General features: G+C 33.6%; 184 protein-coding genes, 5 tRNA genes and 1 pseudogene (2 of these 190 only partly in view). 114 read left to right on the plus strand and 76 right to left on the minus strand.

The features are described 5' to 3' along the window. Together nusA and infB are read left to right on the plus strand one after the other, a co-directional pair. Positions 1 to 397, plus strand: the 3' end of a protein-coding gene (gene nusA / locus NLG42_RS07885) for a transcription termination factor NusA (protein ID WP_089052704.1). Its footprint begins 857 nt before the window's first position; the window shows 397 of its 1,254 coding nt (coding positions 858-1,254); the start codon falls outside the window, past its left edge; it ends in the stop codon at positions 395 to 397. A 59-nt stretch (positions 398 to 456) separates the two neighbouring features. Next, positions 457 to 3,336, plus strand: a complete 2,880-nt coding sequence (gene infB / locus NLG42_RS07890; RefSeq protein ID WP_089057583.1) for a translation initiation factor IF-2 — start codon at positions 457 to 459, stop codon at positions 3,334 to 3,336. A gap of 1,237 nt (positions 3,337 to 4,573) precedes the next feature. On the opposite strand, the gene NLG42_RS07895 is transcribed toward infB, so the two are convergent. Beyond that, positions 4,574 to 4,963 carry an SPOR domain-containing protein gene (locus NLG42_RS07895; protein ID WP_089057585.1) on the minus strand — a complete coding sequence of 130 codons (390 nt, stop codon included), beginning with the start codon at positions 4,961 to 4,963 and terminating at the stop codon, positions 4,574 to 4,576. A gap of 219 nt (positions 4,964 to 5,182) precedes the next feature. Between NLG42_RS07895 and NLG42_RS07900 the strand changes: the two genes are divergently transcribed. The 14 genes from NLG42_RS07900 to NLG42_RS07965 all read left to right on the plus strand — a co-directional run bounded on the left by NLG42_RS07900 (position 5,183) and on the right by NLG42_RS07965 (position 44,151). Then, complete coding sequence (locus NLG42_RS07900; RefSeq protein WP_089057586.1) at positions 5,183 to 6,511, plus strand: c-type cytochrome; 1,329 nt, start codon at positions 5,183 to 5,185, stop codon at positions 6,509 to 6,511. A gap of 32 nt (positions 6,512 to 6,543) precedes the next feature. Beyond that, on the plus strand, positions 6,544 to 9,597 hold the full coding sequence (locus tag NLG42_RS07905) for a TAT-variant-translocated molybdopterin oxidoreductase (RefSeq protein WP_257683432.1): 3,054 nt from the start codon (positions 6,544 to 6,546) through the stop codon (positions 9,595 to 9,597). Between the two features lie 34 nt (positions 9,598 to 9,631). Then, positions 9,632 to 11,035 (plus strand): NrfD/PsrC family molybdoenzyme membrane anchor subunit, encoded by a 1,404-nt coding sequence (gene nrfD / locus NLG42_RS07910; RefSeq protein WP_089052709.1) that lies wholly within the window; start codon positions 9,632 to 9,634, stop codon positions 11,033 to 11,035. After that, positions 11,028 to 11,552, plus strand: a complete 525-nt coding sequence (locus NLG42_RS07915; RefSeq protein WP_089052710.1) for a DUF3341 domain-containing protein — start codon at positions 11,028 to 11,030, stop codon at positions 11,550 to 11,552. The genes nrfD and NLG42_RS07915 overlap by 8 nt, the downstream gene beginning before the upstream one ends. An 8-nt stretch (positions 11,553 to 11,560) precedes the next feature. Beyond that, positions 11,561 to 12,106: a c-type cytochrome gene (locus tag NLG42_RS07920; protein WP_089052711.1), complete on the plus strand. Its 546-nt coding sequence runs from the start codon at positions 11,561 to 11,563 to the stop codon at positions 12,104 to 12,106. A gap of 27 nt (positions 12,107 to 12,133) precedes the next feature. Further along, entirely contained in the window at positions 12,134 to 13,528 is a 1,395-nt protein-coding gene (locus NLG42_RS07925) for a cation-translocating P-type ATPase (RefSeq protein WP_089057589.1), read from the plus strand. A 19-nt stretch (positions 13,529 to 13,547) separates the two neighbouring features. Beyond that, entirely contained in the window at positions 13,548 to 14,738 is a 1,191-nt protein-coding gene (locus NLG42_RS07930; RefSeq protein WP_089057590.1) for a cytochrome c oxidase subunit II, read from the plus strand. Positions 14,739 to 14,768: 30 nt separating this feature from the next. Beyond that, positions 14,769 to 16,571: a cytochrome c oxidase subunit I gene (locus tag NLG42_RS07935; RefSeq protein WP_089052714.1), complete on the plus strand. Its 1,803-nt coding sequence runs from the start codon at positions 14,769 to 14,771 to the stop codon at positions 16,569 to 16,571. A gap of 104 nt (positions 16,572 to 16,675) precedes the next feature. Then, on the plus strand, positions 16,676 to 17,698 hold the full coding sequence (ruvB, locus tag NLG42_RS07940) for a Holliday junction branch migration DNA helicase RuvB (protein ID WP_089057591.1): 1,023 nt from the start codon (positions 16,676 to 16,678) through the stop codon (positions 17,696 to 17,698). A 5-nt stretch (positions 17,699 to 17,703) separates the two neighbouring features. Beyond that, entirely contained in the window at positions 17,704 to 19,053 is a 1,350-nt protein-coding gene (locus tag NLG42_RS07945; RefSeq protein WP_257683433.1) for a cytochrome P450, read from the plus strand. After that, complete coding sequence (gene queG / locus NLG42_RS07950) at positions 19,047 to 19,973, plus strand: tRNA epoxyqueuosine(34) reductase QueG (protein WP_257683434.1); 927 nt, start codon at positions 19,047 to 19,049, stop codon at positions 19,971 to 19,973. The genes NLG42_RS07945 and queG overlap by 7 nt, the downstream gene beginning before the upstream one ends. A gap of 551 nt (positions 19,974 to 20,524) precedes the next feature. Continuing rightward, a complete protein-coding gene (locus NLG42_RS07955; RefSeq protein ID WP_257683435.1) occupies positions 20,525 to 41,242 on the plus strand; it encodes an Ig-like domain-containing protein in 20,718 nt (6,905 codons plus the stop codon). 52 nt (positions 41,243 to 41,294) lie between these two features. Then, positions 41,295 to 42,200: a PorP/SprF family type IX secretion system membrane protein gene (locus NLG42_RS07960; protein WP_089059082.1), complete on the plus strand. Its 906-nt coding sequence runs from the start codon at positions 41,295 to 41,297 to the stop codon at positions 42,198 to 42,200. Between the two features lie 13 nt (positions 42,201 to 42,213). Further along, entirely contained in the window at positions 42,214 to 44,151 is a 1,938-nt protein-coding gene (locus tag NLG42_RS07965; protein WP_257683436.1) for an OmpA family protein, read from the plus strand. A gap of 39 nt (positions 44,152 to 44,190) precedes the next feature. Here the strand turns inward: NLG42_RS07965 and NLG42_RS07970 are convergent, their stop codons facing one another. Continuing rightward, complete coding sequence (locus NLG42_RS07970; RefSeq protein WP_257683437.1) at positions 44,191 to 44,529, minus strand: hypothetical protein; 339 nt, start codon at positions 44,527 to 44,529, stop codon at positions 44,191 to 44,193. Between the two features lie 460 nt (positions 44,530 to 44,989). Between NLG42_RS07970 and NLG42_RS07975 the strand changes: the two genes are divergently transcribed. From NLG42_RS07975 to NLG42_RS08050, 16 genes are all read left to right on the plus strand, one after another. Next, positions 44,990 to 45,415, plus strand: coding sequence for a CBS domain-containing protein (locus NLG42_RS07975; protein WP_089059086.1), 426 nt, complete (start codon positions 44,990 to 44,992; stop codon positions 45,413 to 45,415). A 159-nt stretch (positions 45,416 to 45,574) separates the two neighbouring features. Further along, a complete protein-coding gene (locus NLG42_RS07980; protein ID WP_257683438.1) occupies positions 45,575 to 47,866 on the plus strand; it encodes an NADP-dependent malic enzyme in 2,292 nt (763 codons plus the stop codon). 78 nt (positions 47,867 to 47,944) lie between these two features. Next, entirely contained in the window at positions 47,945 to 48,526 is a 582-nt protein-coding gene (gene ruvA / locus NLG42_RS07985; RefSeq protein WP_257683439.1) for a Holliday junction branch migration protein RuvA, read from the plus strand. 24 nt (positions 48,527 to 48,550) lie between these two features. Beyond that, positions 48,551 to 55,753, plus strand: coding sequence for a T9SS outer membrane translocon Sov/SprA (gene sov, locus NLG42_RS07990; protein ID WP_257683440.1), 7,203 nt, complete (start codon positions 48,551 to 48,553; stop codon positions 55,751 to 55,753). An 85-nt stretch (positions 55,754 to 55,838) separates the two neighbouring features. Next, positions 55,839 to 56,219 (plus strand): glycine cleavage system protein GcvH, encoded by a 381-nt coding sequence (gene gcvH / locus NLG42_RS07995; protein ID WP_089054433.1) that lies wholly within the window; start codon positions 55,839 to 55,841, stop codon positions 56,217 to 56,219. Continuing rightward, positions 56,212 to 56,595, plus strand: coding sequence for a VanZ family protein (locus NLG42_RS08000; protein ID WP_089059090.1), 384 nt, complete (start codon positions 56,212 to 56,214; stop codon positions 56,593 to 56,595). Before gcvH ends, NLG42_RS08000 begins: the two co-directional genes overlap by 8 nt. Before the next feature lie 115 nt (positions 56,596 to 56,710). After that, a complete protein-coding gene (gene deoC / locus NLG42_RS08005; RefSeq protein ID WP_257683441.1) occupies positions 56,711 to 57,454 on the plus strand; it encodes a deoxyribose-phosphate aldolase in 744 nt (247 codons plus the stop codon). 18 nt (positions 57,455 to 57,472) lie between these two features. Next, positions 57,473 to 59,587: a gliding motility protein RemB gene (locus tag NLG42_RS08010; RefSeq protein ID WP_257683442.1), complete on the plus strand. Its 2,115-nt coding sequence runs from the start codon at positions 57,473 to 57,475 to the stop codon at positions 59,585 to 59,587. A 156-nt stretch (positions 59,588 to 59,743) separates the two neighbouring features. Continuing rightward, positions 59,744 to 60,646, plus strand: coding sequence for a heme o synthase (cyoE, locus tag NLG42_RS08015; protein ID WP_257683443.1), 903 nt, complete (start codon positions 59,744 to 59,746; stop codon positions 60,644 to 60,646). A gap of 6 nt (positions 60,647 to 60,652) precedes the next feature. Next, a complete protein-coding gene (locus NLG42_RS08020; protein WP_257683444.1) occupies positions 60,653 to 61,240 on the plus strand; it encodes a cytochrome c oxidase subunit 3 in 588 nt (195 codons plus the stop codon). A 42-nt stretch (positions 61,241 to 61,282) separates the two neighbouring features. Next, positions 61,283 to 62,269, plus strand: a complete 987-nt coding sequence (locus NLG42_RS08025) for a cytochrome c oxidase subunit 3 (RefSeq protein WP_089059095.1) — start codon at positions 61,283 to 61,285, stop codon at positions 62,267 to 62,269. A gap of 18 nt (positions 62,270 to 62,287) precedes the next feature. Further along, positions 62,288 to 62,638: a cytochrome C oxidase subunit IV family protein gene (locus tag NLG42_RS08030; RefSeq protein ID WP_089054440.1), complete on the plus strand. Its 351-nt coding sequence runs from the start codon at positions 62,288 to 62,290 to the stop codon at positions 62,636 to 62,638. A gap of 78 nt (positions 62,639 to 62,716) precedes the next feature. Then, complete coding sequence (locus tag NLG42_RS08035) at positions 62,717 to 63,373, plus strand: hypothetical protein (RefSeq protein ID WP_089054441.1); 657 nt, start codon at positions 62,717 to 62,719, stop codon at positions 63,371 to 63,373. Positions 63,374 to 63,385: 12 nt separating this feature from the next. Continuing rightward, positions 63,386 to 64,075 carry an SCO family protein gene (locus NLG42_RS08040; protein WP_099720287.1) on the plus strand — a complete coding sequence of 230 codons (690 nt, stop codon included), beginning with the start codon at positions 63,386 to 63,388 and terminating at the stop codon, positions 64,073 to 64,075. Positions 64,076 to 64,077: 2 nt separating this feature from the next. Further along, positions 64,078 to 64,620 (plus strand): DUF420 domain-containing protein, encoded by a 543-nt coding sequence (locus tag NLG42_RS08045; RefSeq protein WP_089054443.1) that lies wholly within the window; start codon positions 64,078 to 64,080, stop codon positions 64,618 to 64,620. Positions 64,621 to 64,654: 34 nt separating this feature from the next. After that, entirely contained in the window at positions 64,655 to 64,879 is a 225-nt protein-coding gene (locus NLG42_RS08050; RefSeq protein ID WP_233207133.1) for a hypothetical protein, read from the plus strand. A 16-nt stretch (positions 64,880 to 64,895) separates the two neighbouring features. Here NLG42_RS08050 and NLG42_RS08055 read toward each other — a convergent pair whose 3' ends face one another. Next, the gene (locus tag NLG42_RS08055) at positions 64,896 to 66,302 is read right to left on the minus strand and encodes a DUF4403 family protein (RefSeq protein ID WP_257683445.1); all 1,407 of its coding nucleotides are present in this window, start codon (positions 66,300 to 66,302) and stop codon (positions 64,896 to 64,898) included. Between the two features lie 177 nt (positions 66,303 to 66,479). Here NLG42_RS08055 and NLG42_RS08060 point away from each other — a divergent pair, with 177 nt between their 5' ends. From NLG42_RS08060 to tsaB, 7 genes are all read left to right on the plus strand, one after another. Beyond that, a complete protein-coding gene (locus tag NLG42_RS08060) occupies positions 66,480 to 67,181 on the plus strand; it encodes an ABC transporter ATP-binding protein (RefSeq protein ID WP_089059099.1) in 702 nt (233 codons plus the stop codon). After that, positions 67,174 to 68,418, plus strand: a complete 1,245-nt coding sequence (locus NLG42_RS08065; protein WP_089059100.1) for an ABC transporter permease — start codon at positions 67,174 to 67,176, stop codon at positions 68,416 to 68,418. The genes NLG42_RS08060 and NLG42_RS08065 overlap by 8 nt, the downstream gene beginning before the upstream one ends. Before the next feature lie 2 nt (positions 68,419 to 68,420). Beyond that, positions 68,421 to 69,686: an ABC transporter permease gene (locus NLG42_RS08070; RefSeq protein ID WP_089059101.1), complete on the plus strand. Its 1,266-nt coding sequence runs from the start codon at positions 68,421 to 68,423 to the stop codon at positions 69,684 to 69,686. A gap of 38 nt (positions 69,687 to 69,724) precedes the next feature. Beyond that, on the plus strand, positions 69,725 to 70,840 hold the full coding sequence (locus tag NLG42_RS08075) for an efflux RND transporter periplasmic adaptor subunit (protein ID WP_089059102.1): 1,116 nt from the start codon (positions 69,725 to 69,727) through the stop codon (positions 70,838 to 70,840). A gap of 80 nt (positions 70,841 to 70,920) precedes the next feature. Further along, positions 70,921 to 72,303, plus strand: coding sequence for a TolC family protein (locus NLG42_RS08080; RefSeq protein ID WP_099720285.1), 1,383 nt, complete (start codon positions 70,921 to 70,923; stop codon positions 72,301 to 72,303). Positions 72,304 to 72,309: 6 nt separating this feature from the next. Continuing rightward, positions 72,310 to 73,602: an efflux RND transporter periplasmic adaptor subunit gene (locus NLG42_RS08085; protein WP_089059104.1), complete on the plus strand. Its 1,293-nt coding sequence runs from the start codon at positions 72,310 to 72,312 to the stop codon at positions 73,600 to 73,602. A 34-nt stretch (positions 73,603 to 73,636) separates the two neighbouring features. After that, the gene (gene tsaB / locus NLG42_RS08090) at positions 73,637 to 74,308 is read left to right on the plus strand and encodes a tRNA (adenosine(37)-N6)-threonylcarbamoyltransferase complex dimerization subunit type 1 TsaB (protein ID WP_257683446.1); all 672 of its coding nucleotides are present in this window, start codon (positions 73,637 to 73,639) and stop codon (positions 74,306 to 74,308) included. An 8-nt stretch (positions 74,309 to 74,316) separates the two neighbouring features. Here the strand turns inward: tsaB and NLG42_RS08095 are convergent, their stop codons facing one another. The 3 genes from NLG42_RS08095 to NLG42_RS08105 form a co-directional block, all read right to left on the minus strand. Beyond that, the gene (locus NLG42_RS08095; protein ID WP_089059106.1) at positions 74,317 to 75,129 is read right to left on the minus strand and encodes a mechanosensitive ion channel family protein; all 813 of its coding nucleotides are present in this window, start codon (positions 75,127 to 75,129) and stop codon (positions 74,317 to 74,319) included. 92 nt (positions 75,130 to 75,221) lie between these two features. Further along, positions 75,222 to 75,626: a hypothetical protein gene (locus NLG42_RS08100; RefSeq protein WP_089059107.1), complete on the minus strand. Its 405-nt coding sequence runs from the start codon at positions 75,624 to 75,626 to the stop codon at positions 75,222 to 75,224. Positions 75,627 to 75,778: 152 nt separating this feature from the next. Beyond that, positions 75,779 to 76,678: a NifU family protein gene (locus NLG42_RS08105; protein ID WP_089059108.1), complete on the minus strand. Its 900-nt coding sequence runs from the start codon at positions 76,676 to 76,678 to the stop codon at positions 75,779 to 75,781. A 143-nt stretch (positions 76,679 to 76,821) separates the two neighbouring features. Between NLG42_RS08105 and NLG42_RS08110 the strand changes: the two genes are divergently transcribed. Both NLG42_RS08110 and NLG42_RS08115 read left to right on the plus strand, forming a co-directional pair. Beyond that, the gene (locus NLG42_RS08110) at positions 76,822 to 77,811 is read left to right on the plus strand and encodes a PorP/SprF family type IX secretion system membrane protein (protein ID WP_257683447.1); all 990 of its coding nucleotides are present in this window, start codon (positions 76,822 to 76,824) and stop codon (positions 77,809 to 77,811) included. A gap of 9 nt (positions 77,812 to 77,820) precedes the next feature. Then, on the plus strand, positions 77,821 to 78,339 hold the full coding sequence (locus NLG42_RS08115; protein WP_089059110.1) for a gamma carbonic anhydrase family protein: 519 nt from the start codon (positions 77,821 to 77,823) through the stop codon (positions 78,337 to 78,339). A 91-nt stretch (positions 78,340 to 78,430) separates the two neighbouring features. Here NLG42_RS08115 and NLG42_RS08120 read toward each other — a convergent pair whose 3' ends face one another. The 5 genes from NLG42_RS08120 to NLG42_RS08140 all read right to left on the minus strand — a co-directional run bounded on the left by NLG42_RS08120 (position 78,431) and on the right by NLG42_RS08140 (position 82,404). Further along, positions 78,431 to 79,147, minus strand: coding sequence for a LytR/AlgR family response regulator transcription factor (locus NLG42_RS08120; protein WP_099720281.1), 717 nt, complete (start codon positions 79,145 to 79,147; stop codon positions 78,431 to 78,433). A 98-nt stretch (positions 79,148 to 79,245) separates the two neighbouring features. Beyond that, positions 79,246 to 79,956 (minus strand): dioxygenase family protein, encoded by a 711-nt coding sequence (locus NLG42_RS08125; RefSeq protein WP_257683448.1) that lies wholly within the window; start codon positions 79,954 to 79,956, stop codon positions 79,246 to 79,248. Positions 79,957 to 79,967: 11 nt separating this feature from the next. Next, complete coding sequence (locus NLG42_RS08130; protein WP_089059113.1) at positions 79,968 to 81,077, minus strand: sensor histidine kinase; 1,110 nt, start codon at positions 81,075 to 81,077, stop codon at positions 79,968 to 79,970. After that, a complete protein-coding gene (locus NLG42_RS08135; RefSeq protein ID WP_257683449.1) occupies positions 81,078 to 81,407 on the minus strand; it encodes a DUF4907 domain-containing protein in 330 nt (109 codons plus the stop codon). Beyond that, positions 81,397 to 82,404, minus strand: coding sequence for a Kelch repeat-containing protein (locus NLG42_RS08140; protein WP_089059115.1), 1,008 nt, complete (start codon positions 82,402 to 82,404; stop codon positions 81,397 to 81,399). Before NLG42_RS08140 ends, NLG42_RS08135 begins: the two co-directional genes overlap by 11 nt. 240 nt (positions 82,405 to 82,644) lie before the next feature. On the opposite strand from NLG42_RS08140, the gene NLG42_RS08145 reads away from it, so the two are divergent. Both NLG42_RS08145 and NLG42_RS08150 read left to right on the plus strand, forming a co-directional pair. Continuing rightward, on the plus strand, positions 82,645 to 83,973 hold the full coding sequence (locus NLG42_RS08145; protein ID WP_257683450.1) for a DUF4270 family protein: 1,329 nt from the start codon (positions 82,645 to 82,647) through the stop codon (positions 83,971 to 83,973). Continuing rightward, on the plus strand, positions 83,974 to 85,212 hold the full coding sequence (locus NLG42_RS08150) for a BamG family beta-barrel-assembly machinery protein (protein ID WP_257683451.1): 1,239 nt from the start codon (positions 83,974 to 83,976) through the stop codon (positions 85,210 to 85,212). It abuts the gene before it with no gap. Between the two features lie 2 nt (positions 85,213 to 85,214). Here the strand turns inward: NLG42_RS08150 and murI are convergent, their stop codons facing one another. The 8 genes from murI to NLG42_RS08190 form a co-directional block, all read right to left on the minus strand. After that, positions 85,215 to 85,991 carry a glutamate racemase gene (gene murI, locus NLG42_RS08155; RefSeq protein ID WP_089059118.1) on the minus strand — a complete coding sequence of 259 codons (777 nt, stop codon included), beginning with the start codon at positions 85,989 to 85,991 and terminating at the stop codon, positions 85,215 to 85,217. Between the two features lie 152 nt (positions 85,992 to 86,143). Continuing rightward, positions 86,144 to 86,647: an OmpH/Skp family outer membrane protein gene (locus NLG42_RS08160; RefSeq protein WP_257683452.1), complete on the minus strand. Its 504-nt coding sequence runs from the start codon at positions 86,645 to 86,647 to the stop codon at positions 86,144 to 86,146. A gap of 14 nt (positions 86,648 to 86,661) precedes the next feature. Next, on the minus strand, positions 86,662 to 87,687 hold the full coding sequence (locus NLG42_RS08165) for an OmpH/Skp family outer membrane protein (protein ID WP_257683453.1): 1,026 nt from the start codon (positions 87,685 to 87,687) through the stop codon (positions 86,662 to 86,664). Positions 87,688 to 87,729: 42 nt separating this feature from the next. Then, positions 87,730 to 90,504, minus strand: coding sequence for a BamA/OMP85 family outer membrane protein (locus tag NLG42_RS08170; protein ID WP_165768083.1), 2,775 nt, complete (start codon positions 90,502 to 90,504; stop codon positions 87,730 to 87,732). Then, positions 90,437 to 91,177: an isoprenyl transferase gene (locus NLG42_RS08175; protein ID WP_089054504.1), complete on the minus strand. Its 741-nt coding sequence runs from the start codon at positions 91,175 to 91,177 to the stop codon at positions 90,437 to 90,439. The genes NLG42_RS08170 and NLG42_RS08175 overlap by 68 nt, the downstream gene beginning before the upstream one ends. Before the next feature lie 4 nt (positions 91,178 to 91,181). Further along, a complete protein-coding gene (porG, locus tag NLG42_RS08180) occupies positions 91,182 to 91,871 on the minus strand; it encodes a type IX secretion system protein PorG (protein WP_257683454.1) in 690 nt (229 codons plus the stop codon). Positions 91,872 to 92,044: 173 nt separating this feature from the next. After that, entirely contained in the window at positions 92,045 to 92,929 is an 885-nt protein-coding gene (locus NLG42_RS08185; RefSeq protein WP_089059121.1) for an NAD kinase, read from the minus strand. A gap of 58 nt (positions 92,930 to 92,987) precedes the next feature. Further along, on the minus strand, positions 92,988 to 93,647 hold the full coding sequence (locus NLG42_RS08190) for a CBS domain-containing protein (protein ID WP_089059122.1): 660 nt from the start codon (positions 93,645 to 93,647) through the stop codon (positions 92,988 to 92,990). Between the two features lie 116 nt (positions 93,648 to 93,763). Between NLG42_RS08190 and NLG42_RS08195 the strand changes: the two genes are divergently transcribed. From NLG42_RS08195 to NLG42_RS08205, 3 genes are all read left to right on the plus strand, one after another. Continuing rightward, complete coding sequence (locus NLG42_RS08195; RefSeq protein WP_089059123.1) at positions 93,764 to 94,477, plus strand: pyridoxine 5'-phosphate synthase; 714 nt, start codon at positions 93,764 to 93,766, stop codon at positions 94,475 to 94,477. A gap of 79 nt (positions 94,478 to 94,556) precedes the next feature. Next, a complete protein-coding gene (locus tag NLG42_RS08200; RefSeq protein WP_257683455.1) occupies positions 94,557 to 96,833 on the plus strand; it encodes a TonB-dependent receptor plug domain-containing protein in 2,277 nt (758 codons plus the stop codon). 3 nt (positions 96,834 to 96,836) lie between these two features. Next, entirely contained in the window at positions 96,837 to 97,691 is an 855-nt protein-coding gene (locus NLG42_RS08205; protein WP_257683456.1) for a DUF4249 domain-containing protein, read from the plus strand. 51 nt (positions 97,692 to 97,742) lie between these two features. On the opposite strand, the gene NLG42_RS08210 is transcribed toward NLG42_RS08205, so the two are convergent. After that, positions 97,743 to 99,077: a hypothetical protein gene (locus NLG42_RS08210; protein WP_257683457.1), complete on the minus strand. Its 1,335-nt coding sequence runs from the start codon at positions 99,075 to 99,077 to the stop codon at positions 97,743 to 97,745. Between the two features lie 202 nt (positions 99,078 to 99,279). Here NLG42_RS08210 and NLG42_RS08215 point away from each other — a divergent pair, with 202 nt between their 5' ends. The 6 genes from NLG42_RS08215 to NLG42_RS08240 all read left to right on the plus strand — a co-directional run bounded on the left by NLG42_RS08215 (position 99,280) and on the right by NLG42_RS08240 (position 105,086). Beyond that, positions 99,280 to 100,044, plus strand: coding sequence for an alpha/beta fold hydrolase (locus NLG42_RS08215; protein ID WP_257683458.1), 765 nt, complete (start codon positions 99,280 to 99,282; stop codon positions 100,042 to 100,044). 53 nt (positions 100,045 to 100,097) lie between these two features. Next, positions 100,098 to 100,442 (plus strand): phage holin family protein, encoded by a 345-nt coding sequence (locus NLG42_RS08220; RefSeq protein ID WP_089059128.1) that lies wholly within the window; start codon positions 100,098 to 100,100, stop codon positions 100,440 to 100,442. A gap of 107 nt (positions 100,443 to 100,549) precedes the next feature. Further along, positions 100,550 to 101,872 (plus strand): trigger factor, encoded by a 1,323-nt coding sequence (locus NLG42_RS08225; RefSeq protein WP_257683459.1) that lies wholly within the window; start codon positions 100,550 to 100,552, stop codon positions 101,870 to 101,872. A 389-nt stretch (positions 101,873 to 102,261) separates the two neighbouring features. Then, positions 102,262 to 102,936, plus strand: coding sequence for an ATP-dependent Clp endopeptidase proteolytic subunit ClpP (clpP, locus tag NLG42_RS08230; RefSeq protein WP_089054473.1), 675 nt, complete (start codon positions 102,262 to 102,264; stop codon positions 102,934 to 102,936). Positions 102,937 to 103,127: 191 nt separating this feature from the next. Beyond that, positions 103,128 to 104,360 (plus strand): ATP-dependent Clp protease ATP-binding subunit ClpX, encoded by a 1,233-nt coding sequence (gene clpX, locus NLG42_RS08235; RefSeq protein ID WP_089054474.1) that lies wholly within the window; start codon positions 103,128 to 103,130, stop codon positions 104,358 to 104,360. 129 nt (positions 104,361 to 104,489) lie between these two features. Then, positions 104,490 to 105,086 (plus strand): hypothetical protein, encoded by a 597-nt coding sequence (locus NLG42_RS08240; protein WP_257683460.1) that lies wholly within the window; start codon positions 104,490 to 104,492, stop codon positions 105,084 to 105,086. 163 nt (positions 105,087 to 105,249) lie between these two features. Here the strand turns inward: NLG42_RS08240 and NLG42_RS08245 are convergent, their stop codons facing one another. Beyond that, entirely contained in the window at positions 105,250 to 106,215 is a 966-nt protein-coding gene (locus tag NLG42_RS08245) for a GlxA family transcriptional regulator (protein WP_257683461.1), read from the minus strand. Positions 106,216 to 106,357: 142 nt separating this feature from the next. Here NLG42_RS08245 and NLG42_RS08250 point away from each other — a divergent pair, with 142 nt between their 5' ends. From NLG42_RS08250 to serB, 10 genes are all read left to right on the plus strand, one after another. Next, complete coding sequence (locus NLG42_RS08250; RefSeq protein ID WP_257683462.1) at positions 106,358 to 106,768, plus strand: VOC family protein; 411 nt, start codon at positions 106,358 to 106,360, stop codon at positions 106,766 to 106,768. 41 nt (positions 106,769 to 106,809) lie between these two features. Beyond that, positions 106,810 to 107,214, plus strand: a complete 405-nt coding sequence (locus NLG42_RS08255; RefSeq protein ID WP_099720265.1) for an SRPBCC family protein — start codon at positions 106,810 to 106,812, stop codon at positions 107,212 to 107,214. Positions 107,215 to 107,331: 117 nt separating this feature from the next. Further along, positions 107,332 to 107,739 (plus strand): VOC family protein, encoded by a 408-nt coding sequence (locus tag NLG42_RS08260; protein ID WP_099720340.1) that lies wholly within the window; start codon positions 107,332 to 107,334, stop codon positions 107,737 to 107,739. 2 nt (positions 107,740 to 107,741) lie between these two features. Continuing rightward, positions 107,742 to 108,122 (plus strand): SRPBCC family protein, encoded by a 381-nt coding sequence (locus NLG42_RS08265; RefSeq protein ID WP_257683463.1) that lies wholly within the window; start codon positions 107,742 to 107,744, stop codon positions 108,120 to 108,122. Positions 108,123 to 108,216: 94 nt separating this feature from the next. Continuing rightward, entirely contained in the window at positions 108,217 to 108,651 is a 435-nt protein-coding gene (locus NLG42_RS08270) for a VOC family protein (protein ID WP_089059135.1), read from the plus strand. Between the two features lie 322 nt (positions 108,652 to 108,973). Beyond that, positions 108,974 to 109,645, plus strand: a complete 672-nt coding sequence (locus tag NLG42_RS08275; protein ID WP_089059136.1) for a response regulator transcription factor — start codon at positions 108,974 to 108,976, stop codon at positions 109,643 to 109,645. Then, positions 109,645 to 110,916: a sensor histidine kinase gene (locus tag NLG42_RS08280; protein WP_257683464.1), complete on the plus strand. Its 1,272-nt coding sequence runs from the start codon at positions 109,645 to 109,647 to the stop codon at positions 110,914 to 110,916. Before NLG42_RS08275 ends, NLG42_RS08280 begins: the two co-directional genes overlap by 1 nt. A gap of 140 nt (positions 110,917 to 111,056) precedes the next feature. Beyond that, positions 111,057 to 112,481: a porin gene (locus tag NLG42_RS08285; protein ID WP_257683465.1), complete on the plus strand. Its 1,425-nt coding sequence runs from the start codon at positions 111,057 to 111,059 to the stop codon at positions 112,479 to 112,481. A gap of 12 nt (positions 112,482 to 112,493) precedes the next feature. Next, positions 112,494 to 113,822, plus strand: coding sequence for an MFS transporter (locus NLG42_RS08290; protein ID WP_089059139.1), 1,329 nt, complete (start codon positions 112,494 to 112,496; stop codon positions 113,820 to 113,822). 234 nt (positions 113,823 to 114,056) lie between these two features. Next, positions 114,057 to 115,286: a phosphoserine phosphatase SerB gene (gene serB, locus NLG42_RS08295; protein WP_099720339.1), complete on the plus strand. Its 1,230-nt coding sequence runs from the start codon at positions 114,057 to 114,059 to the stop codon at positions 115,284 to 115,286. Between the two features lie 198 nt (positions 115,287 to 115,484). Here serB and NLG42_RS08300 read toward each other — a convergent pair whose 3' ends face one another. Next, complete coding sequence (locus NLG42_RS08300; protein WP_257683466.1) at positions 115,485 to 116,408, minus strand: restriction endonuclease; 924 nt, start codon at positions 116,406 to 116,408, stop codon at positions 115,485 to 115,487. Between the two features lie 43 nt (positions 116,409 to 116,451). Beyond that, positions 116,452 to 117,960, minus strand: coding sequence for a GH3 auxin-responsive promoter family protein (locus NLG42_RS08305; RefSeq protein ID WP_089054484.1), 1,509 nt, complete (start codon positions 117,958 to 117,960; stop codon positions 116,452 to 116,454). Positions 117,961 to 118,206: 246 nt separating this feature from the next. Between NLG42_RS08305 and NLG42_RS08310 the strand changes: the two genes are divergently transcribed. Then, positions 118,207 to 119,001 (plus strand): DUF2797 domain-containing protein, encoded by a 795-nt coding sequence (locus NLG42_RS08310; RefSeq protein WP_089059142.1) that lies wholly within the window; start codon positions 118,207 to 118,209, stop codon positions 118,999 to 119,001. A 259-nt stretch (positions 119,002 to 119,260) separates the two neighbouring features. Beyond that, positions 119,261 to 120,340 (plus strand): glycosyltransferase family 9 protein, encoded by a 1,080-nt coding sequence (locus NLG42_RS08315; RefSeq protein ID WP_089059143.1) that lies wholly within the window; start codon positions 119,261 to 119,263, stop codon positions 120,338 to 120,340. A 49-nt stretch (positions 120,341 to 120,389) separates the two neighbouring features. On the opposite strand, the gene NLG42_RS08320 is transcribed toward NLG42_RS08315, so the two are convergent. The 3 genes from NLG42_RS08320 to sppA form a co-directional block, all read right to left on the minus strand. After that, on the minus strand, positions 120,390 to 122,990 hold the full coding sequence (locus tag NLG42_RS08320; protein ID WP_257683467.1) for an AsmA-like C-terminal region-containing protein: 2,601 nt from the start codon (positions 122,988 to 122,990) through the stop codon (positions 120,390 to 120,392). 169 nt (positions 122,991 to 123,159) lie between these two features. Next, positions 123,160 to 124,107 carry an alpha/beta hydrolase gene (locus NLG42_RS08325; protein ID WP_099720338.1) on the minus strand — a complete coding sequence of 316 codons (948 nt, stop codon included), beginning with the start codon at positions 124,105 to 124,107 and terminating at the stop codon, positions 123,160 to 123,162. Between the two features lie 14 nt (positions 124,108 to 124,121). Beyond that, positions 124,122 to 125,879, minus strand: a complete 1,758-nt coding sequence (sppA, locus tag NLG42_RS08330; RefSeq protein ID WP_257683468.1) for a signal peptide peptidase SppA — start codon at positions 125,877 to 125,879, stop codon at positions 124,122 to 124,124. A 202-nt stretch (positions 125,880 to 126,081) separates the two neighbouring features. Here sppA and NLG42_RS08335 point away from each other — a divergent pair, with 202 nt between their 5' ends. Beyond that, positions 126,082 to 127,272, plus strand: coding sequence for a carboxypeptidase-like regulatory domain-containing protein (locus NLG42_RS08335; protein ID WP_257683469.1), 1,191 nt, complete (start codon positions 126,082 to 126,084; stop codon positions 127,270 to 127,272). A 58-nt stretch (positions 127,273 to 127,330) separates the two neighbouring features. After that, entirely contained in the window at positions 127,331 to 128,464 is a 1,134-nt protein-coding gene (gene folK, locus NLG42_RS08340; RefSeq protein ID WP_257683470.1) for a 2-amino-4-hydroxy-6-hydroxymethyldihydropteridine diphosphokinase, read from the plus strand. A gap of 13 nt (positions 128,465 to 128,477) precedes the next feature. On the opposite strand, the gene NLG42_RS08345 is transcribed toward folK, so the two are convergent. The 3 genes from NLG42_RS08345 to NLG42_RS08355 all read right to left on the minus strand — a co-directional run bounded on the left by NLG42_RS08345 (position 128,478) and on the right by NLG42_RS08355 (position 131,839). Continuing rightward, positions 128,478 to 130,676 carry an Ig-like domain-containing protein gene (locus NLG42_RS08345; RefSeq protein WP_257683471.1) on the minus strand — a complete coding sequence of 733 codons (2,199 nt, stop codon included), beginning with the start codon at positions 130,674 to 130,676 and terminating at the stop codon, positions 128,478 to 128,480. 108 nt (positions 130,677 to 130,784) lie between these two features. Then, entirely contained in the window at positions 130,785 to 131,327 is a 543-nt protein-coding gene (locus tag NLG42_RS08350) for an RNA methyltransferase (RefSeq protein WP_089054492.1), read from the minus strand. 74 nt (positions 131,328 to 131,401) lie between these two features. Beyond that, positions 131,402 to 131,839, minus strand: a complete 438-nt coding sequence (locus NLG42_RS08355; RefSeq protein ID WP_089054493.1) for a DUF1573 domain-containing protein — start codon at positions 131,837 to 131,839, stop codon at positions 131,402 to 131,404. 159 nt (positions 131,840 to 131,998) lie between these two features. Here NLG42_RS08355 and mutS point away from each other — a divergent pair, with 159 nt between their 5' ends. From mutS to NLG42_RS08375, 4 genes are all read left to right on the plus strand, one after another. Further along, positions 131,999 to 134,605 carry a DNA mismatch repair protein MutS gene (mutS, locus tag NLG42_RS08360; RefSeq protein WP_199170254.1) on the plus strand — a complete coding sequence of 869 codons (2,607 nt, stop codon included), beginning with the start codon at positions 131,999 to 132,001 and terminating at the stop codon, positions 134,603 to 134,605. A 150-nt stretch (positions 134,606 to 134,755) separates the two neighbouring features. Next, a tRNA-Gly gene (locus NLG42_RS08365) sits at positions 134,756 to 134,828 on the plus strand. Between the two features lie 14 nt (positions 134,829 to 134,842). Then, positions 134,843 to 134,928: transfer RNA gene (locus NLG42_RS08370), tRNA-Leu, on the plus strand. 119 nt (positions 134,929 to 135,047) lie between these two features. Next, a complete protein-coding gene (locus NLG42_RS08375) occupies positions 135,048 to 135,428 on the plus strand; it encodes a DUF1508 domain-containing protein (protein WP_257683472.1) in 381 nt (126 codons plus the stop codon). A 118-nt stretch (positions 135,429 to 135,546) separates the two neighbouring features. Here the strand turns inward: NLG42_RS08375 and NLG42_RS08380 are convergent, their stop codons facing one another. Together NLG42_RS08380 and NLG42_RS08385 are read right to left on the minus strand one after the other, a co-directional pair. Then, complete coding sequence (locus NLG42_RS08380; RefSeq protein WP_089054494.1) at positions 135,547 to 135,771, minus strand: PG1828 family lipoprotein; 225 nt, start codon at positions 135,769 to 135,771, stop codon at positions 135,547 to 135,549. A 345-nt stretch (positions 135,772 to 136,116) separates the two neighbouring features. Beyond that, a complete protein-coding gene (locus NLG42_RS08385) occupies positions 136,117 to 137,346 on the minus strand; it encodes a 3-deoxy-D-manno-octulosonic acid transferase (RefSeq protein WP_257683473.1) in 1,230 nt (409 codons plus the stop codon). 135 nt (positions 137,347 to 137,481) lie between these two features. Here NLG42_RS08385 and NLG42_RS08390 point away from each other — a divergent pair, with 135 nt between their 5' ends. Beyond that, a complete protein-coding gene (locus NLG42_RS08390; protein WP_089058182.1) occupies positions 137,482 to 138,615 on the plus strand; it encodes a DegT/DnrJ/EryC1/StrS family aminotransferase in 1,134 nt (377 codons plus the stop codon). A gap of 42 nt (positions 138,616 to 138,657) precedes the next feature. Beyond that, the gene (gene galE / locus NLG42_RS08395) at positions 138,658 to 139,671 is read left to right on the plus strand and encodes a UDP-glucose 4-epimerase GalE (RefSeq protein ID WP_257683474.1); all 1,014 of its coding nucleotides are present in this window, start codon (positions 138,658 to 138,660) and stop codon (positions 139,669 to 139,671) included. A gap of 124 nt (positions 139,672 to 139,795) precedes the next feature. Here the strand turns inward: galE and fabD are convergent, their stop codons facing one another. Beyond that, positions 139,796 to 140,671 carry an ACP S-malonyltransferase gene (gene fabD / locus NLG42_RS08400; RefSeq protein WP_257683475.1) on the minus strand — a complete coding sequence of 292 codons (876 nt, stop codon included), beginning with the start codon at positions 140,669 to 140,671 and terminating at the stop codon, positions 139,796 to 139,798. 69 nt (positions 140,672 to 140,740) lie between these two features. Further along, on the minus strand, positions 140,741 to 141,103 hold the full coding sequence (locus tag NLG42_RS08405; RefSeq protein ID WP_071636409.1) for a DUF983 domain-containing protein: 363 nt from the start codon (positions 141,101 to 141,103) through the stop codon (positions 140,741 to 140,743). A 185-nt stretch (positions 141,104 to 141,288) separates the two neighbouring features. Here NLG42_RS08405 and NLG42_RS08410 point away from each other — a divergent pair, with 185 nt between their 5' ends. After that, on the plus strand, positions 141,289 to 142,152 hold the full coding sequence (locus NLG42_RS08410; protein WP_089058184.1) for a helix-turn-helix domain-containing protein: 864 nt from the start codon (positions 141,289 to 141,291) through the stop codon (positions 142,150 to 142,152). Between the two features lie 230 nt (positions 142,153 to 142,382). On the opposite strand, the gene NLG42_RS08415 is transcribed toward NLG42_RS08410, so the two are convergent. From NLG42_RS08415 to NLG42_RS08430, 4 genes are all read right to left on the minus strand, one after another. Further along, positions 142,383 to 142,916, minus strand: a complete 534-nt coding sequence (locus NLG42_RS08415; RefSeq protein ID WP_099720250.1) for a YceI family protein — start codon at positions 142,914 to 142,916, stop codon at positions 142,383 to 142,385. A gap of 294 nt (positions 142,917 to 143,210) precedes the next feature. Beyond that, entirely contained in the window at positions 143,211 to 143,441 is a 231-nt protein-coding gene (locus tag NLG42_RS08420; RefSeq protein ID WP_099720249.1) for a (4Fe-4S)-binding protein, read from the minus strand. A 171-nt stretch (positions 143,442 to 143,612) separates the two neighbouring features. Beyond that, entirely contained in the window at positions 143,613 to 144,329 is a 717-nt protein-coding gene (locus NLG42_RS08425) for a pirin family protein (protein ID WP_257683476.1), read from the minus strand. 247 nt (positions 144,330 to 144,576) lie between these two features. After that, complete coding sequence (locus NLG42_RS08430) at positions 144,577 to 146,058, minus strand: helix-turn-helix domain-containing protein (RefSeq protein WP_257683477.1); 1,482 nt, start codon at positions 146,056 to 146,058, stop codon at positions 144,577 to 144,579. Between the two features lie 207 nt (positions 146,059 to 146,265). Here NLG42_RS08430 and aceB point away from each other — a divergent pair, with 207 nt between their 5' ends. Continuing rightward, positions 146,266 to 147,867 (plus strand): malate synthase A, encoded by a 1,602-nt coding sequence (gene aceB / locus NLG42_RS08435; RefSeq protein ID WP_257683478.1) that lies wholly within the window; start codon positions 146,266 to 146,268, stop codon positions 147,865 to 147,867. Between the two features lie 299 nt (positions 147,868 to 148,166). Beyond that, positions 148,167 to 149,447, plus strand: a complete 1,281-nt coding sequence (gene aceA / locus NLG42_RS08440; RefSeq protein ID WP_089058191.1) for an isocitrate lyase — start codon at positions 148,167 to 148,169, stop codon at positions 149,445 to 149,447. 188 nt (positions 149,448 to 149,635) lie between these two features. On the opposite strand, the gene NLG42_RS08445 is transcribed toward aceA, so the two are convergent. The 8 genes from NLG42_RS08445 to NLG42_RS08480 form a co-directional block, all read right to left on the minus strand. Then, positions 149,636 to 150,211, minus strand: a complete 576-nt coding sequence (locus tag NLG42_RS08445) for a Crp/Fnr family transcriptional regulator (protein WP_068844176.1) — start codon at positions 150,209 to 150,211, stop codon at positions 149,636 to 149,638. Next, positions 150,211 to 150,528: a DUF6370 family protein gene (locus NLG42_RS08450; protein ID WP_099720246.1), complete on the minus strand. Its 318-nt coding sequence runs from the start codon at positions 150,526 to 150,528 to the stop codon at positions 150,211 to 150,213. Before NLG42_RS08450 ends, NLG42_RS08445 begins: the two co-directional genes overlap by 1 nt. A 2-nt stretch (positions 150,529 to 150,530) precedes the next feature. Next, positions 150,531 to 151,691: a formate-dependent phosphoribosylglycinamide formyltransferase gene (gene purT / locus NLG42_RS08455; protein WP_257683479.1), complete on the minus strand. Its 1,161-nt coding sequence runs from the start codon at positions 151,689 to 151,691 to the stop codon at positions 150,531 to 150,533. Beyond that, on the minus strand, positions 151,688 to 152,140 hold the full coding sequence (locus NLG42_RS08460; protein ID WP_257683480.1) for a hypothetical protein: 453 nt from the start codon (positions 152,138 to 152,140) through the stop codon (positions 151,688 to 151,690). The genes purT and NLG42_RS08460 overlap by 4 nt, the downstream gene beginning before the upstream one ends. Before the next feature lie 666 nt (positions 152,141 to 152,806). Further along, positions 152,807 to 154,681, minus strand: a complete 1,875-nt coding sequence (locus NLG42_RS08465; RefSeq protein ID WP_089058195.1) for a peptidase U32 family protein — start codon at positions 154,679 to 154,681, stop codon at positions 152,807 to 152,809. 139 nt (positions 154,682 to 154,820) lie between these two features. Beyond that, a complete protein-coding gene (locus NLG42_RS08470) occupies positions 154,821 to 155,366 on the minus strand; it encodes a dihydrofolate reductase family protein (protein WP_257683481.1) in 546 nt (181 codons plus the stop codon). 372 nt (positions 155,367 to 155,738) lie between these two features. Further along, positions 155,739 to 156,929: a pyridoxal phosphate-dependent aminotransferase gene (locus NLG42_RS08475; protein ID WP_257683482.1), complete on the minus strand. Its 1,191-nt coding sequence runs from the start codon at positions 156,927 to 156,929 to the stop codon at positions 155,739 to 155,741. Positions 156,930 to 157,001: 72 nt separating this feature from the next. After that, complete coding sequence (locus NLG42_RS08480) at positions 157,002 to 158,099, minus strand: fatty acid desaturase family protein (RefSeq protein ID WP_089058198.1); 1,098 nt, start codon at positions 158,097 to 158,099, stop codon at positions 157,002 to 157,004. 107 nt (positions 158,100 to 158,206) lie between these two features. Here NLG42_RS08480 and rsmG point away from each other — a divergent pair, with 107 nt between their 5' ends. Next, positions 158,207 to 158,836 carry a 16S rRNA (guanine(527)-N(7))-methyltransferase RsmG gene (gene rsmG, locus NLG42_RS08485; protein WP_089058199.1) on the plus strand — a complete coding sequence of 210 codons (630 nt, stop codon included), beginning with the start codon at positions 158,207 to 158,209 and terminating at the stop codon, positions 158,834 to 158,836. 59 nt (positions 158,837 to 158,895) lie between these two features. Here rsmG and NLG42_RS08490 read toward each other — a convergent pair whose 3' ends face one another. Next, the gene (locus NLG42_RS08490; RefSeq protein WP_257683483.1) at positions 158,896 to 159,636 is read right to left on the minus strand and encodes a hypothetical protein; all 741 of its coding nucleotides are present in this window, start codon (positions 159,634 to 159,636) and stop codon (positions 158,896 to 158,898) included. A gap of 294 nt (positions 159,637 to 159,930) precedes the next feature. Here NLG42_RS08490 and NLG42_RS08495 point away from each other — a divergent pair, with 294 nt between their 5' ends. After that, positions 159,931 to 160,695: a carbonic anhydrase family protein gene (locus NLG42_RS08495; protein WP_257683484.1), complete on the plus strand. Its 765-nt coding sequence runs from the start codon at positions 159,931 to 159,933 to the stop codon at positions 160,693 to 160,695. Between the two features lie 51 nt (positions 160,696 to 160,746). Here the strand turns inward: NLG42_RS08495 and NLG42_RS08500 are convergent, their stop codons facing one another. Together NLG42_RS08500 and NLG42_RS08505 are read right to left on the minus strand one after the other, a co-directional pair. After that, positions 160,747 to 161,445, minus strand: coding sequence for a LytR/AlgR family response regulator transcription factor (locus tag NLG42_RS08500; protein WP_257683485.1), 699 nt, complete (start codon positions 161,443 to 161,445; stop codon positions 160,747 to 160,749). 68 nt (positions 161,446 to 161,513) lie between these two features. Further along, entirely contained in the window at positions 161,514 to 162,566 is a 1,053-nt protein-coding gene (locus NLG42_RS08505; protein ID WP_257683486.1) for a sensor histidine kinase, read from the minus strand. A gap of 304 nt (positions 162,567 to 162,870) precedes the next feature. Between NLG42_RS08505 and NLG42_RS08510 the strand changes: the two genes are divergently transcribed. After that, positions 162,871 to 163,959: an NHL repeat-containing protein gene (locus tag NLG42_RS08510; RefSeq protein WP_257683487.1), complete on the plus strand. Its 1,089-nt coding sequence runs from the start codon at positions 162,871 to 162,873 to the stop codon at positions 163,957 to 163,959. A 136-nt stretch (positions 163,960 to 164,095) separates the two neighbouring features. On the opposite strand, the gene pruA is transcribed toward NLG42_RS08510, so the two are convergent. From pruA to map, 7 genes are all read right to left on the minus strand, one after another. Next, complete coding sequence (pruA, locus tag NLG42_RS08515) at positions 164,096 to 165,721, minus strand: L-glutamate gamma-semialdehyde dehydrogenase (RefSeq protein ID WP_099720239.1); 1,626 nt, start codon at positions 165,719 to 165,721, stop codon at positions 164,096 to 164,098. Between the two features lie 156 nt (positions 165,722 to 165,877). Then, entirely contained in the window at positions 165,878 to 166,264 is a 387-nt protein-coding gene (apaG, locus tag NLG42_RS08520; RefSeq protein WP_008467225.1) for a Co2+/Mg2+ efflux protein ApaG, read from the minus strand. Positions 166,265 to 166,343: 79 nt separating this feature from the next. After that, positions 166,344 to 167,603 carry a type IX secretion system plug protein gene (locus tag NLG42_RS08525; protein WP_089058207.1) on the minus strand — a complete coding sequence of 420 codons (1,260 nt, stop codon included), beginning with the start codon at positions 167,601 to 167,603 and terminating at the stop codon, positions 166,344 to 166,346. Between the two features lie 74 nt (positions 167,604 to 167,677). Further along, complete coding sequence (locus NLG42_RS08530) at positions 167,678 to 170,578, minus strand: DEAD/DEAH box helicase (protein ID WP_257683488.1); 2,901 nt, start codon at positions 170,576 to 170,578, stop codon at positions 167,678 to 167,680. Positions 170,579 to 170,707: 129 nt separating this feature from the next. Continuing rightward, complete coding sequence (locus NLG42_RS08535) at positions 170,708 to 171,481, minus strand: class I SAM-dependent methyltransferase (protein WP_089058314.1); 774 nt, start codon at positions 171,479 to 171,481, stop codon at positions 170,708 to 170,710. A gap of 81 nt (positions 171,482 to 171,562) precedes the next feature. Then, positions 171,563 to 171,937, minus strand: coding sequence for a GxxExxY protein (locus NLG42_RS08540; RefSeq protein ID WP_099720236.1), 375 nt, complete (start codon positions 171,935 to 171,937; stop codon positions 171,563 to 171,565). 69 nt (positions 171,938 to 172,006) lie between these two features. Further along, positions 172,007 to 172,825, minus strand: a complete 819-nt coding sequence (map, locus tag NLG42_RS08545; protein WP_089058210.1) for a type I methionyl aminopeptidase — start codon at positions 172,823 to 172,825, stop codon at positions 172,007 to 172,009. Positions 172,826 to 173,036: 211 nt separating this feature from the next. Between map and NLG42_RS08550 the strand changes: the two genes are divergently transcribed. Next, entirely contained in the window at positions 173,037 to 174,290 is a 1,254-nt protein-coding gene (locus NLG42_RS08550; protein WP_089058211.1) for a DUF445 domain-containing protein, read from the plus strand. A 93-nt stretch (positions 174,291 to 174,383) separates the two neighbouring features. On the opposite strand, the gene NLG42_RS08555 is transcribed toward NLG42_RS08550, so the two are convergent. The 5 genes from NLG42_RS08555 to gpmI all read right to left on the minus strand — a co-directional run bounded on the left by NLG42_RS08555 (position 174,384) and on the right by gpmI (position 181,112). Then, positions 174,384 to 175,772 carry a TolC family protein gene (locus tag NLG42_RS08555; RefSeq protein WP_257683489.1) on the minus strand — a complete coding sequence of 463 codons (1,389 nt, stop codon included), beginning with the start codon at positions 175,770 to 175,772 and terminating at the stop codon, positions 174,384 to 174,386. Further along, complete coding sequence (locus tag NLG42_RS08560) at positions 175,772 to 177,118, minus strand: HlyD family secretion protein (protein WP_089058212.1); 1,347 nt, start codon at positions 177,116 to 177,118, stop codon at positions 175,772 to 175,774. The genes NLG42_RS08555 and NLG42_RS08560 overlap by 1 nt, the downstream gene beginning before the upstream one ends. Next, positions 177,112 to 178,782 (minus strand): peptidase domain-containing ABC transporter, encoded by a 1,671-nt coding sequence (locus NLG42_RS08565; protein WP_089058213.1) that lies wholly within the window; start codon positions 178,780 to 178,782, stop codon positions 177,112 to 177,114. The genes NLG42_RS08560 and NLG42_RS08565 overlap by 7 nt, the downstream gene beginning before the upstream one ends. Before the next feature lie 16 nt (positions 178,783 to 178,798). Next, positions 178,799 to 179,470, minus strand: coding sequence for a TetR/AcrR family transcriptional regulator (locus tag NLG42_RS08570; RefSeq protein ID WP_089058316.1), 672 nt, complete (start codon positions 179,468 to 179,470; stop codon positions 178,799 to 178,801). Positions 179,471 to 179,594: 124 nt separating this feature from the next. Next, positions 179,595 to 181,112: a 2,3-bisphosphoglycerate-independent phosphoglycerate mutase gene (gene gpmI, locus NLG42_RS08575; protein WP_089058214.1), complete on the minus strand. Its 1,518-nt coding sequence runs from the start codon at positions 181,110 to 181,112 to the stop codon at positions 179,595 to 179,597. Between the two features lie 522 nt (positions 181,113 to 181,634). On the opposite strand from gpmI, the gene NLG42_RS08580 reads away from it, so the two are divergent. Then, positions 181,635 to 182,360 carry a murein L,D-transpeptidase catalytic domain family protein gene (locus NLG42_RS08580; protein WP_257683490.1) on the plus strand — a complete coding sequence of 242 codons (726 nt, stop codon included), beginning with the start codon at positions 181,635 to 181,637 and terminating at the stop codon, positions 182,358 to 182,360. On the opposite strand, the gene NLG42_RS08585 is transcribed toward NLG42_RS08580, so the two are convergent. Together NLG42_RS08585 and NLG42_RS08590 are read right to left on the minus strand one after the other, a co-directional pair. Then, positions 182,349 to 183,932 (minus strand): L,D-transpeptidase family protein, encoded by a 1,584-nt coding sequence (locus tag NLG42_RS08585; RefSeq protein ID WP_257683491.1) that lies wholly within the window; start codon positions 183,930 to 183,932, stop codon positions 182,349 to 182,351. The two genes, NLG42_RS08580 and NLG42_RS08585, sit on opposite strands and share 12 nt — an antisense overlap. A gap of 1 nt (position 183,933) precedes the next feature. Further along, positions 183,934 to 184,371 (minus strand): GNAT family N-acetyltransferase, encoded by a 438-nt coding sequence (locus NLG42_RS08590; protein WP_099720233.1) that lies wholly within the window; start codon positions 184,369 to 184,371, stop codon positions 183,934 to 183,936. A gap of 136 nt (positions 184,372 to 184,507) precedes the next feature. On the opposite strand from NLG42_RS08590, the gene NLG42_RS08595 reads away from it, so the two are divergent. Beyond that, positions 184,508 to 184,580, plus strand: a tRNA-Gly gene (locus NLG42_RS08595). Between the two features lie 107 nt (positions 184,581 to 184,687). Next, positions 184,688 to 184,760: transfer RNA gene (locus tag NLG42_RS08600), tRNA-Gly, on the plus strand. A 135-nt stretch (positions 184,761 to 184,895) separates the two neighbouring features. Here NLG42_RS08600 and pepE read toward each other — a convergent pair. After that, the gene (gene pepE / locus NLG42_RS08605) at positions 184,896 to 185,603 is read right to left on the minus strand and encodes a dipeptidase PepE (RefSeq protein WP_257683492.1); all 708 of its coding nucleotides are present in this window, start codon (positions 185,601 to 185,603) and stop codon (positions 184,896 to 184,898) included. 163 nt (positions 185,604 to 185,766) lie between these two features. On the opposite strand from pepE, the gene NLG42_RS08610 reads away from it, so the two are divergent. The 8 genes from NLG42_RS08610 (at position 185,767) to NLG42_RS08645 (ending at position 192,565) form a co-directional block, all read left to right on the plus strand. Further along, positions 185,767 to 186,534 carry a carboxypeptidase-like regulatory domain-containing protein gene (locus NLG42_RS08610; protein WP_257683493.1) on the plus strand — a complete coding sequence of 256 codons (768 nt, stop codon included), beginning with the start codon at positions 185,767 to 185,769 and terminating at the stop codon, positions 186,532 to 186,534. Beyond that, positions 186,521 to 187,282 carry a carboxypeptidase-like regulatory domain-containing protein gene (locus NLG42_RS08615; RefSeq protein ID WP_257683494.1) on the plus strand — a complete coding sequence of 254 codons (762 nt, stop codon included), beginning with the start codon at positions 186,521 to 186,523 and terminating at the stop codon, positions 187,280 to 187,282. Before NLG42_RS08610 ends, NLG42_RS08615 begins: the two co-directional genes overlap by 14 nt. A 22-nt stretch (positions 187,283 to 187,304) precedes the next feature. Then, positions 187,305 to 187,997, plus strand: a complete 693-nt coding sequence (locus NLG42_RS08620; RefSeq protein ID WP_257683495.1) for a carboxypeptidase-like regulatory domain-containing protein — start codon at positions 187,305 to 187,307, stop codon at positions 187,995 to 187,997. Next, entirely contained in the window at positions 187,987 to 188,742 is a 756-nt protein-coding gene (locus tag NLG42_RS08625; protein WP_089058318.1) for a hypothetical protein, read from the plus strand. Before NLG42_RS08620 ends, NLG42_RS08625 begins: the two co-directional genes overlap by 11 nt. Then, entirely contained in the window at positions 188,742 to 189,245 is a 504-nt protein-coding gene (locus NLG42_RS08630; protein WP_089058221.1) for a DUF6702 family protein, read from the plus strand. Before NLG42_RS08625 ends, NLG42_RS08630 begins: the two co-directional genes overlap by 1 nt. 66 nt (positions 189,246 to 189,311) lie before the next feature. Next, positions 189,312 to 191,549 carry a M1 family metallopeptidase gene (locus NLG42_RS08635; RefSeq protein WP_089058222.1) on the plus strand — a complete coding sequence of 746 codons (2,238 nt, stop codon included), beginning with the start codon at positions 189,312 to 189,314 and terminating at the stop codon, positions 191,547 to 191,549. A gap of 103 nt (positions 191,550 to 191,652) precedes the next feature. Then, complete coding sequence (locus NLG42_RS08640) at positions 191,653 to 192,000, plus strand: Sec-independent protein translocase subunit TatA/TatB (RefSeq protein ID WP_089058223.1); 348 nt, start codon at positions 191,653 to 191,655, stop codon at positions 191,998 to 192,000. A gap of 1 nt (position 192,001) precedes the next feature. Further along, the gene (locus tag NLG42_RS08645; RefSeq protein WP_089058224.1) at positions 192,002 to 192,565 is read left to right on the plus strand and encodes a phosphatase PAP2 family protein; all 564 of its coding nucleotides are present in this window, start codon (positions 192,002 to 192,004) and stop codon (positions 192,563 to 192,565) included. A gap of 67 nt (positions 192,566 to 192,632) precedes the next feature. On the opposite strand, the gene NLG42_RS08650 is transcribed toward NLG42_RS08645, so the two are convergent. The 4 genes and pseudogenes from NLG42_RS08650 to NLG42_RS08665 all read right to left on the minus strand — a co-directional run bounded on the left by NLG42_RS08650 (position 192,633) and on the right by NLG42_RS08665 (position 195,946). After that, a complete protein-coding gene (locus NLG42_RS08650) occupies positions 192,633 to 193,358 on the minus strand; it encodes a phytanoyl-CoA dioxygenase family protein (protein WP_257683496.1) in 726 nt (241 codons plus the stop codon). A 56-nt stretch (positions 193,359 to 193,414) separates the two neighbouring features. Beyond that, positions 193,415 to 194,056 (minus strand): O-methyltransferase, encoded by a 642-nt coding sequence (locus tag NLG42_RS08655; RefSeq protein WP_089058226.1) that lies wholly within the window; start codon positions 194,054 to 194,056, stop codon positions 193,415 to 193,417. 113 nt (positions 194,057 to 194,169) lie between these two features. Then, positions 194,170 to 194,535 carry a hypothetical protein gene (locus tag NLG42_RS08660; protein ID WP_257683497.1) on the minus strand — a complete coding sequence of 122 codons (366 nt, stop codon included), beginning with the start codon at positions 194,533 to 194,535 and terminating at the stop codon, positions 194,170 to 194,172. A gap of 236 nt (positions 194,536 to 194,771) precedes the next feature. Further along, positions 194,772 to 195,946, minus strand: a pseudogene (locus NLG42_RS08665) (IS3 family transposase). Positions 195,947 to 196,448: 502 nt separating this feature from the next. On the opposite strand from NLG42_RS08665, the gene rlmN reads away from it, so the two are divergent. Continuing rightward, on the plus strand, positions 196,449 to 197,492 hold the full coding sequence (rlmN, locus tag NLG42_RS08670) for a dual-specificity RNA methyltransferase RlmN (RefSeq protein ID WP_257683498.1): 1,044 nt from the start codon (positions 196,449 to 196,451) through the stop codon (positions 197,490 to 197,492). Between the two features lie 83 nt (positions 197,493 to 197,575). Here rlmN and NLG42_RS08675 read toward each other — a convergent pair whose 3' ends face one another. After that, positions 197,576 to 198,436, minus strand: coding sequence for a hypothetical protein (locus tag NLG42_RS08675; RefSeq protein ID WP_099720226.1), 861 nt, complete (start codon positions 198,434 to 198,436; stop codon positions 197,576 to 197,578). Positions 198,437 to 198,593: 157 nt separating this feature from the next. On the opposite strand from NLG42_RS08675, the gene NLG42_RS08680 reads away from it, so the two are divergent. From NLG42_RS08680 to dnaG, 5 genes are all read left to right on the plus strand, one after another. Continuing rightward, entirely contained in the window at positions 198,594 to 199,571 is a 978-nt protein-coding gene (locus NLG42_RS08680) for a polyprenyl synthetase family protein (protein ID WP_257683499.1), read from the plus strand. 188 nt (positions 199,572 to 199,759) lie between these two features. After that, positions 199,760 to 200,320: an RNA polymerase sigma factor gene (locus NLG42_RS08685; RefSeq protein ID WP_257683500.1), complete on the plus strand. Its 561-nt coding sequence runs from the start codon at positions 199,760 to 199,762 to the stop codon at positions 200,318 to 200,320. Further along, positions 200,307 to 201,056 carry a hypothetical protein gene (locus NLG42_RS08690; RefSeq protein ID WP_257683501.1) on the plus strand — a complete coding sequence of 250 codons (750 nt, stop codon included), beginning with the start codon at positions 200,307 to 200,309 and terminating at the stop codon, positions 201,054 to 201,056. The genes NLG42_RS08685 and NLG42_RS08690 overlap by 14 nt, the downstream gene beginning before the upstream one ends. Before the next feature lie 232 nt (positions 201,057 to 201,288). Continuing rightward, positions 201,289 to 202,338, plus strand: coding sequence for a hypothetical protein (locus tag NLG42_RS08695; protein WP_099720223.1), 1,050 nt, complete (start codon positions 201,289 to 201,291; stop codon positions 202,336 to 202,338). A 129-nt stretch (positions 202,339 to 202,467) separates the two neighbouring features. Beyond that, complete coding sequence (dnaG, locus tag NLG42_RS08700) at positions 202,468 to 204,537, plus strand: DNA primase (RefSeq protein ID WP_089058238.1); 2,070 nt, start codon at positions 202,468 to 202,470, stop codon at positions 204,535 to 204,537. Positions 204,538 to 204,624: 87 nt separating this feature from the next. On the opposite strand, the gene NLG42_RS08705 is transcribed toward dnaG, so the two are convergent. Further along, positions 204,625 to 205,254: a response regulator transcription factor gene (locus NLG42_RS08705; protein ID WP_026730588.1), complete on the minus strand. Its 630-nt coding sequence runs from the start codon at positions 205,252 to 205,254 to the stop codon at positions 204,625 to 204,627. A 92-nt stretch (positions 205,255 to 205,346) separates the two neighbouring features. Continuing rightward, entirely contained in the window at positions 205,347 to 206,153 is an 807-nt protein-coding gene (gene nadE / locus NLG42_RS08710; protein WP_257683502.1) for an NAD(+) synthase, read from the minus strand. A 99-nt stretch (positions 206,154 to 206,252) separates the two neighbouring features. On the opposite strand from nadE, the gene gldB reads away from it, so the two are divergent. The 3 genes from gldB to NLG42_RS08725 all read left to right on the plus strand — a co-directional run bounded on the left by gldB (position 206,253) and on the right by NLG42_RS08725 (position 208,462). Next, positions 206,253 to 207,209, plus strand: coding sequence for a gliding motility lipoprotein GldB (gene gldB / locus NLG42_RS08715; protein WP_257683503.1), 957 nt, complete (start codon positions 206,253 to 206,255; stop codon positions 207,207 to 207,209). After that, a complete protein-coding gene (gldC, locus tag NLG42_RS08720) occupies positions 207,209 to 207,544 on the plus strand; it encodes a gliding motility protein GldC (RefSeq protein WP_164973718.1) in 336 nt (111 codons plus the stop codon). Before gldB ends, gldC begins: the two co-directional genes overlap by 1 nt. A 513-nt stretch (positions 207,545 to 208,057) precedes the next feature. Further along, the gene (locus NLG42_RS08725; RefSeq protein ID WP_089058241.1) at positions 208,058 to 208,462 is read left to right on the plus strand and encodes a hypothetical protein; all 405 of its coding nucleotides are present in this window, start codon (positions 208,058 to 208,060) and stop codon (positions 208,460 to 208,462) included. A gap of 94 nt (positions 208,463 to 208,556) precedes the next feature. Here the strand turns inward: NLG42_RS08725 and yihA are convergent, their stop codons facing one another. Both yihA and NLG42_RS08735 read right to left on the minus strand, forming a co-directional pair. Beyond that, positions 208,557 to 209,189, minus strand: coding sequence for a ribosome biogenesis GTP-binding protein YihA/YsxC (gene yihA, locus NLG42_RS08730; protein ID WP_089058242.1), 633 nt, complete (start codon positions 209,187 to 209,189; stop codon positions 208,557 to 208,559). Positions 209,190 to 209,230: 41 nt separating this feature from the next. Further along, positions 209,231 to 209,995, minus strand: a complete 765-nt coding sequence (locus NLG42_RS08735; RefSeq protein WP_089054921.1) for an alpha/beta fold hydrolase — start codon at positions 209,993 to 209,995, stop codon at positions 209,231 to 209,233. Between the two features lie 377 nt (positions 209,996 to 210,372). Here NLG42_RS08735 and NLG42_RS08740 point away from each other — a divergent pair, with 377 nt between their 5' ends. The 15 genes from NLG42_RS08740 to NLG42_RS08810 all read left to right on the plus strand — a co-directional run bounded on the left by NLG42_RS08740 (position 210,373) and on the right by NLG42_RS08810 (position 227,236). After that, positions 210,373 to 210,846 carry a division/cell wall cluster transcriptional repressor MraZ gene (locus NLG42_RS08740; protein WP_089054920.1) on the plus strand — a complete coding sequence of 158 codons (474 nt, stop codon included), beginning with the start codon at positions 210,373 to 210,375 and terminating at the stop codon, positions 210,844 to 210,846. After that, a complete protein-coding gene (gene rsmH / locus NLG42_RS08745; RefSeq protein ID WP_199170251.1) occupies positions 210,821 to 211,729 on the plus strand; it encodes a 16S rRNA (cytosine(1402)-N(4))-methyltransferase RsmH in 909 nt (302 codons plus the stop codon). The genes NLG42_RS08740 and rsmH overlap by 26 nt, the downstream gene beginning before the upstream one ends. Positions 211,730 to 211,745: 16 nt before the next feature. Further along, positions 211,746 to 212,093, plus strand: a complete 348-nt coding sequence (locus NLG42_RS08750; RefSeq protein WP_089054919.1) for an FtsL-like putative cell division protein — start codon at positions 211,746 to 211,748, stop codon at positions 212,091 to 212,093. Continuing rightward, on the plus strand, positions 212,084 to 214,090 hold the full coding sequence (locus NLG42_RS08755; RefSeq protein ID WP_089058244.1) for a penicillin-binding protein: 2,007 nt from the start codon (positions 212,084 to 212,086) through the stop codon (positions 214,088 to 214,090). The genes NLG42_RS08750 and NLG42_RS08755 overlap by 10 nt, the downstream gene beginning before the upstream one ends. Beyond that, the gene (locus NLG42_RS08760; protein WP_089058245.1) at positions 214,087 to 215,550 is read left to right on the plus strand and encodes a UDP-N-acetylmuramoyl-L-alanyl-D-glutamate--2,6-diaminopimelate ligase; all 1,464 of its coding nucleotides are present in this window, start codon (positions 214,087 to 214,089) and stop codon (positions 215,548 to 215,550) included. The genes NLG42_RS08755 and NLG42_RS08760 overlap by 4 nt, the downstream gene beginning before the upstream one ends. Before the next feature lie 99 nt (positions 215,551 to 215,649). Next, on the plus strand, positions 215,650 to 216,882 hold the full coding sequence (gene mraY / locus NLG42_RS08765) for a phospho-N-acetylmuramoyl-pentapeptide-transferase (protein ID WP_089058246.1): 1,233 nt from the start codon (positions 215,650 to 215,652) through the stop codon (positions 216,880 to 216,882). Continuing rightward, positions 216,883 to 218,214, plus strand: coding sequence for a UDP-N-acetylmuramoyl-L-alanine--D-glutamate ligase (gene murD, locus NLG42_RS08770; RefSeq protein WP_089054915.1), 1,332 nt, complete (start codon positions 216,883 to 216,885; stop codon positions 218,212 to 218,214). Between the two features lie 77 nt (positions 218,215 to 218,291). Next, positions 218,292 to 219,608 carry an FtsW/RodA/SpoVE family cell cycle protein gene (locus NLG42_RS08775; RefSeq protein WP_257683504.1) on the plus strand — a complete coding sequence of 439 codons (1,317 nt, stop codon included), beginning with the start codon at positions 218,292 to 218,294 and terminating at the stop codon, positions 219,606 to 219,608. A 35-nt stretch (positions 219,609 to 219,643) separates the two neighbouring features. Next, positions 219,644 to 220,732: an undecaprenyldiphospho-muramoylpentapeptide beta-N-acetylglucosaminyltransferase gene (murG, locus tag NLG42_RS08780; RefSeq protein ID WP_257683505.1), complete on the plus strand. Its 1,089-nt coding sequence runs from the start codon at positions 219,644 to 219,646 to the stop codon at positions 220,730 to 220,732. A gap of 75 nt (positions 220,733 to 220,807) precedes the next feature. Beyond that, positions 220,808 to 222,157, plus strand: a complete 1,350-nt coding sequence (gene murC, locus NLG42_RS08785; protein WP_257683506.1) for a UDP-N-acetylmuramate--L-alanine ligase — start codon at positions 220,808 to 220,810, stop codon at positions 222,155 to 222,157. Then, positions 222,144 to 222,866, plus strand: coding sequence for a cell division protein FtsQ/DivIB (locus NLG42_RS08790; RefSeq protein ID WP_099720215.1), 723 nt, complete (start codon positions 222,144 to 222,146; stop codon positions 222,864 to 222,866). Before murC ends, NLG42_RS08790 begins: the two co-directional genes overlap by 14 nt. A 6-nt stretch (positions 222,867 to 222,872) precedes the next feature. Continuing rightward, positions 222,873 to 224,279 (plus strand): cell division protein FtsA, encoded by a 1,407-nt coding sequence (gene ftsA, locus NLG42_RS08795; RefSeq protein ID WP_089054910.1) that lies wholly within the window; start codon positions 222,873 to 222,875, stop codon positions 224,277 to 224,279. A gap of 77 nt (positions 224,280 to 224,356) precedes the next feature. Beyond that, a complete protein-coding gene (gene ftsZ / locus NLG42_RS08800; protein WP_257683507.1) occupies positions 224,357 to 226,345 on the plus strand; it encodes a cell division protein FtsZ in 1,989 nt (662 codons plus the stop codon). A gap of 288 nt (positions 226,346 to 226,633) precedes the next feature. Continuing rightward, positions 226,634 to 227,083 carry a GatB/YqeY domain-containing protein gene (locus NLG42_RS08805; RefSeq protein ID WP_089058254.1) on the plus strand — a complete coding sequence of 150 codons (450 nt, stop codon included), beginning with the start codon at positions 226,634 to 226,636 and terminating at the stop codon, positions 227,081 to 227,083. Positions 227,084 to 227,162: 79 nt separating this feature from the next. After that, positions 227,163 to 227,236 (plus strand) — tRNA-Arg (locus NLG42_RS08810). A 456-nt stretch (positions 227,237 to 227,692) separates the two neighbouring features. On the opposite strand, the gene NLG42_RS08815 is transcribed toward NLG42_RS08810, so the two are convergent. From NLG42_RS08815 to NLG42_RS08830, 4 genes are all read right to left on the minus strand, one after another. Beyond that, on the minus strand, positions 227,693 to 227,983 hold the full coding sequence (locus NLG42_RS08815) for a DUF1272 domain-containing protein (protein ID WP_089058256.1): 291 nt from the start codon (positions 227,981 to 227,983) through the stop codon (positions 227,693 to 227,695). An 8-nt stretch (positions 227,984 to 227,991) separates the two neighbouring features. Beyond that, positions 227,992 to 228,438 (minus strand): GNAT family N-acetyltransferase, encoded by a 447-nt coding sequence (locus NLG42_RS08820; RefSeq protein ID WP_099720333.1) that lies wholly within the window; start codon positions 228,436 to 228,438, stop codon positions 227,992 to 227,994. A 396-nt stretch (positions 228,439 to 228,834) separates the two neighbouring features. After that, a complete protein-coding gene (locus tag NLG42_RS08825) occupies positions 228,835 to 230,409 on the minus strand; it encodes a RagB/SusD family nutrient uptake outer membrane protein (protein ID WP_257683508.1) in 1,575 nt (524 codons plus the stop codon). 8 nt (positions 230,410 to 230,417) lie between these two features. After that, positions 230,418 to 230,686, minus strand: the 3' end of a protein-coding gene (locus tag NLG42_RS08830) for a SusC/RagA family TonB-linked outer membrane protein (RefSeq protein ID WP_199170250.1). Its footprint extends 3,175 nt past the window's final position; 269 of the gene's 3,444 nt are visible here — the last part of the coding sequence; its start codon lies off the right edge, out of view; its stop codon occupies positions 230,418 to 230,420.

The raw sequence follows: 230,686 nt of genomic DNA on the forward strand, positions 1-230,686 counted from the left end.
TATTACAAGAGCATTAAGTCCGGCGAAAGTTTCTTCAATCAAAATTGATGAGGAAAACAAAAGAGCTGAAGTGTTCTTGAAATTAGAAGAAGTTTCTAAAGCGATTGGTAGAGGTGGTCACAATATTAAATTAGCGGGTCAGTTGACGGGTTATGAATTAGATGTTATTCGTGAAGGTGATGTTGCTGGTACAGTTGCAGATGAAGACGATGTTGAATTAACAGAGTTTTCAGATGAAATTGAAGAATGGGTAATCGAAGAATTTGCTAAGATAGGTTTAGATACTGCAAAAAGTATTTTAAAACAAGAAGTAGAAGATTTAGTAAGAAGAACAGATTTGGAAGAGGAAACGATTCTAGATGTTATGAAGATACTAAAAGAAGAGTTTGACAGCTAGTTAACAGCTGAAGTCTGGCTCTAACAACACAACGAAAAAGGTAATAATAAAAAGGTTATATGTCTGAAGAGAGAGTAATAAGAATAAATAAGGTTTTAAGGGAATTAAATATCTCGTTAGAAAGAGCTGTTGATTATCTAAAAGATAAGGGTATTGCTATTGATGCAAATCCAAACGCGAAAATTTCTGATAGTGAGTTTAATATCCTGCAAAGCCAATTTGCGGGCGATAAGGGGAATAAGGAAGCTTCTAAAGAGGTTGGAGAAGAGAAAAGAAAAGAAAAAGAAGCATTACGTGTAGAGCGTGAGAAAGAAATTGAAGACAAACGCAGACAAGACGAGGAGCGCCAAAAGCAACAGGAGATTATAAAAGCGAGAGCAGTTGTAACTGGACCTGTGCAAGTAGGTAAAATAGATTTAAATCCGAAGAAACCTGCAGTTGTTTCTACTCCTATTGAGGAGCCAGTTAAAGCTGAAGAGCCAAAAGCAGTTATTACTCCAACTCAACCAGAAAAACCAGTTCAGAAAGAAGTTGTACAGCCTGAGCCAGCGGCTCCTGTAGTTTCTGAAGAGAAAAAGGTAGAGAAACCTATTATTACAGAGAAAAAAGAAGTTAAAGCTGAAGTTTCTAAAACAGCGCAAGAGCCTATTGTTTCAACAGATCCTGCAACTGCCGAAGAAACGATCACAACTCAATATCAGAAATTATCTGGAACAACTCTTACGGGGCAAACAATTGATTTATCTCAATTTAATAAGCCTAAGAAAAAGAAAGAAGATCCTAAAATTACGCCTAATAAACCGGGTGCGCCAGGAGTTGGGAATAATGCTAATAAAAATAAGCGTAAAAGGATTGCTCCTAAACCGGGAACTCCAGGAGCGCCAAAACCTCAAGGAGCTGGTAATGCACCAGGAACTCCAAATCCTAATAAAATCACGCCAAACAATGGTGGTGGCGGATTTAATGCAAATAGAAGTGCGAGACCTGGTTTTGTAAAAGGAAACCGTCCTGCTATTGTAGCAAAAGTTGAGCCTACTGAAGAAGAAGTAAAAAACCAAATTAGAGAGACTCTTGAAAAACTTCAAGGTAAAGGAGGGAAATCTAAAGCGGCTAAATATAGAAGAGATAAAAGAGAAACGCACCGTCAGAAATCTGATGATGAGCAAAGAGCTCTTGACGAAGGAAGTAAAACAATTAAAGTTACTGAATTTGTTACTGTAGGTGAAATTGCGATCATGATGGATGTGCCGATTACAAAAGTAATTGGAACTTGTATGTCTTTAGGTATAATGGTTACGATGAATCAGCGTTTAGATGCTGAGACATTAACAATTGTAGCTGATGAATTTGGCTACGAAGTTGAGTTTATTACTGTTGATATCGAGGAAGCTATTGAGGTAGTTGAGGATAAAGAAGAAGATTTAGTAACTAGAGCGCCTATTGTTACTGTAATGGGTCACGTTGACCACGGTAAAACATCTTTACTGGATTATATCCGTAAAGAAAATGTTATCGCTGGAGAGTCGGGTGGTATTACGCAGCACATTGGAGCATATGGAGTTACTCTTGATAATGGTCAGAAAATCGCATTCTTAGATACTCCAGGTCACGAGGCGTTTACCGCGATGCGTGCACGTGGAGCTCAAGTTACGGATATCGCTATTATCGTAGTAGCTGCGGATGATGATATCATGCCGCAAACAAAAGAAGCAATTTCTCACGCACAAGCTGCGGGAGTGCCAATTATATTCGCAATCAATAAAATTGATAAACCAAATGCTAATGTTGAGAAAATCAAAGAGCGCTTGGCTAGTATGAATTTACTTGTTGAAGATTGGGGTGGAAAAATTCAGTCACATGATATTTCTGCAAAAGTTGGAACAGGAGTAAAAGAACTATTAGAGAAAGTTTTATTAGAAGCTGAGATTTTAGATTTAAAAGCTAATCCAAATAAGGCTGCGCAAGGAAGTGTTGTAGAGGCTTTCTTAGATAAAGGAAAGGGTTATGTTTCAACAGTTTTAGTACAACAAGGTACTTTGAAAATTGGAGATTATATGCTTGCTGGAAAACATCATGGAAAAGTTAAAGCAATGCATGATGAGCGTGGACATACTGTTTTAGAAGCAGGTCCTTCGACTCCGGTATCTGTTTTAGGTTTAGATGGTGCTGCGACTGCGGGTGATAAATTCAATGTATTTGAAGATGAGAAAGAAGCAAAACAAATTGCATCTAAGCGTTCTCAATTAATGCGTGAACAATCTGTACGTACACAACGTCATATTACACTTGATGAAATTGGACGTCGTATCGCTCTTGGTCAGTTTAAAGAATTGAATGTAATTCTTAAAGGAGACGTTGATGGATCTGTTGAGGCATTATCAGATTCGTTCTCTAAACTTTCTACTGAAGAAATTCAAATTAATATTATCCATAAAGGTGTTGGGGCAATTACAGAAACTGATGTTATGTTGGCTTCTGCTTCTGATGCAATCATTATCGGATTTAACGTTCGTCCTGCTGGAAATGCTAGACAGCTTGCTGATAAGGAAGAAATTGATATCCGTTACTATTCTATTATTTATGCGGCTATCGATGACTTGAAAGATGCAATGGAAGGAATGTTAGCTCCTGAAATGAAAGAGGAGATTTTAGGAACAGCTGAGATTCGTGAGATTTTCAAAATTTCTAAAGTTGGTTCGATTGCAGGATGTATGGTAACTGACGGTAAGATTTTAAGAAGCTCTAAAATTAGAGTTATTAGAGATGGAGTTGTAGTACACACAGGAGAATTAGTTGCTTTAAAACGTTTCAAAGATGATGTTAAAGAAGTTTCTAAAGGTTATGATTGTGGTATTCAAATTAAAGGTTTCAATGATATTGAAATGAATGATGTTATTGAAGCTTATCACGAAGTTGCTATCAAAAAGAAATTGAAGTAAAATCAAAATATGTTTAAAAAAAAGTCTCGAATGTTCGAGACTTTTTTTTGTTTTAATTTTTAGCTGAATGCGTCTTTTTTGAAATAAATAGTTAAGATGATTTTTGGTTTGGTAATAAATTGAAAAGTCTGTGTAAAGTTGTTTAGGGACAATTTTTTTTTTTTTTTTAAAACTGGTTTGTTTTATTTTATGATGTAAAATAGATAGTTGAGGATGATGTTTATTTTGATTAAAGGGGTGTTTGTTTCTTTGAGAGTTTTGTTTCGTTAATGGTTCGGTGTGGAAATTGGTTATTCTTGTGGGAATTAATAAAAGGTGGTTTTGTGCTTACTGTGGTTAATGTGTATTGTTCTGTTGTGAATGTAGTGCTTTTAGATAAGTAGGGAAGAAAAGAGTGGATTGAATGTTATGAAAGCGGATTATTAATGATTTTATAAAATGAGATGAAAAATAATTCAGATTATCAATAGGCTGAGTGGATAGGATTTAATTTGACTAATAATGTTGCGGGTAAATTGTGTCTTAAGATAATTATGCATGGTCTGCTCTGTGATTTTTCGTCTCAGGAAGAATTGTTGGATGGTTTTGTGTTGTTTGAGTCTTTGTCAGTTTTGGTTTCTGATGCTTTTAAGTTGAATTTGGAGTATCTAAATAAGTCTTTTGAGTTTGGGGATGATGAAAGTGGTTTGCGATGCTGATTTACTCTTTGAATTTGTCTTGAGCGTTCAGATTAGTGAGGTGAATACGGCAAGCTTTATATGATTATGTGTCGAGGAATAAAGGATGCAGGATTGTTTATATTATGCTGTGGATATTATTACGATAGGGGGTATTTATTTGTTTTTAATAATGAAACAAGCTGCGCGTAGATTGAGTAGTGATCTTGTTGAAAGTTGGTTCTTTTCTTTCTGGAAATGTAGTTTTTTTGTCAGGCTTGTTTGTTAGTTTTTGCTGTATATTTTTGATAAAGAAGGAATGATGTTAGGGAAAGTCACATTGTTTGTGTTGTGTGTAGATATATTGATGTAGAAGAGGGGAGTATTTTGACAAGTGCAACTGTAGGGTTTCTTGATTCTAATGTGAACTTTTAGGTAGATTTGGCAGGAGTGAAAGGAGAGATGTTTGATTGTTTAGACGTAATTGATGTTGATTAGTGGATTGGAGAAAAGTGATAAAACAAGAAAAGCAACTCTATTTAGAGTTGCTTTTCTTGTTTTAATTTGGGTTAAATAGTGTGCTATTTGTTGGGTTTTAATAAAAATACATTTTTGTATTTTTTCTTGATGTCGGCCAAATTTCTTTCTGCTTCTATTCTAGATTTAAAACTGCCTACGATTACTTTGTAATTTGGCGTATTGAAAATTATTGTGCCGTCAATGTTTGAATATTCTCTTTTAAAGTCGGATAGTGTTTTTTTTGCTTCTTCGCTTTTTCCGCTGAAGATTTGAATTCTATAAGAATCATTTGTACTTATTGATGTGTTAAATTTGCGTTTCTCATTCAGTAACTGCTCGAATTTAGGATCTTGATTTACTGTTAAATTTTGATCTTGAGCATTAATGTTTAGAGCTAACGTTAACATTGCTAGTGTTAAGAAAACTTTTTTTGAAGGGGTTAAAATTCTCATAATGTGATGGTTTTTGTGCAAAAATACTATTTAAAGTTTGTATGTAAAATTTTAATATTATTTAGAATTGATATAAATTGATATTTAAGAGTATTTTAAGGTTTTGAGAATAGTTCATAAGTCGTATTTTTGTGCAAGTTTTAAAAGAAGGTATTAATTTTAGTCTGATTTACTACAGAAAAAATCATACCAAAAATTAGTAGATAATTATTATACTATATGAAAAAGGTGGGTAACCATAATTCGATCTCCAGAAAATTATTACTTAGTTTATCGCTAACGTTAATTTTCTCCCTAACTTCATTTGCTCAAGATCCTGCTGCTCCTGCGGCTCCTGAAGCTGCGGCTCCTGCTGCTGCTACGGGCGGTGATCCAGTAAAAGGGAAAGAACTTTTTAATGCAAATTGCGCTGCATGTCACAAATTAGATGCTAAATCAACAGGTCCTGCTTTAAGAGGAATTGCGGATAAGCATGATAAAGCTTGGCTTTATAAATGGGTGCATAACAGTTCTGACATGATTAAGTCAGGTGATCCTGTTGCGGTTAAACTTTTTGAGGAAAATAATAAGGCAGTAATGACTTCATTTCCTCAATTATCTGAAGGCGATATTGATAATATTATTGCTTTTACTTCTGAGAAAAAAGCTGAGCCAGCTGCTGGTGCGCCTGGAACTGTTCCTCCTGGTCAAAAAGTTGAAGGTGGAGGTATTTCTAATAATATTATTTTAGGAGCTCTTGCTCTTGTGATGGGTATTTTAGTTGTTATGTTGTTCATGGTGAACAAGGTTTTAACTAAAGTAGCTAGTAATAACGGAATTGAAGTTGCGCCAAAAGAAGGTAGAACTCCAATTTGGAAAGCTTTTGCTAAAAATCAATTTTTAGTTTTAGTTACTTCAATATTTTTACTTTTAGCTAGTGGTTATTTTGTATACGGATACTTGATGCAGGTAGGTGTTGATCAAAATTATGAGCCAATTCAGCCAATTCACTATTCTCACAAAATTCACGCTGGAGATAATGAGATCAATTGTAAATATTGTCACTCTGCTGCACGTGTAAGTAAAACTGCTGGTATTCCTTCATTAAATGTTTGTATGAACTGTCATAAAAATATTTCTGAAGTTGCTGAGACTACTGCTACTGCAGAGTACAGTAAAGCATTCTACGATGGAGAAATTCAAAAATTATATGATGCTGTTGGATGGGATAAGACTAAGCAAGCTTATACTGGAAAAACTAAGCCTGTAAAATGGGTTCGTATTCATAATCTTCCTGATTTTGTTTATTTCAATCACTCTCAACACGTTTCTGTTGCGGGAGTTGAATGTCAAACTTGTCACGGTCCGGTACAAGAATTTGAAATCATGAAGCAATACTCTAAATTAACAATGGGATGGTGTGTTGATTGCCATAGAAAAACTGATGTTAAGATGGAAGGAAATGCATACTATGATAAAATTCATGCTGAACTTTCTAAAAAATACGGTGTAGAGAAATTAACTGCAGCGCAAATGGGAGGTTTAGAATGCGGTAAATGCCACTATTAATCGAATTATTAAGATTTTAATATTTATATACAATGTCATCAAACAAAAAATACTGGAAAAGTGTTGAAGAACTAGAAAATAGTTCTATTGTTGAGGCGCTTAGAAATAACGAATTTGTTGAAGAGATTCCTACAGATGAATTCTTAGGAAATGCAGATGCTTTAGCTACATCTGGAACTTCACGTCGTGACTTTTTAAAGTACGTAGGATTTAGTACTGCGGCAGTTACACTTGCTGCTTGTGAAGGTCCTGTGCACAAGTCTATCCCTTATGTATTACAACCAGAGCAAATCATTCCTGGTGTTGCAGATTTTTATGCAACTACTGTTTTTGATGGTTTTGATTTTGCAAACCTTTTGGTAAAAACTCGTGAGGGTCGTCCAATTAAAATTGAGAACAATACTATTTCTGGAGCTAAATTTTCTGCTAATGCTAGAATTCATGCATCTATCTTAGGATTATATGATAGTATGCGTTTGAAAGAGCCTAAATTAGATGGAAAAAATAGTAGCTGGTCAGCAGTTGATTTAAAAATTAAATCAAGTTTAGCTGATGCAAAAGCAAAAGGAGGTCAAGTAGTATTATTAACAAATACATTAGCAAGTCCATCTACTGAGAAATTAATAGGTGAGTTTATTGCTAAAAATCCAAATGCTAAACATGTAGTTTACGATGCGGTTTCTTCATCTGATGCGTTAGATGCTTTTGAAACTGTTTATGGTGAAAGAGCTTTAGTAGATTGTGATTTTTCAAAAGCTTCATTAATTGTATCTGTTGGTGCTGATTTCTTAGGAGATTGGCAAGGTGGTGGGTATGATGCTGGATATGCAAAAGGGCGTATTCCTCAAAACGGAAAAATGTCTCGTCATTTTCAGTTTGAATCAAATATGACATTATCTGGAGCTGCAGCTGATAAGCGTGTTCCAATGACGACAGCTGATCAAAAACAAGCTTTAGTTCAGATTTATAATGTTGTTGTTGGGGGTTCGGTTCCAGTTTCTTTAGATGCTAAGTTTAAAGCGGAAGTTGAAAAAGCAGCGCAACAATTAAAAGCAGCTGGTTCTAAAGGAATTTTAGTGTCTGGCTTAGAAGATAAGAATGCGCAATTATTAGTTTTAGCTATTAATCAAGCATTGTCTAGTGAGGCTTTTAATACAGCTGAAACAAGACAAATTAGAAAAGGTTCTAACGCTGTAGTTGCTCAATTATTAAAAGATATGAATGCAGGAAGTGTTCATACTTTAATTATGAGTGGTGTTAATCCTGTTTATACTTTAGCTGATTCTGCTTCTTTTGTTTCTGGATTGAAAAAAGTTAAAACGTCAGTTGCTTTATCTTTAAAAGAAGATGAAACTGCTGCTATATCAACAATTGCTGCACCAGTTCCTCATTATTTAGAGTCTTGGGGAGATTTGGTGATTACAAAAGGAACATATAGTTTAACACAACCTACAATTCGTCCAATCTTTGATACAAAACAACTTCAAGACGTTTTATTGTCATTGAATGGTGTTGCAGGGAATTTCTACGATTACCTTAAAGCTAATTCAGGGTCAATTATTGCAGGATCTTCTTGGAACAAAGTTTTACATGATGGTGTTTTTGTATACGGTTCAAGTGCTTTAAATGGTGGTTCTTATGATTACGCAGGTGCTGCAAGTGCACTTTCAAAATCAAAAGCTGCTGGAGAGCTTGAATTAGTTTTGTATACTAAAACTGGAATGGGAGACGGACAACATGCAAACAATCCTTGGTTGCAAGAGTTTCCAGATCCAATCACAAGAGTTTCATGGGATAACTATATTACAGTTTCTAATGCTGATGCAAAGAAATTTAATTTATCAAACGAAATTGTTGCAAATGGAGGTTTGAATGGTAGTTATGCTACTATTACTACTGCAGATGGAACTAAATTAGAAAATGTGCCGGTAATTGTTCAGCCAGGACAAGCAGTTGGTACAGTTGGTTTAGCTGTAGGTTACGGTCGTAAAGCGGCTTTAAAAGAAGAAATGCAAGTAGGTATTAATGCTTACGCTTTATATAAAAACTTCAATAATGTTCAAGCTGTTTCTATTGTAAAAGCTAATGGAGAGCATGAGTTTGCTTGTGTTCAAGGGCAAAAAACATTAATGGGAAGAGGAGATATTATTAAAGAAACAACTTTAAAAATCTTTAATACTGAAGATGCTAAACATTGGAACGAACAACCAATGGTATCTTTAGATCACCAAGAAGTTGAAGCTACTACTGTTGATTTATGGGAATCATTTGATCGTTCTACTGGACATCACTTTAACTTATCAATCGACTTGAACGCTTGTACTGGATGTGGAGCATGTGTTATTGCTTGTCATGCAGAAAATAACGTTCCTGTAGTAGGTAAATCTGAGGTTAGAAGAAGTCGTGATATGCACTGGTTGCGTATTGATAGATATTATTCTTCTGAAAGTACTTTTGCTGGGGATAACGAAAGAAAAGAAGGTATTGCTGGTTTGTCTAGTTCATTGTCTACATTCAATGAAATGGAAAAACCTGGGGATAATCCTCAAGTAGCATTCCAACCTGTAATGTGTCAGCACTGTAATCACGCACCTTGTGAAACAGTTTGTCCGGTTGCCGCGACTTCACACGGTCGTCAAGGTCAAAACCACATGGCATACAACAGATGTGTTGGTACTCGTTACTGTGCTAATAACTGTCCTTATAAAGTTCGTCGTTTTAACTGGTTCTTATACAACAAAAACAGTGAATTCGATTATCACATGAATGATGATTTAGGTCGTATGGTATTAAATCCAGACGTAAATGTACGTTCACGTGGTGTTATGGAAAAATGTTCTATGTGTATTCAAATGACACAAGCTACTATATTAAATGCTAAAAAAGAAGGCCGTTCAATTGTTGATGGAGAATTCCAAACAGCTTGTTCAAGTGCTTGTTCTTCTGGAGCAATGATATTTGGTGATGTTAATGATGCCGAAAGTAAAGTTGCTAAATTAGCAGCTGATGATAGATCATATCATTTATTAGAGCATGTAGGAACAAAACCTAATGTGGTTTACCATGTTAAAGTTAGAAATACTTAGAATAAATTATTAATAAGAAACAATATAAAGGATTATGTCGTCTCACTACGAAGCACCCATTAGAAAACCTTTAGTTATAGGTGATAAATCATATCACGATGTAACTGTAGATGTGGCAGCACCTGTTGAAGGTCCTGCAAATAAACAATGGTGGATTGTATTTTCAATCGCATTAATAGCCTTCCTTTGGGGGTTAGGTTGTATAATTTACACCGTATCTACCGGTATTGGAACATGGGGATTAAATAAAACAGTTGGCTGGGCTTGGGATATTACTAACTTCGTTTGGTGGGTTGGTATTGGTCACGCTGGAACTTTGATTTCTGCAGTACTATTACTTTTCCGTCAACGTTGGAGAATGGCTATTAACCGTTCTGCGGAAGCAATGACTATTTTCTCAGTAGTTCAAGCAGGTTTATTTCCAATTATTCACATGGGACGTCCATGGTTAGCATACTGGGTTTTACCTATTCCAAATCAGTTTGGATCTTTATGGGTAAACTTTAACTCACCATTACTTTGGGACGTATTCGCGATTTCTACTTATCTTTCGGTATCATTAGTTTTCTGGTGGACTGGTTTATTGCCTGATTTCGCAATGCTTCGTGATAGAGCTATAACTCCTTTTAACAAAAGAGTTTATTCTATCTTAAGTTTTGGATGGAGTGGTAGAGCTAAAGATTGGCAGCGTTTTGAAGAAGTATCATTGGTATTAGCTGGTTTAGCAACTCCTCTTGTACTTTCTGTACACACAATTGTATCGATGGACTTTGCTACTTCTGTAATTCCAGGATGGCATACAACAATTTTCCCTCCATACTTCGTTGCTGGAGCGGTATTCTCAGGATTTGCAATGGTAAACACATTGTTGATTGTTATGAGAAAAGTTTCTAATCTTGAAGCATATATCACATTGCAGCATATTGAATTAATGAATATCATTATTATGATTACAGGTTCGATCGTTGGTGTAGCTTATATCACTGAGTTATTCGTGGCTTGGTATTCTGGAGTAGAGTATGAGCAATATGCATTCTTAAACAGAGCTACTGGACCTTACTGGTGGGCATATTGGTCAATGATGACTTGTAACGTTTTCTCTCCACAATTTATGTGGTTCAAAAAACTAAGAACAAGTATCATGTTTTCATTTATTATTTCGATTGTGGTAAACATCGGAATGTGGTTTGAAAGATTCGTAATTATTGTTACTTCTTTACATAGAGATTATCTTCCATCTTCTTGGACAATGTTCTCACCAACATTTGTTGATATTGGAATTTTCATCGGAACAATTGGTTTCTTCTTTGTATTGTTTTTATTATACTCTAGAACATTCCCTGTAATTGCGCAGGCAGAGGTTAAAACAATTCTAAAAGGAACAGGAGATAATTACATTAGAGAAAGAGCAAAAAATAAAGATTCACATCATGAGTAATAAAGTAATATACGCCATTTATAATGACGATGATATTTTGATGGATGCAGTAAAGAAAACTAGAGCTGCGCATCATCATATTGAAGAGGTTTTTACTCCATTTCCTGTTCACGGATTGGATAAAGCAATGGGTTTAGCACCAACAAGATTAGCAATTTGTTCTTTTCTTTACGGATGTGTTGGTATTTCATTTGCTACATTTATGATGAGTTATATCATGATTCACGATTGGCCGCAAGATATTGGAGGTAAGCCTAGTTTTAGCTTCATTCAAAACATGCCTTCTTTTGTGCCTATTATGTTTGAGATGACTGTGTTTTTTGCTGCCCACTTAATGGTTATTACTTTTTATATGAGAAGTAGATTATGGCCTTTTAAAGAAGCTGAAAATCCAGATGTGAGAACAACAGATGACCATTTTTTAATGGAAGTTGCTGTGAATAATAATGAAGCAGAACTAGTTACTTTTTTCGAAGGAACTGGAGCTGTTGAAGTTAAAGTAATTGAAAAGAATTAATTGTAGCTATGAAAAGGATATATAAAATAACACTTTTAGTTGGTATAACTATTTTAGTTTCATCTTGCCACAATAATTCGGCACCAAACTATCAGTATTTCCCTAATATGTATGAGTCTTTGGCATATGAGCCATATGCAGAAGCAAAAGTATTTAAGGGTGGTAAAGAAGGACAGCTTCCTGTAGAAGGAACTATCAATAGAGGTTTTGAGCCTTATGAGTATGAAAATTCAACTGCAGGTTATGAATTGGCGAAAGCTAATTTAAAATCGCCTTTGACTGAAGCAGAAAAAAGTTCTGAAAAAGGAAAAGAACTTTTCGATATTTACTGTATAAGCTGCCATGGTGCAACTGGAAATGGTAAAGGTAAATTAGTTGAAAGAGAGAAATTTCTTGGAGTACCTAGCTATAAAGACAGAGAGATTACAGAAGGAAGTATCTTTCATGTTGAGACTTATGGTTTAAATGCAATGGGTTCGCATGCAAATCAATTAAGTGCCCACGAACGTTGGTTAGTTGCTGACTATGTTCTAAAACTAAAAAGCCAATTATAATTGTTGAACAAACTGATCGTAATAGATATGTATACATTTTCAAGTAAATTAAAAACTTTTTCTTTCATCCTAATGATCGTTGGTATATTAGGAATAGGATATGGTTTTTTAACTGCTCCTAAAGATATTCAAGAAGTTGAAAAAATTCTTGCTGCAGATGCACATGGTTCTCATGGTACTGCGCATGAAGCAACAGCAGAAGCTTCTCATGCAGAAGCTGGACATCACGAAACTGCTGAGGCATCTCATGATTCACATAAAGGTGGTGAACATGCAAAAGTTAATGCCGCTGATGAACATACAGAACATTTAAACCATGTACTGCACCAATTACAAAATAAACCATGGTCTGCATTATATGTAGCTTGTATTTTCTTTTTGTTGCTTTCAATGGGGGTTTTAGCATTTTATGCTATTCAACAAGTTGCACAAGCAGGTTGGTCTCCAGTTTTGTTTAGAGTAATGCAGGGTATTACTGCTTATTTACCAGTTGGTTCTGTAATTTTCTTTATTATTTTGGTTCTTTGCGGACTACATTTTAATCATATTTTTGTATGGTTAGGGGAAGGTGTTACAGATCCAAAAAGTCCTAATTATGATGCAATTATTGCTGGAAAATCAGGTTATTTAAACTTTCCATTTTGGATTGTTAGAGCTGGTATCTTTTTATTAGGATGGAATTTATATAACTATTTCTCAAGAAAGAATTGTTTAGCTCAAGATGAAGCAAATGATGATTTATACTATAAAAAGAACTTTAAGGCATCAGCTGGATTCTTAGTATTCTTTATCGTATCTGAATCTATTATGTCTTGGGATTGGATTATGTCATTTGACCCACACTGGTTTAGTACATTATTCGGATGGTATGTTTTTGCTTCTTTCTTTGTAAGCGGAATTACTACTATTGCTTTAGTGACTATTTATTTAAAATCTAAAGGATATTTAGAGTTTGTTAATACAAGCCATATTCATGATTTAGCTAAATTTATGTTTGGTATTAGTATTTTCTGGACGTACTTATGGTTCTCTCAGTTTATGTTAATCTGGTACGCTAATATTCCTGAGGAGGTTACTTATTTCATCACAAGAATTCAATTATATAACTTGCCATTCTTTGGTGCTGTCGTTATGAATTTTGTTTTTCCATTATTAATCTTAATCAATACTGATTTCAAACGTCTTAGCTGGATTATTGTAATGGCTGGTATTGTTATTTTATTAGGACATTATATTGATTTCTTTAATATGATTATGCCTGGTACAGTAGGAGATAAATGGTTTATTGGAGTTTCTGAAATTGCGTCTATTCTTTTCTTTTTAGGATTGTTTATTTTTACAGTATTTACTGCATTAACTAAATCTCCTTTACTTGCAAAAAGAAATCCTTTCATAGAAGAAAGTAAACATTTTCATTATTAATATTTAAAGAAATAAACAGATGACAAGTTTGTTGGTAATTGTAGTTTTAGTTTTATTAGCAGTTGCATTATGGCAATTGACCAAGATATTTGATCTTACTCAAGTAGGATCTTCTTCGGACGATTCCCAGGTTGCATCAGATAATGATAATAATATTCAGGGATATATTATGTTTGGCTTTTTAGCTTTCATTTATATATTTACTATTTATGGTTTACTAAAATGGGGTAAATTAGTACTTCATACGCCAGCTTCTGAGCATGGGCTTTTGGTAGATAATTTGATGAATATTACTTGGGTATTAATTTTTACAGTTCAAGTAATTACTCAAGGATTATTACATTGGTTTTCTTTTAAAAATAGAGGACATAAAGATAAAAAAGCTTTATTCTTTGCAGATAGTAATAAATTAGAAGCGATTTGGAGTATTATTCCATCAGTAGTTTTAGCTTGTTTAATTCTTTATGGATTATATGCTTGGAATAATATCATGTTTGTTGATAAAGATGAAGATGTTGTAGAGATTGAATTATATGCTCAACAGTTTAAATGGACGGCAAGATATGCAGGTCAAGATAATGTTTTAGGAAAAGCAAACGTGCGTTTGATTGAAGGTATTAATACATTAGGAGTTGATATGTCAGATCCTAATTCTCAAGATGACATTGTTGTTTCTGAGCTTCATATTCCTAAAGGTAAAAAAGTGCATTTCAAAATGCGTTCTCAGGACGTTCTGCATTCAGCTTATTTTCCTCACTTTAGAGCACAGATGAACTGTGTGCCTGGTATGGTAACTGAGTTTGCTTTTGTTCCAACTTATACTACTGCTGAATACAGAGAGTTGCCATTTATGGTTGAGAAAGTTGCAAACATCAACAAATTAAGAGCTGAAAAAAGTATTGAGTTAGTTGCAAAAGGTGGTACAGCTTTAGATCCTTACACATTTGATTATTTATTATTATGTAATAAAATTTGTGGAGCTTCACACTATAACATGCAAATGAAAGTTATTGTAGATACTCCAGAAGAATATAAAAAATGGTTAAGCGAGAAAACTACTTTAGCTCAGGATATTAAAGCGGCAGCAGCTGCTAAAAAGCCTGAAGCAGAAGGTGCTGCACCAAGTGATACTACTGCAAAAGTTATCGATACTGTAAAAGCGGTTGTAGATACTGTAAAAGCAGCTGTAGCTAAAGTTGCGATGAAATAATATTATTAAGAAAATTTAAAGTACACATATATGTCAGCAGAAGCGCACGGTCACGATCACGGACACGATCACGAGCACGAACATCATCATAAAGACACGTTCATTACTAAATATATTTTTAGTATTGATCACAAAATGATCGCTAAGCAATACTTGATTACAGGTATTATCATGGGGATTATTGGTATCGCTATGTCTTTGCTTTTCAGAATGCAATTGGCTTGGCCAGAAGAGTCTTTTAAAATCTTTAATGTTTTATTAGGAGACAAATTTGCACCTGATGGTGTAATGGCAAATGATATTTATCTAGCTTTAGTTACAATTCATGGTACCATTATGGTATTCTTTGTACTGACAGCTGGTTTAAGCGGAACTTTTAGTAACTTACTTATTCCGCTTCAAATTGGAGCGCGAGATATGGCTTCTGGATTTATGAATATGATTTCATACTGGTTGTTCTTTTTATCTGCTGTAGTTATGTTATGTTCTTTATTTGTTGAAGCTGGACCAGCTTCTGCAGGTTGGACAATTTATCCACCATTAAGCGCTTTACCACAAGCAATTCCAGGTTCTGGAACAGGTATGACTTTATGGTTAGTTTCGATGGCTATCTTTATTGCATCTTCATTAATGGGATCATTAAATTACATTGTTACTGTTATCAATTTGAGAACTAAAGGTATGTCTATGACTAGACTTCCTCTTACAATCTGGACATTTTTTGTAACAGCAATTATTGGTGTTATTTCATTCCCAGTATTATTATCAGCTGCTTTATTATTGATTTTTGATAGAAGTTTCGGTACTTCATTCTTCTTATCTGATATTTATATTGCAGGAGAGGTTTTACATTACCAAGGAGGTTCTCCGGTATTGTTCGAACACTTATTTTGGTTCTTAGGACACCCTGAAGTTTACATCGTAATTTTACCAGCAATGGGACTTGTTTCTGAAATTATGGCTACGAATTCTCGTAAACCAATTTTCGGATATAGAGCGATGATTATGTCAGTTCTTGCAATTGCATTCTTATCTACTATTGTATGGGGTCACCACATGTTTATCTCAGGTATGAATCCTTTCTTAGGATCTGTATTTACTTTTACAACTTTATTGATTGCAATTCCTTCAGCTGTAAAAGCTTTTAACTGGATTACAACTTTATGGAAAGGTAACTTACAGTTTAACCCTGCAATGTTATTCTCTATCGGAATGGTTTCTACTTTCATTACTGGAGGTTTAACAGGAATCATTTTAGGAGATAGTACTTTAGATATTAACGTTCACGATACTTACTTTGTAATTGCTCACTTTCACTTAGTAATGGGTATCTCTGCACTTTACGGAATGTTTGCTGGTATTTACCACTGGTTCCCTAAAATGTACGGAAGAATGTTAAATAAAAACTTAGGTTATATTCACTTCTGGATTACTGCAGTTTGTGCTTATGGAGTTTTCTTTCCAATGCACTTTATTGGATTAGCTGGTTTACCAAGACGTTATTATACAAATACTAACTTCCCATTGTTTGATGATTTACAAAATGTGAATGTTTTAATTACAACATTCGCTCTTGTAGGAGGAGCTTTCCAATTAGTATTTTTATACAACTTCTTTAGCAGCATTTTCTACGGTAAGAAAGCAGTTCAAAATCCTTGGAGATCTACAACATTAGAGTGGACAACTCCTGTTGAGCATATTCACGGAAACTGGCCAGGTGAAATTCCTCATGTATACCGTTGGCCGTATGACTATAGTAACCCAAATCATGATGTAGATTTTGTTCCTCAAAATGTACCAATGAAAGAAGGTGAAGAAGTTTTACACCACTAAAATATTAGAAAGACTGTCAGATGACAGTCTTTTTTTTATGCGTTTATTTTTAGCGGTTAGATATTACTGTTTAGATACTGATTTACTTTGTATATCTTTGTAAAATGAATGAGAATTTAGATCCAACGACCAAAGGATATAACCCAGAAGAATTAGATCTTGAAAAAAGATTGCGCCCATTGTCATTTGATGACTTTGCTGGACAAGATCAGGTTTTAGAAAACTTAAAAGTTTTTGTTGCTGCTGCAAATCAACGTGGCGAAGCGCTTGATCATGCTTTGTTTCATGGACCTCCTGGACTTGGAAAAACTACTTTGGCAAATATTCTGGCAAATGAATTGGAGGTAGGAATCAAGATTACATCTGGACCTGTTTTAGATAAACCAGGTGATTTAGCTGGATTGTTAACAAATCTAGATGAAAGAGATGTTTTATTCATTGATGAAATTCATCGTTTGAGCCCTATAGTTGAAGAATATTTATATTCGGCAATGGAAGATTTCAAGATTGATATTATGATCGAATCTGGTCCAAATGCTAGAACCGTACAAATCAATTTGAACCCTTTTACTTTGATTGGAGCGACAACTCGTTCGGGATTGTTAACGGCTCCAATGAGAGCTCGTTTCGGGATTTCATCTCGATTACAATATTATTCTACTGAACTTTTGACAACAATTGTCGAAAGGAGTGCTGGGATATTAAAAATGCCTATAGATCTTGAAGCGGCAATTGAAATTGCAGGCCGAAGCCGAGGTACTCCTCGTATTGCAAATGCATTATTGCGACGAGTTCGTGATTTTGCGCAGATAAAAGGTAACGGAACTATTGATATTGAGATTTCTCGTTACGCGTTAAAAGCTTTAAACGTTGATGCTCATGGTTTAGATGAAATGGATAATAAAATATTATTGACTATTATCAATAAGTTTAAAGGTGGGCCGGTAGGTCTTTCTACTTTGGCAACAGCTGTATCTGAAAGCAGCGAGACTATAGAAGAAGTCTATGAACCTTTTTTAATTCAAGAAGGATTTATTATGCGTACGCCTCGCGGACGTGAAGTTACTGATAAGGCATATAAACATTTAGGTAAAATAAATACAAATATTCAAGGAGGTTTGTTTTAGCTGTTATGTCTAATAATGTAAAATATAATTACCCAAATAAATTATCAATTGTTCGGTTTTTTAAAGATGCTGAGGGAGTTCGAAGAAATCCAATTCCTTTTCATAAAAAGTATTTTGAGAAATTTGGTGACTCTTTTTCTATTAGAATTGGTTTCTCAAAACATATCATTTTGTCGAGAGATAATGAAATTGCACAATATATTTTAGTTAAGAATCAAAAGAATTACAACAAATCGAAGTTTCAATCTGTATATCTTTCCAAGTATTTAGGGAAAGGTCTTTTAACCAGCGATGGTGATTTTTGGTTAAAACAAAGACGTCTTATCCAACCTGCATTTCATAAACAAAAAATGAATCAATTGGTTGACAATATGAATACAGCTATTATTGTAGAATTGGATAATTTAATTGAAGATAAGTCAATAGATCTTTTCCCAATTATGAGTAATCTGGCTTTTAATGTTGTTGCGAAATCTTTGTTTCAATTGTCAACTGCAGAAAATAAATTCGAGCGAATTAAATTTATCATTGAGGAAGTTCAGAATTTTTTAATCAAGGAAATTAGACTTCCGCATAAAGCTTGGTGGTTCTCAATGAGTGGCCAAGTAAAAAATCATCTCAAGTTAGCCGAAGAGAATAATAGTATTATTCGTGAAATTATCGAGGAAAGAAAAGCTTCAAAGGAAGAGATAAATGATTTATTGAATATGCTTTTAGAAACTAGATATGAAGATACTGGTGAAAGCATGTCTGTGGAACAATTAATTGATGAAATTAAAGTTTTGTTTATTGCGGGACATGAAACGACTGCAAATGCTTTAACATTTACACTTCATTTGTTAGGCAGCAATCCAAAAGTGCAGCAAAAGGTTTTTGAAGAAATTAGTCAAATTGAATCGCAAACTGACAATGTGATAGAACAACTTCAAAAAATGACCTATTTGAATGCCGTTTTAAACGAATCTATGCGTTTATATCCGCCAGCTTGGATTACAGATAGACAGAATCTTGAAGATGATTCTCTTGGCCTGTTTAAAATAAAGAAAGACACGCTGATAGGAGTTTCTTTTTATGAATTGCACCGTAATCCTAAATATTGGAATGATCCAGATGAATTTATTCCTGAACGATTTTTGGGAGAGCAAAGAAAGGAATCAATGAAATATTTTTATCCTTTTGGAGCTGGACCAAGAATGTGTATTGGGACTGGATTTGCTATTTACGAAATGTGTCTTACGATATCGCAAATTGTAAAAATGTATTTCATTAAATCTAATGACGACGTAATTCAATTTAATCCGTTGATTACTTTAAAACCTGTTAATGTTAAAGTTTCATTCTCTAAAAGATGCTGATTAATTCTAAAGAGACATATTCAAAATTTATTAAATCAGAAGCTAAACGACTTGGTTTTATTTCATGTGGAATATCGAAAGCTGGTTTTTTAGAAGAAGAAGCTCCACGACTTGAGAAATATCTGAAAAACAACTATAATGGTCAAATGACCTATATGGAAAATCATTTTGATAAGAGACTTGATCCAACTTTATTGGTTGATGATGCAAAAAGTGTCGTCTCTCTTTTACTTAATTACTATCCTTCAGAAATTCAAAATGAGGAAAGTTTTAAAATTTCTAAATACGCCTACGGTCAGGATTATCATTTTGTGATAAAAGAAAAATTAAAGGAATTTCTTCATTCCATTCAAGAAAATATTGGTGAAGTTTCTGGCCGCGCTTTTGTTGATTCAGCACCAGTTTTGGATAAGGCCTGGGCTGCGAAAAGTGGTTTAGGATGGATTGGAAAAAGCAGTAATTTAATAACTCAAAAAGTAGGTTCTTTTTATTTTATAGCAGAACTTATCTTAGATTTAGAGTTAGAATATGACTATGCAGTAACAGATCATTGTGGTTCTTGTACAGCTTGTATCGATGCTTGTCCTACACAAGCTATAGTTGCTCCATATGTGGTTGATGGCAGTAAATGTATATCTTATTACACTATTGAATTAAAAGAAAATATTCCCTATGAAATGAAAGGGAAATTTGATGAATGGATGTTTGGATGTGACACTTGTCAAGATGTTTGTCCTTGGAATCGATTTTCAAAACCACATTCAGAGCCATTGTTTAATTCAAATCCTGAATTACTTTCTTTCTCTAAAAAGGATTGGCTTGAAATTACCGAAGAAACTTTTCGGTTAGTCTTCAAAAATTCGCCTATAAAAAGAACCAAATTTGATGGACTTAAGCGAAATATAAATTTTCTAAAATAAATTTACTTTTTATCCTTTTTAAACTTCCTTATTGAAATTTTATTTCATATAATTTTTATATGCACAATATTGAATATCAATTTGTTATGTGTGTTTTGTTTCTTTTTGTGTTTCGTGTTTTGTAAGATAATTTTACGGATTAATCACTTAGACTTTGTTATGCTGTTTTTTCTGTAAAATTTTAAGAATTTTCTGCTGTTTTGTTATTGAATTGTTATGTTTTTAAAATTTTAAGGTTAATTTGTTTTGAAGAATTGTGCATTTCAACGTTTTTCCGAGTAGTTTATCGACTAATGTAGTTAGTATTGAGGGCTTTGTATACTTTCGCGGCACCAAATTTACTTAACTAACCCCCAAAGACATTGTGTCTTGAACCTAATATATTATGGCTCAAACGCTTTACCATTTTTTATGTGATTTTGAAAAGTCCTTTTTCAATTGTCAAAAATCCGTTTACATCATTTTTTCGTATTTATATTATAATCTGAAAGCCAAATTTGGTTTTTCAGCTTCCAAGTTTTCTATTCTCCCAACTAATACCCTGTTTGTCTATGCGTAACTTTACTTTTAATGTATCTAGTTTTGTTAGGTCAAGTTTTTTTCTTTTATTATTTCTGTTAGTATCATTAAGTTCTGTTGCTCAGGTTTGTGGTACACCTGGAGGTGATGGCCCTATAGCGATAACAGGCTCTGTAAATACTTATTTCCCAATTAGTGGTGATATTAATTTAAATGCTGGGGCTCAGGCAATTTTATTGGCGGCATCTCCAGGATCAGATGGTAAAGGAAACAACTTTGGTACGATTCCGATTTCTGCTGGAGATCTGATTTTGATTATTCAGATGCAAGATGCAACAATTGATTATAGTGACAATCCACTGTATGGATCTGGAACAACAAATAGTGGTAAAGACCTTTTAGGTGGTACTGGCTTTCTAAATATTAATAATACGGGGATTTTTGAGTATGTTATTGCGACAAATAATGTTCCACTTGCAGGAGGAAATCTAACTTTTAAAGGAACAGGTTCCAATGGCGGTGTCCGAAATAGTTTTTTTAATGCAAAAGCAACAACAACTAGAGGACAGAGAACATTTCAAATCGTTAGAGTACCCCAATATTCTAATTTAACTTTAAATTCGATTATTACAACTCCGCCTTTTAATGGTGTTGCAGGAGGTGTAATTGCTTTTAATGTTTCTGGGACTTTTAATTTTAACGGCAATATAATTGATGGGTCAGCAAGAGGATTTAGGGGAGGTTACAGCCCAGTAGCAACGACTGGTGTAAATAATGATTTAACTTATGTCGGTGCCTCAGATAATACTGCAATTTCAGGTAAAGGAGAAGGAATTGCTGGTACACCAAGATACATGTGGGATGGTTTTAGTCAAGTTGATAATGGAGCTGCTAATGAAGGATTACCGGGAGGATCTTCAGGTAGAGGAGCTCCTGCAAATGCAGGTGGTGGAGGAAATGATCATAATTCCGGCGGTGGCGGCGGCGGAAATGGTGGATTCGGAGGTTTAGGAGGTAAAGGTTGGCAAGGCGGCGGCGGCGCTACAAGTCCTAGAACTGGAGGAGGAAGACCAGGTTTTACTTCTTTTAAGACACCAGAACCAGAACTGACTCGACTAATTATGGGAGGCGGTGGTGGAGCCGGTGATGCTAATAACGCTATAAATGGAGTTAAAGGAGGAGTTGGTGGAGCTATAATTCTTATTAATGCGGGTAATATTCAAGGAACTGGAACTATTAAAGCAAACGGAGGAGAAGGAGCACCAGGTTCGTACGCAGGAGCGCCAGATGGAGCAGGTGGTGGTGGAGCTGGAGGAAGCGTTTTTTTAAATATTTCGAATACTAATACTATTGCCACAAATGTTACTATTGAGGCGAATGGAGGAAAGGGAGGTAATACACTTAATGACTTAGGAAATTCGCACGGACCTGGTGGTGGTGGTGGTGGTGGAATTATTAGATATAATGTTCCAGGAACAGGAGTAACGATAAATCCTTCCGTTACTGCTGGTGCCTCTGGTAAAACAGATAACGGCAGTGCTAACGGGGTAGATCATGGCGCGCAACCAGGTGAAGCTGGATCTGTAAAATCATTTATTTCTTCTGATGTGCCTCCTAATTTGCAAGTAAATGCAAGTTGTTTTCCTATTTTGGAGACAACAGTAAAGGCATTAACAACAAGTGAAGTATGTGGTTCGATTGGTGAGAAAGTTACATATGAGATTCAAATAAAGAATACTGGAGCAGGAAATGCAGCTGGAGTTTTATTAGATTTCTCTTTTCCAGCAAATATTGAATTTGATGCTGCGACAGCATCTTATTCAACGGAGGCTTCAGGTCCTTCTGGGGCTTTGTCTAGTACAGGTTCGGCTAATAATCCTTTAATTGGAAATTTTAATATTGCACAAAACGGAGTTGTCACTATAACTTTAGTTGGAAGAATATCAGGTACAATTGCTGCAGGGAAACATAGTTCTAGTGCGCAAGCTCAGTACTTAGATCCAACTCGCAGGCTAGATGCTACTAGAAAAATAACTGCTGCTGTAAATGGATATGGTACAGTAAATAAAAAATATGAAGGAGCGAACCAAGCAGATGTTCCGGGAACAAATTTTAATGGCGTTGGTTCAACAATAATAGTTGATGATATTACAATTTTGGCACTGCCAGCAGCTCCAACAGTTAATACAACTCAGGGAAATTGTACAACTCCAACTGGAACTATAACGGTTACAGCACCTGCTAATGGTCCGAGCGTAAGTTATACTTTAACAGGAACAAATCCAGTAACTGCACCAACAAGTAATGCAACTGGTGTTTTTCCTGGCTTGGTATCAGGAACTTATCAAGTAACCACAACCAATTCACAGGGATGTACTTCGCTTCCAACTACAGGAATACAGATTATTGCGGTTCCAGGAGCTCCAACAACCACTGGTGTTTCAATGTGTGTTGGGGACTCGGGATCATTAAAGGCTACTTCTTGTTCTAGTAATTTTGTAAATTCTGGAACTACAATATCAGGAGCGTGGAATAGAGATACAGATCCTACAGCTTTAAGACCTACTACTAGTATGATTAATTCTGGTACTTGTGGGTTTGATATTAGTATTATTAGAAATTACGTTGCCATTCCTTTCCAAGTAAGTGTTTCTGGGAATTATATATTAGAGATGAATGCTAGTAATAATGCTGATCCTATGGGGTATATTGTTTCTGGAGCTTTTGTACCAGGTAGTTGTTCAACAGGTAATTGGATTAAAGGAGATGATGACAGCGCAGGAAATAGGCTCCCTCGTTTAGGCGTTGGCTCGGGTCAAGGAATTATGACTTTATACGCTGGAACTACTTATACTTTAATATCTACTACTTATGCAAGTAGTACAGGTAATATTTCAGGTACTTTTTCTTGGTTAGTAACATCTAGACCAAACGGAGGTGAGATCATGTTGCAGACTCCCGGAACAATAAATTGGTACAAAGAAGCATCTGGAGGTACATCAATAGCTTCTGGAAATTCTTTTGATCCTGTAGGAGTTGCAAATTCAGGTGTAGCAAATAGAACAACACCTATATCAACTATTTTTTATGCGGAGTGTTCTAATAATCCGGGTTGCAGAACAGCAACGAATTTTGTCATTAATGCAAAACCTACTGTAACAGCAGTCTCTACTGGATCACGATGTGATTCAGGAGAAGTAACTTTGGGAGCAACAGCTTCATCAGGAACAATCAATTGGTATACTGCAGCGACAGGAGGAGCTATAGTAGCGACAGGTACAAGTTATAAAACACCAAGTTTATCTACAACTACAGATTATTATGTAGAGGCTGTAGCTAATGGTTGTACTTCTACAGCTAGAACTAAAGTTACAGCAACAGTAAATACGACACCAACAATTATTAGTACAACTCCTAGATCAGGATGTGCAGGAGAAACAGTTACTTTGTCTGCATCAGCCTCGGCTGGGACAATCAACTGGTATAGCAATGTGACAGGTGGAATCTCGTTAGGAACAGGTACAAGTTTTACTACACCGAATTTATCTGTAACTACTACTTATTATGTAGATGCTACTAATAATAATTGTACTACCGGATCTAGAGTTGCCGTAGCAGCTACAGTAAATCCGCTTCCAACAGCATATGCGGTTACAGGTGGTGGAACATATTGTACAGGAGGAACAGGATTTGCAGTTGGATTAAGTAATTCAGATAGTGGAGTAAGTTATCAATTACAATTAGGAGGGTCTAATAGTGGAACTGCTGTTACGGGAACTGGTAATGCGATCAGTTTTGGAACAAAAACAACGGCAGGAACTTATACTGTGATTGCTACTAATACTGGAACATCTTGTACTGCAACAATGACAGGAAGTGCTGTTATTACTATAAGTACTATCCCATTAGCCCCAGGAGTGGGTACTATAACACATCCAACTTGTACAGTTGCTACAGGAAGTGTTGTATTGAGTGGTCTTCCATCAGGAAATTGGACAATCAACCCAGGAAATATTACAGGAAGTACAACTTCTACAACTATTTCAGGATTAACAGCTGGGACTACCTATAACTTTACAGTAACAAACGCTACAGGCTGTACTTCACCTGCATCAGGTAATGTTGTGATCAATCCACAACCAGCCACACCATTAGCCCCAGGAGTCGGCACTATAACACATCCAACTTGTACAGTTGCTACAGGAAGTGCTGTATTGAGTGGTCTTCCATCAGGAAATTGGACGATCAACCCAGGAAATATTACAGGAAGTACAACTTCTACAACTATTTCAGGATTAACAGCTGGAACTACCTATAACTTTACAGTAAGAAACGCTGCAGGCTGTACTTCACCTGCATCAGGTAATGTTGTCATTAACGCCCAACCTGTTTTACCTACGGCGCCACTTGCAACAGTTGCTACTGCAGTGATTTGCGGTGGTTTTACAGCTAATTGGAACGCTGTTCCTGGTGTAACTGGTTATTTGTTAGATGTGGCAACAACTAATACTTTTAATGGTGGAACCTTTGTTTTAAACAGTAAGGATGTTGGAAATGTTACTTCTTTTGTTGTTAATGGTTTAGCATCTGGACCTTATTATTATAGAGTTTGGTCAGTTAATAGTTGTGGTATTGGAGCAACAGCTTCAAATATGATTAGAGTAGATGTAAATTCAAATCCAATCGCATTAGTATTAACAGGAAGCACCATTTGTTTTTCCCCAGGAGGAAACGGTACAATTACCTCTTCAAGTTCAGTAAGTGGAGTAAATTATCAATTATATAACTCAAGTAATGCAGTAGTTCAAGGATCAAAACCTGGAACAGGATCAGCTTTGACATGGTCAAATCTTACTGCAGGAACAGGATATTATGTTGTTTCGTCAGCAACAACAGGAATACCAGCACTAACATGTACAACAAATAGTAATACAGTAGATGTAACAACGACTGCAAACCCTGCTGGATTATCATTAACAGGAAGTACTATTTGTGTTTCACCAGGAGGAAATGGTACAATTACCTCTTCAAGTTCAGTAAGTGGCGTAAATTATCAATTATATAACTCAAGTAATGCAGTAGTTCAAGGATCAAAACCTGGAACAGGATCAGCCTTGACATGGTCAAATCTTACTGCAGGAACAGGATATTATGTTGTTTCGTCAGCAACGACAGGAACACCAGGATTAACATGTACAACAAATAGTAATACAGTTAATGTAGAAACAAATCCTCTTCCAACTGCTTCAATAACGGGGACATTGGGAGCTTGTTTAACTACTACTTTAAATGCAGTAACGAATGCAACTTCACCATCTTATGTTTGGTATAAAAATAATATTGAAATTTCTGGTCAAACATCATCTTCATTGGTTGTAAATTCTGATGGAGATTATAAGGTAAAAGTTAAAAATACTTTAACTGGATGTGAGGAAACTTCTGCTGTATCAACTGTAAAAGTTAGCGATACGGAAAAACCTGCAAAACCAGTTTTAGCCGATGTAACAGGTGAGTGTTCAGCTACGGCTACCGCACCTACAACTACAGATACATGTTCAGGTACTATCACCGGAACAACTACAGATGCCGTGAGTTATAATACTCAGGGAACCCATATCATTACATGGAGTTTTAATGACGGTAACGGAAATGTAGAAACAGCGACACAAAAAGTCATTGTAAAAGACACCCAAAAACCTGCAAAACCAGTTTTAGCCGATGTAACAGGTGAGTGTTCAGCTACGGCTACCGCACCTACAACTACAGATACATGTTCAGGTACTATCACCGGAACAACTACAGATGCCGTGAGTTATAATACTCAGGGAACCCATATCATTACATGGAGTTTTAATGACGGTAACGGAAATGTAGAAACAGCGACACAAAAAGTCATTGTAAAAGACACCCAAAAACCTGCAAAACCAGTTTTAGCCGATGTAACAGGTGAGTGTTCAGCTACGGCTACCGCACCTACAACTACAGATACATGTTCAGGTACTATCACCGGAACAACTACAGATGCCGTGAGTTATAATACTCAGGGAACCCATATCATTACATGGAGTTTTAATGACGGTAACGGAAATGTAGAAACAGCGACACAAAAAGTCATTGTAAAAGACACCCAAAAACCTGCAAAACCAGTTTTAGCCGATGTAACAGGTGAGTGTTCAGCTACGGCTACCGCACCTACAACTACAGATACATGTTCAGGTACTATCACCGGAACAACTACAGATGCCGTGAGTTATAATACTCAGGGAACCCATATCATTACATGGAGTTTTAATGACGGTAACGGAAATGTAGAAACAGCGACACAAAAAGTCATTGTAAAAGACACCCAAAAACCTGCAAAACCAGTTTTAGCCGATGTAACAGGTGAGTGTTCAGCTACGGCTACCGCACCTACAACTACAGATACATGTTCAGGTACTATCACCGGAACAACTACAGATGCCGTGAGTTATAATACTCAGGGAACCCATATCATTACATGGAGTTTTAATGACGGTAACGGAAATGTAGAAACAGCGACACAAAAAGTCATTGTAAAAGACACCCAAAAACCTGCAAAACCAGTTTTAGCCGATGTAACAGGTGAGTGTTCAGCTACGGCTACCGCACCTACAACTACAGATACATGTTCAGGTACTATCACCGGAACAACTACAGATGCCGTGAGTTATAATACTCAGGGAACCCATATCATTACATGGAGTTTTAATGACGGTAACGGAAATGTAGAAACAGCGACACAAAAAGTCATTGTAAAAGACACCCAAAAACCTGCAAAACCAGTTTTAGCCGATGTAACAGGTGAGTGTTCAGCTACGGCTACCGCACCTACAACTACAGATACATGTTCAGGTACTATCACCGGAACAACTACAGATGCCGTGAGTTATAATACTCAGGGAACCCATATCATTACATGGAGTTTTAATGACGGTAACGGAAATGTAGAAACAGCGACACAAAAAGTCATTGTAAAAGACACCCAAAAACCTGCAAAACCAGTTTTAGCCGATGTAACAGGTGAGTGTTCAGCTACGGCTACCGCACCTACAACTACAGATACATGTTCAGGTACTATCACCGGAACAACTACAGATGCCGTGAGTTATAATACTCAGGGAACCCATATCATTACATGGAGTTTTAATGACGGTAACGGAAATGTAGAAACAGCGACACAAAAAGTCATTGTAAAAGACACCCAAAAACCTGCAAAACCAGTTTTAGCCGATGTAACAGGTGAGTGTTCAGCTACGGCTACCGCACCTACAACTACAGATACATGTTCAGGTACTATCACCGGAACAACTACAGATGCCGTGAGTTATAATACTCAGGGAACCCATATCATTACATGGAGTTTTAATGACGGTAACGGAAATGTAGAAACAGCGACACAAAAAGTCATTGTAAAAGACACCCAAAAACCTGCAAAACCAGTTTTAGCCGATGTAACAGGTGAGTGTTCAGCTACGGCTACCGCACCTACAACTACAGATACATGTTCAGGTACTATCACCGGAACAACTACAGATGCCGTGAGTTATAATACTCAGGGAACCCATATCATTACATGGAGTTTTAATGACGGTAACGGAAATGTAGAAACAGCGACACAAAAAGTCATTGTAAAAGACACCCAAAAACCTGCAAAACCAGTTTTAGCCGATGTAACAGGTGAGTGTTCAGCTACGGCTACCGCACCTACAACTACAGATACATGTTCAGGTACTATCACCGGAACAACTACAGATGCCGTGAGTTATAATACTCAGGGAACCCATATCATTACATGGAGTTTTAATGACGGTAACGGAAATGTAGAAACAGCGACACAAAAAGTCATTGTAAAAGACACCCAAAAACCTGCAAAACCAGTTTTAGCCGATGTAACAGGTGAGTGTTCAGCTACGGCTACCGCACCTACAACTACAGATACATGTTCAGGTACTATCACCGGAACAACTACAGATGCCGTGAGTTATAATACTCAGGGAACCCATATCATTACATGGAGTTTTAATGACGGTAACGGAAATGTAGAAACAGCGACACAAAAAGTCATTGTAAAAGACACCCAAAAACCTGCAAAACCAGTTTTAGCCGATGTAACAGGTGAGTGTTCAGCTACGGCTACCGCACCTACAACTACAGATACATGTTCAGGTACTATCACCGGAACAACTACAGATGCCGTGAGTTATAATACTCAGGGAACCCATATCATTACATGGAGTTTTAATGACGGTAACGGAAATGTAGAAACAGCGACACAAAAAGTCATTGTAAAAGACACCCAAAAACCTGCAAAACCAGTTTTAGCCGATGTAACAGGTGAGTGTTCAGCTACGGCTACCGCACCTACAACTACAGATACATGTTCAGGTACTATCACCGGAACAACTACAGATGCCGTGAGTTATAATACTCAGGGAACCCATATCATTACATGGAGTTTTAATGACGGTAACGGAAATGTAGAAACAGCGACACAAAAAGTCATTGTAAAAGACACCCAAAAACCTGCAAAACCAGTTTTAGCCGATGTAACAGGTGAGTGTTCAGCTACGGCTACCGCACCTACAACTACAGATACATGTTCAGGTACTATCACCGGAACAACTACAGATGCCGTGAGTTATAATACTCAGGGAACCCATATCATTACATGGAGTTTTAATGACGGTAACGGAAATGTAGAAACAGCGACACAAAAAGTCATTGTAAAAGACACCCAAAAACCTGCAAAACCAGTTTTAGCCGATGTAACAGGTGAGTGTTCAGCTACGGCTACCGCACCTACAACTACAGATACATGTTCAGGTACTATCACCGGAACAACTACAGATGCCGTGAGTTATAATACTCAGGGAACCCATATCATTACATGGAGTTTTAATGACGGTAACGGAAATGTAGAAACAGCGACACAAAAAGTCATTGTAAAAGACACCCAAAAACCTGCAAAACCAGTTTTAGCCGATGTAACAGGTGAGTGTTCAGCTACGGCTACCGCACCTACAACTACAGATACATGTTCAGGTACTATCACCGGAACAACTACAGATGCCGTGAGTTATAATACTCAGGGAACCCATATCATTACATGGAGTTTTAATGACGGTAACGGAAATGTAGAAACAGCGACACAAAAAGTCATTGTAAAAGACACCCAAAAACCTGCAAAACCAGTTTTAGCCGATGTAACAGGTGAGTGTTCAGCTACGGCTACCGCACCTACAACTACAGATACATGTTCAGGTACTATCACCGGAACAACTACAGATGCCGTGAGTTATAATACTCAGGGAACCCATATCATTACATGGAGTTTTAATGACGGTAACGGAAATGTAGAAACAGCGACACAAAAAGTCATTGTAAAAGACACCCAAAAACCTGCAAAACCAGTTTTAGCCGATGTAACAGGTGAGTGTTCAGCTACGGCTACCGCACCTACAACTACAGATACATGTTCAGGTACTATCACCGGAACAACTACAGATGCCGTGAGTTATAATACTCAGGGAACCCATATCATTACATGGAGTTTTAATGACGGTAACGGAAATGTAGAAACAGCGACACAAAAAGTCATTGTAAAAGACACCCAAAAACCTGCAAAACCAGTTTTAGCCGATGTAACAGGTGAGTGTTCAGCTACGGCTACCGCACCTACAACTACAGATACATGTTCAGGTACTATCACCGGAACAACTACAGATGCCGTGAGTTATAATACTCAGGGAACCCATATCATTACATGGAGTTTTAATGACGGTAACGGAAATGTAGAAACAGCGACACAAAAAGTCATTGTAAAAGACACCCAAAAACCTGCAAAACCAGTTTTAGCCGATGTAACAGGTGAGTGTTCAGCTACGGCTACCGCACCTACAACTACAGATACATGTTCAGGTACTATCACCGGAACAACTACAGATGCCGTGAGTTATAATACTCAGGGAACCCATATCATTACATGGAGTTTTAATGACGGTAACGGAAATGTAGAAACAGCGACACAAAAAGTCATTGTAAAAGACACCCAAAAACCTGCAAAACCAGTTTTAGCCGATGTAACAGGTGAGTGTTCAGCTACGGCTACCGCACCTACAACTACAGATACATGTTCAGGTACTATCACCGGAACAACTACAGATGCCGTGAGTTATAATACTCAGGGAACCCATATCATTACATGGAGTTTTAATGACGGTAACGGAAATGTAGAAACAGCGACACAAAAAGTCATTGTAAAAGACACCCAAAAACCTGCAAAACCAGTTTTAGCCGATGTAACAGGTGAGTGTTCAGCTACGGCTACCGCACCTACAACTACAGATACATGTTCAGGTACTATCACCGGAACAACTACAGATGCCGTGAGTTATAATACTCAGGGAACCCATATCATTACATGGAGTTTTAATGACGGTAACGGAAATGTAGAAACAGCGACACAAAAAGTCATTGTAAAAGACACCCAAAAACCTGCAAAACCAGTTTTAGCCGATGTAACAGGTGAGTGTTCAGCTACGGCTACCGCACCTACAACTACAGATACATGTTCAGGTACTATCACCGGAACAACTACAGATGCCGTGAGTTATAATACTCAGGGAACCCATATCATTACATGGAGTTTTAATGACGGTAACGGAAATGTAGAAACAGCGACACAAAAAGTCATTGTAAAAGACACCCAAAAACCTGCAAAACCAGTTTTAGCCGATGTAACAGGTGAGTGTTCAGCTACGGCTACCGCACCTACAACTACAGATACATGTTCAGGTACTATCACCGGAACAACTACAGATGCCGTGAGTTATAATACTCAGGGAACCCATATCATTACATGGAGTTTTAATGACGGTAACGGAAATGTAGAAACAGCGACACAAAAAGTCATTGTAAAAGACACCCAAAAACCTGCAAAACCAGTTTTAGCCGATGTAACAGGTGAGTGTTCAGCTACGGCTACCGCACCTACAACTACAGATACATGTTCAGGTACTATCACCGGAACAACTACAGATGCCGTGAGTTATAATACTCAGGGAACCCATATCATTACATGGAGTTTTAATGACGGTAACGGAAATGTAGAAACAGCGACACAAAAAGTCATTGTAAAAGACACCCAAAAACCTGCAAAACCAGTTTTAGCCGATGTAACAGGTGAGTGTTCAGCTACGGCTACCGCACCTACAACTACAGATACATGTTCAGGTACTATCACCGGAACAACTACAGATGCCGTGAGTTATAATACTCAGGGAACCCATATCATTACATGGAGTTTTAATGACGGTAACGGAAATGTAGAAACAGCGACACAAAAAGTCATTGTAAAAGACACCCAAAAACCTGCAAAACCAGTTTTAGCCGATGTAACAGGTGAGTGTTCAGCTACGGCTACCGCACCTACAACTACAGATACATGTTCAGGTACTATCACCGGAACAACTACAGATGCCGTGAGTTATAATACTCAGGGAACCCATATCATTACATGGAGTTTTAATGACGGTAACGGAAATGTAGAAACAGCGACACAAAAAGTCATTGTAAAAGACACCCAAAAACCTGCAAAACCAGTTTTAGCCGATGTAACAGGTGAGTGTTCAGCTACGGCTACCGCACCTACAACTACAGATACATGTTCAGGTACTATCACCGGAACAACTACAGATGCCGTGAGTTATAATACTCAGGGAACCCATATCATTACATGGAGTTTTAATGACGGTAACGGAAATGTAGAAACAGCGACACAAAAAGTCATTGTAAAAGACACCCAAAAACCTGCAAAACCAGTTTTAGCCGATGTAACAGGTGAGTGTTCAGCTACGGCTACCGCACCTACAACTACAGATACATGTTCAGGTACTATCACCGGAACAACTACAGATGCCGTGAGTTATAATACTCAGGGAACCCATATCATTACATGGAGTTTTAATGACGGTAACGGAAATGTAGAAACAGCGACACAAAAAGTCATTGTAAAAGACACCCAAAAACCTGCAAAACCAGTTTTAGCCGATGTAACAGGTGAGTGTTCAGCTACGGCTACCGCACCTACAACTACAGATACATGTTCAGGTACTATCACCGGAACAACTACAGATGCCGTGAGTTATAATACTCAGGGAACCCATATCATTACATGGAGTTTTAATGACGGTAACGGAAATGTAGAAACAGCGACACAAAAAGTCATTGTAAAAGACACCCAAAAACCTGCAAAACCAGTTTTAGCCGATGTAACAGGTGAGTGTTCAGCTACGGCTACCGCACCTACAACTACAGATACATGTTCAGGTACTATCACCGGAACAACTACAGATGCCGTGAGTTATAATACTCAGGGAACCCATATCATTACATGGAGTTTTAATGACGGTAACGGAAATGTAGAAACAGCGACACAAAAAGTCATTGTAAAAGACACCCAAAAACCTGCAAAACCAGTTTTAGCCGATGTAACAGGTGAGTGTTCAGCTACGGCTACCGCACCTACAACTACAGATACATGTTCAGGTACTATCACCGGAACAACTACAGATGCCGTGAGTTATAATACTCAGGGAACCCATATCATTACATGGAGTTTTAATGACGGTAACGGAAATGTAGAAACAGCGACACAAAAAGTCATTGTAAAAGACACCCAAAAACCTGCAAAACCAGTTTTAGCCGATGTAACAGGTGAGTGTTCAGCTACGGCTACCGCACCTACAACTACAGATACATGTTCAGGTACTATCACCGGAACAACTACAGATGCCGTGAGTTATAATACTCAGGGAACCCATATCATTACATGGAGTTTTAATGACGGTAACGGAAATGTAGAAACAGCGACACAAAAAGTCATTGTAAAAGACACCCAAAAACCTGCAAAACCAGTTTTAGCCGATGTAACAGGTGAGTGTTCAGCTACGGCTACCGCACCTACAACTACAGATACATGTTCAGGTACTATCACCGGAACAACTACAGATGCCGTGAGTTATAATACTCAGGGAACCCATATCATTACATGGAGTTTTAATGACGGTAACGGAAATGTAGAAACAGCGACACAAAAAGTCATTGTAAAAGACACCCAAAAACCTGCAAAACCAGTTTTAGCCGATGTAACAGGTGAGTGTTCAGCTACGGCTACCGCACCTACAACTACAGATACATGTTCAGGTACTATCACCGGAACAACTACAGATGCCGTGAGTTATAATACTCAGGGAACCCATATCATTACATGGAGTTTTAATGACGGTAACGGAAATGTAGAAACAGCGACACAAAAAGTCATTGTAAAAGACACCCAAAAACCTGCAAAACCAGTTTTAGCCGATGTAACAGGTGAGTGTTCAGCTACGGCTACCGCACCTACAACTACAGATACATGTTCAGGTACTATCACCGGAACAACTACAGATGCCGTGAGTTATAATACTCAGGGAACCCATATCATTACATGGAGTTTTAATGACGGTAACGGAAATGTAGAAACAGCGACACAAAAAGTCATTGTAAAAGACACCCAAAAACCTGCAAAACCAGTTTTAGCCGATGTAACAGGTGAGTGTTCAGCTACGGCTACCGCACCTACAACTACAGATACATGTTCAGGTACTATCACCGGAACAACTACAGATGCCGTGAGTTATAATACTCAGGGAACCCATATCATTACATGGAGTTTTAATGACGGTAACGGAAATGTAGAAACAGCGACACAAAAAGTCATTGTAAAAGACACCCAAAAACCTGCAAAACCAGTTTTAGCCGATGTAACAGGTGAGTGTTCAGCTACGGCTACCGCACCTACAACTACAGATACATGTTCAGGTACTATCACCGGAACAACTACAGATGCCGTGAGTTATAATACTCAGGGAACCCATATCATTACATGGAGTTTTAATGACGGTAACGGAAATGTAGAAACAGCGACACAAAAAGTCATTGTAAAAGACACCCAAAAACCTGCAAAACCAGTTTTAGCCGATGTAACAGGTGAGTGTTCAGCTACGGCTACCGCACCTACAACTACAGATACATGTTCAGGTACTATCACCGGAACAACTACAGATGCCGTGAGTTATAATACTCAGGGAACCCATATCATTACATGGAGTTTTAATGACGGTAACGGAAATGTAGAAACAGCGACACAAAAAGTCATTGTAAAAGACACCCAAAAACCTGCAAAACCAGTTTTAGCCGATGTAACAGGTGAGTGTTCAGCTACGGCTACCGCACCTACAACTACAGATACATGTTCAGGTACTATCACCGGAACAACTACAGATGCCGTGAGTTATAATACTCAGGGAACCCATATCATTACATGGAGTTTTAATGACGGTAACGGAAATGTAGAAACAGCGACACAAAAAGTCATTGTAAAAGACACCCAAAAACCTGCAAAACCAGTTTTAGCCGATGTAACAGGTGAGTGTTCAGCTACGGCTACCGCACCTACAACTACAGATACATGTTCAGGTACTATCACCGGAACAACTACAGATGCCGTGAGTTATAATACTCAGGGAACCCATATCATTACATGGAGTTTTAATGACGGTAACGGAAATGTAGAAACAGCGACACAAAAAGTCATTGTAAAAGACACCCAAAAACCTGCAAAACCAGTTTTAGCCGATGTAACAGGTGAGTGTTCAGCTACGGCTACCGCACCTACAACTACAGATACATGTTCAGGTACTATCACCGGAACAACTACAGATGCCGTGAGTTATAATACTCAGGGAACCCATATCATTACATGGAGTTTTAATGACGGTAACGGAAATGTAGAAACAGCGACACAAAAAGTCATTGTAAAAGACACCCAAAAACCTGCAAAACCAGTTTTAGCCGATGTAACAGGTGAGTGTTCAGCTACGGCTACCGCACCTACAACTACAGATACATGTTCAGGTACTATCACCGGAACAACTACAGATGCCGTGAGTTATAATACTCAGGGAACCCATATCATTACATGGAGTTTTAATGACGGTAACGGAAATGTAGAAACAGCGACACAAAAAGTCATTGTAAAAGACACCCAAAAACCTGCAAAACCAGTTTTAGCCGATGTAACAGGTGAGTGTTCAGCTACGGCTACCGCACCTACAACTACAGATACATGTTCAGGTACTATCACCGGAACAACTACAGATGCCGTGAGTTATAATACTCAGGGAACCCATATCATTACATGGAGTTTTAATGACGGTAACGGAAATGTAGAAACAGCGACACAAAAAGTCATTATAAAAGACACCCAAAAACCTGTTATTAGTTGTCCTATGGCAATCAGTCAAAATGCTGATGCAGGAAAATGTACAGCACTAGTTACTATAACAGAACCAACTGCTACAGATAACTGTTCAACAGTATTCATTTTTACAGGAGTTCGTTCAGATGGCTTGGCATTAAGTGTAGCTTATCCATTAGGAGCAACTACTATAACATGGATAGTTGAAGATGCATCAGGAAATGTTTCAGCATCATGCACACAGACAGTAAAAGTTATTGGCCCAATTGTACCAAACGATGATAGAGTAAGTTCTATCAATGGATACGAGGGAGGGGTTGCAGTTTTAGATATTTTAGCAAATGATATGCTTAATTGTAGTAGTGTGATAAGAAATGAGGTTATTTTAACTTTAGATTCTACACTGCCTTCTGTACTAACTTTTGATACTAATACAGGAACAGTTGTTGTTAAGCCAAATACGCCAGAGGGAATTTATTCATTTAATTATAAAATTTGTCAAGTTTTAAATTCGACAAATTGCAATACAGCTACTGTTGAAGTAAAAGTTATTGCACCAGCAATTGATGCCGTTACAGAAACAACAGCTTCAATCAATGGATTTACAGGCGGAACAACTTTAACATCAAACGATAAATTAAACGGAGCTGCTGTTGTAATAGGTACAAACCCTGGAGAAGTAAAACTGACTCCAGTAGATGTTCCAACCGGATTAACGCTGAATGCAGACGGAACAGTAACAGTTGCGGCGAACACTCCTGCAAAAAATTATAATGTAATCTACAAAATCTGTGAAGTAAACAATCCGACAAACTGTGATGAAGTAACTTCAATTGTAGTGGTAGGACAGCCGATAATTGATGCAGTTACAGAAACAACAGCTTCAATCAATGGATTTACAGGCGGAAACACCCCGGCTTTAACTTTAAATGATAAATTAAACGGAGCTGCTGTTGTAATAGGTACAAACCCTGGAGAAGTAAAACTGACTCCAGTAGATGTTCCAACCGGATTAACGCTGAATGCAGGCGGAACAGTAACAGTTGCGGCGAACACTCCTGCAAAAAATTATGATGTAATCTACAAAATCTGTGAAGTAAACAATCCGACAAACTGTGATGAAGTAACTTCAATTGTAGTGGTAGGACAGCCGATAATTGATGCAGTTACAGAAACAACAGCTTCAATCAATGGATTTACAGGCGGAAACACCCCGGCTTTAACTTTAAATGATAAATTAAACGGAGCTGCTGTTGTAATAGGTACAAACCCTGGAGAAGTAAAACTGACTCCAGTAGATGTTCCAACCGGATTAACGCTGAATGCAGACGGAACAGTAACAGTTGCGGCGAACACTCCTGCAAAAAATTATAATGTAATCTACAAAATCTGTGAAGTAAACAATCCGACAAACTGTGATGAAGTAACTTCAATTGTAGTGGTAGGACAGCCGATAATTGATGCAGTTACAGAAACAACAGCTTCAATCAATGGATTTACAGGCGGAAACACCCCGGCTTTAACTTTAAATGATAAATTAAACGGAGCTGCTGTTGTAATAGGTACAAACCCTGGAGAAGTAAAACTGACTCCAGTAGATGTTCCAACAGGATTAACACTGAATGCAGACGGAACGGTAACAGTTGCGGCGAACACTCCTGCAAAAAATTATGATGTAATCTACAAAATCTGTGAAGTAAACAATCCGACAAACTGTGATGAAGTAACTTCAATTGTAGTGGTAGGACAGCCGATAATTGATGCAGTTACAGAAACAACAGCTTCAATCAATGGATTTACAGGCGGAACAACTCCAGCCTTAACATCAAACGATAAATTAAACGGAGCTGCTGTTGTAATAGGTACAAACCCTGGAGAAGTAAAACTGACTCCAGTAGATGTTCCAACCGGATTAACGCTGAATGCAGACGGAACAGTAACAGTTGCGGCGAACACTCCTGCAAAAAATTATAATGTAATCTACAAAATCTGTGAAGTAAACAATCCGACAAACTGTGATGAAGTAACTTCAATTGTAGTGGTAGGACAGCCGATAATTGATGCAGTTACAGAAACAACAGCTTCAATCAATGGATTTACAGGCGGAAACACCCCGGCTTTAACTTTAAATGATGAGTTAAACGGAGCTGCTGTTGTAATAGGTACGAACCCTGGAGAAGTAAAACTGACTCCAGTAGATGTTCCAACCGGATTAACGCTGAATGCAGACGGAACGGTAACAGTTGCGGCGAACACTCCTGCAAAAAATTATAATGTAATCTACAAAATCTGTGAAGTAAACAATCCGACAAACTGTGATGAAGTAACTTCAATTGTAGTGGTAGGACAGCCGATAATTGATGCAGTTACAGAAACAACAGCTTCAATCAATGGATTTACAGGCGGAAACACCCCGGCTTTAACTTTAAATGATAAATTAAACGGAGCTGCTGTTGTAATAGGTACAAACCCTGGAGAAGTAAAACTGACTCCAGTAGATGTTCCAACCGGATTAACGCTGAATGCAGACGGAACAGTAACAGTTGCGGCGAACACTCCTGCAAAAAATTATAATGTAATCTACAAAATCTGTGAAGTAAACAATCCGACAAACTGTGATGAAGTAACTTCAATTGTAGTGGTAGGACAGCCGATAATTGATGCAGTTACAGAAACAACAGCTTCAATCAATGGATTTACAGGCGGAAACACCCCGGCTTTAACTTTAAATGATGAGTTAAACGGAGCTGCTGTTGTAATAGGTACGAACCCTGGAGAAGTAAAACTGACTCCAGTAGATGTTCCAACCGGATTAACGCTGAATGCAGACGGAACGGTAACAGTTGCGGCGAACACTCCTGCAAAAAATTATAATGTAATCTACAAAATCTGTGAAGTAAACAATCCGACAAACTGTGATGAAGTAACTTCAATTGTAGTGGTAGGACAGCCGATAATTGATGCAGTTACAGAAACAACAGCTTCAATCAATGGATTTACAGGCGGAAACACCCCGGCTTTAACTTTAAATGATAAATTAAACGGAGCTGCTGTTGTAATAGGTACAAACCCTGGAGAAGTAAAACTGACTCCAGTAGATGTTCCAACCGGATTAACGCTGAATGCAGACGGAACAGTAACAGTTGCGGCGAACACTCCTGCAAAAAATTATGATGTAATCTACAAAATCTGTGAAGTAAACAATCCGACAAACTGTGATGAAGTAACTTCAATTGTAGTGGTAGGACAGCCGATAATTGATGCAGTTACAGAAACAACAGCTTCAATCAATGGATTTACAGGCGGAAACACCCCGGCTTTAACTTTAAATGATAAATTAAACGGAGCTGCTGTTGTAATAGGTACAAACCCTGGAGAAGTAAAACTGACTCCAGTAGATGTTCCAACCGGATTAACGCTGAATGCAGACGGAACAGTAACAGTTGCGGCGAACACTCCTGCAAAAAATTATAATGTAATCTACAAAATCTGTGAAGTAAACAATCCGACAAACTGTGATGAAGTAACTTCAATTGTAGTGGTAGGACAGCCGATAATTGATGCAGTTACAGAAACAACAGCTTCAATCAATGGATTTACAGGCGGAAACACCCCGGCTTTAACTTTAAATGATGAGTTAAACGGAGCTGCTGTTGTAATAGGTACAAACCCTGGAGAAGTAAAACTGACTCCAGTAGATGTTCCAACCGGATTAACGCTGAATGCAGACGGAACGGTAACAGTTGCGGCGAACACTCCTGCAAAAAATTATAATGTAATCTACAAAATCTGTGAAGTAAACAATCCGACAAACTGTGATGAAGTAACTTCAATTGTAGTAGTAGGCAAACCAGCAATTGATGCCATAACTGAGAGAACTATTGAGATTAATGGCAGCACGGGTGGAACAACTCCATCGTTAATATTAAATGATATACTAAACGGAGTTCCAGTTGTTATCAAAAATAGTAATGGCGGAGTAATCTTGACAAGTGTAAATGTTACTGCAGGATTGACATTAAATGCAGACGGAACTGTAAAAGTGAATGCAGGAACGCCAATAGGAATCTATGAGATTGAATATACAATTTGCGAATATTTAAATCCAACAAACTGCGCTACTATCAAAAGTTATATTCCAGTAGTTGGAGGAGTTTTAAAAGCAAATGATGATAATGGAGGAACCATCGATACTAATAAAGGAGAAAAACCAAACGTAAACATTTTTAAGAATGATATGCTTAATGGTTTAGCAGTAAATCCTTCAGCTGTTATTTTGACTACAGTAGTTTCAAATCCTAATTTAATTTTAAAAGCGGATGGATCGATAGAAGTAAAAGATGGAACTCCAGTTGGAGATTATGAATTAACTTACCAAATTTGTGAAGTATTAAATCCAACTAATTGCAGTCAGGCAAAAGTGAAAGTTTCAGTTGAAAACAGCGTTGATCCAGATCCTCCAGTTTCAAAAATTGTACTTGGAAACGATCAAGGTATTGCAGATGGAATAAATGGCTCACTTGAATTTGTTAACGTTTTAGACAATGATTTCTTGAATGATAAGCTAATAAGTTCTTTAGATATTGTAATTACTAATATATCAAAAAGTCCATATTTTGAATTTAATTCGGACGGAACTGTAAATATGAAACCAAATACACCTGGTGGAAATTATACAATTGCGTACCAAGTTTGCGAAAAAGCAGATTCATCTAATTGCAGTACAGGAATTTTAAATGTTTTTGTTGAAGTTCCAGAAATTGCACTTGTTAAAACAGCTGTATTCAACGATGAAAATGGTAATGGAGTTGCTAATGCAGGAGAAACAATTACATATAGATTTGTAGTAACAAATACAGGAAATGTTCCATTGAAAGGAGTTATGATTAATGATCCTTTAGTTGGTGTTAAAGTTTTTGGTCAAGCAATTGATTTAAATGTAAACGAATCTAATGATACCAATTTTACAGCGGAATACAAGATAACACAAGCCGACATAAATCGCGGAAGTGTAAGTAACCAAGCAACTGTAAAAGGTAGCAGTGCAAAAGGAGTTGTAGTTGAAGATGCTTCTGACGACGCAAGTCTTACAGGAGATAAACCAACTGTTTTAGGACTAACAGGATGTGTGATAAAAGTCTTTAATGCTTTCTCTCCAAATGGAGACGCTAAAAATTCAAGATTCTACATTCAAGGATTAGAGTGTTACCCTAATAATACAGTAGAGATCTACAACAGATGGGGAGTATTAGTTTTTGATATTGATCGTTACAATAATGAAGATCGAGTATTTACAGGATTTTCACAAGGGCGTACAACGATTAAAGAATCTAACGGATTGCCAGTAGGAACTTATTTTTATATTATTAAATATAATGATAGCGATTCTACTCCTCATGAACTTTCAGGTTATTTATATCTTAATAAATAAAAAATACAAACGGCTTAGTCTTGAGCTAAGCCGTTTTTAAAATTCTTTTTAAATGAAAAAATTAAGCTTAATTTTTATATTTTTTTCCGCTGTAGGGTTTGCACAGCAAGATGCACAGTATACACAATACATGTATAACACCATTAATATAAATCCAGCATATGCCGGTTCACGCGGAGCAATGAGTGTCTTCGGTTTGTATCGTACACAATGGGTTGGACTTGATGGTGCACCAGAAACCAGCAGTTTTTCATTAAATACACCATTAAATAATAGTAATTTAGGAATAGGTGTTTCGCTTGTAAATGATAAAATTGGACCTACAAACGAGAATACTTTATCGGCAGATATGTCTTATACAGTACCAACATCAAATACCTTCAAACTTTCATTTGGAATTAAAGCTACAGCCAATTTATTCAACCTAGATATAAACAAACTTAATCCCGAAGATCAAGGAGATCCTCAGTTTCAAGATTTAAATAGTAAATTTTCGCCTAATATTGGAGCAGGAGTTTATTGGCACTCAGACAAAGCTTACGTTGGATTGTCGATTCCTAATTTCATAGAGACAAACAGATATAATGATAACGACGTAGCAATTTTCAAAGAAAAGATCAACTACTATTTCATGGCAGGTTATGTTTTCGATCTTAATTATTATGTCAAGTTTAAGCCGGCTGTCCTTACCAAGATGGTTGAGGGTGCTCCATTACAAATTGATTTATCAGGAAATTTTATGTTCAACGATAAATTTGTTGCCGGAATAGCTTATAGATGGAGTGCTTCCATTAGTGCAATGGCAGGTTTTCAGGTTACCGATGGAATGTATATAGGTTATGCTTATGACCGTGAAACCACTAAATTAAATAATTATAACTCAGGTTCTCACGAGATATTCCTGCGTTTCGAATTCTTTAATAATTACAGTCGTATAACCTCACCAAGATTCTTTTAAATCCCCTCCAAAGATGAGCATTAAACAAATAATTTGTATCCTTTTTTTAGGACTTACAGTTCTAAAAATAAGTGCGCAAAACTCAAACCAAAATAAAGCAGACAAAGATTATATCCAATATGCTTATGTAGACGCGATCGCGACTTATGAAAAAGTGGCCGAAAAAGGATATAAAGATGAAAAAATGTTTCAGAGACTTGGTAATTCCTATTATTTTAATGGAGAATTGACCAAAGCTGTTAAATGGTACGATGAACTTTTTGCTATGAATACAGAGCAAGAACCAGAATATTATTACCGTTATGCTCAAGCCTTAAAAGCAAAAGGAGATTACACAGCAGCGGATAAAATTCTTGAAGCATTTACTGAAAAAGTAAAAACAGATAAAAGAGGAATATTATTTGAAAACAACAAAAATTACCTCGAAAAAATAAAAAGTAATTCAGGACGATTTGAAATTGCCGATGCAGGAATCAATTCGAACCAAACCGATTACGGAACTTCTTTTTTAGGCAATAAAATTGTTTTTGCATCAGCAAGAGATACAGGCGGAGTTGTAAAAAAAACATTTAAATGGACCAATAAAACCTTTACCAATTTATATGAAGCTGAATTGAAAGCCGATGGAACAATTGGAAAGCCTGAACGATTTGAAAAAAAGATAAACTCTAAGTTTAACGAATCGACACCTGTCTTTACAAAAGATGGTAAAACAATGTATTTTACAAGAAATAATTTTCTTGATGGTAAAAGAGGGAGAAACGGACAAAAAGTTACATTGTTAAAACTGTATAAAGCGGATTTTGTAAATGGGAAATGGCAGAATATTTCCGAACTACCATTTAATAGTGATCAATACAGCACGGCGCATCCAACCTTAAGCAATGATGAAACCATATTGTATTTTGCATCAGATATGCCAGGTACATTAGGTCAGTCAGATTTGTATAAAGTAGCGATCAATAGTGACGGCAGTTTTGCAAAACCAGAAAATCTTGGTAAAACAATCAATACAGAAGGACGAGAAACTTTTCCATTTATCTCAGGAGATAATGAGTTGTATTTTGCCAGTGATGGTCAGCCAGGTTTAGGCGGACTTGATGTTTATGTTTCTAAAATTAATAACGATGGAACTTTTTCGGAAGCACAAAATATTGGCGCTCCAATAAACGGAAAGCAAGATGATTTTGCTTTTGTTATCGATAGTAAAAACAGAAACGGTTTTTTCTCTTCTAATCGAGAAGGCGGAATTGGAAATGATGATATTTACAGATTTACAGAAATAAAAAAAATACTTTGCCAGCAAATTTTAAAAGGCACAACAGCCGACTTAGAAACTGGTAAAACGATCGAAAATGCAAAAGTGACTTTACTTGATGCAAACTTTAATATAAAAGATCAAGTAGTTTCAGACGCAAATGGAATTTACAAATTTGCTGTAGATTGTGCTAAAAACTATTATGTAAAAGCAGAAAAACAAGATTACGAAACTAAAGAAGCCGCAGTTACTATAAAAGAGCAAACAGGTGAAACAAATCTTGATATAATGTTAGAAAAGCGAAACAAGCCTATTAATGTAGGAACTGATTTAGCTAAAACACTCGACATTCCAATTATCTATTTTGATTTAGACAAATCAGTTATTCGTAAAGATGCAGCATTCGAATTAGAAAAAATTCTTGTCGTAATGCAGCAATATCCTAAAATGAAAATAGACGTTCGATCTCATACAGATAGCCGTCAAACGGTAAAATATAATATGGCTTTATCAGATAAAAGAGCTAAATCGACTGTACAATGGCTTATAAAAAATGGTATTGCATCAGATCGATTAACCGGAAAAGGTTTTGGTGAAAGCCAATTAGTGAACAAATGTTCAGATGGTGTGCCATGTACCGAAAAAGAGCATCAGCAAAACAGACGAAGTGAGTTTATAATCACAAGTATGTAATTTTATAAAAGACCTTTCTAAATTTTAGTAAGGTCTTTTTTATTGGCAGACATTATTAGGATGTTCAATGAACAGCTCACTAATTTCGCTTAAAAATTCAAACTCATGCAAAGGAAACATTTCCAATACCTGTTCTAAAATTAAAGACACATTTATTTGATCTCGGTTGGTCGTCGAAATTTTATGAGCATCATGATCCAGTGCCAAAACACACATTTTAAGCATATTGGTTATAACACAGCCTAGTTCATAATAATTAGCAAATTTAATTTGAGTTACATTAGTTTCTGTTTTGTCCTCAGATGGTTTTAGAGTGTGAAAGTATAACGTGATTAATTTTTTAAGGCGTTCTAAATTCTTAATTTCTGTAGTTTCCATAATAAGATGTTTTTCGTTTGTAAATTGTTATACATTTAAATCCTTTAATCTTTCCGATCACTTGTTTTTAATTTCACGCAAGTTGAACTTTTTAATCTGTATTTTTGACATACTATAATATGTTAGAAGATTTTTTTATATTTTTTTTACAAAAATCAAAATTATTAAAATGTGAGAAAAGAAGCCCCGACATATATTGTCGGGTTAGTAACTTTTTTAATTTATAAGTGTTTTCTAAATTTTAGAAAAAGGCTTTTTTATATAAAGAAGTAAACGTTAAAAAAGCGGATTATTCCTAAAAAAGCATCAAAAAAAGAATCCTTTCTTAATGGATCATTTTAGAAATTTAAAATTTGATGTATAATGTTTAAAATGAATGTGTTGTGTTTTTAAAATGTAACGTTAGAAGTAAATAGTGTGCGATTTTTTTTTAACTTTATAAATCTAAAATTTTTCAGATATGACTGTAGATCAAATACTAAACGCAAAAGGTAAAAATGTTTATTCGGTACATTCAACAACAACAGTTTATGAAGCTTTGAAAGTAATGGGCGAAAAAAACATAGGAGCAATCCTTGTTATTGACGAAAATGACTTAAAAGGAATTTTATCTGAAAGGGATTATGCTCGAAAAATTGTTTTAAAAGATAAATCTTCCAAAGAAACCCTTGTACATGAAATCATGGAAAGCAATGTTTTTTCGGTAAAATTATCTAATAATATCGAGGATTGTATGGAGTTAATGAGTTCAAAAAGAATTAGACATCTCCCAGTTTTAGAAAACGAAATTGTAGTAGGAATAATTTCGATCAGCGATGTGGTAAAAGCTGTTATCGAAATTCAAAAAGATACCATCAATCACTTAAATTCCTATATCTCACAGTAAATTAATTTTATTTAATATACCTTCTTAGATAGTCCATTTTTCTATGGGCTATTTTTTTGTCTTTCTTATATTTAACAATTTAACAAAAGAAAGTGGTAAAAACATACCTTTTTAAGCTAAGACTTATATCTTTGTAAGCTAGAATAAAAGCTAAAAAAAATGAACAAAGAGAGTAAAAAGAGAGAGGCATTACTGTACCACGCAGAGCCAACTCCAGGAAAAATTCAGGTAGTTCCAACAAAAAAATATGCAACCCAAAGAGACTTATCACTGGCTTATTCGCCGGGAGTTGCTGAGCCATGTTTAGAAATTGAAAAAAACATTGAAGACGTTTATAAGTATACAGCAAAAGGAAATTTAGTTGCTGTAATTTCAAACGGAACAGCTGTTTTAGGACTTGGTGATATTGGTCCAGAGGCATCAAAGCCAGTAATGGAAGGAAAAGGGTTGTTGTTTAAAATATTCTCTGATATAGACGTTTTTGATATCGAAGTAGATACTAAAAATGTTGAAGAATTTATTCAAACAGTAAAAAATATTGCTCCAACCTTTGGAGGAATCAATCTTGAAGATATTAAAGCGCCGGAGTCTTTCGAAATTGAAAGAAGATTAATAGAAGAATTAGACATTCCGGTAATGCATGATGATCAGCACGGAACTGCAATTATTTCTTCTGCAGCTTTAATCAATGCTCTTGAAATAGCAGGAAAAAAAGCCGAAGATGTAAAAATGGTTGTTTCTGGTGCAGGATCTGCTGCAATTGCTTGTACTGACCTATATGTTTTATTAGGAGTAAAAGTCGAAAACATTTTAATGTACAATAGTAAAGGACTTTTAACAAAAGATAATCCTGCGCTTTCAGAGTTACAATTAAAATATGCCGTTAACGGTCCTAAAATTGAATTAGCTGAAGCTGTAAAAGGAGCAGACGTTTTCATTGGATTATCTTCAGGAGATATTCTATCGTCAGAAATGTTATTGACAATGAAAGAAAATCCGATTGTTTTTGCAATGGCAAATCCAAATCCGGAAATCGATTATAATTTAGCTGTTCAAACGCGAAAAGACGTTATTATGGCTACAGGACGTTCAGACTTTCCTAACCAAGTAAATAATGTTTTAGGTTTCCCATATATTTTTAGAGGAGCATTAGATGTTCGTGCTACTAAAATTAACGAAGAAATGAAAATGGCGGCTGTAAAAGCCTTAGCTATTTTAGCAAAAGAACCAGTTCCAGAACAAGTTAACGTAGCTTATGGAGCAACAAAACTTGGTTTTGGTCAAGAATACATCATCCCTAAACCTTTTGATCCTAGATTAATTACTATTGTAGCGCCTGCTGTTGCTAAGGCTGCAATGGAATCTGGAGTAGCAAAAAATCCTATTACAGATTGGGCAGCTTATGAAGATGTACTTCGTGAGCGTATGGGGAACGATAATAAAATGGTACGTTTGATTACCAATCGTGCTAAATTAAATCCTAAACGAATTGTTTTTGCAGAAGCAGATCATTTAAATGTTCTAAAAGCAGCTCAAATTGTTTACGAAGATGGTATTGGTTCACCAGTATTATTAGGAAATAGAGAAGTAATTTTAGAATTAAAAGCTGAATTAGGCTTTGATGCTGATCTTGAAATTATTGATCCTAAAACCAGTGAAGAAGAAGCAAGAAGAAATAGATTTGCAAATTCTTATTGGGAAACTAGAGAACGAAGAGGTGTTTCATTGCTTGACGCTCAGAAATTTATGCGCGAAAGAAATTATTTTGCAGCAATGATGGTTAATGAAGGAGAAGCTGACGCAGTTGTTACAGGTTATTCAAGAAGTTATCCAAGTGTTGTAAAACCAATGCTTCAGTTAATAGAAAAAGCGCAAGGAGCATCACTAGTTGCCACTGCAAATATGATGCTTACATCTCGCGGACCAATGTTCTTGTCAGATACAGCAATAAATATCAATCCAAGTTCAGAAGATTTAGTGAACATTGCTATTATGACAGCTAAAACAGCAAAAATGTTTGGTGTTGAGCCTGTTATCGCAATGGTTTCTTATTCAAACTTTGGGTCATCTACAAGTCAAAGCGCTTCAAAAGTAAGAGAAGCAGTTGCTTATTTGCATAAAAATCATCCAGAAATGATTATTGATGGAGAAATTCAAGCAGATTTTGCTTTAAACCCAGATATGCTTAAAGAAAAATTTCCTTTCTCTAAGTTAGCAGGTAAAAAAGTTAATACACTTATTTTTCCTAATTTAGAGTCAGCAAATATTACATACAAATTGTTGAAAGAATTATATAAAGTTAATTCTATTGGGCCAATTATGATGGGAATGGGTAAACCAGTTCACATTTTTCAATTAGGAGCAAGTGTTGAAGAAATGGTCAACATGGCAGCAATTGCGGTAATTGACGCACAACAAAAAGAAAGTAAAAAAAACAAATTAGCAGAGTAGTACAATAAAGTAAGGATCAAATAATATTGTCTTAATTTTATTGCATTTTTGTTATATTTGATACTTATAAATAATACTATGATAGCACATTTGCAAGGGAAATTAGTTGAAAAAAATCCCACAGAAGTTGTAATTGATTGTGGTGGAGTGGGATACCATGTAAACATATCGTTGCATACCTTTTCATTAATTCCTAATGCTGATTTTATAAAATTGTATACGCATCTTCAAATCAAAGAAGATGCGCATACTTTATTTGGTTTTGTCGAAAAATCAGAGCGAGAAATATTTAGAATGCTTTTGTCTGTTTCAGGAATTGGAGCCAATATTGCAAGAACAATGTTGTCTTCTATTGAACCAAGACAAATTATTAATGCCATAGCATCGGGAGACGTTGGTGTTATTCAGTCTATAAAAGGAATTGGAAACAAAACTGCACAGCGCGTAATACTTGATTTAAAAGAAAAAGTGTTAAAGTTGTACAATTTAGATGAAGTTTCCGTTGTTCAAAACAATACAAATAGAGATGAAGCGTTATCTGCTTTGGAAGTTTTAGGATTTGTTAGAAAAACTTCAGAAAAAGTAGTCGAAAAGATTGTAAAAGAAGATCCGGAAGCTACCGTAGAAACGATTATTAAAAAAGCATTAAAAAGCTTATAAACCCAATCTTGATAAACGAATTGTATGCGTAAAATTTGTATTTTTTTGCTGGTTTTATTATGTGGTAACGTTTTGCGATCACAAGTAAATCCGGTGGCTCAAGATACAACCAAAACTCAGTTTTCTGTTGGAAAATTAGAGTTAGAAAATCCGCCTAGTATACTTTCAGCTTATCGATATGATCCAATTACAGATCGTTACATTTATACAAAATCAGTGGATGGTTTTTCCATTGATTATCCTCTTATTTTAACACCCAAAGAATACGAAGATTTAGTTTTAAAAGAATCTAGAAGAGATTATTTTAGAAAGAAATCCGATGCAATCGATGGGAAAAAGACAAATAGCGAAGCTGCCAAAAAAGATTTACTGCCTCGTTATTACATTAATTCAAGCCTTTTTGAAAGTGTATTCGGAAGTAACACTATCGATGTAAAACCTACCGGATCTGTCGAGATGGATTTGGGTATGCGTTACACAAAACAAGACAATCCTTCTTTCTCACCTCGTAATAGATCAAGTCTTACATTCGATTTTGATCAGCGAATCAGTATGAGTTTAATGGGTAAAGTAGGAACAAGATTAGAAGTAAATGCAAATTACGATACACAGTCAACATTTGCTTTTCAGAACTTGTTTAAACTGGCATACACACCATCAGAAGATGATATCATCCAAAAAGTAGAAGTTGGTAATGTCAGTATGCCGCTTAATAGTACTTTAATTCGTGGAGCCCAAAGTTTGTTCGGGGTTAAAACACAGCTGCAGTTTGGAAAAACAACTATTACAGGTGTTTTTTCAGAGCAAAAATCACAAACAAAAAGCGTTGTTGCCGAAAACGGAGGAACAGTTCAAAACTTTGATTTGTATGCTTTAGATTACGATAACGATCGACATTTTTTCTTATCTCAATACTTTAGAAATAAATACGATGGATCTTTAAGGAATTATCCAATTATTGATAGTCGTGTACAGATAACGAGATTAGAAGTTTGGGTAACCAACAAGCAAAACCGTGTAAGCACAAACAATAATAACTTAAGAAATATCATAGCGCTTCAAGATTTAGGTGAAGGTCAAATAAGTGGTATTCCAGATAATGAAGTTGTTGTAATAAGTTCTAGTACAGGATTCTTTAATAATCCTATAGATACACCAACAAATAACACCAATAATAAATATGATCCAGCAACCATTGGTCAAGCGGGAGCATATTTAAACTCTAACATTAGAGAAATCGTAACAGCAAAATCAGGATTTAATAATACCAATGTAAGTGAAGCCACTGATTATTCAGTATTAGAAAATGCTCGAAAATTAACAGCAGCAGAGTATACGTTTAATCCTCAATTAGGATATTTATCGTTACAGCAGCGTTTAGCCAACGATGAAATTTTAGCAGTAGCTTTCGAATATACAGTTGGTGGAAAAGTGTACCAAGTTGGAGAATTTGGAAGTGATGGTATTGACGGAACAGTGGTTACAGGAAACAATAATGGTAATCAAGCAATCATTACACAAAGTTTAGTTTTAAAAATGCTGAAAAGTAATTTGACAAACGTTAAGAATCCAGTTTGGAACTTAATGATGAAAAACGTTTATCAAATTCCACAGGCATATCAAATTAAACAAGATGATTTTAGGTTGAATATTCTTTATACAGACCCATCGCCTATAAACTACATTACACCAGTTCAAGGAACTACTTTTCCTCCAAATCCAGCACCAGATAATAAAGTGGAGCAAACGCCATTATTAAATGTTTTCAACTTAGATCGCTTAAACTACAATAATGATCCGCAAACAGGTGGAGATGGATTTTTTGATTACATTCCTGGGATAACAGTCGATGTTCAGAATGGGCGTGTAATTTTTACAACAAAAGAGCCTTTTGGAGAACTTATCTTTAAGAAATTACAAAACAGCACAGGAGAAACATATAACGATCCAACAACTTATAATGCCAATCAGCAAAAGTATGTTTTTAGAAATATGTATAAAAACACTCAGGCAGGAGCATTGCAAGACAGTGATAAAAATAAATTCTTATTAAGAGGAAAATATAAATCATCAGGAAGCAACGGAATACCTATTGGAGCATTTAATGTGCCTCAAGGATCTGTCGTTGTTACTGCAGCGGGACGAAGACTGGTTGAAGGGATCGATTATAGTGTCGATTACCAATTAGGAAGAGTGCAAATTTTAGATCCTTCACTTCAGGCATCAAACACACCAATAGAAGTTTCATTAGAAAATAATTCAATCTTCGGACAACAGACGAGAAGATTTATGGGATTCAATGTCGAGCATAAAATTTCAGATAAATTTGTAGTTGGAGGAACTTATTTAAAAATGACAGAAAGACCTTTTACTCAAAAATCAAGTTATGGTCAAGAGTCAGTAAATAATACCATTTTTGGTTTTAATGGAAATTACTCAACAGAAGTTCCGTTTTTGACAAGGTTAGCAAACAAACTGCCTAATATTGATACCGATGTGCCGTCGAATTTGTCTATACGAGGTGAAGTTGCATTTTTAAGACCAGATGCTCCAAAAGCAAGTGATTTTGAAGGAGAAGCAACTATCTACATTGATGATTTTGAAGGTTCACAGACTACAATCGATATGCGATCTGCTTATGCATGGAGTTTAGCATCAACACCATTTGTTAATTCTATAAACGATAATACATTTAATGCCAATTCTAATACTTTAGAATACGGTTATAAAAGAGCAAAATTATCTTGGTATACTATTGATCCAATTTTTTATTCCTCAAAACCATCTGGAATTTCAAATGATGATTTGTCTTTAAATACAACAAGAAGAATTTACAGCCGAGAATTATATCCAAATACCGATATTGCTCAAGGACAAATTCAAGTTGTTAATACGCTTGATTTAACATATTATCCATCAGATAGAGGACCTTATAATAATAATCCAAATTTTAGTTCAAGTAATCCATCATCAAATTTTGGAGGGATTATGCGAGCTTTAAACTCAACAAATTTTGAGCAAGGAAACGTTGAGTATATTCAGTTTTGGGTTCTAGATCCTTATGTTGGAAATGGAGAAACACCAGGAACTAATACAGGTAAAATATATTTCAATTTAGGAGAAATCTCTGAAGACGTTTTAAAAGACGGAAGAAAACAATATGAAAACGGATTAGGACCAGATCAGATAATGGTTAACCCTCAGCCGCTTTGGGGAGATGTTCCTGCGTCGCAATCTTTGATTTATGCTTTTGACACCAATCCAGATAACCGAAAAAATCAAGATGTTGGTTTAGATGGTCTGCCAAGTTCAAAAGAAGGTGCAATTTATACAAATTACGCAGGAGAAGCTGATCCAGCTGCAGATGATTATACCTATTACTTAAATACTGATGGCGGTGTTCTTGAACGTTACAAAAATTACAATGGAGTTGAAGGAAATTCAGCAGTAAGTATTAATGATCCAAATCGTGGTTCAACAACTCTTCCAGATGTTGAAGATATTAATCGTGATAATACCATGAGTACGATTAATGCTTATTATGAATATAGTATTGATGTTAAGCCAGGAATGCAGGTAGGACAAAATTATGTTACAGATATTAGAGAAGTAAGTAACGTCGAACTGCCAAACGGAGGGACAACTACAGCAAGATGGATTCAATTTAAAATTCCAGTTTCACAGCCGCAAAACACAATTGGTAATATTACAGATTTTAGATCTATTCGTTTCATGCGTATGTTCATGACCGGATTTAATAATCAGACAACTGTTCGTTTTGGAGCCTTAGATTTAGTAAGAGGTGAATGGAGAAGATATACAGGAACCCTTGATGCAAATGATCCAAATCCAGACGACGATGGAGTAGAGTTTGATGTAGCGGCAGTAAATATTCAAGAAAACGGAACCAAGTGTCCAGTAAATTATGTAATTCCACCAGGAGTTCGAAGAGAGCAGTTGTATAATAACAATACTGTTATCAATCAAAACGAGCAATCTTTGGCGGTACGAATTGGCGGTGTAGGTTTACAGTATCAAGATTCAAGAGCGGTTTTTAAAAACGTAAGTGTTGATATGCGTCAATACAAAAAACTTAAAATGTTTTTACATGCCGAATCTCTGCCAAATGAAAATACACTTGAAGATGATGAAATGGTTGGTTTCATTCGTTTTGGAAATGACTTTACACAAAACTTCTATCAAGTAGAAATTCCATTAAAAGTTACCAGAACTGGAGGTTCTTGTACGATAAGTCCAGACTTGGTTTGGATGGAAGAGAATAACATAGATTTAGCTCTTGATTTATTGACCAGTATGAAGATTAAAGCCATGTCTATTGATATCAATTCGGATAAGCGTGATATTAACGGAATCTATTATCCTGATGATGATTTATCAAGTGGAGGAGATGGTGACGGCAGATTGAAATTAGGTATAAAAGGAAATCCTAATTTTGGTTTGGTTCGAAATTTAATGGTTGGAGTAAAAAGCAGGGCCGATCATAAAGATATTAAAGGAGAAGTTTGGTTTAATGAACTTCGACTAGCAGATTTAGAGAACAAAGGCGGAATGGCAGCTATATTAAATGTTGATACTAATATGGCCGATTTTGCAACTGTATCTGCAACCGGTAGAAAAAGTACAATAGGTTTTGGATCTTTAGAACAAGGAGCAAACGAACGCAGCCGTGAAGACATACAGCAATATAATATTGTAACAAATTTAAATTTAGGAAAATTATTACCTCCAAAATGGGGAATCAATCTGCCGTTTAATTATGCAATCGGTGAGGAAGTGATTACGCCTGAATATGATCCTTTTAATCAGGATATTAAGTTGGATCAGTTAATAAGAGAAACGACTAATGAGGCTGAAAAAGACAATATTAGAACTCGTGCTGTAGATTATACAAAACGTAAAAGTATCAACTTTATTGGCGTTAGAAAAGATAGAGCTCCAGAACAGAAACCTCATGTTTATGATGTAGAGAATTTTACATTTTCTCAATCATACAATCAGGTTGAACGACACGATTATGAAGTTGAAAGTTATGAAGATGAACAGTCTAATACTGCCGTAAATTATGCGTATACATTTCAACCCAAAGAAGTAGTTCCGTTTAAGACTACAAAGTTCATGAAGAAAAGCGATTATTGGAAAATGTTAAGCGACATCAATTTTAATTATCTGCCGTCAAACATATCTTTTAATACTAATATTCTAAGACAAAGCAACCGCCAGCAGTATAGATTAGTCGAAGTTGAGGGTATTGGACTTGATCCTTTATACAGAAGAAATTTTGCCTTTAATTATCAATATGGTTTTGGTTTTAACCTAACAAAATCATTAAAACTAAACTATTCAGCAGCATCAAACAATATCGTTCGAAACTTCTTAAACGATGATAATTCTCCAAAAGAAGATTTTAATATTTGGGATGATTATTGGGATATTGGTACGCCAAATCAGCACGTTCAGCAGTTAATATTGAACTATGATATTCCAATCAATAAAATACCAATTTTTAGTTTTGTAAAAGCGAGTTATTCTTATACAGCAGATTACAGCTGGAATCGTGCTTCAACAGCATTTACGCAATACGAAGATTCTAGTGGTAATATATACGACTTAGGAAACACGATTCAAAACGCAAATTCTAATACACTTACTACAACCTTAAACATGAATATGTTGTATAAGTATTTAGGATTAACGCCAGGGGCAAAATCTCCAGCAAAACCTAAAACTGCAGTGCCGCCAAAACCAGGTGAGAAAATTGTAAATACAGCCAAACCAGTTGTAAGCAGTAATCCTTTTTATGATGGTTTAATCGGTGTGTTGACTAGTGTGAAAAATGTTCAAATTAATTACACCAAAAACAGCGGTACCGTTTTACCTGGATATACACCAAGTATTGGTTTCTTAGGAACATCTAAACCAAGTTTAGGATTTGTATTTGGAAGCCAAGATGATGTTCGTTATGAAGCTGCAAAAAATGGATGGCTTACAACTTATCAAGATTTCAATCAAAGCTTTACTCAAGTTACAAATAAGCTTTTAAAAGTTACAGCCAATATTGATTTGCTTCCTGACTTAAAAATTGATTTGTCTATGGATCGTGCCTATTCTGAAAATTCATCAGAGCAATTTAGTGTTGATCCAGCGACAAGAGAATATATGCCGTTGTCGCCTTACACTTACGGAATGTTTTCTATTTCGACAGTTTTGATAAAAACAGCTTTTTCGACTAGTAATGAAACACAGTCAGCAGCATTTGATGATTTTAGAAACAATCGTTTGATAATTGCAAACCGTTTGGCAGAAGAACATTATGGTGCGGGAGTTGAAATTCCGAGATATGGAGACGCAAATAATCCAATTCCAGCAGAAACAGATCCTAACTATAAAATATATCTTTCTAATCAAGGGTATCCTATTGGGTATACAAAAAGTAATCAAGCCGTTCTGTTGCCATCATTCTTAGCAGCATATACAGGCGGAGATGCTTCTGGTGCATCTACAGATATTTTTAGAAGTTTTCCAATTCCAAACTGGAGTATTAAATATAATGGATTAATGCGCTATAAATATTTTAAAGATAAATTCAAGCGTTTCTCATTACAGCATAATTACAGAGCATCTTATACTGTGAATCAGTTTAGATCTAATTTTGATTATAATGATCCTGCTAAGATACAAGACGTTAATACTAATTTCTATAATCAAATTATTATGTCTAATGTTAACTTAGTAGAGCAATTTAGTCCATTGATTCGAATGGATTTTGAATTGAAGAGTTCTTTGCGTGTGCTTTCTGAGATTAAAAAAGACAGAGCATTATCAATGAGTTTTGATAATAACTTATTGACAGAAGTTAGAGGAGTAGAATATATAGTTGGATTGGGGTATCGTTTTAAAGATGTTATTTTCTCGTCAAGATTAGCAGATTCTCCAACAGGAATTATTAAGAGTGATATAAATATTAAGGCCGATTTCTCATTTAGAAATAATGAAACATTAGTACGATATTTAGATTACGATAATAATCAACTTGCAGCAGGACAAAATATCTGGTCGTTAAAATTAACAGCAGATTATTCTTTTAGTAAAAACTTGACCGCAATATTTTATTACGATCATTCATTTTCAAAAGCTGTTATTTCAACATCATTTCCTTTAACAAATATTAGATCAGGGTTCACGCTTCGATATAATTTCGGAAATTAAATTTGAGTTTCTAAACAGGAATTTATTAGAAGATTATTACATTTGTTGCAGAATTATTAAATTATCAATTTTCAAACACACAATTATGAGCATACCAGCAAATTTAAAGTACACAAAAGATCACGAATGGGTTAGCATCGAAGGAGATGTTGCAACAGTAGGAATTACTCATTTCGCACAAAAAGAGTTAGGAGATATTGTGTATGTTGAAGTAGAAACTTTAGATCAAACACTTGATAAAGATGAGGTTTTTGGAACAGTTGAAGCTGTAAAAACAGTTTCAGATTTGTTTTTGCCTTTAACAGGAGAAATTATTGCTTTTAATGATAGTTTAGAAAGCGCTCCAGAAACAGTAAATTCTGATCCTTACGGAGCAGGATGGATGATTAAGATAAAAATTGCAGATGCTTCAGAAATAGAATCATTATTGTCTGATGAAGCATACAAACAATTAATAGGTGCCTAAACAAATCCTTTTAATCTGGGCGATTATTTGCTCGGGAATCATTGCGTACTTTTGTTTGATAGATTCGAGCAAAATACCAGTAGTCAATTTTCCGAGTATAGATAAAATCGTGCACTTTTGTTTTCATTTTGGTTTTACGATTTCGTGGATCTTTTTTTTCAAAAAGGAACTCAAAGGCAAAGAAGCAGATGATTACAAAGCCTATTTGATTTCGTTTATATTTTCTGTTTTTTTCGGAATTACAATCGAAATTTTGCAAAGTGTTCTAACAGTTACAAGAGCTTCAGATGTAACAGATATTTTAGCAAATGCATTAGGTGCAGTTGTGGCAGTTTTTTCAGCCATGATTTTCAAGAAACAGATTGACAAAATATAAGAATTTACTAACCCGCTTCGGTGGGTTTTTTATTGCTCAAAAATCAAGCTTTATAAAAGAGTATTTTTTGTGAATTTAAGTGTACTTTTGCGCCATTCTATTTAGCTTTAAAATTATGAATATCAAGCAATACCTAGATTCAACTTATTTAAAAACAGCTTCTCAAGCCGGACTTACGGAAGAAGAGAATACTATTGTCGTAAAAAAAGCAATTGAAGAAGCAATTCAAGAGAAGTTTAAACTAATTATGATTCGGCCGGATTTTGTGGCTATGGCCAAAGAAATGATCGTAAAAGCAAATTCAGCTTTGCTTGTTGGTACCGTAATAGATTTTCCTGAAGGGAAATCAAGTTTAGAAGTTAAAATAAAAGAAGCCAATGAAGCAATTGAAAATGGAGCCGATGATTTAGATTTTGTCTGTAACTACGAAGCTTTTAAAAATGGTGATACTGATTTAGTAAAAAGAGAAGTTTTAATAGGAACTCAAATTGGGCTGGCAAACAATAAAACAGTAAAATGGATTATAGAAGTTGCGGCTTTAAATGAAAAAGAAATTATTCAGCTTTCTTCACTTATAAAAAATGTAGTTGTATCCAATTTTAATGAAGAAGATTATGCATCAGTTTTTGTAAAATCTTCAACAGGGTTTTATAAAACGGAAAACGATCTGCCAAACGGCGCAACAGTTCCTACCGTAATTATAATGTTAGAAAACGCATCTCCATTGTCTGTAAAAGCTGCAGGCGGCGTTCGTTCTTATGAAGAAGCATTAGAAATGATTCGGTTAGGAGTTAAACGCATCGGAACTTCAGCAGCAAAAGTAATTGCAGACGGAGAAAGCACTACAAATCAGTATTAATTATAAGCCTAAATTTACGTGAACAAGATTTTTTCACTTGTTGTTATCTTTTTATATCCTTATTTTCTCTTCTCTCAAGAAACAAAAATAAAAACAGGTTTTTCCACAGAACAATTTCCAGTTTTTCCAAATTGTGAAAATCTTCAGTCTAAGAATCTTGAAAACTGCTTCTATAAAGAAGTACAGGATTTTGTATTTCATAATTTTAAAGTTCCTGAAAATCTTCAACAAAATAATTATAAAGGAGAAGTTAAAGTACTTTTTGAAGTTGATGCTAATGGCAGTTTTAAAGTAATTTATGTAAATGCGGCAAACGACTTATTGTCTAATGAAGTTAAGCGCGTTTTTGGTAAATTTCCTAAAATAAAACCTTCTACTTATAGTGGGAATCCAACTTATTCTAAATATACGATCTCTATTGATATACCTTTAAAAAGCGCAGATCAAATAGCTCAAGAAGCTTTGGCTGCAGCCGAGATTTTAAGGCCGGTTGAAAAACCCATGACAGAATTAGATAGTATTGTCTATAAAAAGTACAATATGCCTGAGTTTGAAAGTCATTTGAATGTGCCTTTTTCACACAGCTATTACGCGCAGTTTGATGGTGCTTTGAATCAAGTTGGGACTAATAATCATACAGCTTCAAAACCTTATACGTATACTGAAGTATCTAAATATTATAATCTGAAAGCAGTAAATCAATCCCTTCAAAAAAACGTTTCAACGTGGTTAGGAAGAAAGTTTTGGAACGAAAATATGGTTCAAATTCAAGGAGAAGATTATTGGCTGGCACTAAATCCAATTGTTGATTTGCAGATGGGGAAAGCCTCAGATATTGATGCTTCATATACTTATGTAAATACTCGTGCACTGAATTTTAGAGGAGGATTGGGGAAGCAAATTAACTTTACTACAACAGTTTTTGAAAGTCAAGGCCGATTTGCAGGTTATTTTAATGATTATGCCGAATCGATAAAACCATCAGGAGGGAATCCTGCAATCATTCCGGGAGTTGGAATTGCTAAAAGATTTAAAACCGATGCTTACGATTTTCCTTTGGCAGAAGCTAATATAACTTTTACACCAAGTAAGGTTTTTGATTTTCAGTTAGGTTATGGAAGAAATTTTATTGGAGATGGATATCGTTCTCTACTTGAAAGTGATGGAGCCAGCCCATATCCGTATTTTAAAATCAATACCACTTTCTGGAAGATAAAATACACCAATACTTATATGTGGCTTAAAGATGTTCGTCCAGATGTGACAGTCGAGAAAACGTATGCATCAAAATTTATGGCAAATCATTATTTAAGCTGGAATGTTTCAAACAAATTAAATTTAGGCTTTTTTGAGTCTGTGGTTTGGACAGATTCTAATAATAGAGGATTTGATGTTAACTTCGTAAATCCAATTATTTTTTATCGTACCGTTGAATTTACATCTTCGTCAAGAAGCGGAAATGCACTTTTAGGTATAACTTCAAAGTACAAATGGAATAATCAGATTAATTTATACGGGCAGTTTTTAATAGATGAATTTTCGGTGTCAGATGTAAAAGCGGCTAATAAAAGCTGGAAGAATAAATTTGGATATCAAATTGGGGCGAAATATTATGATGCATTTAAAGTAAAAGATTTGCTTTTACAGTTAGAATATAATCATGTTCGACCTTACGTGTACTCACACAGCGCTGTAATTACAAACTACGGACACAATAATCAAAGTATTGGACATCAATGGGGAGGTAATTTTGAAGAACTTGTGGCAATTGCACGTTATCATAAAGGACGTATTTTTGCAGATGCAAAAATCACAACCGGTACAAGAGGTTTAGATTTTGATACTGCACAAGATAGTTACAATTATGGCGGAAATATTTATAAAAGCTATGATGAAAAAAGACCATATAATACGGGCGTAAAAGTGGGACAGGGAAATAAAACAAGTGTTTTTATTACCGATATTCAAGGTGGTTATTTAATAAATCCTATTACTAATCTAAAGCTTTTTGGAAATTTTATTTATAGAAACTTTGATCCAACAAAAGAGACTGCGTCAACTTTTAAGCAAAGTACTACTTGGTTTACGATAGGATTACGCTCTGATATTTTTAATTGGTACTTCGATTATTAGAATTTTTAATAAGATTTTTCGAAGTAATTGTGTTAAAGAATTGAAACTTCTCGATTTGGGACAGTTTTATTGAAAAAAATCTAAATTTATAGTTCCAAATTCTACAATCAAATTTGTACATTTGCACCACTCAAAAAAAATACAAACACTACGGTATTGAACGCTTCAAAAAAAACATTTTCAATAAAAGCAATATTTCAGGATTTCAAAGAGATTACTAAAGCAGGTTTGGCTATTAGTGTTTTGTTCTCTTCAATTGCTGGATATTTATTAGGTGTAAATGATGAGCACCCTTTTGAATGGAGTGTTTTGGCGGTTTTGGCAATTGGGGGTTATTGTATGGTTGGAGCATCAAATGCTTTTAATCAAGTAATCGAAAAAGATATTGATTCTTTAATGGATCGTACAAAAAATCGTCCAGTTTCTTCAGGACGTATGTCGCCAACAACAGCGTTGGTTGTTGCCAGTTTACTTACCATTATTGGTATTTCATTGCTTTATACAATAAATGCGAAGTCAGCAATGTTTGCTGCAATTTCAATATTTCTATACGCAAGTATTTATACACCATTAAAAACAGTAACTTCACTGTCTGTATTTGTAGGTGCATTTCCTGGAGCAATTCCTTTTATGTTAGGCTGGGTTGCTGCGACAGGAGAATTTGGTATAGAAGCAGGTACATTGTTTTTAATTCAGTTTTTCTGGCAGTTTCCTCATTTTTGGGCAATTGGCTGGTTTTTATATGAAGATTACGAAAAAGCAGGAATCTTTATGCTTCCAACTGGAAAAAAGGATAAAGGAACAGCTCTGCAGGTTATTTTGTATACAGTTTGGCTTATTATTGCTTCATTATTACCAGTTTTAGGATATACAGGGCAATTGTTTATTTCGCCAATTGCTGCAGTTCTAGTGTTTTTATTAGGCTTATGGATGTTATTCTTTGCTGTTCGTTTGTATCAGCTTCGAACTGCAAAAGCGGCAAGAACATTAATGTTAGTTAGTGTGTCTTATATTTCGCTGTTGCAGATAGTATATATAGTAGATAAATTTTTAAGATAGTTATTTATGGAAATGACAATGACAAAAGGAGAAGAGCAAGTAAGAAGAGCAAAATCAGCTAAGTTGATTTTGTTGTTCGCAATGGTTAGTATGACCATGATGTTTGCAGGACTTACAAGTGCATTTGTAGTGAGTAAGTCAAGAGCTGACTGGTTGAAGAATTTTGAATTGCCAACAGCTTTTTATTATAGTACAGCAGTTATTATTGGTTGTAGTGTTACTTTTTATTTGGCTAAAAAAGCCATTCAAAAAGGAAATAGAAGCGCAACTACTGCTTTTTTATTAGGAACATTAGCTTTAGGAATCTTGTTTGTTGTGCTGCAGTTTGCTGGTTTTGGACAAATCGTTCAAAACGGGTATTATTTTACTGGAGAAGGTAGCTCAATTACTACAACTTTTTTGTATGTAGTAACCGTTACACACTTATTACACTTGGCAGGAGGGCTAATTTCACTTTTAATTATAATTTATAATCATTTTAAACAAAAATACAATTCGACTCAAACTCTTGGAATAGAACTAGGTGCGATGTATTGGCACTTTTTGGATTTATTATGGTTGTATTTATTTTTATTTTTATATTTCTTTAAATAAGAAAAAAACGTAAATTTGGGAACTTTTTAACGAATATCTTTTATGGGAGCGACAGTTACTACTGCAAACAACGACGAAAAAACTTGGGGAGGCGGTCATGAGATTCAGCCACTAGGAGCAAGTTATGGTAAAATGATGATGTGGTTTTTTATCGTATCAGATGCCTTGACATTTTCTGGATTTTTAGGAGCCTATGGTTTTTCTAGATTTAAATTTATTGAAACCTGGCCATTGGCTGATGATGTGTTTACTCACTTTCCTTTTATGCATGGTGTTTCGGCTCCAATGTATTATGTAGCCTTAATGACTTTTATTTTGATTTTTTCATCTGTAACAATGGTTTTGGCTGTTGATGCAGGTCATCAATTAAAGAAAACAAAAGTTGCAATTTACATGTTCTTAACAATTATTGGAGGTTTAATCTTCGTGGGCTCACAAGCTTGGGAGTGGAAAAACTTCATTAAAGGTGAGTACGGTGCAGTTGAAACAGTAGGTGGAAGTTTGTTACAGTTTGTTGACAAAGATGGTAAAAGAGTTGCTCTTGCAGATTTTGCTGTAAAACTACCAGAACAAAGAGAAGCTTTGACAAGAAATAAAACAACTTGGTTTATGGAAGATGCTCATGCATTGCCATCTTACACAGTTGCCGAAGTTCAAGCAGGATTTAAAGCACATCCTGAATTATTGATCAGAACAGAAAAGCTTACTGAGAAAAAGAAGAAAACTGTTCTAGATAGAGCAGAATCTGAAGCTCATTTAGCAAATGCAAAATATGTAGTAGAAGGTGCAAACTTGATTAGAAACGAGTACGGAAACAAATTATTTGCTGATTTCTTCTTCTTTATTACAGGTTTTCACGGATTCCACGTATTTTCGGGAGTAATTATTAATATCATTATTTTCTTTAATGTATTATTAGGAACTTACGAGAAAAGAAGAAGCTACGAAATGGTAGAGAAAGTTGGTTTATACTGGCACTTTGTAGATTTAGTTTGGGTATTCGTATTTACAGTTTTCTACTTAGTTTAATTTTAGATTTTAATTATTATGTCACACGAGCACGTATCAAATACAAAGAGAATCTGGTTTGTTTTCGCATTACTATCAGTAGTAACTACAGTAGAAGTTATTCTAGGTATTTTAAAACCAGAATCATTAGAACTTACTCATTTTGTTGGTTTGAATTTATTAAACTGGATATTTTATATCTTAACTATTTTCAAAGCATATTATATAGTATGGGCATTTATGCACATGGAAGGTGAAAAGAGCAACCTTAGATGGTCTGTTGTGTCGCCGGTTATATTCCTAGTTTTATATTTATTGTTTATTCTATTAACAGAAGGACATTATATTTATGGGGTTTTTAAAGATTCTACTATTAAATGGAATTTTTAACATGATATTAATTCGAAAAGAAGCTCCGTTTTGCGGAGCTTTTTTTATTTTTGTACCTCAATAACTTCTGTTAATACAATGAAAAAAAATATAGTTCTTTTTGTACTTTTTGTTTTGCCGATTGTAGCCTATTTGTTTTTTGCTTCAGGCGTAAATAGTTTTACAACACTTCCGGTAATTACACCAAAGATTGCTGATTTTGGAGATTGGAAATCTTTAGACGGCAAAAAAGTTTCTCTCGATAAAAAAATTACGGTTTTAGGATTTTCGGGTTCTGATATTTTAAGTAACAGAGGAAATTATTTTAATCTCAACGAAAAAATATACAAACGTTATTATGGCTTTGAAGATCTTCAATTCGTAGTAGTCTGTCCAGAAGGTACAGAAGAAGAAGCTCAAAAAGTACTTGACGCACTTAAGCCTTTTACAGATGTTAAAGGGTGGAATTTTATCTTTGCTCCACCTGCTGAAATTGAAACTTTTTACAATCAGTTGCATTTAAAAGGAAAACTAGATAAAAACCTTGGAACTCCAAATGTTTACATTATAGATAAAGAGAGAAATCTAAGAGGACGTAAAGGCGGTGACAAAGATAAAAAGGACGAGTACAAGGAAGGCTATAATACTTTTCATCCATCAGAATTGAGTAATGAAATGCTGGATGATTTTAAAATTATTTTGTACGAATACCGTGCAGCATTAAAAAAGAATCATAACGCTACTAAACAACTTTAAATTCATTATATAATGTTCAAAAATAAATCATACATAGGAATTTCATTTATTATTCTAATTTTTGGAATTTATGCAGTTCCTAAAATAGTAGATAGAATTAAGAATGGTGAAGTTGTAAAAGGAAACCGTTTGGATAATGTTGGGTTGAAAAATTCTAAAGCAGATGGGAAATTAATAACCATTGGCCCAGCACCAAAATTCGAATTGACTAATCAAGACAATGTTAAAATATCTAACGCTGATTACAAAGGGAAAGTTTATGTATTAGAATTTTTCTTTACAACCTGCCCGTCAATCTGTCCAAAAATGAATTTAAGCATGTTGGAGATTGAGAAAACATTCTTTGGTAATCCAAACTTCGGAATTGTTTCCATTACTATCGATCCAGCTCATGATACACCGAAAGTTTTAAAAGATCATGCAAAACTATTGGGAGTGAAATCATCAACTTGGAATTTTCTAACTGGAGATAAAAATACAATTATGGATTTATCTAATAAGGGATTTAATCTTTATGCAGGAGAAAATGAAAAAGTAAGCGGTGGTTTTGAGCATTCAGGTTTATTTGCTTTAATAGATAAAGACGGAAACATTCGCTGCAGAAAAGACGAATACGGTAACCCAAGTATTTATTATGACGGGTTAGATAAAAAAGGAGTTAGAGAAATTCAACAAGATATTAAAATATTATTAGAAGAGTAAAAATGGAAGATCAGTCTTTAGAAAAAAAGTTTAGCAAATTTATTATTGCCGTTTCGATTGTGATACCAGTGGTTGTTGCGATTTTGTTCGGAATCAAATTAAAAGATTTTGGAATTAATGTAGAGCCGCTTTCTTTTTTGCCTCCTATATATGCTACAACAAATGGTATTACAGCAATTGTTTTAGTTTGGGCAGTAATTGCCGTTAAAAACGGAAAACGAAAGCTGCACGAAAGATTAATGACTCTTGCGATTGGCTTGTCAGTTGCTTTTTTAGTGATGTATGTGGCGTATCATATGACGGCAGATTCCACTAAGTTTGGTGGAGAAGGGATTGTACGTTATGTATACTTCTTTATTTTGTTAACTCATATTTTATTGTCAATCGCAATAATTCCATTAGTATTAATTACTTATGTAAGAGCACTTGCAAAACGATTTGATAAACACAAAAAAATAGCTAAAATTACTTTTCCGCTTTGGTTGTATGTTGCGGTTACAGGTGTTGTAGTTTACTTAATGATTTCTCCTTACTATGCTAATTAAAAACAAAAATAAGTTTCAAGTTTCAAGTTTCAGGATGCAGAGAATATCTTTTATAATCTTGTTATTCTTTGTTGGAGTTGTTGCAAATGCCCAATGTGCAATGTGTCGAGCGGCACTTGGCGGTGATTCAAATGTAAAAAAAGCGGAAGCAGTAAATGATGGAATCGTTTATTTAATGGTTATTCCGTATTTACTTGTAGGTATAATTGGGTATCTTATTTATAGGATGTACCAATCTAAAAAGAAAAAGGCAGAATAATTATTCTGCCTTTTTTTTATTTCAATCCGTTAACCGATACATTAACCGTTCCGTTGATTTTTATAAAAGCAATGATGGCTTGATTCGTCAGCTGTATTTTATCAAACTGAATATCTTCCATTTTTCCATTTACAAAAACGCCTGGCATTGGTGAATAGTTTTTAAGATAAGCTGCCATGTTTTTTTTGCCTTCTTCTAAATTTGGCTGTATAGAATAACGACAGCTTTGTTCCATTTTTTTAATTACATATCCTTGTGCGAGCCAGCTTGCAGTTCTCATTAACTTGCTTTTGGTGTCTAGAACGTAATCAAGTTTGTCGAAATAGATTTCTTTAGTCTGAGGATTGTATTGTGGAAATCCATTCAAATAAAGCGTTCCATTTATAGAACCTAAAACATCTAGAGCGATTACCATTTTTCCGTCTTTATGCCATATAGTAACATTTTTAACCGTTATTTTTTTGCTTCCAGAACCAAACTCTTGTCCGGCAAAATTCTTAGTCATAATTTTTGAAGCATCTACATAGCTCGAAATCGCAGCAATATTTGCAGAAATCTGATTCGGAATTTTTGTAACTGGCTTTAAAATAATTTTATTAGCATTGAATTTAGATTCTGGTTGTTTGCCTACAATAGTTTCCATATTGCATTTCATTCCCATATCCATTAAAAAAGAGTCATTTTTAAGCTTTGCATTAGTCGAGTAAATTTCGACAGGAACGATTCTCAGCCAGCTTTCATAAGTGTCACTCATTTGAAATGGTGTACAGATTTTTTCTAAAGCAGATAAAACATTAGGTTTAAAATCCATAGACTTTTCAATTGCGTCATCTATTTTGCGTTCCAATTTAGATTTGAAGATGGAGATTGCTGGATTTATTAAATAAGTAATAGGCATATTTTTCCCAAAAACACTCATTGTAGGACTTTCGTTCCAATCAAGTGATTTGAATTCTGTTTTGGTGTTTAACTTCCAATTTGTCAAAGCAGCTTCGCTAGATAGAGTAATTACGCCATTTAAATTGAACTCACGTGTATCATAAAGATCAACTCCTAGTTTCTTGGTTCCAATTCGGTATTTTATATTAGCTTTTAATGGCAGAATTGTTTTAATTTTTTTATCTGGATTAGCCGGATCATTTTGAATTTTTATGGGTGCCAGTTTCCAAATTTTCATTTCAATATCATCATCTTCGATGTTGTTGTCCTCATAAATTAATCCCGTTAAGAGAGCATTTGTCTGACTTTCAATATCAGTAAGTTTTACCGTTATTGGTAAGTTTATAAAAGATGGGTTTGCATCATAAACCAATGGGCTTGCGTCATCTGGCTCAGGTTTTAGCGTTTCAAGTTTTTGAGTCGTTGAACAGCTGGAAATTACTGTAAATGCTGTAAATAGTGATAACCTTAAAAGAAATTTCATTTGTATTAAATTTTTAAAGTGCAACAAAATTAAGAAAACAATTAAATTATCTTAAAAAAGTGTAACAATTGGTTAAGATCGCCGTCTTATTTAGATATGGAAACGAAATTATTAACGTTTTGTTATCATAAATTACTTATAAAAAATATTATTATTGTTTAAAAATTTAACAATACCATGATCGAGATCAAAGATTTACACAAATCCTATAAAATGGGAAGTTCGGAATTGCATGTGTTAAAAGGGATAAATTTTAATATAGCCGAAGGGGAATTAGTTGCGATTATGGGATCATCAGGATCTGGTAAATCTACTCTTCTTAATATTTTAGGAATTCTAGATGAAGCTGATTCTGGTAGTTATATTTTAGACAATACTCCAATTAAGAAGTTAAACGAAACTTTGGCTTCAAAATATCGCAATAAGTTTTTAGGTTTTGTATTTCAATCCTTTAATTTAATAAACTACAAATCAGCTCTTGATAATGTTGCAATGCCTTTATACTACCAAGGTGTAAAAAGAAAAGAGCGTTATGATATTGCTTTAAAATATCTTGAGAAAGTGGGTCTGGGCTCGCATTCTCATCATTTACCTAACGAACTTTCGGGAGGACAAAAACAACGTGTTGCGATTGCAAGAGCATTGGCCTCAAATCCTAAAGTTTTATTGGCCGATGAACCTACAGGTGCGCTGGATACTAAAACTTCTTATGAGGTTATGGAGCTTATTCAGGGAATTAACGACGAAGGAAAAACTATTTTGATCGTTACGCACGAACCAGATATTGCCGCTATGTGCAAAAGAAACGTTGTCCTGAAAGACGGATTAATTATCGATGATAAATTAGTAGAACAAGTTAGAGCTTCATCTTATGTTTAATATTGAGCGTTGGCAAGAAATATTTGAGGCAATTTCCAAGAATCGGCTGCGAACATTCTTAACAGGAGTTTCAGTTGCTTCGGGAATATTTATTTTGGTGATTTTGCTAGGTGCTGGTAAAGGTCTTCAAAATGGTATTGAAAAACAATTTGAGCGCGATGCTGCGGGTATTGTTGAAGTTTGGTCTGGTACAACAACAAAGGAGTATAAAGGACTTAATCCAGGGAGACAAATTCAGTTTCGAAATAGTGATTTTAATCAATCCGTTCAAAAGTTTGAAGATAAATTAGATTTGAGAGCCTCAACGCAGAATTATTGGGGAGCACCTTTTTCTTACGGGAAAGAATCAGGAAATTATCAATATAGAGGAGTGGATCCAGATTATGGGGGAATTGAAAATCTTACGATAGTTCAGGGGCGATATGTAAATGCTAAAGATTTACAGAACAATGAAAAAGTCGCTGTTATCGGAATGAAATTAAAAACAGATTTGTTTAAAGACAAGGAGGCTCTTGGAAAAGAAATTTCTATTAATAAAATTAATTTTAAAGTAGTTGGAATCTTTACTGATCCAGGAGGAGAAAGAGAAGAGACAAGAGCTTATCTGCCATTGAGTACCGTACAAAGGACTTTTGGAGCCGGAGATAAAATCAGTAATTTGTTTTTTACTTTAAAAAAGACAAGTGATTATGATGAAGCCTTAGCGCAGTCTGAAAAATTTACTCAGGATTTAAAAGATTTATTGAAGAGTAAAAATATAGTTGCACCAGATGATGACGGTGGAGTTGGAGTTTATAATTCTGTTAAAGATGCAAAACAGTTTTATGATTTAAATTTATACATCAGATTGTTTTTCTGGTGGGTTGGTATCTGTACTATTATTGCCGGCGTTGTTGGTGTTAGTAATATTATGCTGATTATTGTAAAAGAAAGAACAAAAGAAATTGGAATTAGAAAAGCGTTAGGTGCATCTCCATTTTCTATTATTACAATGATTCTTCACGAATCTATATTTATTACCACAATTGCTGGTTTTGTCGGGCTGCTTGCAAGTTTGTTATTGTTGGAATTTGTTGGGCCGATGGTGCAGAGTGAATATTTTCAGAATCCTGAGGTAGATTTCAGTGTAGCATTAACGACACTTGCACTGCTTGTATTTGCGGGAGCACTTGCTGGATTTTTTCCAGCATACAGAGCAGCCAAAATTAAACCTATTGTAGCACTTAGAGACGAATAATTATGTTTAAGAAAGATAATTGGGACGAGATTTTACAGGCCTTAACGGCGAATCCTTTCAGAACGATTCTGACGGCTTTTGGTGTTTTTTGGGGAATTTTTATTCTAGTAATTCTACTTGCGGCAGGTAATGGCTTGGAGAATGGAATTAAAAAAGGATTTGACGGAATTGCTACTAATACCATGTTTATGTGGAGTCAGACGACTTCAAAAGCATATAAAGGACTTCCGAAGATACGTCGTTATGATTTTAGAAATAGTGATGTGACAGCCTTAAAAGCGGCATTGCCTGACTTATTGTATGTTTCTCCAAGGAATCAATTAGGAGATTTTAACGGAACAAATAATGTAGTTCGCGGTACAAAAACGTCAGCATTTACTGTATACGGAGATTATCCAGAGCTGATTAAACAGCAGCCGATGGATATTATAAAAGGAAGATTTGTAAATCAGCAAGATATTCAGGAAAGAAGAAAAGTTGCGGTAATTGGTAAAGGAGTTATCAGCGAACTTTATGGTAAAGAAGAGGAATGCATTGGAACTTATGTAAAAATTAATGGCATAAACTTTATGGTTGTCGGCGTTTATAATTCTAAACAGCAAGGAGGAAATGCAGAACAGGAACAAAAAAATATTTTTATTCCTTTTACCACTTTTCAGCAAGCCTTTAATTTTGGAGATAAAGTAGGTTGGATGGCTATTACTGCAAAGGATGAAACCTCGATTACGTCATTGAAACCAAAAATTCTAGAATTAATTAAAGCGCTTCATTCTGTAAATCCAGCTGATGATAGAGCTGTTGGGAATTTTGATTTGTACGAACAATTTAATAAAGTACAGAGTTTGTTTAATATTTTGAAAATCATTGCCTATTTCGTTGGAACTTTGGTTTTGATTTCTGGTGTTATCGGAATTTCAAATATTATGCTAATTGTGGTTAAAGAACGAACGAAAGAAATTGGAATTAGAAGAGCGTTGGGAGCGACACCAGCCGCTATTCGTGGTCAAATTTTAGCTGAATCTATATTTTTAACTATTATTTCAGGTATGTTGGGCATAGCCGTCGCAACTGGAATTATTGCAATTTTAAATATGGTTTTAGATTCTATGCCTCCGGGCAGTAATACTATGTTTGCAAATCCAAGTGTCGATCTAGGAGTTGTGTTTGTTGCCCTGCTGATACTAGTAGGTTCAGGTTTGCTTGCGGGTTTTATTCCTGCGCAAACAGCTATTAATGTGAAGCCGGTGGATGCTTTACGAACAGAATAAATTATCAATCAAAAATAATCGATTAAACCAAAAACAAAATGAAAAAAGGATTTACCGTAACAATTTTAATTTTAATTGCCGTAGTTTTTTTTGGTGCACTTTACTATTTGTACGCAAAGAATCAAGAGCCGCCTATAGTATTTAAAACGGAGAAGGCAGAAATTAAAACAATTGTAAAAAATACAATTGCGACTGGGAATATTCAACCTGATGAAGAAGTCTTAATCAAACCAAACATTTCAGGTATTATTGAAGAAGTTTATATCAAAGCAGGAGAAAAAATCAAAGCAGGCGACATGATTGCAAAAATTAGAGTCGTTGCCAATGTGTCTAATGTAAGCAGTACTCAAAATCAAGTGCAAACAGCAAAAATTGCATTAGATAATCAAGAGAAAATTTATCAAAGACAAAAAACACTTTTTGCTAAAGATGTAATTTCTGCTAATGATTTTGATGCAGCGCAATTGGCTTACAAACAAGCGAAGCAAAACTATTTAGCTGCAAAACAAAGTTTAGATATTGTTAAAACAGGAACAACAACATCATTAGGAAACTATGCAAATACCTTAATTCGTTCAACTGTAAACGGAATGGTTTTAGCAGTTCCTGTAAAAGTAGGAAATCAGGTTATTGAAAGTAATAACTTTAACGAAGGTACTACGATTGCCAGTGTTGCAGATGTTGGAAGAATGATTTTTATTGGAAAAATTGATGAATCTGAAGTAGGTAAAATTAAAGAGAAAATGCCTATCGAAATTACAGTTGGAGCAATTGAAAACAAAAAATTTGAAGCAGTTCTTACTGATATAGCGCCAAAAGGAGTAACAGAAAATGGAGCAATTCAGTTTGAAATTAAAGCCAAATTAGAAAACAATGAAGGTACTTTTATCAGAGCTGGTTTAAGTGCTAATGCGTCTATTATTCTTGAAAAAGCTGATAAAGTTATGGCTATAAAAGAGTCATTGGTTCAGTTTGACAAAAAAACACAAAAACCATATGTTGAAGTAGAAACGGCTCCTAAAAAATTTGAAAGAAGAGATTTAGTTTTAGGAGTAAGCGATGGAATTTATGTTCAGGTTAAAAGCGGAATTAAAAACACAGATAATATTAAAATCTGGAACCAAGGTTTAATCAGCGAAGGCGAGAAAAAATAGATTGAAATTATAAGAAGTTTTTTGGTTTTAAAAAATGTTAAATATGCTCAGCTTGGCTGCTGTGCTTTCACTCAAAGTATATGAAAATAAATAAATATAATAGTCTTGTTTTCGCTATGTTATTCGGTTTAGGATTATCGGGGCATGCTCAAACAAAACAATGGACATTAGAGGAATGCGTGAGATATGCATTAGACAATAATATAACTATTAAGCTGTCAGAACTAGATGTTAAAACAGCGGATATTGATAAAAAAGGAGCGTTTGGTAACTATTTGCCATCTGTGAACGGAAATGCTTCCCACTCTTGGAATATTGGTTTGAACCAGGACGTTACAACAGGACTTTTGCGTAATCAAACTACGCAATATTCTTCTGTAGGACTTAACGCTGGTGTTGATATTTACAAAGGTCTGCAAAATCAAAATGCATATCGAAAAGCTAAACTATCGATTGTAGCTTCAAAATATCAATTATTAAAAATGCAGGAAGATATTTCGCTGAATGTAGCAAATGCTTTTCTTCAAATTTTATCGAATAAGGAAGATTTGAAAATTAAGAAAGAGCAGCTTATTATTGATGAAAAGCGTTTAAAACGTTCTGAAGAGATGGTAAATGCAGGAACAATTCCTCGTGGTGATTTATATGATTTAAAAGCGACAGTTGCTACAGATCAGCAAAACATAACCGTTTCAGAGAATAATTTATTGATCTCAAAATTGAGTTTAGCGCAGCTTTTGCAGCTTAAAGAATTTACAGATTTTGATGTTGTTGATGATACTAATGCAAAGGATGAAAATAATATCATGGCGCAAAATCCTATTGATATTTACAATAAAGCGAAAGAGACTAGAACAGAGTTGAAACTGGCTCAAACTAATCTTGAAATTGCCGAAAAAAATGTAGCAATCGCAAAGGGAGCTTATCAGCCGACACTTACAGGTTTTTATGGTTTTAATACGAGAGCAAGTTACAGCGATCAGATTAAACTAGACGCAAATGATAAACCTTATACAGTTGGACCTGATCCTATTTTTGATCAGTTTAGTAAGAATAAAGGACATAACTTTGGTTTTCAATTGAATGTTCCTATATTTAATGGTTTCGCTACTAGAAATAATGTTGAAAGAAACAAAGTAACTTTAGAGAAATCTAAAATAGATTTAGAGCAAAAAAGTTTAGATTTGCAACGTAACGTTTATACTGCTTTTACAGATGCAAAAGGAGCTTTAAATACTTATGAGTCAACAGTTGTAACGTTAGAAGCAAGACAGCAGGCGTATAATTATGCTAAAGAAAAGTATGATGTTGGTTTAATGAATTCATTCGATTTTACGCAAGCACAAACTTTGTTGACAAATGCACAGTCAAACGTTATTAGATCGAAATATGATTATATGTTTAAGATTAAAATAATCGAATTCTATTTCGGAATTCCAATTGTTCCAATTATTTCAAAATAATTTATTATGTCAAAAAAAACAATTTACTTCTTACTCGGCGGAGCTGTAGTGCTTATCTCCGCATTAGTAGGTCTTTCCAAAGCAGGAGTAATAGGAAGTAAAGATGAAGGAAAAGAAGTTGAAATTTCTAAAGTAGCATCATCAACAATTGTTGAAACAGTTTCAGCAACTGGTAAAATTCAGCCTGAAATAGAAGTAAAATTATCATCAATGGTTTCGGGCGAAATTATTGCTTTAAATGTAAAAGAAGGTCAAGTTGTAAAAAAAGGCGATTTATTAGTTAAGATAAATCCTGATTTATACACTTCTGGTTTAGAGCGTTCGGTTGCAAATTTATCTGGAACTAAAGCTGGTTTAACGCAATCTGAAGCAAGTTTTAAAGAAGCCAAAGCAAGTTACGAACGTAATAAAACGTTGTACGATAAAGGTGTGATTTCAAAATCAGATTGGGATAAAGCTATTTCAACCTACGAAGTTGCAAAAGCGACAAAGCAAAATGCTTATTACAATGTTCAAAGTGCATCAGCTTCTGTAACAGAAGCGCGTGATAACTTAGGCCGTACAACAATTTATGCTCCTGCAGATGGAACAATTTCAGTTTTAAATGTTGAGTTAGGAGAACGTGTTTTAGGAACGCAGCAAATGGCTGGTACAGAACTTTTGAGAGTTGCAAACCTAAATAACATGGAAGTTGAAGTTGACGTAAACGAAAATGATATTGTAAAAGTAAAAATTGGCGACGAAGCTAATGTTGAAGTAGATGCTTACTTGAAAAAGAAATTTAAAGGTATTGTAACCAGTATTTCAAACTCAGCAAGTACAACTTTGACCTCAGATCAAGTAACAAATTTTAAAGTTAAGGTTCGTATCTTAAAAGAATCTTACCAAGATTTATTAGAAGGAAAACCTAGTACTTATTCTCCTTTTAGACCTGGAATGACTGCTACAGTTGATATTATTACCACAACTAAGACAAATGTTTTAGCAGTACCAATAAGCTCTGTAGTTGTAAAATCAGATACTACTGCTGTAAAAGACTTTAAAGTTGAAGATCCAAACGAAGACAAAAAAGCAACTCCAAAAAGCGATAAAAAGTTTGAGTGTGTTTTTGTAAAAGTTGGTGATAAAGCTAAAATCAGAATCATTAAAACCGGAATTCAGGACGATACTAATATCGAAGTAATGTCTGGTTTAAAAGCAGGCGATGTTGTAATTACAGGTCCTTACACAACAGTATCTAAAGATTTAAATTCTGGAGATAAAGTGAAGCTTAAAAAAGAAGAAACACCTAAAAAGTAGTTTCTAAATAATACAAATTTTTAAAAATAATATTTTGTCTTTTATTTTAAATATCGAAACAGCAACCAAAAATTGTTCAGTATCCATTGCAAAAAATGGTGAAACTATTTTATGTAAAGAAATCGCTGAAGAAGGTTATTCACACGCTGAAAAACTGCACGTTTTCATTGAAGAGGTTATTGCTGAATCTGGAGTTTCAGTTCAAGATTTAAAAGCAGTTGCAGTAAGTCAAGGGCCAGGATCTTATACTGGTTTGAGAATTGGAGTTTCGGCAGCAAAAGGATTGTGTTTTGCTTTAAATATTCCGTTAATTGCTGTTGATACTTTGCAAACTTTAGCTTCGCAGGTTTCTATTTCTGAAGGAAAAATAGTTCCAATGCTTGACGCTAGAAGAATGGAAGTATACAGCGCTGTTTTTAATGCCAAAATTGAAATTGAAAGACCAATTCAAGCGGAGATTATAAACGAAGATTCATTTGCTGAGTATACAGATACTATTTATTTTGTTGGAGATTGTGCTGATAAATGCAAAGCTGTTTTAACAAAAGAAAACTTTATCTTTTTAGAAGAAATTAAATATCCGTCAGCTAGAGAAATGAGTAAAATCAGTTATGATAAATATCAAAAAAGCGACACTGTAGATGTCGCTTATTTTGAACCGTATTATCTAAAAGATTTTATGATGACGCTGCCATCAAAAAAATAACACTTATTTTATTTTTGAATTGTAAACGGCTGAATAGAAATTCCTGCTTCATCTAGAGCTGTTTTACAATTCTCTAATGTTTCCGAAAAGACAGTGCCATAATTTACGTTTTTTGCCCACGGGCGTACTGCAAAATCAATAGAGCTGGCAGACAGATTTTTTACAAAAACTTCTGGAGCCGGCGTTTTAAGTACATTTGGATTTTTGTTTAAAACATCTAAAAGGATATCTTTTGTCTTTTTAATGTCAGAATCATACGAAATTGAAAATGTCAAATCGGCTCTTCTTTCTCCCTGCATAGAGTAGTTAATAATTGTTCCGTTTGATAACGCCCCATTTGGAACAAAAACCGTTTGGTTATTTCCTGTAAGCATTTTGGTAACGAAAATCTGAATTTCTAAAACGGTTGCAATAACCCCTTGAGCTTCGATAGTATCGCCTACTTTAAAAGGTTTGAAAACAATAATCAACATACCGCCTGCAAAATTAGAAAGAGATCCTTGCAATGATAAACCAACAGCAAGTCCCATTGCTCCTAAAATAGCAACAAAGGAAGAAGTCTCAATTCCTAGTTTTGAAATAAAAGTTACAAATAATAAAATTCTAAGTGCCCACAATAAAATGTCGGCAAGAAATTTAGTTAAAGTAGGATCAAGATTTCTCTTAACCATTATTTTTCGAATAACTCTATTGATTAATCGTATTGCATATAAACCTACAAATAAGATTAAAAGGGCTGAGATTAGCTTTGGAGAATAATCAATTAGAATATCAATGAATTTTGTTGCGTAATTACTCAGTTGTTCTGGACTCATGTTCATCTTTTTTTAAATAAAAAAAACCTTCTCTTAGAGAAGGTGTATTAGTGGTGCAAATATAAAAAGATTTCTTTTTATAGAAAAGCGATGCATTCTTAATCTTTATCCGTTTTATCAGAAATTTTGTCTATTTCTGCAGCGCTGGCTTCACTTGCGTCCGCAACGGTTTCTGATGCAATTGTTTTAGTATTGTTAGTAAATTCGTTTGTTTTTTCTTTTACAGATTCAACTACATTGTCTAATGCGTCAGATGCTTTATCGGCATATTCGCTCACAATGTCTTTTGCCTGATGCGCATAATCAGCTGCATTCGCGATTATAGGTTCAGAAGCTTCTTTGACTTTCGAAATAGTTTCATCGGCAAAGGTTTCTGCCTTATCGATATAAGGAGCTGCAGCTTCTTTAGCTTGTTCAAAAGTACTTTCGGCTTGGTCAGCCAGATCAACCACAGTTTCTTTGGCAGAGCCAAATAAATTTTTAAAGAATGAATTTAATCCCATAATTTTCTAATTGATTGGTTTATAATACAATATTAACGAATTTTTCGTGAAATAGTAATCCGATATCGTAATAATTTATTGAAAAACAATGAGATATAAAAAAAGCGTCCGAGATTATCGAACGCTTTTAGTTATTTAAAGCAAAAGTATTGTTATGCGTTTACTGCTTCAACTTTAATAGCTTCATCATTCAACATACTTTTCAGCATGTTTTCGATACCACTTTTTAAAGTAAAAGTAGATGATGGACAGCCGCTGCAAGCTCCTTGTAGAATTACTTTTACCGTTTTGTCGTCTTCATTATAAGAATCAAAAGCGATGTTTCCGCCATCTGCAGCAACAGCAGGTTTTACGTATTCTTCAAGAATATTGATAATCTGCTGAGAAGTAACATCTAGTTTGTCAAACGCTTCATCTTTAGTAACGTCGTTTTTAGTCGCTGTTTGAACTAAACTTTCATCTAAAACAGTTCCTCCGTTTTCAATGAATTGTTTTATGAAAGTTCTTAGTTCCAAAGTGATTTCTGCCCAGTCGTTGATTTCATACTTAGTAACAGAAATATAGTTCTCATCAATAAAAACCTCTTTTACGTAAGGGAATTTAAATAATTCCTGTGCTAACGGAGATGAAGCCGTTTGATCGATGTTTTTATACTCAATTGCGTTTCTAGTCAGCATTCTGCTTACTACAAATTTTAAAGCTGCCGGGTTTGGAGTTGTTTCTCCGTAAACCGTAATAGGCTGCTTTTTAGTCTTATTTTCATCGATTGTTATAATAACACCGCCTTTGTCTACAAATGCTGCGATTTGTTCTGCAACAGCATCTTTTACATCATCCCATTCAACAATACTGTATCTTTCGATAGCAATAAAATTTCCTGAGATATAAACCGTTTTTACAAATGGTAAATAAAACAATTGCTGCGCTAAAGGAGAAGCTTGTGCTTCGTCGATATTTTTGAACTCAAAGTTTTGATTTTGAGTAATGAAGTCTTCAAATTCGAACTTTAATATAGTAGGATTTTGTGTTTCTTTTATAGTGATTTTTGTCATGGTAGTAATTTTTTGCAAATTTACTAAAGTTATTTTCTACTAATACCTATATTTGATTTTTTAATAAAATAATTATGACTCTTTTCAAGAAATTCGTACTTAATTATTAAGAGTATAAAATATTTGTAAACTCATCGGTTATTATGATGTTAAGAATCAGGTTTTTATTTATTTTTTTAATCACTACTTTTTTTTCTTATTCTCAAGAAGGAATTCCGGTTTATTCAGATTATTTATCAGATAATTATTACTTGATTCATCCATCAATGGCTGGAGCAGCAAATTGTGCAAAAATCAGATTGACAGCTAGAAAACAATGGTTTGGTCAGGAAGATGCGCCTTCACTTCAAACGTTAAGTTTTAATGGCAGAGTAGGTGAGCGATCAGGAGCAGGGATTATTGTTTTTAATGATAAAAACGGGTATCATTCTCAAAAAGGTGTAAAAGTTACATATGCACATCATCTTATGTTTTCAAGAGATGAAATCGACTTAAATCAGCTTTCATTTGGTATCAGCGGCGGATTGATTCAAAGTCAGTTAGACGAAACTAAATTTGGAGGAACTTTTGATCCTATTGTTTTTGGTTCAATTCAAAAAGACTCCTATTTTAATGTAGACATTGGTGCTTCTTATAATTTTCTTGATTTTTATGCACACGCAACAATTCAAGGTCTACTTGAAACACGACGAGAGCTGTACACAGATTACGAAAGTAATAATTTACGAAAGTTTCTTTTAAGTGCTGGATACGTATTTGGTAAAAGAGAAAAGATTACTTGGGAGCCTTCAATTTTGTTTCAATTGTTTGATCAGACGAAAGAAAAGTCAATAGATTTAAATATGAAAGCCTACAAAAACATGGATTTTGGAAGTTTATGGGCAGCTTTGTCTTATAGAAGAAGTTTTGATGGTGCGCAATTTACTTCAGGAGGTGGTGTTTCCTCCCAAAAACTGCAATATTTCACTCCTATTCTAGGTGTAAATTATAAAAATTTTATGTTTGCTTATACGTATTCTCAAGTTATGGGAGATGTAAAATTTGATACCGGAGGATATCATCAAATAACTTTAGGGATTAATTTATTTTGTAAAAAGGAACGTTACGATTGTAATTGTCCAGCAATCAATTAAAAAAATATTATGCTTATTAAATCCGTAAATGGGAAATCACCTTTGATTCCAGAAGATTGTTATGTTGCTGAAAATGCCACCATTATTGGAGATGTTACATTTGGAGACTCTTGCAGTGTTTGGTTCAACGCCGTTATTAGAGGAGATGTTCATTTTATTAAAATTGGAAATAAGGTAAACATTCAAGATGGTGCGATAATTCACTGTACTTATCAAAAACATCCAACAATTATTGGGAATAACGTTTCGATAGGACATAATGCTATTGTTCACGGCTGTACAATACAGGATAATGTATTAATTGGAATGGGAGCAATTGTAATGGATAACTGTATTGTAGAAAGTAACTCGATTGTCGCTGCCGGAGCGGTTTTAACACAAAATACAGTTGTTCCTTCAGGAACTATTTTCGCTGGTGTTCCTGCGAAGAAAGTAAAAGATATCGACCAATCTGATTTTGCAGGTGAAATCGAACGTATTTCAAATAATTATGTGATGTATTCTGGATGGTTTAAAAACGAAGAATAAATTATAAAAAATTCCAAAAAATATAAAATCCAAATTCCAAAAGAGTAAAACCTTTGAATTTGGATTTTTTTTATTTTTAAATTTAATAGAATTATAAATTGATTTTTTCAAAGAAAGCATTCTTGTAGCTTTCACTTATAGGAATCCGTTTATCACTAATCAAAACTTTATTTTTTTGTATTGATTTCACATGTTTTATATTAATGATATAAGATCTGTGAATTCTCGAAAAGCCTTTGCTTGAAAGTAAATTTTCGAGTTTTATCAAGCTGATTAAAGTCAGTGTATATTTATTATCGGTAGTATAGATTTTTACATAATCTTTCAAACCTTCAATAAACAGGATATCAGCAAAATTCATTTTAACATTTTCGTATTCAGCTCTTACAAACATAAAATCCTGCTCAAGTTCTGGAGTAAGTGTGTTTTCAGAAATTGAAGAAACAGCTGCCGCAGGATTAACAATTTGCTGCGCACGCACGACTGATTTTAGAAAACGATGAAAGGGAATTGGTTTTACTAAATAATCAACAGCGCCAAGATTGAATCCTTCTACAGCATAATCAGAATAGGCAGTTGTAAAGATAACAAGAGGTTTTTTCTCGATCGTGTTTAAAAAATCTATCCCAGAAAAATGCGGCATTTGAATGTCTAAAAAAATCAAATCAACATTATTTTGATTGATAAATGAAACGGCATCAATAGCATTATTAAAAGTACTGATCAATTCAAGTGAATCGACTTTTTGCACAAAATCTTCCAATAATTCAACAGCTAATGGTTCGTCATCAATAATTACACATTTCATCTGCAGGAGTTTAAATTTATTCGGTTTGGAATTCAAAAGTAGTTTTAAACCAGTAAATTAAGTTTTAAAATTATCATAAAATACTGGTTTGATTTCAATTATCCGTTTACGGTAATTGTTTTGGTCAAAGTATAACCATCAGTCAAATTACCTGTTAAAACTGCCATTTCGCTGGCAAGGCTGTCTGCAAAAACATTATCTCTCGTATTAGAAGTGTCGGCTTGTCCGTGAGCAGCATAATTAGTACTGGAGTAAACAGTACTCGAAGTGCTTTCAGGAAAAGCAATTTGAGTAACTAATAATGAAGATCCACTGCTCGACAAAACTTCAACATGTACATGCGGAGCTCTGCCTTGGTACCATCCTGGATAGATAGAAATAAATGAAACTTCTCCTTTAGCATTTGTTGTTTGTCTTCCTCTTAAAAAATGAACAGAAGTATAATCTGCCTGCTGCATTTGAGTTCCGCCGTATTCAGAATAATTGCCGTCTTTGTCGCAGTGCCATACATCTACTAAAACATTCGACAGCGGCAGGCAGTTATTATTTTTATTTTCAATAATTAAATTGATCAATAGGGCAACTCCAACTCGGTCAGATTTTATATTTTCTAAAACTAATTGGCTTGGTGTTTTGATAGGAAAAGGACCTTTAGTTTCAGATGGTGAAACAGTACAGCTTCCGTCGAAAGATGAGTCTGCGCCAGAATCATCATTATCACTTTTAGAGCATGATTCTAATATTTTTGAAGCACCAGCCAAAGCAGTGATGCCCAAAAGACCATTTCGGATGAATTTTTTTCTGTCCATAATCTTAAAATTTAATTTACTGTAGTTTTAATTTTATCTAACTTTAGATTTAAATGCACGCGGTAAAATTGGTTATCCTGGTTTATAGTTAGTTCATGAGCATTTGGATAAAGTAAATCCAGTCTGTTTTGAATATTTACTAGTCCAATACCTGAATTTTCAGGGTCTTTTATGTAATTCTCAATTGTATTTTCAATCCAAAAATCAAGATTGTTTTCTGAAATGAAAATTTTAATTTTGATATGCGCTGCACCTTTATAATCTGTTCCGTACTTAAAAGCATTCTCAACAAATGATATTAGCAGCAAAGGTTCGATAAACTTGTTTTTAGTATCGCCATGAACATTAATTACAATATCTTCAATGTTGTTAAGTCGTAGTTTTTGCAGTTCGATATAATTCTGAATATAATTTATTTCCTTTTCTAAAGCCACCGTTTTATTATCTGTTTCGTACAGCATGTAACGCATTAACTCAGATAATGTCACGATGGCATCAGGGACCAAATCAGATTTTTTATGTGCTAGAGAATAAATACTGTTTAGTGAATTGAATAAAAAATGCGGATTGGTTTGTTTGCGCAAATAAGTCAATTCAGTATTTGTTCTATGGGTTTCTGCAATTAGTTTATTTTGTTCATTACTATAAAATTCTGTCAAGGTTCTTATAATTGCACTTATGGTAAGAATTAAAATATAGAAAAAGGAAGGGCCGATTTTAAAGAAAAGCGGACGTTTCATTTCAATTTTTAAGTTGTCAGCTTTTCGTAAAAGAATGGTTTCATTTGGCATGAAATGCGGGCGGGCAATATTTGAAGGCGGTAAATGTCTGAATTCAGGAATAAAATAATTAATTCTGATGATCATGAAAACAGCAATAATTATAAATGCAAATAGAAAATACTGCCAATACTTTTTTTGTAAAAGAAGAGACGGAACCATGTAATAATAGTTGAGGTAAAACAACATTATTCCTGATGCCCACTGAACATAAAAATCATTATTGATCCTAAACGGACTTTCATAAAACTGAATTAAGGAAGTCAGAATGAAGAAAACCCATATAATACAATGGAATAGAATTTTGTTTGAGTTAGTATTTTTGATGGCTCCGATTTTCATTTATAATTTTATTTTTAATAAAATTAATTCATTTTTGTTTACTGTTGGTGATAAGTTTTGGCTGAGTTTTTCAACTACTAAATGAGCAGTTTTTAATGCATCTTCTTCTGTAGAAAAACTTTTGTTGTCACTTATTACTGGTATAATCGATTGTTTTATAATGATTTTATCTTTAAACAAAATCGAGTATCCCCAGCCGGAATTGGTTTGAAATGTCTCTGTTTTATAAATCTCTTTTTTTCCGCAAGAAGCCATTTGTAAAACAAGACACAAAAGCAATAAATTCTTCTGGATATTACTCCAGAAGAATAGTTTATTATTAATTATCATTGTCATTTTGTTCCTCCAAAGGTTTAAATTCCCAAGCATCATCAAAATAAGAAGAACCAATTCTTCCTAGCATATAAAAACCACGATTATTTATCGCAAAGCCTACAGCATCAGTTCTTGTTGCTCCTTCAAGCGGAGTTCTTTCAACCCAAAGATCCGTAGTTGGATTGTACTCCCAAATTGTTTTTATGTTTTCGCCGCCTACTATATATCCTAATCCGTTTATCGAAAAACTTGATGCATTGGCACGTACAATTGCATATTCGTCATTATATGAATAATCATCATCAGTATCTTTGTCGATGTCTCTTTTTCTTGTCCAAGTATCAGTTGCAGGATCAAATTCCCAAAAATCTTCCTGATACACACTATTATTAATTCCGGTAGCGAGATATGCTTTATCAGCAATTACAAATACGGTCGCATTACGTCTTTTATTACCGCTAAAGCCGTTTACAAGTGTCCAGCTGTTTGCTTGATCATCATATTGATAGAAATCTTTTAGATAATTTCCATCATAACCAGTTCCAAAATAAGCTTTACCGCCAGCCTGAAAGCCTACTGCAGCATAACGAGCTGTTCCAGCAAAATCTGTTTTTTGAGTCCAGCTGTTGTTAGAAGGATCGTATTGATAAAAATCCTTCAGTTTATTAGTTCCATCATATCCAAGTCCAATGTAACCTTTATTGTTTAATGCAAAACTAGAGGCAGAGCTTCTTCCTGTGCCAATAAAATCTGCTTTTTGCTCCCAATAATCTCCATTTGAATTGTAAGCCCATAAATCTTTCAAGTATACATCGCCAGTATAACCAGCGGCAACATATGCATAATCACCAATTACGAAACTTGTGGCACTCGATCTTGCAGGTCCGTCAAAAGCGGATTTTTTCACCCAGTTTCCCATTAATTCATCATCCTCGTCGTCATTGCTGCAGCTTACAAAAAAGAGACTAGAAAGTAATGAAGCGAATAATATTCCTTTTTTAAAATTATTCATAGTGTATTAAAATTTATTTATTGGTTCAAAAGTAGGTTGGAGAAGAGTTTTAAAAAAAGAAGATATATGTATTGCCCTTTTTGATAGACTAAATCATGCTTTTTTAAGGCGAATGAATTATTGACAGCACTTTATCTATTATAGATGTTTTTTTACTGTTTATAGGATGAAAATGCAAGACTGTATATGTTATAGTGGTGTCTAGAGAGCGCCACTTTATATTTGCGCAAAAAATCGATTATGCGCAAGTTGTTATTTATGTTGTTTTTTGCCTTTACATTATTTTCATGCGGAACAGATACTGATACTGGAGAATTTGTCGTAGGATCTGATTATTTAGCGTTGAATAATAAGGTTATTATGATCGATACTGTAACGGTCGAGATGTCTACAATAAATTTTGATTCGCTGGTGACTTCAAATCAAAGTCGAATCTTAGTTGGAAATTATGATGATCCTATTTTTGGTAAGGTAAAATCGAATAGTTATTTTCAGTTGTCATCAAATAATTATGCTTTAAATAATGGCGGTTCTGATACGGAGTATGTTAATTATGTTTTTGATTCCATTTCTATGGTTTTAAAGTATGATAACTATTTTTACGGTGATACAACTAAAATTCAAACATTTAATATTCATCGTTTAACGCAAAAAGTAAAGCCAAATACTGATACTGGAAGTTTTTATAATAATTCGAGTTTGAGTTACGATGAGGAAAGTTTGGGAACATTCTCATACAAGCCTCGTCCAGTTGGAAAAGATTCTATTAATATAAAAATGAGTAATGCATTTGGTGAAGCTCTTTTTCAAAGAATAAAGAAAAGAGATATTTCTGATTTTGACACTTTTACAGAATATCTAAAGGGACTTGTAATTGTACCATCGTCATCTAATTCGGCAAGTGTTATTGGGTTTAATACCTCTAAGAGTTTAGTGCGTTTGTATTACTCCAGATATCAGGCAGGTGTCGATGAGGTTCCATTTGTTATCGATTTTTCTGTTTTGGATGCCACAAAACAGTTCAATTCTATTTCTTTAGATAAAACAGGAACATTAATTCAAAATCTTCCTATTTCCAGTAGTAAACTTTCGAGTGCAGCAACTAACAAACAGGGATTTATTCAGTCTGGAACAGGAGTTGCCTGTCGTATCGATTTTCCAAATTTAAGACAGTTGAAATATATTTCAGATAACGGCGCCATTGTCGACGCACAATTGATTTTAAAACCAGTCAATAATTCTTATTCTGAAAAATATCCGTTGGCAGATTCCCTAAAAATATACGTAGGAGACAATTTGAATAGAATCAGCAGTTCATTGCTAAATTCTGCTGGAGCTGCAGTTTATGGTATTTTGAATAAGAAAAGTGATGAGTTCAATGAAAACATCGGATATACGATACCGCTGGGTAATTTTCTACAAAAAGAAATGCTTCGATCTTCTGATTCTAAATCTTCTTTAATCCTAACGCTTCCGGGTATTTCGAAAACTGTAAATAGAATTGTTTTAGGAGATCAGAAGCATTTAAACAATAAAATTCAACTTAAAATATATTACATCTCCTATTAAATGAAAAATAAGATAGTTTTTTTTTACTGCGCCATTTTAATATCGTTTGCATCATTTTCTCAAAGTATTTCAAGTTCGCCGTATTCATTGTATGGAGTAGGTAGTTTATACGATGCCGATTTTGGATCGCTTCCTTTAATTGGATCCGCAGGAATCGCACTGCCGTCAGATAGTTTTATCAATAATCTGAATCCAGCTTCATTGGGTTCACTTCCGCTAAACCATTTTATGTTTGATATTGGCGGTAAAGCTATTGCTACAACTTATCAAAGCAGTTTAAAAACAGAGAATCGCAACAATTTTCAGTTCTCACATATTGCATTTGCTTTTCCAGTAACTAAAAATTCTGGTTTTAGCGTTGCATTGCGTCCATATTCTAGCTCTGCATTTAAAATTTCTAATCTTATTCTGCCAATTGCAGATAGTCAGGAATCCTATAGTTTATCGGCTACAGGTTCGGGCGGATTGAACAATTTTGATTTTTCTTATGGGTATCGATTTGGTAAAAAACTTACAGTAGGAGCATCTGCAGCTTTGTTGTTTGGAAACACTGTTGATGATAGAGTTTTTACAATTCTCAATTCGGTCACTACCATACATAAAAAAACAGATTACAACGGACTTCGTGCGACATTGGGAACTCAGTATAAAATTGATTCTACATTTACTATTGCTGCAACAGTCAAATTGCCAGCACAAATTAAAGGTTCAAAAGTACAGTCGGTTGAGTCAATAAACGATAATGTGGTGAGTGATATTCAATCTGAAGCAGTTTCTGATGTAGATGATTATTATATGCCTTTAGAAATTGGAATTGGTATTAGTAAACGATTCAAAAAAGTTTTGAACATGACTTTCGATTATGAAAAAAGCTTATGGAAGGATACAAACCAATCTGATTTCTATGGAGATTATGTAAACCAAGACAGGTTTGCGCTTGGTTTTACTTATTTTAACGAAAAACGTAATTACAGAAAGTATTGGGATAGAGTCAAATATTCTGCTGGTGCAAATTTTGATACGGGATATCTCGAAATAGACGGAAAAAGAATTAACAATGCTTCGATTTCAATTGGAGTTAATCTGCCTATCGAAAATACTTTTTCAGCCTTAAATATTTCATATTCATACGGGCAAAAAGGAAGCATTTCAAATAATTTAATTAAAGAAAACTATCATAAACTTTCTGTAAACTTATCCTTAGATGGTATTTGGTTTGTTAAAAGAAAGATAGAATAAAATTAAAAATCTTTTTGGACTACGTTGTATTTATGTTCTAAAATGGAATCTAAAACAACTGGATTTGAATTAACATAAAATATAGGTTCGCTTTTTTGAGCTGTTGTAAAACCTACTTTATCGCGTAAAATATTTTGAGTTTGTCTTGCTACTGCTTCTCCAGAATCTATAATCTGAATATGTTCAGGAAGAATCTTTTTAATCTGAGGAATTAAATAGGGGTAGTGGCTGCATCCTAGAACTAGATAGTCAATGTTTGCATCTATCATAGGCTGCAAGTATGATTCTAAAAGCTGTGTCATTTCGGGAGAATACAAATTTCCATCTTCAATTAACTGAACAAGCCCATAACCAACCTGTTCAATAATTGTTGTGTTTTGAAACATTTCTGCAGTCTTATTAAACAACTCGCTGTTTAATGTTCCTTTTGTAGCCAGGATACCAATGACTTGTGTTTTAGAGTTATTGGCTGCAGGTTTTATTGCAGGTTCAATTCCAATAAATGGAATATCATAATCATTTCGGAGTTCTCGAATAGCATTTGTTGTTGCTGTATTACATGCTACAACAATTAACTTGCATTTCATATCCAGTAAAAAGTCTACATTTTTTTTACTTAAGGCAACAATCTGCTCTTTGGTTTTTTGACCATAAGGAGCATTTTTACTATCGGCCAGATAAATTGTTTTTTCATTTGGAAGTAAGTTATGAATGGCGCTCCAAATTGAAGTTCCTCCAATTCCAGAATCAAAAACACCTATAGGATTATCGTTTGTCATAGTACAAATTTAGTATTTTTTGAAACAAAATGATAGTTGAAATTAATTGTAATCAGCGAATGATATGTTTTTTTTATTTTAAGTAAATGTAAAAAAAAACTGTTCAAATTTTTTAAAAATTTGAACAGTTTTAATTAGCGAATTCGTTTTTATTAGAATCCTAAATCTTTTTTTACATCAGCAGTAATGTTTGGACCATCAGCTAATAATAGAGTAGAACCATCTAAAACATATTGGAAACCTTTAGCTTTTCCAATTTTTTGGATAGAAGCTCTTACTTTTTCCATTAATGGTTTTACGATGTCAGTTTCTTTTTGTTGCAATTCTTTTTGAGCATTGTCTCTATACTCAACAATTCTTTTTTGCATGTCTTGAACTTCTTTAGAACGATCTCCATTAACAGCTTCTGTTACAGTTGCAGCTTCAGCTTCGTACTTTTTGATTTTAGTTTGATACTCATCAACCATTTTTTTGTATTCAGCATCATACGTACCACTTAATTTTTGCAGTTGATTTTGAGCATCAAGCATAGCAGGCATTTTCGACATAATGTCGCTTACATCAACATGGGCAACCTTCGCCTGTGCGTTCATTGTGTTACTTGCTCCTAAAATTAGTATTGCAGCAATTAGTAAAGTTTTGATTTGTTTCATCATTTTTAAAATATTAATTAATTATTGGTCGTATTAGTTTTTTGTGTTTCGGCCTCTCTTGCTTTTTTCGCCGCTTCTCTTTCTTCTAATATTTTTTTTCTTCTTTCTTCTAATTCTTTTTTACGCTGTTCGTAAAGTTTTTGTCTTTCGGCGGCTTTATCTACCGCAGGTTCAGCTGTTGTTGTGGCAGCAGCAGCAGCAGCAGGTTTTGCTGTTGTTCCATCCGTTTTAACTGCTTCGGTTGTTTTTGCTGCCTGAGTTGACTTTGCTGGTTCAGAAACCGTGCCATTTTTTTTAGCTTCTCTTTCTTCTAGTATCGCTTTTCTCCTGTCATCATACTCTTTTTTCTTAGCTTCTTGCTCCAGTCTTCTGTCTTCAATAAGCTTTTCTCTAGCCGCTTTTCTTTCATCTAGAACTTTTTGTCGATCAGCCATAGCAGGATTTTCATCGATAGCATTTTCTTTGCTTTCTTGTACTTCCTGATCTTTCAATTGTTTTTTCGTCAACTGTTCTCTTTTGTCAGTTCTGTTCAAGATGCGTATAACCTGATCGCTGATATCAAATCTTTTGTTGCTGAAAAGCATTGTCAAATCTGATGATTTATCAAAAATAAAATCGTAATTTTTAGCTTCTGCAATATCTTGAACGGCAGTAAATACCTGATCTTGAATTGGCTTTGCCAAAGCAGCTTTTTGTCGAATTAAATTTCCGTCAGCTCCAAATTGTTTTTGCTGATAATCCAGCATTTCGTTTTCTAAGAACTTAATTTCAGTTTCTTTTTCATCAATTAATTCTTTGGTTAACAAAGCTTTTTCTGCTTTAAGGTTTTCCTTAAGCGTATTGATGTTTGTTTTTTTTGTTTCTATTTCTTGTTTCCACTTTTGAGCTTTCAACTCTAATTGTGACTTTGCTTCTTTATAATCAGAAACATTTTCCAAGATATATTCCATATCAATATAGCCAATTCTAGTTGTCTTGCCTTGTGCCTGACTTGTATTAGCTACAATCAAGGCTAAAAATATAAATAAAAATTGTTTTCTCATAACATTACTTTATTCGATGATTTTTAACCAAACGTATTATTTCTAAAATTGTTGTCCAATAATAAAGTGAGTTTCCCAACCATTTGCTTTGTTTGTAACAGATCCTGGCAAAGCATCGAAACCATAACCAAAATCGATACCTAATAATCCAAATGCAGGCATGAATACACGTAAACCAGCTCCAGCAGAACGATATAAATCGAACGGGTTGTAATCCCTGAATGTTGGATATGATGAACCAGCCTCTAAAAACGTCAATGCATAGATCGATGCAGATGGTTTTAATGTTATTGGATAACGTAACTCCATTGAGAATTTGTTGTAAATAGTTGCTCCAATTTGCTGCCCGTATCTAGAACTTGTTTTGTCTTCAATAATTGGCGTCAATGAGTTGTTTGGATAACCTCTTAACTGTATAGTTTCTCTACCATCCATAGAGTAGTTAGCCATACCATCTCCTCCTAAATAAAAACGTTCAAATGGTACAACACCTCTAGATTGATCGTAAGCACCTAAGAAACCAAATTCTGTTAATGTTCTTAAAACTAATTTACCATATACCTTAGTATACCAGTCTGCTTTAAATTTAACTTTATAATACTCTAACCAATTGTATTTTTTCTGATCCACTTTAGCTTGATCTGTATCTGCATTTGCATAATCAGATCCCACACTTACCGTTTGATTACTGCCATTTATAGATTCACTTTTTGTGTAATCTCCAGGATTTATTGGTTGCCCATCAGCTCCTGTCATAGTGGTTGTGCCATTATATCTTGTTTTGTATTCTTTTTCATTAGCTAAATTTCCATAATCTACTCCATTAAATAAAGAATATGGAGGTGTTACTTTAGCAGAGATACTAAACTCAGAACCATAAGTTGGGAATATCGGGTTAACCCCTTTATTGCTTCTTGAAATTCCTATTGTATAAGCAAGGTTTCGAGATGCTCCGTTACCAAAAGTAAACAAACCAGTATAGTAATTATTCAAATCATAATGCTGATAACTTACAGATTGTGATAATACAAAGTAATCATCCGGCACAGTAAGACGTTTCGCTAAACCAACTTGTACTGTAAAAATATTAAAACTTTGGCTTCTATCAACAGTTCTTGTAACATAATTATTATTAAACTGTTTACTGTATGAGATAGATGAGCTAAATTGTACTGGTTTTTTTCCTCCAAACCAAGGCTCAGAAAATGATAAACTGTAAGTCTGGAAATAAGTACTTCCTTGTAAACGAAGTGCTACTTTTTGTCCGTCTCCCATTGGAAGTGGTTTGTAAGCATCTTTGTTAAATAATTTTCTCGCCGAGAAGTTGTTGAAAGATAGACCTAGGGTTCCAATGAAACCACCTCCGCCGTAACCTCCTTGAAGCTCAACCTGGCTTGATCCTTTTTCTACTAATTGGTATTCAATATCAACTGTTCCCGCTCCTGGATCAACATTTCTAAATTCAGGTTTGATAGATTCAGGATCGAAGAATCCTAATTGTCCAATTTCACGAATTGTTCTAACTAGTTCTTCTTTGCTGTATTTGTTTCCTGGTTTAGTTCTTAACTCACGATAAATAACGTGGTCATTTGTTTTGTCGTTACCCGTAACATATATTTTGTTGAAATATGCAATTGGACCTTCAGTAATTCTAATTTCAAAATCAATAGTATCATTTACAGTTTTTACCTCTACAGCATTGATTTTTGAGAATAAATAACCATTGTTTTGGTATAAGTTTGTAATGTCTTCCCCGTCAGGTTTTGAATTATCTGCAATTCTTTTTTCAAGCATTACACCATTATAAACTTCTCCTTTTTTGATTCCTAAATAACGATTTAACTGCTGATCTGAGTAAACTGTGTTTCCTAAGAATTTTATGTTTCCAAAGTAATACTTGTTTCCTTCTTCAACATTGATTTTAATGCCAAGCATATTTTTCTCTTTGTTGTATTTAACAGAGTCATAAATAATACGTGCATCACGATATCCTTTTTCTTTGTATGCAGAAATAACTTTTTCTAAGTCAGTTTTGTATTTTTCTGGAATAAATTTAGAGGCTTTTAAAACACGGAAAACATTTTTCTGTTTTGTGTCTTTCATAGCTCCTCTTAATTGACTTTCTGTAAGTTGTTTATTTCCAATAAAGTCAATGTTGCTGATTTTTACTTTGTCACCTTTATCTATACGTACCAACATATTAACCTGATTACCGGCAATTGTATCTGGTGTTGTTGTAATAGTGACTTTAGTATTGTAAAAACCGTCTTTTTTGTATTTGTTTTCGATGTAGTTTTTTGTAGTAGTAATTAAGTTCTCGTTTACAATTTTGTTTTTGGTCAAATTGTTATCCTTAATTAAAGCTTCGATTTTGCTTTTCTTTACACCAGTGATTTTAACTTCATTAAGCTTTGGGAGCTCAACAATATTTAAATCTAAATAAATACTGTCATTTTGAACTTTATTAATGTAAAAAGCGATTTCGTCGAAAAGACCAAGCTTGCCTAATTTCTTAATTGCGCTGGTAATTTCTTCTCCGGGTACAGTTATTTCCTGACCTGTTTGAAGTCCAGAAAATGTTACTACAGTTTGTTCGTTAAAGCTAATTTTACCAACTACAGAAACTTTGGCCAGTATATACTTTTTTCCTTGATCAAAAGGAACTCTTTCTTGTGCTTTAATTTGTGAAAAACTACCCAAAAGTAAAAGGGTAAAGACTATTTGTATTCTTTTTTGTAACACTAAAAAATTATTTAATTTGTTCACTGGTTTTTCCAAATCTACGTTCTCTTTTTTGATAACTAATAATAGCCTCATATAAATCTTGATCTTTAAAGTCTGGCCACAAGACATTAGTAAAATACAATTCTGCATAGGCGATCTGCCATAGCAAAAAATTACTTATTCTATGTTCTCCACTTGTTCGTATTAACAAATCTACATCAGGTAAATTTTGCGTGTAAAGATGCTCATTTATAATTGAATCGTCAATAGCGTCTATTGAAATTATATTATTTTTAACTTTATCACTGATGATTCTAACGGCATTTACCAATTCTTCTCTCGATCCGTAACTTAGAGCAAGAGTTAGCGTAAGACGAGTATTGTTTTTTGTTTTGTCAATTACATCAAGCAGTTCTCTTTGAGCAGATTTTGGTAATTTTTCAAGATTTCCAATTGCATTAAGTCGAATGTTGTTTTCTTGAAGCGTAACAAGCTCTTTTTTTAATGAATTGATTAAAATCTTCATTAATGCTTCAACCTCTAGTTTAGGACGATTCCAGTTTTCTGTAGAAAAAGCATATAAGGTTAAGTACTCGATACCAAGCTTAGCACAAGTTGTAATTGTTTTTTTAACGGATTTTGTGCCATTTTCATGTCCAAATGCTCTTAAAAAGCCTTGTTGTTTAGCCCAGCGTCCATTTCCGTCCATAATAATGGCCAGATGTTTAGGTAAGTTTGATTGATCTATAGAGTCTATTAAATTCATTGTATTATTCTGCGCAATAGCAAGGTTTTTGTCCAAAGGTATACGTTAATGTTAAACCTGAGAAAACATACCAGTCATTGTTATTTAAATTTCCAAATTTTAAAATGTTTGCATTGCTGGTTTTTGGATTGCTTCCATCAATGTTGTCTGTAAATGTATATCGTGCTCCAACTTCGGCTGCTAAGACAAAGCGAGGCGTTATATTTGATTTTATACCCAATGTCATTGGTATTGCAAACGAATTTGAGTTTACTTTCTGTGTAACATTTGGGCTTGTTGCATAGCGATACAATCCGTCGTAAATAAAAAAACTTAATCCAGAGTATATATAAGGAGTAATTTTTCTGTGATAATCATGCAAATTAAAATCAAAAAAATTGAACTCCAAACCTGCAGAGATTTCTTTTACATTATTTTCAAAACGATATCCTCTTCTGTTTCTTCCTGTTTCATCTGAATCTAAATCATTTCCTGCGACAGTTGACTGCGTGTAGGAAATTCGATAAGAGTGACGAGGGCTTTTATTCCATTTATACAAAACACCAAAAGCCAGTTTGTCAGGGTTTATGTAAGTTGTGCTTCCCACATCGCCTACAAAGTTGCTTCCGCCAAGAAAAGCACCAATCTCATTGATTTGAGCATTTAGTGTAATAAAGGGAAAAAAACATAACAATAAATTAAAAATTTTCTTCATTTAATTCAGAATTGCGTGCAAATATAATAATTATCGATACGAATCAACGTTCCTTTACATAAATGTGCTTTTTTTTCAATTTACAATATGATTTCGAGACATTTAATGATGATTCACTACAGGCAGAACGAGAAAATGTGCTGTTATCGTATAGTGTTGAGTAAGAAAAAGGGTTAGTTTCTCTTGTCTTCTCCCCAAAGCAATTTGTTTCTTAATGTTTTTAAGAAGGTTTCGCCTGGTATCTCGACCATTTTTATTTTGTAATCTGTTTTTTTGATTTTTAGAATCGATTCATTTTTTACAGATGAAATTCTAGAATCTAATGAAACTAAATATTGATCTTCTCTGCCTGAAACACGCAATTTAATTTCTGTGTCATCTGGTATAACAAGTGGTCTTGCGGTTAAGTTATGTGGCGCAATAGGAGTAATGACTAAACTTTTTACGTCTGGCGTTAAAATTGGTCCGCCGCAGCTTAATGAATATCCTGTAGAACCTGTAGGAGTAGAAATAATTAGACCGTCTGCCCAATAAGAATTTAAATATTCATTGTTCAAATACGTTTCTACGGTTATCATCGAGGTAGTATCTTTTCTGCTGACTGTTACTTCGTTCATGGCGAAGTTAAGTTCCGCGAAAGCATCATTTTTTGGTTCGCAGGTTATACCAAGTAATGTTCTTTCGGAAGTAGTGTAATTTTGATCAATAACAAATTGCAATAAACTATCAATATTTTCTTTTTGCACTTTAGCTAAAAAGCCCAAGCGACCGGCGTTAATTCCTAAAAGTGGCACGCCCGAATTACGAACTAAGGCAGCGGCTCTTAAAATTGTTCCGTCACCGCCAATACTAATAAGCATTTCAAAACTATCATCTAAAGTAGTGCTTGGTGAAAAAGTTTTGTATTCCTTTTTTATAAGCTGCTTGTCGTAAAGCATATTTAGGAAGTTTTCTTCAATTACCATTTCCACATTATTGGAACTTAAAAACGTGAAAATGTCTTTTATGATAGGTTCGGTACTGTTTTGATAATATTGTCCGTAAATGGCTATTTTCATTCTTCTTAATTAGCTAATGAGGGAATGTGTTAATTTATTTAATTGAGAATTTTCTAATTTAAATATTAAGATACTTGTCTAAATAATCAGAGCGTTCTTTTAAGCTGTTAATATAGGTGTCTTCTTGGTGTTCTGAGATTATTTCATAACCATATCTTCTATAGGTTTGAATTATTTCATTCATTGCACCCAATCCTATTTTTATGGTAATTTGAACATTTTCTAAATCAGCTTCAGAGACAAAACAGCCTAGTATTTTTCCGTTATTGCTTTCAACGATTTGTGTTACCTCGCTCATTGAATAATCTAAAAGACCTTTTTGAACGATAATAATTCCGCCTTGTTCCTTTATAAAAGGAGTTTCCTGAAAAAACTTCATTATATCTTCTATTTCATAATAACCGACATAGGAGTTGTTTTCGTCAAGAACGGGAATAGTATTAGTATGGTTTTTTGCAAAAACTTCTAAAACATCAAGCCAAATCATAGATTTTCTGGCAAAAAAACGTTCTAAAGTATATTTGTAATCAATTGTTTTTTTGTCTGAATCAAAAGTTTCAACATCATCAGAAGAAATACTTCCAATGAAAATTCCTTCCTCCAAAACAGGGAAATGAGAAAAATTTACCTCGGCAAAAAAGTCTTGAACCGATGCTATAGTTTCCTGACCATCAATTGGTCCGAAATCATTGGTGATATAGTTTGTAATTTCTGTCATAAATCAATTGGAGATATTTCATGCAAAATAATCAAAAAATACCAAAAACTGCTGCGTTTTACTTTGTATTTTTGTCGTAACAAATATAGTGTTACTAGAATTAATTATCTATTTATATGACAAAGTTAAGTGTAAATATCAATAAAATCGCAACGCTGAGAAATGCGCGCGGCGGAAATGTTCCTGATTTATTAAAAGTTGCTGTAGATATACAACGTTTTGGAGGACAGGGAATCACGATTCATCCGCGTCCAGATGAACGACATATTCGCTATCAAGATGCACGCGATTTAAAAGCAATCGTTACTACAGAATACAATATCGAAGGAAATCCACAGCATAATTTTATTGATTTAGTTCTCGAATGTAAGCCAGATCAGGTAACATTAGTTCCAGATGCAATTGGAGCAATTACTTCTTCAGCAGGTTGGGATACGATTGCAAATCAATCTTATTTAACAGAAGTTATTCAAGAGTTTCAACGCAACGGAATCAGGACTTCTATTTTTGTAGATCCAGTTTTGGAAGTTATTGAAGGGGCAAAAAAAACGGGAACAGATAGAATTGAATTGTATACTGAGGCTTTTGCACATCAATACGACTTAGGAAATAAAAACGGAATTGATCCTTATGTTAAAGCAGCAGAATTGGCAAATGAATTAGGTTTAGGAATAAATGCAGGACACGATTTGAGTTTAGATAATATTCAGTTTTTTAAACAAAACATTCCAGGATTATTAGAGGTTTCTATTGGTCACGCTTTGATTTCAGAAGCGCTTTATCTAGGCTTGGATAATGTTGTGAATATGTATTTGAATAAATTGAAATAAGTTTAAAAAATTAAACAATTATAACCTGACATAATTGGGTTATAATTGTTTATTTTCGCACTTTTCTTATTAAAATCAAGTGCGAAAATTCATTGTTCTCTTTTTTTTATTCTGTTTTTCCAATATAATTGCACAGACAAAAGTCATTGTTGGAAAGGTACAATCTTCTGAAAACGAAAATTTAGCTGGTGCAGCTATTACTTTCGATGCAAATAATCAACATTATCTTACTGCATCTGACTCGCTGGGCAATTTTTCTGCAAAGATCTCTTTAGGACAAGTCAAAATGATTGTTAATCGATTAGGTTATCTTGAAAAATCGATTAGCTTTAATTGTGTTAAAGACACTGTAATTTCAGTTGTTTTAGAAAAAGATGTTTCTCTTTTAAAAGAAGTAATCATATCTAATGATAAAAAAAATGGCATAACTACTTTGTCAGGAGGAAAGCTGTCTTTTAATTTAAAAGAATTGTCATCAGTCCCAACAGTTTTAGGAACGACCGATATTATTAAACTTCTGCAATTAACTCCCGGAGTTCAAAATTCTGGTGATGCAAATGGTTATTTATATGTACGCGGCGGCGATCCTGGGCATAATGCTATTTTGTACAATGGAACTTCAATATATGGAATGTCACATTTGTTAGGGATTTTTCCTTTTTATAATACAGATCATATCAAGGATGTTGAGTTTGATAAATCAAGTTCAAATGCAAAATATGGAGGACGCTTAAGTTCGACTACATTGTTGAATTCGAATAAAAAAGCACCATCAGATTTCTCTATTCAGGGGAATATTGGAATTCTGGCTTCACAATTAACTTTGGCTATTCCAGTTAGTAATGAGACAGGTTTTTATATTTCTGGAAGGAAAACATATATAGACGAAATTGTTGGACCGCTGCTTAAATCAGGTTCAGAAAACAATGATGTTCAAGATATGAAATATGGATTTTCAGATGGAAATTTTACGTTTGTGTCTCAAGTTTCAAAAAAGAATCTTTTTTTGATAGATGCTTTTGTAAGTGGTGATGAGCTGAAAGTAAAAGATGAAAATTTGGCGCTTAGAACCAGTTTGAAATGGAATAATTTTACAGTATCTCCATCTTTAATAACTACTTTTTCTCCAAAAACAAGCATGTCAAACGCTGTTTATTTTAGTCAATACTCTAATGATTTGAGTATGGAACAAGCAACAATTCAGTTTAGAGTTTCCTCATTTGTTAAAGATTTCGGATTTACAAATTCAGTTCGATACTCCATAAAAAATATCCCTTTCGAGTCAGGATTGCAATATGTTTATCATGATTTACAGCCTCAAAAAGTCAATGTTGAGAATTTGACGACTAATAATAATGCCTCGCAGGATAATGCAATTGATTCAAATGAAGCCGCTGTGTTTATAACAGCAAAGCCAAAACTTTTTGAGAACGTAACCGCTGAATTAGGACTTAGGATTAATTATTATACTTCTGGATCTAGTGATTCTTATTTGCATTTTCAGCCGCGTGCTGTTGTAAATTATTATGCAAACGATAAGTATTCTTTTTATGCTTCGTACAATAAACAATATCAGTATTTGAGTTTAATAACAACTTCAAGTGTTGGGATTCCTACGGATTTTTGGATTGCTAGTTCTGATGGAATTAAACCACAATCATCTGACGAATTTGCAATTGGATCAAATCAGAGTTTTTCAAAAAAAATCAGTTCATCATTCGGAGGATTTTATCGCTCGATGAAGGATTTATTAGAGTATCCGTATGGAATTACTCAGTTTAATGAAACCACAACTTTAAAGAATGATTTGCTGGTTGGAAAGGGAAAAGCGTACGGATTTGAAATGATGCTGAGAAAAAACAGTGGAAAATTTACAGGTTGGCTAAGTTATACCTTAAGCTGGTCAGATCGAAATTTTGATAAACTAAATAACGGAAATACTTATTTTGCGAAATACGACAGGCGGCATAATCTTTCGATTGTGGGAATGTACGATTTAAATGCAAGGTGGAATTTTGGTATTACGCAGATATTTAGTTCAGGTAACCGGTTCACAATGCCTACTTCGTGGTATTTTATAAACAATAATCCAGTCAAAGAATATTCTGGATACAATAATGCCCAAATGCCAAATTATATCCGGACAGACGTTTCTGCTAATTATTTTTTTCTGAAAACAAATAAAAAAGAAAGTGCATTGAATTTTTCTATTTACAATACATTTAATATAGAAAATCCAATTTATGTTGTTTTGAATGTTCAGGTAAATGAAGATAAATCAAGCGTAATTGTCAAACAAGAGAAGAAGGTTTTGTATCGAATTTTGCCTTCAGTAAGTTGGAGATTTAAATTTTAAGACATGAAAAAGTATATATTATTTCTTTTTGCTTTAGTAATAGTGAGTTGTTCCAAAGATGATTTTAGCGAGCAAAAAAGTCTTGAGTCTAAAGTTGTCGTTGAAGGATGGATTGAAGAGGGAGATTATGCTGAGGTTCTATTGTCTAGCAGTATTCCTGTTACAGATGTGATTGATTCGACTAATGTTTTAAATCATGTAATTAGATCGGCAAAAATCACTATTTCTGATGGGTTAACATCAGAAGTTTTGAGAGTGAAAAATGATAAAAATAGAGTTCCACCATTTGTGTATTATGGTTCCGTTTTAAAAGGAGAATCTGGAAAAAAGTATTCACTTAAAATAGAGTATTTAAACCGTCAGATAGAAGCAGTAACCACAATTCCGAAATCTGTTAAGCTTCAAAGTGCCGAGTATGTAAAAAAGAATGCATCAGATACTACAGGATACATTTTTGTGAAATTTGATGATCCTTTAGATGAAAAAAACTATTATCAGATTGCAACAAAAATTGATGGCGAAGAACCAATTTTCGTTCCATCTTTTTATGGTAATTTAGATGATAAAAATTTTGATAAAGCATCGGTTTCAGTTCAAATAAACAGAGGTGTTTTGCTTTTTCCTAAAACCAAGTTTACGCCTTATTTTGCCGATGGGGATTTAATATATGTAAAATTAAGAACTCAAAATAAAGACGCTTTAGATTTTTGGAACAGCTGGCAAAACGAAATTGTAAACAGTCGAAATCCAATTTATCCAGCAAATACAAGTTTGAAATCTAATGTAACGGGCGGAATTGGTATTTGGGCAGGATATGGGCAAAGTACTATTATTGTGAAAACGCCGCCAAAAAAATAAAGCCGATTTGAAATGTATCAAATCGGCTTTTAAATCTATTTTAAAGACTTATTAGTTTTTATCAAAAGCTTTGATGAAATCTTCAAATCTAGTTTCAAATTTTTCAAAACCTTTAGAGAAATAAGTGCTAAATGAAGCTTCGGTATTGTCGCTGAATTTTAAGTAAAGCACTTCGTCATATTCATTAGTAACTATACTTGTATCATTAGAGTCATAAGTCCAGTATCCGCCATTTTCATTTTTTGTGTCAACAACCCATTTTACATAACGTGGATAAGATCCTGATTTTTCAGTTCGTTGAACAATATCAGCTATTTTAGTTCCATCTTTTTTAGATACTAAAATCAACTTGATGTTTTTGTTGAAGTTTAAAACGGCACCTTCAGAATACTTAAGATTGCTTGTGTTTATATCTGAATAATATGTTTTGGTGCTGTAAACTGGATTTGGAAGTGTTTTTTCTAAAGCAATTTTGTCAGCCCCATCAGTAGCTAAATCCATATTGGCAACAATAATAAAGTTGTCCATTAATTTGAATAACCCATTTGCTTTTCCTCTGTATTGAATTAATTCATCATTTTCGATTAAACCATCAATGTTAGCAGTACTGCCTGAATTAAAGTCGATCAAATTTTTTCCATTGTACGTAAGAACAGCTTTAGCAGTAGTTTCGGTACCTTTTTTACCGCTCATTTCCCAAGTATAGCCATCATTTAATGTCATTTTGTATGCAAACTCATCAGGTGATGCATTTTTAGATGAATATTTTGCAGTTTGAGTAAATGTAGCTGCTTGAGCATTGTCAATTGTTAAAGTCGCATCAGATGAGCTAGGAAGGAAAATAGAGTCGTAGATTTCTTTTCCTCCGTTATTACTACTAAGGTAACCATCATAATATTTAACTTTAACATCAGAAGATACTCCTTTTGCAGAAAAAACAGTATTGTTTGCCGTTTGAGATTGTTTAGCAGGGAAAGCAAATTTTAATTCTGTTTTTGAATCTGTTTTATCCCAGCTTTTTTTAGCGTTATTCCAAGTGTAGATACCGTAAACTCCAGAAATGTTTAAGATATCTTCTACTTTATTATCATTTTTTCCGTTAAAAATATCAACAGTGCTAATGTCTAACAAACGGTTTAAATTTTCTATTGCTTCAATAGCGCTTGAGCTTTTTGATTTGTCTAACTGAGTCAGCATTTCATTAGCTTCAGCTTCTAATTTTATTTTTTGATCTGCTGGAGTTAATTTTGAGTACGGTTGTTTAACGATTTCAGCAATTTGTTCTGCTAATGTTTGTTCAGTTGTCGTCTCAGGACTATCTTCACTAGAGCAAGAAACTGTAAGTTGAGAAACAACTAATGATAATAAAAGAAATTTTCTGATCATGGTTTGTGTATAAATTAAATTAAAGTAGGTTTTTTCGTATATCGAAATTTACGCTGCAAGGTACATTTTAAGTTTGGTTCTTTGTTACGGGAAACCGTAAAAGGTAGACTTTTTTTTGTTAAAAAAATGAAGCAAATTTATGCCATTAGAGATTGATGGATAAGTTTTTTACCTTTGTTTTAGTTTTAAAAGAAAAATATAAATGTTATACTCAAAAATAGAAGGCGAAGGAAAACCATTTATCATCATGCACGGATTTCTAGGTATGTCTGATAATTGGAAAACACTTGCGGGACAATATGTAGAAGCGGGATTTCAGGTTCATATTTTAGATTTACGAAATCACGGGCGTAGTTTTCATTCTGATGAATGGAGTTATGAAGCAATGGTTCAGGATGTATTTGAATATTGTAATGCAAATAATCTAACTAGAATTGATATCCTCGGACATTCAATGGGTGGAAAAGTAGCCATGCTTTTTGCGGCAACACATCCTGAAATTGTAGATAGATTAATTGTTGCAGATATTGGCCCTAAATTCTATAAACAGCATCATCAAGATATTTTAGCAGGATTAAATGCAGTTGATTTTTCTGTAAAACCAAGCCGAAATGATGTTGAAGAAATAGTAGCGCAATACGTACCTGATTTTGGAACTCGTCAGTTCTTATTAAAAAATTTATATTGGAAGGAACCTGGACAATTGGCATTTAGATTTAATTTAGCCGTTTTTAATAATAATTTAGATGCAATAGGAAAACCGCTGGCAGATAATTTGGTTTTTGATAAATCAACATTATTTATAAGAGGTGGAAATTCAGGCTATATTCAGGATTCAGATCTTGAAGATATTCGAAAACATTTTCCAAATTTTAAATTAGAAACTATTCCAAATGCAGGGCATTGGCTTCATGCTGAAAATCCAAAAATGTTTTTTGAATTGACAACAACGTTTTTAAAAGAGTAATTTTTTTGATGAAAAATTTGTTACTTTTATTAAAATTTTAAAAAGAAAAAGATATGAAATTATTACTCAGACTTCTTGTTACCGCTGCTTTGGTTTTGTTAATTGCTAACTTTCTTACAGGAGTGCATGTGGCCAGTTTTACTACAGCAATTATCGTTGCAGTGGTTTTAGGGTTATTGAATCTTTTTATAAAACCAATATTGGTTATTTTAACATTGCCGGTTACAGTGATTACATTGGGATTGTTTTTATTGGTTATTAATGCCATTATTATTTTGTTGTGTACTAATATTGTAGGAGGATTTGCAGTTGATTCATTCTGGACAGCTTTATGGTTTAGTGTTATATTATCTATTCTGCAATCTATTACATATAAAATAGTAGGAGACGATAAATAAAAAGTGACTTAAAAACCACTTCAAATACAATATATTAAAAACTTGGTTGGGTTGCAAAAATTTTATAATTTTGCAACCCAATTTTATTATGTAAATTAAAGAAGAAGATGGATATTAAAAGAGTAGCAATAGACGCTGTGAATGAAACGATTGTATTAAACGTTGTTCACATGGATTATAAAGGTCAAGTAGCAAAAAGAATAAACGAAAAAATGCCATTGGCTACCGTGAAAGGTTTTAGAAAAGGACAAGTTCCTAAAGACCTTGTTGAAAAACAATACGGAAAAGCGATCAAGCAAGAAGAAGTTAAAAAAGTAGTTGATTTAGCTTTAGAGCGTTTTGTTCAATCTGAAAGATTAAATCTTTTAGGAACTCCTCTTACTAAAGAAAACGAAAACTTTGATTGGGATGCTGAAGAACTAACTTTCGAATATGAAATTGGTTTAGTTCCAAACTTCGAAATTGATTTAGAAGCAAAAAATAATATCGTAAAATATATCGTAACGGCTGATGATAAATTAATCGACGGTCAAGTTGAACGTATCCAAAAACAATTCGGAAAAGCAATCCCGCAAGAAGTGGTGTCTGCAGATTCTGATTTAACTGGAACTTTCTCAAACGAAGAAAAAGGTATCAACAATACAACTACAATTTCATTATCTACTTTCAATAAAGCTGCTGGAGATAAATTCATCGGTAAAAAAGTTGGAGATGTTGTTGCAGTAAGCACAAAAGGTTTATTTGAAGATGATCACCAATTAATGGATTACTTAAAAGTATCTCATGATGATGTTCACGGTTTAGATATCGAAGTAAACTTTACAATTGAAGCGATCAACGGAGCTGAATTAGCGGAATTAAACCAAGAGTTATTTGATAAACTTTTTGGAGAAGGAAAAGTAGCTTCTTTAGAAGATTTAAAATCTAAAATTAAAGAAGACGCTGAAGCTCAATTTGCACAACAAGCAGATCAAAAATTATTGTTAGACGTTCAAGATTTCTTGATCGAAAGCACAAAATTTGATTTACCAGCTGAATTCCTTAAAAAATGGTTACAAACTGTTGGAGAGAAAAAACTTTCTGCAGAAGAAGCTGAAGTTGAATACGCAAGATCTGAAAAAGGTTTACGTTTTCAATTAATAGAAGGAAAAGCTATGGCTCAAAGTAATATCCAAATTACATTTGATGATTTGAAAGCTTTTACAACAGGCGCTATCAAACAACAAATGGCTCAATTTGGTCAAACTAACCCAACTGACGAAGAAGTTCAAGGAATTGTGGCTAGAGTTTTATCTAACCAAGAAGAGGTGAAAAGACTTTCTGAGCAAGTTGTTGCGGAGAAATTGTTAGAATTGTTTAAAGAAAAAGCAAATCCAACAACTAAAGAAGTAACTTACGAAGAATTTATTGCTGCTTCTTACGGAGAATAATTTCTAAAACAATACATAATTTTGAGCGTCAGGAAGTTTTTTCTTGACGCTCTTTTGTTTTAATTTATTTTTGATTACTTTTCAGAAGCTAATCCAGCTATCCGTTACAAGTTTTTTTCTTCCGTTTTAGTTTTTTTTATTCTTGCAAGAGCTTCTTTCAGTCGCTTTCCAAGAATAAAAAAAACTAAAAACCGGAATTCAAAAAGCTTTTCACTACTATCTGGGCTATCTAAGAAGTGAGTCCGAGAACTTGAAACCTGAAACTGGAAATAAAATTAAACCTGAAACAAATTTTCAAAATAAGACAAATTGACATCCTTTAGAAAGAGGTACAACCTTTGATGAAAGAATATATACATTAAATAAAGTAAAACTTAGAACAGATACATATGAACTACGGTAAAGAATTCAAAAAATTTGCTACAAAGCATCAAGGAGTGAACGCTATGTACTATGACAAAATCATAGCAGCGATGAATCCAACTAATATGACTCCATATATTATCGAAGAGCGTCAGTTGAATATTTCTCAATTAGATGTGTTTTCAAGATTGATGATGGATAGAATTATTTTTTTAGGAACAGGTATCGATGATCAAATTGCAAACATCGTTCAGGCTCAATTACTATTCTTAGAAAGTGCTGATGCTTCAAAAGATATCCAAATTTACTTAAACTCTCCAGGAGGAAGCGTTTATGCAGGATTAGGTATTTACGATACGATGCAATACATCAAACCAGACGTAGCAACAATTTGTACAGGAATGGCAGCTTCTATGGGAGCAGTTTTATTATGTGCAGGAGCAGCAGGAAAACGTTCGGCTTTACCACATTCAAGAGTTATGATTCACCAGCCGTCAGGAGGAGCACAAGGAGTTGCAACTGATATGGAAATCAACTTACGCGAAATGTTGAAATTGAAAGATGAATTATACAATATCATCTCGCAGCATTCAGGACAAACTTTTGACAAAGTGCACAAAGACAGTGAGCGTGATTACTGGATGATTGCAGACGAAGCAAAAGAATACGGAATGATTGATGAAGTATTAAGAAGAGGATAATTTTTTTAAAGGTTCAAAGTTGTTGAGGAACTATCCTGAGGCCTCGGGACTAAGATTAACTTGAAACCTGAAACAAAATTAAACTTGAAACAAAAAACAAATATTAAGCTGTAAAGAAGTTAAGTTTTTAAGTTTTAAATTAAAAAGCTTAGAAACTTAGTATCTTTGCAGCTTAGTAACTTAAATAAAGAATGGCAAAAGTAGTATTAGAATGTTCGTTTTGTGGAAGAAAAAAGCCAGAAACTAATTTATTAATTGCAGGTATTAATGCACATATCTGTGATAAGTGTATTGAACAAGCACACGGAATTGTATTAGAAGAATTAAAATCAAGCGGAAGCTCAAAACTTGTTGGTGACTTAATTTTAAAGAAACCAAAAGAAATTAGAGCTTTCTTAGATCAATACGTTATTGGGCAAGACCAGACAAAAAAAGTAATGTCGGTTGCCGTTTACAATCACTACAAACGTTTAATGCAGCAGCAATTAGATGACGAAGTAGAGATTGAAAAAAGTAACATTATCATGGTTGGTCAAACCGGAACAGGAAAAACATTAGTTGCTAAAACTATCGCAAAAATGTTAGACGTTCCTTTGGCTATTGTTGATGCAACTGTATTAACAGAAGCAGGTTATGTAGGAGAAGATGTTGAAAGTATTTTGACACGTTTACTGCAAGCTGCGGATTATGATGTAACCAAAGCCGAAAGAGGAATTGTGTTTATCGATGAAATTGATAAAATCGCACGTAAGAGCGATAACCCATCAATAACACGTGACGTTTCTGGAGAAGGTGTTCAGCAGGCATTATTAAAATTATTAGAAGGAACAGTTGTAAACGTACCGCCAAAAGGAGGACGTAAACATCCAGATCAAAAATTTGTTGAGGTAAATACTCAAAACATCTTGTTTATTGCTGGTGGTGCTTTTGATGGAGTTGAGCGTATTATTTCAAAACGTTTAAACCGTCAGGCAGTTGGATACTCAACTTCTAAAAATGTTGATAATATTGACAAAGACAATTTACTGCAATACATTATTCCTAAAGATATTAAGGATTTTGGATTGATTCCAGAGATTATTGGTCGTTTGCCAGTTCTAACACATATGGATCCATTAGATCGCGAAACACTGCGTGCGATTTTAACACAGCCTAAAAATGCACTAGTAAAACAATATCAGAAATTATTTTTAATGGATGAGGTTGAATTTACAATTACAGATGAAGCATTAGATTTTATTGTTGATAAAGCATTAGAGTATAAATTAGGAGCTCGTGGATTACGTTCGCTTTGCGAAGCAATCTTAACAGATGCAATGTACGAACTGCCAAGTTCTGATGATAAAGTTTTATCAATCGATAAGGATTATGCAGAACATACTTTAAGTAAAAACTTATTGAAGCGTATGGAAATCGCTTCGTAAATTTTAAAAGATATTTTTTTAGAACCTGTTCATTTTTTGAGCAGGTTTTTTTATTGAATATTCTTAAATCATATTTTTCTTTCTTTACTTAAAATAATATATTTGAGACTTAATCTTTTACCATAAATTATGATAACTGAAGTTTTGAAAAATTTAGCTCATCTATATTATCCTAAAAATATATGTCCGTGGACTCAAAAAGAGTTATATTTTGAAACTGCAGAATATAAAAGATTACAGTCATTAATTGAATTTTTTGATTCAGATAGCAATCAGGAAATTCGAAGCAATATTAAAGCCGAATTTGCTAAAGATTCAGTTTTGAAAGATTTTCAAGATTTTTCTAGGCTTGATAATCAGGATCGATGTTATACTTTTTTTTTGAATGTCGTTGAGGAAGGAGAATTGTGTTCTATAACCTTATATTTGAGTATATTGATTCCTTATTATGTAATTAGCGTTTTGGTTCATAAAAACCAAATGATCATACCAAGAGCTAGAATTGAAGAATTGGAAAAGGAAAATTTAGATCCAAGGAAAATTAAAGATTTGGTTTTAGAAGTAGAAAATATAGTTGAAAAAAAGTTGTTTTATTCAAAATTTCCAAATGAAATATTAAACAATAAATTTGAAGATTTTAGTTTTCAAGATTCATACTTAGGCGAATTTAAAATGTTTAATGCTTTTTTCAATAATCAAGTTATTCATCAAGAAGAAAAACAATAATTAAGAATTAATTGATATTTTGAAAACAAAAAGTTCTAAATCAGCCCTGATCGAAACGGCATCCTTTTGTTGCGGTCCCGAGGCTTCGGGACGCAACAAAAGATATAGTGTAGAGCAGGACAAAAGTTTTTTTTGAAATCGAAATGTTCTGCTTCAAAAAAAACTACTGCACCCTAAACTTTTCTCGATATTCAATAGGTTTCATTCCAACCATTTTATAAAATACCTTTCTAAATGCTTTTGGGTCATTATATCCTGTTTTTTCTATAATTTCTGAAATAGAAAGCTGCGTTTGTTCAAGATATTTTTTAGAACTCTCGACTCTAATATTTTGCAGATATTCAATTGGCGGAATCCCGGTAACTTGTTTAAAACGACGTGTCATGTTTCTGGCACTGGTAGGAATGTCTTTTGTAATTTCTTCTAGTTTTTCTATGCTGTGATATTGACTTTCAATTTTATGCTGTAACATAGCAACCAAAGTATCATTATGCAAATGATTCGGCCTAAAAGTGCTGAAATAACTTTGTTTATATCGATTTAAATCAATCGAGAAAATCTTAGCAATTTGTACCGCAATTTCATTTCCGCAATATTTCTGAACCAAAAGAATCAATAAATGAAATGTTGAGGTCGAACCGCCGCTTGTATACAAACTGCCATCTGCAGTTAAAGTTTCTTCCGGTTTTAATTTTACCATCGGAAAAGCTTTTGTAAAAGCACTGCAGGCATCAACATGAGTAGTAGCCAGTTTTTCGTTTAATAACCCTGATGCAGCAAATAAAAATGCTCCTGTACAGAAGCTTGCCAATTCAGCTCCAGATTGGTGCTGCTTTTTTAACCACGGAATAAAATTTTTATTCTTAGCGATCATTCCGCTCATATCATCAGTAGTGAAAGCAGGAATCAAAATCAAATCCAAAACTTTATTTGAAGTTTCAATTGAGTTGGTTTCATATCCAAATAAAATTCCCTGATTAATTTGTTCTGCCGATTGAAAAACCATAATGTCAAATGGTTTTTCGGATTCCTTACTTAATTTATTTGCCGTTTCAAATACTTCTAAAATTGCAGCAATACTCAACAATTTATAGTCGTGAGGCACGATTAAACCTACTCTTTTGTTCATGATTTTGTGGTTTTTTGGAAAATTAATTGTGTAACAAATGTAAGTAAAATGTCTTAAATGCCCCTAAAGTTGACTTTTATTGTATCCTAAAGCCAATTGTAATATTCTAAATTTGTTTTAAATAATTGTAACTTTAGATATTATGGACACGAAAATTTATATAAATCTTGCTGTAAAAGATTTAAAAAGAGCAATATCATTTTTTAATGAATTGGGTTTTTCTACCAATTTGAAATTTACAAATGAAAAGGGAGCCTGTATAGTTATTGGCAAAAACATAAATGTAATGCTTTTGCTTGAAGAGTTTTATAAAACGTTTACTGATAAGGAGATTTGTGATTCAAATAAAACTAGTGAAGTTCTTATTTCCATTTCTGTTGAAACACGTAAAGAGGTCGACGAAATAATAGACAAAGCAGTTAAAGCCGGTGGAACAGATTATCAAAGAACAAACGATTACGGATGGATGTACCAACGAACTTTTCTGGATTTAGACGGGCATCATTGGGAAGTTTTCTTTATGGATGAAACGCAGATTCCAGAGCAGATGTAATTAGAATATAAATCAAAGTATAATTTTTAAAAATATAAATAATGATAACAGTACAAAATACTATCAACGCATCTATAAACAAAGTATGGGATTTTTGGACATCTCCAGAACATATTACAAAATGGAGTTTTGCGTCTCCAGAATGGCATACGCCTTATGCCGAAAATGATTTACAAGAAGGTGGAAAATTCAAATCGACGATGGCAGCAAAAGATGGCAGCATGAGTTTTGATTTTGAAGGGGAATATACATTGGTTAAACCAAATGAAAATATTGAATACATAATGGCCGATGGCAGAAAAGTTGAAATTAGCTTTAAAGAAACTGAAAAAGGAGTAGAAGTAATTGAAAGTTTTGACCCAGAAACTCAAAATCCTGAAGAAATGCAGCGTGGCGGATGGCAGGCTATTTTGGATAATTTTAAAAGTTACGTCGAGAATAATTAGTTTTTTTAGGTTCAAAGACTCATAGGTGCATAGATTCAAAGAATTAAACTGTGACAAAGTAAACATTATGTCTTAGTGCCTTCGTAATAAAAAATGTTTAATGAAAAACATCAAAAAATGACAAAGCAAATATGGCTGAATCTGCCGGTAAAAGAGGTGGCAGTTTCAAAAGCTTTTTTTTCGAAAATAGGATTCTCTTTTAATGAAGAACATGATACGCCAAGTTCGACCTGCATGATAGTTGGTGAAGGGAAATTTGTAGTAATGCTTTTTGAAGAATCACTTTTTGCGAGTTTCTCTCAGAACAGCTTAACAGATACAAAACTAAGTTCTGAAGTTCTGATTTCTATTGATGCAGAAAGTAAAGAAGAAGTCGATGAACTAGCCAAAAAAGTGCAAGATGCCGGCGGTACTATCTTTGCTCCGCCTGCAGAAAGTCAAGGTTGGATGTATGGTTTTGGCTTTGCTGATACAGATGGTCATCGATGGAATGTTTTATTTATGGATTTTGCTAAACTATCATAATTATGGAAACTTTAGAATTTACAATCAAAATTAAAGCTCCAGCAGAGAAAGTTTGGGATGTTTTATGGAATGAAGAAACGTATAAAAAATGGACAAGTGTTTTTTGCGAAGGATCTCATACCATAAGCAACTGGAACGAAGGGGATAAAATACATTTTATGTCACCAAACGGAGAAGGAATGTATAGCATAATCGAAACCAAAACTCAAAATGAATATATGGCTTTTAAGCATTTAGGAGAAATAAAAAATTTTGAAGAACAGCCTCTTGATGAAGAAACAAAAAAATGGACAGGTGCAATGGAAACCTATCGTTTAATTCCTGAAGAGGAGTTCACGACCTTAATTACTCAGGTAGATGTAGTGGAGAAATATTTAGATTAATTCAAAGAAACTTTCCCAAACGGGCTGGAAAAAGTAAAAGAACTTTCAGAAAAATAGAAGACAAAAAACAAATAATAACAAAAAACAAGAAATCATGACAACAGTAAATCCTTATTTAATTTTTAACGGAAATTGCGAAGAAGCATTTCTATTTTACAAATCAGTTTTTGGAGGAGAATTTCCTTATATCGGAAAATTTAAAGATATGCCGGCAGAAGAAGGCTGCGCACAAGTTTCAGAAAAAGATGCCAATCGTATTATGCACGTTTCATTGCCAATTGGAAATACCATTTTGATGGGAAGCGATAGTAATGAGCAATCAGGAGATGTTGCTTTTGGAGCGAATTTTTCTATTTCAATAAATGTAGAAAGTACAACGGAAGCGGATAGAATTTTTAACGGACTTTCGGCGGGTGGAATTGTTTTCATGCCAATGAACAAAACATTTTGGGGAGCTTATTTCGGAATGTTTAAAGACAAATTCGGTGTGAGCTGGATGGTAAATTTTGACGAAAACATGAATAGTTAATTGAGATTCAAATCTTGGGTGTTTTTGCCACAGGTTTTAGATAATCTTACTGATAAAGAGTAAATTTTTGCAGCGAATTTCACGAGTTAATTTCACTTCATTAATGATTTTGTTTTTTTATGAAATTAAAACAAGAAATAAATTAGTAAAATTCGCTGCAAGAATAAAGCATATAAAAGGGAAAATCTTATTCTTTCGTATTTTAAAGAGACATTTTTAGATGTCTTTTTTTATGTTTATTAATTTTATGATAAGAAAAAGATTATATTTATAGCTTATCGTTAAATATATAACGAAGCTTTAAATTTAAACCTAATTATAGATGAAATTACTTTTGGTTGAAGATAATCCAGAATTGGTAAAAAGCATTGGTAGTTACCTCGTTCATGAAAACAATATTTGTGAAATGGCATTTACTATTGAAGAGGCGCGTGAAAAACTGGCTTTGTTTAGTTATGATTGTCTTATTTTAGACATTATGCTGCCAGATGGAAATGGAATTAATTTGCTTAAATTTATTAAAAAAGAAGAAATTGAAATTTGTGTGATCATAATTTCGGCTAAGAATTCTTTAGATTTTAAGGTCACAGGATTTGATGAAGGAGCAGATGATTATATTACAAAACCATTTCCATTGCCGGAATTATACTCTAGAATCAAAGCTGTAACACGTAGAAATAATAAAAGCAGAAACTATATCGAATTTAATGACATTGTAGTTGATCTGCTTTCAATGGAAACTAAAATCAATGAATTGCCAATTATTCTTACCAGAAAAGAAACTAATTTGTTGATTTATTTTCTCAATAATCAAAATAGGATTCTTTCAAGACAGGCAATAGCATCTCATCTTTGGGGAGATTATACAGATAATCTAGACAATTTTGATTTTGTATACCAGCATATTAAGAATCTTCGGAAAAAAATTACCGATGCTGGAGGAGAAGATTGTATCAGTACAATTTACGGACTTGGCTATAAGATGAGCACGTAATGACACGTTTAAATTATCGTTATACGAAAGCCTATTCTTTAGTTACTTTTTTTGTACTGCTCATTGGTTTTTCTATCGTTTATACAGCAGTAAAAAGAAGTGCTTCTCAAGCTACAATAGGCGAATTAAAGCATTTAAATGCAATTATTGCCAAACAAATTGAATCTGGCTGCGACTTTACAGAACATAACTCCAGGAAAAATGTAGCGATACAATCTCTCACTGAAAAAAACGCTATAGAAACAGTAAAGTTTAAAGTGGTCTGGAGTGAGGAATTGCAGGATAATGTAACAGAAGTTTGCGTTACAACCATCCATAAAATCAACAATAAGTACTATGGAATTTCGAGTCATACCTTTATGATTATCACCAATGATATTTATTTGAACGGTATTTTTATGGTATTTGCTTGGACTTTTATTTTTCTTACTTCAATGGTAATTGTATTAAGTGAAGTCATTTCGGGCTATTTCCTCTCTCCGTTTAATGCCACTTTAAGATCTGTTAAGAAATTTACAATAAATCAAAAGGCTAATATCAAACTCGAGAAAACAAATACGCTTGAGTTTCAGGAATTAAATCGATTTTTGAAAAAAATGACCAAAAGAGCCCAGAAAGATTTCATTGCACAAAAAGAATTTTCTGAAAATGCCTCACACGAATTGCAAACTCCTATAGCAGTTATTAAAGCTAAAATAGAGCTTCTGCTGCAATCAAATCTTGATGAAGAACAGTTGGTTAAACTAACTTCTATGTTGGAAGAGTTAGAAAAGCTTTCCAAGATTAACCAATCCTTGACCTTGCTCATAAAACTTGAAAATTTTGAAAACAAAGAGAATTGCTATACTGATATTAGTGCTTTAGTCGAAGAAACAAACTCTTTTTTTTCTGATTTGATTGAAATGAAAAATATTAGGTTAACCAAAAACATAAAAAAAGGTGTACTGATTAACATGGATGAGAATCTGGCAAGAATTTTATTAAATAATCTTTTCAGTAATGCCATCCGACACAATTTTGCGGGAGGAGAAATTATAATCGAGATTTCAGATTTAAAACTAAAAATAAAAAATACAGGATACGCGCCTTCAGTTCCAATAGACGAATTGTTTGGCAGATTTAAAAAAGGCAATCAGTCATTAGATTCTATTGGAATAGGCCTTGCAATTGCAAAAAAGATCTGCGAAATTTTCGATCATTCTATCTATTACTACTACATTTCTTCCTTTCATATTCTTGAAATTAAATTTTTTAAAAAGTCAGATACTTAGATATTTGACTTCTAACTGACACAATCAAAATTTCAAGTAAAACATAGATTTACTTCAATATTGCTTCAAGATGGACCTTTTAATTTGCTGATACAAAATGCAGTTTTCAATTATTAATGGGTTTAAATTTAATGAGCTATATGAAAAAAGACGTGTTTAGAATTTTTATGGGATTAATTTGTGTCCTGAGTATAGGGAATTTGAAAGCTCAGGAAATTAAAGATCCTGAAGCTGTTAAAAAGGAAAGTCCTAAATCGAAAGTACAGCCTTTGGGCGATTTAAAAATTAAGTTTAATGAGGATGGAAGCAAATATTTAAAATTTGGTTTTTCCAATCAAGCTTGGTTTAGGGTTATAGAAAATAATCCAGGAACATTGGTCAATGGAGTACCACAGTCGACCACATATGATGCAGGAATTAGAAGAATGAGAATTACTGCAACAGGTCAGCTTTCACCCAGATATTTAATGTTTGTTCAAATGGGAATGAACAATCAATCCTTTATTTCTGGCGGAGGAACAGGAACGGGAGGTAATGGCGCTGGTAAAAAAGCGGTATTCTTTATACATGATGCTTACAATGAGTTCGCCGTACTGCCATTGATGAACAGTGAAACTAAAAAAGTAAATGATTTTAGTCTTTATCTGGGAGCAGGTCTGCACAGTTGGAATGGAGTGAGTCGTTTAACAAATGCAAGCTCAACTAAAGTATTAACTTTAGATCTGCCGGTTTTTAATTTTATTAACATCGAAGTCTCAGATCAATTTGCGAGACAATTTGGTATTTTTGCCCATGGTGAATATAAAAAAGCGGCTTATAGAGTAAATGTAAATAAACCTTTTGCAACCAATTTGATACCTGCTGTTGGAGGTGGTGCTGTAGATAATAATAAGAGTGGTAAACTTTCGTATTCTGGATATTTTGACTATCAGTTTTTTGATACTGAAAATAGGAGTGCTCCATTTTTAGTAGGTACTTATCTAGGGGAAAAGAAGATTTTAAATGTAGGTGCAGGATTTTATTCGACAAAAGATGGAACGCTCACGCAGCCTTCGGAAGGAGTCTTTAAAAGTCATGATATCATGGTTCTAGGCTTGGATGTATTTACAGAACTGCCTGTTGGACCAAAAGAAAAAAAGATGTCACTTTCATTTCTTAGTGTTTTTTATAATTACAATTTTGGACCAGATTATATTCGGACTACAGGAATAATGAATCCAGGAACCGCCGATTTGAATTTTAAAGGACCAATAGCTAAAGAAGGTTTTGGAAATGCAAGATATCTTTTAGGAACCGGACAGATTTGGTATACACAAGCTGGATTTTTACTGCCTAAGTTTAGCGATAAAATCCGAATACAGCCTTTTGCAGCCTACACTTTAAAAAATATGGAAGCACTTCAAAAAGAAGGAAGTTATTATGATCTTGGAACTAATCTTCTGCTTGACGGACACAATGCAAAAGTTTCATTTCAATATTCCAGTCGTCCATTATATAATAAAATAACAAATAATGTTTTTGAAAGAGCCGGTGAGTTTATTGCTTCTGTTCAAATATGTCTTTAATATACTTAAATTATGTCAAAAAAAATAAACGTTGTGTCTGACCAAATGACAACAAGTCGTCGCTTAAAAGCTATTATGAGCGGATCAATTGGAAACCTTGTAGAATGGTATGATTGGTATGCTTACTCTGCATTTTCAATTTACTTTGCTCCTGTGTTTTTTCCACAAAGCGACAGTACCGTACAATTATTGAATACAGCTGGAATTTTTGCTGTAGGATTTCTAATGCGTCCTATTGGCGGATGGCTTTTTGGAAGTCTTGCAGATCGAGTTGGCCGAAAATTTTCTATGACCTTATCCGTTTTGCTAATGTCTTTAGGTTCGCTGTTGATCGCATTGACGCCGTCTTATGAATCTATAGGTGTTCTGGCTCCAATTTTATTATTGATCGCAAGACTGCTTCAGGGATTAAGTGTAGGGGGTGAATACGGAACTTCAGCAACTTATTTGAGTGAAATGGCAACTGCAAAACATAGAGGTTTCTTTTCAAGTTTTCAATATGTCACATTAATTGGAGGACAGTTAATAGCACTTGGAATTCAATTAGTAATGCAAAAACTATTTTTGACGGAAGACCAAATGCACGAATGGGGCTGGAGAGTGCCGTTTTTTATTGGAGCCGTACTTTCATTGGTAGCCTTATACTTAAGAAGTCATATGGAAGAAACTAATGAATTTAAAATCATAAAAAATACAAATGAGGAAACTGTAAAAAAGAAAAGTGGTTCTTTGAGAGAATTGATGCGTCATAAAAAATCTTTAGGTATAGTAGTCGGTTTAACACTGGGAGGTACAATTGCATTTTATACTTATAGTACTTATATGCAAAAATTTCTTGTCAATACAGTTCATCTATCAAAAGATGATTCTACATTAGTTACCTTTTTATCGCTGTTGATATTTGCCTTGATTCAGCCCGTTTTTGGTTTGTTATCTGATAAAATAGGTAGAAAACCATTGCTTTTGGCTTTTGGAATTTTAGGTACTTTGGCCACCTATCCATTGCTTTCAGCAGTATCAGGAGCTTCTGAAAAGTGGGAAGCTTTTGGTTATATTATGATTGCTTTAATAATCGTAAGTGGATATACCTCTATTAATGCAGTGGTGAAAGCCGAATTATTTCCAACAGAAATTCGTGCGCTTGGAGTAGGATTCCCTTATTCTGTTACCGTGGCAATTTTTGGAGGAACAGCAGAGTATATTGCACTTTGGTTTAAAAATGTTGGACATGAGACCTATTTTTATTGGTACGTTACGGGATGTATTTTTATCTCTTTGATTGTATACAGTTTTATGAAAGATACACGGAAAACGTCCACTTTTGGAGATACAAATGATTAGCTGTGGGTCGTATTTAATATAAACACTATAACTAATTTTATTTGATAATTTTCTGCTAAGTTCTAAAATTATAATCGTAAAAGTTACGTTATTCTAATACTTGGCTGTAATTGTTAAATAAAAAGAAAAAGCACATCTTTATGTGCTTTTTCTTTTTAAAAAAGTAAAGAATATTCTTTTTTATGATCGAGAGATTGTCGATTTTTGTCGCTTCTTAAAATCAATTCAGATAAAATGGCAGTAGAGGATAAAGAAATTATTTTATTAAAAGTTTCAGGACATGATAAACCGGGAGTTACAGCTGGTTTAACAGCAGTATTAGCAGCTTATGATGCTGTTATTCTTGATATTGGGCAAGCTGATATTCATGACACACTTTCTTTAGGGATTTTGTTCGAGATCGAAGCCGGCTCTACCTCTGGACCAGTTTTGAAAGACTTGCTGTTTAAAGCTTATGAATTAGAAGTTAAAGTAAAGTTTATTCCAATTTCTCTTGAAGATTACGAAAAGTGGGTAAAAACGCAATCGAAGCAACGCTATATTATTAATATATTAGGAGAAAAACTTGCCGCTTCACAATTGGCTGCCGTAGCAAAACTTTTGTCCGATCAAAATTTAAACATCGTTTCTATAATAAGATTAACAGGAAGAACCTCTGTTGTCGAAAAAGAAGAATACCCAAGATCTTGTATACAATTATCACTAACAGGAGATATTGTCGATAAGATTGCCATGACAGCAAGTTTCATGGAAATTTCCAGAACCTTAAACGTAGATATTTCTTTTCAAGAAGATAATATTTACAGACGAAACCGTCGTTTAGTATGCTTTGATATGGATTCAACTTTAATTCAAACCGAAGTTATTGACGAATTGGCGGAGTTGAATGGAGTAGGACCTCAAGTAAGAGCAATTACAGAATCTGCAATGAACGGCGAAATTGATTTCAACGAAAGTTTCAAACAACGTATGGCTTTGTTAGAAGGTTTGAGCGAAGAAGTTTTGCATAATGTTGCCGTAAATTTACCCATTACACAAGGAGCACATCGTTTGATGAAAGCCCTAAAATATTACGGTTATAAAACCGCAATTCTTTCTGGAGGTTTCACTTATTTTGGAGATTATCTTCAAAAAGAACTTGGAATCGATTATGTTCATGCCAATCAATTAGAGATTAAAGACGGTAAATTAACCGGGAAATATTTAGGTGATATTGTAGACGGACAAAAGAAAGCCGAGCATCTAAAAGCAATTGCCGAAAAAGAAGGAATTCACATCAACCAAACTATTGCTGTCGGTGACGGAGCAAACGACTTACCAATGCTGAACTTAGCTGGTTTAGGAATTGCTTTTCATGCAAAACCTAAAGTAAAAGAAAGTGCTTCAACCTCGATTTCAAGTTTAGGACTTGACGGAGTTCTGTATCTTTTAGGGTACCATGACCGATATATTGATATGATGTAAATAAAACAGTTTATCATTTCGACGTAAGGAGAAATTTTCGCAAGTAACTCCACAACGTGAGTCCAATCTTTGTCGAGCTTCTCGTGAGGATTTCTCCTTACGTCGAAATGACAAATAGAACTTAAATAAAACAAAAAAACCTTAGTCTTCTTTTAGGCTGAGGTTTTTTTTATGAAGTAAGAAAATCTAAAAAAGACATTATAATTCATCAGTCATTGAATCCCAAAAATCGGAATCCATTTTTTTAATTTCAATAGTTTGTTCTATTTGCATGCCTAGTCCAAAATCATAAATGTAGCTGGCTAAATTTTTCCCATCAATTAATACAACTGTTGTATTTCCAAATAAATTTTCAACGTATTCAATAGCTCCTTTAGAAAAATATGACGTAGTTATAAAAACGCCTTTGTTAGATTGTGCAACAGCTAATGCTCCTACAAATTTTTGGATTTCTTCACGTCCAATCGCAATATCAAGACGATATCTTTTAGCTTGAATATTTATTCGACCGAAGCCTAAAATATCTTCTTTTATAATGCCATCAATTCCTCCATCATTAGATCTTTTCGTGACTAATCCTGAATTTTTTATCTCACCGCCATATCCCATTTTTTGTAATAATAAGACAACTAATTTTTCAAAAGCTGTTGGTGTTTTGCTTAAAATTGTTGTTAAAATTTCATCATATATGGAGTTTCTTATGTTACTAAATGATGTATATAACTTTTCTTGAGGAGTCGATCCATCATTTGTGTCAATTATTTTGATTTCGGGATTTTTGTTTATTTTTTTAGTCCTATCGCGTTTTGCCACTTCTACATCAACATATGCATTAATTTTTTCTGGGCTTTTTAGCATCTCAATTCCTTTGGAGTTGATTTTATAGTGGCCTCTTGCTGGTTTGTCTAGAAGCCCCGCCATGTTTAAATAGCTTAGCGCCCATGATATTCTATCATAAAATATATGACCATTTCCTGAAGTATACATTTCATTTTTTTCTTCTTCGGTTAATGAAAATTCTTTAGATAATGGTTCAATGAAATCTTTTAATTTCATTGTTGATCCGTTTAATAATAGATTTAATGCAGAGATTCTTATCTCGTCATGTCTTGGTATCGGCATATTTTATTAGATTTAATATCAGTTATTTTGAAAGCCTTAAACTCTACATCTCCTTCAACTGCTCTAAATAATCTCTCTGATTTGAAAGTCTAGGAATCTTATGCTGTCCGCCAAGTTTATCACGTTCCTTTAGCCAGTCATAGAATAAGTTTTCGCGAGCTACATTAATCACCAAAGGATTTAATGTCATATTGTTGTAGCGTTTCGCTTCGTAATCAGAATTTAAAGTTTGCAGCGTTTCATCAAGTACTTTTTGGAAAAGACCAACATCGGCAGGTTTTTTCTTGAATTCGATCATCCATTCGTGTGCGCCTTTTTCTTTGTCTTGCATAAAAATAGGAGCAACCGTATAATCGATAACTTCGGTATGCGTAATTTGACAGGCTTTTGCAATGGCTTGATCTGTGTTTTCGACCATTAATTCTTCGCCAAAAACATTAATATGATGTTTCGTTCTACCCGTAACTCTTATTCTATAAGGATTTAAAGAAGTAAAACGAACGGTGTCGCCAATTAAATAACGCCATAAACCAGAATTGGTTGTAATAACAATAGCGTAGTTTTTATTCAATTCAACGTCAGCTAAACGAACTACTTTTTGATTCGGAGTTCCAAAAGTCTCCATTGGAATAAACTCGTAGAAAATTCCGTAATCCAGCATCAATAATAAATCACTGGAATTGTTTAAATCCTGAATTGCAAAAAAGCCTTCAGAAGCGTTGTAAATCTCGTAATATTTAAAATCTTTACTCGGCAAAATTTTCTTGTATTGTTCTCTGTAAGGAGAGAAACTCACGCCTCCGTGAAAATAAACCTCAAGATTCGGCCATAGTTCTAATAAACTTTGCTTACCTGTATTCTCTAAAACTTTGTTCATTAAAACCAGCATCCACGAAGGAACTCCTGCAAAACTGGTTACATTTTCGTTTTTTGTTTCATTTATAATCGCAGCAATTTTAGTTTCCCATTCGCTCATTAGCGAAGTTTTACTGCTTGGTGTACTGCTGAATTCGGCCCAAATAGGCATGTTTTCGATTAAAATTGCCGATAAATCTCCAAAAAAAGTATTGTTGTTTTCATAAATCTGAGAACTTCCGCCTAAGCGAAGACTCTTACCAAGAAACAATTCAGAATCCTCATTATTATTCAAATACAAACAAAGTAAATCTTTACTTCCTTTATAATGACAGTCTTCTAAAGCTTCATTACTAACGGGAATAAATTTACTTTTTGCGTTCGTAGTACCGCTCGATTTGGCGAACCATTTAATTGGCGATTCCCAAAAAACACCCTGTTCGCCTTGACGCGTACGTTCAATCAAAGGCTGTAGTTCTTCGTAACTTGAAATAGGAACTCTTTCTGCAAAAGTTTGATAAGAATTTATAGAAGCAAAGTCATACTGTCTTCCTACGACTGTATTTTCTGATGCTGTCAATAAATTGTGCAAGAGTTCTTCTTGAACTTCATTTGGATATTTTAGAAAAAGTTCTATTTGATGTATCCTTTGTTTCAGGACCCAAGAAGCGAAAGAATTTATAATGGATAAGGGCATGGAGAGAATTTAGAATTTAGATTGCTGATTTTGGATTTTAAATTTTAGATTGAACAATTAGAGTAAAAATCAAGAAACTTAAAATTTGAATATCGATGTACAAATATTAACTTTGCCGTTGTATCAAAAATAGTGTTTTTTTGTAAAAAAAAAGCATTCTATTTTCATTAAAGATGAATTTTATAGATTAAAATTCGGAATGTCTACAAGTAATCTAAAAATCTAAAATCAGCAATCTAAAATATAATGACATATCAAGGTGTACTTACAAAAATGCAGACTGAACTAGGGAACCCAATTCAATATTATTTGGTTTTCGAGGACAGTTTTATCAATGTTAATCAGTTATTGAATAAAGAAATTGAGATTAATTTTGCAGGTTACGAATGTTTGAATTGCCATAAAAAGAAAAAAATCTACAGACAAGGTTTTTGCTACGAGTGTTTTTACTCAAGTCCAGCTGTGGGTGACTGGATCATGAGACCAGAATTGAGTACGGCGCATTTAGGAGTTGCTGATCGAGATTTAGAATACGAACAAAAAGTACAATTGCAACCGCATATTGTTTATCTGGCATTGTCAAGCGAAATAAAAGTAGGAGTAACGCGTAAAACGCAAGTTCCTACACGATGGATCGATCAAGGAGCAACGCAGGCAATTACAATTGTTGAAGTTCCAAATCGTTATTTGGCTGGAATTACTGAGGTTGCATTAAAAGACCATTATGCTGATAAAACAAATTGGAGAAAGATGCTGCAGAGTAATGCAGAATCTTGTGATTTGATTCTTGAAAAAGCAAAAGTAGAAAATCTAATTCCTGCTGAGGTTAGAGATTATTTTTACACGGAGAAAAACGATGTCTATGAGTTAAACTATCCTGTTTTGAATTACCCATCAAAAGTAGCGAGTTTGAATCTGGATAAAACACCTTCATTTCAAGGAAAACTAGTTGGAATAAAAGGTCAGTATTTAATTTTTGAAAACGGAACTGTCTTTAATATTCGCGGTTCTGAAGGCTATGTAGTAAATATAAACGTCTAGAAAATTTACCTATCTGTCGATTTTTGTTGTGTAACTATCTAGTATTTTGCTGTTTATGAAATTAATATTGTATTTTTATGTCTCTTTCCAAAGACATAAAGATGCAAATATTGATACATTTGGTTACAATTTTGTAATAAATGCTTATTGAAAGAATTTATTTTTAGAAAAATAAAGAACCTAGATTTGGAAACAAGTCATAACAGGTTTTATTCTAAAATTAAGAGCGATTTAATAATTCATAAATTATTCGATACAGATGAGTGTTCTAACAAAAGTAAATCAATACAGGCGCAGTATAATGCGCGGTCTGACTAAGAATATTGGAAAACCGAAGGAAGATCCTGGTTTTGTTTTAGTAGACAAAATGGAGATAAAAAGGGTTTTAGTCTGCAGACCAAATGCCAGATTAGGAAACCTTTTACTGATTACTCCTCTCGTTCAGGAAGTCAGCGCAATGTTTCCAAATTGTAAAGTCGATTTGTTTGTTAAGGGAACTTTAGCTCCAGTAATTTTTGAGAATTATGACTGTATCGATAAAGTTATTGATTTACCAAAAAAGCCATTCAAAAGTTTATTGAAATATCTAAATGTTTGGATTTCGATAAAAAGACGAAAATATGATATTGCGATCAACGTCGATCAAAATTCTTCTTCAGGACGTTTAGCAGTCCAGTTCTCAAATGCTAAGTACAAATTCTTTGGAGATTTATTAGAAGAATCTCAACTTGTAAAAAGTGACTACAATCATATTGCAAAATATCCAGTTTATAATTTCCGACATTATTTAACGAAACTAGGATTTGCAAAAAGCAACAAAATAATAGCTCCTATAGATCTTAAATTATCTTCTTCTGAAATTGCTGAAGGAAAAGAAATTCTAAATGATTTGGTTTCAAATGCCAAAAGAACAATTTGCATCTTTACTTATGCAACTGGTGCAAAATGTTTATCAGTAGAGTGGTGGGAATCTTTTTATTCACAGCTTACCGCAGAATATAAAGACTATAATATTGTTGAAATTCTGCCAGTAGAAAACGTTTCACAGATTGATTTTAAAGCGCCGACATTTTATAGTAAAGATATTCGCGAAATAGGTTCGGTTATTGCAAATGCGGATTTGTTTATTGGTGCTGACAGCGGAATTATGCATTTAGCAAGTGCAGTTCAAACACCAACAATTGGTTTATTCTCTGTTTCAAACATTCAAAAATATGAGCCTTATGATAATTGCAGTGTGGGGATAGACGTTAATTTGTATTCTAAAAAGGATTATATTAAAACCATTAATTCAATTCTAAACAATGGTAAATTAAATATCTTTTCGAAAGCTATTTAAATGTAAAAGAAAAAGAAAGGCATCCGTTTAACAGGATGCCTTTTTTTATTTAATTCTTCTTCTTAAATAATCCATTCAATAAATCACTTGCTTTTTTAGTGACCTCTTGAGTTTTTTGTTCTTTTTCAGTTTTCGCAGCCTGCGTTGTATCTTTCGCTTTGGTGTTTTTGTTGATTAAATCAGTTAAAGCAGCAGTACCTTTTTGCGTCAGCTTCTCTTTTTGCTGATTTGCTACTTGCGTGGCTAAACTAGAAACTGCAGTTTTCATATCGGTAGTAATTTTTGGATTAGAAAAATTACCAGTGATCATTGCATTTATTGGTATGTTTTGCAGTTTTGCAGCATCTGCAGGAGACATTTTAGCGATAAAGGCATTTGCTTCATTTCCTAAATACTTAGCAGGAACATCAAGTTTTAAATTGTAGTTCATGGTTTGATCAAAACCGTGAGTTCCGCCAACCGTAATTTTTATGTCTTGATATTTTATGTCAAATGGTTTTACATTTACTTTTCCATTATCAAAAGTCAAAGCCGCTTTAATATCATTTAAATTGACTTTATTCATGTCAATAAATTTAATGTTTGAACCTAAAGCATTCAATAAAGTAGAGTTTTTAGAGTTTACAGTAGTCGAAAGCAGCTGCCCTAATAAATCTCCTGAAATTGATTTTAGATCTGGAGTAAGTTCATTTGCATCAAGATTACCGTTTAGTTTTACAGTTGAATTTAGTTTTCCATTTATGATTCCTGCAATTGGAGCAATTTTTTTCATCATGTCCAATTGAGTAAAAGTCTGCGCAATATCAACTTGGTTAAAACCTAAATTCATATCAAATGTTGGAACTTTAGTTTTAGTCGAAACAGCTCCAGTTAAACCAATTGTTCCTCCAAAAATTGATGTTTTAAAGTTTTCCAGTAAAGCTTTTTCATCTTTGATGATTAATTTTCCAGAAACATCTTTAAGCTTCAAATTGTCATATAAAACAGTTGTTGCTTTTGCATTTAATGTACAGTTTAAAAAAGCTGGAATTTTCATTGCTTCAGCTGGTTTTGCGGCAGTTTTCGTTTCTGTTTTTGCAGGTTCGCCGGCAGTCATAAAATCATCAACAGCCAATTGATTTGAACTCATATTAAAGTTTCCTTTTAATTCCTGTTTTTTGAACATAAAACCGTAGAAATTTTCTAGAACACCATTTATAGCAAGATCACTTTTTCCCGTAGTTGCATTAAATTGTTTCAAATTAATCGTACTTGGATTGAATTCAACCAATGCCGTGCTGATGTTCATTGATTTATTGTTTTCATCAGTATATTTAAATCCTGATAAACTCATTGTTCCAGCATTTTTAATGTTTTGATACTGACTCTTTTCAACAGAAGCCATATCAAATTGTGTCGTAACATCGGCTTTTAAAATACCTGCCAAAGGTTTATCCATTTTAATAGGATATGCTTTTGATAGATTAGCCAAGTTGATTGTTCCTTTTAAAGCCGCATTAACAAAAGGATTTACAGTAATGTTTCTAATATTTGCTTTAGCATTAAAAACATCCTGATCGATTCTAAACGAAAGTTTGTCTAGATTAACATAAGTATCATTTAAAATCCCAGTTTCATTTATAATTTTAGTGTCGATTACAATATTTTGAACTGATTTTGGTAAGTTCGGATATTGAAATGAAGCATTATTTGATGCAATCGCAATATTGAATTTTGGTACAGTAGTATCTGTCAACTGCCCTTTTGCAAAACCCGCAACCGTAAAGTCTCCAGTTGTTTTTACGCCATCAAGACCTGATGAATATGCTGATGGGATTAAGCCTAAGAAATTAGTGAATGATGAGGTTGGCGTTTTAAATTTTAAATCATAAATCTGTCCCGCTTCAACCATTTGTATAAAACCGTCAAATTCTAATGGCAATTGATTAATTAAAGCTTTGTTCTCTTTAAAAGTGTACTTGCTTTGGTCTAAATCAATTCCTAAAACTGCATCTAAAGTCAATTTTACATTTTTCATGTAATTGATCTTGTCCATATCTAAAGATACTTTTGCAGTTGATTTTGTTGTTAAATCCAATTTTGAATTGGTAAAATCGCCAGTTCCTTCATGGTTCAAACTATCAATAACCATTTTTATTTTTGATCCTTGATCAATGTATCTGAACGTGAAATTTTCGATTTTATAATTTTGAATTTTTAACGAAAGTGGTTTGCTTGAATTATCATTAGCAGTTTCTTTCTTGTCTTTCAAAGCAATATCGAAGTTTCCTACGCCGTCTTTATTAAAGATGATATTTACCAAACCATTTTCAGAAGTAATTCCCTGAATACTCAACGGTTCATCTTTTCCTTTAAAAAGTTCTTTAATACTCATTTTTAAATTCAACTCGCCTAACGAAACAAGTGTATCACCTTCAAAAGGAGCTTTGTTAATGATTACTAGTTTTTCGATTGCTACCGCTGCATTTGGAAAGTTTTTAAACAAACTCAAATCAGCATCAGCAAAACTTACTTTAGCATCTACACTTTCATTTATGGCATCAGCAATTTTTGCTTTGATTTGATCTTTAAAGAAATAAGGAATGGCGAATAATGCGGCAACAAAAACCACAATTACAATGGCGCTTATTTTTAAAATTTTCTTTAACATATTTATAGATTTGAGATTTAATTTGAAATTAGGACTCATGCAAAAATAGTTTTTTTGAATGAGACAGACGATAAAGTTTTTTTAAAAACTGTAAGAAATAGCTGTAAAACGGAAATAAAAAAAATCCGTCTGATAATTTTCAAACGGATTTAAATTTATGATATTGTATTTATTTTTTAATAAAGGAGACTATTTTTTCAATCAATACTTCCGAAATTGGCAGGGTTTCATTATTATAACTGTCCATATTTGCCTGCTTATCGCCGTCAATAATTTTCATAATATGATTCATTTTATCAATGATGGCCAATTGCGAGTTTTTATTGGCTTGAGCCAAACTTTCGGCATCTTTAACGCTTACTTGCAAATCGTTGTTTCCTTGTAAAACTAAAACAGGAACGGTTAATTTTTTAATCTCGGTTTTAGGATCATATTTAAACCATGAAATTAAGTAAGGCTGAATACTTGGTCTAAAAAGCGAATTTAGAAGCGGATCAACTTTATTTACTTTATTGCCGCTTTTTAAACTGTCAATAATAGGAAATGTCATATCCTCCAATTGCTTGTTTGATTTAGAAGCTATTTGCGATTTTATAAGTTTATCTGCGGATTCTCCTGCGCCTGCGATAGAAACAAATTTATTAGCCTTTGCGCCTGCAATCATTCCAATTAATGAACCTTCGCTGTGACCAATAACAGTAAGTTGTGTAAAACGTTTGTCAAGTTTCAAAAAGTTAATCCAGCTTTTTACATCTTCAGTATAGTTTTCAAAAACTAAGCTCGATTCTGTTATCGCAGAAGCTTTACTTTCTCCAATTCCTCTTTTATCAAATCGTAATGATGCAATTCCGTTTTTTGCTAAAGCTTCTGCCAGCATTTTTAATGAATTATTTTTCATCATTGGATTGTTTCCATTTCTGTCAGTTGGACCTGAACCCGCAATTATCAAAGCAACCTGACATTTTTTGACTTCATCAGGAACAGTTAGAGTTCCGTACAGCTGATCAATATTGATTTTTAAAGTTACATTAGTTTCTTTAAAAGTATGCTGCTTTGCATTTTGTGCATTTGCAATTGTCAGGAATAAAACGGAAAAAAAGAGAAATATATTTTTCATTTTTTTAGATAGCATTATTTAATGTTTATTCCAAATGGCATCATCGCCTGCACGCCTTTTTGTCTTTGAAATCTTTTAACTTGCTCGATAAGCTGATAATTTTCTTCTCCGATTTCTTCTTTTACAAACTCCTCTTTCGATTTTGCAAAAGGAAGATTAGCCATTAAATCGCTAAAAGTTTTTTCGTACTCAGGATAGTTTTGTGTGCTGTAATCTTTGATCTTAGCAATTTTAGCAGCTTCAGCAATAGCGTCATTAAGACCGCCTATTTTATCTACTAATCCAATTTTTACAGCTTCAGATCCAGACCAAACTCTTCCTTGAGCAATAGAATCAACTTGAGCGAAAGTCATTTTTCGACCTTCAGCAACGTGCGTAACAAAATTTTTGTAAATCTGTTCAACTCCTTCAAGTGTAAAAGCTTTAAATTTTTCATCAAGCGGCACAAACGGACTGTAATTTGCTGAATTTTCGTGTGTTTTAACCTGTTCTGTATAAATTCCTAATTTGGTAGCCAACGGCGTGAAATTTGGCAATACTCCAAAAACACCTATAGAACCCGTAATAGTATTGCTTTCGGCAAAAATCTTATTTGCATTACAAGCAATATAATAACCTCCAGAAGCCGCATAATTTCCCATAGAAACCACAACTGGTTTTACCTTTTTAGTGATTTCAATTTCTCTCCAAATTAAATCTGAAGTTAAAGCGCTTCCGCCTGGACTGTCAATTCTAAGAACAATTGCTTTTACATCTTCATTTTTTCGAGCTTCTTGCAGCGAACGACGCATTGAGCCTTCGCCAATCACTGTTACATCACCTTCACCGCCAACAATTTCGCCTTGAGCGTATATAATAGCAATTTGATTATCAGCAGTATTTGTTAAAGCAGTAGTGATATTGTTTTGAGTGTAATCTAAAATAGAAATTTTATTATAATCATCATCTCCAGTCACTTTCAAAGCTTTTTTGATGGCATTATGATAAACATCTTCATAAGCAACAATGTCAACTAAGCGTTCTGCTTTTGCCATTGTAGGAGTTCTAGCCAATAGACCATTTGCTATTTCATTTAATTTAGCAACAGGAATATTTCTGCTTTTCGAAATGTCGCTGCAAACTGTTGTCCAAATAGAATTTAAAAGCGCAGTAACTTGTTCTCTATTTGCATCACTCATTTTATTTTCTAAAAATGGCTCAACAGCACTTTTATATTTTCCGTGACGGATAACTTCCATATGAATCCCTGATTTTTCTTGAAAGTCTTTAAAGAACATAACTTCAGACGAAAGTCCTTTAAAATCTAAATCTCCAGCTGGATTCAAATAAACAGTATTGGCAACAGAATTTAAATAGTATTCTTTTTGAGAATAAGTATTGGCATAAGCCCAAACAAATTTTCCTGATTTTTTGAAGCTTTCAAGTGCATTTCGTAAATCTTTATATTGAGCCAATCCTAAAGATGATTCATCATTTAAAATCGAGATTCCCTTAATATTACTGTCTGTTTTTGCCGCTTCAATTGCATTAATAACATCCGTTAAACCAACTCCTTTTTTTTCTGAAAAAACAGTTACCCATGGATCTTTATACTTACCCGCATAATCGTTATTGATTTGTTTTAGATTTAATTCTATAACCGAATCATTTTTTACTGAAACCTTGTCTTCTCCTCCAAAAATGGCTCCAATTAGAATAACTCCAAAAAAGAAGATCATGATAAATACAAAAATACCAATAACAGTGGCGATTACATTTCCTAAAAATTTCATATGTATATTTTTTTAATAAGTATCAAAAAGATTGATTTGTTACAAATATAATCTAAAATCGATTTAACTTTTGTATGCACAATATCGAAATATCTGTAGTTTTTACATTTTTGATCGTCTAATTAAAGATAGTATATTTTGTAAGATAAGTATGGTTTGAAGTTGGAATATTTTATATTTGATAAAAATAAGTACTGTAAATATGAAAGATAAGATTGTCTTGTTGAGCCTTTTTCTTCTCTTTGGTTTTTATGCCGAAGCACAAAAAATACAAACTAAAAAAGTGGTGGTTGATAAATTGACAAAACTGCCATTGGAAAAAGTAAATGTTTATAATTTAAAAGATAACTCGATAACTAATGAAGAGGGTTATTTTTCTTTTATTACAGATTATAATGAATTGAATTTTAGTTTGATTGGTTATGAAAGCCTTAAACTTAGTTTTGAGGAAGTAAATAAACGAGATACAATTTTTTTACAAAGCAAAACAATTGAGCTTGAAGAAGTAGTAGTGGGTGGTGAAATGGCTATAATGAAAAAGGCGTATGCTAAAATGAAGGAAAACTATATACTAGAACCTTATAATGAAAATTTCTTTTTGCGATGTGTTTTGAAAAGAAATGATGAATTAGTGAGACTGCAGGATATTTATGGAAAAGTATCAAGAAAAAGTATTTTTAAAACCAAAACACAACCTGATAATAAATGTGAAGTTGAGATTTTGAATATGAGGAAAGTTGGAATTAAGGATAAAGAAGATTTTATTTATTTTGAATTTCAAAGCTTTGAAAAATTATTTGACATCAATGCAATTATAGTTATAAAATTGGAAGACTTCGAACTTACACAGGAAAAAAATGCAGCGAATAATTTTTTTAAAATTAGTTTTAGTAAAAAATCAGATAATTCTGTTGGACAAAAAACAAGCGGTTATTTTATAATTAATAAGGAGGATTATGCAATTGTCGAAACACACTTTGATCTTTATGATGATGGAGAAAAAGTACCGTTTCAAAAAAAGGGTAGTGTCGAATATCGAACAACTGTTTTTAAAACAACATCAAATTATAGAAAGAACAGCAGTACCAATAAATATTATTTAAATAATGCAAAATCAGATGTTAGAGTTGAACTGCTTGGTAACGAAAAGGTTCCAAGAGCTTTTTATGATTATTCGACCAATTTTTTTGTAACGAATAGTTTTATTGCCGAAAAAGCAAAATCAAATTTGTCTATGGATAAAGATATTTTTAAAGTAAAATATCCATATTCAGAACAATTTTGGAAAAGTCAAAACCAATTACCTCTAACGAGCGATTTAAATGCATTTTTAAAACGAGTTTCAGAAAACAAAGACAATAAGAAAGAGTTTGAAGTAGTTGGAAACTTCTAATTCTTGAAACAAATAATGTGGTTAATTCTAAAATAGTTTTAGTTAATTTGCATTTATTATGAAGTCACAGCATCAAGTCGTTTTATCTATAGGCAGTAATCAAGGAAACAGGTTAGAAAACATCCAAAGTTGTATTGATTTGATACACCAGGAAGTGGGAACAGTAATCAAGGTTTCAAAGTTGTATGAAACACCTGCTTGGGGTTTTGAGAGCGATGCTTTTTATAATTGCGCTTTACTTTTGCATACGGCTTCATCTGCACAAAAAATATTAAATCAGGTTTTAAAAGTCGAAAAACAATTAGGAAGGATTCGATCTAATAAAGAAGGATACCAATCTAGAATTATAGATGTTGATTTGATTATTTATGATGATGAAATTATCAAATCAGAAAAACTTCAGGTTCCGCATCCATTAATGCAGAACAGAAATTTTGTTCTATTGCCAATATCAGATTTAAAACTGGATTGGAAGCATCCGGTTTTTCAGAAATCAATTTCGGAGTTAATTGCAGTTTCGCCAGATGACAGCGTTTGTACAGTAGTTCAGGATCTAAAAAATCCCTTGCAGGAAATTGCATTTGAAAACTATAATTATATTGCTTTCGAAGGTAATATTGGGGCAGGTAAAACTACTTTAGTACATAAAATTGCCGATGATTTTAACGCCAAAACAGTTTTAGAGCGTTTTGCGGATAATCCGTTTTTGCCAAAGTTTTATAAAGATCAAAATAGATATGCATTTCCCCTTGAAATGTCTTTTCTAGCCGATCGTTATCAGCAATTGTCAGATGATTTGGCGCAGTTTGATTTGTTTAAAGACTTTATCGTTGCCGATTATCATATTTTTAAATCGCTGATTTTTGCTAAAATTACATTGGCGGAAGATGAATATCGCTTGTACCGAAACTTGTTTGATATTATCTACAAAGAAATGCCTAAGCCGGATTTGTATGTTTATTTATATCAAAATACAGAGCGACTCCTTCAAAATATAAAGAAACGAGGCAGAAGCTACGAACAAAATATAGAAGCAGAATATTTAGATAAAATCAATAATGGTTATTTAGAATACATTAAATCTCAGTTTGATTTGAATGTTTTGATTATTGATGTCTCTAATCGTGATTTTGTAAAAAAGCAAGAAGATTATCTTTTTGTTTTAGACGAAATTAGAAAGAAATTGAATTAAGATAATTAGATAATTATCTTTTCAGTGAAAAATGACCTCTTAAAATAGGTTGTGTATTATCTATTTTTAAAGCATACCAATAATCAGAAGCAGGCAAGAGAGTTTTGTCGAATGTTCCGTCCCAACTCATTTTGGATGCATTTAGCTGGGCAATCAACTTTCCGTATCGATCAAAAATAGTAACCTGCGCCTCAGGATAATTTTCCATTCCGGTAACCTCCCAAGTGTCATTATAAGAATCATTGTTCGGAGTGAAAAATGCTGGAAAAATAAGAACAACAAAATTTTGCATATCCAATCCACAGCCATTTTTATCTCGAGCATACGCAGTTTGCAATCCGCCCGGAACATCATAAAATGTATTTGAATCCTGAAAGTTTATTCCATCAACAGAATATTCAAAATAAGCAGTTTCTTTTTTAAGATAAATCACAACTTTTGTTCCGCTGACGCCAATTCGATCTATTTGCGGAACCTCATATTCTTCAACCGTAATTGTCTTTTGACTTGTACAATTTTCAGGAGCAGGACTTGTTACAGCAACAGTGTATTTGCCTCCTTTGTTAACGGTAATTCTTTGAGTAGTTTCATTATTATTTGACCATAAATAACTCATCCCAGAAATACCAGCATCTAATGTTATAGTTTGAAATTGGCATAAAGACAAAGTTTCATCTGTAACAACTGGAGAAGTATAGATGGTAACGGAAACCGGAATACGATTGGTATTGACACAGCCGTTATTTGAAGCTTCCGCGTAATAAGTTGTATTTGTTGAAATAGCAGGTGTTTGAAAACTATTGCCTGTAAAAATACTGGTACCGCCAGTTGAGTTAGTGTACCAATTGATAAGTCCAATATTTGAACTCGCTTGTAAAGTTACGCTTCCAGAACCGCATCTTGAAACATTCGAAGAAACGGCAGTTGGAGTATCTGGAGTTTTATTAACCGTTGCAACTACTGATTTTCTGTTTATTTCACAACCTGCATCAGCATAATAAGTTGTAGTTGTTGTTATTGGTGATGGAGTTGTGTAAGTATTTCCAGTTCCTAATAAAGTTCCGCCTGTAAGTGAGTCATACCAGCTAATAGTGGCGCCGGCAGTTGCAGTCGCATTTAAAGTAAAGTTTCCTGAGTCACAAACGGGATTTGGAGTAAGTAAAGATGTTATTTCAGGAATTGTGATTTTTGTACTTGCAGCAATTTGTAAAGGCGCTTCGCCTGGCATTCCGCCATATTCAACAATGTAGCCTTTTGGTTGATAAGGATCGCCTGAAATTAATGATCCTGTATTTGGTAAATCGTTCCAAGAGCCTTTTATTCCTACGCCAGGTTGTGTAATATGTGCATAATCTTCATTTCCTTGGTTGTTTGGTTCACCAGTGTTCCAAAAAGCAAAATTTGGTGTTGAGCCATTTGCAGTTCCGTTCCAAAAAATAGTACCAGTTTCAGGGCCGGTAACCCATTTCCAAACGCCTTCAGTTTCTGCATCACTTCCTCCGATCCATCCAGTTCCTGAGGCCTGTTCACCAATTAATTTAGCTTCATCGGCAGATAAAATAGTTGCGAGATAACCTTGTAATCCATAATAAGTGCTTGATTCTGCTGCAGTTTTAGCACTCGACCAAGTAATGCCAATACTTGGCACAAATAAATAAAAATGTTGTGTCGATGGAAGGTAATTGGCTTGACCAATCGTTATAGAAAAAGTTCTAGTGCCAGAGGCTGTCGCTGAGGAATTAGAATATACAACATCCTTAATTGCATTAACAAAATCGGAATACAAGATATTTGCTCCTGTTGAACTATATAGTCGTAATTTTCCGGCGGTTACATCCCAGCTTGTTGTAATAGCAGGATGAGAAGCTGCGTTTGAAAGCTCTAGTTTGTCAAGACCATTTGAATAACCAGATGAAATTTGAATGTAAACTGCTTGAGTAGATGGTTCAGCAGGATCATGAGTTATAGTAATGGTCTCTACAATTTTTATAGTGCTTTGCGGACAGTAAAATTGGTTTCCAGTTGCTGTTATAATGGGAGGTGTGATAGCAAAATCTAACGTTGCATTTCTTTTTTTATTCGTTTTAAGACTGTCATGTAAGCATATGTCTGCGTACCTATTTTCAGTTTTAAAATTCTCATTTGCATGAGTTTTTACCACATTTAAAAGAAGTAGTAAAAACGATATTTTAAAGAAATTAACATTTTTCATTTTATAAAAGTATCAATTTTATAAGAATAAAAAAATATATTTAAAAATCTAACATTTACAGCTGTTTTTCGATTTAAAAATCACAGTTTTCTGCAAACGAATGATTTCTTAATCGTTATTCGGCCAGTTTAGTTTTTGAAATAAATCCCAAACTACAATTCCTGCACTAACCGCTATATTCAAAGAATGTTTTGTTCCTAATTGAGGAATTTCGATACAGCCGTCGCAAATAGCTACAGCTTCTTGTGCAACGCCGTAAACTTCATTTCCAAAAACCAAAGCATATTTTTGATTTTTTTCCACTTTAAAATCTTGAAGAAAAATAGAGCTTTCCACTTGTTCAATGGCTAGTGTCATTACATTTTCTTTTTTAAGATTCTCGATAACTTCTAATACATTTTCATGGTGTTCCCAAGCAACTGTTTCAGTTGCGCCAAGAGCTGTTTTATGAATCTCTTTATTTGGAGGTGTTGCGGTGATACCGCATAGAATGATTTTTTCGATCAAAAAAGCGTCCGAAGTTCTAAAAACAGATCCAATATTGTGCAAACTGCGAATATCATCCAAAACTAATATTAAAGGAGTCTTGTCTGATTTTTTGAAATCTTCAATTGATTTGCGCTCTAGTTCGCTGTTTTCTAGTTTTCTCATTTGTATAAATTCAGGTCATAAAAAAAGCTTCCAAAGATAAGGAAGCTTTTTCGATTATTTTATTGTTTTTCAGATTAGCTTTTTACTGGATCTGGTAAAACTGTACCTTTAATAGTAAGTACTTTTGTTGGTTGTCCTTCAGCGTTAGAAGTAACAGTTACTGTTTTTGTAAAAGCACCAACTCTGTCAGTAGCATATTTTACACCAATAATACCTTTAGCACCAGGAGCAATCGGCTCTTTTGGAGTTGTTGGTACAGTACATCCACAAGATCCTGTTGTGTTTGTAATAATTAACGGTTTTGTTCCGTTGTTAACAAAAACAAACTCACGTTTTCCATCAGCATTGTGAGCGATAGTCCCGTAATCAATAGTTTCAGTTTCAAAAGCCATTCCAGCTCCTTCAATTTTAGCTACTTTGGCAGCTTTAGCAGCAGCTTTTTTAGTGCTTTGAGCGTTAGAAGCTGTAATACCAACAACTGCTAACATAGCGAATAAAATTATTTTTTTCATCTTTTTAGATTCTTAGTTTAAATGATTGAACAAATCTATATAAAATTCTTAAAAGTGAGCTTAAAAATAGCTTAAAATATTTTAATTTTTGAAGCCTTCAATATGCCGTTAAAAAATTATAAATTCGCTGTCTTAATTTTCATTTAAAATATATCAATTTTGGCAGCTAAAGAAAAAGTAGTGAAGGAAACACCTTTAATGAAACAGTACAACGAAATCAAGAGAAAATATCCTGATGCATGTCTGCTTTTCAGAGTAGGAGATTTTTATGAAACATTTGGAGAAGATGCCATTAGAGCTTCAAAAATTCTTGGTATTACTTTAACAAAAAGAGGTGCGGGTTCAGATACAGAGACCGCGCTCGCTGGTTTTCCTCACCATTCTGTTAATACCTATTTGCCAAAATTGGTTAAAGCAGGGCTTCGTGTTGCAATATGCGATCAGCTGGAAGATCCTAAAATGACTAAAACTATCGTAAAAAGAGGGGTTACAGAACTTGTAACGCCGGGAGTTTCTTTAAACGATGAGGTTTTACATTCTAAAACAAATAACTTTTTAGCGTCAGTTTATTTTGCTAATAAAAATATCGGAATCTCTTTTTTAGATGTTTCAACGGGAGAGTTTTTAACAGCTCAAGGAAATGCGGAATATATCGATAAGTTATTACAGAATTTTAATCCGAGTGAAGTTCTGGTTCCTAAAAATAATAAAAGCGATTTCAGAGATGCTTTTGGTGATGATTTTCATAGTTTTTACTTAGAAGATTGGATTTATAAAGAAGATTATGCGCTCGAAACGCTTACCAAACATTTTCAAACCAACTCTTTAAAAGGTTTTGGGGTTGAAGAATTAAAAGAAGGAATTATTGCTTCTGGAGCGATCTTGTATTACTTATCCGAAACACAGCATAATCGTGTGCAGCACATAACAGCTATTCAGCGAATTGCTGAAGATGCATATGTTTGGATGGATCGTTTTACAATTCGCAACTTAGAATTGTATCATAGTTATAATCCAAATGCTGTTACGCTTTTAGATGTTATCGACAGAACACTTTCTCCAATGGGAGGAAGATTGTTGAAGCGTTGGCTGGCTTTGCCTCTTAAGGACAGCAAAAAAATAAAAGGACGTCATGATGTAGTCTCATACTTGAAAGAAAGTCCAGAAGTCTTGCACAATATTCAATATCAAATTAAGCAGATTTCAGATTTAGAACGTTTAATTTCTAAAATAGCAGCAGGAAAAGTTTCTCCGCGCGAAATTGTTTATTTAAAGGAATCTTTAGATGCAATTATTCCAATTAAAACTTTGGCGTTGGAAAGTAAGCAGGAAGCAGTAAAAATTATTGGAGACAGTCTTCATGCCTGCGATTTGCTGCGTGAGAAAATCAAAATAACCTTAAATCAAGATGCGCCTGTTGCGATTGCAAAAGGAAATGCAATTGCCAAGGGTATAAGTGAAGAATTAGATGATTTACGTGCTATCTCAACTTCAGGAAAAGAATACTTAGAAGGAATTGAAAAAAGAGAGTCGGAACGAACAGGAATTTCGTCTTTAAAAATTTCATTCAATAATGTTTTTGGGTATTATATCGAAGTTAGAAATACACACAAGGATAAAGTTCCAGAAGAATGGATTCGTAAGCAGACTCTTGTAAATGCGGAACGTTATATTACTGAGGAATTAAAAGAATATGAAACAAAAATTTTAGGAGCGGAAGAGAAGATTCATAAAATTGAAACAGAACTTTTTGAGCAGTTAATTGCTTGGATTGCGACTTATATTAAGCCTGTTCAAATGAATGCAAATTTGGTTGCGCAATTAGATTGTTTGTGTTCGTTTACGCAGTTAGCTGTAGAGAATCAATATGTGTGTCCAGAAATTGATGAGACTTTTGAACTTGATATAAAAAATGGAAGACACCCTGTAATCGAGAAACAGCTGCCAGTTGGAACACCTTATATAGCAAATGATGTTTTTTTAGATAGAGAAACACAACAGATTATTATGATCACTGGTCCTAATATGTCTGGTAAATCGGCTATTTTAAGACAAACGGCTTTAATTGTATTGCTGGCTCAAATGGGAAGTTTTGTTCCTGCAGACAGTGTGAGAATGGGAATTGTCGATAAAATTTTTACTAGAGTTGGAGCTTCTGATAATATTTCGATGGGAGAATCTACTTTCATGGTAGAAATGAATGAAACAGCTTCGATTCTGAATAATTTATCAGATAGAAGCTTAGTGCTTTTAGATGAAATTGGAAGAGGAACTAGTACTTATGACGGAATTTCGATTGCGTGGGCGATTGCTGAATTTTTACATGAGCATCCTGGAAGAGCGAAGACTTTGTTTGCAACGCATTATCATGAATTGAATGAAATGACAGAATCGCTGCCTAGAATTCAGAATTATAATGTTGCTGTAAAAGAGTTAAAAGATACCGTTCTTTTTGTTCGTAAGCTGGTAAAAGGAGGAAGTGCGCATAGTTTTGGAATTCATGTAGCGAAAATGGCAGGAATGCCTCAAATTGTAATTTTGAAAGCGCAGAAACTTTTAAAGAAATTAGAGAAGAATCATTCAAGTGAGGCTTTAAATGGCGTAAAAGAAGTGAATGATGAAATGCAGATGAGTTTCTTTAATTTAGATGATCCTTTGTTAGAAGATATAAAAGAGGAGATTCTGGGTCTTGATATAAATGCGATTACACCTGTTGAAGCACTGATGAAGCTTAACGAGATAAAAAGAATGTTGGTTAAAAAATAATTTTATATTTAAAGTTTAGGTTATCAGAAAGTTATAAAATAAGTTGATTTTTTTTTGAAAAAACGCTTGTGTAATTGAATAAATGTCCTAAATTTGCACTCGCAATGCAAGACAAGTCAAGTGTTGCGGTTCTTAATTAGAATTTGAAATGCGAAAATAGCTCAGTTGGTAGAGCGCGACCTTGCCAAGGTCGAGGTCGCGGGTTCGAGCCCCGTTTTTCGCTCAAAACCATACAATGCTCGGATGGTGAAATTGGTAGACACGCTGGACTTAAAATCCAGTGAACAGCAATGTTCGTGCGGGTTCAAGTCCCGCTCTGAGTACTAAAGCCTCTTCTTTTGAAGAGGCTTTTTTTATGGTGTAAACTTGTCTTTAAATAAGTTGCTGAGTGAATTTATTTTAGAGAATCTAAAATCAACAATCTAAAATCAATAATCAAAATATGGGTGCTTTTGTAATTAGCAGGCGATTTAACGATGAGTATAAATTTGTATTTACTTCAAGGAAGGGAAAGGTGATTTTTACAAGCTTGAGTTATGAATTGAAGTTTGAGTGCGAGGAGGATATTGAAAAGTTTAAAAGTAATGTCGATCTTTCTAGGTTTTTGAAATTTAAAGGCTCTGGGGGAAAGTATTTTTTTAAATTGATGTTGGGGGAGGTTCATTTTGCAACAAGCCGAAAATACACAACTGAATTACTTTTGCAAAAGGGAATTAAGGAGATTGTGACTTATGCTTCGAAATCGGAAATTTTAGATTTTTCTTCAACGGCATCTATTTTTGAAGATGAATTGGTGGAAGATGAGGTAGAGATTGAGGAGTAAAAAAAAGAGTTCATTTTTAATGAACTCTTTTTTTTTGCGAAATGATTAAATTAAAATTAATCATAAAAAAAAACCATCACAATGGATGGTTTTAAAATTTTTAGAATTTAGGTTCTAATTATTTTTTTACTTCTTTAGCAGCTTCTTCTACTTTAGTAGCAGCAGAATCAACTTTAGCAGCAGCAGAATCAACAGTTGCAGCAGCAGAATCAACTACAGTAGCAGCAGAATCAACAGCAACAGCAGTAGAATCTACAGCTTCAGTAGCTGCAGCGTCAGCTTTTTTACAAGATACAACAGTTAAAACAGCAACAACAGCTAAACTTAAAAATACTTTTTTCATCTTACTTTATTATAAAAGGTTAATTATTAATTCGTGGCAAAGATATAAATTTTTTAATATGTAAAATATTTTTTTATTTTTTTTTTAAAATATTTTCATTGCTCACGTTTATCTTAGTTAACAAATAATGTGCCAGAATGATAAAGTTATCTTAAATTGTTTATTTTTCTGTGCAAATTATTATTTAGTGAATATTCTTTATTGAAATGAGTGGTTTTAAACCTCTTATTTACGATTTGTTTTCTTTTCTTAACGAATTTATAAGGTCATAGATAAGAACATAATGTGTAAATGTGTGCACAATGTAAAAATAAGAATCATAAAACGGAGAAAGAGAAAGAGCGCTTATGAAATGGTTGTCATTATAGTGCTTGTTGCACCTTTGTTTTCTTCAATAAATGATTTGCAGATTTTGCTTTTTTCTTTAAAAAAGGCATCATCGTTTAATAAACGATCAAAAACAATCTTCAATTCGCTAAAAGTAGATACAGGAATACATCCTTTTAGTTCTACTAAAGATACAGCTTCTGCAAAATTTGCAAAATTTGGTCCTATTACAATCGGAATTCCAAATGTGGCTGGTTCTAAAATATTATGAATTCCTGGATTTCCAAAACCGCCTCCCACATATGCAATTGCGGCATAACTGTAAATCTTGGTAAGAAGTCCAATAGTATCTATTATAAAGACATTATAATTAGATAGATCTTTGCCTTCTTTTTCTGAATATAAAACAGTAGATTTAGTAAGGAGTGATTTTAATACAGTAATTTGATCAGTTTTGATATTATGCGGGGCAATAATGAATTTTATATTGTCTGGTGCTTGATTGATATATTCGGTTATTAAAGCTTCGTCTTTCGGCCAAGAACTGCCTATAACTATCGCAGGTTGATTGTTTTTGAAATTTTCGATATAATCAAGCTTGTTGTCTCTCTCTAAAATTGCTGTGACTCTGTCAAAGCGAGTGTCGCCGGAGATAACTACATTTTTAAAACCAATTGCTTCAATTTTTTGTTTCGAACTTTCGTTCTGAACAAAAAAGAAGGTAAAAGCTTTTAGAGCATTTCTATAAAATCCGCCGTACCATTTAAAGAACATCTGACTGTCTCTAAAAATTCCTGAAATCAAATAGGTTGGCGTTTTGCTTTTCTCCAGCTCCTTTAAATAGTTTAGCCAAAACTCATATTTAATGAAAAAGACAAATTCAGGGTGAACGAGTTTTAGAAAGCGTTTTGCGTTGCTTTTAGAATCTAATGGCAAATAAACGGTTACATCGGCAACAGTATTGTTTTTACGTACCTCATATCCTGAAGGAGAAAAAAAGGTAACAATGATTTTGTGAGAAGGATATTTTTCTTTGATTTTTTCAATTACAGGAAGACCTTGTTCGTATTCGCCAAGTGAAGCCGAGTGAAACCAAATAGTTTTGTCTGAAGGTTTTATTTTTTCTTCTAAAATTGCAAAAACGTTTTTTCGTCCCTCAACGAAAAGCTTAATTTTCGGACTAAAAAGGGCGACAATTTTCAGAAAAAAGCCCGCAATAGAAATAACTAAATTATATAGAAAAAGCATCTGTTTATTTTTGTGGCTAAATTACATTTCTTTCGACTATTTTCATGGTTTGAAGTTATTAAATAACTATTTTTGTTCCTCCTTTTAGAGAATCTGATAGTAAAACAGATCTTTAATTTTAAAAATATATTGAAAATGAAAAAAATTCAAATGGTTGACTTAAAGAGTCAATATGAAAAAATAAAAACTACTGTTGATGCTTCGATTCAAGAAGTTTTAGATACTAATACTTATATAAACGGACCTTTAGTACATCAGTTTCAAAAAAATCTTGAAGATTATTTAGGAGCAAAACATGTAATTCCGTGTGCAAATGGAACTGATGCTTTGCAAATCGCTATGATGGGATTGGATTTAAAACCGGGAGACGAAGTTATTACTGCCGATTTTACTTTTGCTGCAACTGTTGAGGTTATTGCGCTTCTGCAATTAACACCTGTTTTGGTTGATGTTGATATGGTAAATATGAATATTGATATTGAAGCCATTAAAAAGGCAATTACACCAAAAACGAAAGCGATTGTTCCAGTTCATTTATTTGGTCGCGCCGCAAATATGGATGCGATTATGGAAATTGCTGCTGAACATAATTTATATGTAATTGAAGATAATGCTCAGGCTATTGGTGCTGATTATATTTCTAAATCAGGAACAAAAAGTAAAGTTGGAGTTATCGGACATGTTGCTGCGACTTCATTTTTTCCTTCTAAAAATCTTGGTTGTTATGGAGATGGAGGAGCAATTTTTACAAATGATGATAAATTAGCGCACATAATCCGCGGAATTGTAAATCACGGAATGTATGAGCGTTATCATCATGATGTTGTGGGAGTAAATTCACGTTTAGACAGTATTCAAGCTGGAGTTTTAAATGCAAAACTGCCTTTGTTGGATGAATATAATAAAGCACGTCGTTTAGCAGCAACAAAATACAATGCAGCTTTCGCTGGAAATGCACATATTATTACGCCGGATTTTGATGCAAATGAAAACGATCACGTTTTTCATCAGTATGTATTAAGAATTTTAGATGCTGATAGAAATGCTTTGATGCAGCATTTATTAGATAAAGGAATTCCATGTGCAATTTATTACCCAATTCCGTTGCACTCTCAAAAAGCATATGTAGATTCTCGTTATAAAGAAGAGCAATTTCCAGTTACAAATCAATTAGTAAAAGAGGTTATCGCTTTACCAATGCATACAGAACTTGATGATGAACAAATTAAATTTATTACCGATTCTGTTTTGGAATTTTTGAATAAATAAAATAATTAAACCAAATAAACAACAGCACAAAACAACCACAAAATGAAAGTATTAGTAACAGGAGGATTAGGATTTATTGGTTCTCATACCGTAGTCGAATTGCAAAATGAAGGCTTTGAAGTTGTGATAATTGATAATCTTTCAAACTCTACCGAAGATGTTTTAAAGGGAATTACAGCAATTACAGGAAAAACACCTTTATTTGAAAAAATTGATTTAAGAGAAAAAAGTGCCGTTCAGGATTTCTTTAAAAAACATAATGATGTTACCGGGGTAATTCATTTTGCAGCGTCAAAAGCAGTTGGGGAAAGTGTTGAAAATCCATTGTTGTATTATGAAAACAACATTAACACTTTAGTTTATCTTTTACAGGAATTACAACAAAAACCAGAAGCAAGTTTTATTTTTAGTTCGTCTTGTACGGTTTACGGTCAAGCCGAAAAAATGCCAATTACAGAAGATGCTCCAGTGCAAACCGCGATGTCTCCTTATGGAAATACGAAACAAATAGGAGAGGAAATTATTTTAGATACAGCAAAAGTAACTAATATCAATGCTATTTTGCTTCGTTATTTTAATCCAGTTGGGGCACATTCTACAAATAAAATTGGAGAATTGCCAATAGGTGTTCCTCAAAATTTAGTGCCATTTATTACCCAAACCGGAATAGGAATTCGTAAGGAATTATCCGTTTTTGGAGATGATTATCCTACACCTGATGGAACTGCCGTTCGTGATTATATTCACGTCGTAGATTTAGCGAAAGCGCACGTAATTGCATTACAGCGTTTGTTGAATAAAAAGAATTTGGCAAAAGTAGAAACTTTCAATTTGGGAACAGGAAAAGGAAGTTCAGTTCTAGAAGTAATTCAAAGTTTTGAAAAAGTAAGTGGTAAAAAGCTGCCTTATAAAATTATGCCGCGTCGTGAAGGTGATGTTACCGAAGCTTATGCAAATACAGATAAAGCAAATAATGTTTTAGGCTGGAAAGCTCAATTAAGTTTAGACGAAGCAATGGCAAGCGCTTGGAAATGGGAACAGAAAGTTCGTTCTTGATTTAGTGATCAGCCGTTAATAATTCGATATAAATAAAAATCCCAAATGATAATCATTTGGGATTTTTTTATATCTATAGTTTTTAATTGATCACTAAAAAAAACGGATCACTTAATACTAAAATTTAAGCATTAGCAGTAGCAGCTTCTTTGTCAATTTTATTAATCAAACCAGCTAATACTTTTCCTGGTCCAACCTCTGTAAACAAAGTAGCGCCGTCAGCAATCATTTGTTGTACAGATTGAGTCCATTTAACTGGAGCAGTCAATTGAATAATTAAGTTCTTTTTGATTTCGTTTGCATCAGAAACTGCATTTGCAGTTACGTTTTGATATACTGGGCAAACAGGAGTAGAGAAAGTTGTTGCTTCAATCGCAGCTGCTAATTCTTCTCTTGCAGGTTCCATCATTGGTGAATGAAATGCACCTCCAACAGGTAAAATTAAAGCACGTTTTGCTCCTGCAGCTTTCATCGCTTCACAGGCTTTTTCAACAGCAGTAGTTTCTCCGGAAATTACTAATTGTCCTGGGCAGTTGTAATTCGCGGCAACCACGATTCCATCGATAGAAGCACAAACCTCTTCAACAATATTATCTGCTAAACCTAAAACTGCGGCCATTGTAGATGGAGTAATTTCACAGGCTTTTTGCATAGCAAGAGCACGTTGAGAAACCAATTTTAATCCGTCTTCAAAAGATAAAGTTCCGTTGGCAACCAAAGCTGAAAATTCTCCTAAAGAATGTCCGGCAACCATTTCTGGTTTAAAATCATCACCTAAAGTTTTAGCCAAGATAACAGAGTGCAAAAATACAGCAGGCTGTGTAACTTTAGTTTCTTTTAGTTCTTCGGCAGTGCCTTCAAACATAATATCAGTAATTCTAAAACCTAAAATTTCATTAGCTTTTTCGAATAATTCTTTGGCTAAAGCCGAGTTTTCATATAAGTCTTTGCCCATTCCTGTAAACTGTGCGCCTTGACCTGGAAATACGTATGCTTTCATTTGTCTAATTTGTTTTTTATTTTTTGGAATTGAAATTAGTTTCAATTGAAAGGCAAAAATAACACTTTTTTATTTCGTATAATCCTTAAACATGTAAATCCATGCTAACCTCGAAAATCTTAAATTAAAAGAAGTGAGTAAAGTAATGACAACTGCTATGATTGGAATGATTCTTAAATCGAAATTTTTCTCAAAGAAAAACTGTGCAATACAATAGGTCGCGATTCCTTGAGCAACTGTTAATCCGTAGTTTACGTACATTGCACCAAAGAAATAACCAGGCTCTTTTTGAAATTTGTAATTGCAATGACTACAGTATTCATTCATTTTTGGAAGACCAAAAGTCAAAAAAATATTTTTGTCTGTAAACACTTTTCCTTTATGACAAATAGGACATTCGTTGCTTAAGATATGAGTTAATGCGCTTGACATGATTTTGTTATTTTTTATTTATACAAAGGTAATTCAGAGTATTATAAAAGGCTTTTTTATATCTTCGCTGATTATAGCACAATAAAGACATTTTTATGGCATCGCGACCTTAAACGACTTCGTAAATGAAAAAAGTGAATAGACGATTGTGCATGTGATCAATAAAAAAAACAAATTCTACATATATGAAAAAATATCCTGTTTATAGTGTCCAGAATTTTAACTGCAATGATATTCATCGCGATTTTTATGTAAATACATTTAAAGAACATCTAAAAAGCCACAGTTTTGTCGAAGAACCGCATCGTCATGATTCTTATTTAATGGTATTTTTTACAAAAGGCTCTGGATTGCACGAAGTCGATTTTGATCAATTCGAAATAAAAAGAGGTAGTTTGTTTGTGCTGCAGCCTGGGCAAATGCATCATTGGAGTTTGTCTGAAGATGTAGAGGGTTTTGTAATTATTTTTTCTCAGGAATTATATAATCTATATTTCGGACAAAAAAATATCAACGATTATAATTTTTACCATTCGATCCATAATCGTCCCGAAATGGTTTTTGAAGAAAAAGAAATTCCAAGAATTCTTTCGTATTTTAATTTACTGATTCAGGAAAGTAATGAAAATGCGAAATATCAATTGGATAAAATGTTGAATTTGTTAGATTCAATTCATATTGAAATCGCTCGTAAGTACAGTGAGACCTATTCGCATCAAACACATTCGTATAATATTAAAATCAACAAGTTTGAATCGTTATTGGAAGAATATTTTAGAACAGAAAAACTCCCGTCTTTCTATGCAGAAAAGCTAAATATTACGCTAAAACATTTAAACCGAATCTGCAATGAAATTCTGCAAAAAACTGCCACAGAAGTGATTACAGATCGTGTGATTTTAGAAATAAAGAGAATGTTGATCGATAAACAATTAGCAGTAAATGAAGTGGCTTTTAAAGTAGGTTACGAAGATTACTCGTATTTTTCCAGATTCTTTAAAAAACAAACAGGAATGTCTCCAACAGAATTCCGAAATACAATTCGCTGATTTTTTAGCCACGAATTATTATTTTCTATTTTTTTTGCCACAGATTAAAAAGATTAAAAAAGATTTTTTTTCCTGTATTGTGAGAATAAATAATCTGTGAAAATCCTTTTAATCTGTGGAAAAAAATAATTCGTGGAAATTCGTGTAATTCTTGGCAAACAAAAAAGCCTGCACTTCCTAAAAAAAGTGCAGGCTTCTTAACCAACTAAATTAAAACGTATTATAAAGTATTAAGCTTGTTTTACAAATTGTAATTCAATGTTTAATTTTACTTCTTCACCTACTAAAACACCTCCAGTTTCAAGAGCCGAATTCCAGTTTAATCCCCAATCTTTACGGTTGATTTTTCCTTCAATGTTTAAACCTACTTTTGTATTTCCCCAAGGATCAGTCATAGTTCCGCTAAATTCTACAGGGAATTTTACAGTTTTAGAAATCCCTTTAATATCTAAATCACCAGTTAATTCATATTCTCCATCGTTTACTTTTTTGAAAGAGGAAGCTTTGAAAGCTAATTTCGGATGATTTTCGGCATCAAAGAAATCTCCGCTTCTTAAATGTCCGTCTCTGTCTGCATTTGCAGTGTCGATTGAAGCGATATCGCCAGAAAATTCAATCGCTGCATTTTCGAAATTATCTCCGTCTGAAGTAATTGTTGCATCATAAGCTCCAAATTTTCCTGAAACATTTGTAAACATCATGTGTTTCACTTTAAAACCAATTTCTGAGTGTGTTGGGTCAATTGACCATTTTGTAGTTGCCATAATTTTATTTTTTTAAATAATTAATTTATTTGTTTGTTTCATTTTGATAGGACAAAGTTACGGTGGTAGTAAGCGTAACGCACTTAACCTAGATTAAGAAATAAAAAATGTGATGTTATTTGTCACTCCCGATAGCTATCGGGATTCACAGATTAAAAAGATTTTAAAAAAAAATATAGCCACGAATTCACAAATTTTTTCTCAAGGATTGTAAAAAATAATTCGTGAATTCGTGGCAAAAAAAAATCACTTTAATCTGTGAAATCTGTGGGAAGAAAAACTAATGCTTAAAGCTTAGCTTTTGTTATTCATATAAAATGTCAACGCACCCGAAGGGCATTTTTTTACCGTTTCGATAATTTTTTCAGAGGTCGAAGCTTCGGCTACAATCCATGGTTTTTCTTTGGGACGAAAAACATCCGGATTGTTTTTTACGCAATTAGCAGAATGTATGCATTTTCCAGATTGCCAAACAATCGTTACTTCGCCATTTGTGTATTCTTTAGTTAAGTTGTCTGGATTCATGATTGAAAATTTTAATAGTTAGTTTTAAGTGAATTAAGACCAATTTCCATCTAATAAAATTACGTTTTCTTTTTGATTTTTGATAAAATTTGAACAAAAAAAGAAACGATAATAAACTGAAAATCAGCTTAAATATCGTTTCTAAAAAAAAAATTAATTGTAATCTTTGAATTAATAGTTCATCGGAATATCCATCAGTAAAAATTCAGCGTCTGTGTTTGCTTTAATGTTTAAAATGTCAATTCCTGAAATTCCAACCGCATCGCGAGTGTTCAATTCCTGACCATTGATGGTAACATTTCCTTTCAAAACAAAAGCATAAACTCCGTTACCTTCTTTTTTGATTTTATATTCTGTTGTAATTCCTGCATCAAAATTTCCCATATTAAACCAAGCATCTTGATGAATCCAAACACCTTCATCATCTGCATTTGGAGATAAAACCTGAGCTAATTTATTGTGTCTGTCAGCAACATCTAAAGTAATTTGTTGGTAACGAGGCGTAACATTTCTTTTATTTGGAAACAACCAGATTTGCAATAATTTAGTCTGTTGATCTGCGTTAGGATTAAACTCACTATGCTGAATTCCAGTTCCGGCACTCATCACCTGAATGTCACCATTTTTGATGATTTCAGTATTTCCCATGCTGTCTTTATGAGCCAAATCACCTTCTAGCGGAATCGTAATGATTTCCATATTATCGTGAGGATGCGTTCCAAAACCCATTCCGCCTGCAATTGTATCATCGTTCAAAACACGAAGTGCTCCAAACTGAATTCTATCTGGATTGTACCAGCTCGCAAAACTAAAGCTGTGATAAGCGTTCAACCATCCGTGATTTGCATTTCCTCTTGTTTCTGCTTTGTGCAATACTATATTTTCCATGATTTTGTATGTTTTGTTAATTTTATAGTGCAAAGATACGGTCATGGTCAAAGAAAAGCACTTAATGTAGATTAAGAAAAAGGTACTGAGGTTCTGAGAAGCTAAGGGACTAAGGTTTTAAGTTCAAAGGTTTTTTGACCATACGGTTTGTCATCTCGACGAAAGAGAGATGACAAGATAGTGTTAAAAATTATGCTCAAGAAAAATAAGCTTTGCGATTTCGCGACTTTGCGAGATTAAAAAACACTTAGCTATACTGAGAAATAAACTGCTGTACAACCGCATCCGTATTCTCGTGACGTTTTTTCTTTTCCAATTCAATTGGAGGAGAGGCTCTTTCAAGACAATTTTTTACATCACAAGTCTCACAAGTAACACCAACAATTCTTTTAACAAGCGGTTTTCCTTCAATGAATTTGAATTTCTTTTTCATAGTCGGATTAATTAAAATTCCAACAGAGATACTTCTAATAGTATCGTGCAAAAAAGGATCTTTAGTTGCCGATGAAAAAACCAAATATTCGTTTCCGCTATGAATGTAACTCGAAATCTGGGCATCAAAAAAGTGCGGTTTGTTTTGTTTGATGGCTTCATCTATGGTTTTTACCGAAACCCATCTTCTGCAATAATGTTCGTTGGTTTCGTTGGCGTGTGGTTCTTGCTGATTGGTAATGTGCAATTCTTTTTTAATTTGATAAACGTCTGAACCCATTTTATGAGACATTCTTAAAAAGAATAAGTTTTTGAGCTGAAAATCTTTTGGTAATAAATTCGTTAATCTTTGATAAAATGATTCTGGTGAGACTTCGAAGCTTTCAATCAACGATACGAATTCTTCCGGATTAGGTTTTTCATTAGTTAAAAAAGCATTCACTTTGTCTACAATCAATTTTCTCGGGAGTAATAAAGCGCCGGCAAAATAAGAAGCATAAAAATTATTTAAAACCTGATCGAAATTCTCAAACTTAATCCAGCTGAAAGTCAATAAACGATCCGAAATTTTCAAATAGTTATAAGCGATTTCTTTAGCTAAAATAAAAGCTCTTTGTGGAGCATCAATTTCTGTTGAAAGCAATAAAGTTTTACTTTTCGGAACGTAAATCGAACGTAGATCGCCCAAAGCTTCCTGATCTGTAAAAGCAATTTCCTGAATTTTGTATTCGTATTCTTCTTTTAAAATTGCCTCTAATTCTTCTATCGTAATCTTAGAATCTAAGTTTATCTGAAACGACTTCGAAAATGCAATTACTTTTTCTTCTAAATCTTCAAAATAATTACTGTGCGCTTCCTGATACGAACGTAAAGCGGCTAAAAAGAAACTTTCCCGACTTAAATTATAGTGTTGAGCGATTTCAATAATTGTACTGATAAACGCATTGACTTTTGCAGGAGCATTAGCAATAATATCAATTAAATCTGCTTCCTGAATTCCGAAAAGTTCTAACGGAATCTCTTTTAAAATCCCTGATTTTAAGATTTCGCCAATCGGAGCGAGGTTATTATCGAGTTTTAAAGACACCATTTGGTCGTAAGTCACGTCCAAATGTTCGCAGAGTAATAAAATTTTATCTGTTTTTGGATATTTTTTTCCCTTTTCAATTTCGTTTAAATACGATTTTGAAAGATTTGTCAATTTGGCTAAGCCAAAAAGTGAAAGATTTTTTTGCGTACGAACCTGCTTCAATTTTAGTCCGAAGATCAGCTTTATATAGTCTTTTTCGATATCCATGAACCAAATATAACTATTATAAAAATAATCGCCAAAAAATTATTTTTCATTTTTAGCGAACGTTCGCTTGTTTTGTAAAAAGCTTTTTTCTAATATTGTGGTGTAGAAATTGTTAAAGATCAAAAAGTTATGGTTTTAATATCCTAAAACGGATGAAAGATAACGTGACGATGAGATTTTTTTCTAATAAAAAATAAAATCACAGCTATGAAAAACCAATTAGAAATTACCGAGACGGCAATGGAATTTTTAGCCGAAAAGAAGCTTCGTTATCCAAAGATCTGGACAGAAGAAGCGATTGTTTTTATAACCGAATTGCATAGAAAATTCGAATCGCAGCGAAAATTACTGCTTTTACAACGCGATCAAAAACAAGTCGCTTTCGATCAAGGAATCATGCCTGTTTTTATTCCGGAGACAAAAAGCGTTAGAGAAGGTAATTGGACAGCTGGCGAAATCCCAAAAGATTTATTAGACCGACGAGTGGAGATTACTGGACCAGTTGACCGTAAAATGATCATCAATGCGTTGAACTCTGGAGCGAAAACTTTTATGGCCGATTTTGAAGACAGTACTTCACCAACCTGGCAAAATTTAATGGACGGACAAGTGAATTTAATTGATGCCGTAAACAAGACAATTACATATACTGATTTGGTAAAGCAAAAGTCTTATCATTTAAATGAGAAAATTGCAACGCTGATTGTACGTCCAAGAGGTTTGCATTTGCCAGAAAAGCATCTTGTAATTGAGGGAAATGAAGTTTCAGGTTCTTTGGTAGATTTTGGATTGTATGTTTTTCATAATCATAAGCGACTTTTAGAAAATAATTCTGGGCCGTATTTCTACATTCCAAAATTAGAACATTATCTAGAAGCACGTTGGTGGAATAATGTAATTGATTTTACTGAGGATTATTTAAAACTGAAAAGAGGAACTGTAAAAGTGACGGTTTTGATTGAAACTATTACGGCAAGTTTTCAGCTGGATGAAATTATTTACGAATTGAAAGAACATATCGTTGGCTTGAACTGCGGGCGTTGGGATTATATTTTTTCTTATATCAAGAAATTCCGTAAGAATCCAAAATTCATTGTTCCAGATCGCGATCAAGTAAATATGACTTCACCTTTTATGAACGCCTATTCAAATTTGGTTATTCAAAGATGTCATAAAAGAGGGATTCATGCGATTGGCGGAATGGCAGCGCAGATTCCGATTCGAAATAATGAAGAAGCCAATGCAGTTGCTTTCGCAAAAGTCAAAACTGATAAAGAGCGTGAAGTTCGAAACGGTCACGATGGAACTTGGGTTGCGCATCCGGACTTAGTTTCGTTGGCAAAAGAAATTTTTGATAAAGGAATGCCGACTCCGAATCAAATTCATATAAAAAGAGAACATCGAAAAATTACGGAAGAAGATTTGATTGAACCACCAATTGGAATCATCACGGAAAACGGTGTTCGAAAAAATATTAACGTTGGCGTTTTATATCTGGCTTCATGGTTAAATGGACAAGGCGCCGCAGCTTTGCATAATTTGATGGAAGATGCAGCGACAGCCGAAATTTCGAGATCTCAATTGTGGCAATGGCTTCAGAATAAAGTTCTTTTAGATAATGGACGAAAGTTAGATTTGGCTTATTATCACGAATTGGCTTTGGATGAATTCAGAAAGATAAAAGAAGAATTAGGAGAGGAAAATCACGAAAAACAACAATTTCCGCTGGCTGAAAAAGTACTGGAAAGATTAGTAGCTAATCCTGATTTCGTTGATTTCTTAACGATTCCATGTTACAAATATTTATAAGAGAAAAATCCGTTAAATCTGCAAGATCTGCGGGCGAATAATTTTTTCACGCAGATTTGGCAGATCAAGCAGATAAAATGAGAATGAAACTTTGGCTTAAATTATTTAAACACATAGAACATGGATTTTAGATTTTAAATAAAAAGGAAGAAGAAAAAAAATAGTTTTTCACACATAGAGCTATGTGCATTGAAACAAGTGAAACGCCTTTAACCACAAAGAAAAACTATGTCTCTATGTGTTTAAAAACTCAGCACACTAATAAAAAAGCTTTACTAACCACTTTAACTATACTATTTATGAAAACAACAGAAGACAGAATTCAGGAATTGATTAACGATTGGATTACAAACCCAAGATGGAAAGGTGTTGAACGTCCTTACACTGCGAGTGAAGTAGTTACACTTCAGGGTTCGTATCATATTGAGCATTCTATTGCCAAAATGGGAGCGCAAAAATTATGGAGAAAGTTAAAAAGTCAGGATTTTGTGGCTGGTTTGGGCGCGTTGACTGGAAATCAGGCAATTCAGGAAGTTGATGCCGGTTTAGAAGCGATTTATTTGAGCGGATGGCAGGTTGCTGCTGATGCAAATCTAGCAGGAGAAATGTATCCTGATCAATCGCTTTATCCAGTAAACAGTGTTCCGATGGTGGTAAAAAAGATCAACAACGCTTTATTGCGTGCAGATCAAATTCAGACTGTAAATAATATTGAAGATAAAAAAGATTATTTGGTTCCGATTGTGGCTGACGCAGAAGCGGGTTTTGGCGGAAACTTAAATGCTTTCGAATTAATGAAATCGATGATTGAAGCGGGAGCTTCTGGAGTTCATTTTGAAGATCAGTTGAGTTCTGCTAAAAAATGCGGACACTTAGGTGGAAAGGTTTTGGTTCCGACTCAGGAAGCGATTAATAAATTGATTGCAGCACGCTTGGCTTCAGATGTTATGGGAGTGTCAACTTTAATCGTTGCGAGAACAGATGCAGATGCAGCTAATTTATTAACGAGTGATGCTGATCCAAGAGATAGAAAATTTTTAACTGGTGAAAAAACAAGTGAAGGTTTTTTCTATGTAAATAACGGAATCGAGCAGGGAATTGCAAGAGGTTTGAGCTACGCGCCATACGCTGATTTAATTTGGATGGAAACCAGTAATCCCGATTTAGAATTTGCTAGAAAGTTTGCAACGGCTATGAAAAAAGAATTTCCAGATAAAATGCTGGCGTACAATTGTTCTCCATCTTTTAATTGGGCTGCAAAATTAACGGTTGCCGAAATGGAAACGTTTAGAGAAGATTTAGCTGCAATGGGCTATAAATTTCAGTTTATTACTTTGGCAGGATTTCATGCTTTGAACACAAGTATGTTTGAATTGTCAAGAGCTTATAAAGAACGTGGAATGGCAGGTTATTCTGAATTGCAGGAACGCGAATTTGCTTTACAGAAAAACGGATTCAGAGCTGTAAAACATCAAGCTTTCGTAGGAACTTCTTATTTCGATGCCGTTCAAAATACCGTTATGATTGGGAAATCTTCAACGACTGCAATGAAACATTCTACAGAGGTTGAGCAATTTTAATTCAAAAGAAAAGCCAGTTCAAAGAACTGGCTTTATTTTTTCGTCACGAATTACACAAATTTTCACTAATTAAATTGGGCTAAAAATCAAATAAAAATTAGTGCTAATTCGTGAAATTCGTGGCGTCTTTTTTTTTAAAATCTTTTTAATCTGACAATCCGGACAGCTATCGGGAGAGGCAAAAAAAATTATTTCTTTAAAAGTCTAGCTTTCATTTTGCTGAAGAACTCTGGTGTTACTCCTATAAAAGATGCGATTTGTTTTTGAGGAACTTTATGAACCAATGTTCCATATTTTTTACAGAATTTATCGAAACGTTCTTCGGCGGGTAAACTTAAATTATCCATTAATCTTTGTTGATTAGCGACCAATGAATTTTCAATCAGAATTCTAAAAAAGCGTTCTAGTTTTGGAATCTCAAGAAACAATTGTTCTTGGTTCTCTTTGGATAAAGAAACGACTTCTGCATCTTCTAAAACTTCAATAAAAAGCTGTCCTGGTTTTTGTGAAAAATAACTGTACATGTCGCTCATCCACCAGCCTTCACAGGCAAATGAAAGAACGTGCTCCACAATATTATCGTTGATGTTGAAACTTCTTAAAATTCCAGAGTTTACAAAATACGAATGTTTGCATACTTCTCCAGCACTTAGTAAAATAGTTTTGGCTTTATAAGTATGTGTTTCTGTTTTAGATAGAAAAAGAGCTTGTTCTTCGGGTGTTAGTGAAACATGTTTAGCAATATTTTCAAGAATCAAAGCCATTATTTTTCGTTTACTAAAGTGAATGAAGTGGCCTTAAAACGATTTTTTTCGATTGTTCCTGTTACTGTTGCTTTTTTTACAGCATTGCAAAATCCATCTTGAGCGTGTGCATCACCATGATCATCGATTTTTGTTCCGTCAACGAAATACGTTTTTCCATCAATGCGAACGGCTAGATCGCAGCTTTTACCTTTCATTCCAAATTGACATTCTCCACAGGCAGCTTCTACAACTGTTGGTTTATCAATTACTTTTTTACTTTGAGCCTGAGTTGAGATGCCAACAAATAGGAAAATCATGAATATAAGTTTTTTCATTTTTAAGAGTTTATAGTTATTAATTTCGCCGTTTCTTTGGCGCGTTCGGTTATATTTTCGATTGGAGTTGCTAATGAATCGTGGCTTAAAACAACTCCCATACGACGATACGGTCTTGAAGTTGGTTTTCCAAATATTCTGAAATCAGTTTTTGGTAAAGCCGCTACTTTTTCAATTCCGCTAAAAGTTGGATTTGTTGAATCTTCGGATGCTAAAATTACGGCACTTGCTCCAGCTTTTTCTAAAGTAATTTCAAAAATTGGAAGACTTAAGATTGCTCTTAAATGCAATTCAAATTCGTTGAAATTTTGTGTTCCTGCCAAAGTTACCATTCCAGTATCATGTGGACGTGGAGAGAGTTCAGAGAAATAAACGCCGTCGTTGGTTAAGAAAAATTCAACGCCAAAAAGTCCTGCTCCGCCAAGTGCTTCGGTAATTTTTTCGGCCATATCCTGCGCTTCGTACAAATCAGCTTCAGAAACCTGCGCCGGCTGCCAGCTTTCTTGATAATCACCGCGCTCTTGTCGATGCCCAATTGGAGCACAAAACAAAGTTGGATTTCCATTTTGAGTAATAGTTAAAAGTGTAATTTCCGAATTGAAATCGACAAATGCTTCAACGATCACTTCAATTACATCGCCACGTGAGCCCGCAACGGCATATTGCCAGGCTTTTTCGATATCATTTTCGGTTTTTATAGTCGATTGCCCTTTTCCTGATGAAGACATTAAAGGTTTTACCACACATGGAATTCCAACTTCCTGAACGGCTTTTTGCAATTCTTCTGCTGAAGTTGCGTATTGATATTTGGCTGTTTTTAAACCTAACTCTTTTGCTGCTAAATCGCGAATGGCTTTACGGTTCATGGTAAAGTTTGCCGCTTTCGCTGAAGGAACAACGGTAATTCCCTGTTTTTCGTAATCATAAAAACGTTCAGTGCGAATGGCTTCTATTTCAGGAACTATAAAATCTGGTTTATGTTTGGCTACGATTCTATCTAAAGCTTCGCCTTCGAGCATATTAATGACTTCAAAACCATGAGCGACCTGCATGGCTGGTGCATTTTCGTAACTATCGACTGCAATTATGGTTTGTCCGATTCGTTGTGCGGCAATGACAAATTCTTTGCCCAATTCGCCTGAACCTAGGAGTAGTATTTTCATTTTTTTATAATATTTAGATTCTCATCAAGGTATAATTCAGGTTCAAATTTTGAGATGAAAGTTTTTGCAATATTTTTTGTTTTTGGTAAATCTTCTTTTGCAAATTTATAAACTGCAATTTTGTGTTTAAGATTTGAAGAATACAATTTGCTATCTGATGTAATTAAAAGTAATAGATAATTATAATGTTCTTTGTTACCTATATGTTGATTAGTTTTTTCTGTGCTGTTGTTAATTTTTATCTGATATTTTATTTTTTTGGTTTCAAGATCAACCGCATCATATCCAATTTCTCTCTTGTTATCACGTAATTTTAATGAATAAATTGTTTCGCAAATGTACTCAGCTATATCTCCTAAATATCTTGAGCTATTTATAATTTGTTCTTTTCGTAATTCTTCTGTTATTTGGAAGAAATTTAAGATCAAAGATTTTTCTTTTTTATTCATTCTGATAATTCTGAGAAGATATTTTGTAAAACTCTATTTGAATTTATTTCCAGAGTAAAGATAAATAAAATGGAATTTATTCTCACTTAGATCTTGGAGATTCAGTAGATTTTATTTTAGCTTAAAATATACTTTCTAGACAAAGTAACCATACAGTTTGTCATTTCGAGGAACGAGAAATCTTCGCGAGAAACTTGACAAAGATTGCTGCTTTACTTTGTGGAATCCCTGGTGCGATTTCTCCTTACGTCGAAATGACAAGATTGTGGAAATAGCAGGAAAAAAAAGCTCACAAAGATTTTCTCACATAGATTTTGCAGATTCGGTAGATTTTAATTTAAATAGTAATTCATTTTTTACATAAAGTAACCATGCAGTTTGTCATTTCGAGGAACGAGAAATCTTCGCGAGAAACTCGACAAAGATTGATGCTTTACTTTGTGGAATCCCACGTGCGATTTCTCGTTCCTCGAAATGACAAGATTGTGGAAAATTATAAACGTAAAAGTTCTTGTAAACCCATTCGCGTGAGGGATAGCAGTGGAAAGCCCACAGCCTGACGAAGGAAGTGCGAGGACTTGTAACGGATAGCCCGACCCGCCTTTTTCGGCGGGACACGCCCAAAATAAAAAACCGATACTTCTTTTAAAAGTATCGGTTTGTATGTTAATGAAAATGATCTTCTTCAATTTCGAATTCGGCATCTTTTTCCCAAATTTCCATTTCGCAGGGTTTGCAGTTGAATTTTAGTTTGTATTCAAGTTCACCTTGTTTTAAAACCAAAGGTTCTTTTACCTTGACACCAACTATGTCTTTTTGGTGTATCGGACATTTTTTTAATTCGTATTTGATGCAATATTTGGTTGTCATTACACGAGATTTTCCTGGATCCCATTGTAATTCGAATGCTTTTTCGATTTCAGTTACACCATGACGTTCGTAGAATTTACGAGCGGTTTTATTCGAAACATTGTACATGAAATCCAGTTTGGTTTCAGGATACGGATGTGACGTTTTCACCATTTGGTGCTCTTCGCGTTTGTAATTTTTCAAACGAATTTCGGTTAACTGATCGTAAACGGTTCTTCGCATTTCGTTGATTTTTGAAATAGGAAGGAACCAGTTTTGCGAAAACATAATGTTGATTTCATTGGCAGTATAAGGCGTGAAACCTGTTTTTGCCAATTGTGTTTTGATGTTTTCTTCGATTGATTCGCCGGTTTTGGTTTGCTCTTTTGCGTGTTCTAAATTAACGATGCTTACGTTTCCGTCTTCATCGGTTGCGATTAATTCAAAACCGTTTTCAGTTTCTGTAAGTAATAAAGTGGTGCTTAATTTACGAACCGCACTGTCTTCTCTTTCTACAATTTTGATGAAAGCAGCATCGTTATTTCTGTAGATGAAAGTTCCGTCTTTTACTTCTTTTAGAACGTTCGGGTAAATTTTACCGTTTTCGGCTTTGTTTACGTAAATTCCGTCTGCTTCATTATTTTCGTTGATGAAGCAAAGTCCGTCGCCATTGTTTAATAATTCGCCGTTTTCGATTTCGTAAGCGTTTCCAACGGTTCTAATTAATTTACCAATGTATTGACCTTTTGATTTTGGGCTTTCCCAAGAACCAATCGAGCTGTGTCTTTCGTTTACAAAATAATCCGTATAACCGCGATTGAAAGTTCTGTTTAAAGAAGAATCAAAAGTATAAGTACAAGTTCCAGAAGAAGCTTTTGTGTATTTTTCACTTCCTGCACCTTCTAAATAACTGTCTAGTTTTTGACGTAAATAAGAAACGTTGTTTTTTACGTAAACCACATCTTTTAATCGCCCTTCAATTTTGAAAGAAACGATTCCTGCTTCAATTAAATTTGGAATTTGCTCTGAAATATCTAAATCTTTTATCGAAAGCAAGTGACTGTTTTTGATTAAAGTTTCTCCGTTTCCGTCGATTAAGTTATATGGTAAACGGCAGTTTTGTGCGCAAGAACCACGGTTAGCGCTGCGTTCTCCGTTTGCGACACTCATATAACAGTTTCCACTAAAAGAAACACATAAAGCTCCAGTTACGAAAAACTCTAATTCGACATCAGCTTCGTCGTAAATGGTTTTAATTTGATGCAAGTTCAATTCACGTGCTAAAACGACACGTTTGATTCCGGCATCTTTTAAGAATTTAATTTTATCAGCATCACGATTATTGGCTTGTGTGCTGGCGTGAAGTACGATAGGAGGCAAGTCCATTTCCATAATCGCCATATCCTGAATGATCAAGGCATCAACACCAATATCGTATAATTCCCAGATCATTGAACGACAAGTTTCTAATTCGTTATCGTACAAAATAGTATTCATAACGACAAAAACCTGAGCGTTAAATAAATGCGCATATTGAACTAAAGCCGCAACATCTTCAATAGAATTGTTGGCGTTAGAACGTGCTCCAAATTGAGGTGCTCCAATATATACTGCATCGGCGCCACTGTTGATGGCTGCCATTCCTCCAATTAAATCTTTAGCAGGAGCTAATATTTCGATTTTCTTCTTCATTTCTAAAACTTTAGACTTTTGTGGTATTCCCGAAAAAAAGTGTGCAAAGGTCTTATAAAATATTTGAGTTTGCTAATGATAGAGGGATTTTTTTGAAATTGTTAACTTAATATGGAATGATGATAAATGAAGTTTTTGTTTATTTAGTTGGTTCATAAATAAGCTGTACCACTCCTGATTTGAAAATATTGGTTTTAAGTAATGTTAATTCGAGTCTTTCTTTTAAATCTTCAAATAATGGTTTACCGCTTCCAAGAGCTATTGGATGAACTGATATTCTGTATGTGTCAATAAGGTTTAATTGGATAAAAGTTTTAATAAGACTTGCTCCGCCATACAGCCAAATATCACCTCCAGATTGTGCTTTAATCTCATTTACCTTTGTTGCAATATCAGAATTTATAAATGTTGCATTACTATTTTGGTTGCTTTGACTTGAAAAAACATATTTCTTTTTTGAATGTACTCCTTTCCAAAGCATTTGTTCGGCTTTACTTGCATTTGCTTCTGGCTCGTAATTACCCCAAGAATTATAACTTACCCGCCCATAAAAAATAGTATCTATACCTGATAAAAAATCATCAAAGTCCATCTCGTCGTCCATAATGCACCAATCGATTTCTCCATTTGGACCTTCAATAAAACCATCTAAGGTTACAGCTAAATCTAGAATTACTTTTTTCATAGGATACTATTTTGTCTTATTGTATTTTGATATAAAAATATGGTATTTCAATTTTTAATAGAACATAAAAGAGGATTTAGTTTCTTCGGGAGTATTATTTCATTTTGAAGAGTTGTAGGGACTTTAATAAAGTTTTAGAATTGGAACTTAAGTTTCTTTTTGAAAATGAATTTTCTTGTTTTACCGTTTGCGTGAGGGATTGAGGCGGTATCCTTTTATGGAGTGGAGCGGAATAAAAGATATAGCCGAAAGCCCTACCCGCCTTTTTCGGCGGGACACGCCCAAAAGAATAAATAAAAAAAACAGCTTAAAGTATAAAAGTGATGAAACTTTTGAACCTTAAGCCGTTTTTAATAAAACTTATTTATGTTGTTATGCAGTCAAAGCTTCTTTGATTCTGCGTAATGCCTCTTTTAAAATATCGTCGCTTGTTGCGTAAGAGAAACGAATACAGTTTGGATTTCCGAAAGCATCTCCTGTTACAGTTGCAACGTTAGCTTCTGCTAAAAGATACATTGAAACATCGTTTGCGCCTTTAATTTCAGTTCCTTTTAATGTTTTTCCGAAGAAAGAAGAAACGTCTGGGAAAACGTAAAAAGCTCCTTCTGGAACGTTGATTTTTACTCCTGGAATTTCTTTTAATAATCCAACAACTAAATCTCTACGTGTGTGGAAAGCCTGAACCATGTGGTTTAATACACTTGGATCTGCGTCTACTGCTGTAATTGTAGCGCGTTGTGCTACAGAATTTGCTCCAGATGTTACTTGTCCTTGAATTTTTGTACATGCTTTTGCGATGAATTCCGGAGCTCCGATATAACCAATTCTGTATCCTGTCATTGCGAAAGCTTTTGCAACTCCGTTTACAGTGATTGTTCTTTCTAACATTCCTGGGATTGAACCGATACTGCAGAAAGTTCCAGAGAAATTAATGTGCTCATAGATTTCATCTGCAACTACGTAAATATTTGGGTGTTTTTCTAAAACTTTAGCAAGTGCTGTTAGTTCTTCTCTGCTGTAAACAGATCCTGAAGGATTACAAGGAGAAGAGAACCACATCATTTTTGTTTTTGGTGTGATAGCAGCTTCTAGTTGTTCAGGTGTAATTTTGAAATCTGTATCTACAGAAGTTGGAACTTCAACAGGAACTCCGCCTGAAAGTTTAACGATTTCGAAATATGAAACCCAATATGGTGCAGGTAAAATAACCTCGTCACCGTCGTTTAACATTACTTGTGCAATGTTGTATAAAGATTGTTTTGCTCCTGTAGAAACTACAATTTGAGTTGGTTTGTACTCTAATCCGTTATCTCTTTTAAATTTTCTGCAGATTGCTTCTCTTAATTCAAGGTAACCTTCTACTGGAGAGTATGTGCTATAATTTTCGTCTACTGCTTTTTTAACAGCTTCTTTAATAAAGTCAGGTGTATTAAAGTCAGGCTCACCTAAACTTAAACTGATAATGTCTTTTCCTTGTGCTTTTAATTCGCGAGCTAATGCTGCCATTGCTAATGTTTGTGAAGTCGCAAGGTTGTTGATTCTGTCTGAAAGAATATGGTTCATTATAAAAATTTTGAATGTCCTTAATTTTCAAGGTTTAATTAAGGAAGGTTATTATTAATAGATTTTTTTAGCTTAAACAGATAATTCAGGTTTCATTCCTAAATCGCGTAAATGCTTAAAGTGTGCTATAATAGCGCTTCGCATTGTTTTGTATTCGTAATAAGGTAAGTTGCATTCCTTTGCGGTTTCTTTTACGATTTTTGCAATTTTACCATAATGAATGTGACTTATATTTGGAAAAATATGATGTTCGATTTGATGATTTAATCCTCCTGTGTACCAGTTAACAATTGCATTTTTTGGAGCAAAATTTGTTGTAGTAAACAATTGGTGAATTGCCCAAGTATTGTCCATTTCTCCCAATTCATTTGGCGTTGGATTTGTTGTGTGTTCTACAACGTGAGCCAATTGAAAAACAACACTTAAGATTAATCCTGCTGTGTAATGCATTACGAAAAAGCCAAGAAGAACTTTCCACCATGTAATTCCGATTACAATTGGTAAAACAATCCAGATTGAAACGTAAATGACTTTTGTGATGATTAAAGTTGTCCAAAGAATTTTTGGGCTTTTTGGTTCACCATAAGATAATTTTCTTTTAAGGTAGTTTCTCATTTGCTTAAAATCGGTAGTAATTGCCCAATTGAAAGTCAATAATCCATATAAGAAAACAGAATAATAATGTTGAAAACGGTGAAAGCTATGCCATTTTGCATCTTGCGTAAAACGGATAATTCTTCCAGCATCTAAATCTTCGTCATGTCCAGGAATATTGGTATAAGTATGATGAAGCACATTATGTTGTACCTGCCAGTTGTAAACATTTCCTGCCAGTACATAAATAGTACCTCCCATAAATTTGTTGATCCAGTTTATGTTCGAATATGAACCATGATTTCCATCGTGCATTACATTCATTCCAACACCAGCCATACCAATACCAATTACGATCGATAAAAGCAACATTACCCAAAATGGCATATTAAGTGTAAGAATTAAAAAATACGGAGTAAGAAAAACCGCGAACAGAATAACAGCTTTTAGGTGCAGCTTCCAGTTTCCGGTCTTCTGAATGTTGTTCTCTTTAAAGTAATTGTTTACCCGAGAGTTAAGTGTTCTGAAAAACTTCAGATTGTCTTGCCTTGCAAAAGTTGGAGCAGTGTTATTCATAATTAATTTAAATAGTTTTCAAAGGTAATTATTATAAATTTTCAATTTGCAAAATTGAGTTAAATATTTCAATCGTAAAGTAGTACTTTTGTTAAAAATTTAGAGCAATGGATGAGATATTGAAATATTTTCCTGATTTGACCGATCTTCAAATCGAACAATTTCAAAAATTAGACTTTTTATACCACGATTGGAATGAAAAAATCAATGTGATTTCTAGAAAAGATATTGATGCCTTATATACAAAACACATTTTGCATTCATTAGGAATTGCTAAAATAATGAAATTTGAGCCAGGAGCAACAGTTCTTGATGTTGGAACTGGAGGTGGTTTTCCGGGAATTCCGTTGGCGATTCTTTTTCCTGAAACACGTTTTTATTTAATTGATGTAATCGCAAAGAAAATTAAAGTAGTTCAAGGTGTTGTTGATGCATTAGAATTAAAGAACGTAAAAGCGGAACAAAAGCGAGCAGAATTAGTAAAAGGTGATTTTGATTTTATTGTTAGCCGCGCCGTAACCAATATGCCAGATTTTGTTTCTTGGATAAAAGACAAAATTAAAAAGCAGCATAAACATACTTTGAAAAACGGAATTTTATATTTAAAAGGAGGAGATCTAGCCGAAGAATTAAAAGATTTTCCAAATACTACTCTGTATGACTTAGCAGAAATATTCGAGGATGAATTTTTTGAAACTAAAAAAGTGGTTCACCTGCCTTTAAAATTTAAAGCTTAGATTAAACATAAAAAATAACCCGAATGAATTTTCTTTCGGGTTATTTTTTTTAAATTATATTATGCTGATTTAGAGGCTTTTTTAGCAAAATTCAAAAACGGATTTGCTTTAAGATCTAAATTATCAATAAAACTATGAATTGCATCTTCTGATGCTTCAGGACTGTATTTAAATTCGGGATCAAAGAAAAATTCGCGGCATATTACAGTTTCATTAGATGAATTGTAAACCCCTTCATCAGATTCGTCTAAATCATTATAACTATAGGTGCAAGGATACAATGTGGCTAAGTTTGCAATAGTATTGTTAAGCCATTTATCAAAAGTTTTCTTTTTTGGAGTAATGTGACGTGCTAATAATGTTAAGCCTAAAAGTTCGTTTTGTAAAAAATAGGATCCTTTTCTATATCTAACGTCAATCATTCTTACGTTCATCAAAGCAATCCATAATGCTCCATCAACTGAGCCAGTTGCTGTGATTTCAAAGTTTGTATCAAATAATAAAGGTTCTGTTTGTTCTCGGTCATTAATAGAACACCAAAGAGCTTCAATTCGTTTTTGAGTGTCATTTGTTGTTTGTGTAAATCCTGTAAAGCGCCAGTAAATCCATTCTAATAATGCAGCAGTTAGACCAATTGAGCCTTTGTGATTAATATGAGTTAACGCATTTTCCAGCTCTTGATTTTGTTCGAGAGGATCTAAAAATTTATCTATTTTCTTGCTAGTCCAAGCAAAATCAATTGAATGACCTATACTTTTTGATTCTAAAATTACTTTAGGGACATTGTTTAAATTCCTCATTTGACCAAAGTGTTAAATTATAATTGATGCTTAAATTATTTTAAGCAAATTTAAAAGGATGTTTTTTTGCGAAATGGTATAAGAAGTTTTTAAAACAACAAAATAAGTTTTTTAACAACTGTATGGTATTAGGAATCAATGTTATAAGAAAAGTATTACAACAAAATTGAATAAAAATGTTAATTAAAGTAAGGCTATTTTTTATAAATTTAGTTTGGTAAAACTTGTAAGAAATTTTACTTTTTCAATTTATTATTTGGCCTTTTTTAATTATCTAATTTTAAAATATTTAAGATGAATAAAATACTATGCACGATTGGTTTAATGATGTTTTTTGTAGTTTCTTGCGAAAAGAAACAAACAAAAGAAACAAAAGAACCTGAAGAATTACATGAAAATGTAATGATCGAAACAGCTTCAAAATTAGTTCCGTTAAAAGAAAAAGTTCTAACCGCAGAACAACAAAAAGCTCTTACGCCCGATTTGGTTATTCAGAGTTTGAAAGAAGGAAACAAACGCTATATGAATAATGATTTAACCTTAAGAGATCATTCGGCATTGGTTCGCGATGCAGTCGAAGGGCAATATCCAAAAGCAGTTATTCTTTCTTGTCTCGACAGCAGAATTCCGGTAGAAGATGTTTTTGATAAAGGAATTGGAGATCTTTTCGTTGGAAGAGTTGCTGGTAATTTTGTGAATGAAGATTTATTAGGCAGCATGGAATTTGGCTGTAAAGTTTCGGGTGCAAAGCTTATTTTGGTTTTAGGACATGAATCTTGCGGAGCAATAAAATCAGCGATTGACAATGTAGAATTAGGAAACATTACAGCAATGCTTGCTAAAATAAAACCAGCAGTAGCAAAATCTCAAGATTTTAAAGGAGACAAAACGTCTAAAAATGATGAATTTGTCGATTATGTTGCAAAAACAAATGTGATTGAAACAATCGAAAATATCAAAGCAAAAAGTCCAATTTTAAAAGAAATGGCAGATAAAGGCGAAATCAAAATCATAGGAGCTTATTATGATTTGCATTCGGGAGAAGTTATTTTTCTGTAAATCTGAAGTAATAAAAGAAAAAGCCGAATCTTGAAAATGATTCGGCTTTTTTTAGATGATTGTATTTAAATGATTTAACCAGTTTTCTTTGTAGCTATTCCCAATAGGGATTTCAATAGAATGTATTTCGATTTCATTTTTAGAATAAGAAGTCAATTTTTTTGTTTGAATAATGTAAGAACGATGAACACGAACAAAATCAGAATTTAGTAACTTTTCGAAAACAGAGATGTTTTGTTTGATGTGATATGATTTTCTATTTTCGAGATGAATAGTAATGTAATCTTTCAAGCTTTCAATAAACAATATTTCATCCAGAATAATTTTGATATTTTTATTTCCGCTGGTTACAAAAATGTAGTTTTCGGACGTTGAATTATTTTCTTTTTTTGGAGCTTGTAATTGCCTGAATTTTTCAATTGAAACAAAAAAACGATCAAAAGTAATAGGTTTTAAAAGGTAATCAATTACATTGAGTTCATATCCTTCCAGCGCGTATTCCCTGTAAGCTGTAGTGAAAATTACTTTTGGAGGGGTTTTCAATTTTTTCAAAAAATCATTTCCTTTTAGTAAAGGCATCTCTATATCCAAAAAAATAAGATCAACAACATTGTTTTCCAAAAAAGCATAAGCTTTCAGTGCATTTTCGAAAGAATCAATTAATTCAAAATTTTCAAAATTTGTCAAATGCGAAGCGATTAATTCTCTTGCCAAAGGTTCATCGTCAACTATAATACATTTATGTTTCATTTTTTTTGAATTTAGTTCAAGTCACTTTTATATAACTTCTTCATTTGTGTTCTATACAACAAGCTAAATTAAAGAGTAAGGTAAAGTTTTACTGTATAATGCGTTTGTGTTTCGTTAATTTCCATTTTATGTTTTTTGGGATATAGCAAATCAAGTTGTTTACGAACATTTATTAAACCTATTTTTGATTTGTCTGAAATTGCTGCAAAATCATTCTTGGGTTTTGTATTCTCAATGCTAAAAATAATCTGCTGTTTTTTACTTTCTAATTTTAACCGAATTGCAGCTTTTTCTGTTTCATTAACTACACCATGTTTAAAAGCATTTTCGATAAAAGTTAATACAATTAAAGGAGAAATTTTATTGCTTTCCTGAATGTCTTTGGTAAATGAAATATCTAATCTGTTTTCGCTGTAGCGGAGTTTTTCCAAAGCAATATAATTCTCAATTAAAGCGATTTCTTTTTCAATAGAAACATAATCTTCATTACATCGATACAAAACAAAGTCTAGAATTTCAGATAGTTTAGCAATTACTTCGGGGGCTTTATCGTCTTTTTTTAGTGTTAAAGTGTATAAGTTGTTTAAGGTATTAAAAAGGAAATGAGGATTTAATTGATTTTTCAGAACCTTTAATTCCATTGATTTCTTTTCTTCTTCGAGTTTTAAAAGACGCTGTTGTTTTCTGTTGAAGCTGATAAAACCTAAAATAATAATTGGATAGGTGATAAAAGAAAACTCTCGTACAATCAATTTTACAGAAGTTAATCTTTGAGGAATGTTCATTTTATGTCCAAGCCAATCATCAAAAAATCCTGGAAATTTTGGTTCCAAATAATAATATTTAAGGATCATCAAAAACGCAAAAACAATATAGAGCCAGCTTAAAGCAGAAACTATAAAAAGCAGGTATTTCTTTTTGTTAAGTGTCTGCGGAATAATCCAATATATTAATCCATAACCAGCGATTGCCTGCGCTAGAATCTTCCAGGTATATACAAACGTAAAATCATAAGTACTGGTGCCATTTGATTTATTTGTAATATAAAAAAACAAGAAGAAAATCCAGTATAAACAATGAAGAGCAACTCTTTTAAAATCAATTTGTCTAATAAAATTCATAAGATCTTTAATTGGGAGCAAGATAGCAAAATATAGAAAAAAGCCTTGTTCACAAATCTGAATAATACGTTTTCGCGTTTAAAATGACAATCTGCGCATACGAACCCAACAGTTTGTCGAAAAAGGATTGTTTGAATGCTAAAAGAGGTTTTTCAGCTATGCGCAAAATAAGATATTGGTACTGCATTTATATTCGTCAAAAAATAGAAACAATGATCAAATTTATTATTCTGTTAGCGACAATTTTAAGTAATACATTAAAATGAAAACCTTTTTAACCAAGAAACAAGTAAAACTAAAACAAATGAAAAAAGCAATTAAAACTGCGATTGGGATTCTAATTTTATTCAATGCCTCGAATTTATTTTCACAAGAAAGCAATCAAGAAATTACATATAGTAAGACTTCGAAAGTAATAAAACCAACTTTATTTGCCGATTTGGGAGAAACCTGCCAAACGCCTGATGGAATGGCTTTGGATAAAAAAGGCAACTTGTTTTTATCTATTACAAATCCAATTACATTTGAAAAATATGGAAGTAAAATTCTAACGTTTGATAAAAATGATAAACCAGTAGTTTGGTTTGATAAATTACCATTGCACCCAATCACAAAAAAGGTGCATCCAATGGGAATGGAGTTTGGTCCTGATGGGAATTTATACATAATGGATAATCAGTTTTTTGCTGAAAAAGAGAACTTTTCCAGATTGATTAGAGTTATTGTAAAAGACGGGAAACCTTTGAATGCTGAGGTTTTGGTAGAAGGATTTAATTTTGGAGAAGCAGTGAGATGGTCTAAAAACCGAATTTATATAACAGATGCTTTGTTTGAAAATAGAAGAGAAAGCGGAATTTATAGTTTTTCGCTAGAGCAATTAAACGCTAAAAATATTATTTTGGATGCATCGAATAAGAAAAATTATCTCATTGCAACTTTTACATTAAAACCTGAAGTTACAAAAAGAACGATAGGAATTGACGGAATTGCTTTTGATAAAAAAGGGAATCTTTATGCAGGAAATTTTGGTGATGGCGTTATCAATAAAATAGAATTTGAGAAAGATGGAAAAGTAAAATCAAATAAAGTTGTTTTTGATTCGGATCAATTAAAATGTTGTGATGGTTTTTTTTATGATGAAAAAAGAAACTCCATTTTTATTGCCAATTATGAAAATAACAGCGTACATCAACTCAATTTAAACACGAACACAATTTCTTTAATTTGGGAAAATGACGATGCCGATGGTTCCGATGGGAAATTAGATAATCCGTGTGAAACTATTATTTATAAAGGAAAATTACTGGTAGTTAATTACGATACTTTTCCAGGAGAAAAAAATAAAGAAGCAGATGCCTTTCATACTATTTCAAGTTTTGATTTAGGCAATTAAAAGATCAATTTTTGTAGGTATACACAAATTTAAAAGAAATAAAGAAGCCGAATCTCAATGAAAAGATTCGGCTTTTTTATATAACAGGTCACAAAATTTGAAATCTGTCCCGATAGCTGTCGGGATGAAACAAAAATTAACCTAAGAAAGGATATCTGTAATCTTCAGGAGTTACAAAAGTTTCTTTGATAGTTCTAGGAGAAGCCCAACGCAATAAGTTCAATGCAGAACCTGCTTTATCGTTAGTTCCAGAAGCTCTTGCTCCACCAAAAGGCTGCATTCCTACAACCGCTCCAGTTGGTTTATCGTTGATGTAGAAGTTACCAGCTGCATTTTGTAATTTCGTTGTAGCTACTTCAATAGCATAACGATCTTGGCTGAAAACCGCTCCAGTTAAAGCGTACTCAGAAGTAGTATCAACTAATTCTAAAGTTTCTTCCCACTTAGCATCTTCATAAACATAAATTGTGATAACTGGTCCAAATAACTCAGTTTCCATTGTAGTATATTTTGGATTTGTAGTTACAATAACCGTTGGTTCAACAAAGTATCCAACAGATTTATCGTAATTTCCACCAACAATAATTTCAGCGTCAGCATCTTTTTTAGCTTGGTCGATATAACTTGCTAATTTATCAAAAGAACCTTCGTGGATAACTGCAGTAATAAAGTTTCCGAAATCTTCAGGAGAACCCATTTTCATTGATTTTACATCAGCAATTAATTGCTCTTTTACAGCCGGCCATAAACTTTGTGGGATATAAGCTCTTGAAGCAGCAGAACATTTTTGCCCTTGAAATTCAAATGCACCACGAGTAATTCCTGTAACTACTTGTTTTACGTTTGCGCTTGGGTGTGCAATGATAAAATCTTTACCACCAGTTTCTCCAACAATTCTAGGGTATGTTTTGTAATTGTGAATATTTGCTCCAATTTTTGCCCAAATATCTTTAAATACGTGAGTTGAACCTGTAAAGTGAACACCTGCAAAATCGCGGCTCGCTAAAACAGTATCAGTAATCATTAAAGCATCTCCAAAAACTACATTGATAACTCCATCAGGAACTCCAGCTTCTTTGAAAACTTCAAGGATAATTTTTGTAGAGAATACTTGGCTGTCGCTTGGTTTCCAAACCACAACGTTACCCATCATTGCAGCACTTGCAGGAAGGTTTGCAGCAATAGCAGTAAAGTTAAAAGGAGTAATTGCGTAAACAAATCCTTCAAGAGGTCTGTATTCTAAACGGTTCCAAACAGAAGAATCTGATTTTGGCTGATCGTTATAAATTTGAGTCATGAACTCTACGTTGTAACGTAAAAAGTCAATTAATTCACAAGAAGCATCAATTTCTGCTTGGTGAATATTTTTAGATTGACCAATCATGGTTGCAGCATTAATACGCGCTCTGTATGGTCCAGCGATTAATTCAGCAGCTTTTAAGAAAATAGCAGCACGTTGTTCCCATGCCATATTTGCCCATGCTTTTCTTGATTCAAGAGCATTTGCAATGGCGCTTTCGATATGTTGTTTTTCAGCTAAATGATATTTTCCAACGATATGTTTGTGATCATGAGGAGCTGTAATGTTTCTAGTGTTTCCAGTTTTGATTTCTTCACTTCCAATATATAAAGGAACATCAATTTGAGAGTTCCACATTGTAGTGTAAGCCGCTTGAACAGCTGCTTTTTCTGGAGAGTTAGGTGCGTAGCCTTTTACCGGTTCGTTTACCGCTTTTGGTACATGAAAGAATCCTTTTAGCATGTTATTTAAAATTAGATAATTAGACAATTTGCAGGTTAGATGATTTGATTGTTACGAATAATCTAACGTCGCACAAAAGTACAAAGGATAAATTAATAATTTGATAAATTTATGATTTAGATAACGATAAAAAGAAGATAGCTTTTAAACTATGATTTAGTTTAAAGCAAAAGGAGCACACATTCTAAAAGTAGGTACAATAACCTTGAATGTTTTTGTTGTAGTAAAATTGATCATGTTAAAATGACCTTTCATAGCGCCATATGGTGACGATAATAAACAACCTGAACTATAAGTGTGATTTTCTCCTGGTTTTAAAACTGGTTTTTTACCAATTACACCTTCACCGTCTACAACTTCCAAATCATTTAGAGAGTCGAAAATTTCCCAATGACGAGAAGTTAACTGAACAGAATCTTTACTGTGATTTTCGATTGTAACTACGTAACTAAAAGCAAAGTGAATTTTGTAGTTTTTGAAGTAAGTTCCTTCAAAACTAGTCAAAACAGATATTTTTATGCCTCTTGTAATTTGAGAAACCATACTAACGTAGTAAATATGTGTATATTATATATGCAAATCTACAAAAAAAAATCTTTTGTCCTAAAACCTTAACAATGTTTTAATTTACGATATTTATTGAGTTTGCATTTCCTTTTCCTATAACTCTTTGATAACGATCTATGCTTTCTTTATAATAAACCAAAATTGTGTATTCGTTTTCTGTTTGATAAAAATTGCCGTCAATAGCATTTTCATTATCGATATTTCCTTTTTTATCAGCTACCGTATATTGAAAATTAGTAAAACCTTGTTTTATCATTACAGCCTTTTCATAGATGCCTTTTTCCGTATTATAATCCATTTTGTATTCTGGCGATAAACTGTAATTATTAAACATTCCAGTTATATAAATATCTTTATTAAGTCTGAAAGCAGGAGCCGAAAGCGAAAAGTAAACCCACGCATAATCAGCCTCAATATCATTATTTGATCCGTTTATGTTTTTAACCACAAAATTTCCGTTAACATCTTGATATAAAGTATAGATCTGATTGCCTCGAGCACGATTTGTGTACAAATAAGAATTATAAACATCGTTGCTGGTTCCTACTTTTCCAACATTATTATTGGCAGCTCGAATGTCTTTGTTTTCAAAATATAAAAATTCATTCCCGCCCCAAAACTGAGTTTCAGCATCGTATTTGTAAACAAGCTGATTTCCAATTGTATATTGTGGAGGGATATTTTTTATTGCAGTATTGAAATTTCCGTTTTGCAATAAAAGAACTTTTACATTTTGTGTCGGCGTTTGAAAAGTAATATCATTTGAAACTATTGCAAAATCAAGATTCTGTTTGAAATCAATATTGCTTAGGTTTCTGCTTCTTTTTACTTGAGCAGCAACGGTACAATGATTTTCAAACAAAATAAATTTTCTCGCAAGTACAACTTCTTTATCTTCATTTAAAATTTTTAAAATGTAGTTTCCAGAAATTCGCAATTGCGTAGTAAATTGATTTGGAAACCGAAGTCTATAATGCGAATATATTTGAAGTGTATTAAAAGAATTAGAATAATCAGTTATTCGCTGACCATCAAAACCAAGTAAAAAGTCTGTTTTTGGAATGTCTGACGGAATCCAATTGTAATCGCAATGCGTAATTTCGAAGTAATAATTGGCTTCGCTTCCAAATAAATCATCAAATTGAAATTCAAATGTTGATCCTAATTCAAAAATAGGAACAACATTACTGCCATTTTGTACAAACGAAACAGTTTTGATATTGTAAGGCGGATCAATTTCTTTTTGAACATTTTGGGCTTTCGCCAAAGTGAAAATTAGAATAAAAAATAAGCTTGTATATAAAAATTTTGGCATCTTATTACGTTGTAAGATTGTAAATATAACAATTTTATGTAACGAAAAATAGACTGTTTTATTGGTTTAACGTATTAAGAATTTAAAATGTACTCTAAATTAGCTTCGATTTCGTCATTGATATAACTTTCTTCTAAAAGCGAATCAGACAGCAGTTTTTTGTTTTCCTGCAGCTTGATTATTTTTTCCTCAACCGTATTTTTCGAAATAAATCGTATAACATTGACTTTGTTAAGCTGTCCAATTCGGTGCGCACGACCAACTCCTTGTTTTTCAGCAAAAGGATTCCACCACGGATCTAAAAATAAAACATACGAAGCTTTGGTGATATTTAATCCAACGCCGCCGGCTTTAAGTGAAATAAAAAACAACAAAGGATTTTCTTTTTCCTGGAACAGTTTTACCTGCTGCTCTCTTTTATGAGCAGGAGTTTCGCCTGTAATTTCACAATACTCTATTTTGCTCTCCTTACACCAATCAGTGTAGAAACTTAGATTCGTAACGAATGAACTAAAAATGATCGCTTTTTGTTTTCCTTTTACTAAAGTTTCTAAATAATTTGTGACAGCGATATATTTTCCAGAATCGATTTCTGAATCCTTATCTACCATTTTCGGGTGATTACTTAATTGTCGCAGCTTCATCAACGTATTGATAATGCTGATTTTGTCAGGACTTGAACCATCAGTTTTAAGTAAAAAATTACGCGCTTTTGATTTTTCTTTTTCGTATAATTTTTCCTGTTCAGGATCCATATTGCAGTAATAAATCTGCTCCGATAATTCAGGTAAATCTTTTAGAACCTGTTCTTTAGTTCTTCTTAGGATATAAGGCTGAACGAGGTTTTTTAGCTCAGACAAAATATTTTCATCTTGTTTTTTTTCAATCGGAATTTTAAAATTAGCTGCAAAGAAATTATAACTGCCCAAAATATCTGGATTTATAAATTGCATCTGTGACCATAAATCGTCCAGCGAGTTTTCAATTGGAGTACCGCTCAAGGCGATTTTATGAGCCGTTTCAATTTTATTTATAGCTTTAAAAATCTTAGAATCTTTGTTTTTTATGTACTGACTTTCGTCCAAAATTAAATAACGAAAATCATACTTTTCTAAAATTGCAATATCGCGATGAATAATGCTGTAGCTCGTAAAAATTAAATCAGTTGAGGCTAATCTGCTGGCTAATTGTTTTCTGTCATTACCCACATATTGCATTTTTGAAAAATGCGGAGTAAATTTCCCTGATTCATTATACCAGTTAAAAACCAATGAAGAAGGCAAAACAATTAAAGCTTTAAGTGGTTCTCTTTCTATCGTAGTTTCATTGGCAAACAAATCAAAATTTGTGGTTTTTGTTGTAAAACCTAATTGTTCCTGAACTGCAACTAAAACGGCTAACGTTTGCAATGTTTTTCCAAGTCCCATGTCGTCGGCAAGACAAGCGCCCAAATTAGAGTTGTGGTGACCTAAAAGCCATTTTACGCCGTCAATTTGATAAGGTCTTAAAGTTGCTTTTAGTAACTCAGAAGAGGTATATTCAGCTTTGTGAATAACTTCGTTTTTGATTTCTGTAATGGTGTCTAATGCCGCAAAATTACTTTTACGCAAAAGCAGATTTCCATTTTCTGTTTTAGCTAATTTGGCCAGCGAGCTGTATTTACTGAACCATTCTAGCGGAATCAAAAAATAGTTTCCGTCAGGCAGTAAAAAGAGTCTTTCTTTATTTTTTATATTGGGAATGATTTCACTAAAATTGATCGTATACGAACCAATTGTGATGATTATTTTGATGTCAAACCAGTCTCCAGCAGTTTCCTTTGAAGTTAAAACGGAATGATTTTCGGTAATAATTTCTTTACTTTCCAGTTTTAGATTTTCAATTGTAAAACCCAAACTTTCAAGTTCCTCTTTATGATCAATAATGAATTGAATATTGAGATAAGGATCTGGAGTTTCTATTGCAGCATTTAATCCAAATAATTCATTTTTGATTTTTGTTAAACCAAGTTCAAGCAGTTTTTCTGTATATAAAGTTTCGTCAGAACTTCGTTTAAACTGAATAACTTTAGGTTCGCCTGCAGCGTTGAAATCTACAAATGAATGTGTTTTTTTTGTTTTACCTGCGTCAAATGTATAACCGTTATAGTCAAAATAAAGGTTGAGGTAATAACAGTTTTTGAAGAAATCATAAACGGGCTGAATCGTGCAGGAAAGAATCTTGTCACGATTTTCAACCTCAAAACCAGTTGCTTCGATGTCGATTTTTTTAGCTATTTCAGGAATGAAATTCTTGAAAAAATTATCGACTAATTTAGAAGGTATTTCTATTGATTTTTTAGTTAAAAAAGGCTGTAGTTTTTTAGTGTTAAGATCTTTCAGCTGTCCTAATTTTTTATTGATAATCAGCCAGCCTGGTTCATTCAAAAGAATATCAATCTTACTGTTCATCGGTAGAAAAACAGTTTCATTTTCCTTTAAAGAAAGAGTATAAGTGATTCCTTCAGAATGTTTGTCAAACTGAATCAGCGGTTCAAAATACAGCGGATTTACATCAACTCTGGAACGATAAAAATCCTTCTCAGGACCAATGTCAATAGACAGCGGAAATTGTTCTTTTACAATTAGATTATAAAATGAACTTAGATTAAAATTTAAATACTGACGAATGGCAAAATCAATTTTAGAATCTTTTTGTAAATCAGTAATGGTTTTTGCCGATTTTACTTTTGAGCTGAATTTTTTGAAAATGAATTCCAATTTTAAAGACTCGCAGGCAGTCAGTATTTTTTTTGTGTTAGAATCTAAGCTTTCAAATGCGATTCCAAAACTTTCAAGTACTTCTGTGCTTGCTTTTTTGTTTAAATATTTGATTTCGCTATTATTTTCAACAATATATGCTGTTGGAAGATAAGTGTTCAGGTTTTTTTCAAAACTGATGTCAAAACAAAATTGAAATGATTTTGCAGGTTCCAAGGTTTGAGATTTGGTTGGGTTGTAATTGGATAAATAGTCTAAAAATTAAAAACTTTTCAAAGTATTGCTATTTTGAAAAGTTTTTTAATGAAATTTAATGACTTGTATACTGTAAAGAAATTGTTTTCTTTAGTTTTCTGGTTTGAAGCAAAGCGGGATAATTTCTCCTTTTGCCAAACAATATTTTTCTACCAGTTCTGGTGTAATTTTATTAGTGTAATCTTCTTCAATTACAATAAAACCAATGCTTCTTAATTTGTCGAAATAATCACGTCCGTAAATGCGAACATGATCGTATTGTCCAAAAATTCTAGCACGTTCTTTTTGATCTGTAATCGAATCATCAGCAAATGTAACTTCACGAGATAGATCTTGTGGAATTTGAAGAATTGCCATTCCGCCAGGTTTTAAAACTCTAAATAATTCCTGCATTGCTTTTGTGTCGTCTGGAATATGTTCTAACACGTGATTGCATAAAATCACATCGTATTCGTTGTCTTTAAAAGGTAAGTTGCAAATATCTGCTTTTACATCTGCCAAAGGCGAAAACAAATCGGTTGTTGTATAATCAAGATTCTTCTGCTTACGGAAAAGTTTATAAAAAGCTTGTTCCGGAGCAAAATGAAGTACTTTTTTTGGTGCTGTAAAAAAATCAGTTTGATCATTTAAGTACAACCAAAGTAATCGGTGTCTCTCTAGCGAAAGTGTACTTGGCGAAAGTACATTATTACGTTGTTTTCCGTATCCATAAGGCAAAAACGATTTGAAGCTTTTTCCGTCAATAGGATCAGTGAATTTAGTTCCTTTCAGCGATAAAGCTAAAATAGGACGTGCCACGTAACTCAAACGAATTAATATAGGTCTTGGAATAGTATTTAAAACTAATTTGAAAAGTTTTTTCACAGTTAAATAAATTTGAACACGAATTTCACAAATTGACACGGATTAATGTTGTGGTGAAATTTCACGAACTTTTAATTTGGGTTAAAGTATTATTCTTTTGTATTTAAGGCTGTCTTCGCCAAAATTGACTAACAAACCTAATTTGTTTTTTGATGCTGCTAAATAATTTAAGGTCTGCTTAATTTCACTTGTTGATAAAGCTGCGATTGCTTTGAGTTCTAAAATAATTTCGTCGAAAATAACAAAGTCAGCAAAATAATAACTAGGCAATATTATGTCTTTGTACGTAATATTATATTTTAATTCACGATTATAAGGGATTTCATTTCGTTGGAATTCATATTCTAAAGCATCGCCATAAACCTTTTCATTGTGTCCTTTCCCTAAAATTTTATGGACTTCCATACAGATTCCAATAATTTTATAAGACTCATCTCTTAAATATAAATCACTCATTATGCATCAACTTTTTTATTTTGTGAAATTTCGGCAAAGTATATTTCGTGCTAATTCGTGAAATCTGTGTTATAAAACAAGCGGCACTTTTCTAAATTCGTCTTCTTCATTGCTTTCGATTCCTAAAGCTTTGTAGATATATTGAAAAGTAGATAATAATTCAGGTTTACCATCAACTAGTGCAACGTCATGTTCGAAATGTGCACTGGCTTTCCCATCTGCAGTTGTAATTGTCCAGCCGTCTTTATGCTGCTTAATGTTTCTGGTTCCAAGGTTAATCATTGGTTCAATTGCAACGACCATTCCTTCAACGAATAGTTTTCCACGACCGCGTTTTCCGTAGTTTGGCATTTCTGGTTCTTCGTGCATTTTTTGCCCAACACCATGTCCAACTAGTTCACGAACAACTCCGTAACCATGAGCTTCTGTATATTTTTGAATCGCATTTCCAACATCTTCAACACGATTTCCTGCTTTAAATTCTCTAATTCCAACATAAAGAGATTCCTTAGTTACCTGCAAAAGTTTTTTAACTTCAGGTGCAACTTCTCCAATTTCGAAACTATAAGCGTGATCTCCGTGATATCCATTTTTAAATGCTCCGCAATCTACCGAAATTACATCACCGCTTTTTAGAGGAGTGTTATTTGGAATTCCGTGAACAACCTGAGAATTTGGACTCATACAAAGTGAATTAGGAAAATCATATAGTCCTAAAAAGCTTGGAACGGCACCGTGATCACGGATAAATTCTTCGGCTAATTTGTCAAGATATAATGTTGTAACTCCTTCTTTAATTTCAGAAGCAATCATTCCTAATGTTTTTGATACGATCAAAGCACTTTCGCGCATTAATTCGATTTCTTCTCTAGTTTTTTGGATAATCATATTTTTCCCATTTTCAGTTCGCAAAAGTACAATTTTATATTATTTTTTTCGCCACGAATTTCACGAATTATCACTAATTGTATTGTGTTTAAAAATTCTCTCAAATTTTAATTCGTGATAATTCGTGAAATTCTGGGCTTTTAAAAAGAAAGTTGAAAAGATCTGATGTCTCAGAAAAAAGCCATAAATTAGTAATAAAATGTCAATAATCATGGAAATTTCGACTGATCAGGATATTGCAAAAGTAAAAGCATTAAAGAAAATGAAGAGAAATGCTTTGTTGCTTTTGGGTATTGCCGTTTTGCTGTTTGTAGTGGCAATTTATTTTAAAATCCCAATGCTTCAGGCGTTCAGCGAGGCAGCGATGGTTGGCGGAATTGCTGATTGGTTTGCAGTTGTGGCTTTGTTTCGTCATCCGCTTGGAATACCAATTTGGCATACAGCTATAATTCCGACCAAGAAAAATGAGATTGGAGAGAATCTTGGAAATTTTGTTTCAGAAGAATTTCTAAATCGTGAAAAATTAGAGATTAAATTGGAAGAATTCAATTTTGCATCAAAAGCATCAGATTGGCTTTCACAGCAGGAAAATGCAGATAAAATTGCAAATGTTGTTGCTGTAAATATTATTCCAGGAGTTTTAAGAACTATAAAAGACGAAGATGTAAAGCGGTTTATTCAGGTTCAGTTTGCAGAAAAACTAGAAGGAATTAATTTTGGAGATTGGGTGGCTTTGGCTTTAGAACCTTTACAAAAAGGAAATGTAAAAGATCAATTATTGACGAATCTTTTGACGGTTATGAGTGCTGAATTGACAAATAATAAAGACTTGATTCGGAAAAAAGTAAAAGCGTCAACTCCGTTTCTGAGTTTTGGTCTTGCTGATAAAAGTATTACTGAAGGTGTTTTTAATGGATTACAAGATTTCTTGAATGAAGCAAAAAATCCAGAAAGTGCTGTACGAATTAAAATAGATGAATACGTTTACAATTTTTTAGAGAAGGTCAAAAATTCTGAAGAAATGAGAGTTAAGATCAATAATATGATTTTAAGTTTTGTGGGCAAAAAAGAAGTTCAGGATTATATTAATGGGATTTGGGATGAAATAAAGCTTTCGATTTCTAATGATTTGAAAAAAGGGGAAGATTCGTCTATTAAAAATAGTATTGCTGGATTAATTCAAAGTTTCGGAAACGGAATAAAGGAAGATTCGCATATGATTGATAAGATCAATAATTTTATTAAAAATGATCTTTTGTCTGTTCTTTTGAATAATAAAAAAGTTATAGGCGATTTGATTTCTTCAACCGTAAAAAGTTGGGATGGTAAAGAGGTTTCTGAAAAACTAGAATTAGAAATTGGTAAAGATCTTCAATATATCAGAATCAACGGGACTTTGGTTGGCGGACTTATTGGTCTTGTAATTTATGCTGTCGAATGGACGTATCATTATTTTATAGTTTAACCAATTATTTTAAACCATATAAGTGATTTTAAGTTGCTGCATTTTTTGTTTTTATTTAAATGAGCTTATATCACTTATATGGTTGAAGTTTTGTCAATCAGGATTTGCCATGATTTTGAAAAGCTCAGAATTAGAGATATAAAAACGGTTTTCCAGCGCTATTGAAGCAAGTTTTGCACTTACTAAATTGTTCTCACGAGTGTTAATCAAAAACAAAGAGCTTTCTCCAAATGAGAATAAACGCTCTTCAGAATTTAACATTGTCAGGTTGTTTTCGACTAAATCTTTAGCTAGTTTTTTCTGTTTTATAAGCGAATTGATTTCTATTTTTTGAGCACTGATTTTGTTAGTCAATTGTGTTTTTTCTAATGCTAATGCAAATTCGTTTTCCTGTAGTTTGTATTTTGCTAATTTCAAACTTCCTCTTTCTTTTCGCAGAAATAAAGGAAAGTAAAATTCCAGACCAATTTTGTAATCGTCAAATTTATAATTGTCGATGTAATTTGGTTCCGATAAATAAGCGTAACCAATGTTTATTTTTGGCAGCAGCATATTTTGCTTTAGATCTTTTTCTACATTCAAGATGTCTATTTTGTTCTGCATCGCATTTAGTTTTGGATGCGTTTCTAAAGTGAAATCTTTTTGCAAAAGATCGTTTGTTTTTAGCGTTTCCTGCAATGTGCTTTCCAGCGTGCTTTCTGGTATAAGTTCATCTGAAATTTCGAGGGGAATATTGTTGTCAAGCCACATGAAATTTGATAATTCCAGTTTTGCTTTTGCTAATTTTAATTTAGAATCTTCAAGGCTCAAAGCTCTGTTTTTTACAATAATTCCTGCTTCAATACTGTCAATCGCAGGTTTGTCGCCTTGATTTATCAAAGATTTAATTCCTTCCAAACGTATTTCGGCATTTTTATTATAAGTCTCATACAGTTTCATTTCTTCAAAATTCTTTTTCCAATTGAAATAAGCAAGAGAAGCATCATATAAAACGCTGACAGCCTCAAGTTTTCGTTCAGACTCACTTAGTTTTATCTGAATTTTTGCTTTACGAACATCTGCCATTCGTTGATTAATGAATAGTCCTTGTCCAACAGGAACGCTGATTCCAAATGAAGTTAAACCTTGATTAGGTGTTGTGTTTTCAGGATTAAGATAAACACCTTCATTGTTGTCAAATCCAGCTTTTAGCTCGATTCCGTACCAAGTTGGGATTTTAAAACTGCTGTTTAAAATAGAATAATATTCTTTGTCTTTAAACTTTTTTTGACTAAAATCGACTTCAATTTTTGGATCAAAACCACCTCTTGCCATCATTAAATTGGCTTGCGCTTTACTGATTTCTAAATTGGCATTTTTTACCAAAGGATGGTATTTTTTTACATATCCAAGAAACTCATCATAGGTGAGTTCTTTAGATATGGGCTGCTGGCCAAAAACCGTACAGCTCAAAAATAGAAAAGCTATAAGTATCCGTTTCATTATTTTTTCTCTTTAGTTGCTTTTTCGCCAGTTTTGTAATAGTTAGGAGGGAAACCATTTAAAGTTCTCCAGATTTCGAACCAAATTGGCACCGTATCTAGTAAAGCAATTGTTTGCGCGCCAGAACCAATGCTTAATTGTTTAGGCCAATGTGCTTCATCAGGATCCGGAGCAATTAAAACTCTATATTTTCCATTACTGCTTATAAAGTTTTCTATCGCCACGACTTTTCCTCCAAAAGTTCCGTAGGATATATCCGGCCATCCTGAAAATACAATTGTTGGCCAGCCGTCAAACCAAACACGGACTTTTTCGCCTTTTTTAATCAAAGGCAGATCAATTGGGTTTACATAAGTTTCTACAGCAAGATCATATTGAGAAGGCATTATTGTTACAATTGGAGTTCCTTCTTTGACCGTTTCGCCTAAACCTGCTTGCAAAGCGCGGTTTATATAGCCGTCTTGTACTGCCTTAATGTAATACATGCCATTTCTTAAGCTGTAATTCGTGTATTGATTTTCAAGTTTACTAACTTGAGCCTCAGTGTCAAACTTGTTGCTTAACGTGGTAAATTGATCACTTTTTGCTTTAGCTGCTTTTTCAGCATATTCAGCCGAAATTCGGTTAACTTCAACTTTAGCGTTTATGTATTCATTTTTACTGGATAAAAACTTATTCTCCTGTGTTATGATTTTTGCATCAACATCTTGCAGTTTTAAACGTTTCTCTTCAACATCTGTAAGCGGTTTTAAACCTTCTTTGTTTAATTGAACAGATCGGTTGTATTGCGTATTTGCAATTCGAAGCTGTGTTCTTGCAGCGACAAGATCAATGCTGTCGCTTTTTATTTTTAAAAGAGATTGTCTGACTTTGTTTCTAGCTTGTTCTAGTTTTAGTCTCTTTTCATTTTCAATCGCCTGAATTTGACTCGAAAGAGTTTGCACTTTTTCATCGTATGATTCTAGAGAGTTTTTCTTAGCTTCTACCTGATTTTTGGTGTTTTCGACCAAATTAGGATCCATGTAATCCTCTTTTATTTCAGAAATAAATAAAATAGTATCTCCCTTTTTTACAAAATCACCTTCTTGTACATACCATTTTTCAATTCGACCAGAAATAACACTCTGAATCGATTGTGGTCTTTGATTAGGCTTTAAAGTTGTTACAGATCCTGATCCAGAAACATTTTGTGTCCATGGCAGAAAAAGAGCAGTTATTCCTAAAATTGAAGTACCTATTATAATCTTATTTAAAATTTTATAATGAGTTCTGTTGCTTAGGTTTTTTACAGTCTCGTATCGTTCAAGAGATTGCAGCTTGGTTTTATTGTCAGAAATGTTTAGCATGGCATATCGTTTTTTTGATCAAGTAGAATAAGACCGTTTTGCATTGTAATTTGTCGTGTCGATTTTGTTTTCCAATGCGGATTTTTGGATGAAACAATAATCGTCCACTTGTTTTTATCTGAAGTAATAAAATCTATAATTTCATTAGCAACACTTTCGTCCATAGTATCAGTTGGGTCTTCATAAAAAAGTATTTTTGGTTTATGAATTATACTTCGAGCTAATAATATTTTCTGTGCATTAGAAGAGGATAGTTGTCTTCCTTCTGGATAAATATGCGTATCTAAGCCTTTTGGCAGAAGTTTTATAAATGAACTCAGTTGTACTCCGTCAAGCGCCCATTTTAAATCTTCGGTACTTATTGAAGGATCATTAAAAGTTATGTTCTCTAAAATTGTTCCTTCAAAAGGTGTTTCATTATGAATGATATTGCCAATTTGCGAGCGATATTGTTTAATGTTTATTTTTCTAAATGTGTCGTCATTTATATAAAAAGCGCCAGAACTTTGTTTTAATAAACCAGATAATAATCGGATAAGAGTTGTTTTTCCAGAGCCATTTTCACCTTCAATAACAATTTTTTCTCCTTGATTTATTTTTAACGTTATAGAATCTAATGCGTTTATAGGCGAATCAGGGAATTTAAATTTTAAATTTTCAGTTTCCAAAGTGATATTAGTGTAGCAATTATCGCTTTCAGAATCTATGTTTTCTTCTAATTCTAAATCAGTTACCTGTCCTATTTTTTCAACAGCTGTTAAGACATCATAGAAACTTTCAAGTCCAAGAATAATCTTTTCGACAGAATTTATTACTAATAAAATAATGATTTCGGCAGCAACAAATTGACCAATATTCATTTCCTGACTTAATACAAGATATCCTCCAATAGATAATAAACTTGCAGTAATGATAATTTTGAAAAGAATTAGCTGTGTAAATTGCTTTTTGATGATGCTAAAATGTTTCTCACGATAATTAAGATAGTTTGTTACTATTTTATTATTCTTTTGAAGTGCAAAATCATAGTTTAATTGATTTTTGAAACTGAAATTATTACGTGCCATTTCTTGCAGCCAGCCAGCCACTTTGTACTTGAATTTTGATTCTTTTAAACTCGTTTCTAGTCCAGAGTTATAGGAGAATTTGAAGATAAAATATAACAGTAGAAACAGTAAAAGACCAAATACAATAAAATAGGGATGATAGAGAGATAGTAATATAAGTCCAAAAATAATTTGAAGCAGTGCAGCAGAAAAATCAGTTAGCAATTTTGAAGTTCCTTTTTGAATAGTTAGCGTATCAAAAAAACGATTTGTTAGTTCCGGCGGATAAGTACCGTATAATTCCTCAGATTTTATTTTGGGTAAACGAGCTGCAAATTCAAACGAGGCACGAACAAATATTTTTTGCTGTAGGTTTTCAGTAATTCGCAATTGCATAAAAGCTAAAACCCCAACAAGAGCTACTCCGGCAACCACTAGAATAATAAGTACGATCCAAGATGCACTTACTCTGCCAGATTGTATAAAAGCTATAATTGCCTGAATTCCTAAAGGAAGTGATAAACTGATTAAACCCGCAAAAATGGCATAGAAAAAGAGTTGGTAAATGTCTTTTTTGTCTAATTCAAGTAAATTGTAAAATCGTTTTAAAGGTGTCATGTTGATTTTTTTATAGTTAGCGTAAAACGTTTTCTGCTAGATTAATGTAAAATTGTGTGGTTGTCACAGTTTCATTGCAATTGGTAATTGTTTTTAAATGATCTGTTAAAAAGTGCTGATGCAGGCTTCCTTCAACAATTGTTGAAACCAGAGATTTGGCATATGGATAATCTGGATTTACCTCTTTTACAATGGCAACAATCCTATTGATAACCCGTTTGTAAATTAAGAAAAACCCTTCTTTGTTTTCCTGATCAACTTCTTTAGTATGAAGTGTTTTTGTAAATTCAGCAATTATTATCTGATTTAAAACAGCTTCATTTATATGGTCTGTCGAAACATCATCCGTTATTTTTTCTGTAACTAATGTGATAGCTTTTCTTAGTTTTTCATTTTTATCCATAATATTCGTGGTAGTGAATACTAATTTGTATTCAATCCAGCTCCAATACCAAGAAGATAGATAAACTAAGAGCTTATGCTTATTTTCAAAATAACGATAAATCGAACTCTCGTTTGATCCTATTTTTTCTCCTAATTTTTTAAATGTAAAATTATCAAAACCAATGGTATCAATAAGCAGAATACTCTGTTCGATTATTTTTTTTCCCAGCGCCGATGTTTCTGGATCTTTTACATAGATCTTTTCGTTTACTTGGATTTTTAGATTCGATAGTATAATTTCCATAAAAATTATTTTAAATGCAAAGATAATAGTATTACTATTAATAAAGAACATTTAGCTTTTATTTTTGCAAAAAAAAAAGCTGCTCTTGAATTAGAGCAGCTTTTAAAAATTATTTAAACGGAGTTTACAGTAATGAATGACAAGTCATTGCATTTGGTTGTGGTACTCCCATTAATTCTAAAATAGTTGGAGCAATATCTCCTAAAACACCATTTTGAATGTTCTTTAAATCCTTATCAACTAAAATAATCGGCACTGGATTTGTTGTGTGTGCTGTATTTGGACTTCCGTCAGGATTAATCATTGTTTCGCAATTTCCGTGATCGGCAATTACAATTGTAGTATAATTGTTTGCAAGAGCAGCTTCGATAACTTGTTTTACGCAAGCATCAACAGCCTCGCAAGCTTTGATAGCGGCGCTCATAATTCCTGTATGACCAACCATATCACCGTTTGCAAAATTCAAACAAACAAAATCTACTTCGCCTTTATTTAATTCAGGAACAAGTGCGTCTGTAAGTTCATAAGCGCTCATTTCTGGTTGTAAATCGTAAGTTGCTACTTTTGGTGAATTTCTTAAAATACGAGATTCGCCTTCAAAAGGAGTTTCTCTTCCACCAGAGAAGAAAAATGTTACGTGAGGATATTTTTCAGTTTCAGCAATACGAATTTGTTTTTTGCCTGCTTTTTCTAAAACTTCACCAAGAGTTTCGGTAATATTATCCTTGTTGTAAACCACTTTTACATTTTGGTATGTTTCGTCGTAGTTTGTAAGCGTAACATAATACAAGTTTAATTTGTGCATGTTTTGCTCGTGAAAATCTTGTTGTGAAAGCGCTTCAGTAAGTTCGCGTCCTCTGTCAGTTCTAAAATTGAAGAAAATAACAACATCGCCTTCTTCAATTGTTGCAAGAGGTTTTTCGTTTTCATCTACCATAACAACAGGCTCGATGAACTCGTCTGTTATGTTTTTTTCATAACTCTCAAGAACGCTTGCAACTGCATTTTTTGATGGAGTTCCAACTGCGTTAACAACTAAATCGTAAGCTAATTTTACACGTTCCCATCTTTTGTCACGATCCATTGCGTAGTAACGACCAATGATCGAAGCGATTTTTACAGGAGTATCTTTAATATAATCTTCTAAATCATGAATGTATTTAGCTCCAGATTTCGGGTCAACATCACGTCCGTCAGTAAAAGCGTGTACGTAAACTTTGTCTAAACCATATTCTTGCGAAGCATCAATTAAACCGCGCAAGTGAGAAGTGTGAGAGTGAACACCACCGTCAGAAACTAATCCTAAAAAGTGTACTTTTTTATTGTTTTCTTTAGCATAAGTAAAAGCGTCAATCAAAACCTGTTCTTTAGCAAGTGTTTTGTGGGCTACTGCTAAATTAATTTTGGCTAAATCCTGATATACAATTCTTCCAGCGCCAAGATTCATATGTCCAACTTCGCTGTTTCCCATTTGCCCTTCAGGTAAACCAACATTTAAGCCGTCAGTACGAAGTTGTGCGTTTGGGTAATCTTTATAAAGGCTGTTTATAAAAGGAACATTTGCATTGTCTATTGCAGATACTTTAGGGTCAGGAGATTTTCCCCAACCATCTAAAATCATAAGGATAACTTTTTTGTTCATTACTTTTTGTTTTTTACAAAGATAAGTCATTTCTAAAATTTGCGTGAAAGCATTGTTACATTTATGTTTAATAAAATGAAGCGTATTAAAAAATAATAATTTAGTTATAGAAGCCTTTATTTTTTAAAATTAATTCACGCTAAGCTCCTTTTCTGAACTTATTTTTGACAGCATAAAAGTGTTGAAATGGTATACGGAGTTTTAAAGGGAAGATAATATTGTGATTTTTTGTAAAATATCGGTATACTTTACTTTTCTCTTTGTCAATTGTTTATGTTTTGTTTCGGAAATTATACTCCTGATTACTAAAAGAAAAGCGTTTAATTGTGTTTTCTTTAAGAATTTGCGCAGGAATCTTTGTGTTTTAGGGAGAAGTAAATATCTTACAGGAACCCCTTTTTTTATGTTAATTATGTTAAAGTTTGAATAAAAAAGGCTTGATTTTCAGGCTTCTATTTTGACGACTGTAAATAATTTATATTTTTGCCATACCCAGATTTTTTATTAACCTAAAGAAATTCAATGATTTACAAAATTTATCCACTGCTTGTGTTTTTATTATTATCTTTTGGCGAAGATTCAAAAAACACACCCGAACTTAAGAATACAACGAATAAAAACATTGCTAAGGTTGAAAAGAACCTTACAGTTGATGCAAAAATCAAAAGTATTTATAAAACATTAGATACTAACAATTTTAATGTTCCAGAACTTAAAACTTTTACAGAAGCTTTAAAAGGTTTTTATCTTTTAAAGGAAAGAGGGATTGTTCAAAAAAACATTTTAACATTAATTGACTTTAGTTTGTCATCAAACACCAAACGTTTGTGGGTGATTGATATGACAACGAATAAAATTCTGTTCAATTCGTTAGTTGCACATGGTAGAAATACTGGTGAAGAATTTGCATCGGCATTTTCAAATATAAATTCATCATTTAAAAGCAGCTTAGGTTTTTATGCTACAGGTGAAATTTACCGAGGAAAACATGGAGCTTCATTACGTTTAGATGGTTTAGAAAGAGGTTTGAATGACAATGCTCGCGAAAGAGGAGTGGTGATGCATGGAGCTGATTATGTTTCGGAATCTTTTATTAGAGATCATAAAAGGTTAGGAAGAAGCCAAGGTTGTCCTGCTCTTCCGGTTGAATTGACAGATGAGATAATTGAAACGATAAAAGATAAATCATGTTTGTATATCTATCACCCATCAAGAAGTTTTACGATGGAGGAGAGGCTAATTTCTTAGTTTAGCGTACAAATCTGAATCTAGATTATAAATATCAGCTCTAAAAATGAGCTGATTTTTTTTGCTCCAAGCAGTCCAATACCATTGATACAATGCATATTTTTTAGTAATTCTTGCGCTAGTTGTTTTTTTGGAAGCAATTATAGTATCAATTTTTTCTTTTGAAAACTTTTCAGAATCATCCAGAATATGCTCTGCTAATTCCAGTGGATTTTCAACACGGATGCAGCCAGAGCTTAAGGAACGATTGTTTCTTCCAAAGTAATTTCGATGGTTTGTATCATGCAGATAAACACTATGGCGGTTTGGGAATAAAATTTTCATTAAGCCTAATGAATTATTGTATCCAGGACTTTGGATATAACGATAGTTGTTAGGTTTGTTTTCGTTCCACGCCGTTGGTTCTACTTTATTTCCGGCAGTATCATAAATAGTAATGCTTTTATTAGCCAAATAGTTTCGATTGCGTTTCATTGCCGGAACCACATCTTCCTTTAGAATTGTTGGAGGAACGGTCCATGTCGGATTGAAAACAACTGTTTTTAGTACAGAGGTAATAATTGGTGTTTTTCTTTTGCTTGTTCCAACAACAATATTTCTCGATAAAATAGTATCTTGATTCTCGACAACATCTAAACTGTAATTTGGAATGTTGATAATGAAATATTCTTCGGCTAAATCAGTAGGGAACCATCTCCATCGCTCTAAATTGACAATAATTTGTTGTCTCCTTTTTTCTTTAGAATAGTTTAAAGCATTTATAGTTCCTTGTCCTATTACTCCATCAGGAGCCAGTCCGTGTCTTTCTTGGAATTTTTTGACTGATTCAAACGTTTTTTGATTGTAAATGTTTGTAAGGCTGTCTTTTCCTGACATATCATTCCAGAATAAAAGCCTTTTCTTTATGTTTATTAAAGCAGAATTTGTGTCGTTTAAAGTGATTTTTTCAAGAGATTGAATGTTTTTTATTTCGTCATCTGGAAAAGTTTTAATGATTTTCAATGCCTGTAACAGCTGCTTATAAGTTTGCGATTTTGGATGAATGTTGTCAACAATACTGTCTAATTTATCTTTGTTAAAAGCTTTAATTAGAACATTATTTACATCAAAAGTTTTCTCATCTAAATCCCAATCAGTGTATATTTTTTTAGGATCAAGTTTGCCTTTGTAAAGATGATTTAAATATTTTTCAAAGTTATAAGTCAGTAATACATCATAAGCAGCCAAGTCAGAATCGCTCAGAGAGCCGATTTTGCTTTCGAACTTTTTTAATTTAGATACTTTATAGTCTTCAGGATTTAATCCTAATTCATCTGACTTTTCTAATTGCGATAGGATATAATTTCTCTTTTTTAGATTTCCCCAAACCGTTTTGTTTTCAGAAGAGTTGTAGAATTGTTTTAAAGTTTCACTTTTAAAAGTACCAATTAGTGCAGTATCAATTTGTACTGTTCTTTCATCAGTAAGTATGATCGCTGGAGCTTTTTTTACAACAACAGGTATGATTTTAGGAGTATCTTTTTTACAACTAATCAAACTGCATAATACTAATAAAAGGTAAAATTTTTTCATTCTATATTTTTTTAAACATCAAATAATGTTCTCCAACATCTTTTATTTCAAATGGTTCGCCAAGAACTTCGTAGTTCATTCTTTTGTAAAAACCTACCGCTGCGGTTCTGGCGTTAAACCAAATCAAATCAACTTTGTTTTGTTTACAATAGTCTTCGCAATGTTTTACTAAAGCTTCTCCGAATCCTTTTTTTTGGTGATTCTCTAAAATTGCCATGCCGCGAATTTGACCCTGTAAATTTTCGGCAAATATAGGGTTGGATTGAGTGAATAATGAAATAATTCCTGTTAAATTTTCGTTTTGAAACAAGCCAAAGTGATGAGTCGTTTCTAAATCGTCTCCTTCAAAGATGCAGCTTTCTATGGGTTTTCCTTTTCTTAAAACTGGTTGGCGGACAATATAGGTTTCTTTTGAGGGGATTTCTTTGATGATATTCATGATTTTTGAAAAATAATTGTTTTTATAACTTTTTAATTTTAAATGTGTTATAAATGAATGTTGATTTTAGTTGATTTTTTTTGCGAAAAAGCTTGTTTTGAACTTAACTTATTTTCTATATTTGCACCACAGTAATGCGAAAGTAGCTCAGTTGGTAGAGCTCCAGCCTTCCAAGCTGGTTGTCGCGAGTTCGAGCCTCGTCTTTCGCTCTAAAAAACCGAAATTTAATCGTTTCGGTTTTTTTACCAAAATTAAATAATTTTTTGATTTTTATTTTTTAGAATGATTTAATTGTTTATATTTGCACCCTGTTAATGCGAAAGTAGCTCAGTTGGTAGAGCTCCAGCCTTCCAAGCTGGTTGTCGCGAGTTCGAGCCTCGTCTTTCGCTCTTCAAAAGCCTCAAACATTGTTTGAGGCTTTTTTGTTTTTAAGCTAAATGTAAATTCAATACTTTAAATTCCAAATCCCAATTTTATATTTATTCCTTTAGTTTTGGAATCTGGAATTTAAAATATTTAATTTTTTACTTTAAATTACTTAAGTCGCTTTCAGTTTCTAGTTCTGTCGGCGTTTCGTTTTGTAAAAATAAACGCGCTTGTAAACTTCCTTTTAAAGTTATTTTTTCGCCTTTTACTTCCAGCCAGCTGCCTTCTCTTAAACATAAAACCGGAATCGAATTAAAAGCATGAAATTCTTTTATTCTTGTTTCGCGTGTTTCACCCATGTGTTTAGAGTTTAAATCGGGATCTAAATAATGTGGATTTAGGTTGAATGGAATTAATCCTAAAGTTTGAAAACTTGGCGGATAAATAATAGGCATGTCGTTAGTTGTCTGCATAGACAGCCCGCAAATGTTGCTTCCGGCGCTTGTTCCAAGATATGGAGTTCCATTTTTTACAGTTTCAGCAAGCAATTGCATAATGTTGTTTTTGTACAATTGCGTAACAAGTAAAAAAGTATTTCCTCCGCCTGTAAATATTCCTTCGGCATTTTTTAAGGCGTTTTCAGGACTTTCAAATTCGTGAATTCCTTGCAGTTTTATATTGATTGAAGCAAAAGCCTGTGCAGCTTTTTGCGTGTATTCGTCATGAGAAATTCCGCCTGGACGTGCATACGGAATAAATAATATGCTTTTACAGTTTTTAAAATGTACTTGCAATGTAGGTAATAAGTATTCTAAATAGCTGCCTTCGTGTAAAGTAGAGGTGCTTGCAATGATAATGCTTTTCATAATTTTTAAACTCTGGTTTTGTATGTTAAAGGTATTAAAAATCTAGCTTTCTGCATGTGTTTAACTTTGGTTAATTAACATATTTTTACCAACTCATTAATATTAAATTTGGAATACATTAGGATATTTTTACCTTTTTAATAAAATTCTAAGATTTTTTATTTTGATTACAAAAGTTGTATGTTTTTTTGTTGCTGTTATGAGTCAAAATGTATGGTCTCAAAATCAAGAACGCTCTGTTTTGAATGGAAAAATCATTGCTAATACCAATGATTTAGAGGGAGTTTATGTTGTAAATACGCAAACAGAAGCAATGACTACTACAGATGCTTCTGGTGCTTTTTCGATTATGGCAAAAGCCGATGATACGCTTGTTTTTTCATCTATACAATTTAAAGAAAATAGAGTCTCACTGTCTGCGGCTAATTTTACAGATTTAAACTTTACGGTAAAAATGAATATGGTGATGAATCAGCTGCAGGAAGTAGTTGTAAAGAGATACGATAGGATAAATGCTGTTTCTTTAGGAATTGTTCCAGAAGGGCAGAGAACATATACAAGTGCGGAGAGAAAATTGAGAACAGCTTCGGCATTAAATGCTTCGGCAAATGGAGGAACAATGGCTGGAGGTTCAATTTCTGCAGATCCTTTGCTGAATATTTTTTCCGGTCGCACAGCAATGCTTAAAAAAGAAGTCGCTGTCGAGAAGAAAGAAGCTTTTATGAGACTTTTGGAGAATATGTTTAGTATGGATCATTTTATTAATAGATTGAAAATTCCGCTTGACTATGTAAAAGGGTTTGAATATTATGCTGTAGATAATGAAAAATTTACGGCTATTTTGAATTCGAAAAACAAAACTTCTGTTGAGTTTTTGTTAGGTGAGCTGGCAGTAAAATACAAAGAGATAATCGCGGGTGAAAACAAATAGTAGTTTGCTTCTTATATTGTTTGTTCAAATAAGTTTTGGACAAGAAACGGTTTCGAAAGAAATTTCGGGGCAAATTTTAGAACCGTCTATTTCGGTTGAAGGAGTAAATATTATTAATATCGCGACTCAGGTAACATCTGTTTCTAATGCTGATGGAAAATTTTCTATAAAAGTAAAAGAAGGAGATGTTTTAGTTTTTTCGGCTATAAATTTGGAGTCTCTAAAATACCGAATTACAAATGCCGATTTTAGTTTGGCTTCGGTACAAATTAAAATGAAAACAAAGCAGACAGAATTGAGTGAAGTTGTTGTGAATAAATATGCTCATATAAATGCTGTGAATCTTGGAATCGTTTCGAAAAATCAAAAGAAATATACCGCTGCTGAAAGAAAATTGGCTGTTGCCGGGGATTTTAAACCTATTTCTCTTTTAGGATTATTAGGAGGTTCAATGCCTCTTGATCCTATTTTAAATAAAATAAATGGACGGACTAAAAACTTGAAAAAGAATATTGAAGTCGAGAAAAAGGAAGTCAGCATAGTACAACTGGGATATTTATTTGAACAGGCTTATTTTGTGGATCGTTTAGGTGTTTCTTCTGAATATGTTACAGGTTTTAAATATTACCTTGTTGAGAATGAAGAAGTCGTTTCTCTTTTGAGAAGCAAAGAGAAGTCTAAGCTGGAGTTTTTAATAAACGAGCTGGCGGTAAAATACAAAGAAATAATAGCAAGTGAACTTAAGTAATACTTTATATATAACCTTTTTTATGTGCTTTGTTCAAATTTGTTTTGGGCAAAACAGCAATGGAAAAGTAATTTTGGGGCAAATATTTGAACAATCTACTCCAATCGGCGGTGTAAATGTTATTAATAATAATACGCAGATTGCGACTGTTTCTGATGATGATGGGCGTTTTTCAATTTCGGTAAAAGAAGGAGATGTTTTGGTGTTTTCGGCAGTAAATTTAGATCCTGTAAAACGTCGGATTACAAATGGTGATCTTAGTTTGAGTTTGCTTTCGATTAAAATGACAGCAAAAGAAATTGAATTAAAAGAAGTTGTTGTAAATGATAATTACGGTATTACGGCTGAAAATTTAGGAATTGTACCTCATGGACAAAAAACGTATACGCCGGCAGAAAGGAAAGTTTATACGGCAACTTCAACCTCGGTGGATAAAATATTAAATGGGATTTCGGGGCGGACTGCAATGCTGAAAAAGGAGATAAATGTTGAGAAAAAAGAGATGCTTTTTAGAAAAATAGAATATCTTTTTGATGAGAACTATTATACTGAAAGATTAAAAATCCCTGTTAATGATATTAGAGGATTTCAATTATTTTGTGTAGATGATACTGAATTTGCCGTATCTTTGAATACTAAGAATAAAACAATGAGTATGTTTTTAATTACTGATTTAGCCCGTAAATATCTTATAATCCTTGAAAATGAAAAATAAAATTACAATTGTTGTTATCTGCTTGTTTTGTCAAGTAATGTTTGGTCAAAATAATCCAAGAACCTCTTTGCATGGTCAGGTTGTTAATGGGTCGCTTGCTATAGAAAGCGGTTATGTTATGAATGTAAATGCTAAAATTAGAACATTTATTGGTTCTGGCGGGTTGTTTGATATTATGGCAAGACCTAAAGATACGCTGTTGTTTACTGGTTTAGCTTTTCAATCAAAGAAAATTGTTTTAACAGAGAAAGACTGTTCTCAAATTCTTTTTTCAGTGCCATTAGATTTGGTAAGTAATGAATTGAAAGAAGTTTTAGTTCGAAAAGATTTAAAAGTTAAAGCTTTTCAAGGCGGAAACTCACAGACTCTTGTCGATATGCAGTTTGAAGATGATAAGCAGTCTACAGCAAAGAATACTGTAATGTACTCTGATCAAACAATTAAATACGGAACTGATTTCGTTAGAATATTTAAGGATGTAAAAAAACTTCTTTCTAAAAATAAAGATGTAAAAGAAGAAGTGATATCTGATATTGCTTTTGTAGAATATTCTAAAGCTAATTTTAAACCAGATTTTTATACAAAAACTTTAGGTTTGAAACAGGATGAAATTGATTTATTTTTAATGTATTGCTCTAATGATCCTGAATCTAAAAGGCATCTTAAGCCAGAAGAAAAATTTGAATTGATCGATTTTATGATCAATAAGAATAAGGAATTTAAAAAGGTGAATTCTCCGCAGTAATGAAAAAAAGGTTCGTTTATCCTTTAATAGGTATATTATTTCTTTCGCTTTCCGCTTTTGCCTTTCATAAGTTTTATGTAGGTGTTTTTCAGGTTGAATATGCGGCAGAAAAGAAAATGATTCAGATTACATCTCGAATTTTTATTGATGATTTGAATAATGGTATGGAGAAAAAATACCATAAAAAAACATTTGTAGGCACAGAGCGTGAAACTCCTGCAGATGCAGATCTTCTTAAAAAATACCTTTCCGAAAATTTTTCGATTAAAGTAAACGGACAGGCAAAACCAATCACTTTTTTGTCTAAAGAAGTTGAAGGAGATGTTTTGGTTTGCTATTCCAAAATAAAAGATGTTGAGAAGTTTAAGACGATCGAAATTGTAAACACAGTTTTGGTTGATTGGAATGCTGAACAGCAGAATATTACACATGTAACTGCATTTGGAACTAAAAGGAGTGTGCTTTTTACTCCGTCTTCGAGGAAAGAATTGTTAAAATACTAATTTATAAGTTAAATAAGTATATTAATTATTATTTTCACACCCAGATATAATTACCATTAAATTTTTATGAAAAAACTTTCATTATTATTAATTTTTCCTGCTATGTTAATTGCTCAGGAAAAAGGAACAGCACCAAGACAACAAGGTAAATACGATACTAATAAGTTTAGTCAGATGTACGATTTGCTGGCAACACCAAATATGTTTCGTACAGCATCTGGTGCACCTGGACCGGCATATTACCAGCAGCAGGCAGATTATAAGATTGATATTGAATTAGACGATAAAAAATCAAAATTAAGTGGTTATGAAACAATTACTTATTCTAACAATTCGCCAGATAGTTTAGAATATTTATGGGTGCAATTAGATCAAAACCAAGCTAAAGCTAATACACAGACTTCATTGGCTGAAGGTGAAAAGATTAATCAAGTTTTACCGCTTGAAGGTTTTTCTAATAAATATTTAAAGAAAGATTTAGAACGTGGTTTTAATATTGAGCAGGTAAAAGATGCAAAGGGAAATCCAATGTCTTATACGATCAATGAAACTATGATGCGAATTAATCTGGTTTCACCTTTAAAACCAGGAGAGAAAATCGTATTCTCAGTAAAATGGTGGTACAATATCAATAATTATAGAAAAGAAGGCGGACGTTCAGGTTATGAATTGTTTGAAAAGGATGGGAATAAATTATATGTAATTGCTCAGTTTTATCCAAGAATGGCAGTTTATAATGATGTTGAAGGATGGCAGAATATGCAGTTTTGGGGAAGCGGAGAATTTGCGCTGCCTTTTGGGAATTTTGATGTAAATATTACAGTTCCTGCAGATCACGTAATTGATGCAACTGGAGAATTAACAAATAGAAGTGAAGTTTTTACGGCAGAACAAGTTAAGCGTTACGAACAGGCTCAAAAATCATTTGATAAACCTGTTGTAATTGTTACACAAGCTGAAGCAGAAGCAGCAGAAAAAGGTTTTTCTGAAAAGAAAAAAACTTGGAAATTCAGCGCTAAAAATGTTCGTGATTTCGGAATTGCATCTTCAAGGAAATTCATCTATGATGCGATGGCTGTAAAATTGAACAATAAAATTGTAATGGCAGAGTCTGTTTATCCAAAAGAATCAAATCCGCTTTGGGGAGAAACTTCTACCATGACAGTTGCACATACTTTAAGAAGTTATTCAGCGCACACTTTTGATTATCCTTACCCGAAAGCAGTATCAGTTTCTGCTGAAGATCAAGGTATGGAATATCCGATGATTTGCTGGAATTACGGACGACCTGATGAAAATGGGGTGACTAGTAAAGAGGTTAAAAATGGAATGATTGGCGTGGTTATTCATGAGGTTGGGCACAACTTTTTTCCAATGATTGTAAACTCAGATGAGCGTCAATGGACTTGGATGGATGAAGGTTTAAATTCCTTTTTAGAATATTTGGCTGAGCAGGAATTAGATCCAACGTTTCCTTCAAGACGCGGACCTGCAAAAAATATTGTTCCTTACATGAGCGGCGATCAAAAGTTTTTAGAGCCAATTATGTCTAACTCTGAAACAATTCACCAGTTCGGAAATAACGCTTACGGAAAACCTGCAACAGGTCTTAATATTTTAAGAGAAGTTGTTATGGGAAGAGAGTTGTTTGATTATGCATTTAAAACATATGCAAATAGATGGAAATTTAAACACCCAACACCTGAGGATTTCTTTAGAACAATGGAAGATGCTTCGGCTGTAGATCTAGATTGGTTCTTTAGAGGTTGGTTTTATTCAACTGATTTTGTTGATATTGGAATTAAAGATGTTAAGCAATATTATGTTTCTGATACTCCAACGGCAGATATTAAAGATGTAAAAGTTAGAAAAGGTCGTTTTGGTTTTGAAAAAGGTCCTTTCGTATACTTAGTTTCTGGAGATAATGCGGAAGTAAACTCTTCTAAGAAAAAAGCATTAGATGTTGAAGATATTAAACCACTGGCAGATTATGTTGATCAAACATTTACTGCTGAGGAAAAAGCAAGTATAAAATCACCTAAATATTTTTATGAAGTTGAGTTTAATAAGCCAGGAGGTATGATTATGCCAATTCTTGTTGAAATAACTTATGAAGATGGGACAAAAGATAATTACAAATATCCTGCACAAATTTGGAGAAAAAACAATGATACAGCTAAGAAAGTGTACGCAGTTTCAAAAGCAATAAAAAGCATTCAAATAGATCCAAAATTATTAACTGCAGATATTGATGTAACTAATAATTCTTGGCCAAAAGTAGAACAAAAGTCAAAATTTGACTAAGAATAAACCTAAAAGACTCTGAGAAGAGTCTTTTTTTTTAAGGAAATTTTAAAACGGCACGCTGCAAAATTTAATATCTTTGTGGCACACAAAAATAAAAGTTATGTTTGGTATAGGAGGAGGAGAATTAATTTTCATACTGTTTATAGTATTAATGCTTTTTGGTTCTGATAAAGTGCCCGAAATTGCTCGTACTATGGGTAAGGCAATGGCTCAGTTAAAAAATGCAACCAACGATATTAAAAGCGAAATTCAAAAAGGAGCAGAGGCCAATGGTCTTGATACAAAATCTTTGACTGATATAACAGGTAATATCAATGCACAGATAAATGATGCAAAATCAAATATATTAGGAGATACTGGAAATCTGCTTGGAGATACTGCAACAGAAATCGATAAGGTAAAAGAAGATATAGATTCAATTTCAGGACCAGTAAAACGTCAAAGGTAATATGCTTGAAAAAATACAAGAATTAGATGTAAATTTATTAGTATATCTAAACGGACTGGGTTCTGAGACTTATGATAAACTTTGGCTGATTATTACCAATCAATTGTATTGGACTCCATTATTTTTATTAATGTTTTATCTTATTTATAAAAAAATAGGAGGGAAGCAAACCTTGTATTTATTACTTTTTATTGCAATTTTAATTGCATTTACAGATCAAACTACCAATTTATTCAAACATACATTTCAGCGTTTACGTCCTTGTAATAATCCTGATATCAATTCGATTATTAGAGTTGTTCAGGTTAGAAAATCATTCAGTTTTTTCTCAGGACACGCAGCAAACACAATGGCAGTTGCTACTTTCTTGTATTTGGTTTTAAAACGCCATTTCAAGTATTTAGGCTTCTTGTTCTTATGGCCTTTAATTTTCGCTTACAGCCGAATTTATTTAGGATTGCATTATCCAGGTGATATTCTAACAGGATATTTCTTTGGAGCTCTCTTTGGTTTCTTGATTTATTTAGCTTACCGAAGATTAAAACCGCAATATTTTCCAGGATAGTTTTTTAAGGTTCTGAGTTTCTAAGATACTAAGGTTCTAAGTTTTTGTTTGAGAAAAACTTAGAACCTTAATTATTTTGTAGAGTTGTTTTCTCGCTCCATTCTAATTCTGAAGGAAGCTCTTGTTTGCTAAATTCAATATGAATAACCCTTCTTCTTTCGTTGTTTGTGGTTTTGTTTGAAGCATGAAACAATAGTGGTTTCATTATCATAATACCGCCTTTTTCAACTTCACATATTGTTTCTTTTTCATTTTCAAAATTGAGATTTTCAATTCTTAAAATTCCTTTTGAATGTGAATTATTGATGACTTTTAAAGCGCCATTATCTTTTGTGGTTTTATCAATATGAATTCTGATTGTAAAATTGTTTTCTAAAATTTCTTGTGGAGGCTGAACAGCATATTGATTTTGCTTTACAGTCCAATTTTCGAAATTTTCAACATCAATCTTCTTATCTACAGAAATTGTTAAATCTTGATGATAAGCGACAAACCAATTTGATTTTTCAGGTTTGTCGAAATAAATTGATTTGGTTATGAAATATCCTTTTCCAAAATTAGATTTAATAATCTCATTTAAATTTTGATTGAAAATCAAGTCTAAAGTTTCTGGAATTTCTTTGTGAAATTGTCTGATCGCGAACAAATCTTGCGATTTTCTAAAAGTTGAAATGTTAAAATCATTTTTGGTGACATTTTCAATTAATGAAATCAATTTTTCAATTTCATTAGTAGTATAAACATTGTTTATTATTGAAAAACCTTCATTGTTTATCTGATTTGAATGATTCATTCTAAGTAGATTAAAAATTAGAAAAGAAAAAACCTTGGATCTCAGTATTTTAAAATCTACAATACTCTGCTCACTGTCAATCCGTCGCGAATTGGTAGTAAAACCGTTTCTACTCTTGGATCATTTTTTAAATGTAGATTGTATTCTAAGAGTACTTTTGTACTCACATCATTCGGATGAACTGGTTCTAGTACTTTACCGCTCCATAAAACATTATCTGATAAAATAATCCCGCCTTTGTTCATTTTTGGTACGATCATTTCCCAATAATTAAGATAGTTTTCTTTATCAGCATCAATAAAAACTAAGTCAAACTTTATATCCAAAGTCGGAATAATATCAATTGCTTCTCCTAAGTGCTGAAAAATTTGGTTTCCCCATGGAGATGCATCAAAATACTTACGCTGAAAATCGATTAATTCTTCTTTAATATCAATGGTATGCAATTGTCCGTTTTCCTGCATTCCTTCACACAAGCATAAAGCGGCATAACCCGTGTAAGTTCCAATTTCAAGAATATTAACCGGGCGGATCAATTTAGAGAGCATACTTAAAACGCGGCCTTGAAAATGACCGCTCAGCATTCGTGGTAAAAGTATTTTTTGGTAAGTTTCTTTATTGAGTTTTGCCAGCAATTCTGGTTCGTTTTCAGAATGTTGTTCGATATAATCTTCTAGATCTTGTGATATAAAATGCATCTTGTATTTTGTTCTAATTTAAAGCAAAAATACAAAAAATATCCGCTTACAATTTTGCATAAAAAAACCATTCGTGTGAACGAATGGTTTCAGTATTAATTTTGAGTTGAAAATTATTTTTTCAAAGCGTCATTTACTTCTTTAGCTGTTTTTACAGTTCCGTCTTTGGCAGCTTTAGCAGCATTTTCTACTTTTTCAGCACCTTTTTTAGTAGCGTCTTTTACATCAGCAGCTGTTTTTTTAGCAGCAGTTTCAACATCATCGGCTGCCTTTTTAGTGGCATCTTTTACTTCTTCGGCAGCATTTTCGGTTTTAGTAACAGCGCTGTCTTTTACTTCTTTAATATCTGTTGTTAAAGAGTCAACTTTGTTTCCAAGAGTTAATTCATCTTCTGCAGGTTTTGGCTCTTTCTTTTCGCATGATTGCACAGCGAATGTTAATAATGCAAGTACAGCTAAAGTTAAAATTTGTTTTTTCATAATAAATTGTCTTTTTAGGTTAAAAATTTTAAAACGTTATAAAGTGGAATAATAAAAATACAAATTTTAAAATGATTGCGCGCTTTGTAAGATTATATTTTCTTTTGAGTGCAAGACAATTCTCGTGCCAAATTTTTAAATTTTGATCGGCCGAAGCATTTTTTTTAATGACAATTGAGACTTTAGTTTTTATACAAACTAAAGTTTGGATATGCAAACAAAAACTGGAGAAAAAGTTAAGCTACATTTTTATAATTAGTTAGTTTATTAAATTCTTCAATTGTTTTATAGTTCAAAGCCGAATGTCTTCTTTTTTTATTATACCAAATTTCGATGTATTCAAAAATTTCAAGTTCCATCTGTTCTCTAGAAATCAATTTACTTCCATAAACCAATTCCGTTTTTAAAGATTTGAAAAAACTTTCAGCAACCGCATTATCCCAGCAGTCTCCTTTACGGCTCATACTTCTTGTGATATTTTTATAAGAATCCAATACATTAGTAAATTTTTTATTGGCATATTGGATTCCTCGGTCAGAATGGAATATTAATTCACTTGCAATTGTTCTGTTCTTTACTGCCATTTTCCAAGCCGTCATTGTAGTTTGTTTAGTGCTTAGTCCATTGCTTAAACTCCAGCCGACTATCTTTCTGTCAAATAAATCTAAAATGATGGTCAGATATAAAAATCCATCCTTTGTCTGTATATAGGTGATATCTGAAACCCAAGCCTTTGTTGGTTCGGTTACTGTAAATTCTCTTTTCAGGATATTTGGCACAACAAAATGATTATGTTTTGAATTGGTTGTTACTTTGAATTTTTTACTCAATTTGCTGTACAATCCTAACTGCTTCATGTATTTAGCTACAGTTATTCTGGATATCTGATATCCTTGGCTTTGGAGTTCCAGAGTAATTCTTGGGCTTCCATATCGTTGTTTAGCATTAAAGTATATTGACGTAATTTCTTCTTTAATCAGAGCAGTCTTCCTCTGTCTTTCTGATAGAATCTGTCGCTTCCAATTATAGTAGCTGCTTGGACTTATTTTTAAAACTTTGCACATCTTTTCAATCGAATATATTTTTTCATGGTCTTTTATGAAAAGATAAATCATCGACCTCCCTTGGAAAAGATGCTTATAGCCTTTTTTAGAATATCACGTTCTAATTCTGTTTCTTTTAATTTTTTTTCAAGCTCATGGATTTTTTCCTGTTCAGGGCTAAGTTTTAATTTTCCTTTCCCAGGAAAACTTCCTGTTCCAAATTCTTGGTAATCCTGACGCCATTTGTAAAGCAAAGGTGCTGTTATTCCAAGTTCCTTGGCTAATTGTGAGATATTATCTCTTTCATAACTTAATTGGACTGCTTTCTCTTTAAAATTGCGGTCATAAGTTTTACGATTATCTTTCATGCTCTAAAGTTAAGATTTAGTTCTTAACTAGAACTCCATGCTAAGTTAGCACATCCAACTACTGAATAGGTTTTTTGTGCACTTAATTGTAATGAGATTGTTGTAAAAATCACTGTAAATAAAATTGATTTAATTGTTTTCATTTTTGAGAATTTTAGGTTGATCATTTAACTTAGAAAGCTTAAAACATTTGCAGTGGTTAAAGAGTTTAATGCTTCCTTGAATTTCTTATGTCAAAATTATCAGGCATCTGCAAAAAATAGAATGATAAAAATCAGGGCAAAAGTGATTTAAATTGTTATAGTAAATAATAGGGAGACAAATTGAACTTAATCATAGGTTTGCAGAAAAATGTTTGTAATATTAAGTGCTTGTTTCTTAGTGAATTATTTGTGTTTTTAAGAATGGTGTAAAACTCTTTTTATTGTAGATCATTTTTTCGATTTAATTAAGAATGCGTTTAAAAATCAAAAAAAAGGACAAAAGTGATTAACTTTGCAGCATGCAAATGGAGAAAAAAGACATACGAGCCTTATCAAAAGAGCAATTACGAGATTTTTTTGTCGCAAATAATGACAAAGCTTTTCGCGGAAATCAAGTCTATGAATGGTTATGGAGCAAAGGAGCTCATAGTTTTGAAGATATGACAAATGTTGCTAAAACAACACGATCTATGCTTGAAGACAATTTTGTAATCAATCATATTAAGGTTGATACAATGCAGCGCAGTACAGATGGCACCGTAAAAAATGCCGTTAGACTTCATGACGGACTTGTTGTTGAATCTGTTTTGATTCCTACAGAAACTAGAACCACCGCTTGTGTATCTAGTCAGGTTGGCTGCAGTTTAGATTGTAATTTTTGTGCTACGGCACGATTAAAGAGAATGCGGAATCTTGAGCCGGGAGAGATTTACGATCAAATCATGGCGATTGATAAAGAAAGTCGTTTGTATCACAATCATCCGCTTTCGAATATTGTTTTTATGGGAATGGGAGAGCCTTTAATGAACTATAATAATGTCATTAAAGCGATAGACATGGTTACGTCGCCCGAAGGTTTAGGAATGTCTCCAAAACGCATTATGCTTTCGACATCTGGAATTCCAAAGATGATTAAAAAGATGGCAGATGATGAAGTGAAATTCAAATTAGCAGTTTCATTGCACTCGGCAATAGACGAAACCCGAGCTAAAATTATGCCTTTCAGTAAAAACTTTCCTTTAAAGGACTTACGAGAAGCATTAGAATATTGGTACAGAAATACAAAAAGTAAAATCTCGTATGAGTATGTGGTTTGGAAAGGAATTAACGATGACAAAGCTTCTATTGATGCATTGGTTAAATTTTGCAAATATGTGCCTTGTAAAGTTAATTTAATAGAATATAACCCAATTGATGATGGAGAGTTTCAACAGGCTTCAGAAGAATCAATTTTAGCATATATTAAAGCTCTAGAAAACATTGGAGTTGTGGTTAAAGTTCGACGCAGCCGCGGAAAAGATATCGATGCTGCCTGCGGTCAATTGGCAAACAAAGAAGGATAGAATTTTATCTTGAAATATAAAAAAAGCATTAAAAACAAAAATAGTCTTGTTTTTAATGCTTTTTTTCTGGGCAAAAAGGATTCTTATTTTTTCAAATCGATTTCTTCCGTTACTCCATCTTTTGTTACTTTAGCAAGCGTATCACAGTCACCGTTGCCATAATCAATAATTGCTTTTGCATCATTTTTAGTTATTGACACAATACCTTTTACAGGGAATGGGGTTTTGCATGAAGCTTTAAATTCTAGAGGGGTTGTAATTTCTGCCGAAAAAGTATCTCCATTTGGGAAAGTAGTTGTGCCGCTTCCAGTTACTACATAAACATTATCTTCCCAATCAGACCAAGTTTTATAACCAGCAGTCATTTCTTTAACCAAAGTGCCTTTTCTGGTGTAAACACTTCCATCATCAAAAGTAATAGTCATATCTATTGCAGCTGTTGAAACCGGATGTGCTTCTGCAAGTAAATCTGTTGATTTTACAGATCGAACTATGCTTTTGCTTCCTTGAAGTTTTTTGCCATTGTGATAAAATCCATCAAAAGTATAACTAATGGTTTGAGTTGACGCTGAAAAATCATTAGAGAAAGAAATAACCATTTTTCCTTTCACAGTGTTTCCGTTTTCCAGAGTACAGCCCTCAACACCAAAATCAACAGTAATTGTCCAGGTGCTATTAGTTAATGCAGTTGTAATAGTAGCACAGCTCGGAAGGAAATTTTTTACCGGACCGCTTGGTTTTGCAGTTAAATTTTGCTGTGCATTAAATTGATCTTCAGCAATAGCAGTTACATCTTGAATCGAGGCATCAATTTTAGAATTTGTAACTATTTCAGTGTTTGTAATTGCGTCAGATGATCCGTCATTTGTTTTTTCATCAGAATTACAGCTGATAAAAAAAGATAAAGCGACTAATGTTCCAATAAATAAAAATTTTGTTTTCATAATAAATAGTTTTCTTGATTTTAATTAATGAATACAAATTAGGCTTTAACTAGAATGTGTTTTTGGTGAGTTTTTTAGGCGGGTAGAGAAAAATGTTGATATACTAACATAAAATACACAACGTTTTTTTATTTAAAATAGTATATTTGGAATCGAAATGAATATTACTTCACAAATAAAACTGCCCATTTTTAACGAAATGGAACTTTTTGAAAAAAAGTTTCATGAATCGATGACTTCAAAGGTGGCATTACTGAACAGAATTACCTATTACATAGTAAACCGTAAAGGTAAGCAAATGCGTCCAATGTTTGTGTTTTTAACCGCAAAAATGGTCTCTGGAGGTGCTGTAAACGAGAGAACGTATAGAGGAGCTTCGGTAATTGAATTAATTCATACGGCAACTTTGGTTCATGATGACGTTGTAGACGATAGTAATCGCCGTCGCGGATTTTTCTCGATCAATGCACTTTGGAAAAACAAGATTGCAGTTCTGGTGGGAGATTATTTACTTTCAAAAGGTTTGCTGCTTTCTATTGATAATGGAGATTTTGATTTACTTCGAATTATTTCTGTTGCCGTTCGCGAAATGAGCGAAGGAGAATTGCTTCAAATAGAAAAAGCCCGCAGACTTGATATTACCGAAGATGTTTATTATGAAATCATCCGAAAAAAGACTGCAACACTTATAGCAGCTTGTTGTGCGCTTGGCGCAAAATCAGTAATTGAAGATGATGTTCAGGTTGAGAATATGCGAAAATTTGGTGAGCTTATCGGAATGGCTTTTCAAATCAAAGATGACTTATTCGATTACAGCGAAGAAGCAATAGGTAAACCAACGGGAATCGATATTAAAGAGCAAAAAATGACTTTGCCTTTAATTCATGTTTTAAATACTTGTACTCCGAAAGAAAAAAAGTGGTTGATAAACTCCATCAAAAACCACAACAAAGACAAAAAACGCGTAAAAGAAGTTATTGCCTTTGTGAAAAATAATAATGGTTTGGCTTACGCCGAAAATAAAATGGTGCAATTTCAGCAAGAAGCACTTTCACTTTTAGAGAATTACCCTGATTCTGATTTCAAAGCGGCACTTACTTTAATGGTAAATTACGTTATTGAAAGAAAGAAATAATTTCTTTTAATTAGATTTATTAATTATATAATTGATTTACTTTATTGTAAATCAGTCGTTTGTTTTGCTTGGTTCGAAATTAAGATTTTTTTATTGAAATTTTTTAAACTTCATGCAACCATTTCAAATCGACAATCGTCTATGCTAATAGAAGACTGTTTCTAAAACCAAAAACCGAAAGCTTATTAATGAAAATTATTCCGTTACATCAAGAAGAAACCGAAATCATAAAGTTGGCAGTCGAAAATAATCGGCAGGCACAACAGCAGATTTACAGCAGGTTTTCTTCGAAAATGCTGAGTGTCTGCCGTCAATATATAAAAGACATTCAGCTGGCAGAAGATGTTATGATAACGGCTTTTATGAAAGTGTTTACCAATTTAAACAAATTTGAAAATAAAGGAAGTTTTGAAGGTTGGATTCGCAGAATCATGGTTAACGAATGTATTTCGTATTTAAGAGTTCAGAAAAAAGTAAAATTTGCCGAAGAGGAGTTTTTTGTTGAAGAAAGTTTCAACGCAATCGACAGTCAATTTACCGTAGATCAGATTCAGTTTTTAATTGATGCTTTACCCGATGGTTATAAGATGGTTTTCAATTTATATGCTATCGAAGGATACAAACATAATGAAATTGCCAAGATGTTAGGGATTAATGAAGGAACATCAAAATCGCAATTATCGCATGCTAGAAAAATGCTGCAAACACAAATTACTATTTTAAAAAAACAAGATAATGGCACAGAATAATTTTGAAAAGGATTTTCGTGACAAACTAAATCAACGCAAAATTGAGCCGAGCAATAAAGCCTGGGATCGATTGGATGCAATGTTGAGTATAGCTGAAGAAGAGAAAACAACAGTTTTGCCACGCTCAAAAAATGATTCAAAAAGAAAATGGCTTTACATAGCTGCAAGTATTGCTGGGTTTTTACTAGTTGGAACTATCTTATTTAATCAAAAAGAAAATTCAGTCGAAACTCCAAAGAATAATGTTGTAGTAGAAGAAAATAGAGAGAAAGACTCAATTGTTCAGCCAGCTTTAAATGTTGTAGATTCAATAAAGCAGGAAGTTGTAGTTTCAGAAAAAGAATCTGTTGAGAAAGAGGAAAAACTAAAACATAAACACTTAGATGTTTCGGGTCAAAAATCAAGTAAATCAACTAAAAATGGATCAAATCAAATAGCGGAGTCTTCAATCATCATCAAAAACAATCAAGAAAAACAATCAAAAACAAATCAAATCACAATTGGTGAAACTTCTAAAAAAGAAAGCGTAGATCAATTATTAGATTCGGCAGAAAAAACAATTGTAGCAGAAAATTCGGCTAAGCCAAAATCAAAAGTAAAAGTAAATGCTAATGATTTACTTAATCAGGTCGATGGCGAATTGGAGCTTTCCTTTAGAGAAAAAGTAGTTACAAAAGTCAACAAAAATTATCAATCAGTAAAAGTCGCTCTGGCAAACCGAAATCAACAGGAGTAGAGAATTGATAATGTCGTAAAGGAGCAAGAAAGAAGAAAGAAGGAAGAAAGAAGGAAGAAGGAAGAATGTAGATTTTTAGTTCCGAAGGAAAGATTCATATTGCTGCGTCGTCCTGAGACTTCAGGATTAACCAGATATGGATATGGAATAAAGAATTTACCGCTAACAATTAACAATTAAAAGAATTATCATCAATCAACAATCAATCAACAATCAATCTAAAAAATCAATTATGAAAAATTTTACCATTTATCTCGTAGTTCTAATTTTTTTATTTGTCAGTAAGGTTTTGGGTCAGGAAACTTTCGAATCAAAGGCAAAGAAAATTGCAAATCAAATAGAAAAAGTTACTAAAGAAGAAAAAGAAAAGCTAAAAGAGGAAGTTGAAGCTGTAAATGTGCAATTGTCTGAGGGGAAAATTACACAGCAACAAGCAGATAAGCGCAAGAAAGAATTAGCGGAAGCTAGAGCTGTAATTATTGAAGAAAAAGTGACTTTGGCACAAAATGAGCTCAATGATCTGGTTCAGCAAAAAGTAGACGGAAAACTGAAAGAACAAGATTCAACAAGAAAAAGTAAGATCGTTATATATTGGGATAAGAATGACTGGAATCATAAAAAAACCAAAGATTCAATTCGAGGCGAAAAAAGAACGACTTCACAATTTGTATTTGCCGCAGGTTTAAATAGTACAATGGCGGATGGTAAACTTCAAGATTCAAATTATGATTTTATTGGTTCGCATTTTTACGAATGGGGTCTTACATTTAATTCCAGAATATTGAAAGACAATAATTTATTGCATGCCAAATATGGACTTTCGTTAATGTATAACAACCTTCGACCGTCGGATAATCGCAGTTTTGTTGTCAATGGTGATCAAACAGATTTAATCACAAATCCGATAAATTTAAAAGAATCTCGTTTTAGAAATGTGTATTTAGTCGCTCCTGTTCATTTAGAATTTGATTTTTCAAAAGATGGTCATTCTAATGGTAAAACATATTATAGAACACATAAAGGTTTTCGTGCAGGATTTGGCGGATATGCAGGAATCAATGTAAAATCGAAACAGATTTTAAAATTTGAAGACAACGATTATAAAACAACACAAAAAACAAAAGGAGATTACAATGTAAATAATTTTATTTACGGACTGAGTTCTTACGTAGGTTACAAGGAAATAAGTTTGTACTTAAAATATGATTTGAATCCTTTGTTTAAAAATAATACAGTTGACGAAAATAATGTTTCGTTAGGTATTCGTTTTGATTTTAATTAGTATGAAATTGAGTTTAGTTAGGAAGAAAAGCGTTTCAAGAGAAACGCTTTTTTTTGCTCTAAAATTCTAAAAATTCAAGTAGGATTTATGTACTTTTACAAGCTCTCATTTTTAAAAATAATTTAAGTTTTGATTTCACAAAATACAATAGATACTGTTTTTGAAACTGCTCGTGTTGAGGAGGTTATTGGTGATTTTGTCAATTTAAAACGTGCAGGAAGTAATTTCAAAGGTCTGAGTCCTTTCTCAGATGAACGTTCTCCATCGTTTATGGTGTCGCCTGCAAAAGGAATCTGGAAAGATTTTAGTACAGGAAAAGGAGGAAATTCTGTAAAATTCCTAATGGAGCATTCTCAGTTTACCTATCCGGAAGCCATTCGGTATTTAGCTAGGAAATATAATATTGAAATCGAAGAAACCGAACAAACAGATGCTGAAAAAGCAATGACTGATGTTCGTGAAAGTATGTATTTGGTTTCGGAATTTGCTGCTAAATATTTTCAGGATGTTTTAATAAATTCTGAAGAAGGAAAAGCAATAGGTCTTTCGTATTTTAAAGAAAGAGGTTTTACAAATGAAACCATTAAGAAATTCGATTTAGGATATTCTCCAGAAACTTGGGATGCTTTGACTAAAGAAGCATTAGGAAAAGGATATAAAATGGAATTCTTAGAAAGTACAGGATTAACCATTGCGAGAGAAGATCGCCCTTTTGACCGATTCAAAGGACGTGTAATGTTTCCAATTCAAAGTATGTCGGGCCGAGTTTTAGGTTTTGGAGGACGTATTTTGACGAATGATAAAAAAGCAGCAAAATATCTAAATTCACCAGAAAGTGATATTTACCATAAAAGTAAAGTGCTTTATGGAATTTATCACGCCAAGCAATCTATTGCCAAACAAAACAACTGTTATTTAGTTGAAGGTTATACAGATGTTATTCAGTTTAGTCAGGCCGGAATTGAGAATGTTGTGGCTTCGTCTGGAACTGCTTTAACGCCAGATCAAATCCGTTTGATTAATCGTCTGACTCGAAATATTACGGTACTTTTTGATGGTGATGCTGCTGGTTTACGTGCGTCTATTCGAGGAATCGATTTGATTCTGGAAGAAGGTATGAATGTAAGAGTTTGTTCTTTTCCTGATGGAGAAGATCCGGATAGTTTTGCTCGAAAAAATTCGCATGATGATTTAGTTGCTTATTTAGAAAACAATAGTAAAGATTTCATACAGTTTAAAGCTTCGATTTTGATGAATGAAGCTAAAAACGACCCAATTAAAAAAGCCGATTTGATTCGGGATATGGTTACCAGTATTTCTAAAATACCAGATCGTATTCAGCGTGAAGTTTATGTTCAGGAATGTGCCAGAATTATGGAGATTTCTGAGCAGGTTTTGGTAAGTACTTTGGCGCAGTTGATTCAAAAAGATCTTGCAGAAGTCGCTAAAAAGCAAAAACAGGAACAAAAACCTTTTGAAGTTTTTAGAAACCAAGCTCCAAAGAATACTGGGTTTTCAGGGGGAGATCCAGAAGATCCAAGAACAGGGCCGCCAGATGATTATTATCCGGGCGAACCTGGATATCCTCAAGAGCAGGCAGAAAAGGTTAATATTCTAGATGGTTTTGAACGGAAAATTATTGAAATATTATTGCTCTACGGAAGTGTTTTAGAAGATTTTGAAGATGTATTTCTAAAAGCAGATGAAGAAGGAGTTGTTAAAGAAGTCAGTGAAAAACGAAAATATAAAGTATACGAAAAAATCTATTTAAGTCTGCAAGAAGATGAGGTAGAACTTTCAAATGTATTGTTTCAAAATATTTTTTCGGGATTAATTGATTTTTACAATCAAAATGAGACTTTTAGTTTAGATAAATATTTGATGCATTTACAGCCTGAATTTGCTCAGGAAGTAACCAATATTTTAATGGAAGACGAAAGATTAACTATTCATAACTGGGAAGGCCAAAATATTTTTCCGAAACAAAAAAATGAGACAATAGAGCAAAATGTTTCTGATACAATATTTTCTATGCGCTGGTATTTGGTTTCAAAGATCATTCACGATTTAAAAAACTCACTGCTGACAGATCCGCAAGATGATAATTCAGAATTGTTGTCTATGGTTATAGATTATTCTAAATTATTAAATAATTTTTCTCGAAAATTAGGAAGAGTAGTAGTTCCTTATCATCAATAAAAATCAAAAAGCTCTATAATGTTAAACAGTATAGAGCTTTTTTTTTAGGTTTATGATTTTACCAAAGTAAAATCAGATGCCTTTAAATTAAATAATTTCTAAAGTCTTAGCTTTGTTTACTAAGTCAACTAAATTAGTAACATTCAATTTTGTCAATAATCTTAATTTGTAAGTACTGATCGTTTTTTCGTTCAGATTTAAGATTTTAGAGATTTCATTGTTTTTCTTACCATCACTTAAGTAACGTAAAACCTCGATTTCACGATTAGAAAGTTTTCTGTACAAACGCTCACTTTTGCTTTGTTTAGCAATAAGTGCCATGTTTTTACGTACAGTTTCGTTGATAATAATTTTTCCTTCGTGTACTTTAATAATAGAAAGACCTAAAGTTTCAAGTTTTTCTGTTTTGTGTACATACCCAGATACTCCAGCTTTAATAGCATTTGGAGCATACATTTGCTCAGCTAAGTCACTGAAAATTACAATTTTTGTTTTTGGGAAATTTTTCAAGATTGACTTTACTTCGAAGATGCTAGAAAGACCTTCTAACTCTAAATCTAGAATTAAAATGTCAATTTCCTTCGTCTGAAGGATATCTCTAACCATTGAAAAATTGCCTACATTGGCAACAATTGAAATTTGATCGTGGTCTTTAAAATAAGACTTAACGCCAAAGTGAGTCACAGGATGATTGTCTGCAAGACATACTTTAATCATAATTTTTACCTTTTTTAGAATTGTTCATGTTTTTGGAACTGTAAAATTAATAAATAAATTCTGTAATTAATTGCAGATGAATGTTAAAAGTTTTATTTTAACGTTTTTGGTATCAAACAAACGGGTATTGCATCCATTTTGTGCTTGTTGCTGGTGTTTAATCTTTTATAAATTTCAAAGACAGATTTTTCTCTCCCGGTAAAGTCATCCGCCGTATTTCCTGACTCCGAGGCTAACATTGCCCATTCAAGTTCGTCATAACTAGCTCCCAATTGATCTTCATCGGTTCTATTATCCCCGAAAAGACCATCTGTTGGTGCTGCCGTTAAAATAGATTCGGGAATTGTTAAAAATTCTCCTAAAGCATATACATCCGATTTCATTAAATCGGCAATTGGACTCAAATCTACACCTCCGTCACCATATTTTGTGTAAAATCCTACGCCAAAATCTTCTACTTTGTTTCCAGTTCCTGCAACCAGCAATCCATGAATTCCGGCTAAATAATATAAAGAAGTCATTCGTAAACGAGCGCGTGTATTGGCAAATGATAAATTTACTTTTGCTTGATCATCAGTTTCTGGAACTGCAGCTTTAAAAGCTTCAAAAACAGCTGTTAAATCAGTTTCTACACTCGAAACATTTGCAAAACGTTTTTTTAATTGTGTAATATGTTCTCTCCCTCTAGAAACTTGGCTTTCGGCTTGGTGAATTGGCATTTCGACACATAAAACTTGTAAACCAGTTTGTGCACACAATGTAGAAGTAACAGCAGAGTCGACTCCGCCCGAAATTCCAATTACAAAACCATTTACTTTTGCATTGTCAGCATAATTTTTTAACCATTCTACAATATGTTTGTTTACTTTTTCTGTTTGAATAGTGCTTTTTTTAGCCATAATAGTTTAAGTTTTAAGATACAGGGATGTATATTTGCACAAATATTTTTGAGTAAGCGATTATTTAAATTTATGCAACACAAATCTAATTAAAATAAAATGAAAATATATCGCTTTGCAGTGGTTCTGTGCGTGTTTTTTTTGTCTTGCAGCCAGAAAACAAAGGTTGAAAAAGAAGTCGAAGAAATTCCAATTGATATTAAAGTAGAACGTTTTGATAAAGTGTTTTTTGAAACAAAACCAGAGGATCTGGAAAAAGTAAAAAAACAGTTTCCTTTCTTTTTTCCAGCTGGTAATGATGATTCAGTTTGGTTAAAGAAAATGCAGGAACCAATTTGGCGTGAGGTTTATGAAGAAGTGCAAAAAAAATACGCCAATTTTGAGCCGGTTCGTCAGGAATTTAATTCGCTTTTTCAACATGTGAAGTATTATTTTCCTAAAACGAAAACACCGAAAGTAATTACTGTTATTGGAGAAATGGACTATAATGCTAAAGCAATCTATGCAGATAGTTTGGTTATTGTTGCGTTAGAGTTGTATTTAGGAAAAGAGCATAAGTTCTATGAGTTTCCAAATTATTTAAAATACAACTTTGAGGAAAAACAAATTATGCCGGATGTTGTTTCGAGTTTTGCTTATAGAAACATTCCTGCATATCCAGATAAGAATTTAGTTTCTCAAATGATTTTTGAAGGGAAACAGTTGTATGCAAAAGATTTATTGCTGCCAGAATATACAGATGCCGAGAAGATTGGTTATTTGCCAGAACAAATTAAATGGTGTGAGGAAAATGAAGCCTATATGTGGCGTTATTTTTTAGAAAAAGAGATGTTGTACAGTGCAGATCCTAAATTAACAACACGTTTTATTGCGCCGGCTCCGTTTTCAAAATTTTATTTAGAAATTGATAACGATTCTCCTGGAAGAGTGGGAGCGTGGATTGGCTGGCAGATAGTTCGTTCTTATATGAAAAATAATAATGTACAGCTGTCGGAATTATTAAAAGTGAATGCAAAAGAAATTTTTGAAAAGTCAAAATATAAACCTAAGAAATAATGTCAAATACAATAAACTCAGAGATTAAATTCAATATAGAATTAGATGAAAACCGCGTTCCAGAAAAATTAACATGGAGTGCGCAAGACGGCGGAGTTAAAGCTGAAGAAGCAAAAGCGATAATGTTGTCTATTTGGGACAGTAAAGCTAAAGAAACAATGCGTATCGATTTGTGGACAAAAGATATGCCTGTTGATGAAATGAAAATTTTCTTCCATCAAACATTAGTAGCAATGGCGGATACTTTTAAACGTGCAACAGACGACGAAAAAATGTCAGACACGATGAAAGATTTCTGTGATTACTTTGCAGAAAAACTTGAGTTGACTAAGTAATAGAAAATCCAATCCCGAAGCTTCGAGATAAATCCCAAGTTTCAATTGTACAAATTGAAATTTGGGATTTTTTCGTTTCAGCTTTATCTTTAATTAAGAATTATGGATGAGAATTGTGCGTTTTTTGATGTTTTGTAAATTCTGATTGTAGAATAAATTTCGACCAGATTTTATAGAGTATTTATTTTTTATGGATTACCTTGGTGAAGTAAAATTGATGATCAAAGAAAACTTAATTATATGTTATTTCCATTCCTTGTAAGTCTTGTAGGATTGTTCTTTTTGCTGATAAACAGTATTTGTTTTTATGTGAAGAGAAAAAATAAAGACACTCTGTATTTGATAATTATGGTTTATTTGGGGTGTTTATTTGTGCAGGAATTGTGCTGTAATATTATTGGGTTTTATCATCCAGGATCGAATTTCTTTCTTTCGCATTATTATTTTATTTTTCAGTTTATAGCTTTAAGTATATTTTTTCATCGGCTGCTTTCAAATATTGCTTTAAAGAGAATGATTCTTTTCTTTCTTATTACAGTATTGGTTTTACTGTCGATACAATATTATAGAACACCAGAGCTTTATTGGGAATTCAATTTGTTTGAAATTGGTGTTACCTCAGGATTATTGATTTTGTATGCATTTATCTTTTTGATACAGAATTTTAAAACTGATATGTCTGATTATTTTTATTTCTGTAATGGGTTGATTCTTTATTTAATCTGCAGTTTAAGTATTTTTTTAAGTGGTAATACAGATTCAGTAATTTTTACTGAGCCATTTGTGCTCGATTTTTGGTTTTTTAATTCATTGTTTTATATCATATATCAATTTTTAATATTTAAAGAATGGAAAGCTTTAAATAATAAAGTAGTAATTCAAGAATCAGATTATGATGCTTTTGATTATAATGAATAGTAATGAAATTAGAATTAACAGCCAATGAAAAATCCCAAACTCCAGTTGTAAAACTTGGAATTTGGGATTTTTTATATTTAGTATCTCGGTATTTTTAGTTAGAATTCAAAAAGTCGTTGTTGTTTTTAAAGACTTCTTGATTCACTTCGTCTATATAAGAAAGCAGTTCTTCTTTTCCTATTGATTCTGTAGATGAGGTTACGAAGTAATGCGGCATTTCGGCCCAGTTGTTTGCGTACATTTGTTTTTTGTATGCTGCAACATGTGAATCGATTTTTACTTTACTGATTTTATCTGCTTTGGTAAAAATAATGCAAAACGGAATTTCGCTTTCACCCATGTATGACATAAATTCAATGTCGATTTTTTGTGCTTCATGGCGAATGTCGATCAAAACAAAAGCGCAGACTAATTGCTCTCTATTTTCAAAGTAATCAGTAATGAATTGTTGGAAAACAGATTTTGTTTTTTTGGAAACCTTAGCATATCCGTATCCAGGTAAATCGACTAAAAACCAGTTGTTGTTGATTTTAAAGTGATTTATTAATTGAGTTTTTCCTGGTCTTCCAGATGTTTTTGCTAAATTTTTATGATTGGTAATCATGTTGATCAAAGAGGATTTACCAACGTTTGATCGGCCTATAAAAGCGTATTCCGGCAGAAATTCGGCCGGGCATTTTGAAGCATCAGAATTACTGATAATAAATTCGGCGGTATTAATTTTCATGTTTTTTGTTTTAAAACCTTCTTAAATTCGAAAGTTAGATGCTATAAATTCTTTGCAACAAGCCATTCTTCAAGAATTTTGTTGAATTCTTGAGGATGTTCCATCATAGCAGCGTGTCCGCATTTGTCTATCCAATACAAAGTTGAATTAGGCAATAAGTTGTCAAATTCTTCAGCAACATTAGGTGGTGTTACAGCGTCATTTTTACCCCAGATAATGCAGGTTTCAACTGTCATTTTAGGTAAATCTTTGGCCATATTATGGCGAATTGCACTCTTAGCAATCGTTAATGTTTTTATTAATTTTATGCGGTCATTAACAGTTGCGTAAACTTCATCTATTAATTCTGGTGTCGCAATTTTTGGGTCATAAAATACATCTTCAGCTTTCTTTTTGATGTATTCGTAATCGCCTCTTTTTGGGTAACTGTCGCCCATGGCGCTTTCGTAAAGTCCAGAGCTTCCTGTGATTACGAGTCCGGCTACTTTTTCGGGATATAGTTTGGTGTGGTAAAGTGCAATATGTCCTCCAAGTGAATTTCCAAGTAAAATAACTTGATCAAAACCCTTGAAATTAATAAAATCTTTTACGTATTTGGCAAAGCTTTTTACGTTTGTTTTTAAAATACTCTGCGTGTATATTGGCAAATCTGGGATTACAACTTTGTATCCTTTCGTTGGAAAATATTCCGCTACAGCATCAAAGTTACTAAGGCCTCCCATTAACCCGTGTAAAATAACGATAGGAGTCCCCTCTCCAGCTTCATAATAGCTGTATTTGCCTTCTTTTTTGTAGTTTTTGTCCATCTAATCTAATGCCAATTTCATTTTGGACAAATATAGGGTTAAATAAATAAAAATGAATTTTTGCTGCCCTTTTTTAACTAGATTATTTCGTTAGAATTAGTAAGTGATTATAAATCAGGTTTTAGTGCTTGATTTCCGGAAAAATGAGTTGTTAAATAAATTGCAGAATGTTTACTTTTTTAAGAGAAATAAAGCGGATTTTTTGTAATTCTTAAATGAAAATATTTCTAAACTGATTTTTGTCTAACGTATTGATTGTTCATGATTTAGGTGAGGTGGTAGTAAAGTGGTTAAACTTATTAACAAAGTGGTATATAGTGGTAATATGTGGTATTTTTTTTTATATTTTTGCTGTGTAACATATTAGTACGTTTTTCTTGAATACAATTGTTGGAACATATGAGTGTAAAGTCGATGCAAAAGGGAGGTTAATGATACCTGCGCCTTTAAAAAAGCAATTGGCTTCTTCTCTTCAGGACGGTTTTGTCTTGAAGCGTTCCGTTTTTCAGCAATGTTTAGAATTGTATCCAATGGAAGAGTGGAATCTAATGATGGCAAAAATTAATAAGCTGAATCGTTTTGTAAAAAAGAATAATGATTTCATTCGCAGATTTACTGCCGGCGTTAAAGTGGTAGATATTGATGCATTAGGGAGATTGTTAGTGCCAAAAGATTTAGTGACGTTTTCAGGTATTTCTAAAGATGTTGTTTTTTCATCTGCGGTTAATATTGTGGAAATTTGGGATAAAGATTTATACGAAAAATCAATAAGCGGCGAAGATATGGATTTTGCAGATTTAGCCGAGGAAGTAATGGGAAATATTAATGACGACGACAATGGAATATCATAATCCAGTTTTACTTCATCCAACAGTTGATGGTTTAAATATTAAGCCAGACGGCATTTATGTAGATGTAACGTTTGGAGGCGGCGGTCATTCAAAAGAGATTTTGAAAAGATTGGGCCCAAACGGAAAATTATTTGCTTTTGATCAGGATGAGGATGCGCTTGCAAATGCATTGCCAGACGAAAGGTTTACCTTGATTAATGAGAACTTTAGATTTATAAAAAGATTTCTTCGTTTTCATGGTGTTAAAGGAGTAGATGGAATCTTGGCAGATTTAGGAGTTTCATCGCATCAATTTGATGTTCCGGAGAGAGGTTTTTCAACCAGATTTGATGCCGAACTAGATATGCGGATGAGTCAAAAAAATGATTTAAATGCTTATCGAGTGGTTAACGAATATGAAGAACAGGATTTACGTCGTGTTTTTTTTGATTATGGGGAGTTGAAAAACGCGCCAGTTTTAGCAAGAACGATTGTTGAGGCGAGACAAGATTACCCAATCAAGACAACTGATGAATTAAAAGAGGTTCTTGCGAGGTATTTGCCGGAAAGAGTTAAGAATAAAATATTAGCTCAGATTTATCAAGCGATTCGTATTGAGGTAAATCAAGAAATGGATGTTTTGAAAGAGTTTATTGAGCAGTCTTTAGAAATATTGAAACCAGGCGGGAGATTTTCAGTAATCTCATACCATTCATTAGAAGACAGGCTGGTAAAAAGATTCATCAAAAACGGAATGTTTGAAGGAGAACCAGAACGTGATTTTTACGGGAATTTTTCAGTACCGTTTAAAACTATCGGAAAATTGATTGTTCCTGATGATGCTGAAATTAAAATCAATAATAGAGCAAGAAGTGCGAAATTAAGGATTGCTGAAAAGATATAATATATATAGGTAGAAAATGAAGAGTGGAGTATTTGGAATATTAAAAGCAAGATTTCTGCTAAATGATGATGCGGTAAAGAATTGGCGATTCATTGTTTTTATAATTCTGCTGGCAATTTTGATGATTGCAAATACACAGCGTTATGAACAGAAGGTTTTTGAAATTGCAAAATTAAATAACGAAGTAAAAGAACTAAGATCTGAATTTGTTGATCGACGTTCAGAATTGATGAAGTTAAAAATGGAGTCAACAATATCGGACAAGATGCTCGAAAAGCAAATTTTTCCATCGACAGTTCCTCCAGTCAAAATAGAAGTTAAAAAAGAAGAAGAAAAAAGTTTCTTTAAAAGAATATGGCAGTAGACGATAAACATATATCCTACAGAATTTACCTCGTAGCAGTTTTCATCTTTTTGATGGCAATTGCTATTGTTGTTAAATTAACCAATATTCAATGGGTTGAAGGAGATTATTACCGAAAATTAGCAAAACAGCGTACTGTTAGAAATTTTGTAATTCCGGCAAACAAAGGAAATATTTACTCTGCTGATGGAAGTTTATTAGCGACATCAATTCCGAATTATGAGATTCGTTTTGATGCTAAAGCTCCAAAAACAGAAACTTTTGAGAAGCATGTAAAAGCATTATCTGATTCTCTTGTAACGGTTTTAGGAAAATCTGGAAGTTATTTTGAGAAAGAATTACGAAAAGCCAGAGCAAATAAAAATCGTTATTATTTGATTGCTAGAAACTTAAGTTATACTGAATATGTAAAAATAAAAGGTTTTCCATTATTCAACTTAGGAGCTTTCAAAGGAGGGATTATTGTTGAGCAAGAAACAGTTAGGAAACATCCGATAGGAAAAATTGCCGAGAGAACAATTGGATACGACAGAATTGATCCAGCAACAGGAGTTGAAGTTGGAAAAGGAATTGAGTGGGCTTTTAAGAATTATTTGAACGGAAAAGATGGGAAAATCTTAAAGCAAAAAATCGCAAAAGGACAATGGAAGCCAATTCGTGATTTGAACGAAGTTGATCCTATTGATGGTTATGATGTTATTTCGACAATCGATGTTTTTATTCAGGATATTGCACACCATGCTTTATTAAAACAATTAGAAGACTACGAAGCAGATCATGGTTGTGTAGTGGTAATGGAAACAGAAACGGGACATGTAAAAGCAATTTCGAACCTGGGAAGAGCTGAAGATGGATCGTATTATGAAACTACAAATTACGCAATTGCGGAATCTCATGAGCCTGGTTCTACTTTTAAGCTAGTAGATTTAATGGCTGTTTTAGAAGATAAAGTGGCTGATACAAGTACAGTTTATGACAGTCGAGGTGGTGAAATTAGATATTACGGACGTGCTGTTCGTGATTCACATAAAGGCGGTTATGGAAAAGTTACATTAGCAAGAGGATTCGAGCTTTCTTCAAATACTGTAATGGTGCAGGCAGTTTATGAGAATTACAAAAATAACCCCTCTAAGTTTGTAAATCATATTAATAGTTATGGGTTAAACAAGACATTAGGGTTGCATTTTCAAGGAGAAGGAAGACCGTATATTCCGCAGCCTGGAGATAAACATTGGTCAGGAACTACGCTTCCGTGGATGGCTTTTGGGTATAATGTTTCGGTTACGCCAATGCAGACTTTAGCCTTGTATAATGCCGTTGCAAATAATGGTGTAATGGTTAAACCTCAATTTGTATCGGAAATTAAGGAATGGAATAAAACAATTAAAAAGTTTGATACAGAAGTGATTAATCCGAAGGTTTGTTCGCCAGAGACGCTTAAAAAAGTGAAAGCAGTTTTAGCGAATGTGGTAAAAAAAGGAACGGGTTCTAAATTGTATTCAAAGGATTTTTCGATGGCAGGAAAAACAGGAACTGCTATGGTGAATTATGGTAATGCAGGAAGAGAAGGAATGTATTATGCGTCCTCTTTCGTTGGGTATTTTCCGGCAGATCATCCAAAATATTCGTGTATTGTAGTGGTTCATAAACCAAATACATCTAGAAATAATTATTACGGTGCAGACGTTGCAGGACCGGTTTTTAAAAGAATCGCTCAAAAAATATTTACAGACGCACCATCCACAAATAAAATTAAACAGCTTGATTCTAAAATTGCGAAGCAGGAAAGCAGTTATGATAAATATGATGTAGAATCTAATAAAAAATCGAAACAAATTCCTGATTTAAAAGGAATGCCGGGAATGGATGCAATTGCTTTACTTGAGAACTTAGGTTTAAAAGTAAAAGTAACAGGAGTAGGAAAAGTTAAGAATCAATCGATTCAAGCGGGACAAAATATTAGTAGAAACTCAATTATAGTATTAGAATTATCGTGAAAATACTAAAAGACATATTATACAAAGCGGCGATTGAATCTGTTATAGGTTCAACAGAAACAGCTATTCATAAAATTGAATTTGATTCGCGTAAAGTTGAAGCAAACGATGTTTTTGTGGCAATACGAGGAACACTTTCGGATGGCCATGATTATATTAATAAAGCTATTGAGTTAGGTGCTGCAGCAGTTATTTGTGACACACTCCCTGAGACAATTCAAAAAGGAATTACGTATGTTCAGGTAAAAGACACCAATACGGCTTTAGCTTTTATGGCGGCGAATTATTTCGAAGATCCGTCAGCAAAATTAAAATTGGTTGGAGTAACGGGAACAAATGGTAAAACGACAATTGCCTCATTATTGTTTCAGTTGTTTCAAAAAGCAGGTTTTAAAGTTGGTTTATTGTCAACTGTAAAAATCATGGTGGATGAAACTGAATATCCAGCAACGCATACAACGCCAGATTCAATTACGATCAATCATTATTTAAATGAGATGATTGAAGCTGGAGTAACGCATTGCTTTATGGAAGTAAGTTCGCACGGAATTCATCAAAAACGTACAGAAGCATTGCATTTTGTAGGTGGAATTTTTACGAATCTTTCACACGACCATTTAGATTATCATCCAACTTTTGCTGAATACAGAGATGTGAAAAAATCATTTTTTGATTCTCTGCCAAAAACAGCTTTCGCTTTATCGAATATTGATGATAAAAATGGAACTGTAATGCTGCAAAATACGGTTGCAAGAAAATTTACGTATGCTTTGAAAACATATGCAGATTTTAAAGCTACGATATTAGAAAGTCAATTATCCGGTTTATTGTTAAAAGTAAATGATAATGAAGTTTGGGTAAAACTAATTGGAACTTTTAATGCATACAATGTTTTAGCTATTTACGGGACTGCTGTAGAATTGGGTATGGATAGTCTTGAAGCGTTGCGCTTGTTGTCTGATTTAGAAAGTGTTTCGGGTCGTTTTCAATATATTGTTACAGATTCTAAAATCACAGCAATTGTCGATTATGCGCACACACCGGATGCTTTAGAAAATGTTCTAAAAACAATTGAAGACATCCGTACTAAAAACGAGCAATTGATTACAGTTGTTGGCTGCGGCGGAAATAGAGATAAAACGAAAAGACCAATTATGGCAAAAATTGCAACAGATCTTAGTGACAAAGCAATTTTAACCTCAGATAATCCTAGAAACGAAGATCCTGAAGTGATTTTGGATGAAATGGAAAAAGGTGTAGAAGCTCATAATTACAAAAAAATATTAAGAATTACTGATAGAAAACAAGCAATAAAAACGGCTTGTCAATTGGCTCAGCCCAATGATATTATCCTAATTGCAGGAAAAGGTCATGAAACTTATCAGGAAATAAACGGAGTTCGTCATCATTTTGATGATATGGAAACTGTAAAAGAAATTTTAGATCAACTAGCAAAGTAAAGTTTAAACGGTTAATTGGTTATTCGTTTAATGTAGTAATTATTAAATGAGCAATTAACGAATCAACAAACCAACGATTAAACAAATAAACCACGATATATGTTATATTATTTATTTGAATATTTTGACAAAACACTGGATTGGCCAGGAACAGGAGTTTTTCAGTACATCACTTTTAGATCAGCTTTGGCTTTTATGCTTTCGTTGCTTTTATCAACGATTTACGGAAAGAGAATTATTAACTTCTTGCGTAACCAGCAAGTAGGAGAAACGGTTCGTGAGCTTGGTCTTGCTGGACAAAATGAAAAAGCAGGAACGCCTACAATGGGAGGTTTGATTATCATTTTTGCAACCTTAGTTCCGGTTTTGTTATTTGCAAGACTGCACAACATTTACATTGTATTACTTATTGTAACTACGCTGTGGATGGGTACAATTGGTTTTGTTGACGATTATATCAAAATATTTAAAAAAGATAAACAAGGGCTTAAAGGTATTTTCAAAGTTATCGGACAAGTTGGTCTTGGTATTATAGTAGGTGCGGTTCTTTATTTTAATCCAGCGGTTACCGTTAGAACGGATACTGGAAGAGCAGATATTTTTAAAGTAAATGCAAGCACTGCTGTGGTATTGCCAGCTCCTGCTGAAGAAAAATCTACTGCAACAACAATTCCGTTTGTAAAAAATAATGAATTTGATTACGCTGAAGTTTTATCATTTTTAGGAGATGGATATGAAAAATGGGCTTGGTTAGTATTCATCCCAGTAGTAATTTTTATTATCACGGCAGTTTCTAATGGGGCTAATTTAACAGATGGAATAGATGGGCTTGCGGCCGGAACCTCGGCGATCTCAGTCCTCGCACTCGGAATTTTTACGTTCGTTTCGGGGAACATTATTTTCTCTAATTATTTGAATATAATGTATATCCCCAATTCGGGAGAAATGACCGTCTTTATCTCTGCTTTTGTTGGGGCGCTGATTGGTTTTCTGTGGTACAACTCCTATCCAGCATCTGTTTTTATGGGAGACACTGGAAGTTTAACTATTGGAGGAATCATTGCAGTTTTAGCAATTGCAGTTCGTAAAGAAATATTAATCGTTTTGTTCTGTGGAATTTTCCTAGCAGAAAGTGCTTCGGTAATTATTCAGGTAGCTTATTTTAAATATACAAAAAGACGTTTTGGAGAAGGTCGAAGAATTTTCCTGATGTCGCCATTGCATCATCACTATCAGAAAAAAGGATACCACGAAAGTAAAATCGTTACAAGATTCTGGATTGTTGCAATTATGTTAGCCATTTTATCAATCATTACTTTAAAATTAAGATAGATGAGATTGGTAGTACTAGGAGGAGGAGAAAGCGGAGTTGGAACTGCGATCCTCGGGAAGAAAAAAGGTTACGATGTTTTTGTATCTGATTTCGGAAAGATAAAAGAGAGTTATAAAGAAGTTCTTATCATAAATAAAATTCCTTGGGAAGAAGAACAGCACACTGAAGATTTGATTCTGAATGCTGATGTGGTAATGAAAAGCCCTGGGATTCCTGAGAAATCTCCGATAGTAAAAAAGCTGATCGCAGCAGGAATAAAAGTGATTTCGGAAATTGAATTTGCATTTCCTTTTACAGAAGCAATGACAGTGGGAATCACGGGAAGTAATGGTAAAACAACGACAACAATGTTGACTTATCATCTACTAAAATCGGCTGGACTCAATGTAGGTTTGGGAGGGAATATAGGAAAGAGTTTTGCCTGGCAGGTTGCCGAAAATAAATACGATGCATACGTTCTTGAATTAAGCAGTTTTCAGCTGGACGGAATTATAGATTACAGACCAGATATTGCGATAATTACGAATATAAGTCCGGATCATTTAGATCGATACGAATATAAATATGAAAATTATATCAATTCGAAGTTCCGAATAACAATGAACCAGACTGAAAGCGATTATCTCATTTACGATGCAGATGATGAAGCAAGTGCAGAATGGTTAAAAAACAACAAAACAAAAGCAAAATTAATTCCTTTTTCATTGACTCAGAAATTTGATGAAGGGGCTTCTATAAATAACAACAAAATGGAAATAAAGATCAACCAAGAAGAGTTTACAATGGAAACAGAACACATTGCGTTAGAAGGAAAACATAACATGAAAAACGCAATGGCAGCAAGCTCCGTAGCTAAATTGATGCAGATTAGAAATGCAACAATTCGCGAAAGTTTATCTAATTTTCAAGGTGTTGAACACCGTTTAGAAAAAGTATTAAAAATTCAGAACGTACAATATATCAACGATTCAAAAGCAACAAATGTAAATGCTACTTTCTTTGCTTTAGACAGCATGAATGTTCCAACGGTTTGGATTGTCGGCGGAGTTGATAAAGGAAATGATTACAACGAATTAATGTCATTGGTTCGTGAGAAAGTAAAAGCAATTATTTGTTTAGGAATCGATAATCGTAAAATTATTGATGCTTTTGGAAACGTTGTTGATATTATGGTTGAAGTAAATAATATGAACGACGCTGTGAAAACAGCACAAAGATTAACAGAAAAAGGTGATGCTGTTTTATTGTCTCCAGCTTGCGCAAGTTTCGATTTATTCGAAAATTACGAAGATCGCGGAAAGCAATTCAAACAAGCAGTGCACAACTTGTAGAAAATAGTTTAAAGTTTCAGTTCTGATAGCTATCGAGATTGAAACCTGAAACAAAAGAAACTTGAAACAAAACAACAATGAAGGAGTTAGTTAACAAACTAAAAGGAGATAGAGTAATATGGTCATTCGTGGCTCTGTTGGCGTTGTTTTCATTTATGCCGGTTTTTAGTGCGAGTAGTAATCTAGCATACATAGGTCATGGAACTGGGAATACATTAGGTTATTTGGTTAAGCATTTAGCACACGTTTGTATTGGTTTTTTGATTATTTACTGGGTTCATAGAGTGCCATATCATTATTTTAGAGCGATTTCTAAGGTTGCACTTCCAGTAGTTTGGTTATTATTATTATACACCTTGTTGAAAGGAACTGTAATTGCGGGAGCAAATGCAAGCCGTTGGATTCAGGTGCCGTTCATTGGAATTACATTTCAGACATCAACATTAGCTGCAAGTGTGTTGTTTATTTATGTTGCTCGTTATTTGTCAAAAACCAAAGAAGAAAACGAACCGTTTCAAACCTCATTTATTCAGCTTTGGGTTCCGGTTTTTATCACTTTGGCACTTATATTACCAGCTAACTTTTCGACTACAGCGTTGATTTTTTCGATGGTTATGATGTTGACATTTATTGGTAAATATCCTTTAAAATATATTGGATTTATCATTGGTTCAGGAATTGCAATGCTGGCTTTTTTCCTTTTGGTGGCAAAAGCATTTCCAGATTCTAGATTCTTCAGCAGGGTATCAACTTGGGAAAGTCGTATTATGAACTTCACCACTGATAAACCAGATGAAGATGATTATCAAATTGAGAAAGCAAAAATTGCAATAGCATCAGGAAGATTAGGCGGGTTAGGACCTGGGAAAAGTGTTCAAAAGAACTTTTTGCCGCAATCATCTTCAGATTTTATTTATGCGATTGTAGTAGAAGAATATGGTTTGGTAGGAGGAGTTTCGATATTGGTTCTTTATTTATTGTTGTTATTCCGATTTGTGATTGCATCGCATAAAGCCAATACGCTATTCGGAAAATTAGTCGTCGTCGGTCTCGGATTCCCCATGATATTTCAAGCAATGATTAATATGGCGGTTGCAGTAGAATTATTGCCCGTAACAGGACAGACGCTTCCGCTGATAAGTTCTGGAGGTAGTTCGATTTGGATGACTTGTTTTTCACTTGGAATTATTATAAGTGTAACCAAGAAAGACGAGGAGATTGCCGAAGAAATGGAGGAGAAAGAAAGACGAAAAGAAGCACTTCAAAGATTAATTGATAAAGAATTAGCCGGAGAAGATTTAGCTGTTGATGAAAAAGAAGTTTATGAAGATTCAGAAATGTATTCGATCGAGGATAGTTCAAGAAATCCAATGAATGCAGTTTTAAATAAATAGGATAAGATAGTTTATAATAATAGCTATTAGAAAATATGACAAAGTATAAATTCATACTAAGCGGAGGAGGAACAGGAGGACATATTTATCCTGCAATTGCGATTGCAAATGAATTAAAATTACAATTTCCTGATGCTGAATTTCTTTTTGTTGGTGCCAAAGATAAAATGGAGATGCAAAAAGTACCGCAAGCAGGTTATGAAATAAAAGGTCTTTGGATTGCTGGTTTACAAAGAAAGTTAACATTGCAAAACATGATGTTTCCTTTAAAATTGGCTTCAAGTTTATTGGAGTCAAGACGGATTATTAAAAAGTTCAAGCCAAATGTAGTTATTGGAACTGGCGGTTTTGCCAGCGGTCCATTGTTACAGGCAGCTGGTTCAGCAGGGATTCCGACAGTGATTCAGGAACAAAATTCTTTTCCTGGAATTACGAATAAACTGTTGAGTAAAAAAGCAAATGCAATTTGCGTAGCGTATCAAAACTTAGAAAGATTTTTTCCAAAAGAGAAAATTGTTTTGACAGGAAATCCAGTTCGTCAGGATCTAATTGATATTGAAAGTAAGCGTGATGAAGCGATTGCATTTTATGGTTTAGATCCGAACAAAAAAACATTGTTGGTTTTAGGTGGAAGTTTAGGTGCTCGAAGAATCAATCAGTTAATTGAAAAAGAATTGTCAAACTTTCTTTCGCAAGATGTTCAGATAATCTGGCAGTGTGGGAAATTATATTTTGAAGAGTATAAAAAATACAATCAGCCGGGTGTAAAAGTGGTTGATTTCATTGAAAGAATGGATTTTGTGTATGCTGCTGCAGATGTGATTATTTCAAGAGCGGGAGCGTCATCAGTGTCAGAATTGTGCATTGTTGGGAAGCCGGTAATTTTTATTCCGTCACCGAATGTGGCTGAGGATCATCAAACTAAAAATGCGCAAGCTATTGTAGAGGCTAAAGGTGCAATTTTGTTAAAAGAATCTGAATTGGATAATGAATTTAGCATTGTTTTTGAAGCGCTGTTGAAAGATGAAGGAAAACAAAAACAATTGAGTGTAAATATTAAAAAGCTTGCAATGCCAAAAGCGACACAAGATATTGTAGCTGAAATTGTGAAGTTGATTAAATAGAGAAATATTTAAAGCTGAAAATATAAAGTTTAACGACTTTAAAAATTTTAGACTTTAAGACATTAAGACTGAATTATGAATTTAAATCAAATACAAAACGTTTATTTTATTGGTATTGGAGGCATCGGAATGAGTGCCCTGGCCCGCTATTTCAAATATATTGGGAAACAGGTTTCTGGTTACGATAAAACGCCGTCAATGCTTACAAGTGAATTGATTGAAAGCGGTATAGATATTCATTTTGAAGATAATATTAGTTTAATTCCAGCAAATTATCATGTAGAAAATACATTGGTAATTTTTACGCCTGCGGTTCCTAAATCACATTCGGAGTGGAATTATTTTATAGAAAGAAATTACGAAATTAAAAAGCGTGCCGAGGTTTTAGGAATCATTACCAAAGACACTTTTAGTTTTGCGGTTGCAGGAACGCACGGTAAAACAACAACGTCTAGTATTTTGGGACATATTCTATATGAAAGCGGTGCTGATGTAACGGCTTTTGTGGGTGGAATTGTAGAGAATTACAACTCTAACTTAATCGGAACAGGAAAAACAGTTACTGTTGTTGAAGCAGACGAATTTGATCGTTCGTTTTTGCATTTGCACCCAAATATTGCCTGCATAACCTCAATGGATGCAGATCATTTGGATATTTATGGAACAAGTGAAGCTATTGAAGCTTCGTTTGTAGAGTTTGCAGCTAAAGTAGAAGACAAGAATAATCTGTTTATCACAAAAGAATTACCTCTTGAAGGAGTTCAATGTGCGATAAATGAAGATGCAGTGTATAAGGCGTATAATGTTAGAATCGAAGATGGAGCTTATGTTTTTGATGTGCAGACGCCATCGGAAATAATGAAAGATCTTCATTTTGGACTGCCTGGTAAACATAATTTAATGAATGGGTTAATGGCTATTGCGATGGCAAAAACTTATGGCACCCCGACCAGTGCTATCGCAAAAGCCATTGCTTCATTTAACGGAATCAGAAGACGTTTTTCTTATCAGATCAAATCGGATAAGTTGGTTTATATAGATGATTATGCACATCATCCAACTGAAATAAATGCTGTTCATCAGGCGGTTAGAGAATTGTATCCAGGACGAAAAGTTTTGGCTATTTTTCAGCCTCATTTGTTTAGCAGAACAAAAGATTTTGTTGACGGATTTGCTGCAAGTCTTTCTCAGTTTGACGAAGTGTTTTTAATGGATATTTATCCAGCACGTGAATTACCGATGGAAGGAGTTACATCGCAATGGCTGCTGAGTAAAATGACGAATTCGAACAAAAAAATTGTTGCAAAAAATGATTTATTAGCGGAAATCAAAGCCAGTGATGCGCCAATAATTGTAACAATAGGAGCTGGAGATATTGGAGAGATGGTGCCGTCAATCAAAAAAATGCTGTATGAAAATATTTAATTGGACAAATATTCGATTAATACTAATTTTTGGGTTGGTACTTTTTTTATATTCTTTCGCACAACACCGAAATGGAGATCGAAAATTGAAGAAATCTATGGTTGTTTTTGTAGGAGAAAATACGCTTTTTGTGAAGCCGGAAACGGTTAATAAATTGTTGATAGAAAATAAAAGAGACGCTTCCAGTATTAGAAAAGATGAGTTAGATTTGAATAAGATTGAAAAAACCCTTGATACGCAAGACATGATTGAAAAGTCGAATGTTTTTGTAAGTATCGATGGTATTCTAAAAGCGGTAGTAAAACAGAAGACACCCATAGCGCGAGTTTATGATGGTGATCAGTCTTTTTATATTGACTATGAGGGTGATAAAATGCCTTTGTCAGACAATTTTACGGCTAGAGTTCCTCTTGTTTCAGGGGCAATAAATGAAAAAAATAACGAAGATTTAGCTGCTTTATTTCGCACAATTTATGACGATGCGTTTTTAAAAAAAAACATCATTGCAATAGAAATTATGCCGAATGGCAGCCTAAAAATGTTTAATAGAAATTATAATTACTTCATCGATTTTGGCAGAATGATGAATGTTGATAAAAAATTTAAAAACTATAAAGCCTTTTTTCAAAAAGCGGTTTTGGATAGTTCGTTATATAAATACAATAAAATTGACCTTAGGTTTACGGAACAAGTAGTTTGCACAAAATAATAGAAAATGGAAAAAGATAACATTGCAGTAGGTCTAGATATTGGAACGACAAAGATAGTTGCCATGATAGGCAAGAAAAATGAGTATGGGAAGCTTGAAATTTTAGGTATCGGGAAATCTAAAAGTTTAGGAGTTGCGAGAGGAGTTGTAAATAACATTACGCAAACTATTCAATCAATTCAGCAGGCTATACTTGAAGCAGAAAACAATTCAGGTTATAAAATAAAAGATGTTGTTGTGGGTATCGCCGGACAGCACATCAGAAGTATTCAGCATACAGATTACATCAGCCGTAATAATCCAGAAGAGGTAATTGGAGAGAAAGATATTCAGCTTTTGATTGATCAGGTAAATAAATTGGCGATGCTGCCAGGTGAAGAAATTATTCACGTTTTACCACAGGAATTTAAAATTGACGGACAATCTGAAATTAAAGAGCCAATTGGAATGTATGGCGGAAGATTAGAATCTAGTTTTCACGTTGTAGTTGGTCAAGCATCTTCAATCAGAAATGTGGGACGTTGTATTCAAAGTTCAGGAATCGAATTGTCTGGATTAACATTAGAACCATTAGCTTCAGCAGATGCGGTTTTAAGTCAAGAAGAAAAAGAAGCTGGTGTTGCATTAATCGACATTGGAGGCGGAACAACAGACTTGGCTATTTTTAAAGACGGAATTATTCGCCACACAGCAGTAATCCCTTTTGGTGGAAATGTAATTACAGACGACATTAAAGAGGGCTGTTCGATTATCGAAAAACAAGCAGAGCTTTTAAAAATAAAATTCGGATCAGCTTGGCCGGGAGAAAATAAAGACAATGAAATTGTTTCTATTCCAGGTTTAAGAGGCAGAGAACCAAAAGAGATTTCGCTTAAAAACTTATCTAAAATTATTCATGCACGTGTTGTGGAAATTGTAGAACAGGTTTTTGCAGAAATCAAAGCTTACGGACATGAAGATCCTCGTAAAAAGTTAATTGCAGGAATTGTTCTTACTGGAGGCGGTGCTCAATTAAAGCATATTAAACAATTAGTAGAATATATTACTGGAATGGATACCAGAATAGGATATCCAAACGAGCATTTAGCTGGAAATTCAAGCGAAGAAATTTCAAGTCCATTGTTTGCAACAGCTGTTGGTTTAGTAATGAACAGTATTGAAAACAGCACACAAAGCGCCGTTAGAATGGAAATTGTAAACGAACAGCCAAAAGTAGTTTACAGAAATGTTCCTCCGCCAGTGCAGCGATACGAAGTAGAAGAAAATTACGTTGAAAGAGTAGAAACTATCGAAGATACTCGAGAGACAGTAAGCAGAGTTGAAAAACCTGAATCTACAGAAACAAAAATAAGAAGATCATTTTTTGATAGATATGTCGATAAAATCAAAGATTTTTTAGACAACGCAGAATAATAAAAGAAAAGGATTACTCTTTGCCCCAAGCCAAGAAGTAAAAAATGTATTAAATAAGAATTTCAAAAACCAAAAAGATGATGAGCAACTCAGAATTTGGAAGTATTTCATTTGATTTACCAAAAAACCAATCAAATGTTATCAAAGTAATAGGTGTAGGTGGAGGTGGTAGTAATGCCATTAATCACATGTTTAAACAAGGTATTAAAGGCGTTGATTTCATCGTTTGTAATACCGATTCACAAGCGCTGCAAAACAGTTCAGTGCCTAACAAAATTCAGTTAGGTATGAATTTAACAGAAGGTCTTGGAGCAGGTGCAAATCCTGATGTAGGACAGCAGTCTGCTATTGAAAGTATTGCCGATATCGAAAAAGTATTGGATCGTGGTACTAAAATGGTATTTATCACTGCAGGTATGGGTGGTGGTACTGGTACAGGTGCTGCTCCAGTAATCGCGCAACTAGCAAAAGAAAGAGAAATCCTTACCGTAGGTATCGTGACAATTCCGTTTCAATTTGAAGGGAAAGTACGTCAGGAACAAGCGCTTTTAGGAATCGAAAAATTACGTAAACAAGTTGACTCTTTGATCGTAATTAATAATAATAAATTAAGAGAAGTTTACGGAAACCTTGGTTTCAAAGCAGGATTCTCTAAAGCCGATGAAGTTTTAGCAACTGCCTCTAGAGGTATTGCCGAAGTAATTACGCACCACTATACTCAAAATATCGATTTACGTGATGCTAAAACAGTTTTAGCAAACAGCGGAACCGCTATAATGGGTTCGTCTGTAGCAGAAGGTGAAAATAGAGCTAAAGATGCGATTATATCGGCATTAGATTCACCATTATTAAATGACAATAAAATTACAGGTGCCAAAAACGTATTGTTGCTTATCGTTTCTGGTTCTAATGAGATAACGCTTGACGAAATTGGAGAAATCAATGATCACATTCAAGCAGAAGCGGGGTATAACGCTAATATTATCATGGGTGTTGGTGAAGACGAAACTCTTGGTGAAGCTATTGCGGTAACTATTATTGCTACTGGTTTTGATGTGGAACAACAAAATGAAATCGTTAATACAGAGCCTAAAAAAATAATTCATACGTTAGAAGATGAGCAAAGAAGTGTTCATAATTTAACAAATAAAACGCTTGCTTCTTTTGATTTGAATGCAGATACACCTATTGCAAAATCAGAGGAAAAAGTTATTTTTGATTTAATGGACGATACGGATATGGTTGCTCCCGTAAATGAAATTCCAGCTGCTCCTGTAACAACGCCAACAATTAATCAAGAAGAATTGGTGGTAATGTCTGAGTTTATTAAAAACCTTGATGTAACTTTTGAAATTGTTTCGCCAATTACAGATATTGATTTCAAAATTTCAACGCCTGCAGCAGAGATTGTTCAAGAAGTTAAACCAGTACAACAAAGAACATTTGAGAAAGAAGAACAAACGACTTTTTCTTTTGATCTTCCTCTTTTTAGATCAGAGCCTGAAGTTAAAAGAGAACCGGTTGCTGAACAAGAATCAAAAATTATGTTTGAGTTGAGTAATGAAACTCGCAACATTAAAGTAAATGATCCTGTACAATTTGTGCCGGTAACTGAACTTTCAGATAAAGGTGTGATAAAATATTCTTTAGAAGAATATATGGAAGTTGAGAATGACTTAATGTCTTCAAAACCTGCTGAAAAAGTGATCGAAGATGTAGTTCCAGAAGAGCTGAACATTACTTTGAAACCAAGAGTAGATTTTGCAACAGAAGCAGATTATTCAACAACTTCAGAAGTTTCTCCAATGGAATTAACAATTGAAGAAACATTACGTTTAAGAGCTGAAGAAAGAAGAAAGAAACTAAAAGAGTTTAATTATAAATTTCATAATAATGTTTCTAGAATTGATGAGTTGGAAAAAGAACCAGCTTACAAAAGATTAGGAATTGATTTATCAAATACACAATCTAACAATACAAATTCTAGAATTTCAGTTGGAACAGATAGTAATAATGATCTTCAATTGCGTTCAAATAATTCATTTTTGCACGACAACGTAGATTAATTTTACAATCATAATATTAGGGTAACCCGAAAATTGGATTTAATTTTCGGGTTATTTTTTTTATCTTCGCACAGAATTTAGAAATTTGACTTTTAAATAGTACTTTTAAAATAATATTGTCACCCTGAGCGTAGTCGAAGGGCTTCTTGTTGGAAAGAGCTTCGACTAAGTTTATCCTGAGCGAGGACGAAGGACTCAGCCTGACAAACTACAGTATTAGGTTAATAAAAATTCCAAATTAATATATCAATTAATAGGCATTTTGCTTATTTTAAATAAAACATAAACATGAGTTTACAAACACAAATCATGGACGAGATAAAAACGGCCATGAAAGCAAAAGATACTGTAGCACTAGAATCATTAAGAGCTATTAAATCGGAGTTATTGTTAGCTTCGACAGCTTCAGGATCTAAAGAAGATTTGTCAGAAGATGAAGAAATTAAATTACTTCAAAGATTAGTAAAAACTCGTAAAGAGAGCGCTAGAATTTTTACAGAGCAGAATCGTCCTGATTTAGCTGAGCCAGAATTAGCTCAAGTTGCAGTAATCGAGAAGTTTTTACCTGCGCAGTTAAGCGAAGAAGAAGTGGAAGCTGTGGTTGCAAAAATTATCGCTGAAACTGGAGCTTCAGGAATTGCTTCAATGGGTAAAGTTATGGGATTAGCATCTGCTCAATTAGGCGGAACTGCTGAAGGAAAAACCATCTCTGCAATTGTAAAGAAACTTTTAGTTTAAATAATTTTAGACTTCAGAATGTAGATTTTAGATTATAATCAGTAATCTAAAATCTACATTCTAAAATCATAAATCAATCGACCGCGTAGTTCAACTGGATAGAATATCAGATTTCGGCTCTGAGGGTTGGGGGTTCGAACCCCTCCGCGGTCACTTTAAAATTTAAAAAGCCTGAGAATTTATATTCTCAGGCTTTTTTTATGGTTCGAAAGTTCTTAAGATTTTCTTCTAGTTTTGAAAATAACTATGTTTAAAGGAGATTTTGGTTCGAATCCCATCATTGATCTGTTAAGTTCGCACATCTAGTTTTTAACTTACCCATAACGTTTTGGTACTACAGCATGTTTGGAACTAAATCAAGCTCATTCTTCGGATTTGCCAAATCATCCCAAATACAAAGCCAACTTTCTATTAAGCCAATTGTCCAAATCACTAGTAGCAGATGTTGGCAGTTTGCTATTATTCTTTGTTTGACTAATCATTCACGAAAGTCAATACATAATTTGCTATCACTTCATGATCTGTTTCGTCATCTCTATCATCCATATTGTTATGAATCGTGTTGGGTAATGCCAGCACCATTAGAATGACCAATTAAAGTGGCTGGCATTATCGTTTGTTGGGTTTTAAATCCTTGTTTTTACTCTTCAAAACTTCAAACTCAATTAAATTAACTGGCTTTAGTAGAGGTTCTATTTTGGATGGATATTTCAGCAGCAATTCTTTCGGTCTAATTGGCCTTTTCTCAAATCCACCTCCGCAATTTGGGCAAACATTTTCTAAGAGATTGTCTACACAATCCTTACAGTAAGTACATTCAAAAGTACAAATCATTGCTTCTTCACTTTCGTTTGGTAAAGATTTTGCGCAATGTTCACAAATAGGTCTAATTTCTAACATTCTTTTTTTTATTTGTTATTCCACGAATAATAATTATGATCTAAGTCCATTGAAAATCCAGCTTTTGGATATAGTTTGTTTCCAACATCGTTTGATTTTGCAGTTTCTAAAACTATTCCACAAGAATTGGTTTCTATGCAAAGTTCTTTTGCTTTATTGATTAACAAAACCGAAACGCCAAGTCCTCTGTGATTTTCAACAACAAATAAATCATTCAGAAGCCAAAGTCTTTTCATCCTTGTCGATGAGAAAATTGGATACATTTGAACAAAACCAATTAAGTTGTTTTCTGGATTTTCTGCTACAAAAATCTCGGATTCCTTGTTTTTAATTCTTTCAAGCAGGAATTTCTTTGCCCCTTCCAAGTCAGATTCCATTTCATAGAAAATTCGGTAGTCATTAAAAAGCTCAGATAAATTCTTAATGTCATTTAGTTCTATTTTTCGTATTTTCATTTGTTTCTTATTGGTACGGATGTTTGTTTCTGCTTGCCGCCAACTAGTATATACTACTGATAACATTAGGCTTATCACATCAAAATTGGGTAGATATGTCTGACGGAGGTCAGGATTTATCAAATATATAATAATAAACTTATAAATAATCAAAAGAACTTTTAATTTGTTGGATACTTTTGGTACTGATATGGGGATAAAATTCAGTGGACTTACTGCTTTATTGAATCAACACAAACACGATTAATTAATAATAATATTAACGTCGAATCAAAGAATTAAACATCATTTAAAATTTTATGCTTAAATGGCGAATTTTTATTTTCTAGAATCAACTTTATTGTTTTAAAAAAGCCCCAACAAAATTGCTTTGTTGGGGCTTTGAGTTTAAAAGCATTAAGTGCCTTTGTATAATGGGTTTTGTTCTAAAGTTGGATCACTGTTTAAAGTAGGGATATCTATTGGCCATATTATTTTATGGTTTATTCCGCTGATGTTTTGCAGTACACCTACTAAAGGAAGATCTGTTCTAAATGCTAAAGGAGTTCCAGTTGCATCTTGCATACGGCGTAAGTCGTACCAAATTTTTCCTTCGGCTACAAATTCTTTTTGTCTTTCAGTAAAAATAGCTAATTCATTTTGTTCGAAAGAACCATTTGCATAAATAGGAGCAGTACCTCCGCCGCCGGCATAAGCGCGGGTTCTAATAATATTGATTTCGGCAGAAGGATCTTGACCTTGTTTATTTTTTATTTCTGCCAGCATTAAATAAGCTTCAGAAAGGCGGTAAACTGGGAAATCATCTGAGAAAGTACGCGCGCCATCGACAATAGTTCCGATAAATTTACGCAAGTTGGTCGCATGAACTGTTCCTTTGTTGAAGTTTAGGAAAGTGACATTTGCTCTCGTGTCTGCAGCATCATATTTTTGATACAATTCATATTTGTACTCGTATCTTATAATGGTTCCGCCTCCATTTACCTTTAGTGGATCATTAGAAGGAATAGCAACGCCTTTATCGTCAACATAACCTGCTAATGGATCAGTTATAGCATAAATAAATTGACTGTAGCTGTTCGTTGCTTCTCCAAAACCAAATCTTAAAGCAAAAATAATTTCATTATTTCCTTTTATTGAAGCTGTTGCAGCTGAGTTAAATATGTTACCAAAGCTTGATTGTAAGCTGTATTTAGGTATAACTGCTTCTACTGCAGTTCTTGCAATCGCTAAATCAGCGGCTGTAGATGTTGGATTGGCACCATCAATTTTTACTTTAGCCGACCATAGATATACTTCGGCTTGAAGCATTTGTGAAGCTCCTAGTGACCATTGTCCTTTTTGCATTTTAGACGTATAATCTCCAGAAAAACTTGCAATAGATTTCGTTACATCTTCTTTAATAAAGTCTAAAGTTTCTTTTTCTGTTTTTGTACGAGGCAAATAAGCATCCTGAGCTGTTGTAGGTGTAGTAATCGCTACTTTAGGTTCTTTGGTTACAGGAAGTCTTCCGTAAGTGCGATACAATTGAAAATAATAAAACGCTCTTAAACCATAAGCCTGACCAAGGTAATAACTTTTGTCGGCAGCAGTCAAATATTGGGCTTTTTCTACTTGATAGATAAAATTGTTTACCTGAAATATAGGTGCGTAAAGTCCCGCCCAGCTTGAAATACCAGGGGATGATTCTCTAATATCCTGACGAACTATAGATCCTGAGTTTAAAGATGCAGTTCCAGTAAAGCTGGTTCCATCTCTTAATGTTCCTCCTCTAAGTTCTCCTAATGTATACAATGTAAATTGATAGTTTCTTAGTTGGTTATGTAATCCTACCATCGCTCCATCTACTTGAGAAGGAGTTTTCCAAAAGCTTTCACTAGCGTAATAATCTTCTGGAGCTAAATCCAGTTTGTCGCAGGCATTAAACGTAATTGACAACGCTAAAAATGCAATTCCTATTAATATCTTTTTCATATCTTTTTTTATAAAATAATTTGAACACCAAAAACCATAGTACGAGGTAACGGATAACCTCCAGTAACATTTATCCCTTGATCTGTTTTCTCTGGTGAAAACAAAGTCGATTTACTTATATAACCTAAATTTTGTCCAGTTAAAGTAAGTTTGATTCCCTCAATTTTTAATTTAGTCATTAAGTCAGCAGGCAATGAATATGATAAGCTGATTTCTCTAAAGGATAGATAATCTGCCTTATTGTAAAACATACTTGAAGTACGCATAGTATTGTTTT

Source organism: Flavobacterium plurextorum, from assembly GCF_024638035.1.
Lineage (GTDB): Bacteria > Bacteroidota > Bacteroidia > Flavobacteriales > Flavobacteriaceae > Flavobacterium > Flavobacterium plurextorum.

Coding starts and splice junctions, on each gene's coding strand:
- infB (WP_089057583.1), top strand. CDS start 457: ATGTCTGAAGAGAGAGTAATAAGAATAAATAAGGTTTTAAGGGAATTA.
- NLG42_RS07895 (WP_089057585.1), bottom strand. CDS start 4,963: ATGAGAATTTTAACCCCTTCAAAAAAAGTTTTCTTAACACTAGCAATG.
- NLG42_RS07900 (WP_089057586.1), top strand. CDS start 5,183: ATGAAAAAGGTGGGTAACCATAATTCGATCTCCAGAAAATTATTACTT.
- NLG42_RS07905 (WP_257683432.1), top strand. CDS start 6,544: ATGTCATCAAACAAAAAATACTGGAAAAGTGTTGAAGAACTAGAAAAT.
- nrfD (WP_089052709.1), top strand. CDS start 9,632: ATGTCGTCTCACTACGAAGCACCCATTAGAAAACCTTTAGTTATAGGT.
- NLG42_RS07915 (WP_089052710.1), top strand. CDS start 11,028: ATGAGTAATAAAGTAATATACGCCATTTATAATGACGATGATATTTTG.
- NLG42_RS07920 (WP_089052711.1), top strand. CDS start 11,561: ATGAAAAGGATATATAAAATAACACTTTTAGTTGGTATAACTATTTTA.
- NLG42_RS07925 (WP_089057589.1), top strand. CDS start 12,134: ATGTATACATTTTCAAGTAAATTAAAAACTTTTTCTTTCATCCTAATG.
- NLG42_RS07930 (WP_089057590.1), top strand. CDS start 13,548: ATGACAAGTTTGTTGGTAATTGTAGTTTTAGTTTTATTAGCAGTTGCA.
- NLG42_RS07935 (WP_089052714.1), top strand. CDS start 14,769: ATGTCAGCAGAAGCGCACGGTCACGATCACGGACACGATCACGAGCAC.
- ruvB (WP_089057591.1), top strand. CDS start 16,676: ATGAATGAGAATTTAGATCCAACGACCAAAGGATATAACCCAGAAGAA.
- NLG42_RS07945 (WP_257683433.1), top strand. CDS start 17,704: ATGTCTAATAATGTAAAATATAATTACCCAAATAAATTATCAATTGTT.
- queG (WP_257683434.1), top strand. CDS start 19,047: ATGCTGATTAATTCTAAAGAGACATATTCAAAATTTATTAAATCAGAA.
- NLG42_RS07955 (WP_257683435.1), top strand. CDS start 20,525: ATGCGTAACTTTACTTTTAATGTATCTAGTTTTGTTAGGTCAAGTTTT.
- NLG42_RS07960 (WP_089059082.1), top strand. CDS start 41,295: ATGAAAAAATTAAGCTTAATTTTTATATTTTTTTCCGCTGTAGGGTTT.
- NLG42_RS07965 (WP_257683436.1), top strand. CDS start 42,214: ATGAGCATTAAACAAATAATTTGTATCCTTTTTTTAGGACTTACAGTT.
- NLG42_RS07970 (WP_257683437.1), bottom strand. CDS start 44,529: ATGGAAACTACAGAAATTAAGAATTTAGAACGCCTTAAAAAATTAATC.
- NLG42_RS07975 (WP_089059086.1), top strand. CDS start 44,990: ATGACTGTAGATCAAATACTAAACGCAAAAGGTAAAAATGTTTATTCG.
- NLG42_RS07980 (WP_257683438.1), top strand. CDS start 45,575: ATGAACAAAGAGAGTAAAAAGAGAGAGGCATTACTGTACCACGCAGAG.
- ruvA (WP_257683439.1), top strand. CDS start 47,945: ATGATAGCACATTTGCAAGGGAAATTAGTTGAAAAAAATCCCACAGAA.
- sov (WP_257683440.1), top strand. CDS start 48,551: ATGCGTAAAATTTGTATTTTTTTGCTGGTTTTATTATGTGGTAACGTT.
- gcvH (WP_089054433.1), top strand. CDS start 55,839: ATGAGCATACCAGCAAATTTAAAGTACACAAAAGATCACGAATGGGTT.
- deoC (WP_257683441.1), top strand. CDS start 56,711: ATGAATATCAAGCAATACCTAGATTCAACTTATTTAAAAACAGCTTCT.
- NLG42_RS08020 (WP_257683444.1), top strand. CDS start 60,653: ATGGAAATGACAATGACAAAAGGAGAAGAGCAAGTAAGAAGAGCAAAA.
- NLG42_RS08025 (WP_089059095.1), top strand. CDS start 61,283: ATGGGAGCGACAGTTACTACTGCAAACAACGACGAAAAAACTTGGGGA.
- NLG42_RS08030 (WP_089054440.1), top strand. CDS start 62,288: ATGTCACACGAGCACGTATCAAATACAAAGAGAATCTGGTTTGTTTTC.
- NLG42_RS08035 (WP_089054441.1), top strand. CDS start 62,717: ATGAAAAAAAATATAGTTCTTTTTGTACTTTTTGTTTTGCCGATTGTA.
- NLG42_RS08040 (WP_099720287.1), top strand. CDS start 63,386: ATGTTCAAAAATAAATCATACATAGGAATTTCATTTATTATTCTAATT.
- NLG42_RS08045 (WP_089054443.1), top strand. CDS start 64,078: ATGGAAGATCAGTCTTTAGAAAAAAAGTTTAGCAAATTTATTATTGCC.
- NLG42_RS08050 (WP_233207133.1), top strand. CDS start 64,655: ATGCAGAGAATATCTTTTATAATCTTGTTATTCTTTGTTGGAGTTGTT.
- NLG42_RS08055 (WP_257683445.1), bottom strand. CDS start 66,302: ATGAAATTTCTTTTAAGGTTATCACTATTTACAGCATTTACAGTAATT.
- NLG42_RS08060 (WP_089059099.1), top strand. CDS start 66,480: ATGATCGAGATCAAAGATTTACACAAATCCTATAAAATGGGAAGTTCG.
- NLG42_RS08065 (WP_089059100.1), top strand. CDS start 67,174: ATGTTTAATATTGAGCGTTGGCAAGAAATATTTGAGGCAATTTCCAAG.
- NLG42_RS08070 (WP_089059101.1), top strand. CDS start 68,421: ATGTTTAAGAAAGATAATTGGGACGAGATTTTACAGGCCTTAACGGCG.
- NLG42_RS08075 (WP_089059102.1), top strand. CDS start 69,725: ATGAAAAAAGGATTTACCGTAACAATTTTAATTTTAATTGCCGTAGTT.
- NLG42_RS08080 (WP_099720285.1), top strand. CDS start 70,921: ATGAAAATAAATAAATATAATAGTCTTGTTTTCGCTATGTTATTCGGT.
- NLG42_RS08085 (WP_089059104.1), top strand. CDS start 72,310: ATGTCAAAAAAAACAATTTACTTCTTACTCGGCGGAGCTGTAGTGCTT.
- NLG42_RS08095 (WP_089059106.1), bottom strand. CDS start 75,129: ATGAACATGAGTCCAGAACAACTGAGTAATTACGCAACAAAATTCATT.
- NLG42_RS08100 (WP_089059107.1), bottom strand. CDS start 75,626: ATGGGATTAAATTCATTCTTTAAAAATTTATTTGGCTCTGCCAAAGAA.
- NLG42_RS08105 (WP_089059108.1), bottom strand. CDS start 76,678: ATGACAAAAATCACTATAAAAGAAACACAAAATCCTACTATATTAAAG.
- NLG42_RS08110 (WP_257683447.1), top strand. CDS start 76,822: ATGATGTTAAGAATCAGGTTTTTATTTATTTTTTTAATCACTACTTTT.
- NLG42_RS08115 (WP_089059110.1), top strand. CDS start 77,821: ATGCTTATTAAATCCGTAAATGGGAAATCACCTTTGATTCCAGAAGAT.
- NLG42_RS08120 (WP_099720281.1), bottom strand. CDS start 79,147: ATGAAATGTGTAATTATTGATGACGAACCATTAGCTGTTGAATTATTG.
- NLG42_RS08125 (WP_257683448.1), bottom strand. CDS start 79,956: ATGGACAGAAAAAAATTCATCCGAAATGGTCTTTTGGGCATCACTGCT.
- NLG42_RS08130 (WP_089059113.1), bottom strand. CDS start 81,077: ATGAAAATCGGAGCCATCAAAAATACTAACTCAAACAAAATTCTATTC.
- NLG42_RS08135 (WP_257683449.1), bottom strand. CDS start 81,407: ATGATAATTAATAATAAACTATTCTTCTGGAGTAATATCCAGAAGAAT.
- NLG42_RS08140 (WP_089059115.1), bottom strand. CDS start 82,404: ATGAATAATTTTAAAAAAGGAATATTATTCGCTTCATTACTTTCTAGT.
- NLG42_RS08145 (WP_257683450.1), top strand. CDS start 82,645: ATGCGCAAGTTGTTATTTATGTTGTTTTTTGCCTTTACATTATTTTCA.
- NLG42_RS08150 (WP_257683451.1), top strand. CDS start 83,974: ATGAAAAATAAGATAGTTTTTTTTTACTGCGCCATTTTAATATCGTTT.
- murI (WP_089059118.1), bottom strand. CDS start 85,991: ATGACAAACGATAATCCTATAGGTGTTTTTGATTCTGGAATTGGAGGA.
- NLG42_RS08160 (WP_257683452.1), bottom strand. CDS start 86,647: ATGATGAAACAAATCAAAACTTTACTAATTGCTGCAATACTAATTTTA.
- NLG42_RS08165 (WP_257683453.1), bottom strand. CDS start 87,687: ATGAGAAAACAATTTTTATTTATATTTTTAGCCTTGATTGTAGCTAAT.
- NLG42_RS08170 (WP_165768083.1), bottom strand. CDS start 90,504: ATGAGGCTATTATTAGTTATCAAAAAAGAGAACGTAGATTTGGAAAAA.
- NLG42_RS08175 (WP_089054504.1), bottom strand. CDS start 91,177: ATGAATTTAATAGACTCTATAGATCAATCAAACTTACCTAAACATCTG.
- porG (WP_257683454.1), bottom strand. CDS start 91,871: ATGAAGAAAATTTTTAATTTATTGTTATGTTTTTTTCCCTTTATTACA.
- NLG42_RS08185 (WP_089059121.1), bottom strand. CDS start 92,929: ATGAAAATAGCCATTTACGGACAATATTATCAAAACAGTACCGAACCT.
- NLG42_RS08190 (WP_089059122.1), bottom strand. CDS start 93,647: ATGACAGAAATTACAAACTATATCACCAATGATTTCGGACCAATTGAT.
- NLG42_RS08195 (WP_089059123.1), top strand. CDS start 93,764: ATGACAAAGTTAAGTGTAAATATCAATAAAATCGCAACGCTGAGAAAT.
- NLG42_RS08205 (WP_257683456.1), top strand. CDS start 96,837: ATGAAAAAGTATATATTATTTCTTTTTGCTTTAGTAATAGTGAGTTGT.
- NLG42_RS08210 (WP_257683457.1), bottom strand. CDS start 99,077: ATGATCAGAAAATTTCTTTTATTATCATTAGTTGTTTCTCAACTTACA.
- NLG42_RS08215 (WP_257683458.1), top strand. CDS start 99,280: ATGTTATACTCAAAAATAGAAGGCGAAGGAAAACCATTTATCATCATG.
- NLG42_RS08220 (WP_089059128.1), top strand. CDS start 100,098: ATGAAATTATTACTCAGACTTCTTGTTACCGCTGCTTTGGTTTTGTTA.
- NLG42_RS08225 (WP_257683459.1), top strand. CDS start 100,550: ATGGATATTAAAAGAGTAGCAATAGACGCTGTGAATGAAACGATTGTA.
- clpP (WP_089054473.1), top strand. CDS start 102,262: ATGAACTACGGTAAAGAATTCAAAAAATTTGCTACAAAGCATCAAGGA.
- clpX (WP_089054474.1), top strand. CDS start 103,128: ATGGCAAAAGTAGTATTAGAATGTTCGTTTTGTGGAAGAAAAAAGCCA.
- NLG42_RS08240 (WP_257683460.1), top strand. CDS start 104,490: ATGATAACTGAAGTTTTGAAAAATTTAGCTCATCTATATTATCCTAAA.
- NLG42_RS08245 (WP_257683461.1), bottom strand. CDS start 106,215: ATGAACAAAAGAGTAGGTTTAATCGTGCCTCACGACTATAAATTGTTG.
- NLG42_RS08250 (WP_257683462.1), top strand. CDS start 106,358: ATGGACACGAAAATTTATATAAATCTTGCTGTAAAAGATTTAAAAAGA.
- NLG42_RS08255 (WP_099720265.1), top strand. CDS start 106,810: ATGATAACAGTACAAAATACTATCAACGCATCTATAAACAAAGTATGG.
- NLG42_RS08260 (WP_099720340.1), top strand. CDS start 107,332: ATGACAAAGCAAATATGGCTGAATCTGCCGGTAAAAGAGGTGGCAGTT.
- NLG42_RS08265 (WP_257683463.1), top strand. CDS start 107,742: ATGGAAACTTTAGAATTTACAATCAAAATTAAAGCTCCAGCAGAGAAA.
- NLG42_RS08270 (WP_089059135.1), top strand. CDS start 108,217: ATGACAACAGTAAATCCTTATTTAATTTTTAACGGAAATTGCGAAGAA.
- NLG42_RS08275 (WP_089059136.1), top strand. CDS start 108,974: ATGAAATTACTTTTGGTTGAAGATAATCCAGAATTGGTAAAAAGCATT.
- NLG42_RS08280 (WP_257683464.1), top strand. CDS start 109,645: ATGACACGTTTAAATTATCGTTATACGAAAGCCTATTCTTTAGTTACT.
- NLG42_RS08285 (WP_257683465.1), top strand. CDS start 111,057: ATGAAAAAAGACGTGTTTAGAATTTTTATGGGATTAATTTGTGTCCTG.
- NLG42_RS08290 (WP_089059139.1), top strand. CDS start 112,494: ATGTCAAAAAAAATAAACGTTGTGTCTGACCAAATGACAACAAGTCGT.
- serB (WP_099720339.1), top strand. CDS start 114,057: ATGGCAGTAGAGGATAAAGAAATTATTTTATTAAAAGTTTCAGGACAT.
- NLG42_RS08300 (WP_257683466.1), bottom strand. CDS start 116,408: ATGCCGATACCAAGACATGACGAGATAAGAATCTCTGCATTAAATCTA.
- NLG42_RS08305 (WP_089054484.1), bottom strand. CDS start 117,960: ATGCCCTTATCCATTATAAATTCTTTCGCTTCTTGGGTCCTGAAACAA.
- NLG42_RS08310 (WP_089059142.1), top strand. CDS start 118,207: ATGACATATCAAGGTGTACTTACAAAAATGCAGACTGAACTAGGGAAC.
- NLG42_RS08315 (WP_089059143.1), top strand. CDS start 119,261: ATGAGTGTTCTAACAAAAGTAAATCAATACAGGCGCAGTATAATGCGC.
- NLG42_RS08320 (WP_257683467.1), bottom strand. CDS start 122,990: ATGTTAAAGAAAATTTTAAAAATAAGCGCCATTGTAATTGTGGTTTTT.
- NLG42_RS08325 (WP_099720338.1), bottom strand. CDS start 124,107: ATGAAAAATATATTTCTCTTTTTTTCCGTTTTATTCCTGACAATTGCA.
- sppA (WP_257683468.1), bottom strand. CDS start 125,879: ATGAAATTTTTAGGAAATGTAATCGCCACTGTTATTGGTATTTTTGTA.
- NLG42_RS08335 (WP_257683469.1), top strand. CDS start 126,082: ATGAAAGATAAGATTGTCTTGTTGAGCCTTTTTCTTCTCTTTGGTTTT.
- folK (WP_257683470.1), top strand. CDS start 127,331: ATGAAGTCACAGCATCAAGTCGTTTTATCTATAGGCAGTAATCAAGGA.
- NLG42_RS08345 (WP_257683471.1), bottom strand. CDS start 130,676: ATGAAAAATGTTAATTTCTTTAAAATATCGTTTTTACTACTTCTTTTA.
- NLG42_RS08350 (WP_089054492.1), bottom strand. CDS start 131,327: ATGAGAAAACTAGAAAACAGCGAACTAGAGCGCAAATCAATTGAAGAT.
- NLG42_RS08355 (WP_089054493.1), bottom strand. CDS start 131,839: ATGAAAAAAATAATTTTATTCGCTATGTTAGCAGTTGTTGGTATTACA.
- NLG42_RS08375 (WP_257683472.1), top strand. CDS start 135,048: ATGGGTGCTTTTGTAATTAGCAGGCGATTTAACGATGAGTATAAATTT.
- NLG42_RS08380 (WP_089054494.1), bottom strand. CDS start 135,771: ATGAAAAAAGTATTTTTAAGTTTAGCTGTTGTTGCTGTTTTAACTGTT.
- NLG42_RS08385 (WP_257683473.1), bottom strand. CDS start 137,346: ATGCTTTTTCTATATAATTTAGTTATTTCTATTGCGGGCTTTTTTCTG.
- NLG42_RS08390 (WP_089058182.1), top strand. CDS start 137,482: ATGAAAAAAATTCAAATGGTTGACTTAAAGAGTCAATATGAAAAAATA.
- galE (WP_257683474.1), top strand. CDS start 138,658: ATGAAAGTATTAGTAACAGGAGGATTAGGATTTATTGGTTCTCATACC.
- fabD (WP_257683475.1), bottom strand. CDS start 140,671: ATGAAAGCATACGTATTTCCAGGTCAAGGCGCACAGTTTACAGGAATG.
- NLG42_RS08405 (WP_071636409.1), bottom strand. CDS start 141,103: ATGTCAAGCGCATTAACTCATATCTTAAGCAACGAATGTCCTATTTGT.
- NLG42_RS08410 (WP_089058184.1), top strand. CDS start 141,289: ATGAAAAAATATCCTGTTTATAGTGTCCAGAATTTTAACTGCAATGAT.
- NLG42_RS08415 (WP_099720250.1), bottom strand. CDS start 142,916: ATGGCAACTACAAAATGGTCAATTGACCCAACACACTCAGAAATTGGT.
- NLG42_RS08420 (WP_099720249.1), bottom strand. CDS start 143,441: ATGAATCCAGACAACTTAACTAAAGAATACACAAATGGCGAAGTAACG.
- NLG42_RS08425 (WP_257683476.1), bottom strand. CDS start 144,329: ATGGAAAATATAGTATTGCACAAAGCAGAAACAAGAGGAAATGCAAAT.
- NLG42_RS08430 (WP_257683477.1), bottom strand. CDS start 146,058: ATGGATATCGAAAAAGACTATATAAAGCTGATCTTCGGACTAAAATTG.
- aceB (WP_257683478.1), top strand. CDS start 146,266: ATGAAAAACCAATTAGAAATTACCGAGACGGCAATGGAATTTTTAGCC.
- aceA (WP_089058191.1), top strand. CDS start 148,167: ATGAAAACAACAGAAGACAGAATTCAGGAATTGATTAACGATTGGATT.
- NLG42_RS08445 (WP_068844176.1), bottom strand. CDS start 150,211: ATGGCTTTGATTCTTGAAAATATTGCTAAACATGTTTCACTAACACCC.
- NLG42_RS08450 (WP_099720246.1), bottom strand. CDS start 150,528: ATGAAAAAACTTATATTCATGATTTTCCTATTTGTTGGCATCTCAACT.
- purT (WP_257683479.1), bottom strand. CDS start 151,691: ATGAAAATACTACTCCTAGGTTCAGGCGAATTGGGCAAAGAATTTGTC.
- NLG42_RS08460 (WP_257683480.1), bottom strand. CDS start 152,140: ATGAATAAAAAAGAAAAATCTTTGATCTTAAATTTCTTCCAAATAACA.
- NLG42_RS08465 (WP_089058195.1), bottom strand. CDS start 154,681: ATGAAGAAGAAAATCGAAATATTAGCTCCTGCTAAAGATTTAATTGGA.
- NLG42_RS08470 (WP_257683481.1), bottom strand. CDS start 155,366: ATGAAAAAAGTAATTCTAGATTTAGCTGTAACCTTAGATGGTTTTATT.
- NLG42_RS08475 (WP_257683482.1), bottom strand. CDS start 156,929: ATGAACCATATTCTTTCAGACAGAATCAACAACCTTGCGACTTCACAA.
- NLG42_RS08480 (WP_089058198.1), bottom strand. CDS start 158,099: ATGAATAACACTGCTCCAACTTTTGCAAGGCAAGACAATCTGAAGTTT.
- rsmG (WP_089058199.1), top strand. CDS start 158,207: ATGGATGAGATATTGAAATATTTTCCTGATTTGACCGATCTTCAAATC.
- NLG42_RS08490 (WP_257683483.1), bottom strand. CDS start 159,636: ATGAGGAATTTAAACAATGTCCCTAAAGTAATTTTAGAATCAAAAAGT.
- NLG42_RS08495 (WP_257683484.1), top strand. CDS start 159,931: ATGAATAAAATACTATGCACGATTGGTTTAATGATGTTTTTTGTAGTT.
- NLG42_RS08500 (WP_257683485.1), bottom strand. CDS start 161,445: ATGAAACATAAATGTATTATAGTTGACGATGAACCTTTGGCAAGAGAA.
- NLG42_RS08505 (WP_257683486.1), bottom strand. CDS start 162,566: ATGAATTTTATTAGACAAATTGATTTTAAAAGAGTTGCTCTTCATTGT.
- NLG42_RS08510 (WP_257683487.1), top strand. CDS start 162,871: ATGAAAAAAGCAATTAAAACTGCGATTGGGATTCTAATTTTATTCAAT.
- pruA (WP_099720239.1), bottom strand. CDS start 165,721: ATGCTAAAAGGATTCTTTCATGTACCAAAAGCGGTAAACGAACCGGTA.
- apaG (WP_008467225.1), bottom strand. CDS start 166,264: ATGGTTTCTCAAATTACAAGAGGCATAAAAATATCTGTTTTGACTAGT.
- NLG42_RS08525 (WP_089058207.1), bottom strand. CDS start 167,603: ATGCCAAAATTTTTATATACAAGCTTATTTTTTATTCTAATTTTCACT.
- NLG42_RS08540 (WP_099720236.1), bottom strand. CDS start 171,937: ATGAGTGATTTATATTTAAGAGATGAGTCTTATAAAATTATTGGAATC.
- map (WP_089058210.1), bottom strand. CDS start 172,825: ATGATTATCCAAAAAACTAGAGAAGAAATCGAATTAATGCGCGAAAGT.
- NLG42_RS08550 (WP_089058211.1), top strand. CDS start 173,037: ATGGAAATTTCGACTGATCAGGATATTGCAAAAGTAAAAGCATTAAAG.
- NLG42_RS08555 (WP_257683489.1), bottom strand. CDS start 175,772: ATGAAACGGATACTTATAGCTTTTCTATTTTTGAGCTGTACGGTTTTT.
- NLG42_RS08560 (WP_089058212.1), bottom strand. CDS start 177,118: ATGCTAAACATTTCTGACAATAAAACCAAGCTGCAATCTCTTGAACGA.
- NLG42_RS08565 (WP_089058213.1), bottom strand. CDS start 178,782: ATGACACCTTTAAAACGATTTTACAATTTACTTGAATTAGACAAAAAA.
- NLG42_RS08570 (WP_089058316.1), bottom strand. CDS start 179,470: ATGGAAATTATACTATCGAATCTAAAAATCCAAGTAAACGAAAAGATC.
- gpmI (WP_089058214.1), bottom strand. CDS start 181,112: ATGAACAAAAAAGTTATCCTTATGATTTTAGATGGTTGGGGAAAATCT.
- NLG42_RS08580 (WP_257683490.1), top strand. CDS start 181,635: ATGATTTACAAAATTTATCCACTGCTTGTGTTTTTATTATTATCTTTT.
- NLG42_RS08585 (WP_257683491.1), bottom strand. CDS start 183,932: ATGAAAAAATTTTACCTTTTATTAGTATTATGCAGTTTGATTAGTTGT.
- NLG42_RS08590 (WP_099720233.1), bottom strand. CDS start 184,371: ATGAATATCATCAAAGAAATCCCCTCAAAAGAAACCTATATTGTCCGC.
- pepE (WP_257683492.1), bottom strand. CDS start 185,603: ATGAAAAGCATTATCATTGCAAGCACCTCTACTTTACACGAAGGCAGC.
- NLG42_RS08620 (WP_257683495.1), top strand. CDS start 187,305: ATGTGCTTTGTTCAAATTTGTTTTGGGCAAAACAGCAATGGAAAAGTA.
- NLG42_RS08625 (WP_089058318.1), top strand. CDS start 187,987: ATGAAAAATAAAATTACAATTGTTGTTATCTGCTTGTTTTGTCAAGTA.
- NLG42_RS08630 (WP_089058221.1), top strand. CDS start 188,742: ATGAAAAAAAGGTTCGTTTATCCTTTAATAGGTATATTATTTCTTTCG.
- NLG42_RS08635 (WP_089058222.1), top strand. CDS start 189,312: ATGAAAAAACTTTCATTATTATTAATTTTTCCTGCTATGTTAATTGCT.
- NLG42_RS08640 (WP_089058223.1), top strand. CDS start 191,653: ATGTTTGGTATAGGAGGAGGAGAATTAATTTTCATACTGTTTATAGTA.
- NLG42_RS08645 (WP_089058224.1), top strand. CDS start 192,002: ATGCTTGAAAAAATACAAGAATTAGATGTAAATTTATTAGTATATCTA.
- NLG42_RS08650 (WP_257683496.1), bottom strand. CDS start 193,358: ATGAATCATTCAAATCAGATAAACAATGAAGGTTTTTCAATAATAAAC.
- NLG42_RS08655 (WP_089058226.1), bottom strand. CDS start 194,056: ATGCATTTTATATCACAAGATCTAGAAGATTATATCGAACAACATTCT.
- NLG42_RS08660 (WP_257683497.1), bottom strand. CDS start 194,535: ATGAAAAAACAAATTTTAACTTTAGCTGTACTTGCATTATTAACATTC.
- rlmN (WP_257683498.1), top strand. CDS start 196,449: ATGCAAATGGAGAAAAAAGACATACGAGCCTTATCAAAAGAGCAATTA.
- NLG42_RS08675 (WP_099720226.1), bottom strand. CDS start 198,436: ATGAAAACAAAATTTTTATTTATTGGAACATTAGTCGCTTTATCTTTT.
- NLG42_RS08680 (WP_257683499.1), top strand. CDS start 198,594: ATGAATATTACTTCACAAATAAAACTGCCCATTTTTAACGAAATGGAA.
- NLG42_RS08685 (WP_257683500.1), top strand. CDS start 199,760: ATGAAAATTATTCCGTTACATCAAGAAGAAACCGAAATCATAAAGTTG.
- NLG42_RS08690 (WP_257683501.1), top strand. CDS start 200,307: ATGGCACAGAATAATTTTGAAAAGGATTTTCGTGACAAACTAAATCAA.
- NLG42_RS08695 (WP_099720223.1), top strand. CDS start 201,289: ATGAAAAATTTTACCATTTATCTCGTAGTTCTAATTTTTTTATTTGTC.
- NLG42_RS08705 (WP_026730588.1), bottom strand. CDS start 205,254: ATGATTAAAGTATGTCTTGCAGACAATCATCCTGTGACTCACTTTGGC.
- nadE (WP_257683502.1), bottom strand. CDS start 206,153: ATGGCTAAAAAAAGCACTATTCAAACAGAAAAAGTAAACAAACATATT.
- gldB (WP_257683503.1), top strand. CDS start 206,253: ATGAAAATATATCGCTTTGCAGTGGTTCTGTGCGTGTTTTTTTTGTCT.
- gldC (WP_164973718.1), top strand. CDS start 207,209: ATGTCAAATACAATAAACTCAGAGATTAAATTCAATATAGAATTAGAT.
- NLG42_RS08725 (WP_089058241.1), top strand. CDS start 208,058: ATGATTCTTTTCTTTCTTATTACAGTATTGGTTTTACTGTCGATACAA.
- yihA (WP_089058242.1), bottom strand. CDS start 209,189: ATGAAAATTAATACCGCCGAATTTATTATCAGTAATTCTGATGCTTCA.
- NLG42_RS08735 (WP_089054921.1), bottom strand. CDS start 209,995: ATGGACAAAAACTACAAAAAAGAAGGCAAATACAGCTATTATGAAGCT.
- rsmH (WP_199170251.1), top strand. CDS start 210,821: ATGACGACGACAATGGAATATCATAATCCAGTTTTACTTCATCCAACA.
- NLG42_RS08750 (WP_089054919.1), top strand. CDS start 211,746: ATGAAGAGTGGAGTATTTGGAATATTAAAAGCAAGATTTCTGCTAAAT.
- NLG42_RS08755 (WP_089058244.1), top strand. CDS start 212,084: ATGGCAGTAGACGATAAACATATATCCTACAGAATTTACCTCGTAGCA.
- mraY (WP_089058246.1), top strand. CDS start 215,650: ATGTTATATTATTTATTTGAATATTTTGACAAAACACTGGATTGGCCA.
- murD (WP_089054915.1), top strand. CDS start 216,883: ATGAGATTGGTAGTACTAGGAGGAGGAGAAAGCGGAGTTGGAACTGCG.
- NLG42_RS08775 (WP_257683504.1), top strand. CDS start 218,292: ATGAAGGAGTTAGTTAACAAACTAAAAGGAGATAGAGTAATATGGTCA.
- murG (WP_257683505.1), top strand. CDS start 219,644: ATGACAAAGTATAAATTCATACTAAGCGGAGGAGGAACAGGAGGACAT.
- murC (WP_257683506.1), top strand. CDS start 220,808: ATGAATTTAAATCAAATACAAAACGTTTATTTTATTGGTATTGGAGGC.
- NLG42_RS08790 (WP_099720215.1), top strand. CDS start 222,144: ATGAAAATATTTAATTGGACAAATATTCGATTAATACTAATTTTTGGG.
- ftsA (WP_089054910.1), top strand. CDS start 222,873: ATGGAAAAAGATAACATTGCAGTAGGTCTAGATATTGGAACGACAAAG.
- ftsZ (WP_257683507.1), top strand. CDS start 224,357: ATGATGAGCAACTCAGAATTTGGAAGTATTTCATTTGATTTACCAAAA.
- NLG42_RS08805 (WP_089058254.1), top strand. CDS start 226,634: ATGAGTTTACAAACACAAATCATGGACGAGATAAAAACGGCCATGAAA.
- NLG42_RS08815 (WP_089058256.1), bottom strand. CDS start 227,983: ATGTTAGAAATTAGACCTATTTGTGAACATTGCGCAAAATCTTTACCA.
- NLG42_RS08820 (WP_099720333.1), bottom strand. CDS start 228,438: ATGAAAATACGAAAAATAGAACTAAATGACATTAAGAATTTATCTGAG.
- NLG42_RS08825 (WP_257683508.1), bottom strand. CDS start 230,409: ATGAAAAAGATATTAATAGGAATTGCATTTTTAGCGTTGTCAATTACG.